207 protein-coding genes and 2 tRNA genes (2 of these 209 running past the window's edge) are annotated in these 230,686 nt (G+C 33.7%); 79 read left to right on the forward strand and 130 right to left on the reverse strand.

Annotation, left to right across the window (positions count from 1 at the left end; genetic code table 11):
* From CDH50_RS02780 to pbpC, 3 genes are all read left to right on the forward strand, one after another.
* Positions 1-3,294, forward strand: partial view of an alpha-2-macroglobulin family protein gene (locus CDH50_RS02780; RefSeq protein WP_100610345.1) — the 3' portion only. 2,277 nt of this gene lie to the left of the window's left edge; 3,294 of the gene's 5,571 nt are visible here — the last part of the coding sequence; the start codon falls outside the window, past its left edge; the stop codon is at positions 3,292-3,294.
* Between the two features lie 4 nt (positions 3,295-3,298).
* On the forward strand, positions 3,299-3,610 hold the full coding sequence (locus tag CDH50_RS02785) for an antibiotic biosynthesis monooxygenase family protein (RefSeq protein WP_100610595.1): 312 nt from the start codon (positions 3,299-3,301) through the stop codon (positions 3,608-3,610).
* Between the two features lie 90 nt (positions 3,611-3,700).
* Positions 3,701-6,052 (forward strand): penicillin-binding protein 1C, encoded by a 2,352-nt coding sequence (pbpC, locus tag CDH50_RS02790; RefSeq protein WP_100610346.1) that lies wholly within the window; start codon positions 3,701-3,703, stop codon positions 6,050-6,052.
* Positions 6,053-6,054: 2 nt separating this feature from the next.
* Here the strand turns inward: pbpC and CDH50_RS02795 are convergent, their stop codons facing one another.
* Genes CDH50_RS02795 through CDH50_RS02805 form a run of 3 tightly spaced genes read right to left on the reverse strand, consistent with a single transcriptional unit; the run spans position 6,055 to position 7,953 of the window.
* On the reverse strand, positions 6,055-6,930 hold the full coding sequence (locus CDH50_RS02795; RefSeq protein ID WP_100610347.1) for an endonuclease/exonuclease/phosphatase family protein: 876 nt from the start codon (positions 6,928-6,930) through the stop codon (positions 6,055-6,057).
* Entirely contained in the window at positions 6,930-7,469 is a 540-nt protein-coding gene (locus tag CDH50_RS02800) for a YciI family protein (protein ID WP_100610348.1), read from the reverse strand. Before CDH50_RS02800 ends, CDH50_RS02795 begins: the two co-directional genes overlap by 1 nt.
* Before the next feature lie 16 nt (positions 7,470-7,485).
* A complete protein-coding gene (locus CDH50_RS02805; RefSeq protein WP_100610349.1) occupies positions 7,486-7,953 on the reverse strand; it encodes a CYTH domain-containing protein in 468 nt (155 codons plus the stop codon).
* Between the two features lie 33 nt (positions 7,954-7,986).
* Here CDH50_RS02805 and dinB point away from each other — a divergent pair, with 33 nt between their 5' ends.
* Together dinB and CDH50_RS02815 are read left to right on the forward strand one after the other, a co-directional pair.
* On the forward strand, positions 7,987-9,084 hold the full coding sequence (gene dinB, locus CDH50_RS02810) for a DNA polymerase IV (RefSeq protein ID WP_100610350.1): 1,098 nt from the start codon (positions 7,987-7,989) through the stop codon (positions 9,082-9,084).
* Between the two features lie 319 nt (positions 9,085-9,403).
* Positions 9,404-9,595, forward strand: a complete 192-nt coding sequence (locus CDH50_RS02815) for a PID-CTERM protein-sorting domain-containing protein (RefSeq protein ID WP_100610351.1) — start codon at positions 9,404-9,406, stop codon at positions 9,593-9,595.
* Here CDH50_RS02815 and CDH50_RS02820 read toward each other — a convergent pair.
* The gene (locus CDH50_RS02820) at positions 9,592-10,188 is read right to left on the reverse strand and encodes a riboflavin synthase (protein ID WP_100610352.1); all 597 of its coding nucleotides are present in this window, start codon (positions 10,186-10,188) and stop codon (positions 9,592-9,594) included. The genes CDH50_RS02815 and CDH50_RS02820 overlap by 4 nt on opposite strands.
* Before the next feature lie 65 nt (positions 10,189-10,253).
* Here CDH50_RS02820 and pdxA point away from each other — a divergent pair, with 65 nt between their 5' ends.
* The 9 genes from pdxA (at position 10,254) to CDH50_RS02865 (ending at position 17,728) form a co-directional block, all read left to right on the forward strand.
* Positions 10,254-11,309, forward strand: coding sequence for a 4-hydroxythreonine-4-phosphate dehydrogenase PdxA (gene pdxA / locus CDH50_RS02825; protein WP_100610353.1), 1,056 nt, complete (start codon positions 10,254-10,256; stop codon positions 11,307-11,309).
* Positions 11,310-11,451: 142 nt separating this feature from the next.
* Complete coding sequence (locus tag CDH50_RS02830) at positions 11,452-11,997, forward strand: YceD family protein (protein WP_100610354.1); 546 nt, start codon at positions 11,452-11,454, stop codon at positions 11,995-11,997.
* Positions 11,998-12,006: 9 nt separating this feature from the next.
* A complete protein-coding gene (gene rpmF / locus CDH50_RS02835) occupies positions 12,007-12,210 on the forward strand; it encodes a 50S ribosomal protein L32 (RefSeq protein ID WP_100610355.1) in 204 nt (67 codons plus the stop codon).
* A gap of 179 nt (positions 12,211-12,389) precedes the next feature.
* Positions 12,390-13,391, forward strand: a complete 1,002-nt coding sequence (locus CDH50_RS02840) for a beta-ketoacyl-ACP synthase III (protein WP_100610356.1) — start codon at positions 12,390-12,392, stop codon at positions 13,389-13,391.
* A 30-nt stretch (positions 13,392-13,421) separates the two neighbouring features.
* Positions 13,422-13,907, forward strand: coding sequence for an acetyl-CoA carboxylase biotin carboxyl carrier protein (accB, locus tag CDH50_RS02845; RefSeq protein ID WP_100610357.1), 486 nt, complete (start codon positions 13,422-13,424; stop codon positions 13,905-13,907).
* An 84-nt stretch (positions 13,908-13,991) separates the two neighbouring features.
* Positions 13,992-15,347: an acetyl-CoA carboxylase biotin carboxylase subunit gene (accC, locus tag CDH50_RS02850; RefSeq protein ID WP_100610358.1), complete on the forward strand. Its 1,356-nt coding sequence runs from the start codon at positions 13,992-13,994 to the stop codon at positions 15,345-15,347.
* Positions 15,348-15,454: 107 nt separating this feature from the next.
* Positions 15,455-16,576, forward strand: coding sequence for an NAD(P)/FAD-dependent oxidoreductase (locus CDH50_RS02855; RefSeq protein WP_100610596.1), 1,122 nt, complete (start codon positions 15,455-15,457; stop codon positions 16,574-16,576).
* Between the two features lie 2 nt (positions 16,577-16,578).
* On the forward strand, positions 16,579-17,277 hold the full coding sequence (mtgA, locus tag CDH50_RS02860) for a monofunctional biosynthetic peptidoglycan transglycosylase (RefSeq protein WP_100610359.1): 699 nt from the start codon (positions 16,579-16,581) through the stop codon (positions 17,275-17,277).
* Complete coding sequence (locus CDH50_RS02865; protein WP_317044645.1) at positions 17,267-17,728, forward strand: 3-oxoacyl-ACP synthase; 462 nt, start codon at positions 17,267-17,269, stop codon at positions 17,726-17,728. Before mtgA ends, CDH50_RS02865 begins: the two co-directional genes overlap by 11 nt.
* Here the strand turns inward: CDH50_RS02865 and CDH50_RS02870 are convergent.
* Positions 17,723-18,634: an ABC transporter ATP-binding protein gene (locus CDH50_RS02870; protein ID WP_100610361.1), complete on the reverse strand. Its 912-nt coding sequence runs from the start codon at positions 18,632-18,634 to the stop codon at positions 17,723-17,725. The two genes, CDH50_RS02865 and CDH50_RS02870, sit on opposite strands and share 6 nt — an antisense overlap.
* Positions 18,635-18,722: 88 nt before the next feature.
* The gene (locus CDH50_RS02875) at positions 18,723-19,619 is read right to left on the reverse strand and encodes a T9SS type A sorting domain-containing protein (RefSeq protein ID WP_100610362.1); all 897 of its coding nucleotides are present in this window, start codon (positions 19,617-19,619) and stop codon (positions 18,723-18,725) included.
* 488 nt (positions 19,620-20,107) lie between these two features.
* Between CDH50_RS02875 and CDH50_RS02880 the strand changes: the two genes are divergently transcribed.
* A tRNA-Arg gene (locus tag CDH50_RS02880) sits at positions 20,108-20,179 on the forward strand.
* A 72-nt stretch (positions 20,180-20,251) separates the two neighbouring features.
* Here the strand turns inward: CDH50_RS02880 and CDH50_RS02885 are convergent.
* Entirely contained in the window at positions 20,252-21,073 is an 822-nt protein-coding gene (locus tag CDH50_RS02885; protein WP_100610363.1) for a ZIP family metal transporter, read from the reverse strand.
* A gap of 4 nt (positions 21,074-21,077) precedes the next feature.
* Positions 21,078-21,734, reverse strand: a complete 657-nt coding sequence (locus CDH50_RS02890; protein WP_100610364.1) for a metal-dependent transcriptional regulator — start codon at positions 21,732-21,734, stop codon at positions 21,078-21,080.
* A gap of 107 nt (positions 21,735-21,841) precedes the next feature.
* On the opposite strand from CDH50_RS02890, the gene CDH50_RS02895 reads away from it, so the two are divergent.
* The gene (locus CDH50_RS02895) at positions 21,842-24,094 is read left to right on the forward strand and encodes a TonB-dependent receptor (RefSeq protein ID WP_100610365.1); all 2,253 of its coding nucleotides are present in this window, start codon (positions 21,842-21,844) and stop codon (positions 24,092-24,094) included.
* Between the two features lie 37 nt (positions 24,095-24,131).
* Positions 24,132-24,491, forward strand: coding sequence for a YraN family protein (locus CDH50_RS02900; RefSeq protein ID WP_100610366.1), 360 nt, complete (start codon positions 24,132-24,134; stop codon positions 24,489-24,491).
* A 138-nt stretch (positions 24,492-24,629) separates the two neighbouring features.
* On the opposite strand, the gene CDH50_RS02905 is transcribed toward CDH50_RS02900, so the two are convergent.
* Positions 24,630-25,952: a TlpA disulfide reductase family protein gene (locus CDH50_RS02905; protein ID WP_100610367.1), complete on the reverse strand. Its 1,323-nt coding sequence runs from the start codon at positions 25,950-25,952 to the stop codon at positions 24,630-24,632.
* A 157-nt stretch (positions 25,953-26,109) separates the two neighbouring features.
* Positions 26,110-29,463: a transcription-repair coupling factor gene (mfd, locus tag CDH50_RS02910; RefSeq protein ID WP_100610368.1), complete on the reverse strand. Its 3,354-nt coding sequence runs from the start codon at positions 29,461-29,463 to the stop codon at positions 26,110-26,112.
* A gap of 288 nt (positions 29,464-29,751) precedes the next feature.
* On the opposite strand from mfd, the gene CDH50_RS02915 reads away from it, so the two are divergent.
* Both CDH50_RS02915 and CDH50_RS02920 read left to right on the forward strand, forming a co-directional pair.
* Positions 29,752-30,183, forward strand: a complete 432-nt coding sequence (locus tag CDH50_RS02915) for a fructose 1,6-bisphosphatase (protein WP_100610369.1) — start codon at positions 29,752-29,754, stop codon at positions 30,181-30,183.
* A gap of 594 nt (positions 30,184-30,777) precedes the next feature.
* Positions 30,778-31,278, forward strand: coding sequence for a hypothetical protein (locus CDH50_RS02920; RefSeq protein WP_100610370.1), 501 nt, complete (start codon positions 30,778-30,780; stop codon positions 31,276-31,278).
* 60 nt (positions 31,279-31,338) lie between these two features.
* On the opposite strand, the gene CDH50_RS02925 is transcribed toward CDH50_RS02920, so the two are convergent.
* The 5 genes from CDH50_RS02925 to metG all read right to left on the reverse strand — a co-directional run bounded on the left by CDH50_RS02925 (position 31,339) and on the right by metG (position 37,779).
* A complete protein-coding gene (locus CDH50_RS02925; protein ID WP_100610371.1) occupies positions 31,339-33,465 on the reverse strand; it encodes a Tex family protein in 2,127 nt (708 codons plus the stop codon).
* 79 nt (positions 33,466-33,544) lie between these two features.
* Positions 33,545-34,249, reverse strand: a complete 705-nt coding sequence (locus tag CDH50_RS02930) for an OmpA family protein (RefSeq protein WP_100610372.1) — start codon at positions 34,247-34,249, stop codon at positions 33,545-33,547.
* 9 nt (positions 34,250-34,258) lie between these two features.
* Positions 34,259-34,738, reverse strand: a complete 480-nt coding sequence (locus CDH50_RS02935; RefSeq protein ID WP_100610373.1) for a lipocalin family protein — start codon at positions 34,736-34,738, stop codon at positions 34,259-34,261.
* 423 nt (positions 34,739-35,161) lie between these two features.
* Positions 35,162-35,680, reverse strand: coding sequence for a ferritin (locus CDH50_RS02940; protein ID WP_100610374.1), 519 nt, complete (start codon positions 35,678-35,680; stop codon positions 35,162-35,164).
* A 32-nt stretch (positions 35,681-35,712) separates the two neighbouring features.
* Positions 35,713-37,779, reverse strand: coding sequence for a methionine--tRNA ligase (gene metG, locus CDH50_RS02945; protein ID WP_100610375.1), 2,067 nt, complete (start codon positions 37,777-37,779; stop codon positions 35,713-35,715).
* 169 nt (positions 37,780-37,948) lie between these two features.
* Between metG and CDH50_RS02950 the strand changes: the two genes are divergently transcribed.
* Positions 37,949-38,965, forward strand: coding sequence for a S66 peptidase family protein (locus tag CDH50_RS02950; RefSeq protein WP_100610597.1), 1,017 nt, complete (start codon positions 37,949-37,951; stop codon positions 38,963-38,965).
* Between the two features lie 2 nt (positions 38,966-38,967).
* Here the strand turns inward: CDH50_RS02950 and CDH50_RS02955 are convergent, their stop codons facing one another.
* From CDH50_RS02955 to CDH50_RS02965, 3 genes are all read right to left on the reverse strand, one after another.
* Complete coding sequence (locus tag CDH50_RS02955; RefSeq protein ID WP_100610376.1) at positions 38,968-40,380, reverse strand: DUF4403 family protein; 1,413 nt, start codon at positions 40,378-40,380, stop codon at positions 38,968-38,970.
* Between the two features lie 101 nt (positions 40,381-40,481).
* Positions 40,482-41,537, reverse strand: coding sequence for a TlpA disulfide reductase family protein (locus CDH50_RS02960; RefSeq protein ID WP_100610377.1), 1,056 nt, complete (start codon positions 41,535-41,537; stop codon positions 40,482-40,484).
* A 76-nt stretch (positions 41,538-41,613) separates the two neighbouring features.
* Positions 41,614-42,354 (reverse strand): TerB family tellurite resistance protein, encoded by a 741-nt coding sequence (locus CDH50_RS02965; protein WP_100610378.1) that lies wholly within the window; start codon positions 42,352-42,354, stop codon positions 41,614-41,616.
* A gap of 120 nt (positions 42,355-42,474) precedes the next feature.
* Between CDH50_RS02965 and CDH50_RS02970 the strand changes: the two genes are divergently transcribed.
* The 6 genes from CDH50_RS02970 (at position 42,475) to CDH50_RS02995 (ending at position 47,347) form a co-directional block, all read left to right on the forward strand.
* Positions 42,475-42,885, forward strand: a complete 411-nt coding sequence (locus CDH50_RS02970; RefSeq protein WP_100610379.1) for a BrxA/BrxB family bacilliredoxin — start codon at positions 42,475-42,477, stop codon at positions 42,883-42,885.
* A gap of 131 nt (positions 42,886-43,016) precedes the next feature.
* Positions 43,017-43,406 carry a hypothetical protein gene (locus CDH50_RS02975; RefSeq protein WP_157804927.1) on the forward strand — a complete coding sequence of 130 codons (390 nt, stop codon included), beginning with the start codon at positions 43,017-43,019 and terminating at the stop codon, positions 43,404-43,406.
* 27 nt (positions 43,407-43,433) lie between these two features.
* Positions 43,434-44,174 (forward strand): lysophospholipid acyltransferase family protein, encoded by a 741-nt coding sequence (locus tag CDH50_RS02980; RefSeq protein WP_100610381.1) that lies wholly within the window; start codon positions 43,434-43,436, stop codon positions 44,172-44,174.
* A gap of 9 nt (positions 44,175-44,183) precedes the next feature.
* Positions 44,184-45,188 carry an acyl-ACP desaturase gene (locus CDH50_RS02985; RefSeq protein WP_100610382.1) on the forward strand — a complete coding sequence of 335 codons (1,005 nt, stop codon included), beginning with the start codon at positions 44,184-44,186 and terminating at the stop codon, positions 45,186-45,188.
* A gap of 62 nt (positions 45,189-45,250) precedes the next feature.
* On the forward strand, positions 45,251-45,895 hold the full coding sequence (locus CDH50_RS02990) for an HD domain-containing protein (RefSeq protein ID WP_100610598.1): 645 nt from the start codon (positions 45,251-45,253) through the stop codon (positions 45,893-45,895).
* 186 nt (positions 45,896-46,081) lie between these two features.
* Positions 46,082-47,347 (forward strand): SGNH/GDSL hydrolase family protein, encoded by a 1,266-nt coding sequence (locus CDH50_RS02995; protein ID WP_157804928.1) that lies wholly within the window; start codon positions 46,082-46,084, stop codon positions 47,345-47,347.
* Positions 47,348-47,354: 7 nt separating this feature from the next.
* On the opposite strand, the gene CDH50_RS03000 is transcribed toward CDH50_RS02995, so the two are convergent.
* Complete coding sequence (locus CDH50_RS03000) at positions 47,355-48,227, reverse strand: AraC family transcriptional regulator (protein WP_100610384.1); 873 nt, start codon at positions 48,225-48,227, stop codon at positions 47,355-47,357.
* Positions 48,228-48,944: 717 nt separating this feature from the next.
* On the opposite strand from CDH50_RS03000, the gene CDH50_RS03005 reads away from it, so the two are divergent.
* Together CDH50_RS03005 and CDH50_RS03010 are read left to right on the forward strand one after the other, a co-directional pair.
* The gene (locus CDH50_RS03005; RefSeq protein ID WP_100610385.1) at positions 48,945-49,553 is read left to right on the forward strand and encodes a hypothetical protein; all 609 of its coding nucleotides are present in this window, start codon (positions 48,945-48,947) and stop codon (positions 49,551-49,553) included.
* Between the two features lie 484 nt (positions 49,554-50,037).
* Positions 50,038-50,649 (forward strand): hypothetical protein, encoded by a 612-nt coding sequence (locus CDH50_RS03010; RefSeq protein WP_100610386.1) that lies wholly within the window; start codon positions 50,038-50,040, stop codon positions 50,647-50,649.
* A gap of 58 nt (positions 50,650-50,707) precedes the next feature.
* On the opposite strand, the gene CDH50_RS03015 is transcribed toward CDH50_RS03010, so the two are convergent.
* A complete protein-coding gene (locus CDH50_RS03015) occupies positions 50,708-51,781 on the reverse strand; it encodes a PA0069 family radical SAM protein (protein WP_100610387.1) in 1,074 nt (357 codons plus the stop codon).
* A gap of 156 nt (positions 51,782-51,937) precedes the next feature.
* On the reverse strand, positions 51,938-52,291 hold the full coding sequence (locus tag CDH50_RS03020; RefSeq protein WP_100610388.1) for a winged helix-turn-helix transcriptional regulator: 354 nt from the start codon (positions 52,289-52,291) through the stop codon (positions 51,938-51,940).
* 177 nt (positions 52,292-52,468) lie between these two features.
* Here CDH50_RS03020 and CDH50_RS03025 point away from each other — a divergent pair, with 177 nt between their 5' ends.
* The 6 genes from CDH50_RS03025 to CDH50_RS03050 all read left to right on the forward strand — a co-directional run bounded on the left by CDH50_RS03025 (position 52,469) and on the right by CDH50_RS03050 (position 57,550).
* Positions 52,469-53,263 (forward strand): SDR family oxidoreductase, encoded by a 795-nt coding sequence (locus tag CDH50_RS03025; protein WP_100610389.1) that lies wholly within the window; start codon positions 52,469-52,471, stop codon positions 53,261-53,263.
* A gap of 21 nt (positions 53,264-53,284) precedes the next feature.
* Positions 53,285-53,599, forward strand: coding sequence for a nuclear transport factor 2 family protein (locus CDH50_RS03030; RefSeq protein WP_100610390.1), 315 nt, complete (start codon positions 53,285-53,287; stop codon positions 53,597-53,599).
* Between the two features lie 67 nt (positions 53,600-53,666).
* Complete coding sequence (locus CDH50_RS03035; RefSeq protein WP_100610391.1) at positions 53,667-54,491, forward strand: helix-turn-helix domain-containing protein; 825 nt, start codon at positions 53,667-53,669, stop codon at positions 54,489-54,491.
* 221 nt (positions 54,492-54,712) lie between these two features.
* Positions 54,713-55,534: an alpha/beta fold hydrolase gene (locus tag CDH50_RS03040; protein WP_100610392.1), complete on the forward strand. Its 822-nt coding sequence runs from the start codon at positions 54,713-54,715 to the stop codon at positions 55,532-55,534.
* A 33-nt stretch (positions 55,535-55,567) separates the two neighbouring features.
* Positions 55,568-56,473, forward strand: a complete 906-nt coding sequence (locus tag CDH50_RS03045) for an alpha/beta fold hydrolase (protein WP_100610393.1) — start codon at positions 55,568-55,570, stop codon at positions 56,471-56,473.
* A gap of 132 nt (positions 56,474-56,605) precedes the next feature.
* Positions 56,606-57,550: a DMT family transporter gene (locus CDH50_RS03050; protein WP_100610394.1), complete on the forward strand. Its 945-nt coding sequence runs from the start codon at positions 56,606-56,608 to the stop codon at positions 57,548-57,550.
* Between the two features lie 36 nt (positions 57,551-57,586).
* Here CDH50_RS03050 and CDH50_RS03055 read toward each other — a convergent pair whose 3' ends face one another.
* Positions 57,587-57,931: a winged helix-turn-helix transcriptional regulator gene (locus CDH50_RS03055; RefSeq protein ID WP_100610395.1), complete on the reverse strand. Its 345-nt coding sequence runs from the start codon at positions 57,929-57,931 to the stop codon at positions 57,587-57,589.
* A 111-nt stretch (positions 57,932-58,042) separates the two neighbouring features.
* Here CDH50_RS03055 and CDH50_RS03060 point away from each other — a divergent pair, with 111 nt between their 5' ends.
* Positions 58,043-58,423: a DoxX family membrane protein gene (locus tag CDH50_RS03060; RefSeq protein WP_100610396.1), complete on the forward strand. Its 381-nt coding sequence runs from the start codon at positions 58,043-58,045 to the stop codon at positions 58,421-58,423.
* A gap of 15 nt (positions 58,424-58,438) precedes the next feature.
* Here CDH50_RS03060 and CDH50_RS03065 read toward each other — a convergent pair whose 3' ends face one another.
* The 10 genes from CDH50_RS03065 to CDH50_RS03105 all read right to left on the reverse strand — a co-directional run bounded on the left by CDH50_RS03065 (position 58,439) and on the right by CDH50_RS03105 (position 67,271).
* The gene (locus CDH50_RS03065) at positions 58,439-59,221 is read right to left on the reverse strand and encodes an enoyl-CoA hydratase/isomerase family protein (RefSeq protein ID WP_100610397.1); all 783 of its coding nucleotides are present in this window, start codon (positions 59,219-59,221) and stop codon (positions 58,439-58,441) included.
* A 163-nt stretch (positions 59,222-59,384) separates the two neighbouring features.
* The gene (locus CDH50_RS03070; protein ID WP_100610398.1) at positions 59,385-59,570 is read right to left on the reverse strand and encodes a copper resistance protein NlpE N-terminal domain-containing protein; all 186 of its coding nucleotides are present in this window, start codon (positions 59,568-59,570) and stop codon (positions 59,385-59,387) included.
* 33 nt (positions 59,571-59,603) lie between these two features.
* Positions 59,604-60,749, reverse strand: a complete 1,146-nt coding sequence (locus CDH50_RS03075; protein ID WP_100610399.1) for a Gfo/Idh/MocA family protein — start codon at positions 60,747-60,749, stop codon at positions 59,604-59,606.
* 114 nt (positions 60,750-60,863) lie between these two features.
* Complete coding sequence (locus CDH50_RS03080) at positions 60,864-62,321, reverse strand: sensor histidine kinase (protein ID WP_100610400.1); 1,458 nt, start codon at positions 62,319-62,321, stop codon at positions 60,864-60,866.
* Positions 62,322-62,452: 131 nt separating this feature from the next.
* Positions 62,453-62,998 carry a CopD family protein gene (locus CDH50_RS03085; RefSeq protein ID WP_100610401.1) on the reverse strand — a complete coding sequence of 182 codons (546 nt, stop codon included), beginning with the start codon at positions 62,996-62,998 and terminating at the stop codon, positions 62,453-62,455.
* A gap of 2 nt (positions 62,999-63,000) precedes the next feature.
* On the reverse strand, positions 63,001-64,371 hold the full coding sequence (locus CDH50_RS03090) for an MATE family efflux transporter (RefSeq protein ID WP_100610402.1): 1,371 nt from the start codon (positions 64,369-64,371) through the stop codon (positions 63,001-63,003).
* 3 nt (positions 64,372-64,374) lie between these two features.
* On the reverse strand, positions 64,375-65,409 hold the full coding sequence (gene hemH / locus CDH50_RS03095) for a ferrochelatase (protein ID WP_100610403.1): 1,035 nt from the start codon (positions 65,407-65,409) through the stop codon (positions 64,375-64,377).
* Positions 65,410-65,442: 33 nt separating this feature from the next.
* On the reverse strand, positions 65,443-65,604 hold the full coding sequence (locus tag CDH50_RS15160; RefSeq protein WP_198513425.1) for a hypothetical protein: 162 nt from the start codon (positions 65,602-65,604) through the stop codon (positions 65,443-65,445).
* A gap of 24 nt (positions 65,605-65,628) precedes the next feature.
* Entirely contained in the window at positions 65,629-66,366 is a 738-nt protein-coding gene (locus CDH50_RS03100; protein WP_100610404.1) for a ThuA domain-containing protein, read from the reverse strand.
* 5 nt (positions 66,367-66,371) lie between these two features.
* Positions 66,372-67,271 (reverse strand): AraC family transcriptional regulator, encoded by a 900-nt coding sequence (locus CDH50_RS03105; protein WP_100610405.1) that lies wholly within the window; start codon positions 67,269-67,271, stop codon positions 66,372-66,374.
* A 191-nt stretch (positions 67,272-67,462) separates the two neighbouring features.
* Between CDH50_RS03105 and hemA the strand changes: the two genes are divergently transcribed.
* From hemA to CDH50_RS03185, 16 genes are all read left to right on the forward strand, one after another.
* Positions 67,463-68,725, forward strand: a complete 1,263-nt coding sequence (gene hemA, locus CDH50_RS03110; protein ID WP_100610406.1) for a glutamyl-tRNA reductase — start codon at positions 67,463-67,465, stop codon at positions 68,723-68,725.
* Between the two features lie 89 nt (positions 68,726-68,814).
* Positions 68,815-70,554, forward strand: a complete 1,740-nt coding sequence (locus CDH50_RS03115) for a TrkH family potassium uptake protein (RefSeq protein ID WP_100610407.1) — start codon at positions 68,815-68,817, stop codon at positions 70,552-70,554.
* 12 nt (positions 70,555-70,566) lie between these two features.
* Entirely contained in the window at positions 70,567-71,253 is a 687-nt protein-coding gene (locus CDH50_RS03120; RefSeq protein WP_100610408.1) for a potassium channel family protein, read from the forward strand.
* Positions 71,254-71,303: 50 nt separating this feature from the next.
* Positions 71,304-72,881: a hydroxymethylbilane synthase gene (hemC, locus tag CDH50_RS03125; protein ID WP_100610409.1), complete on the forward strand. Its 1,578-nt coding sequence runs from the start codon at positions 71,304-71,306 to the stop codon at positions 72,879-72,881.
* Positions 72,878-73,180, forward strand: coding sequence for a DUF1330 domain-containing protein (locus CDH50_RS03130; RefSeq protein ID WP_100610410.1), 303 nt, complete (start codon positions 72,878-72,880; stop codon positions 73,178-73,180). Before hemC ends, CDH50_RS03130 begins: the two co-directional genes overlap by 4 nt.
* A gap of 42 nt (positions 73,181-73,222) precedes the next feature.
* Positions 73,223-74,248, forward strand: a complete 1,026-nt coding sequence (gene hemE, locus CDH50_RS03135; RefSeq protein WP_100610411.1) for a uroporphyrinogen decarboxylase — start codon at positions 73,223-73,225, stop codon at positions 74,246-74,248.
* 3 nt (positions 74,249-74,251) lie between these two features.
* Entirely contained in the window at positions 74,252-74,791 is a 540-nt protein-coding gene (locus CDH50_RS03140) for a GNAT family N-acetyltransferase (RefSeq protein ID WP_100610412.1), read from the forward strand.
* Positions 74,792-74,796: 5 nt separating this feature from the next.
* Positions 74,797-76,098 carry a Na+/H+ antiporter NhaA gene (nhaA, locus tag CDH50_RS03145; protein ID WP_100610413.1) on the forward strand — a complete coding sequence of 434 codons (1,302 nt, stop codon included), beginning with the start codon at positions 74,797-74,799 and terminating at the stop codon, positions 76,096-76,098.
* A complete protein-coding gene (gene hemF, locus CDH50_RS03150) occupies positions 76,098-77,006 on the forward strand; it encodes an oxygen-dependent coproporphyrinogen oxidase (RefSeq protein ID WP_100610414.1) in 909 nt (302 codons plus the stop codon). Before nhaA ends, hemF begins: the two co-directional genes overlap by 1 nt.
* Entirely contained in the window at positions 76,991-77,764 is a 774-nt protein-coding gene (locus tag CDH50_RS03155; RefSeq protein ID WP_100610415.1) for a hypothetical protein, read from the forward strand. The genes hemF and CDH50_RS03155 overlap by 16 nt, the downstream gene beginning before the upstream one ends.
* Positions 77,765-77,769: 5 nt before the next feature.
* Complete coding sequence (hemB, locus tag CDH50_RS03160) at positions 77,770-78,759, forward strand: porphobilinogen synthase (RefSeq protein WP_100610599.1); 990 nt, start codon at positions 77,770-77,772, stop codon at positions 78,757-78,759.
* Positions 78,760-78,783: 24 nt separating this feature from the next.
* Positions 78,784-79,902 (forward strand): CNNM domain-containing protein, encoded by a 1,119-nt coding sequence (locus tag CDH50_RS03165; RefSeq protein ID WP_100610416.1) that lies wholly within the window; start codon positions 78,784-78,786, stop codon positions 79,900-79,902.
* Positions 79,902-80,375 carry a methylated-DNA--[protein]-cysteine S-methyltransferase gene (locus CDH50_RS03170; protein WP_100610417.1) on the forward strand — a complete coding sequence of 158 codons (474 nt, stop codon included), beginning with the start codon at positions 79,902-79,904 and terminating at the stop codon, positions 80,373-80,375. Before CDH50_RS03165 ends, CDH50_RS03170 begins: the two co-directional genes overlap by 1 nt.
* A 68-nt stretch (positions 80,376-80,443) precedes the next feature.
* On the forward strand, positions 80,444-81,592 hold the full coding sequence (locus tag CDH50_RS03175) for a serine hydrolase domain-containing protein (protein ID WP_100610418.1): 1,149 nt from the start codon (positions 80,444-80,446) through the stop codon (positions 81,590-81,592).
* Positions 81,585-82,298, forward strand: coding sequence for a 3'-5' exonuclease (locus tag CDH50_RS03180; protein WP_100610419.1), 714 nt, complete (start codon positions 81,585-81,587; stop codon positions 82,296-82,298). The genes CDH50_RS03175 and CDH50_RS03180 overlap by 8 nt, the downstream gene beginning before the upstream one ends.
* Complete coding sequence (locus tag CDH50_RS03185; protein ID WP_100610420.1) at positions 82,299-83,978, forward strand: ABC transporter ATP-binding protein; 1,680 nt, start codon at positions 82,299-82,301, stop codon at positions 83,976-83,978.
* Positions 83,979-84,271: 293 nt separating this feature from the next.
* Here CDH50_RS03185 and CDH50_RS03190 read toward each other — a convergent pair whose 3' ends face one another.
* The 8 genes from CDH50_RS03190 to trhO form a co-directional block, all read right to left on the reverse strand.
* Positions 84,272-84,925 carry a CoA transferase subunit B gene (locus CDH50_RS03190; protein ID WP_100610421.1) on the reverse strand — a complete coding sequence of 218 codons (654 nt, stop codon included), beginning with the start codon at positions 84,923-84,925 and terminating at the stop codon, positions 84,272-84,274.
* A 91-nt stretch (positions 84,926-85,016) separates the two neighbouring features.
* Complete coding sequence (locus CDH50_RS03195; RefSeq protein ID WP_100610422.1) at positions 85,017-85,718, reverse strand: CoA transferase subunit A; 702 nt, start codon at positions 85,716-85,718, stop codon at positions 85,017-85,019.
* 85 nt (positions 85,719-85,803) lie between these two features.
* Complete coding sequence (locus tag CDH50_RS03200) at positions 85,804-88,134, reverse strand: penicillin-binding protein 1A (protein WP_100610423.1); 2,331 nt, start codon at positions 88,132-88,134, stop codon at positions 85,804-85,806.
* A gap of 45 nt (positions 88,135-88,179) precedes the next feature.
* Positions 88,180-88,674, reverse strand: coding sequence for a gliding motility lipoprotein GldH (locus tag CDH50_RS03205; RefSeq protein WP_100610424.1), 495 nt, complete (start codon positions 88,672-88,674; stop codon positions 88,180-88,182).
* The gene (locus CDH50_RS03210) at positions 88,661-89,896 is read right to left on the reverse strand and encodes a PSP1 domain-containing protein (protein ID WP_100610425.1); all 1,236 of its coding nucleotides are present in this window, start codon (positions 89,894-89,896) and stop codon (positions 88,661-88,663) included. The genes CDH50_RS03205 and CDH50_RS03210 overlap by 14 nt, the downstream gene beginning before the upstream one ends.
* 158 nt (positions 89,897-90,054) lie before the next feature.
* On the reverse strand, positions 90,055-90,285 hold the full coding sequence (locus tag CDH50_RS03215; RefSeq protein ID WP_100610426.1) for a ferredoxin: 231 nt from the start codon (positions 90,283-90,285) through the stop codon (positions 90,055-90,057).
* Positions 90,285-91,529, reverse strand: coding sequence for a peptidase U32 family protein (locus CDH50_RS03220; protein ID WP_100610427.1), 1,245 nt, complete (start codon positions 91,527-91,529; stop codon positions 90,285-90,287). The genes CDH50_RS03215 and CDH50_RS03220 overlap by 1 nt, the downstream gene beginning before the upstream one ends.
* Positions 91,530-91,536: 7 nt before the next feature.
* Positions 91,537-92,610: an oxygen-dependent tRNA uridine(34) hydroxylase TrhO gene (gene trhO, locus CDH50_RS03225; RefSeq protein ID WP_100610428.1), complete on the reverse strand. Its 1,074-nt coding sequence runs from the start codon at positions 92,608-92,610 to the stop codon at positions 91,537-91,539.
* Positions 92,611-92,996: 386 nt separating this feature from the next.
* Here trhO and recA point away from each other — a divergent pair, with 386 nt between their 5' ends.
* The 4 genes from recA (at position 92,997) to CDH50_RS03245 (ending at position 96,812) form a co-directional block, all read left to right on the forward strand.
* Complete coding sequence (gene recA, locus CDH50_RS03230; RefSeq protein WP_100610429.1) at positions 92,997-94,013, forward strand: recombinase RecA; 1,017 nt, start codon at positions 92,997-92,999, stop codon at positions 94,011-94,013.
* Between the two features lie 314 nt (positions 94,014-94,327).
* Positions 94,328-94,699, forward strand: coding sequence for a hypothetical protein (locus CDH50_RS03235; protein ID WP_232731944.1), 372 nt, complete (start codon positions 94,328-94,330; stop codon positions 94,697-94,699).
* 34 nt (positions 94,700-94,733) lie between these two features.
* Entirely contained in the window at positions 94,734-95,276 is a 543-nt protein-coding gene (locus CDH50_RS03240; RefSeq protein WP_100610431.1) for an RNA polymerase sigma factor, read from the forward strand.
* Positions 95,277-96,812: a hypothetical protein gene (locus CDH50_RS03245; protein ID WP_100610432.1), complete on the forward strand. Its 1,536-nt coding sequence runs from the start codon at positions 95,277-95,279 to the stop codon at positions 96,810-96,812.
* Between the two features lie 83 nt (positions 96,813-96,895).
* Here CDH50_RS03245 and CDH50_RS03250 read toward each other — a convergent pair whose 3' ends face one another.
* Positions 96,896-97,633 (reverse strand): lysophospholipid acyltransferase family protein, encoded by a 738-nt coding sequence (locus CDH50_RS03250; protein WP_100610433.1) that lies wholly within the window; start codon positions 97,631-97,633, stop codon positions 96,896-96,898.
* A gap of 116 nt (positions 97,634-97,749) precedes the next feature.
* Here CDH50_RS03250 and trpS point away from each other — a divergent pair, with 116 nt between their 5' ends.
* On the forward strand, positions 97,750-98,718 hold the full coding sequence (gene trpS, locus CDH50_RS03255) for a tryptophan--tRNA ligase (protein ID WP_100610434.1): 969 nt from the start codon (positions 97,750-97,752) through the stop codon (positions 98,716-98,718).
* Here the strand turns inward: trpS and dprA are convergent.
* On the reverse strand, positions 98,715-99,818 hold the full coding sequence (dprA, locus tag CDH50_RS03260; RefSeq protein ID WP_100610435.1) for a DNA-processing protein DprA: 1,104 nt from the start codon (positions 99,816-99,818) through the stop codon (positions 98,715-98,717). The genes trpS and dprA overlap by 4 nt on opposite strands.
* A gap of 103 nt (positions 99,819-99,921) precedes the next feature.
* Between dprA and CDH50_RS03265 the strand changes: the two genes are divergently transcribed.
* Together CDH50_RS03265 and CDH50_RS03270 are read left to right on the forward strand one after the other, a co-directional pair.
* On the forward strand, positions 99,922-101,271 hold the full coding sequence (locus CDH50_RS03265) for an HU domain-containing protein (protein ID WP_100610436.1): 1,350 nt from the start codon (positions 99,922-99,924) through the stop codon (positions 101,269-101,271).
* 78 nt (positions 101,272-101,349) lie between these two features.
* Entirely contained in the window at positions 101,350-101,859 is a 510-nt protein-coding gene (locus CDH50_RS03270; RefSeq protein WP_100610437.1) for an acyl-CoA thioesterase, read from the forward strand.
* 86 nt (positions 101,860-101,945) lie between these two features.
* Here CDH50_RS03270 and CDH50_RS03275 read toward each other — a convergent pair whose 3' ends face one another.
* The 21 genes from CDH50_RS03275 to CDH50_RS03375 form a co-directional block, all read right to left on the reverse strand.
* Positions 101,946-103,184 (reverse strand): murein hydrolase activator EnvC family protein, encoded by a 1,239-nt coding sequence (locus CDH50_RS03275; protein ID WP_100610438.1) that lies wholly within the window; start codon positions 103,182-103,184, stop codon positions 101,946-101,948.
* Positions 103,181-103,957 carry a DUF4292 domain-containing protein gene (locus tag CDH50_RS03280; RefSeq protein ID WP_232731945.1) on the reverse strand — a complete coding sequence of 259 codons (777 nt, stop codon included), beginning with the start codon at positions 103,955-103,957 and terminating at the stop codon, positions 103,181-103,183. The genes CDH50_RS03275 and CDH50_RS03280 overlap by 4 nt, the downstream gene beginning before the upstream one ends.
* 12 nt (positions 103,958-103,969) lie before the next feature.
* Entirely contained in the window at positions 103,970-105,277 is a 1,308-nt protein-coding gene (locus tag CDH50_RS03285; protein ID WP_232731946.1) for a tetratricopeptide repeat protein, read from the reverse strand.
* A 96-nt stretch (positions 105,278-105,373) separates the two neighbouring features.
* Entirely contained in the window at positions 105,374-106,393 is a 1,020-nt protein-coding gene (locus tag CDH50_RS03290) for a sugar phosphate nucleotidyltransferase (protein ID WP_100610440.1), read from the reverse strand.
* Between the two features lie 72 nt (positions 106,394-106,465).
* Positions 106,466-106,900, reverse strand: coding sequence for a dUTP diphosphatase (dut, locus tag CDH50_RS03295; RefSeq protein ID WP_100610441.1), 435 nt, complete (start codon positions 106,898-106,900; stop codon positions 106,466-106,468).
* 1 nt (position 106,901) lies between these two features.
* Entirely contained in the window at positions 106,902-108,362 is a 1,461-nt protein-coding gene (locus CDH50_RS03300) for an oligosaccharide flippase family protein (RefSeq protein WP_100610442.1), read from the reverse strand.
* Positions 108,363-108,459: 97 nt separating this feature from the next.
* On the reverse strand, positions 108,460-108,909 hold the full coding sequence (locus CDH50_RS03305) for a hypothetical protein (protein WP_100610443.1): 450 nt from the start codon (positions 108,907-108,909) through the stop codon (positions 108,460-108,462).
* A 117-nt stretch (positions 108,910-109,026) separates the two neighbouring features.
* Positions 109,027-109,887: an ATP synthase F1 subunit gamma gene (gene atpG, locus CDH50_RS03310; protein ID WP_100610444.1), complete on the reverse strand. Its 861-nt coding sequence runs from the start codon at positions 109,885-109,887 to the stop codon at positions 109,027-109,029.
* A gap of 29 nt (positions 109,888-109,916) precedes the next feature.
* Positions 109,917-110,234, reverse strand: a complete 318-nt coding sequence (locus CDH50_RS03315; RefSeq protein ID WP_100610445.1) for a four helix bundle protein — start codon at positions 110,232-110,234, stop codon at positions 109,917-109,919.
* 44 nt (positions 110,235-110,278) lie between these two features.
* Positions 110,279-111,859, reverse strand: coding sequence for a F0F1 ATP synthase subunit alpha (gene atpA / locus CDH50_RS03320; RefSeq protein ID WP_100610446.1), 1,581 nt, complete (start codon positions 111,857-111,859; stop codon positions 110,279-110,281).
* Between the two features lie 42 nt (positions 111,860-111,901).
* Positions 111,902-112,438: an ATP synthase F1 subunit delta gene (atpH, locus tag CDH50_RS03325; RefSeq protein WP_100610447.1), complete on the reverse strand. Its 537-nt coding sequence runs from the start codon at positions 112,436-112,438 to the stop codon at positions 111,902-111,904.
* A gap of 5 nt (positions 112,439-112,443) precedes the next feature.
* Positions 112,444-112,944, reverse strand: a complete 501-nt coding sequence (locus tag CDH50_RS03330; RefSeq protein WP_100610448.1) for a F0F1 ATP synthase subunit B — start codon at positions 112,942-112,944, stop codon at positions 112,444-112,446.
* Between the two features lie 95 nt (positions 112,945-113,039).
* The gene (gene atpE / locus CDH50_RS03335; protein ID WP_013993139.1) at positions 113,040-113,228 is read right to left on the reverse strand and encodes an ATP synthase F0 subunit C; all 189 of its coding nucleotides are present in this window, start codon (positions 113,226-113,228) and stop codon (positions 113,040-113,042) included.
* Between the two features lie 76 nt (positions 113,229-113,304).
* On the reverse strand, positions 113,305-114,438 hold the full coding sequence (atpB, locus tag CDH50_RS03340) for a F0F1 ATP synthase subunit A (RefSeq protein ID WP_100610449.1): 1,134 nt from the start codon (positions 114,436-114,438) through the stop codon (positions 113,305-113,307).
* Between the two features lie 68 nt (positions 114,439-114,506).
* A complete protein-coding gene (locus CDH50_RS15400) occupies positions 114,507-114,917 on the reverse strand; it encodes a DUF6168 family protein (protein ID WP_394337005.1) in 411 nt (136 codons plus the stop codon).
* Positions 114,910-115,146 (reverse strand): AtpZ/AtpI family protein, encoded by a 237-nt coding sequence (locus tag CDH50_RS03350; protein WP_262496089.1) that lies wholly within the window; start codon positions 115,144-115,146, stop codon positions 114,910-114,912. Before CDH50_RS03350 ends, CDH50_RS15400 begins: the two co-directional genes overlap by 8 nt.
* Entirely contained in the window at positions 115,103-115,525 is a 423-nt protein-coding gene (locus CDH50_RS03355) for a bactofilin family protein (RefSeq protein WP_100610601.1), read from the reverse strand. Before CDH50_RS03355 ends, CDH50_RS03350 begins: the two co-directional genes overlap by 44 nt.
* A gap of 11 nt (positions 115,526-115,536) precedes the next feature.
* Positions 115,537-118,098 (reverse strand): type IX secretion system periplasmic lipoprotein PorW/SprE, encoded by a 2,562-nt coding sequence (gene porW, locus CDH50_RS03360; protein WP_100610452.1) that lies wholly within the window; start codon positions 118,096-118,098, stop codon positions 115,537-115,539.
* Between the two features lie 105 nt (positions 118,099-118,203).
* On the reverse strand, positions 118,204-118,911 hold the full coding sequence (locus CDH50_RS03365; protein WP_100610453.1) for an ABC transporter ATP-binding protein: 708 nt from the start codon (positions 118,909-118,911) through the stop codon (positions 118,204-118,206).
* A gap of 311 nt (positions 118,912-119,222) precedes the next feature.
* Positions 119,223-120,701 (reverse strand): DUF5687 family protein, encoded by a 1,479-nt coding sequence (locus CDH50_RS03370; RefSeq protein ID WP_100610454.1) that lies wholly within the window; start codon positions 120,699-120,701, stop codon positions 119,223-119,225.
* A gap of 8 nt (positions 120,702-120,709) precedes the next feature.
* A complete protein-coding gene (locus CDH50_RS03375; protein WP_157804929.1) occupies positions 120,710-121,111 on the reverse strand; it encodes a DUF2059 domain-containing protein in 402 nt (133 codons plus the stop codon).
* Positions 121,112-121,247: 136 nt separating this feature from the next.
* On the opposite strand from CDH50_RS03375, the gene CDH50_RS03380 reads away from it, so the two are divergent.
* Complete coding sequence (locus tag CDH50_RS03380; RefSeq protein ID WP_100610456.1) at positions 121,248-122,303, forward strand: ferredoxin--NADP reductase; 1,056 nt, start codon at positions 121,248-121,250, stop codon at positions 122,301-122,303.
* 133 nt (positions 122,304-122,436) lie between these two features.
* On the opposite strand, the gene CDH50_RS03385 is transcribed toward CDH50_RS03380, so the two are convergent.
* Entirely contained in the window at positions 122,437-123,453 is a 1,017-nt protein-coding gene (locus tag CDH50_RS03385) for a glycosyltransferase family 9 protein (protein ID WP_232731947.1), read from the reverse strand.
* A 47-nt stretch (positions 123,454-123,500) separates the two neighbouring features.
* On the reverse strand, positions 123,501-124,106 hold the full coding sequence (locus CDH50_RS03390) for a DUF4254 domain-containing protein (RefSeq protein WP_100610457.1): 606 nt from the start codon (positions 124,104-124,106) through the stop codon (positions 123,501-123,503).
* A gap of 164 nt (positions 124,107-124,270) precedes the next feature.
* On the opposite strand from CDH50_RS03390, the gene upp reads away from it, so the two are divergent.
* Positions 124,271-124,930 carry a uracil phosphoribosyltransferase gene (gene upp, locus CDH50_RS03395; RefSeq protein ID WP_100610458.1) on the forward strand — a complete coding sequence of 220 codons (660 nt, stop codon included), beginning with the start codon at positions 124,271-124,273 and terminating at the stop codon, positions 124,928-124,930.
* Here the strand turns inward: upp and CDH50_RS15230 are convergent.
* Complete coding sequence (locus tag CDH50_RS15230; protein ID WP_100610459.1) at positions 124,919-125,842, reverse strand: DUF6427 family protein; 924 nt, start codon at positions 125,840-125,842, stop codon at positions 124,919-124,921. The genes upp and CDH50_RS15230 overlap by 12 nt on opposite strands.
* Positions 125,843-125,971: 129 nt before the next feature.
* On the opposite strand from CDH50_RS15230, the gene CDH50_RS03405 reads away from it, so the two are divergent.
* The gene (locus tag CDH50_RS03405) at positions 125,972-126,199 is read left to right on the forward strand and encodes a DUF6341 family protein (RefSeq protein WP_100610460.1); all 228 of its coding nucleotides are present in this window, start codon (positions 125,972-125,974) and stop codon (positions 126,197-126,199) included.
* Here CDH50_RS03405 and purD read toward each other — a convergent pair.
* Positions 126,194-127,465, reverse strand: a complete 1,272-nt coding sequence (purD, locus tag CDH50_RS03410; RefSeq protein ID WP_100610461.1) for a phosphoribosylamine--glycine ligase — start codon at positions 127,463-127,465, stop codon at positions 126,194-126,196. The two genes, CDH50_RS03405 and purD, sit on opposite strands and share 6 nt — an antisense overlap.
* Positions 127,466-127,555: 90 nt before the next feature.
* On the opposite strand from purD, the gene CDH50_RS03415 reads away from it, so the two are divergent.
* A complete protein-coding gene (locus CDH50_RS03415; RefSeq protein WP_100610462.1) occupies positions 127,556-128,857 on the forward strand; it encodes a phenylacetate--CoA ligase family protein in 1,302 nt (433 codons plus the stop codon).
* Here CDH50_RS03415 and CDH50_RS03420 read toward each other — a convergent pair.
* The 21 genes from CDH50_RS03420 to CDH50_RS03525 form a co-directional block, all read right to left on the reverse strand.
* Positions 128,841-129,620 carry a glycosyltransferase family 2 protein gene (locus CDH50_RS03420; protein WP_100610463.1) on the reverse strand — a complete coding sequence of 260 codons (780 nt, stop codon included), beginning with the start codon at positions 129,618-129,620 and terminating at the stop codon, positions 128,841-128,843. The two genes, CDH50_RS03415 and CDH50_RS03420, sit on opposite strands and share 17 nt — an antisense overlap.
* Before the next feature lie 61 nt (positions 129,621-129,681).
* On the reverse strand, positions 129,682-130,668 hold the full coding sequence (locus CDH50_RS03425; protein ID WP_100610464.1) for a UDP-glucuronic acid decarboxylase family protein: 987 nt from the start codon (positions 130,666-130,668) through the stop codon (positions 129,682-129,684).
* 22 nt (positions 130,669-130,690) lie between these two features.
* Entirely contained in the window at positions 130,691-132,043 is a 1,353-nt protein-coding gene (locus CDH50_RS03430) for an exopolysaccharide biosynthesis polyprenyl glycosylphosphotransferase (protein WP_100610465.1), read from the reverse strand.
* Positions 132,044-132,158: 115 nt separating this feature from the next.
* Positions 132,159-133,376, reverse strand: a complete 1,218-nt coding sequence (locus CDH50_RS03435) for a glycosyltransferase (protein WP_100610466.1) — start codon at positions 133,374-133,376, stop codon at positions 132,159-132,161.
* On the reverse strand, positions 133,373-133,912 hold the full coding sequence (locus CDH50_RS03440) for a putative colanic acid biosynthesis acetyltransferase (protein WP_100610467.1): 540 nt from the start codon (positions 133,910-133,912) through the stop codon (positions 133,373-133,375). The genes CDH50_RS03435 and CDH50_RS03440 overlap by 4 nt, the downstream gene beginning before the upstream one ends.
* Positions 133,913-133,926: 14 nt before the next feature.
* On the reverse strand, positions 133,927-135,015 hold the full coding sequence (locus tag CDH50_RS03445) for a glycosyltransferase family 4 protein (RefSeq protein ID WP_100610468.1): 1,089 nt from the start codon (positions 135,013-135,015) through the stop codon (positions 133,927-133,929).
* On the reverse strand, positions 134,981-136,258 hold the full coding sequence (locus tag CDH50_RS03450; RefSeq protein WP_157804931.1) for an O-antigen ligase family protein: 1,278 nt from the start codon (positions 136,256-136,258) through the stop codon (positions 134,981-134,983). Before CDH50_RS03450 ends, CDH50_RS03445 begins: the two co-directional genes overlap by 35 nt.
* 8 nt (positions 136,259-136,266) lie before the next feature.
* Entirely contained in the window at positions 136,267-136,971 is a 705-nt protein-coding gene (locus tag CDH50_RS03455) for an SGNH/GDSL hydrolase family protein (RefSeq protein WP_100610470.1), read from the reverse strand.
* Positions 136,964-138,235 carry a hypothetical protein gene (locus CDH50_RS03460; protein WP_157804932.1) on the reverse strand — a complete coding sequence of 424 codons (1,272 nt, stop codon included), beginning with the start codon at positions 138,233-138,235 and terminating at the stop codon, positions 136,964-136,966. Before CDH50_RS03460 ends, CDH50_RS03455 begins: the two co-directional genes overlap by 8 nt.
* A gap of 132 nt (positions 138,236-138,367) precedes the next feature.
* Positions 138,368-139,684, reverse strand: a complete 1,317-nt coding sequence (locus CDH50_RS03470; protein WP_100610473.1) for a hypothetical protein — start codon at positions 139,682-139,684, stop codon at positions 138,368-138,370.
* The gene (locus CDH50_RS03475) at positions 139,677-140,516 is read right to left on the reverse strand and encodes a methyltransferase domain-containing protein (RefSeq protein ID WP_100610474.1); all 840 of its coding nucleotides are present in this window, start codon (positions 140,514-140,516) and stop codon (positions 139,677-139,679) included. The genes CDH50_RS03470 and CDH50_RS03475 overlap by 8 nt, the downstream gene beginning before the upstream one ends.
* Before the next feature lie 111 nt (positions 140,517-140,627).
* Positions 140,628-141,677, reverse strand: a complete 1,050-nt coding sequence (locus tag CDH50_RS03480; protein WP_100610475.1) for a GDP-L-fucose synthase family protein — start codon at positions 141,675-141,677, stop codon at positions 140,628-140,630.
* A gap of 138 nt (positions 141,678-141,815) precedes the next feature.
* Positions 141,816-142,934: a GDP-mannose 4,6-dehydratase gene (gene gmd, locus CDH50_RS03485; protein WP_100610476.1), complete on the reverse strand. Its 1,119-nt coding sequence runs from the start codon at positions 142,932-142,934 to the stop codon at positions 141,816-141,818.
* 13 nt (positions 142,935-142,947) lie between these two features.
* Complete coding sequence (gene rfbD / locus CDH50_RS03490) at positions 142,948-143,772, reverse strand: dTDP-4-dehydrorhamnose reductase (RefSeq protein ID WP_100610477.1); 825 nt, start codon at positions 143,770-143,772, stop codon at positions 142,948-142,950.
* Between the two features lie 8 nt (positions 143,773-143,780).
* Complete coding sequence (gene rfbC / locus CDH50_RS03495; RefSeq protein WP_100610478.1) at positions 143,781-144,326, reverse strand: dTDP-4-dehydrorhamnose 3,5-epimerase; 546 nt, start codon at positions 144,324-144,326, stop codon at positions 143,781-143,783.
* Positions 144,326-145,192 (reverse strand): glucose-1-phosphate thymidylyltransferase RfbA, encoded by an 867-nt coding sequence (gene rfbA / locus CDH50_RS03500; protein ID WP_100610479.1) that lies wholly within the window; start codon positions 145,190-145,192, stop codon positions 144,326-144,328. Before rfbA ends, rfbC begins: the two co-directional genes overlap by 1 nt.
* A gap of 84 nt (positions 145,193-145,276) precedes the next feature.
* Positions 145,277-146,320: a dTDP-glucose 4,6-dehydratase gene (gene rfbB, locus CDH50_RS03505; protein ID WP_198513426.1), complete on the reverse strand. Its 1,044-nt coding sequence runs from the start codon at positions 146,318-146,320 to the stop codon at positions 145,277-145,279.
* Between the two features lie 3 nt (positions 146,321-146,323).
* Positions 146,324-147,373 (reverse strand): hypothetical protein, encoded by a 1,050-nt coding sequence (locus tag CDH50_RS03510; RefSeq protein WP_100610481.1) that lies wholly within the window; start codon positions 147,371-147,373, stop codon positions 146,324-146,326.
* A 13-nt stretch (positions 147,374-147,386) separates the two neighbouring features.
* Positions 147,387-149,078, reverse strand: coding sequence for a DUF6909 family protein (locus CDH50_RS03515; protein WP_100610482.1), 1,692 nt, complete (start codon positions 149,076-149,078; stop codon positions 147,387-147,389).
* A 28-nt stretch (positions 149,079-149,106) separates the two neighbouring features.
* Positions 149,107-150,609 carry a GH3 auxin-responsive promoter family protein gene (locus tag CDH50_RS03520; protein ID WP_100610483.1) on the reverse strand — a complete coding sequence of 501 codons (1,503 nt, stop codon included), beginning with the start codon at positions 150,607-150,609 and terminating at the stop codon, positions 149,107-149,109.
* Positions 150,609-151,478, reverse strand: a complete 870-nt coding sequence (locus CDH50_RS03525; RefSeq protein ID WP_100610484.1) for a M23 family metallopeptidase — start codon at positions 151,476-151,478, stop codon at positions 150,609-150,611. Before CDH50_RS03525 ends, CDH50_RS03520 begins: the two co-directional genes overlap by 1 nt.
* 119 nt (positions 151,479-151,597) lie before the next feature.
* Between CDH50_RS03525 and tatA the strand changes: the two genes are divergently transcribed.
* Complete coding sequence (tatA, locus tag CDH50_RS03530; RefSeq protein ID WP_100610485.1) at positions 151,598-151,783, forward strand: twin-arginine translocase TatA/TatE family subunit; 186 nt, start codon at positions 151,598-151,600, stop codon at positions 151,781-151,783.
* Positions 151,784-151,844: 61 nt separating this feature from the next.
* Here the strand turns inward: tatA and CDH50_RS03535 are convergent, their stop codons facing one another.
* From CDH50_RS03535 to CDH50_RS03545, 3 genes are all read right to left on the reverse strand, one after another.
* Positions 151,845-152,822, reverse strand: coding sequence for a DUF4837 family protein (locus CDH50_RS03535; protein WP_100610486.1), 978 nt, complete (start codon positions 152,820-152,822; stop codon positions 151,845-151,847).
* A gap of 22 nt (positions 152,823-152,844) precedes the next feature.
* Positions 152,845-154,407 carry a lytic transglycosylase domain-containing protein gene (locus CDH50_RS03540; RefSeq protein ID WP_100610487.1) on the reverse strand — a complete coding sequence of 521 codons (1,563 nt, stop codon included), beginning with the start codon at positions 154,405-154,407 and terminating at the stop codon, positions 152,845-152,847.
* Between the two features lie 81 nt (positions 154,408-154,488).
* Positions 154,489-155,676, reverse strand: a complete 1,188-nt coding sequence (locus tag CDH50_RS03545; protein ID WP_100610488.1) for a phosphoglycerate kinase — start codon at positions 155,674-155,676, stop codon at positions 154,489-154,491.
* A gap of 294 nt (positions 155,677-155,970) precedes the next feature.
* Between CDH50_RS03545 and CDH50_RS03550 the strand changes: the two genes are divergently transcribed.
* On the forward strand, positions 155,971-157,116 hold the full coding sequence (locus CDH50_RS03550; protein WP_100610489.1) for a DNA polymerase III subunit: 1,146 nt from the start codon (positions 155,971-155,973) through the stop codon (positions 157,114-157,116).
* 73 nt (positions 157,117-157,189) lie between these two features.
* Here the strand turns inward: CDH50_RS03550 and CDH50_RS03555 are convergent, their stop codons facing one another.
* The 5 genes from CDH50_RS03555 to CDH50_RS03575 all read right to left on the reverse strand — a co-directional run bounded on the left by CDH50_RS03555 (position 157,190) and on the right by CDH50_RS03575 (position 164,615).
* Entirely contained in the window at positions 157,190-157,702 is a 513-nt protein-coding gene (locus CDH50_RS03555; RefSeq protein ID WP_100610490.1) for an OmpH family outer membrane protein, read from the reverse strand.
* Between the two features lie 230 nt (positions 157,703-157,932).
* Positions 157,933-158,730, reverse strand: a complete 798-nt coding sequence (locus CDH50_RS03560) for a class I SAM-dependent methyltransferase (protein WP_100610491.1) — start codon at positions 158,728-158,730, stop codon at positions 157,933-157,935.
* 137 nt (positions 158,731-158,867) lie between these two features.
* Entirely contained in the window at positions 158,868-160,739 is a 1,872-nt protein-coding gene (gene mnmG, locus CDH50_RS03565; protein WP_100610492.1) for a tRNA uridine-5-carboxymethylaminomethyl(34) synthesis enzyme MnmG, read from the reverse strand.
* Between the two features lie 83 nt (positions 160,740-160,822).
* The gene (gene ybeY / locus CDH50_RS03570; protein ID WP_100610493.1) at positions 160,823-161,233 is read right to left on the reverse strand and encodes an rRNA maturation RNase YbeY; all 411 of its coding nucleotides are present in this window, start codon (positions 161,231-161,233) and stop codon (positions 160,823-160,825) included.
* Entirely contained in the window at positions 161,220-164,615 is a 3,396-nt protein-coding gene (locus tag CDH50_RS03575) for a DUF4175 family protein (protein WP_100610494.1), read from the reverse strand. The genes ybeY and CDH50_RS03575 overlap by 14 nt, the downstream gene beginning before the upstream one ends.
* 102 nt (positions 164,616-164,717) lie before the next feature.
* Between CDH50_RS03575 and gltX the strand changes: the two genes are divergently transcribed.
* The 3 genes from gltX to CDH50_RS03590 all read left to right on the forward strand — a co-directional run bounded on the left by gltX (position 164,718) and on the right by CDH50_RS03590 (position 167,753).
* The gene (gltX, locus tag CDH50_RS03580) at positions 164,718-166,229 is read left to right on the forward strand and encodes a glutamate--tRNA ligase (protein WP_100610495.1); all 1,512 of its coding nucleotides are present in this window, start codon (positions 164,718-164,720) and stop codon (positions 166,227-166,229) included.
* Between the two features lie 173 nt (positions 166,230-166,402).
* Entirely contained in the window at positions 166,403-166,924 is a 522-nt protein-coding gene (locus CDH50_RS03585; RefSeq protein ID WP_100610496.1) for a DinB family protein, read from the forward strand.
* Positions 166,925-166,931: 7 nt separating this feature from the next.
* Positions 166,932-167,753, forward strand: a complete 822-nt coding sequence (locus tag CDH50_RS03590; RefSeq protein ID WP_100610603.1) for a carcinine hydrolase/isopenicillin-N N-acyltransferase family protein — start codon at positions 166,932-166,934, stop codon at positions 167,751-167,753.
* A 24-nt stretch (positions 167,754-167,777) separates the two neighbouring features.
* Here CDH50_RS03590 and CDH50_RS03595 read toward each other — a convergent pair whose 3' ends face one another.
* The gene (locus CDH50_RS03595; RefSeq protein ID WP_100610497.1) at positions 167,778-168,461 is read right to left on the reverse strand and encodes a hypothetical protein; all 684 of its coding nucleotides are present in this window, start codon (positions 168,459-168,461) and stop codon (positions 167,778-167,780) included.
* A 73-nt stretch (positions 168,462-168,534) separates the two neighbouring features.
* Here CDH50_RS03595 and CDH50_RS03600 point away from each other — a divergent pair, with 73 nt between their 5' ends.
* A complete protein-coding gene (locus tag CDH50_RS03600; protein ID WP_100610498.1) occupies positions 168,535-169,464 on the forward strand; it encodes an SPFH domain-containing protein in 930 nt (309 codons plus the stop codon).
* Positions 169,465-169,504: 40 nt separating this feature from the next.
* Here the strand turns inward: CDH50_RS03600 and CDH50_RS03605 are convergent, their stop codons facing one another.
* The 4 genes from CDH50_RS03605 to CDH50_RS03620 all read right to left on the reverse strand — a co-directional run bounded on the left by CDH50_RS03605 (position 169,505) and on the right by CDH50_RS03620 (position 173,585).
* Positions 169,505-169,726, reverse strand: coding sequence for a hypothetical protein (locus tag CDH50_RS03605; RefSeq protein WP_100610499.1), 222 nt, complete (start codon positions 169,724-169,726; stop codon positions 169,505-169,507).
* Between the two features lie 76 nt (positions 169,727-169,802).
* Positions 169,803-170,960, reverse strand: coding sequence for a GNAT family protein (locus CDH50_RS03610; protein ID WP_232731948.1), 1,158 nt, complete (start codon positions 170,958-170,960; stop codon positions 169,803-169,805).
* A 65-nt stretch (positions 170,961-171,025) separates the two neighbouring features.
* The gene (locus CDH50_RS03615; RefSeq protein WP_100610501.1) at positions 171,026-171,508 is read right to left on the reverse strand and encodes a DUF1761 domain-containing protein; all 483 of its coding nucleotides are present in this window, start codon (positions 171,506-171,508) and stop codon (positions 171,026-171,028) included.
* Positions 171,509-171,584: 76 nt separating this feature from the next.
* On the reverse strand, positions 171,585-173,585 hold the full coding sequence (locus CDH50_RS03620) for a glutamine--tRNA ligase/YqeY domain fusion protein (protein ID WP_100610502.1): 2,001 nt from the start codon (positions 173,583-173,585) through the stop codon (positions 171,585-171,587).
* Positions 173,586-173,684: 99 nt separating this feature from the next.
* Between CDH50_RS03620 and folB the strand changes: the two genes are divergently transcribed.
* Together folB and CDH50_RS03630 are read left to right on the forward strand one after the other, a co-directional pair.
* Positions 173,685-174,047: a dihydroneopterin aldolase gene (gene folB / locus CDH50_RS03625; protein ID WP_100610604.1), complete on the forward strand. Its 363-nt coding sequence runs from the start codon at positions 173,685-173,687 to the stop codon at positions 174,045-174,047.
* 51 nt (positions 174,048-174,098) lie between these two features.
* Positions 174,099-174,169: transfer RNA gene (locus CDH50_RS03630), tRNA-Cys, on the forward strand.
* A gap of 32 nt (positions 174,170-174,201) precedes the next feature.
* Here the strand turns inward: CDH50_RS03630 and CDH50_RS03635 are convergent.
* The 12 genes from CDH50_RS03635 to CDH50_RS03690 form a co-directional block, all read right to left on the reverse strand.
* Positions 174,202-174,882 carry a LysE family translocator gene (locus CDH50_RS03635; RefSeq protein WP_100610503.1) on the reverse strand — a complete coding sequence of 227 codons (681 nt, stop codon included), beginning with the start codon at positions 174,880-174,882 and terminating at the stop codon, positions 174,202-174,204.
* 121 nt (positions 174,883-175,003) lie between these two features.
* Complete coding sequence (gene bglX / locus CDH50_RS03640) at positions 175,004-177,307, reverse strand: beta-glucosidase BglX (RefSeq protein WP_100610504.1); 2,304 nt, start codon at positions 177,305-177,307, stop codon at positions 175,004-175,006.
* Between the two features lies 1 nt (position 177,308).
* On the reverse strand, positions 177,309-178,406 hold the full coding sequence (locus CDH50_RS03645; protein WP_157804933.1) for a glycoside hydrolase family 16 protein: 1,098 nt from the start codon (positions 178,404-178,406) through the stop codon (positions 177,309-177,311).
* Between the two features lie 74 nt (positions 178,407-178,480).
* Complete coding sequence (locus tag CDH50_RS03650; protein WP_100610506.1) at positions 178,481-179,371, reverse strand: glucan endo-1,3-beta-D-glucosidase; 891 nt, start codon at positions 179,369-179,371, stop codon at positions 178,481-178,483.
* A gap of 11 nt (positions 179,372-179,382) precedes the next feature.
* Positions 179,383-181,470, reverse strand: coding sequence for a PKD domain protein (locus CDH50_RS03655; RefSeq protein ID WP_100610507.1), 2,088 nt, complete (start codon positions 181,468-181,470; stop codon positions 179,383-179,385).
* 11 nt (positions 181,471-181,481) lie between these two features.
* Positions 181,482-182,963, reverse strand: a complete 1,482-nt coding sequence (locus CDH50_RS03660) for a RagB/SusD family nutrient uptake outer membrane protein (RefSeq protein ID WP_100610508.1) — start codon at positions 182,961-182,963, stop codon at positions 181,482-181,484.
* Positions 182,964-182,972: 9 nt separating this feature from the next.
* On the reverse strand, positions 182,973-185,990 hold the full coding sequence (locus CDH50_RS03665; protein ID WP_100610509.1) for a SusC/RagA family TonB-linked outer membrane protein: 3,018 nt from the start codon (positions 185,988-185,990) through the stop codon (positions 182,973-182,975).
* A 228-nt stretch (positions 185,991-186,218) separates the two neighbouring features.
* Positions 186,219-189,035 carry a helix-turn-helix and ligand-binding sensor domain-containing protein gene (locus CDH50_RS03670; protein ID WP_232731949.1) on the reverse strand — a complete coding sequence of 939 codons (2,817 nt, stop codon included), beginning with the start codon at positions 189,033-189,035 and terminating at the stop codon, positions 186,219-186,221.
* Between the two features lie 123 nt (positions 189,036-189,158).
* On the reverse strand, positions 189,159-189,833 hold the full coding sequence (locus tag CDH50_RS03675) for a head GIN domain-containing protein (RefSeq protein WP_100610510.1): 675 nt from the start codon (positions 189,831-189,833) through the stop codon (positions 189,159-189,161).
* 47 nt (positions 189,834-189,880) lie between these two features.
* Positions 189,881-190,189: a heavy metal-binding domain-containing protein gene (locus CDH50_RS03680; protein ID WP_100610511.1), complete on the reverse strand. Its 309-nt coding sequence runs from the start codon at positions 190,187-190,189 to the stop codon at positions 189,881-189,883.
* 42 nt (positions 190,190-190,231) lie between these two features.
* Positions 190,232-192,469 (reverse strand): ribonuclease R family protein, encoded by a 2,238-nt coding sequence (locus tag CDH50_RS03685; protein WP_100610512.1) that lies wholly within the window; start codon positions 192,467-192,469, stop codon positions 190,232-190,234.
* A 188-nt stretch (positions 192,470-192,657) separates the two neighbouring features.
* Entirely contained in the window at positions 192,658-194,127 is a 1,470-nt protein-coding gene (locus CDH50_RS03690; protein WP_100610513.1) for a T9SS type A sorting domain-containing protein, read from the reverse strand.
* Positions 194,128-194,754: 627 nt separating this feature from the next.
* Between CDH50_RS03690 and rpiB the strand changes: the two genes are divergently transcribed.
* The 3 genes from rpiB to CDH50_RS03705 are packed head-to-tail and all read left to right on the forward strand — an operon-like array spanning position 194,755 to position 196,544.
* The gene (gene rpiB / locus CDH50_RS03695; RefSeq protein WP_100610514.1) at positions 194,755-195,189 is read left to right on the forward strand and encodes a ribose 5-phosphate isomerase B; all 435 of its coding nucleotides are present in this window, start codon (positions 194,755-194,757) and stop codon (positions 195,187-195,189) included.
* Positions 195,190-196,101 carry a cation diffusion facilitator family transporter gene (locus CDH50_RS03700; RefSeq protein ID WP_100610515.1) on the forward strand — a complete coding sequence of 304 codons (912 nt, stop codon included), beginning with the start codon at positions 195,190-195,192 and terminating at the stop codon, positions 196,099-196,101.
* Positions 196,101-196,544 carry a GNAT family N-acetyltransferase gene (locus tag CDH50_RS03705; RefSeq protein WP_100610516.1) on the forward strand — a complete coding sequence of 148 codons (444 nt, stop codon included), beginning with the start codon at positions 196,101-196,103 and terminating at the stop codon, positions 196,542-196,544. Before CDH50_RS03700 ends, CDH50_RS03705 begins: the two co-directional genes overlap by 1 nt.
* A 106-nt stretch (positions 196,545-196,650) precedes the next feature.
* Here the strand turns inward: CDH50_RS03705 and CDH50_RS03710 are convergent, their stop codons facing one another.
* From CDH50_RS03710 to CDH50_RS03760, 11 genes are all read right to left on the reverse strand, one after another.
* Complete coding sequence (locus tag CDH50_RS03710; RefSeq protein ID WP_100610517.1) at positions 196,651-198,261, reverse strand: T9SS type B sorting domain-containing protein; 1,611 nt, start codon at positions 198,259-198,261, stop codon at positions 196,651-196,653.
* Positions 198,262-198,272: 11 nt separating this feature from the next.
* Positions 198,273-199,136, reverse strand: a complete 864-nt coding sequence (locus tag CDH50_RS03715) for an OmpA family protein (protein ID WP_100610518.1) — start codon at positions 199,134-199,136, stop codon at positions 198,273-198,275.
* Positions 199,137-199,183: 47 nt separating this feature from the next.
* Positions 199,184-200,818, reverse strand: a complete 1,635-nt coding sequence (locus CDH50_RS03720) for a S41 family peptidase (protein ID WP_100610519.1) — start codon at positions 200,816-200,818, stop codon at positions 199,184-199,186.
* Complete coding sequence (locus tag CDH50_RS03725) at positions 200,815-201,639, reverse strand: DUF4349 domain-containing protein (RefSeq protein ID WP_100610520.1); 825 nt, start codon at positions 201,637-201,639, stop codon at positions 200,815-200,817. The genes CDH50_RS03720 and CDH50_RS03725 overlap by 4 nt, the downstream gene beginning before the upstream one ends.
* A 4-nt stretch (positions 201,640-201,643) precedes the next feature.
* On the reverse strand, positions 201,644-202,027 hold the full coding sequence (gene rnpA / locus CDH50_RS03730) for a ribonuclease P protein component (protein WP_100610521.1): 384 nt from the start codon (positions 202,025-202,027) through the stop codon (positions 201,644-201,646).
* A gap of 94 nt (positions 202,028-202,121) precedes the next feature.
* Positions 202,122-204,266 carry a glycoside hydrolase family 20 zincin-like fold domain-containing protein gene (locus tag CDH50_RS03735; protein ID WP_100610522.1) on the reverse strand — a complete coding sequence of 715 codons (2,145 nt, stop codon included), beginning with the start codon at positions 204,264-204,266 and terminating at the stop codon, positions 202,122-202,124.
* A 208-nt stretch (positions 204,267-204,474) separates the two neighbouring features.
* On the reverse strand, positions 204,475-205,377 hold the full coding sequence (locus CDH50_RS03740; RefSeq protein WP_100610523.1) for an NAD-dependent epimerase/dehydratase family protein: 903 nt from the start codon (positions 205,375-205,377) through the stop codon (positions 204,475-204,477).
* A 27-nt stretch (positions 205,378-205,404) separates the two neighbouring features.
* Complete coding sequence (locus tag CDH50_RS03745; RefSeq protein WP_100610524.1) at positions 205,405-206,313, reverse strand: ThuA domain-containing protein; 909 nt, start codon at positions 206,311-206,313, stop codon at positions 205,405-205,407.
* Between the two features lie 93 nt (positions 206,314-206,406).
* Positions 206,407-208,236: a M1 family metallopeptidase gene (locus CDH50_RS03750; protein ID WP_100610525.1), complete on the reverse strand. Its 1,830-nt coding sequence runs from the start codon at positions 208,234-208,236 to the stop codon at positions 206,407-206,409.
* A 13-nt stretch (positions 208,237-208,249) separates the two neighbouring features.
* A complete protein-coding gene (locus CDH50_RS03755) occupies positions 208,250-209,854 on the reverse strand; it encodes a S8 family peptidase (protein WP_100610526.1) in 1,605 nt (534 codons plus the stop codon).
* A gap of 30 nt (positions 209,855-209,884) precedes the next feature.
* Positions 209,885-210,745 carry an MBL fold metallo-hydrolase gene (locus CDH50_RS03760; protein WP_100610527.1) on the reverse strand — a complete coding sequence of 287 codons (861 nt, stop codon included), beginning with the start codon at positions 210,743-210,745 and terminating at the stop codon, positions 209,885-209,887.
* Positions 210,746-210,929: 184 nt separating this feature from the next.
* On the opposite strand from CDH50_RS03760, the gene CDH50_RS03765 reads away from it, so the two are divergent.
* The 3 genes from CDH50_RS03765 to CDH50_RS03775 are packed head-to-tail and all read left to right on the forward strand — an operon-like array spanning position 210,930 to position 215,022.
* Positions 210,930-211,238 carry a DUF202 domain-containing protein gene (locus CDH50_RS03765; RefSeq protein ID WP_100610528.1) on the forward strand — a complete coding sequence of 103 codons (309 nt, stop codon included), beginning with the start codon at positions 210,930-210,932 and terminating at the stop codon, positions 211,236-211,238.
* Positions 211,231-213,252 carry a cation:proton antiporter gene (locus CDH50_RS03770; protein ID WP_100610529.1) on the forward strand — a complete coding sequence of 674 codons (2,022 nt, stop codon included), beginning with the start codon at positions 211,231-211,233 and terminating at the stop codon, positions 213,250-213,252. The genes CDH50_RS03765 and CDH50_RS03770 overlap by 8 nt, the downstream gene beginning before the upstream one ends.
* A 6-nt stretch (positions 213,253-213,258) precedes the next feature.
* Positions 213,259-215,022, forward strand: a complete 1,764-nt coding sequence (locus CDH50_RS03775) for an SLC13 family permease (protein ID WP_100610530.1) — start codon at positions 213,259-213,261, stop codon at positions 215,020-215,022.
* A gap of 165 nt (positions 215,023-215,187) precedes the next feature.
* Here the strand turns inward: CDH50_RS03775 and CDH50_RS03780 are convergent, their stop codons facing one another.
* Positions 215,188-216,978 carry a cation:proton antiporter gene (locus tag CDH50_RS03780; RefSeq protein WP_100610531.1) on the reverse strand — a complete coding sequence of 597 codons (1,791 nt, stop codon included), beginning with the start codon at positions 216,976-216,978 and terminating at the stop codon, positions 215,188-215,190.
* A gap of 132 nt (positions 216,979-217,110) precedes the next feature.
* Between CDH50_RS03780 and CDH50_RS03785 the strand changes: the two genes are divergently transcribed.
* Positions 217,111-218,967, forward strand: coding sequence for a cation:proton antiporter (locus CDH50_RS03785; protein ID WP_100610532.1), 1,857 nt, complete (start codon positions 217,111-217,113; stop codon positions 218,965-218,967).
* Between the two features lie 47 nt (positions 218,968-219,014).
* Here the strand turns inward: CDH50_RS03785 and CDH50_RS03790 are convergent, their stop codons facing one another.
* The 4 genes from CDH50_RS03790 to CDH50_RS03805 all read right to left on the reverse strand — a co-directional run bounded on the left by CDH50_RS03790 (position 219,015) and on the right by CDH50_RS03805 (position 226,155).
* Positions 219,015-221,420 carry a glycoside hydrolase family 31 protein gene (locus CDH50_RS03790; protein WP_100610533.1) on the reverse strand — a complete coding sequence of 802 codons (2,406 nt, stop codon included), beginning with the start codon at positions 221,418-221,420 and terminating at the stop codon, positions 219,015-219,017.
* A 142-nt stretch (positions 221,421-221,562) separates the two neighbouring features.
* Positions 221,563-223,473, reverse strand: a complete 1,911-nt coding sequence (glgB, locus tag CDH50_RS03795) for a 1,4-alpha-glucan branching protein GlgB (RefSeq protein ID WP_100610534.1) — start codon at positions 223,471-223,473, stop codon at positions 221,563-221,565.
* A 3-nt stretch (positions 223,474-223,476) separates the two neighbouring features.
* Positions 223,477-224,742 carry a glucose-1-phosphate adenylyltransferase gene (locus CDH50_RS03800; RefSeq protein WP_100610535.1) on the reverse strand — a complete coding sequence of 422 codons (1,266 nt, stop codon included), beginning with the start codon at positions 224,740-224,742 and terminating at the stop codon, positions 223,477-223,479.
* A gap of 6 nt (positions 224,743-224,748) precedes the next feature.
* Entirely contained in the window at positions 224,749-226,155 is a 1,407-nt protein-coding gene (locus tag CDH50_RS03805; RefSeq protein WP_100610536.1) for a glycogen synthase, read from the reverse strand.
* 309 nt (positions 226,156-226,464) lie between these two features.
* Between CDH50_RS03805 and CDH50_RS03810 the strand changes: the two genes are divergently transcribed.
* Positions 226,465-228,510: an ATP-binding protein gene (locus CDH50_RS03810; protein ID WP_100610537.1), complete on the forward strand. Its 2,046-nt coding sequence runs from the start codon at positions 226,465-226,467 to the stop codon at positions 228,508-228,510.
* An 11-nt stretch (positions 228,511-228,521) separates the two neighbouring features.
* Positions 228,522-229,196, forward strand: coding sequence for a response regulator (locus CDH50_RS03815; protein ID WP_100610538.1), 675 nt, complete (start codon positions 228,522-228,524; stop codon positions 229,194-229,196).
* Positions 229,197-229,403: 207 nt separating this feature from the next.
* On the opposite strand, the gene lepA is transcribed toward CDH50_RS03815, so the two are convergent.
* A protein-coding gene (gene lepA, locus CDH50_RS03820; protein ID WP_100610539.1) for a translation elongation factor 4 crosses the window boundary here: on the reverse strand, positions 229,404-230,686 show its 3' portion. It continues 514 nt past the right edge of the window; 1,283 of the gene's 1,797 nt are visible here — the last part of the coding sequence; its start codon lies off the right edge, out of view; the stop codon is at positions 229,404-229,406.

The raw sequence follows: 230,686 nt of genomic DNA on the forward strand, positions 1-230,686 counted from the left end.
AAAAATTTAAAAGCTGAAATTAAAGCCAAGTTTTCGTCTGCTAACACCAATTTTAAAAACTACAAAGATTATGTGTTTAATGACCCAACCAGACAATTTGAAACCGAAGAAATTAATGTTTTTGAAGGTACTATAAATGAAGACGGTATCGCAAAAATCAACAAAAAACTGGAAGTCGGCAAAAATGCGCCGGGCATGTTGAATGTTCAGTTTTTGGTAAGGGCTTTTGAAAATGGTGGCGATTTCTCAATGGATGCGTTTACCAAACAGTATGCGCCTTACAAATCGTTTGTTGGCTTACGCTCGCCCAAAGGAAATGCGTATGATTCATTTTTTACAGATGAAAATCAAACATTTGATGTGGTGATGGTTGATGCCAATGGAAAACCTATGAAGCGAGATAATCTGGAGGTTAAAGTTTATAAAGTAGAATGGCGTTGGTGGTGGAATTCGTCTTATGACGATTTAGCAAGCTATACATCAAGCAGTTACCACAAACCCTATTTAGACACTAAAATAAATACCGATGCCAGTGGCAAAGGGCGTTTCACATTGAATATTCCAGATGATTTGCGCGGACGTTACCTCATCAGAATTTCAGACCCTGTGAGTGGTCATGCCACAGGAAGAACGGCTTATTTTTATAAAAATTGGTGGCAAAAAGGCCCTTCAGCAGATAAAGAAGCCGCTAAAATGTTGATTTTTTCAGCAGATAAAGAACAATATAACGTTGGTGAAACCGCCAAAGTAACATTCCAATCTGGAAGTGAAGGTCGTGCGCTAATAAGTATTGAAAATGGTACCGAAGTTTTAGATTACCATTGGGTAAAAACCAAACAAGGAAGTACCACTTTTAATATTCCTATCACTTCAGAAATGGCTCCTAATGTGTTCATTAATATTTCGTTATTACAACCTCATGCCATATCTGCCAACGATTTACCTATTCGTTTATATGGCGTTATTCCCATTATGGTTGAAGACCCAAGTACCAAATTAGCACCACAAATAAATATGCCAAATTCCTTGCGTCCAGAACAAGAATTTGAAGTGAAAGTTTCGGAAAAAAACAAAAAAGCGATGACTTACACCATTGCTGTGGTAGAAGAAGGCTTATTGGATTTAACACGTTTTAAAATACCAAATGCTTGGAATGATTTTTATGCCCGTGAAGCTCTTGGCGTGAAAACCTGGGATATTTTTGACGATGTTATTGGGGCATATTCTGGAAGTGTTGATCAAGTATTTGCAATTGGTGGTGACGGAAATGCGGCAGCTGGTAAAAACAAAAAAGCCAATCGTTTTAAACCCGTTGTGGTTTATTTAGGGCCTTTTTCTTTAAAAGCTGGCGAACAAAAATCGCATAAAATTAAGTTGCCAAATTATATTGGTTCTGTCAGAACCATGGTTGTTGCAGGAAATAATGAAAAAGAAGCTTATGGCAGTGCCGAAAAATCGGTGGAAGTTAAAAAACCATTAATGGTATTGGCAACGCTTCCGCGGAAATTAAGCCCGGGCGAAAAAGTAACACTTCCGGTTACCATTTTTGCTATGGAGCCTAAAGTGAAAGATGTTTCCATTAGTTTGAAATTAAGCAAAGGGCTTTCTGTTGTTGGAAGTAGTTCAAAATCCGTTCATTTTGATAAACCAGATGAACAAATGCTGTATTTTGAATTAGATGCAAGCAAAGCAAAAGGTTTGAATACCATAGAAGTCATTGCTTCTGGAAATGGCGAAAAATCGACTTACAAAGTGGAGATTGATGTTGAAAATCCGAATCCGATTTCATCAAAATCCATTGACAAAACTCTAGAAGCCAAAGCTTCTGGAACTATAAATTTTGCGACTTTTGGCGTGTACGGAACAAATTCTGCATCCATCGAGTTTTCAACCATGCCTCCTATGGATTTCTCTCGTAGGCTGCAATATTTAATTCAATATCCTCACGGTTGTGTGGAGCAAACCACATCGAGTGCCTTTCCACAGCTATTTCTAAATGATATTTTCGATTTAACTTATGATAAAAAGCAACAAATAAAAAGCAATATTGAAAATGCCATCAAACGATTGGGATATTTTCAAAAAGCAAATGGCGGACTAAGTTATTGGATGGGTGAAAGCACTGCTGATGATTGGGGTACGACTTACGCTGGTCATTTTATGCTTGAAGCAGAAAAGAAAGGGTTTGTGTTGCCATTAGCTTTTAAAAGTAATTTGATAAACTATCAAAAAGAGGCGGCTAGAAATTGGCGTCCAACTTACAAAACCTATAATTCAGATTTAGCACAAGCATACAGGCTCTACACGTTAGCTCTAGCTGGAAGTCCAGATTTAGCAGCAATGAATAGGTTACGGGAATTTACAGAAATCTCCAATGAAGCTAAATGGCGATTGGCAGCGGCTTATGCATTAGCTGGTCAAAAAGAAGCGAGTAATGCTATTTCAAAATCGGCTAACATCAATTTTACAGCATCAAATTATGATTATTATACATTTGGTTCGGTAGATAGAAATCGAGCTATGGCACTAGAAAACATGGTACTCACTAAAAATACGAAAATGCGTGAATTGTCTCAATACATTGCCAAAGATTTATCAAGCAACACATGGATGAGTACACAAACAACGGCTTATAGTTTATTAGCTATGGCAAAAATGGTGCAAGCAAACGGCGGTAAAGAACTCAATGTTACTTACATTTTAAATGGAAAAACAGTTTCTGTGAATTCTAAAAGTGCGCTAGTACAAAGGGATTTACTTATTGTGGATGGCAATAATACCTTATCATTTACAAATAATAAAGACAATGTGGTGTATGTTCGGGTTTTAAATTCAGGAAAATTACCTCTTGGACAAGAATTGGTTGAACAACGCGGATTAAGTGTTTCCGTGGTTTATAAAGATTTAAAAGGGAACACGATAAATATATCAAACCTTCAACAAGGTCAGGATTTTGTAGCAACGGTTAAAGTCAGCAATTTGAAAGATGAAGCTGTGAATGATGTTGCATTAACCCAAATTTTTCCGTCTGGTTGGGAAATCGTTAATGCCCGTTTTACAGATTTTGGAGATACCACAACAAGTCAGGCACGATTTACGGATATTAGGGACGACCGGGTGAATTTCTATTTTGATTTACCTAAAAAAGGAACTTATGGCACAAAAACCTTTAATGTGATGTTGAATGCATCGTATTTAGGAACTTATTATTTACCCGGCATTCAAGCGGAAGCCATGTATGATAATGAGTATTTGGTGCGGACAAAAGGACAATGGATAACGATTGAGAAATAATATTATGAATGAAGATTTCAAACCTTATTACGCCGTTATTTTCACTTCAATACAAAAAGAAAACATTAATGGTTATTCTGAAATGGCCGAAAAAATGGATGTATTAGCCAAACAACAACCTGGTTTTTTAGGAATGGACAGCGCCAGAAATAACATTGGAATTACGGTAAGCTATTGGGAAAGTTTAGAATCCATAAAAAACTGGAAGCAACAAGCCGATCATTTACAAGCACAATTAAAAGGAAGAAAAGATTGGTATAGCTGGTACAATGTTAGAATTTGTAAAGTAGAAAGAGAATATGAGTTTAATATTTAATAGTCATTGCGAAGTAAGCATGACTGAAGTAATCTTTTTAAATTGAACAGATTGCTTCGTTACACTCGCAATGACGTTTTACATAAACGTTTGAAACCAATATTAGCCTACATAAAACAGCACAAAATCAAGTCGGCTATTATTGCCATCATTTTAATTACCTATTATTTTTGTTTACCAAGACAACTTTTTAAAGATTCTACGGCAACTGTTATCTCCAGTTCTAATAACGAATTATTAGGAGCGCAAATCGCCAAAGACGGACAGTGGCGTTTTCCTCAAAACGATAGTGTTCCAGAAAAATTCAAAACCTGTATCATTCAATTTGAAGACGAATATTTCTATAACCATCCTGGCTTTAATCCTATTTCCATATATAAGGCTTTAAAAAATAATATAAGTTCAAAAAGTATAAAACGTGGCGGAAGCACCATAACCCAACAGATTATTCGTCTCTCACGAAAAGGAAGACCAAGAACTTACTTTGAAAAGTTTAAGGAAATTATTTTAGCAACTCGGTTAGAATTTCGAGCGTCAAAAAATAAAATCCTGTCTTATTATGCCAGCAATGCGCCATTTGGTGGTAATGTTGTTGGCTTAGACGCTGCTTCATGGCGTTATTTCAATAGAAATGCCTCAGAACTTTCTTGGGCAGAAAGTGCCACTCTTGCGGTTTTACCTAATGCCCCCAGTCTTATTTATCCGGGAAAAAATCAAGATCAACTATTAATAAAAAGAAATATTCTTCTAAAAAAACTATTGCAAAATAAGATTATAGATTCACTAACCTACACATTATCTGTTGCAGAGAGTATTCCAGAAAAACCATTTGCCATTCCGCAAATAGCACCTCATTTATTGCAAAAAATTGCGATAATAAATCAAGGCGAAAAATTAAAAACCACTGTTGATATAAAATTACAAGAACAAGTAAATAGCATTGTTAAAAACCATTATAATGTATTAAGTCAGAATGGAATTTACAACATCGCTGTTTTAGTTTTAGATGTAAAAACAAGACAGGTTATGGTTTATGTTGGTAATTCCCCAACCGATAAAGCCCATGAAAAAGATGTAGATATTATTGATAAACCAAGAAGCACCGGCAGTATTTTAAAACCTTTTTTATACGCCGCCATGTTAGATGCAGGTGATATGTTGCCCAATACCTTGGTTGCCGATGTACCAACACAATTTGGAAGTTATAACCCTGAAAATTTCAACAAAACGTATGACGGAGCCATTCCTGCAAGTAAGGCTTTATCTCAATCATTAAATGTGCCTTCAGTAAGAATGTTACAAGAATTTGGACTCGATAGATTTCATCATTATTTAAAAGCCTTAAACCTAAAAGATTTAAAATATAACGCCAATCACTATGGTTTGTCGCTTATTCTTGGTGGTGCCGAAAGCAACTTATGGGATTTATGTAAAAATTATGCAGCATTTTCTTCAACCTTAAATCATTTTTCTGAAACATCAAGCGAATATTACAGCAATGAATTCTGTGAACCTACTTTTTTGGCTTCGGAAATTGTTGATTTTGGAAAGAAAACTTCAGATAAAACCTTATTTGATGCCGCTTCCATTTATTTAACTTATGAAAGTTTAAAAGAAGTCAATCGCCCCGAAGGTGATGAAAATTGGGAGTTTTTTGATTCTTCAAAACAAATAGCTTGGAAAACAGGAACTAGTTTTGGCTTTCGCGATGCTTGGGCTATTGGCTCAACAAGAGATTATGTGGTGGGTGTCTGGGTTGGAAATGCAGATGGTGAAGGCAGGCCTGGCATAGTTGGTGTGCAAACCGCAGCACCTATTTTATTTGATGTGTTTAACCTATTACCAAATAGTAATTGGTTTTCAAAACCTTACGACGAAATGCAAGAAATTGAAATTTGTTCAAAAAGTGGGTACAGAGCCTCTCCAAATTGCATGGATACAAAAACAAAGTTTGTTCAATTAAGCGGTTTAAAAACCAAACCTTGTCCGTTCCATGTTTTGGTTCATTTGGATAAAAGCGAAATGTATCAAGTAAATTCATCTTGTGAAGATATAAATAACATGGTTCACCAATCTTGGTTTGTTCTACCTCCTTTAATGGCATATTATTATAAAAGTAAAAACCCATTTTATAAACACTTACCAAAATTTAGGGATGATTGTTTGGGTGAAAATCTTATAACCATGGAATTTATATATCCGAAAGAAAACAACACCGTTTTTTTACCCAAAGATTTTGATGGGAAAACCAATGAACTTGTTTTAAAAATGGCGCATTCAAAACCAGAAGCTACCTTGTTTTGGTATATTGATGAAACATTTATTAATACAACAAAAGATATTCATGAGCTTGCTATACTTCCAAAAGAAGGAAAACATATTATAACCGTTGTTGATGAATTTGGTAATGAAGCCAAACAATTTATTGATATAGCAGACTAATTTTATTGTCTTATATATGTTTTTAACATACTATGGTCTGATTTAAAAGTTCCCGTTTTTTCAGTTTTAATAATTTTCAAATCTTTAGAAACCCATATATGGTCTATGGAAAGCAAGGGGATGTTCCAAAACCAGGTTTCTCTAAATCCGTTACCCTTTTCGGTTAAGGCATGATTAAAATTATTTTTTATTTCTTTGAAAAGGACTGATTCGTATGGCAAATTAAAATCGCCCAAAATAATGGTATTGTTTTTTTTATCAATCTGTGAATTAATAAATTGCATCTCCCCTTCTCTTGGTAAATCTGGGCTACCTTGTGCATCAACCGCATAAAAATCAATATCCCTGGATTTGAAGTTTACAACTGTTGAATTGCGTTTTGAGGTTACTTCTTTTTCAATTATAACAGGTGTTTTTGAGAATAAATATATGTCCCCTTTCGTTCTATAAATGTAATAATCGACATATTTTTGCTTCAAGCGTTTAAAATCAATTATTTTAGGTTCAACTAAAACTAAAATATCAGGAATGCCATTATTCTCAACAAAAGCCTCTTCAAAGCCATTATCACGAGACGCATTCCAAAAAACAATTTCTAAATCCGTTTCACTTATGTCATCAGAAAAATGAATATTAAAACTTCTTCCCAACCAACTAAGTAACAAAATACCAGCTAAAAATAAATTGTATTTCCTGAATTTTTTACCAATAATCATGGTGAAAAACAAAATGATAGCAATAATTATTGGCAAAGGAAATATGTAAAAAAGTAATGGTTCATAAAAACTATTATCCTTTATTATGAAATGAATGGTTAATAATGCTAAGATTACTAAAACATTTATGAGTAGAAAAAGGGCTCTTAAAATTTTTAGCATTATCTTAAAGGATATCCTTTAGCTGCCCACCAAGGATGTACTTCCACAATTAATCTTCCTTTTTTAACCATGGGGTCTGCCTTTGCCAAACTATCTGCCATTTTTAGTGTAGGTACATTATAAATGGTAATGCCACGAATATCTCCATTGTCCCCAAAAGGCCCAGAAATATCGGCATATCCTAATTCATACATCTTAGACAAATGGGCTAAATGCTCACTTTGTAATAGTTCAGTCTCCTCTTCATTTTGCGACCTAATAGGACCCGATTTTAAAAACACCATAAAATATTGTTGCATTATAATAGTGTCGTTTGTCTTTTCATCAATATAATCAAAAAATTGAAATCCTTTAGCTGTAAGTTCTGCTTTTAGCGCTTTGATAGATTTTTTATTGATTTTTTCTAAACCTAAAGTATCCATAGGTTTACTATTTACTTGTAAGCTATCTACTTTTTCATTTAAACGTTTACCATCAGATTCCATTTTGCACGAAAAAAGAAAGGTTATTATTAAAACTGATAAAATTAATTTCTTCATATAATTATTTTAAATACTACCAAGTTTTATATGGCTGTTTACTTAATTGAGCATTATAATAGCGTATATCTCCTGTAACTTCTTGGCCAAGCCAATTTGGTTTTTCATAAATTTCTGTTTCGCTTTCTAGTTCAATTTCAGCAATAACTAAGCCCTTATTGTCCCCGTAAAATTCATCTACCTCAAAAACATGGTTTCCTACCTTTACTTCATAACGTATTTTATCGATTATTCCTTTTTCACATATTTTTAATAGATTTTCAGCTTCTATTATGGATATTTCTCTTTCCCATTCAAATCTAGATAATCCGTTACTACTAGATTCCCCTTTAATCGTTAAAAATCCTTGATAACCTTGTATTCTAACCCTAACGGTTCGTTGTTTATCCGTGTTTAAAAACCCTTGAACTATTCTTGATTGTTTAAAAGCTTCTGTTTTATATGAATCAGAAGTGACTAAAAATTTACGTTCTATTTCAATCATCTAAATTTTGATAAGTTGTTATAAATTTACAGTATGTCAACCGATTTACCAATTAGAAAAATTATTCATATTGATATGGATGCCTTTTTTGCGTCTGTAGAACAAATGGATAATCCAGAACTAAAGGGAAAGCCTATTGCTGTGGGCGGCGGCGGAAAACGTGGTGTTGTAAGTGCGGCTAGTTATGAGGCCAGAAAATTTGGTGTTAAAAGTGCCATGGCTGGAAATTTAGCAGCCAAGTTATGTCCGGAACTAATTTTTGTAAGACCACATTTTGAGAGATATGCTGAAATCTCAAAAAGAATAAGAAAAATATTTTATGATTATACCGATTTGGTAGAACCATTATCTCTAGACGAAGCCTATTTAGACGTTACTGAAAACAAAAAAGGAAATCCGAGCGCCACATTAATAGCTAAAGAAATACGCGAACGTATTTATAAGGAGATTGGTTTAACAGCCTCTGCGGGTATTTCAATCAATAAATTTATTGCTAAAGTTGCCAGTGATTATAATAAGCCTAACGGACAAAAAACGGTGACCCCAGAAGACGTCATTCCCTTTTTAGAACAATTGGATATTCGAAAATTTTATGGTGTTGGGAAAGTAACTGCCGAAAAAATGTACCAATTGGGAATTTTTACTGGAAAGGATTTGAAATTGAAAACCATCGATTATTTGGATACCCATTTTGGAAAATCCGGAAGGTACTATTATTATGTGGTTAGAGGCATCCATAATAGTGAAGTGAAACCTAATAGAATTCGAAAATCTTTAGCTGCAGAACGTACTTTTGGTGAAAACCTATCCAGTGAAATTTTTATGTTAGAAAAACTGGATCATATTGCAAATGAGGTGTCAAATCGGTTATCAAAAAGCAAGGTTTCTGGTAAAACAATTACCCTCAAAATTAAATATAGCGATTTCACCCTTCAAACCAGAAGCAAAACATTACCTTATTTTATTAGTGATAAATCTATTATTCTTGAAACTGCCAAAGATTTATTATTTCAAGAAAAATTAAATAACTCTGTAAGATTATTGGGTATTTCTTTATCAAATTTAAATACGGAAACCATTAAAGCTCCCGAAAGTAAAAGCATTAGTGTCCAGTTAAAATTCGAATTTTAATATAAAAAGTAATGCTTTTATAAAAAATGGATGAAAAATTTCTGTTTTTTTCAAATATTCAAACTATTTGCAAAAATCTTTTAACTTGATGATTTATTAGAACTTAGATTTAATATATTTGAAAATAAAAAAGAAACTTGAGGGATTAGTTTTTATGTTTTCATACTTTTTTGTCAAAAAAATACGTTAATCACTTTAATAGTGAGCTCTCATTTTTTAATGTATTTTGTCGATGATTCATGTTTTTTATGGATATTTTTTGGCTTAATTGTAAGATAATATTTTGCAAGTTCTCTTTTTTTTATACATTTGGTACCCCATGATGATACAAAATAAAAGAAAAATTGCCTCAACCTTATTTGTATTAATAAGTGTTTTATGCTTTGCTCAGGAATTACCTCCTCCAGGACCGCCGCCGCCTGTAGGTTTTCCAATTGATGGTGGCGTTTTAATAGGTGCTTGTATTGCTTTATTTTATGGAACTAAAAAATTATTAAAAAACAATAATTAGTTTTTATTGTTTAAACTTAAAAGTTTGGTTACATACTTTCCTAAGACATCAAATTCTAAATTAACTATAGTACCAACTTTAAATGTATTGAAGTTTGTGTAATTATAAGTATATGGTATTATTGCTACACTAAAGCTTTCTGTTTTAGAATTAACAACTGTTAAACTTGTTCCATTAACAGTTATCGAGCCCTTTTCAATTGTTATATTATTTAAAGAGGTGTCATATTTAAAAGTAAAAACCCAACTGCCATTGGTTTCTTCAATATGTGTACAAACAGCCGTTTGATCTACATGTCCCTGTACCATATGTCCGTCCAACCTATCGCCAAGTTTCATGGCTCTTTCAAGATTTACTATATCATTGACTTTTAAGAATTTTAAATTTGTTTTATCTAAAGTTTCCTTGATGGCAGTAACAGTATATTGGCCGTTGTCTATATTAACTACAGTTAAGCAAACACCATTATGGGCAACACTTTGGTCTATTTTTAATTCATTGGTTAGTCCACTCTTAATGGTTATGTGAAGATTATCAAACTCTTGTTTTAAACTCGATACAACACCCAACTCTTCAATAATTCCAGTAAACATATTATTATCTGTTTATTTAGTTAAATTTGCATCATCAAAATTACAAACAAAAGTTATCATTTTTAATGAAGAAATCAGAAAATATAGTCGTAGGCATATCCATTGGCGATTTAAATGGCATTGGTGGAGAAGTGGTTTTAAAAACTTTTGAAGATGACAGAATCCTTGAGTTTTGTACGCCTGTTATTTTTGCGTCATCTAAAACCATCGCTTATTTGAAAAAACATTTTCAATCTGAAATAAATTTCAATGATATCAATAAAATAAGCGACTTAGTTTTAGGAAAAGTGAATGTACTTAATTGCTGGAGCGAAATAGTAACTATCGATTTTGGGAAAGAAGACTTAAAAATTGGGGAATACGCCATCAAATCGCTTGAAGCTGCTACAAAAGCATTAAAAAATGGTGATGTTGATGTTTTGGTAACGGCACCAATTAATAAGCATAATATCCAATCAGACAAATTTAATTTTCCCGGCCATACAGATTATCTAGCCAAAGAATTAGAGGGTGAAAGTCTTATGTTTATGGTTTCCGATTCGTTGAGAATTGGATTATTAACAGACCATGTGCCTGTAAAAGATATTGTTGAACACATTACGTCCCATTTGATTGAGAAAAAAATAAATACAGTATATCATTCCCTTCAAAATGATTTTAATATCAATAGACCTAAAATTGCTGTTTTAGGTATCAATCCGCATACAGGAGACAATGGTGTTATAGGCCATGAAGATGATACCGTTATGAGACCAACATTAAATAAACTAAAGGAAAGTGGCAAACTCGTTTATGGGCCTTATGCGGCCGATAGTTTCTTTGGTTCCAATAACTATAAAAATTTTGATGCCATCATAGCCTCATACCACGACCAAGGTTTGATTCCTTTTAAAACTTTGTCTTTTGGACAAGGCGTGAATTATACTGCAGGGCTAAACAAAGTAAGAACCTCTCCAGATCATGGTACTGCTTATGAAATTGCAGGTAAAGGCATCGCCGACGAAAACTCATTTAAAGAAGCCGTTTTTATGGCCATTCAAATATTTAAAAACCGTTTAGATTATAAACAACTTACTTCAAATCCGTTAAAAAAAGGAGAAAGAAAAGAATACGACAATTAATTTACCTCTATTTTTAAGTGGTCAATTAATACTATTAAAGCCTCTAATCTTATCCAGTAAATCTTATAAACAAAAAAAAGTTTATAAGTAATGCCACTTAAATAAAAATTTATATATTTGCAGGCTCAAATTAGATGTGATAATGAAGCCATTAAAAGAGTTCACAATCCCATTTGTCGGATTAAAAATAGCCTCACATCACTTTGATTATGACATTGATAAAACGTTCTTTGAATATTTTGAGTATGAAGATTTTAATGATGTAAATATTCAAGTTAAAGTTGATCTTAATAAAAAGACCACTTTAATGGAATTACATTTTAAAATCTCTGGAACAGTTAATTTACATTGTGATTTAACTAATGAGCCTTATGACCAAAAAATTAAAAATGAATTTGATTTAGTGGTTAAGTTTGGAGATGAATATAATGATGAAGACACCGATATTCTAATCCTACCTCATGGGGCTTATGAAATTAATATCCAACAATATATATACGAATTAATTGTGCTTGCAGTCCCCATAAAACGGGTACATCCTGGCGTAAAAGATGGTACTTTGCATTCAGACATCCTTAAAAAATTAGAAGAATTGAGTCCGAAAATGGGCCCAGAAAAAGAAATTAAAGAAGAGGATATAGATCCTCGTTGGAATACATTAAAGAAACTATTAACGGATAAAAAATAATTATATAAAATGGCACATCCTAAGAGAAAGATCTCTAAAACTAGAAGAGACAAAAGAAGAACTCATTACAAAGCAACTGCGCCAACAATTGCTACATGTCCGACAACAGGCGAAGCTCATTTATTCCACAGAGCACATTGGCATGAAGGAAAATTATATTATAGAGGTCAAGTTTTAATTGACAATTCTGAAGCTGTAGAAAATTTAGCATAATTATTATGCACGCATACAACAAAACGCTCACATGTGAGCGTTTTTTTTATGATATGTTTTTATAACAGTTCAAAAACCACTTAATTTGTATAATATTAGACCGAAATTCACTAATTTGAACAAATTTTGAGCATTTTCGTGAATTTTTTGTGATTTTTGGTCAAATTAACTATAAAGTTATGAGTAAAATCTCTGCGGCAATTACAGCTGTAGGTGCATATGTACCAGAATATGTGTTAACCAATCAAATACTTGAAACTATGGTTGACACAAACGACGAATGGATAACTTCCCGAACAGGAATTAAAGAACGTCGGATTCTTAAAGATGATGGAAAAGGAACTTCCTATTTAGCCATAAAAGCCGCCCAAGATCTTATCAACAAAAAGGGAATAGATCCTAAGACTATAGAAGTTGTTATTGTTGCAACCGCAACTCCCGATATGAAAGCGGCATCTACTGCGGCTTATACAGCTTCGGAAATTGGAGCAACAAATGCATTTACCTTTGATATGGATGCGGCATGCTCCAGTTTTTTATTTGGTATGTCTGTTGCTGCTAGTTATATAGAATCTGGAAGGTATAAAAGTATCTTATTAATAGGAGCCGATAAAATGTCTTCAATAATTAACTATAAAGATCGGGCAACTTGCATTATCTTTGGCGATGGTGCTGGTGCCGTTTTATTCGAACCTAACACCGATGGTCTTGGCTTACAAGATGAATACCTGAAAAGCGATGGTACTGGACGGGAGTTTTTGCAAGCCACATATGGTGGTTCATCATATCCTATATCTGTTGAAGCTATAGAAAAAAATGGGCAATATGCTTTTCAGGAAGGTAAAACTGTTTTTAAAAATGCTGTTTTTAATATGGCTGATGCTACGGTTAAAATAATGGAAAAAAATGGTTTGACTAAAAGCGATGTTTCTTGGTTGGTAGCCCATCAAGCAAATAAACGCATTGTTGACGCTACTGCACAACGTATAGAATTGGAAGATGAAAAAGTAATGAGCAATATTGAAAAATATGGCAATACAACCTCTGCTACATTACCACTATTATTAAACGATTACGAATCAAAACTTAAAAAAGGAGATAATTTAATATTTGCCGCATTTGGTGGTGGATTTAATTGGGGATCTATTTATTTAAAATGGGCATATAATTCAGTAAACTAACCAAACCAAAAATTAATTAATTAGCAAATTATGGATATAAAAGAGATTCAAAACTTAATCAAGTTTGTTGCCAAATCTGGTGCAAGTGAGGTTAAATTGGAGATGGATGATTTCAAAATCACCATTAAGACCGGACCAGATCCAGATACTGCTGCTGTGCATTATGCTCCAGTAGCAACTCAAATACCTCAAGCAACAGTTGCACCAATAAGTGACGTTAAAACAGTTACGGATGTTTCTGCTCCTGTAACTTCCGCTCCAGTAGAAAATTCGAAATATATAACAATAAAATCGCCAATAATTGGAACTTTCTATAGAAAACCATCGCCAGACAAACCTTTATTTGTTGAAGTTGGACAAACTATTGCTGAAGGCGATGTGCTTTGTATTATAGAAGCTATGAAACTTTTCAATGAAATAGAGTCTGAAGTTTCTGGAAAAGTAGTGAAAATATTAGTTGACGATTCTTCTCCTGTAGAATTTGATCAACCTTTATTTTTAATAGACCCGTCTTAATATAAAATCACAATTTTCAATTCCCAAATACCAAAAGATTACTTTGGAATTTGTTTTTTGAATATTTGAAAATTTGAAGAATTTATGTTTAAAAAAATATTAGTTGCGAATAGAGGCGAAATAGCGCTACGTGTTATTAGAACTTGTAAAGAAATGGGCATTAAAACTGTGGCTGTATATTCCACAGTTGATGCAGAAAGTTTACATGTTAAATTTGCAGATGAAGCCGTATGCATTGGCCCACCTGCAAGTAAAGACTCTTACCTTAAAATTTCGAATATTATTGCCGCTGCCGAAATTACCAATGCGGATGCCATTCATCCAGGTTATGGCTTTTTGTCTGAAAATGCCAGATTTTCAAAAATATGTGAAGAACACAACATCAAATTTATAGGTGCTACGGCAGAAATGATTGATAGAATGGGTGATAAATCCAACGCCAAAGCAACCATGAAAGAAGCTGGCGTACCTTGTGTTCCGGGCAGTGATGGTATCATTCAAACATATGAAGAGTGCGAAAAAATAGCCAAAAAAACAGGCTACCCAGTCATGCTTAAAGCTTCGGCAGGTGGTGGAGGAAAAGGTATGCGTGCTGTTTGGAAACCAGAAAAACTTAAAGATGCTTGGGATTCTGCCAGACAGGAAAGTAAGGCAGCATTTGGAAATGACGATATGTACATGGAAAAACTTATTGAAGAACCTAGGCATATTGAAATTCAAATCGTGGGAGATTCTACAGGAAAAGCGTGCCATTTATCTGAAAGGGATTGCTCGATCCAACGCCGTCATCAAAAATTAACAGAAGAAACCCCTTCGCCTTTCATGACCGATGAGCTTCGTGAAAAAATGGGAAATGCGGCTGTAAAAGCTGCGGAATATATTAAATACGAAGGTGCGGGAACTATTGAGTTTTTGGTAGATAAACACCGTAATTTCTACTTCATGGAAATGAATACTCGTATTCAAGTAGAACATCCCATTACAGAACAAGTTATTGATTTCGATTTAATACGTGAACAAATATTGGTAGCCGCTGGCGTGCCAATTTCTGGTAAAAATTATACCCCTAAACTGCATTCCATAGAATGCCGTATTAATGCTGAAGATCCTTATAATGGTTTCAGACCATCACCAGGAACGATTACAACATTGCATGCTCCAGGTGGCCATGGTGTCCGTTTAGATACACATGTGTATGCTGGCTATACCATTCCTCCAAATTACGATTCGATGATTGCTAAGTTAATAACCACTGCTCAAACCAGAGGAGAAGCTATTAGCAAAATGAAACGAGCTTTAGACGAATTTGTTATTGAAGGTATAAAAACAACAATTCCTTTCCATAGACAACTAATGGAAAATCCAGATTATCTAGCTGGTAACTATACCACGAAGTTTATGGAAGATTTTGTTATTGAAAAACCCACAACTGAAGAATAAAAAAAGAAAAGTCTCAATTTAATAATTGGGACTTTTTTATGGGATCAACTCTACCAACAACCAAACTGCAAATTCACTACTTTTGCAAACAACTAACAACCAAAACCTTGAGCCTATCTTATTGGGAAATAAAAAGCTGGTTCACTAACATAGATTACACTATTGTTGGTAGTGGCATTGTAGGTTTAAGTTGTGCTTGGTATTTAAAAGAACGCTTCCCAAAATCCAACATATTAATATTAGAAAAAGGCATGCTTCCGCAAGGTGCCAGTACAAAAAATGCTGGTTTTGCTTGTTTTGGAAGTCTAAGTGAAATTCTTGAAGATTTAAAATCACATTCTGAAAATGAAGTTTTAGAACTCGTTGAAAAACGATTTCAAGGATTGCATTTATTACGCAAAACGTTGGGCGATAAAGCTATAAATTATCAAAATTATGGTGGCTTTGAATTGTTTAGTAATTTAGATGATGAACTTTATGATACCAGTCTAAGTCAAAAAAATGAGATTAATAAATTCCTTAAACCCATTTTTAAAATAGATGCTTTTAGTTTAAAAAATAATATTTTTAATTTTAAGCATATTAAAGATAAATATATTTTCAATCCTTTTGAAGGTCAAATTGATACTGGAATGATGATGACAACCTTACTTAAAAAAGTGCAATCAAAAGGTATAAAAATTCTTAATAACACCACCGTTGAACAGTTTGAAGAAACATCTCATTCGGTAAAAATAAAAACGAATACATTTGAATTTTCGACTTCAAAACTATTAATTGCCACCAATGGATTTGCTTCACAATTAATCCATGAAGACGTAAAACCTGCACGTGCTCAAGTATTAATAACAAAACCAATAAAAAATTTACACATAAAAGGTGTCTTTCATTTAGATAAAGGCTATTATTATTTTAGAAATATTGATGACAGAATTTTGCTTGGTGGCGGCAGAAATTTGGATTTTAAAGGTGAAGAAACCACCGAATTTAATGAAACTGAACACATTCAAAAAGCCCTGGAAACCCTTTTAAAGACAACAATTTTACCAGAAACCCCGTTTGAAATAGAACATCGATGGAGTGGCATTATGGGCATGGGGTCATTTGGACAAAAAAAAGCCATAGTAAAACCAATGGGAAATCGTGTATATTGCGGTATACGTCTTGGCGGCATGGGCATTGCTATGGGGAGTTTAATAGGTAAAGAATTAGTACAATTATTAGATTGATTATGATTAAAAAAGTATTTAAGTTTTTATTGAAAATAGTTGGGTGGTTTTTTGCTATTTCCATCGCTTTGGTCATTGTATTTAAGTGGGTTCCCGTTCCAGCAACCCCTTTAATGGTGATACGTACCGTTCAACAAGTTGTAAGTGGCGAAGATATTGTTTGGAAACACGATTGGGAATCTATAGACAATATTTCAAAAAATTTACAATTAGCCGTTATTTGTAGTGAAGACCAAAACTTTTTAAATCACCATGGTTTTGATATGAAAGCTATAGAAAAAGCCATCGAATACAATAAAAGGGGCAAACGTACTAGAGGTGCCAGTACCATTAGCCAACAAACTGCAAAAAATGTTTTTTTATGGCCACAGCGTAGTTGGGTACGTAAAGGTTTGGAAGCCTATTTTACTTTTTTAATAGAACTTTTTTGGTCGAAAGAACGTATTATGGAGGTGTATCTTAACAGTATAGAAATGGGTAACGGTATTTATGGTGCTGAGGCTGCCGCACAACATTGGTTTAAAAAACCAGCGGCTAAATTAACCCGTTATCAAGCAGCTGCCATCGCTGCTGTATTGCCAAGTCCGATGCGATATAGAGCGAATCCTGCTTCTGCATACATTCAACGCCGGCAGGTTTGGATTGTGACACAAATGGGGTTTTTTGGGAAATTAGATTATAATAAAAAAGATGATGAGTGATTTAAAACTCAAAAAAACTTTATATGACCATTGCTCCAGTTTTATTGAAATCAGATTACAAACGATTCAAAACACCATAAGTGATATTCAAAAATCATTAACTTCTGAAACTAAAAGTAGTGCTGGCGACAAGCATGAAACAGGCAGGGCGATGTTGCAATTGGAACGTGAAAAAGCCGGCAGTCAATTAGCAGAGATCCAAAAAATGATTCTTTCATTTTCTAAGATTGATGTTTCTAAAACGTCTGAAATAATTGGTTTAGGAAGTCTTGTTATCACAACCCAAAACAATTATTTTATGGCTATAAGTGCTGGGGAATTGAGGTTTGAAAACGATACTTATTATGCTATTTCTCCCAACACACCTATTGGGCAATTGCTTTTAGGAAAAAAAATTGGTGAGGAAGTTGTTTTTAAAGAACAAAGATTTAAAATTGAAAAGGTGTTATAAAACCGAAAGGCAAATTTGCACTCCGTTTTCGATTTTATTTGGATGCTCAAAAAATATTCTTTCCCCATTCAAATCAGCTTGAATTAAATAGTAGCTTCCTTTATAGTAAGATATTTTAACAACCACTTTTAAATCTGATTTATCAACCACTTTTAGTTGATGCGCGTATAGAATGCCGTGGGATTTAAGGTCGTTGAATTCCCCAAAAAAAGAAGCAATTAATTTGTTTTCAGGGTTCTCGTATAAATGCTTCGGAGAATCATTGGCCATGATTTTAGCATCATGCAAGACGATCATTTGGTCTGAAAAAGACAAAACATCATCTTTGTCATGGGTAGCGACAATACAGGTGATATTCTTTTCTTTTACATATTTAAATAAACTCCGACGTAATGTTTGCTTTTTAAAATTATCTATATGGCTAAAAGGCTCGTCTAAAAGAAGGATTTCTGGTTGTTTAGCGATTGCTCTAGCCAAGGCGACACGTTGTTTTTGTCCGCCACTCAAATTCTTAACCTTTGTGTTGGCATCATCCATTAATTCTACAACCTCCAAAAGTTCTTTAATACGTGCTTGCTTTTCTTCTGGATAAAAATTAGACAAGAACGCTCCAACATTTTCTGAAACAGAAATGAAGGGCATCAAATCAAATTCTTGAGCCACGTATTTCATGAATTCGGGCCCGACAACAAGATTGTGTTTTGGCCCTAAAATTTCATGGTCTTTCCAAAATATTTGGCCCTGATTTAAATCGTATGTCCCGTAAAGTAATTTTAAAAGTGTACTTTTTCCCGAACCGCTTTCACCAATAATGGAAACGTGTTCGCCAGCACCGACCGAAAAACCAATATTCTCAATAACAGCTTTCTTATTATAACTGAAGGATATATTTTTTACTTGAAGCATGTTGCAAAAATAGCATAAAAAAATCGCTTGGATTTCAAGCGATTTTATTTGTGATTTATAAATTGAAAAAAAGTCAATACTATAAAGTCTATTTCAATATTAATTTTGAGTTTTGATTTCTACCATCAGCATCAATCTTTAGTATGTATAACCCTGAAGCTACATTAGATCTGTCCCATGTTTGAACAAAAGATCCTGCTGATTTTTCTTCGTTTAACAATGTTTTAACCAGTTTCCCAGTGATATCATAAACATCCATTTTAACTCTAGCTGCGGCATTGAGATTTAAATTTATTTTTACGAATTGTGATTCTGAAGAAGGATTAGGATAGACACTTACAGTACCATTAATTCCAAATCGTTTGTTGGATAAGGTCGTATCAGATTTGGTCATCTCAATAGCGCCTATATAATAAAATCCAGAAGAGTTATCATTAGCTGGCCCTTTTTCAACTTGAATAGTAATTTCACCATCTATATTAGGCTGTACGTTAAGTATTTCCGCTACGTTGGCTGTATTATTAGAAGCGTCTAAAGTTGCTGTTTGTGCTCCTCCATCACCTGTTATCGTATACAAAGCTTCTCTATTATCAGCAACACCATCTCTAGATGCAAAAATTTGAAATGAATAATACTTCCCTGCTTCTAAGCCAGAAAGGGTAAATCCTCCTGTATCTTCTGTAGCATCCTCTCCATAGTAACTATCTCTGGTCGCCGAACCAGGAAACGGCAATCCGCTATCTGGATTTTGAGTGCCAACACTATTAGCGGGAGATGCAAAAACATCTGTCAAGGTTAACACTTCGCCTGTTGTAGCTCCAGTATCATCAATTAAGTTTGTGAAGGAATTTAATGTTGCAGGGGCGTTTACATTATTCCAGTTACCAGCGGTATTGGTGGCCCCAAAATCTATTAGGGTAATTTGTTGCCCATAAGCAGCAAATAGAGATGAGGTAAAAAGTAAAAATAGAGTAATTTTTTTCATATTTTAATTGATTTTAAGGATTAGAAAATTTGCTGAAACTTGTATTATTAATTGATTTTGATTGAATGTACTAGATTTAACACGGATTAATACGAAAGTACAATAAAATATTTGGTTTTTTACCAAATACATGTCAAAAAACATTAATTAATTTAATTGCTTCTCGTTGAACACTCTAAATCATACCAAACAACAATTCTCGATTTACCATCTCGAAGGGGCATAGCATGAAACAGATTCTAAAATTTTCAAATAAATATAGTCAAAAGTTAAAGCTTTGGTTAAAATGATGTTTTTCTAAAAATAAAAAATGGAACCGTTTAACCCCAAGCTTACCAAAGTCATTCAAAGTGGCAGAGCTTTTCACCCAAAAAATAGAGGATATATTCTTTTACAGTAAAGAATAAAAAACTTATTTTTACAAAATTCACATTGACTAAATGTGGTTGAAAAAATTTACATTTTGATGTAAATTTTTTTCTTTTAATGGCTCCATAGTTCAAGGGATAGAACAAAAGTTTCCTAAACTTTAGATCCAAGTTCGAATCTTGGTGGAGTCACTATAGTATCTATAAAAACAGCCTTTATAACTGCGCCTGTTCCCTACTATCTTCGTTATATACTGAAATTAATCAACCCAAAGCTACGTCCAAGGTCATCATAATAATAAATCCGCCAATAAAACCAAGTGTGGCAATATCGGTATATTTATCACGTTGCGTTTCAGGAATCACTTCTTCAACAACCACAAAAATCATAGCCCCCGCAGCAAAAGCCAAGGCATAAGGTAAAATAGGAATGAAAAAAGTAACCGCAACTGCACCAATAACGGCTGCGATGGGTTCTACAATTGCAGACATTTGTCCATACCAAAAACTTTTAAATTTACTCACCCCTTGACGGCGTAAAGGCATAGAAACCGCCAATCCTTCCGGAAAATTTTGAATACCAATACCAATAGCCAAGGCAACAGCGCCCCCAATCGTTGCTTCTGGAATACCCGCAGCTACACCACCAAATAAAACACCAACCGCCAAACCTTCTGGAATATTATGAAGTGCTATGGCCAAAACAAGCAAGGTGGTTCTGTGCCACGGACTTTTAACACCTTCCTTTTCTGTTTCTTTAAAATTTATGTGCAAGTGAGGTAATATTTTATCCAATCCGAAAATAAAAAATGCCCCTGTAGCAAAACCAACGGCTGCGGGAATTACTTTTACAAAACCTTCACCCGGACTCATTTCAATACCCGGTGCCAATAAACTCCAAAAGCTAGCTGCCACCATTACGCCTCCTGTAAAACCCAACATGCCATCAAAAAAAGCTCTGTTTAATCCTTTAATTAAAAAAACCAGCGATGCTCCTAAAGCTGTTATAATCCATGTGAATAATGACGCGTACAAGGCGCCCAAAATAGGGTCTATAGTCTCAAAATAAGTAATAATATCATTCATATTTCTAGCCTTTTTTTACATAAATATTATTGGAAACTATTTTTGAAATATTAATCAGTGCATTATTAACATTAATGGTCATGGATTCATCAAATTTTTCTTTGGAAATAATTTTTATGGAGGTTCCCAAGGAGATGTGATGTTTATCTAAATATTTTAAAAAATCGGTAGAAGAGTCTTTAACCCCAACACAAATACACGATTGATTTTCATCTACTTGTGATAACAATATCTTTTCAACCTTTTTAATATTCCCCTCTTTATCAGGAATCGGGTCGCCATGCGGATCTTCTTCTGGGTAATTTAAAAAAGCGTCCAATTCGTTGATCAGCTTTTCAGATTTTATGTGCTCCAATTGTTCTGCCACTTCATGCACCTCATCCCAAGAAAAATTTAGTTTTTCTACTAATAAAACTTCCCAAAGACGGTGTTTTCTAACAACGGATGCGGCGGCTAAACGGCCTTCTTTTGTTAAACTAACCCCTTGGTATTTTATATAATTGGCAAGGTTTTTATCGGCCAATTTTTTAATCATATCGGTAACCGAAGACGCTTTGGTTTCCATTTGTTCGGCAATGGCATTGGTGCTTACCACAACACTGCCTTGCTTCCCTAAATGGTAAATCGCTTTTAAATAATTTTCTTCAGATAATGTTACCATGTGTCCGCTTTAAAAAACAAAGATATAAAATATATTTACTTTTATATAAATATATTTTTAGACAAGACTAAAAATATATTTATATTTGTAAAAATTATTATTTAGAAATGAGGTATATTCTTGGAATATTATTCTTTAACGTGTTTATTCTTTATTCGCAAAACACATTTACTGTTGAAGGCAACGTAACTTCAAACGGACAATCATTGCCTTACGTGAATATCTATTTAGCAAACACCTCTTTGGGAAGTGCAACAAACGAAGATGGCAAATACACAATCAACAACATAAGTCCCGGAAATTACACCATCTATGCATCATTCACAGGTTTCAAAACGGTTAAAAAAAACGTAGTGATTACTAATAAAAACCTTGTGATAAACTTCAATTTAGAAGAAACCGAAGCTCTAAATGAAGTGGTTATTACCGGTACCATGAAAGCCGTCAACCGATTGGAAACTCCCATTCCTGTTGAGGTTTATAGCGGTACTTTCTTTAAAAAGAATCCGACGCCCAACATTTTTGAAGCGCTGCAAAACGTGAATGGTGTGCGTCCACAAATCAATTGTAACGTTTGCAATACAGGCGATATTCACATAAACGGTTTGGAAGGGCCATATACACTGGTACTCATCGACGGCATGCCTATTGTAAGTGGTTTATCAACAGTTTACGGATTAAGTGGTATTCCCAATTCGCTTATTGAGCAAGTGGAGATTGTAAAAGGTCCTGCATCGTCGCTTTACGGCAGTGAAGCCGTTGGTGGTTTGATTAATATCATCACGAAACTCCCTGAAAACGCACCTTTATTTTTTGCCGATAGCTTTACAAGTTCTTGGGGCGAATTCAATTTAGATGTTGGATTAAAAGCTAAAATAGGTGACAATGGTTCTCTATTATTGGGTACAAACTACTTTAATTACAACAACCCTATTGATAACAACCATGATAATTTCACTGATGTTACGCTGCAAGAACGTATTTCTTTATTTCAAAAATGGGAGTTCAAACAAAAGAAAGGTAATAAACTCTCGCTAGCTGGCAGATTTTTTTATGAAGATAGGTGGGGCGGCGAACTTCAATGGAATAAAAGTTTTAGAGGTGGTGATAGCATTTATGGCGAAAGTATTTATACCACTCGCTATGAAATTATAGGTAATTATGAACTTCCTATAAAAGAAAAAGTACGCTTCCAATTTTCGTATTCAGACCACAATCAAAATTCCGTTTACGGCACGACTTTATATTTAGCAAAACAACGTATTGGTTTTGGACAGTTTATTTGGGATAAAACCTTAAATCACCATGATTTGTTATTCGGAATGGGCGCTCGATATAATTTTTACAATGATAATACTACGGCAACCTCAACAGCAGACATTATAACGATTCCTTCCTTATTTGTTCAAGATGAAATAAAATTCAGTGAACAACAAAAATTATTGCTCGGCTTGCGATATGATTATGACAATAGGCATGGTTCCATCGTCACACCTCGAATAGCCTATAGCTATAAATTAACAGATGATGATATTTTAAGGGTGAATGCAGGAACGGGATTTAGAGTCGTGAACCTTTTTACTGAAGAACACGCCGCATTAACTGGTGCGAGGGACGTTATTATTACTGAAACCCTTCGCCCTGAAACCTCATATAATATCAATATAAACTATCTTAAAAAAATGTACCTTGAAAATGGGATGATGTTCACTTTTGACGCTTCCGCTTGGTACACCTATTTCAACAATGCCATTATACCAGATTATGATACCAACCCGAACCAAATCATTTATAATAATTTAGATGGATTTTCAACCACCAAAGGGTTTAGTTTTAATTTTGATAGCACATTTAACACCAACTTTAAAGCTTTAGTGGGCGGCACATTTCAAGAGGTTTCAAAAACGGAAAATGATATAAAAACCAGACCTATTTTAACTGAAAAATTCTCAGGAACTTGGGCGCTAAGCTATAAAAATCACAAAACAAATATTGTTGTAGATTACTCCGGAAACATCTATGGGCCGATGCGATTGCCTTTACTCGGCGCATTAGATCCTCGACAAGCCTATTCACCTACATGGAGCATTCAAAACATCCAATTTACTTATAACGGATTGCGTAATTTTGAATTCTATGCCGGTATAAAAAACCTTTTGAATTGGACACCCAACAAAGGTAACCCCTTTATAATTGCTAGAGCCTACGATCCTTTTGATAAGAATGTGGCATTTGATTCTAGCGGACAAGTCATCCCAACAACCGAGAATCCTTATGCATTAACATTCGACCCGAGTTATGTTTTTGCACCAAATCAAGGTCGGAGATTGTTTTTTGGATTGCGATATAAAATTGATTGATAGTTTATAATTGCCAAATAAATTACTACATTTAATCATGGCGCAACATAATGAACTAGGTACAAAAGGAGAACAACTTGCTGTAGATTTTTTATTAAAATACGGTTATGATATTTTGGATCGTAACTACCGTTTTGATAAAGCTGAAGTTGATATCATTGCAAAAAAAGATACTATATTAGCTATTATAGAAGTAAAAACGCGCTCTACTATCGATTTTGGAAATCCACAGGATTTTGTAAAACCCAAACAAATTCAACGGTTAGTCAAAGCGGTGGATGAATATATTATTGTAAACGAACTGGATGTCGAAGTCCGTTTTGATATTATTGCCATCATAAAACAAGGCAAAGGCTTTAAAATAGAACATTTAGAAAATGCCTTTTATCATTTCTAAAATAATTTATTTTTTAATGTTTTTTGTCATTCCTGCTTTCACAGGAATCTATCTTAAAAATTCAGAAAATCTTTGGATTACTTCCCGATAGTTATCGGGATTTGCAGGAAATCGAAGATTCGACGAAGTCAATGACAGTTATTTTTCATAGAACGTTTTCAATACAGCAATATCATCTGGTCTTGATATAATTTCTTTGTCTTTGTTCAGGATAAAATACGTTGGAGTTGCTGTAACCCCATAATCGTCACCAATAACATTTTCCCATTTACCTTCTCCAAATACATGAATAAAATCAGGGAATTTAGTGATGGTATCGTTCCAGTTGTTCGCTTCTCCTTCCAACCCTATGGCTATTACTTTTAGTTTGTCTTTTTCTTGGGTTTTTATAAAATCGTGTAATTGAGGCACTTCATGTAAACAATGCGCACAGGTGCTGCTCCAAAACACAATAATATAGTTGTCAGCACCTTGTAATTCACTTAGTTTTTTAATGACATTTGTATTGTTTTCTTTGATTTCAAATGAAAAATCTGGTGCCTTGTGTCCAATGGAAATATTTCTAAAAGTGGTTAATTTATATACAAGTTCTTTATTGTTTTGAAGTTTTGCGATATCAATTAAATAACTATCTGCAATATAATTGGCAACTTCTTCAAACCCATCTTTACCCATGCGTTCCCACAATTCTAAAAGCAAATTACCTTTTATGTTTAAAGGCGCTTCGTTCATGGCTTTATAAAAAACATCAATATTCTTTTTAAAATTTGAAACCTCGTCAAGTCCGAAATGAGACAATCTAAAAATGTAATTAAACATCCGTTCACTTAAAAAATTGGAGCTTTGTAATACCTCATTTTTAAAATCAACATAATCAAAAAAATGGGTTTCCAAATTATTCATATAAGTTTTAACATCTTCTTGTTTTTCAGGAATATAGAATCTGTTTGCCTCTATAAAATGCAAAGCGATAGTCCCTAAAGCGGCACCTTCAAAATTAGCTTGTGTTTCTCTTTGGGTTTTAAAAATAGATTCCAACGCTTTATAATCTTCACTTTGTTGAGAGAAAAAATTGCTTAAACTTTGTTGTATCATGGCCATACTGTGCATGTAAGAAGCCATGAGTTTATTTTCTTTAGATGACTTATAAACCACATTATCATTAAGATTGAATGTAAATTCAATATCTTCTTTTCCATTATAAATGATGTCAATAAAATGCTCGTTTTCAGGTAATGCATAAATCAATTTATACATACCAGGTTTAAATGTGGTATCGAGTTTCATTTCAAAACTTCCGTCCTTAAGCGAAGCGTTATCAATATAATTAAGTTTTGAAGGCTCTATTTTATAAAGTAATATGGCTTTAAAATCTTCTGCAGGCGTAAAAGTTCCTTTTAAGGTATGCTGGCCCCAAAAGATATTAGGGATGATGGCAATTAAAAAAATGATACGTTTCATTTATAATGTTTTTTAAATTGATTCAATAAATTAAAAATAGAACTATTTCACTAGTTCATTTTGACCTTTGAGTAAATAAATATTTTGATTCCCGTTTTCACGAGAATGACAATTTCAACGGAAACCCCGACGCAGAGCGTCGAGGAATTTTTTTCGATTAAGCCATAATAGGTTCTAAAACCGTTAAAGCTTGTTTCACTGTTTTTATATTTTCAAAGGTTAACAACAATCTTAAACCATTGCGGGTTTGCTTTTCCTTCATCTGACACATTCTCGGATTTGCCTGAACATACTGCAACACTTTTGTGAAATTATGACTTTGGTAAAAACTACTTTGTTGGTCGTTTATAAAATAGCCAATGAATTTCCCTTGTTTCATAATAACTTTTTCAAAACCTGCTTTGGTTGCTATCCATTTGATGCGGACGCTATTTAATAAATCTTGAACCTGTTTTGGCAATTCTCCAAAACGGTCGATAAGTTGGGTTTCAAATTTTTGTAACTCTTCTTCGGTTTTTAAATCGTTTAATTGCGTGTATAAATTCAAGCGTTCAGCAATATTATTCACATAATTATCTGGAAATAATAACTCAAAATCAGAATCAATCGTTACTTCCTTTACATAAACTTTATTGTCAATATCCTCATCATATAAATCCTTAAACTCGTTTTCCTTAAGCTCCTCAATGGCTTCGTTCAGTATTTTTTGGTAGGTTTCAAAGCCTATTTCATTAATAAATCCGCTTTGTTCCCCGCCTAATAAATCACCAGCGCCTCGGATTTCCAAATCTTTCATGGCGATATTAAATCCGCTACCCAATTCCGTAAACTGTTCCAAAGCTGTGATACGTTTTCTGGCATCATCGGTCATTGCCGAATATTCAGGTGTAATGAAATAACAAAACGCTTTTTTATTGCTTCGCCCTACCCTACCTCGCATTTGGTGCAAATCACTCAAGCCAAAATTATTGGCATTGTTTATAAAAATGGTATTGGCATTTGGTACATCCAAGCCGCTTTCAACAATGGTGGTACTTACCAAAACATCAAACGCGCCGTCCATAAAAGCCAACATCAATTGTTCTAATTTTTTACCATCCATTTGTCCGTGACCAATCCCAATTTTGGCATCTGGCACCAAACGTTGAATCATCCCAGCCACTTCCTTGATATTTTCTAAGCGATTATGAATAAAAAATATCTGTCCACCACGCTGAATTTCATAACTCACAGCATCACGTATGGTTTCTTCATTAAACCGAATCACATGGCTTTCAATAGGATAACGGTTTGGTGGCGGCGTTGTAATAACCGATAAATCCCTGGCAGCCATTAAACTAAATTGGAGCGTTCTGGGTATTGGGGTAGCAGTTAAAGTTAATACATCAACATTCTCTTTCAACGTTTTTAATTTTTCTTTAACAGCCACGCCAAACTTTTGTTCCTCATCTACAATTAAAAGCCCTAAATCCTTAAATTTTACGTCTTTATTTACCAACTGGTGCGTGCCAATAATGATATCGACTTTACCGTTTTCTAATTTTTCCAATGTATCACGTCTTTCTTTTGTGGTTCTAAATCGGTTTAAATAATCTACCGTAACCGGGAAATCTTTTAAACGCTCAGAAAACGTTCTGGAATGTTGATATGCCAAAATGGTTGTCGGCACCAGAACGGCGACCTGCTTACCATTATCAACCGCTTTAAAGGCTGCACGAATAGCGACTTCTGTCTTTCCAAAACCAACATCGCCACACACCAATCTGTCCATGGGGCGTTCGCTTTCCATATCGGCTTTAATATCAGCCGTTGCTGTTATTTGATCGGGTGTGTCTTCATATAAAAAAGACGATTCCAACTCCAATTGCATATAACTATCTGGATTGTATTGATAGCCTTTTTCGGTTTTTCGTTTGGCGTATAATTGAATCAGGTTAAATGCAATGTGTTTAACCCTTGATTTTGTTTTTTCTTTAAGGACTTTCCAAGCATTACTGCCCAGCTTATAAATTTTTGGCGGTTTGCCGTCTTTCCCGTTAAACTTGGTAATTTTATGAAGCGAATGAATGCTTAAATACAAGACATCACGCTCGCCATAAATCAATTTTATGGCTTCTTGCTGCTTCCCTTCTACATCAATTTTTTGTAAGCCACCAAAACGACCGATACCGTGATCTATATGCGTGACGTAATCGCCAATGTCTAAATTCGTGAGTTCTTTTAGGGTAATGGATTGCTTTTTAGCATAGCCATTTTTAACATTGAATTTATGATAGCGTTCAAAAATTTGATGGTCGGTGTAACAAACTATTTTATTATCATTATCCACAAAACCTTGGTGTAACGATAACGTGATGGTTTTATAAGGCTTCACTTCTAAATGTGAATCATCAAAAATATCATGAAAACGCTTGGCTTGTTGCTCACTTACACAGGCAATATAATTGGTAAAACCTTTATCGTAATTGGTATTTAAATCTTCAATTAAGAGATTGAATTGTTTATTAAAAGAAGGTTGTGGAGAGGTATTAAACTCAATTGTTTGAGATGTTTCGACTGCGCTCAACATGACAGATGAAGTACCAAACTCAATAATCGAAAAATCCAAAAGTTGCCTTTTTAATAATGTCGAATTGCAAAACAACTCTTCTGGTTTGGCGTGTTTAATCTCTGTTGAAAGCGTTTTAAATGCTTCTTCTGCCTTTCCATAAAAATCATCGATTCTAGAAAAAAACAAATCCATATTCTTAAAACAAAGCACTGTTTTTGAAGCAATGTATTTTAAGAAGCTGGCACGATCTTCATTCAAAAATTTATTCTCAACGTTGGGAATGATGTTGATTTTTTTTATCTGCTCAATGGACAATTGCGTTTCAACATCAAACGTTCTGATACTATCCACTTCATCTCCAAAAAACTCAATTCGGTAGGGCTCATCATTAGAAAACGAAAACACATCTACAATACCACCTCTAACAGAAAATTCGCCCGGTTCGGTTACAAAATCAACGCGTTTAAATTGGTATTCAAACAAGACTTCGTTAACAAAATCGATTGATAAATTATCGCCGACACTAATTTTTAAGGTATTACGTTCCAATTCTTTTCGGGTAACAACTTTCTCAAAAAGCGCATCAGGGTATGTCACAATAATCGCTGGTTTTTTTTGCGAATTAATGCGGTTTAAAACCTCTGCTCTCAGCAACACATTGGCATTATCCGTTTCCTCAATTTGATAAGGCCTCCTGTAACTTCCCGGATAAAACAACACGTCTTTATTGTTTATAAGCTGCTCTAAGTCGTTTAAATAAAAAGCCGCTTCTTCCTTATCATTGAAAATCAATAAAAAAGGCTTATCGACTTCTTTAAAAACGTTTGAAATAACAAAAGAAAATGAAGACCCTACAAGCCCCTTAAGATGAGTTCTACTTTGGTTTTGGCCAATGGACTTTTGCAGATTTTGTACTTGTAAAATCTGTGAATAGGTTTGCGAGAGATTGGTTTTACTCACGTAATTATGGTTTTTTAAGATTGCAAATATAAGGTTTACATATATTCGCTTCTAATAATTAACATGGCTATATATGATTTTAATACATTTTCTCTACTAGAGATTAAAGCAATTGGGAAAACGAATTAATGAAGCTTGATTCATTAATCAAGAAAGAAAAAGAATTTTGAAATTTAATCGCTATTGATTAACTTAGATAGAAGGAACTTTTTGATTTTTTTCATTTTGTTTTGTGCTAAAAAAATGAAAAAAATATGTAGGTTTGCACCACTTTAAAAAACAAAATATATGTCGTTTTCTGATTTATTTGATAGTGGATTTAAAAAGCGTAACGAAGACCATTTTGCTGCCATCGTAAGAGTAGCCATGGACAATGGTTTTATTTCTGATGATGAAAAAGCGTTTTTGGACAGATTGGCCCGCAATTTAGATATTAGCGAAGAAGATTATAAGATTATTTTAAAAGATTATAAATCGCATCCTATTAATCCTCCAATTGAGTATGACCGACGTTTAGAGCGTTTATATGATTTGGTAAGAATGGTGCATGTAGATCAAATTAATGGCGACCCAGAACACAAACTTTTAAATAAAATCGGGGTCGGTTTAGGTTTTCATGCTGTAAACGTCAAATACATTATTGATAAGGCAATGACGTTAGTTAGTAATGGTGCGGATTTGGACACCTTTATGAACGAAATAAAAAACATGAATAAATAGCACATTTTATATTGAAAACAAAAAAGGCGAGCCAAATGGCTTGCCTTTTTTTATAGCATTTTCTTATAGAATGATGTGTTTTACAATAAAGCTAAAAAATTATTAATATATTAATATGCTTTATTTATACATTTGTGTATTGTAATGACTATCAAATGCTAAGATTTAACTGTTTTCTTGTAACGGTTACGATAAGTTTCTTCTCTTTATTTCTGTTTAAAACAGAAGGTACCGTTCCATTTAAAACAGTTACGCACCATACCCATGAGATTAAAATTGATGGTTTATATAATACAACTGCGATCACAGCTAATAATTCTTTACATGAATTATTAAATTTTGACAAGCAAAAATTAACAAGCACGAATTTTATTCACACGTTTACGTGTTTAAAAAATGTGTTTTTAGATGAATGCTTTAACTACCTAAAGAGATCTAATCTCTTAGATTTAAACTTAACTACAAGAACCATCATTTATCCCTTTCACTCCTTCTTGTAGCAAATTAATTTTATTGTATTTATAAAAATTTCATCATTAAACAATTTAATGATGGCTTTATCTATTTCAAAAAATTAATTTAAAAACATACCAGATGAAAACCTCATTAATAGTTATTTCTGCGCTTTTAGTATTAAGCGTATTTGTTCCTTTTGTATTATTTATTTATAAAGGCGCAAAAAACACAATCAGTATAAAAAAACAATCCAGTTTATTAATAAAAGATAATGGCATCGTTTATAGTGCCAAAGAAATATGGCGTAAAAACTTTATTGGTATCAGTAGCGATAACAAAGTACTCACCTATATCCACTTTAAAAAAGAGGTCCCTTTTGTTACTAACATATCTTTAATTGAATTAAAGGAATGCCATATTGTTGGAAATTATAAAAATAGTGCAAACAAGGCTATATCTATAAAAAATCTAGATTTGGAATTGGTTTTTAAATCGGCAGGCAAACCAAATCTTATCATTAACTTTTTTAATATTGATGATGATTTAAGCGAAGATTTTGAATTACAACGTATTGAAAATTGGCAGTCACTCATTAAAAAAGCCATCGTTGAACCACACATGGTTAAAATGGCTTCTTAATTGGGATTCTTTACTAAAGCCACAAGTACACTTTTTTATATTAGTGTAGTTGTGGCTATTTTATTTATGAAGTTTCAATTGAATACGCTTTCGCGGAATATCAACTTCTAAAACTTTAACAATGACTTGTTGATGCAAACTCACATGTGCGTCAACATCAGAAACAAAAGAATCGGATAAATTAGAAACGTGTATCAAACCGCTTTCTTTAATGCCAATATCAACAAAAGCTCCAAAGTTGGTTACGTTGTTTACAATACCCGGCAATAATTGTCCTTCTTGCACATCGTTAATGGTTTTGATATTTTGATTGAACGTAAACACTTTTGCTTGCTCCCGAATGTCCAACCCGGGCTTTTCCAATTCCTTTACAATGTCTTGAAGTGTTGGCAATCCCACCGATTTCGTGATGTATTTTTCTAACGGAATTTGTTTTAAAACCACTGTATTTCCAATAAGGTCTTGAACGGTTTTGTCCAAGTCCTTTGCCATTTTTTCAACAATTACATAACTTTCGGGATGCACCGCAGAATCATCCAACGGATTTTTAGCATTCTTAATTCGTAAAAAACCGGCACCTTGTTCAAAAACTTTATCGCCCAGCCTCGGTACTTTTTTAATATCATTTCTCGAAGCAAACGCGCCATTTTCCGCACGATAACTTACGATGGTTTCTGCCAATTTTGGACCAATCCCAGATACATAACTCAGCAAACTACTACTTGCGGTATTAATATTCACCCCAACCGCATTCACGCAACTTTCTACAACCACATCCAATTCTTTTTTGAGCTTGGCTTGATCAACATCGTGTTGATATTGCCCAACACCAATAGACTTAGCATCAATTTTAACCAATTCCGCCAATGGATCTTGGAGTCTTCTTCCAATAGAAACACTGCCTCTTACCGTGACATCATAATTAGGGAATTCATCTCTAGCAATTTTTGAAGCCGAATAAATACTCGCCCCAGCTTCACTCACCACAAACACCTGAATATCATTCTTAAAATGTACGCGTTTTACTAACTGCTCGGTTTCTCGTGATGCGGTACCGTTACCAATAGCAATAGCTTCTATTTTGTAAGCATCTGCTAAAGAACTCAGTTTTTTCATCGCACCAATGGAATCACTTTTTGGTGGATGCGGATAAATGGTTTCATTATATAACAAATTCCCTTGAGCGTCCAAACATACCACTTTGCAGCCTGTCCGAAATCCGGGATCGATGGCTAACACCCGCTTTTCACCAATGGGCGAACCCAATAACAATTGTTTTAAGTTTTTTGCAAACACCGTAATGGCGGACTCATCGGCTTTTTCTTTGGCAATTTGTAATGCTTCGTTGCTCAATGATGGCAATAGTAAACGTTTGTAAGCATCGGTTATGGCTAATTGAATCTGTTCCGCAGAATCGTTTTGCGAACGAATAATACGCTCTTCAATTTTGGCAAGGGCTTTATCGTCGTCAATGGTAATTTTGAATTTGATATAGCCTTCACTTTCTGCTCTTAAAATAGCGAGCAATCGGTGAGAAGGAATCCGACTTAATGATTCTTCCCAATCAAAATAATCCCGGAATTTTTGGGCATCTTCTTCATTCGATTTTGATTTAACCACTTTCGTGGAAATCATCGCAAAACGTTCTAACTGATGTCGAATATTGTTCCTAATATCCGTACGTTCATTAATCCATTCCGCTATAATATGTCTGGCACCTTCCAAAGCATCTTCCGTGGAAGCGACATTGCCTTTTATATATTTTAACGCTATAGATTCTAAATCATGTGCATTTTGAGACATGATGATTTTAGCCAAAGGTTCCAATCCGTTTTGGCGCGCGGTTTCTGCTTTGGTTTTTTTACTTTTTTTGAAAGGCATGTATAAATCTTCCAGCGTTGTTAAATCCTGACAAGCTTCTATTTTTTCTCGCAATTCAGGAGTTAAAGCATCTTGTTCTTCAATGGATTTCAGAATGGCTACTTTACGCTTTTCAAGAACTTCAAATTGTTCTTTGTATTTAACAATATCCCCAATTTGGACCTCATCTAAATTACCTGTACGTTCCTTTCGGTAACGTGCAATAAACGGAACGGTGCACGCTTCGTTTAATAATTCTACCGTATTTTTTATGGAGGTTTCAGGAAGTTGGGTATAAGTGATAATGTAGTTTAGTAGTTGGGTCATTTAATATCGTTTTGTTACAAAAAAATCTCGTTTTCAAAGAAACATTGAAAACGAGATTTATACAAATATAATATTGTTTTTAATTTCCTGCCTGTGCTTTAGCCTCTTCAATCATTTTCTGATTTGGCAAAATAGCAACGTTCACACGTCTGTTTTTAGCACGTCCAGAAGCAGTGCTGTTATCATGCATGGGCTGAGTTTCACCAAACCAATTTGTAGTAAGCCTTCCGTTAGATATCCCATTTTGAGATAAATAATTTGTTACGGCATAAGCCCTATTCTTAGAAAGTGTCATATTATAATCTTCTGCACCTTGGCTATCAGTGTGTCCAACAACCAATATATTAGTATCGGGGTATTCTTTAAAAACACCAATCAGTTTATTTAATGTTGTTTGTGAAGCCGTATTTAGATTGAATTTATTGGTATCAAAATACACCCCACTGCTTTCATCAAAAGTTACTACAATACCATCATCAACTCGCTCTACTTGCGCACCTGGAATTTCTTCTTCAATTTTTTGGGCCTGTTTATCCATTTTACTACCAATTAGAATACCTGCACCACCACCAACAACACCACCAATAACGGCGCCTAATTCGCCATTGCCACCTTTACCTACATTGTTGCCAATAATGGCTCCTAAAATAGCGCCTCCTGTAGCACCAATAACAGCACCTTTCTGTTTATTATTTGCGTTTTGAACTGCTTTACAATTAGTTAAGCTTATGACTAAAACTATTGTAAAAAGTGTTATTCCTATGTTTTTTATGGTTGTTTTCATAATTATATATTATTGTTTTGTAAAATTCATGTTTATGATAAGAGAACTGCCCGCTACACTAACCGATTGTTGCCATTGCATCGCCGTGTCAGATAATGCTGAAAGTTTTAACCTAAAACCTTGATTGGTTTCCGATTTATGTCTTTCATCCGTTGGTTTTAATAAAAAATCATACAAACCTGTTTCTGCATTTACTTCTTGAATGGTAAATACAAAATGTCTTTCTCCTGTTGAACAACTTGAATTATTAATGGTATATATCCCTGTATTATTATTTGGGATGAATTGCCATGTACTGCCTTCAAAACAAGCTTTAGAAGCATCGTTAAGTAAGGTTGTGTTGTAAGTGCCTGCTTGGCTATAAGTTATTGAACTCAATACCCAATCGCCTTTAATTACTTTTTTTGAGGTTCTTACGGTTTTTGAGGTTCCACAAGAAGCGACAATTAAAAGAAGACTTATGCTTAATGCTGTTACTAATTTTTTCATACGTTGATTGTTTTACTATTATACGCACAAAATTAAAGCAATGGATGTTATCCTTAATTACAAAATTTGCTTTTTGTATTATATAATTTGTTGATTGTGTATTACGTCGAAATAATGACAGAAAAACAAAAAAGCAGACTCTTTTAAATAAAAGTCTGCTTTTAATAAATTATGAATATTGGTAGATTTTTGTGATTAAGCTACTTTTTTAAGTAAATCGAAACAAGGACATTTTCCACAACGCTTATCCTCTGATTTTTTATATTTTTCACAGCAACTGCTCTTTACTTTATTCGGAAGTTTAATTCCAAACTTTTCAAGTTTTTTAATTGCTTTTTTTTGCTTCTTTTTACCCACAACTTTTCTATAGTATGGGCAAAAATAATTATTTTTATTAAATCTAAATAAGATTAAATGTTAAATTTATTGTGGATTTACTGTTGAAGCCGAACTTACCGTTAAGGTAACAATATCCCTGTCAAACAAATACAAGCCTCCTTTATCGTCGCCAATTAAATTTATCTTGTCTAAAATAGTACGCGCCACCGCTTCTTCTTCTATTTGTTCAGCAACATACCATTGTAAAAAGTTATGTGTTGAATAATCTTTTTCTTGAAGACTAATGTGTACCAATTCGTTGATGCTTTCTGAAACAAAAATTTCATGTTTGTAAAGTTCTTCAAACATTTCCTTAAAAGATTTAAACGTCACGTTTGGTGCGGCAAGTGCCGATACTTGGGCATGGCCACCACGTTCGTTTACGTATTTCACCAATTTAAGCATGTGGTCACGTTCTTCTTGTGACTGCTTAAACATAAACCCTGCAACACCTTCCAAACCTTTAACTTCTGCCCAACACGCCATGGCTAAATAAATTTGTGACGATTCAGCTTCTATTTTTATTTGGTTGTTAAGTGCTTGTTCTATATTTTTTGATAACATAATTTTGTGTTTTTTATAAAGTTAAGAAATAACTAACTTATATGCAATCCATTTGCAACATTAGCATCATCTGGATTTACAAAAACCAATTTACCTTTTGCATTCTCAGTCATTAAAATCATGCCTTGGCTGACTACGCCACGTAATTCCCTTGGTGCCAAGTTAACTAAAACAGTAACGCGTTTTCCAACAACTTCTTCGGGTGTAAAACTTTCGGCAATACCAGAAACGATTGTTCTTACATCAATGCCTGTATCAACTTTCAATACCAATAATTTTTTAGCTTTTGGCATTTTTTCCGCTTCTAAAATCGTCCCGACACGAATATCCAATTTGGCAAAATCTTCAAAGGTAATGGTCTCCTTTTGTGGTTCTACAACTTTTTTTGCAGCTTCATTGGCTTTTTTGCTAGCTTCCAATTTATCCAATTGGAATTGAATAGTTTCGTCTTCAATTTTGGAGAATAATAATTCGGCTTCGCCTATATTATGTCCTGATGGAAGTAGTATGTTTTTTGAAGCAATATCACTCCAAGTGGATTCCGCATCAAGTGCGGAATGACAAAGGATCCCTTTAAGTTTAGCTGAAGTAAACGGTAAAAATGGTTCGCTTAAAGTTGCCAATGCTGAAGCGATTTGTAACGCCACATACATGATGGTTTTCGTTCGTGCTTCATCTACTTTAATGACTTTCCAAGGTTCTTCATCGGCTAGATATTTATTTCCAAGTCGGGCTAAATTCATCAACTCTTGCTGTGCTTCCCTGAAACGATACCGCTCAATAGAACTGGCAATAACATCAGGATAGGCTTTTACAGCCGCCAATGTTTCTTCATCTATTTGAGATAACTCATTCGGAACAGGCACCTCACCTTCATAATATTTATTGGTCAAAACCACCACACGATTGATAAAATTTCCAAAAATCGCTACCAATTCGTTGTTATTTCTTGCCTGAAAATCTTTCCAAGTAAAATCATTATCCTTCGTTTCTGGAGCATTCGCCGTTAATGCATAACGCAATACATCTTGCTGATTTGGGAATTCCAACAAATAATCGGGCAACCAAACTGCCCAATTTTTTGAGGTGGATAATTTATTGCCTTCTAAATTTAAAAACTCGTTCGCCGGCACATTATCTGGTAAAATGTAACTGCCTTCCGCTTTTAACATGGCTGGGAAAATAATGCAGTGAAACACAATATTATCCTTCCCAATAAAATGCACCAATTTAGTATCGTCGCTTTTCCAATAGGGTTCCCAATCTTTACCGACTCTCGCTGCCCATTCTTTGGTTGATGATATATAACCAATAGGCGCATCAAACCAAACATATAGCACTTTGCCTTCACCTCCTTTAACAGGCACCGGGATTCCCCAATCTAAATCGCGGGTTACAGCACGTGGACGCAAACCATCATCAATCCACGATTTCACTTGTCCGTACACATTCGGTTTCCAATCTTTTTTATGGCCTTCTAAAATCCATTCCTTTAAAAAATCTTCATACCTATCTAAAGGCAAATACCAATGTTTGGTTTCCTTCAGAGTCGGCACATTACCTGTAAGGGCTGATTTCGGATTGATTAGATCCGTTGCATTTAAACTCGTTCCACATTTTTCGCACTGATCGCCATAAGCTTCTTCATTGCCACATTTCGGACACGTTCCTGTTACAAACCTGTCCGCTAAAAACTGATTGGCTTGTTCATCATATAATTGCTCGGATGTCTCTTCAATAAATGCTCCTTTGTCATATAAGGTTTTAAAGAATTCCGATGCCGTTTCATGATGGACTTTAGCAGAAGTCCGTGAATAATTATCAAAAGAAATCCCGAACTCTTCAAACGATTTTTTAATAATGGCATGGTATTTATCCACCACATCTTGCGGAGATACGCCTTCATTTTTTGCTTTAATGGTAATAGGCACGCCGTGTTCATCACTGCCACCAATAAAAACCACATCATTTCCTGTTAAGCGTAAAAAACGCGCATAAATATCGGCTGGCACATACACGCCTGCCAAATGCCCAATATGAATAGGGCCGTTGGTATAAGGTAATGCGGAGGTAATGGTATATCGTTTTGGTTTGTTCATTAATTTTAAATTTTACCGTCATTGCGAGAAACAAAGTGACGAAGCAATCTCATAAATTGAAACTCAAAACAAGCAGATTACTTCGTTTCACTCGTAATGACGAGTTATTTTGAAGGCATAAAAGTACACATTTTGAAACCGATTTAGAAAAAAAATGTACATTTACATTATGTCGAAAATCCTATTAATTATTGGATTATGTTGTGCTGTTTTTTTCTTCGGAGAAACCGATGCATCAGCACAAGATAATCCATCAAAACAAACAAAAACCTTGAAACAACCACCCTACTTAAAAGCGGGCGATACCGTTGCCATTGTGGCGCCATCGGGCATTTTAAAAAACAGAACTGCAGAGATTGAACAAGCCAAAACACTTTTAAAAAGTTGGGGAATTTATGTCATCGTTGGAAAACACGTATTTAACCAAAATAACCATTTTGCAGGAACCGATGCCGAACGTGCTGAAGATTTTCAAATGGCGTTGGACGACCCAAAAATTAAAGCCATTTGGTGCGCTCGTGGCGGTTATGGTGCCGTTAGAATTCTTGATAAATTAGATTATACCAAGTTTAAAAAGAAGCCTAAATGGATTATTGGCTATAGTGATATTACCGCCTTGCACAATCAGGTTCATAACTTAGGTTTTGAAAGTCTGCATGCCATGATGTGTACCAGTTTGCAAGATGATGCCGAAAGCATTAAAGAAACCATTTCGACATTTAAAACAGCGCTTTTCGGAAGTCCTTTATCATACACACTTCCAGGTTCTAAATACAATAAAATAGGAAGCATGAGTGCGCCTCTTGCTGGTGGCAATTTATCCATTTTATACAGTATGTTGGGGTCTAATACCAGTATTGATACCTCTGGAAAAATCTTGTTTATTGAGGAAATTGGTGAGTATGAATACAGTATCGACCGTATGTTGCAGAGTCTAAAACGTGCCGGTTATTTTACTAATTGTAAAGGTGTGATTGTTGGGGATGTTTCTAAAATTCGAAAAAACACAACCCTTTGGGGAAGTCCTGTGCAACAACTTATTTTAGATGCTTTAGCGGAATACAATTTCCCGATTGCCTTTAATATGCCTGCTGGTCATGAAAAGGATAATCGCGCCCTGATTTTAGGCAGAACGGTTGATATGAAAGTGGACAAAAATCAATCATCTATTGTTTTTAAAAATTGAAATTACTTCAATCCATCAACCGTGACACTGATATTTCCTTTAACTTTTAAAAATGCTAATATGGCTGTATTGGTTAATTGTATTTTTTCAAACTCGATATCTTTCATCGTGCCATTCACAAAAACACCAGGAACTGGCGAGTAATTATTAAGATAGCCTAACATTGTTTGCTTGCCTTCATCTAAATTGGTTTGAATGGAGTATTTACAGTATTCTTGAATTCTTTTAAGGATGAGCCCTTTTGCCAACCAATTGGCGGTACGCAATAACTTATTTTTAGTATCTAAAACATAATCTAATTTGTAGAAATATATTTCCTTATTAACAGCATCATATTGTGGCATGCCTGAAAGATATATCGTCCCATTTACAGAGCCTTGTAAATCGAGAGCTATGACTAAATTATTGTCTTTATGCCAAATATCAACTTTTTTAACCGTTACCTTTTTTGAACCCGAAATAAACTCTTGACCCGAAAAATTTTTGGTCATAATTTTTGAAGCGTCCTCATAAGTTGAAATGGCAATAATGTTTGAAGTGACATGGTTGGGCATGTCCGTTACCGGTTTTAAAAGAATGTTTTTTGCGTCAAATTTTGATTCCGGTTGATGCCCAATAACCGTTTCCATTTGGCATTTCATGCCCATTTGAAGCAATACGTTATCGTTTTTAAGTTGGGCATCGGTAGTGTAAATTTCAATCGGCACCAATCTAAGCCAACTTTCATAATCATCATTCATTTTAAAAGGTACCGTTAATTTTTCAATGGCATTTAAAACGTTTGGTTTGAAATCCATAGACGCTTGTATGGCCTCGTCAATGCTTTTTTCAATGTTGGCTCTAAATAATTTTATGGCAGGATTAACCAAATAGGTTACGGGCACATTTTTTCCGTAAACAACCATGGACGGACTTTCTTTCCACTGTAAATCGGTTATGGTTGTCTTTGATTTTAATTTCCAGTTAGATAAACCAATATCACTTGAAAGTGTCACCACACCATTTAAATTAAATTCGCTGGTTTTATACAGATTAACGCCCATAGTTTGCGTGCCAATTCTATATTTAATGACCGCTTTTAGAGGTAATATGGTTTTAATTCGTTGATTGTTTGACGCTTTATCTTGCCGAATCGTTATGGGAGCTTGTTTCCATACTTTTATTTCAATATTGTCATCTTCAATACCTTTGTTTTCATAAATCAACCCATTCAATATGGCGTTTGTTTGATTTTCAATATCTGATAATTTTATACTTACCGGTACATTTATAAACGACGGATCAAGCTCATAAACTAAAGGTGTAGCAGCTTTTTCTGCCTCAGGTTTGATGGTATCTAACTGCTTTTTTGAAGCACAAGAACTAATAATAAGAACAATTATTAATAGACTAAAAAACAATTTGGGCTTCATCATTTTGATGCTTTTGATAGCAAATTTAATTAAAGGGTTGGGATTAATTTGAAAAACTTGTCAGGACATCAAAAAGATAATATTGCTGTTTTTTTTGGATAATATTAATTTAATTGTAACTCCAAATGTTTTCTAACCTCATCAGCAGTTGGATCTTTTGCTATAATTTTTCCGTTTATATCGATTAAAAACATATCGCCTCCGCCACCATCAACACCATATTTTTGCCAAATACTATTTTCTCTATCTAATTCCACTAAATTTACCCAAGGCCATTTTTCCTTCTCTAAAAACTTAAAGAGTCTGTCTGTATCTTTAAATTCTCCAGCCACACCAACAATTGTAAATCCTTTGTCTTTGTATTCACTATATATTGGTAACAAGGTTCTACTTTTAGCAATACAAGGTCCGCACCATGTTGCCCATAAATCTAATAAAACAACTTTTCCTTTAATTTTATCTGATAACTTTATGATATTACCTTTTAAATCTGGGGCTGAAAAATCAACATACGCTTTCCCGACTTTTATATTTTCAATTGCCTTAATTAAGTTAGAAGCTAAATCGTTGTACGGATGCTCTAAATTTGTTTCAGAAAGTTTGTCATAATTTCTTTTTACTAAATTCAAGTCAATATCTTCTTTAAAATATATTAGATGTTCTAAAAATAAGTAATAAGAAATTAAACTTGGATTTCGATAAATATAATCTTGTTGCCATAAAAGTTGCTCTTCAAAAGGTTTGTCTTTAAACAATGAATCAGTTTCCATTTTAAAGATTTGATACTGTTTATTTAACTCACCTCCTTGCACTTGATTTTTATCAAAGTCTTGTTCTGAATGAATTATTAAATCTATTTTTTCATTCTCTAAAAATAAAGCCATGGTTCTTCCCCCGCCCTTTTCTCTAGCATCTCCTAACATTAAATTTACTGCTTCTGAATGTTCCAGTCTTGATTCATAATAGAATTTTCCATTTTCCACAGGAATCTCAATTAATGAATCAAACCTTAAATCTTGATTGGGCTTCATTAACAAAATTGATTTGGTATCAGTACCCATTACTGTTCCATTAATCTGTAAAAATTTTTCCTTTGTATTTGCGCAACCATAAAATAAAATAGTAATCAGAAAAAATAGATTTCTTATTAATACACTCATAAATTTTATATGTTTAATAGGTAAATATAAGAAATTTATCTAATCACACTAAATTTTGTATTAAAAAACTTTCTTTTTAAAACCCTCGCTCCTTCTGCAACTGCTCATAAGCTTCTTGTACTTTCCTGAATTTTTCTTCAGCACCTTGTTGATATTCTTTTCCTAAATGAATCACTTTATCAGGATGGTATTTTTTAGCCATGTTGCGGTAGGCTTTTTTAATGTCGTCGTTGGTAGCGGTTTTATCAATTTCCAGTATTTTATAAGCACTATCGGCACTCTTGTAGAACATCGCTTTGATGCTTTCATAATCATTGTGACTGATACCCAAATAACCAGCGATGGTATAAATTTGGTGTACCTCATCATCGGTTACCAAACCATCTGCTTTGGCAATTCCGAATAAAAAGTGAATGAGTTGCAAGCGCGACGCATGTTCCATCATTTGTCTGATTTGCAAACACACTTGCCTAGTGGAAATATCTTGTTGTTTGTTTATCTCTTTAAAAAGTTTAAAAGCATGATTGGCACGTTCCTTACCATACATACCCACAAATTGATTGCGTACAAAATCCAACTCACGTTGGTCTTGCTTGCCATCAGCTTTTATAACGATAGAAGCTAAAATAAGTAGACTCACTTCAAAATCGCCGGATTGTGTTTGTGGCCGTTGTTGTGGATTGTCGCTGTATACTGTAGCTGCTTCTCCGTTAGACATGCCATCAACAACACTGCCCAATGCCAAACCAATGATGGCGCCTATAGGACCTCCAAACGACCATCCAATGGCAGCACCAATCCATTTCGAAAAACTCATATAAGTGATAGATTTTAATTATGGGTAAATATAGTATTTGTTAGTAGAATGCATCTATAATTTGTTACACAATTGGTATCTTTGCACTCTATAAAATGTTAATTATTAAAATTTAAAAATATGTATCCAGCAGAATTAGTAAAACCAATGCGAGAAGATTTAACCAAAGTTGGTTTTGAAGAATTACATACGCCTGCGGAAGTTGATGCCGCTATAGCAAAAGAAGGTACAACACTTGTGGTTGTAAACTCTGTTTGTGGGTGTGCTGCAGCAAATGCAAGACCAGGTGCTAGAATGAGTTTACAAAATGCAAAACGTCCAGACCATATCGTGACTGTTTTTGCAGGTGTAGATTTTGATGCCGTAACCAGAGCAAGAGAGCACATGGTTCCGTTTCCTCCAAGTTCACCAAGTATGGCTTTATTTAAAGATGGCGAATTGGTACACATGTTAGAGCGTCACCACATTGAAGGCAGACCAGCAGAACTTATTGCAGAAAACCTAATGGATGCTTATAACGAGTATTGTTAAGATTTGACGGATGACCGAAGACAGAAGACTTCAAAAAATATGAATAAAAGAACCACGATAATTATCGTGGTTCTTTGTTTTATGACGCAACCTTTTTAATGAATTGGCATCTAAGTTATAAATGTTTATCCATGAAAAAGATTTTTTTGCCCTTACTAGCTATTTGTTTGCTCTTTATGGCATTTCAATGTGAAGATGATGCCAATTTAACCAAAGAACAAGAACAACAAGAATTAGTTGCCCTAAAACAGAGGATTGAAAACTTAGCTGAAACATCCGTCTGCAACGAAAATACCCAATGTAAATTTATCGCCTTTGGAAGCAAACCTTGTGGTGGTCCTTGGGGTTATTTAATATATTCAACGTCTATCGATGTTGAAGAACTAGAGTCTAAGGTTGGCGAATACAACCAAAAACAATCTGATTTCAACACAAAATATGGTATTATTTCAGACTGTAGTGCTGTGATGCCTCCTACTAGTTTGACATGTGAAAATAACACCTGTATTCCTGTTTATTAAAACTTAGTTTTTACTTATTTTTGGGGCATGCAAAAAATATTGTCATACCCAATATCCATTATTTATTATCTGTGCTTCTTTTTAACACTGGTGATATTCCATCCCATTCAGTGGTTTTGTTTTAATGTATTTGGTTATCAGGCACATAAAAAAAGCGTCGATATTTTACAATTTTGCCTAATGCGTTGTGCCAATATTATAGGGACACGTTTTACATTTACAAATCCGTATCATATTGACACCAATCAACCGTTAATAATAGTAGCTAACCATCAGAGTTTGCACGACATATATCCGCTAACCTGGTATATGCGTAAATACCACCCAAAATTTATAAGTAAAATAGAATTGGGCAAAGGCATTCCAAGTGTATCTTATAATTTACGGCATGGTGGTGCGGCGTTGATTGATAGAAAAAATCCCCGTCAGTCCTTGCCAGAGCTTATGAAATTTGGGGAGTATATTGAAACCAACAAACGTGCTGCGGTTATTTTCCCGGAAGGTACCAGAAGCAAAAACGGCGAGCCAAAACCATTTCAAACGAAAGGATTGGAAATTTTATTTAAGAAAGTGCCATCGGCTTTAATTGTTCCTATTTCGATAAATAATTCATGGAAAATGTTAAAATATGGTAAATTCCCTATGGGTTTAGGCACACATATTACATTTACCGTACATAAGCCTATAAAATTGTCTACCTTTGTATTAGATAAGGATACACTTATTAATAACATAGAAACTGTTATAAAAGAACACATTCACCCTTAAAATATAGTTATGTCGTTGAAAAATGTGAGATTTGAAGTCATGAAGTTTTTGGAAAAAGACGTCGATTCATTAATAGAAAAATACCTCATACCTATTGATAGTATTTGGCAACCAACTGACTTTTTGCCAAACTCTGAAGGCGATGATCAAACTTTTTTTGAAGAAGTTAGAGAGATTAGGGAGTTATCCAAAGAATTGCCATACGATTTTTGGGTCGTTCTTGTGGGCGATATGATTACGGAAGAAGCTTTGCCAACGTATGAGTCTTGGCTGATGGATGTTGAAGGTGTTGACCAAGTTGGTGATGGTGGAAACGGCTGGTCTAAATGGGTAAAACAGTGGACTGCTGAAGAAAACAGACATGGCGATGTTCTGAATAAATATCTTTATTTATCTGGTCGTGTTAATATGAAAGAAATTGAAAAAACCACACAGCATTTAATTGCGGATGGTTTTGATATTGGCACCGACAGAGACCCTTACAAAAACTTCATTTATACCAGTTTTCAAGAATTGGCAACTTATATTTCACATAATCGAGTAGCGAAAATTGCCAGTAAAAGTGGCAATAAACAATTAGGAAAGATGTGTAAAATCATTTCTGGTGATGAAATGAGGCACCATCATGCGTATTCTGAGTTTGTAGAGCGTATTTTTAAGGTAGATCCTAATCAGATGATGGTGGCGTTTCAATACATGATGAAACAAAAAATAACGATGCCTGCGCATTTTTTAAGAGAGTCTGGCGATAAAATAAGCACAGCATTTGAAGAATTTTCGAATACGGCTCAACGCATAGGTGTTTACACTTCAAAAGATTACGTAGATATTTTACAAAAACTAATCGAGCGTTGGGAAATTGATAAAATTACAGGCCTTAATGATGATGCTGAAAAGGCAAGGGATTATTTGATGAAATTACCAGAAAGAATGTCTAGATTGGCGGATAGAATCAAAATACCTGAGAATTCCTATCAATTTAAATGGGTAGAACCTGCTGCATTAAAATCGTAATTATATATAACTACATAAAATTAATTCCTTTCAAAAATGAAAGGAATTTTTATTTTTATGCCATGACTACAGAAGAACAAATTAACAAAACCATCATTTTTGTAAAAGATACCCTTGCAAATTCTGAAGGCGGACATGATTGGTTTCACACGGAGCGGGTTTATAAAAATGCTTTGCTTATTGCAAAAGGTGAAAAAACAAATGCATTTGTAGTGTCGCTTGGTGCCTTACTTCATGATATAGCCGATAGCAAATTTCATAATGGTGATGAAACCATAGGCCCTAAAATAGCACGGGAATTTTTATTTAAAATCAATGTAGATTCCGTAATCATTGAACACGTTATAAAAATCATTGAAAACATTTCCTTTAAAGGTGGTAATGAGGCGCAAAAATTCTATTCAACAGAATTGAATGTAGTTCAAGATGCCGATAGGTTGGATGCCATGGGTGCTATTGGTATTGCCCGTTGTTTTAATTATGGTGGATTTAAAAACAGGCCACTTTACAATCCAGATATTAAGCCTAATCTTAATATGACTAAAGAGGAATATAAAACATCTAATGCTCCAACAATCAACCATTTTCACGAAAAATTATTGCTTCTTAAAGATAAAATGAATACAAAAACTGGACGTGCCCTAGCTATGGAACGCCATAATTATATGTTAGGTTTTTTAGACCAATTTTATAAAGAATGGCAATAAATATCCTTCTTTAATAATTCCAAAATTTGAACCATTTTATCAAGATTGGTTGTGTATAAAATCCAAAAAAGTTATCTGATACAAATAAAAGTGCTTTTAATCGTCGAACAGATGACATAACGATTTCTTTATATTAAATTAGCATGCGAATTCCCAAATCCATTAATGTTACACATCTTAACCTCTATGAGAAAAATTCTCTATTTTGTTTTTTTAAACATAATTTCCTTTTCTGTATACGGACAGTGTTTAACAATTACCGCTCCTAATGGCGATGAGTATTGGCAGGTTGGAAAAACACCTTCTATTACTTGGGAAAGTAATGGTTTATCATCGGATGTTATTTTAGAGTACTCCATAAATAATGGCTATTCTTGGATTCCCATTGCAACTGTTCCCAATACTAGTGTAAGCTATGAATGGACAATCCCAAATACAGCTTCTTTACAATCTTTGGTTCGTGCCACTTCTAATACAACTGTAGATACAAGCAATAGCGTGTTTGAAATCTCTGAAGACACATCTTCTTGTAATATTGTTGTTTTAGGGTCTTCTACAGCCCTTGGCACTGGGGCAACTCCAATAGAAAATTCTTGGGTAAATTTATATTATACTACTATATTTCAAAAAAACACCAAACTTAATATTATTAATTTAAGTGCTCTTGGATTAACTACTTACCACATACTACCAACAGGAACAGTGCTCCCAGACGGAGTAGATGTTACCATTGATGAAGACAGGAACATAACCGAAGCATTATCATATAATCCTGTCGCCATTATAATTAATATGCCCTCTAATGATACCGCTGAAGGATATTCTATAAACGCTCAATTAGATAATTATGCAGCATTGAATACTGCTGCTTCCAATAATTCTACGCCTTTATGGATAACTACAACACAACCCAGAAATTTCTCCTCTGCTTCTAATATTCAAATTCAAAGAGATGTAAAGGATCAAATACTTTCAATCTATGCAGACAAGTCTATAAGTTTTTGGGACGGAATAGCTGATGTGGATGGAAAAATTCTAAGCAATTTAGATGCTGGTGATGGTATCCATCTGAATAATGATGGCCATGCGATTTTATTCAATAAAGTTCTAAATAAAAATATTGCCGAGACCACTTGCTTGGGCGGATCTTTAGGTATAGAAGAGATTACAACTAATTACGTTAATGATTTAAAAATTCATCCAAATCCAGTTAAAGATCATGTTAATATTGATTTTACATCTGAATTTTCAGGGGAATTGAGCATTGAACTTTACGATATTTTAGGTAGGAAATTATTAGAAAAGAAAGCTGATTTTGGTACGGGTAATAATTCGGTACCTGTTTTACTAAATCGAAATAATTCACTCAGCTCTAAATTTATATTTGGAACCTTAACATTTACAACTGACAATAAAATTGTTCAAAAAAGTGTAAAACTTGTGCTTAATTAAAATTAAACTATTGAATAATCAGTTTAATTTCTTTCCTGTAATGCGATGCACTTTTACCTGTTATATCGTTGAACGTTTTATTAAAATGGGAAAAATTATTAAATCCACATTCAAAACAGATATCTGTAATACTCATTTGGCTTTCAATAAGTAGTTTTGTAGCATGCACTACCCTATACTCGTTTACTAACTGTGTAAATGTTTTTCCAGTAGCTTTTTTAAAGTATCTACAAAATGCTGGTACAGTCATACTTACCTTATCGGCAATTTCATCTAAACTAATATGGTTTTGGAAATTTGTATTAACGTACTTAAAAATAATATCGATTTTGCCACTATCTTGAGCTTCCGTTTCAAAAGCAAACCCATCGGCGTTTAATAGTGTATAATCGTCTGTAAAGGCCAGATAGTTTAAAATCTCAAGAAACTTTATAACCCTTTCTAAGCCAGTATACTCCATTAAACTTTCAATTTTACTTCCTATAACGGCTTTGGTTTCCATTTTAAAACGGATGCCTTGCTTAGCCCTTTGAAATAATGCTGCAATACTAGCCGTTTCTGGAATATTGAGAAAATCTTCCCCTAAAAAATTAGATTTAAACTGAACGGTTGTTTCTGTTCCGTTTGCCGTTAACCTGTCGGTAAATCCATTATGAGGTAAATTAGATCCAATAAGTATTAATTGACTGTTGTTAAAATACGATAGATGGTTTCCAATATGTGTCTTTCCTTGCCCTTTGTTTATATAGACCAGTTCAAGCTCTGGGTGAAAATGCCAATAGGCCCCATTCTTATCTACAGTATCTATATGTTGCTTTACTAATATAGAACTTCCGAAACTTGGGGTGAGTTTCTTAAAAGTAGGTTTTTTGTTAATCATAATACAATTTATTCTAATACAAAATTACAATATATTAAACTATAAATATATATATATTTGCCCCTATTCTATGTTATTTTAACTTAACATTCATTTAACACTACATTAACAGTTAATATAACACATAAAGTGGTCAAATTAGATGTTTTGTTACCTTAACATTTGCTATAAATTTGTAACATCAAAATGTTGGTAATAACTTAATTCCAATCTTTAACACCTAAATAGGTCTTTAACTAGGAAAATTGTTTTACTCAATGTTTAGTAAGCTAATGAAATTTCTGCTCCAATAATAAAAATTGTTTTAGAAAAATCATTAACAATAAAATTAGAAAAAAATTTTTACGATATATATCTCTCTGACAAAAAGGAGTTTACAATATTCATTAATAATTAGTTTAATGTCTTATTTAGTTTAGTTGGTAAAAGTGAGCTGTGGTGGCTCACTTTTTTTTATGCTTATTTCTATCAAATTTTATTCAATCCAAAATCAAACAATCTAACCTTACTAAATCTTCTTTTCGAGGTTCCTTATTTCAATTTGTAATTCGTTTCATATAATACAGCAAATTAACAAGTATCTATGCTAAATTGATTTAACATAAATATAATGATAAAATAACAGATAAAATAGCACATAAATGTGTAAAAATCAATGTTTTACAAACTAACCAACCTATATACCTTTGTCATGTTGAACGTTAAAAAAACCAAATCATGAAAAAAGTAATTAAAAACACAAAAAAAGGAATCTTAATGGTAGCGATGCTTGCTGCCTCGTTAAGTTTCGCAAACGAAGGAACCCCATTTTTTTCAATTAAAAATGAATCCAAAAGAACCTCACTTACTTTAGCACTTGTAAAGGAAGGAAACCAATTGTCCATTAAAGATAACAATGGTATTGTACTATATAAAGAACTTATTCAAAAAACAGGAATCTATACTAAGGGGTTCGATTTAACAGCGCTGCCAAATGGAGACTATATTTTCGAACTTGATAGCGATATAGAAATAAAAACAATCCCGTTTACTGTTGAGTCCAATACTGTAGTTTTTGAAAAGGACATGGAGAAATCCATTTTCAAACCAGTAACCAGGGTAAAAGGTAATTTAGTGTTTGTTTCTCAATTGGCTTTAAACAAGGAACCTTTAAAGATTGATATCTATTTTGAAAAGTCTGGAAGTTCTGAGCTTTTGCTAACAGAAACCATTAAAGACACACAAAAAATTGAAAGGGTTTATAAATTAACCGGTTTAAACAATGGAAACTACACCATCGTGTACAATTCTGAAGGTAGAGAGTTTATAAAACACATTAACAATTAATTTAATGCCTATTTAGTTTAGTTGGTAAAAGTGAGCTGTAGTGGCTCACTTTTTTTTATTAATATTCTACCTATTATATATGATCTGATTTTTTGGAATCAATCTTAATATATTATTTACTAAAAGTTGCACTTCAAGATTATTCACCCCAATGCTTTAATCATAGGTTTCGAATGTGAAAAAAACAAAAATCATTTTACTTTAAAGAGTGATGCCTTTTCCTATTCTAATACCTTGTTTTGTCTCCTTTCTATATCCTAAAGCAAATCGTTTTGTTCCCCTCCTTTTATATTATGATTTTTAAATTGTCGTGGTTTCTTTCATATAGTATAGCCAATTAACACGATTCTATGCTAAATTAACTTAACACAAACTTAATGTAATAATAACAGATAAAATAGCATATAAATATGTAAAAATCAATGTTTTGTAGGCTTTAAATACCCCATACCTTTGTGGTGTTGAACGTTAAAAAAACCAAATCATGAAAAAAGTAATTGAAAACACTAAAAAAGGAATCTTAATGGTAGCGATGTTAGCTGCCTCGTTAAGTTTCGCAAACGAAGGAACTCCATTTTTTAGACTTGCAAGCAATGCTAAAAAAACAGCCCTGACATTAGATAATGTTAAAGAAGGTAATACACTATATATTAAAGACAGTTATGGTGTAAAATTATATGAAGAAGTTATTCATGTAAATGGCATTTTTGCAAAAGGATATGATTTAACTGCTTTACCAAATGGTGATTATCATTTTGAACTTGATACACAAGTACAAATAAAAACAATTCCTTTTACTGTGGAATCTAATACCATTGAAGTTAACTCTGGATTGGCAAAAACAATTTTTAAACCAATAGTAAGGGTTAAAGGTGACTTAGTGTTTGTTTCTAAATTGGCTCTTAATAATGAACCATTGAAAATTGATGTTTATTACGAAAAAGCTAATAGTTCTGAACTCGTGTTATCAGAAACTATTAAAGGCACTAAAAACATTGAAAGAGTTTATAAATTGACAGACAATTTAAAAAGTGGTAACTACAAAATAGTATTCAATACCAGTGGTAGAGAATTTACAGAATTCATTAATAATTAGTTTAATGTCTTATTTAGTTTAGTTGGTAAAGTGGGCTGTGGTGGCCCACTTTTTTTGCTTAAAATAATCTCAATTGCCCATCTTTAAATTGGTCGTGCAACTCTAAATTGAGTTTGGGCATCACTTTTCCCTTAAAATATTTGTGCCTTGCCATTTTCACCAGGTTGTTGATTTGCTCGGCAATTTTTCCTTCTCCTCGCATTCTGGTTCCGTAACGGCTATCATTTAAAGTGCCGCCATGGCAACTTTCTATTTGATGCAATACTTTATCGGCCCGATCGGGCATGGTTTTTTTAATCCAATCCGTAAAAATTTCACCAATCGCGCCATTAAGTCTCACAATCGTATGGGCGATGGATACCGCTCCGTGTTCCGATACTATTTTTGACAAGGGTAAAATTTCATGACTATTAATTGCCGGAATAATGGGCGCCAACATCACGTTTACAGGAATGCCATTTTTACTAAGTGTTTTAACGGTTTCCAATCTTTTTGCAATGGTGGTGGTTCTAGGTTCTAAAACACGCCTAATATCTTCAGATAATGAGGTTATGGATATATTCACGCCTATTAAATTATCCTTCCCTAGTTCTTTTAAAAGCTCCAAATCCCGTAAAATCAAAGCATTTTTAGTGATGATGGCTACGGGGTGTTTATATTTTAAAAACACTTCCAAACATTGGCGTGTGATTTCAAATTGTTTTTCGGCGGGTTGGTAACAATCCGTATTTCCAGACATCACAATGGGATATGTTTTCCAACTTTTCTTTTTTATAAGCTCCTCTAAAAGTTTGGGAGCGTCTTTCTTTACTAAGATACGGCGTTCAAAATCCAAGCCCGCACTATAGCCCCAATATTCGTGGCTATTTCGGGCGTAACAATAAATACAACCATGTTCGCAACCTTGGTACGGATTCATAGAGTACGCCATACCAATATCTGGGCTTTCCACTTTATTCACGATGGTCTTCGGGAACACCTCTAAATACAGCGTTTTGTTTTTATCGCTTTCTTCGCCTTCTTTATGGCAAAATTCAAGGAAATCGTCACGCATTTCGTGACTGAGTTCAAAGAAACGATTGGGCACATTTAGCTGCGCGCCACGGCCTTTTATGGTGGATTTGGGATTCATAATATTAAATATTTGGATGTGTTCAGGTAGTAACTTTATAAAGTTACTTATTATTTAAAACGGAAATTGTTAAAATGAAGATGGGTTATTAACAAAAAGTTTTACCTTGGATTGTATTTGTAAAAATTTCAACTAACTTTTCTCCAAACACTAAATTCAAGAATCCTTCAAAATCAACGACCGTAATCGTTCTTCATTCTCATCACCCCATTTGCCCAAAACTGAAATTACTGGAATCAATGTTTTTCCAAAATCGGTTAATGCATATTCTACTTTGGGCGGCACTACGGGATATATTTTTTTGGTAACCAAGTCGTGTCCTTCCAATTCTTTTAATTGGATATTCAAAACCCGCCGGGAAGCATCAGGAATTTTTCGTTGCAATTCGCTAGGGCGTTGGTATCCTTCATTGATAAACCACAACAAACGGATTTTCCACTTGCCGTATAACACTTCCCCAATGAGGTCCAGACCGCAATTGAGGTTTAAAGGAATTTTTCTTTCATACACATTCCAAAATTAGTTCAATGTTCCAAAATGTGCAATAGGGGAATAAATTATCCCATAGCAATTCGATTTTCCCTTATTGAATGTGCAATAGGGGAATAAATTATCCCATAGCAATTCGATTTTCCCTTATTGTCAGAAAGTTATATACTTCCCAACTTTGTACAAAAATAAAAAACAATGGAACATACATTCAATTTCAACAATGAGTTATCAGGCAAAATTGCTTTGGTAACAGGAGGCACAAAAGGAGCAGGAAAAGCAATTGCAGAAAGGCTTATACAAGCTAGTGCAACAGTTATTATTACCGCACGAAACGCACCGGAAAAAGAAAATAGCAACTTGCATTTCATTCCTTCCGATTTAAGTAAAGCAGAAGGAACACAAAAAGTAATCAGCGAAGTGCTGTCGGTTTACGGAAGACTTGACATTTTGGTGAACAATCTTGGTTCTTCAACAACACCTGCCGGTGGCTTTACTGCATTATCTGATGAAGATTGGGAATCAACCCTACAGGCTAATTTGCTTGCTCCGGTTCGACTTGACAGGGGGTTTTTACCTCAAATGATAGATCGAAAAAACGGAGTTATTGTTCATATAGCTTCTATCCAAGGAATACTACCACTTTATGACTCTACTTTGCCTTATGCGGCTGCAAAAGCAGGATTGAGAAACTATAGTAAAAGTTTATCGAATGAAGTTTCGCCTAAAGGTGTTCGGGTGCTAACTGTTTCTCCTGGATGGATCAATACAGGAGCATCGAAAGCTTGGTTGGCTGAAATCGCAAGAAACGCTAATAGCACCGTAGAAGAAGCACAGCAAGGCGTCATGGAAGCATTGGGTGGAATACCTTATGGCAGACCTGCTGAGCCGGAAGAAGTAGCTGAATTGGTTGGTTTTCTGGTTTCTCCAAGAGCTAGTTATTTATCAGGAACTGAATATGTAATCGATGGCGGTACAGTGCCAACAATTTAATAATCTTCAAAAAAAATAACAATGAACTTACCAAAGGTAGTTACCGAATTAATAAAAGCACAAAACAATTTTGACAGCACATCCTATGCAAATTGTTTTACCGAAACAGCCGTAGTTTTTGATGAAGGCAAAACGCACAACGGTAGAAAGGAAATAGAAAAGTGGATAGACGAGGCTAATAAAAAATATCAGGCAACAATGAAACCTCTTGAATATTCAGAAATCGAACATACATTGAAAACGGAAGTTTCAGGAACTTTTCCCGGAAGTCCGATTACAATGACTTATAATTATGAATTTGAGGATGGATTAATTCAATCGTTGAAAATTGTCTGATAAAATTAATACTTTAATGGTAAATTTGAATGAAGTCAAACCAATGCATCCTAACAAACCTTGAAACATGCTAAAAGAATTTTCATATAAACAATTTGGGAATATAGAATTCAGCAAATTGGCACTTGAAGAAATAGCACTTACTTCCATAGATGAGCATATCAAAATTTTATTCATCCCGAAGAAAGCAATCATCCAAGTTGATTTTCAAGAATTCAAAATGGAAACGGATGCACTGTTGTTTATCAATCCGAAAGTGATTATAAAACCTTGTGAAACAATTGATGGTCAGTTAATTTACTTCAACAGGGATTTTTATTGTATTGAAATTCATGATCAGGAAGTTGCCTGTGATGGTATTTTATACAATAATGTTTTTGAAATCCCTTTTATTGCTTTGGATGCATCTCAATCTCTTGATATTCAGAAAATCATTCAAGAAATCCAATCAGAAATGAAAAATGAGGATGCCAATACGGAAGAAATGCTTCGGATTTTATTAAAACTGATTATTCTAAAATCCACTCGCATTTGGAAACAACAACACCAATTAGCGGATAACAACCAACAATCTGATGTCCAGTTTTTGAGAAAATTTAGCAAGTTAGTAGAGCAAAATTATAAAACGCTCCACAAAGTTTCGGATTATGCCGAATTGTTATTTGTTACTCCCAAAAACCTAAGCAAAAAAATCGGGCTATTAAGCAAAAGCACGCCAAACGACATTATCAAAGACCGAATTATTCTTGAAAGCAAACGTCTTTTAGCGCATACTAAAATGACGGTAAAAGAGATAGCCTATAGTCTTAATTATGAAGACGATGCTTATTTTATTCGTTTTTTTACCAAACACGCCGGTTTATCTCCCGTGTCTTTTAGAAAACAATTCTAAAGTAAGTACACACCTAATAATTTATAGTAAAGCGCGACAATATAGTCGTGCTTTTTCTATTAAAACAGTCTCAAAAACGATTTTAATTCGTTAAAAATCAATCTGAAATTGCACAAAGGGAAAAAAGTGCAGTTCAAAGCGAAATCCGTCCATTGTTGCCCTCTGTTATTTGCTGCAATTTTGCTTCATCAAATAAATAATAACATTTAAATATAAAAATCATGAACAAGTTAACAGTAAAAGACGGAACAGAAATTTATTTCAAAGATTTAGGAACAGGACAACCCATTTTCTTTCATCATGGATGGCCATTATCATCAGACGATTGGGATGCCCAAATGATGTTTTTCCTAGAAAAAGGGTTTAGAGTGATTTCACACGACAGACGTGGTCACGGACGCTCCACACAAACCTTCAAAGGAAACGATATGAATACGTATGCAGCGGATGTAGCTGAATTAGTAGAATTCTTAGATTTGAAAAACGTCATTCACGTAGGACATTCCACAGGCGGTGGTGAAGCGATTCGTTACGCTGCACAATACGGTAAAGACCGCGTAGCAAAAGTGGTGTTGATTAGTGCCATCACGCCTTATATGATTGCCGATGAAAACAATCCTGACGGTGTACCTTTATCAGTGTTTGATGATATTCGTTACAACACACAACACAACAGAGCGCAATTTTACCAAGACATTACGATTCCTTTCTTTGGCTACAACCGTGAAGGTGCCGACATTAAAAAAGGCATACAAGATAACTGGTTTAGACAAGGTATGATGGGTGGTATTAAAGCACAATACGACTGTGTTAGAGTGTTTTCTGAAACGGATTTTACTGAAGATTTAAAACGTGTAACCATTCCTGTGCTTGTTTTACACGGAGATGACGACCAAATTGTTCCTTATAAAACGACGGCTGTAAAAGCTGCTGAATTGTTGCAAAACGGGAAATTAATTATCTACCCTGGTTTCTCACATGGTATGCCAACTACCGAAGCGGCTACCATCAACAACGACATTCTTGAATTCATAAATTCTTAAAAAAAAGTAATCATAATATAAATAATTAATAAAATGAAAAAATCAATTTTAGCAATCGCAATTTTAGTGTCTCTTTTCACCAACTGCCTCATGGCACAAAGTAAAAGAATTCCAGCATCAGCAGGAAGAGCAGAATATATTGAAGTAGAAAAAGGAGTAAAACTTCATGTAACCGACTTGGGAGAAGGACAACCTATTGTTTTAATTCATGGTTGGCCTTTAAGTGATGCCATGTATGAGTATCAGTACCAGTATTTAAGTCGTAAAGGATTCCGAGTGATTGGCATTACTTTGAGAGGTTTTGGAAAATCAGACAAACCTTATGGCCGTTATGACTTTGATGTTTTCTCAGATGACATTAAAGTAGTTTTAGAAACACTCAATATTCAAAATGCTGTACTGGGTGGATTTTCAATGGGTGGTGCTGTGGTAATTCATTATGTAACAAAATATGGTGCCGCTCATGTGAGTAAATTGGCTCTTTTTGGAGCTGCGGCGCCGTCATGGCAGCAAAGAGAAGGTGCTCCTTACGGCATTTCCGAAGTGGATGCTAACGGATTGATTACACAAACACTGACGGCAAGAGAGGATTTAATTGCTGGACTTGGCAGTGCATTTGTTGCCAAAGAGGGCAATATATCTAAAAATGTAGAAAAATGGTTGGAAAACATCAATTTAGAAGCGTCTCCATATGCTGTAACGGAATCCATCAGTGCTTTAAAAGCAATTGATTTGCGACCAGAGCTTTCTAAAATTAAAATCCCTACAGCCATATTCCAAGGCACTCAAGATAAATTATGCCCATTTGAATTTGCCGTAGCGTTGAATAAAGGCATTAAAGACTCTTACATAGTGAAGTTCGAAAACAGTGGTCACGCCCTATTTGTTGAAGAACCAGAAAAATTCAATACCGAACTTGAGAAATTTGCTCAAAAATAATCAGGGCAAATATTTAGGGAGTTGTCAAATACAGCTCCCTTTTTCTTGTTATTTAAATCTTTAAAACACATTGTTTTGTCGCCTTTATGCCATTTTAATTTTTGATGAAACTATCTCTAAATAATACTATTTATGACATCCAATAAATCAATTGCCATTTCTTTGGGCCTCTTATCTGCTCTATTTTTTGCCATAACTTTTGTTTTTAATCGTCTTATGTCTGTTGAAGGTGGTTTTTGGATATGGAGTGCATCACTTCGATTTTTTTGGATGCTTCCATTACTGTTGATTTTGGTTCTTTTCAGAAAAAACCTAAAACAATTATTAACAGAAATGAAAAAGAAACCTTGGCAGTGGATGCTTTGGAGCACCATAGGTTTCGGGGTTTTTTATGCCCTATTAACATTTGCAGCTGCCTATGCCCCTTCTTGGCTTGTGGCTAGTACTTGGCAAATTACCATCATAGCTGGTATGTTGATGTCGCCCATTATAAATAAAACAAATTTTAAGAAAACCATATCATTTCAAGCCCTTATATTTTCATTAATAATACTATTGGGTGTTATAATAATGCAAATAAGTCACGCCAAATCAATTGCAATAAATGAACTTTTACTTGGAATTGTTCCGGTTTTAATCGCCGCTTTTGCCTATCCACTCGGCAATCGGAAAATGATGCAAATAACGGGTGAAAAACTAAACGCCATGCAAAGAACATTGGGAATGACCATGGCTAGTATACCATTTTGGATGTTATTATCGGTTTACGGCATGACTATAAACGAACTACCTAATGAACCTCAAGTGTATCAAACACTCATTGTAGCCATTTGCTCGGGTATTGTTGCTACTGTTCTATTTTTTATGGCAACAAACAGAGTACAAAAAGATGAAAAAGCATTAGCTTCTGTAGAAGCTACCCAATCTGTAGAAGTTATTTTTGCACTCATTGGAGAAATACTAATTCTAAAAATAAGCTTGCCCGATACTTATTCGGTTTTAGGAATTATACTAGTGATGATTGGAATGGTGTTACATAGTTTGAAAAAAGAAAAGGAAACTGCAAAAATCGTATAAGTTATACATGAAGGCAATTAGTAACTTATTATAAAACTAATTACCAAAAATTTTCTTGCGATGGTTTATGCCCCAATGCTGCAGTTCTGATATGACGGGTTTTAGAGTCAAGGAATATGCCGTTGGCTGATATTCGGTTCTCACCGGAAAACCGTTTATGATGGTTCGTGTAATTAATTGATTTGTTTCCATATCTTTCAATTGACTCGACAACACTTTGGTACTTAATTTAGGAATGCTTCGCTCTATTTCCCTGAAGTGTTTGTTACCCTCCCAAATTGAAATTAAGATTAAAATGGTCCATTTACCACCCACAATATCTAAGGTATCCCTTACTGGCAGTAAAGCAGACATACATTCTTGATGTTCCATTTTTTTCATCTTTTCTTATTTTTGATTACCTAAAAGTAACTGATTACTAAAAGGTAACTGATATCATTTGGTAATCAAATGTAATTAAATTTGCACTATTAATTATAATAATAAAAGAAAATGAAAAACAAAATTCTTACTGGTCTATCTATACTATTCGGATTCTTGATGGTCAATTTCGGATTGAACAAATTCTTCAACTACATACCCATGGGTGAAATGTCTGAAGACATGATGCAAATTATGGGTGCATTTATGACCATTAAATGGATTCTTCCATTAGTTGGAATCATAGAAATTATTGGAGGCCTATTAATTGCCATACCCAAAACAAGAGCGTTGGGAGCCCTAATAATTCTACCTGTTATGGTAGGTATATTTTTGCATCACTTGGTACATGATATAGCGGGTATTGGACTTGCTTTGGTATTATTTGCCATTAACATTTGGGTAATTGTTGCCAATTGGAATAAGTATTCACCAATTTTTAAACAGTCGTAGGAAAGAATTCAAATTTTATTCTCCAGAAAAATTAGCCTTCCGCTTTTCTAAAAAAGCGGAAGTACCTTCCGCAAAATCATCGGTTCCAAAGCAGTTACCAAATTCTTCTATTTCCACTTCAAAACCATTAATACCGTCTTCATAATTGGCATTAATAGCTTTTATGGCGGCACTTATGGCAACGGGTGAGTTTCTGGTAATTTTACTGGCAATCTTTTCGCAGAAAGGCAACAATTCTTCTTGTGTAGTGACGTGATTTACCAATCCGTACGCCAATGCTTGATTGGCATCAATCATGCCTGCCGTTAAAATAAGTTCCATGGCGCGCCCTTTTCCTATTAATTGTGGTAATCGTTGCGTACCACCATACCCGGGAATAACGCCCAAAGATACTTCTGGTAAGCCCATTTTAGCATTATCGCTCGCCACTCGAAAATGGCATGCCATGGCTAATTCGAGTCCGCCACCAAGCGCAAAACCGTTGATGGCAGCAATGACAGGCGTTGGTAAGTTTTCAATAAAATCAAATAACAATTCTTGTCCGCTAGTCGCTAAATTTTTTCCTTCGTCTTCATCAAAATCGGCAAATTCGCTAATATCAGCACCCGCTACAAAGGCTTTTTCGCCGCTTCCTGTAATAATAATGACTTTTGTTTTTTTATCCTTATTGGCTTTTTTTAAGGCATGGTGAAGCTCTTCAATGGTTTCTATGTTTAAAGCGTTGAGCTTGCTTGGTCTATTAATAGAAATGAGCGTTATAGTATCTGATGATTTTGATAAAATATGGTTGTATCTCACTAAGGTTATATTTTAAAAAGTTCTAATCCTTTAACCCAAAATAGTTCGGAATCATAAAATTTGATGGAGGTTTTTACAAATCTCGTCGAAACATCTCTAGATGATTTTGTATTAAACCGTGCTTTTGAATTTTTAAAGTTAAGGGTATAATCTTCATTCAAATCTAAATCTTCATGGGCATCAAAAAAATCAAATTGTTTTCTGAAGTATACGTGCCTTTTGCATAATAATTTTCTTGTGGATTATTAGCGCCTTTGGGTTTTCTGAAGAAATGAAACTTAAATGTTTTGTCTTCATTTAAAGTCAGCGTATACTGAATCCCTTCATTTTCAGCATCCAAAAAATTCACAGAATACTATATTTCTTATTGATAACACGTTCCTTAAACCTTAACAATACCCATATCCCCTAAATCTAACGGAATGGTTTTTCCGCCTTCTTTAATGGATTTATAAATAGCTTCCACAATAATGATGTCACGTTTTCCCATCTCTCCCGGTGCAAAGTTGGTGCTTCCTGTGAGTACATGTTGAGCAAAAGAGTCCATTTGTGTGGTTTGTTGATAATACCTTTCAAACGGGAATTTAATTTCTTCGCCTCTAGACGTGCGCCCAGCCAAAGGGCCATAACTGTGGCATGGATTGAGTTCTGCCCAACCACGTCTGAAACTCACAAAAAGTCGATTCGCATTGGCATTGTATGATGTAAACATATTCCCGACCACATCATTGGAAAATTTCATTTGAGCCGTGATGGATTCGTCAACGTCTACAAAATAATCTGGTCTGGTTTTAAATTCTTGTGCAGAAATAGAGACCGGATTGGCACCCGCCCCATAAATACTACTTTGAATGGCATACACGCCCATATCCATCAAGGCACCACCTCCTGCAAGTTTTTTATTTAAACGCCATTGTGTGGGGTTGTTAGCAGAAACAAACCCTGCATCCGATGATATGTATTGCACCTCTCCCATTGGCTTTTCGGCTACCAATCTCTTAATTTCATTGGTATATGGATCGGTTTGCATACGGTAACCAACGCCTAATTTTACGCCAGCATCATTACAAGCTTTAATAATGGCATCACATTCCGCAACACTTGTAGCCATTGGTTTTTCAGTAATCACATGTTTACCAGCTTTGGCTGCACGAATACAAAATTCGGCATGCATACTGTTTGGCAATACCACATATACAATGTCAATCGCCTTATTTTTAGCTATCTCATCAAAGTTTTCATAATTATATACATTCTCTTTTGGGATGTTGTATTTATCCATCCATTCCTTTTCTTTTGATGGTGTGCCCGTAACGATACCAGCCAAATAACAATGCTGAGCTTTTAATAATGCAGGTGCTAATTGTCCGCCACTATAACCTCCTAATCCCACTAAGGCAATGCCCAATTTTTTATCTTGTTTACCAGAATTAAGTCCGTAACTTAAAGGTATATTTGATAATAATGCTGCACCCGCCAAGGCTTGCGAGAGTTTAATATTAAACGTTCTTCTATTGATTTTTTCCATTGGTTTATTTCTAGTTTAGTTTTGCCTTTTAAATTTACAATTATTTTTGAGTAAGTGAACAAAAAAATCAAAAAAGGATACGTTCAAACATTTAAACAATAAGGATTTATAGTTTTATAATCTAGGAAAGACTACCGTAAATGTGGTTCCTTTATCTTTTTCGGTTTCAAAAGTTATCGTGCCGTTATAAGTTTCCACAATGTTTTTAACCATGGCCAAACCTAGACCCATGCCACTTGTTTTGGTGGTAAATTTAGGTTCAAACACTTTTTCCTTGTTTTCTTCTGAAACGCCTACGCCATTATCTGAAACCGTTATAACAACATCGTTTAACTTAGAACTTACATTGACAATAATTCTTGGTTCTCTATCTTCGGAAATCGCTTGAATGGCATTTTTAACCAAATTGGTGACCACTCTTATGAGTTGGGTTCTATCAAACTTGGCAATGATCTCCACTTTATCTGAAGTAAAAAAAATGTAATCTTCATTAAATATATCCAATGCTAACTTTACAATGTTAACCACATTTAACGTTTCATTTTGTTGCGCCGGCATTTTTGCAAAGTTTGAAAACGCAGACGCAATGGAACTCATCGTGTCTATTTGCTGAATCAAGGTTTTTGAATACTCCTCTACTTTTTGATGGATATTTTCATCCTGTGGATTAAACTTCCTCTGAAAATTTTGAACCGTTAAGCGCATGGGTGTTAACGGATTTTTAATTTCATGAGCCACTTGTTTGGCCATTTCCCTCCAGGCTTGCTCCCGTTCGTTAGTAGCGAGCTTCACGGCGCTTTCCTCTAGTTGGTCAATCATTCTGTTATACGAATTTACCAAGATTGAAATTTCTTCACTGGTATCTTCTAAATCTATCCGTTCATTTCGCTTTTCAAGTCTGGTAGTATTGATTTTTTCGCTTATTGCTTTAATGGTTTTTGTAATGTATTTAGACAATACGAAAGCAATTGTAATCGCCATAATTAAAATAAGCAAATAAGCATATCCTAAACGGACCAAAAACTGATTTAGCTCATCCGTTAAGTTATCGTTATTCTCTAAATACGGTAAATTAATAATCGCTATAGGCTTAAATTTAGAATCGGTTATATAAGAATACGATGATAGAAATGTCTCGCCGTTTTCCACATGCTCATCAACATGACTATGTGATGCCGTATTTGAAATGGCATTTAATATTTCGGCATCTAAACATTTATCCTTTTGATCTGGTTTTAAATTTGCCTTGGATGTAATTAAAAGAGAGCCTTCTAAATCGTAAAGATTTATTTGAAGTTGATGGATATCTGCAATATTGCTTAATTCTTCTTTAAAAATTAAGGGAATATTCTCTGTAGTGACTTCCCAAGTATTTTGTCTTCCGTTTAAAACACGACTGATATGGGTTTTAATGTTTCCTTCCTTTTGCGATAATCTATCTCTGTGATATTCTTCCCTTTCGCCTAGGTACTGATAAATGGCTACAGATGCCACAAGCACCGATGCCAATACTACCAAGAGTATCATGGCTATGAAAATACGTGTCCGAAGCGATAGTTTTTTTAGTTTCATTAAAGATAATCCTGCCTAAATATAGCAATAATCAAACCAAACACCACAAGTGAAAATTCCAAAAAAAATAAATTCCAAATTCAAAAATGATGCTACTGGAATTTGGTACTTAAAAAATTGGATTCTTGTTTTCAAGCGTCTGGATTTTTTTCCCGAATGTTCTTGTAAAGTTTGAAACCTAGCATGATAAGAACGCCCAAAACAATCATTCCAATAACGCCATAAATCCAATTGAGTGCACTTTTCAGAATAACCAAAAATACCACAGCGAACAGAATAAACGTAGCGCCTTCATTCCAAATACGCATAAAACTGGATGTTTTTGTAACCACATCATTTTGAAGTTGCTTGTAATACTGGTGGGTTTTTAAATGATATATAATCAGTAAAACCACAAAAGCCAATTTTACGTGCATCCAACCCTGTTGTAACCAAAACGGTTGTAAAATAAGCAACCAAATAGCAAATATGGTGGATAAAATGGCTGATGGCCAGGTAATGATAAACCACAAACGTTTTGTCATCAGTTTTAACTGTTTCCCTAAAATTTCTTTATCGGGCGAGGATTTATGAAACGCCTCAATTTGATATACAAACAACCTAGGGATATAAAATAAGCCCGCAAACCAGGTGATAACAAAAATAAGATGAAGTGATTTTATATAATAGTATGTCATAATTATGATATTGATTCTGAAACTTGCACACCAGGCTTTAGCGTTTTAACTATTTCACGGTTTAAAAAATAAGCCGTGACTATGGTTGAAAGCACATCTGAAATGGGGAAAGACATCCATACGCCCAACTCACCAAAAAAATTAGGCAGTATTAAAATAAGCGGGATAAAGAAAAACCCTTGCCTCGTTAAGGTTAATAACAGTGCCGGGGTTGCTTTTCCTATCGCCTGAAAATACGCTGCTCCAATTAACTGAACGGCAATGATTGGCGTTGCTGCAAACACCCAACGCATGGCGCTTGGCGTTTGGTTAATAACGTCAACATCTGTAGTAAACATTCTGGTAATAGCCTCTGGAAAAAGCATTAAAATAAGAAACACAAAAGTTGCCAAAATGGTGGCATATTTTATAGCAGTATTAATGGTTTCCCTAACCCTTGCATAATTCTGGGCGCCATAATTAAAGCCTGCAATGGGTAAAAATCCTTGAGTGACTCCTAAAACGGGAAACATGGCAAACATGAGCATACGCCCAACAATAGCATAGGCCGTCACCGAAATTTCGCCCCCTAAATGAAATAGGATATTATTCATAAATAAATACGTAATGCTCACCACCGCTTGTCTAGCTAAAGTTACAAAACCTAGCGAACTTATTTCTTTTACGATATCTAAATTTAATCCGAAATGGGAAAATCCAATTTTTAATTCGGAATGCTTAGACTTAAAAAACCAGATGATATATATAAAACAAAACACATAAGAGATGGTGGTAGCCCAAGCGGCACCTTCCATACCATAACCCAATACATTTATAAAAATATAATCCATCAATAAGTTACCAACTGACGGAATCATCATGGCATACATGGCAAATTTAGGCTTGCCCTCTGCCCTAATAACCGTATTTCCCATCATACACAAACCTAGAAATGGAACACAATAAAGCACTATTTTATAATAAATCTTTGCTGGTTCAAAAATAGCGCCCTTCCCTCCAAAGGAGACAATAATGGAGTCTGTAAACCACAATCCCAAAATCGCCATGGTTACCGTAAGCAATAATGTTAATGTGACTTGGTTTCCAAAGGTTTTTAGGGCTTTGCTTTTATTTTCTGAACCTAATGCTCGTGATATAATTGAAGAACCTCCAATACCAATGGCCATACCCAAAGCGGCAATAAAAAAGGATACTGGCAACACCACATTAATGGCGGCAATGGCTATGGAACCTATCCAATGGCCCACAAAAATAGTATCGACCAAGATATTTAGGGACATCACTAAAATACCTATGGATGCAGGAAGTGCTTGTTTAATAAGCAATTTACTGATGGATTGTGTCCCTAAATCTTGGGAGGTTACTTTTCCCATTAATTATACCGTTTGAGTTTTGGAAACTGACCAATTATTAATCCATTTTGAAAGTAAGGTCACCCATTCGGAATCATCATTTAAACAAGGTATAGTTGTAAATTCGTTTCCTCCCATTTCATGAAAGATTTCTTCACCTTCCATAGCTATTTCTTCAAGAGTTTCAAGGCAATCGCTCACAAATGCAGGTGTTACAATCGCCATGCTTTTAACACCATTTTTGCCTAATCGCTCAATAGTTCTATCGGTGTAAGGCTGTAACCACGGGTCGAAACCTAATCTTGATTGAAACGATGTTGAAAAAGCACCTTCTTTTAACTGAAGTTTTTCAGCAACCAATCTGGTGACCTCCAAACATTGATGCCTATAACAAAACTCGTGGGCTTTACTTGGAGTGATACAACAAGTGCCATCAATCTTACAATGTGATTTTGTAACATCGCTCTTCCTAATATGGCGTTCTGGAACACCGTGATAAGAGAACAAAAGATGTTCGTACTTTTTACCTTCCAAATGCTTTTTTATGGAATTTGAAAGGACGTCTATATAATCAGGTTTATTATAAAACGCTGGAACGGATTCAATTTTTAAGCTTGGGAAATGTTCTTTTTGTATCTCTTCGGCTAATACTAAAATAGTTTCGGTAGTTGCCATAGCAAATTGTGGATACAACGGAAACAACAACACCTCATCAACCCCTTTATCAACCAATTCCTGTAGTCCTTTTTTAATAGTCATACTGCCATAGCGCATCGCTAAAGCCACGGGGATTTCTACGTCTTTTTGAATGGCATTTTGAAGTCGTTTTGATAGCACAATTAAAGGAGACCCTTCGTCCCACCATATTTTTTTATAGGCCGCGGCCGACTGCTTAGGGCGTGTTTTTAAAATGATACCTTTAACAAGTGCCGTTCTTGCTATAAAAGGGATATCAATCACACGCTCGTCCATTAAAAATTCCCCTAAATATTTTTTTACATCTTTTGGTTCTGGACTATCGGGAGAACCCAGATTTACTAGAAGTACACCTTTTTTCATTTGCAATTTTATAATTATCTAAATAATACTAAATCAATCTTCAGTATTCTCTAATTTTTGTTGGTAATATAATTTGGGCCGTTCTTCACTGTAATCACAATCTTGAAAAATACCACAAGAGATATTAGAACGAACCAAGGATTTAGTACCCATGTTTTTAGATAATGCTTCGATTTCTGGAGTTAAATATGTCATTTCTTAAACTATTTTATTATAAAATTAACGCTTTAAACCATACAAAATACCTCCCAACAAATGTTGTTTAAATTCTGGTTCTACATACGACTCATTGGTATGCCCCAAAGCAGTGTAAAACGATCTCCCACCATCATATTCATGGTACCAAGCTATTGGGTGATTTGTGCCATTTTCTCCCCCATCATAAGTCGATTCGTCCAAATTTAGCAATACATTTATATCTTCAAATATCGATTTAAAATTATACCACTCGTCATATCGAACCCATTGTTCTGGCAAATGTTTGGTAGATGGATGCGTACTGTTAACTCGAGTTATGCTAGCTGATGATGGATTTGGGTGGTTTAAAAAATAAGCGCCTACCAATTCTCCATACCAAGCCCATTCGTATTCAGTATCGGTAGCCGAATGAATCCCCATAAAACTTCCACCATTATTAATAAAGGTTTTAAAAGCTTGCTCTTGATTGGCATTTAAAACATCGCCCGTGGTGTTTAGAAAAACAACCAATTGGTATTGTTTTAAATTCTCTGTAGAAAACAAACTCGCATCTTCCGTCTGTATAACTTCAAAATTGTTTTGCTTGCCTAAACCTTCTATGGTTTTTATTCCTATTTCTATAGATTGATGGCGAAAGCCACTTGTTTTTGTAAAAACAAGCACCTTATCCAAGAGTATATTGTCTGGATTACTATCATTATCAGTCGTATTGCAAGCTAAGGTTAAAAAAACACCAAAGACTATTAAAATATTTTTCATAAAAATCAATTTAAAGACATGATATACTTTTTAGGCGTGGTACCATACTTCTTTTTAAAAGCAGCTATAAAATGGCTGGCGGTACTGTAACCAACTTTTAGTCCGACTTCATTCACATTGTTTTCACCAGATTCCAATAATTTCCTGGCGACTTCCATTTTGTAATCAAATAAAAAGCTAAATACCGAATCGCCATAAATTTGTCGAAATCCTTCTTTCAATTTTTTAAGATTCAAACCAATTTCATCTGCAAGTTCTTGTAAGCTTGGTGGTTCGGCCAAGCGGGAAATGATAATATCTTTTGCTTTTCTTATTTTAATAACGTTGGTTTCATCGACTAAAAACGGACATTGTTCAATATTGGCGTCTTCACTTCTGTTGAAATATAGACTTAAAAGTTCATAAGCTTTGCCTCTATAATACAGATTTTTAATGGTTTGATTTAAATTATAGTTTATCAACTGGTTTAATACAATGGCCAATGAAGGAGAAATAACACCGTCTTTATAATACTTTTTATCTTTATTATCTTCATTTAAAAACGAAATATAATCGGCTTCTTGGGAGAACAACCCATGAAATTTTTTTATGGATATAAGAACCGTAACAATCCAAGAATTTGGGTTTACTTCCAAATTAATTGGTAATTCGCGCTGCGGATTATACAATAGCAACGAGTTTTCTTCTAGAATATTCAAGGCATATCGGCCCTCATTGAAAACAAATTTACAAGACCCTTTGATACAAAAGTGGAATTGAATAAAATCACTATGTATCTCTTTAACAATACTTTGAGCGACACTTTTGTCATTTTTATAGGTCAAGACAAAAAATCCTTCATCCACTTTTGTTTCATCAAAAGGACTTTTAGCGACATTTTCTAGTTGACTTTTATCATCAATCACAAGCTTATTATTTAGATTCGTTATAAATAAATTTGTTAAAACTACCGTATAATATGCTAAAATATGACAAAAATCATATTTTTGACAAAAAACAAACTAAAAAACCACAAACGATATTAAAAGTTCTTTGAGCGTTATTTTTTTAATAGCCATCAGCATACATTTGCTTTCATAAAATTCGGGTTTAAAGCATGCAACAATACAATATATCCAAAAGTAATAATTTTTATGCCATTGGTTTGAGCTATAAAAAGGCCGATGCAGACATAAGAGGGCGCTTTAGTTTGGATGAAGACTCTAAGAAGGCATTGCTTACTCAAGCCAAAACTGAAAACATTGAGAGCTTAATTGTGACTTCTACATGTAACCGAACCGAAATTTATGGTTTTGCCCAACACCCTTACCAACTTATAAAATTGCTTTGTGATAATACAAACGGTACGGTTGAGGAATTTCAAGAAGTAGCTTACATCTATAAAAATAAAGACGCCATAACCCATATGTTTCGAGTGGGTTCTGGTTTAGACAGCCAGATTCTGGGTGATTTCGAAATTATTAGTCAACTTAAAAATAGCGCTAAACTCTCCAGAAAAAACGGCTTATTGAACCACTTTATCGAGCGCCTTATAAACTCTGTTATCCAGGCCAGTAAACGCATTAAAACGGAAACAGAATTATCATCTGGTGCCACATCGGTGTCTTTTGCTTCCGTTCAATATATCTTTAATACGGTTGAAGACATTAAAAATAAAAATATTTTACTTTTTGGGACTGGTAAAATAGGCAGAAACACTTGCGAAAACTTAGTAAAACATACCAAGAACGAACATATTACCTTAATAAACAGAACAAAAAATAAGGCAGAGCAAATTGCTGGAAAATTTAATTTAATTGTTAGGGATTATGCTAATTTACAAGAAGAAATAAGTTCCTCAGATATATTGATTGTGGCAACAGGTGCGCACCGCCCTACGATTGATAAACATATTATTCAAACAAAAAAGCCACTTTTAATTTTAGATTTGTCCATTCCTAAAAATGTGGATGAAAATGTGGAAGATTTGCCCAACGTTAAATTGGTTCATTTAGACCATCTTTCACAAATTACCGATGGCACTTTAGAAAAAAGAAAGGCACATATTCCTTTTGCTGAAGCAATCATAAATGAGGTAAACACGGAATTTAATGATTGGTTGGAAACTAGAAAATTTGCGCCAACCATAAAGGCACTAAAGCATAAATTACTTGATTTTGCAACGTCTGAATTGGATACGCAACGCAAAAAACTTTCAGATTTTAATGAAGTACAGGCAGAATTGATAAGCAATAACCTCATTCAAAAAATAACTAATCATTTCGCCTATCATTTAAAAAATGATAATATCTCTACTGATGAAAGCCTAGAGTTTATTAAAAAAGTATTTCAGCTAGAAGAAACTCCAACAAATGTTTAAAACTTTTACATTTGTTACTTATTCTTGATTTGGTTAGATTTTAACTAAAAGAAAAGAATAGGTAAAAAACTTAAAGTTTTAAGATTAAGATGAAAAACAACAAAATCTTTAGAAATATATATCGTTTTTTAGATATAGCCATTCTGTTCTTCTTAATCTTTGATTTTGGTTTCTCTGTTGATGATGATTATAAACCATACAAACTATTAGGTTTTTTTGTAATTGTACTTCTATTGATTGCTTTTAATGTGATGAAAAGCTATCAGTTCAAGGACAAAAGTTCAAAGAAAACGGTTAAGTTTAACATCATTTTTCTCTTATCAACTTTAATTGCTGCAACATCGTGTTTATTATATAATAGCGACGATTCAATTATTGATCTCACTGCAAAAACTAAAGTTATTTTTGAAATAGGACTTTTCTTTTATTTACTGATAAGGCTAACATTCTTAATTAAATACATTTATAAAATTTATTTTAATCCTGCCATTTTGTTTGTTGGCAGTTTTGGTATTTTCTCGCTCATTGGGGCCCTGTTTTTAATGTTGCCAAAAGTAACCACGCATGGCATTTCTTTTATTGATGCTCTTTTTACTTCAACAAGCGCTATTTGCGTTACTGGTTTGGCCGTTTTAGATACTGCTAACGATTTTACACAACTAGGGCAAACGGTTATCATGGTTTTAATCCAAATTGGCGGTTTAGGTATATTAACCTTTACATCTTTTTTTGCTTATTTCTTTAAAGAAAGCTCTTCGTTTAGTGAGGGTATGTATTTAAAAGATTTTACTGCCTCAGAAAATCTTCAAGATGTTTTTAAAATAGCGGTAAAAATCGTTTTGTTTACTTTAGGAATTGAATTTGTTGGTGCGTTTTTAATTTATGGTTCAGTGAATGACATTACATCTGTCGAAAACAAAGTATTTTTCTCTATTTTTCATGCTGTTTCAGCCTTTTGTAATGCTGGTTTTTCAACATCATCAACTAGTTTTTATGACCCTGGCCTTCGTTTTGAATACTCTTTACAATGGGTCATTATGGTACTTATTATTTTTGGCGGTTTGGGCTATAATATAGTGTTTAACATCCTAACCTACTTAAAAAACTTTATTGTTAATTTATTTTATAAAACCAAAAAGCTAAAATCGGTTAGAGTTATTACCCTAAACTCTAAGTTAATTTTGGTTACAACTAGTGTATTACTGGTATCTGGATTTATATATTTTTATTTTTTTGAAGCAAACTACACGCTTAAAGAACATACATCTACCTTTGGCAAGATTACAACCGCCATGTTTTCTTCCGTAACTCCAAGAACCGCAGGCTTTAACACTATTGACTATACTCAGGTTGCCACCCCTTCCTTGCTTTTTGTTATTTTATTGATGTGGATTGGTGCATCGCCTGCATCAACTGGAGGTGGTATAAAAACCAGTACCTTTGCTATAGCCACATTAAATATTTTTGCTACTGCTAAAGGGAAAAAAAGAATAGAAATCAACTCAAGGGAAATTTCCAGTAGCACTGTAAACAGAGCTTTTGCTATTATATCCATTTCATTGATTGTTATAGGAGTTGCCATTATCTTATTGCTCTTTTTTGAACCTGATAAAACACTTATGGAAATAGCTTTTGAGTGTTTTTCGGCTTACAGTACCGTTGGTTTGAGCTTGAATGTAACACCAACCCTATCATATAATAGTAAGATTGTTATAATAATCGTTATGTTTATAGGTAGAATCGGAATGTTAAACTTACTGTTTGGTATGTTAGGGCAAATCGGACAAAAATTTTATCAATATCCACAGGAAAATATTTTAATAAATTAAAAATCAAGTAAGATGAAAATCATCATTTTTGGTCTCGGTAATTTTGGAATGTCTTTAGCTTTAAGCCTAACGGAAACAGGCAATGAGGTCATTGGGGTTGACTACAAAATGGAAAAAGTTAACTTAATAAAAGACAAAATATCCCATAGTATCTGTTTGGATTCCACTAACGAACAGGCCTATCAAGCCTTACCAATAAAGCAAACAGACATAGCCGTCATCGCCATTGGAGAGAACGAAGGGGCTGCCATTATAACCACGGCCATTATTAAAAAGCTAACAACTGCAAAGGTAATAAGTCGGTCGCTATCACCTATACATGATACCGTTTTACAAGCCATGGGTATTGATTTTATTGTACACCCAGAGCAAGAAGCGGCCGATAAACTAACTGACAAGCTCAATCTTAAGAATATGGTTGATAATTTTAAAATTGACAGGCGCTATTCTATTTCTGAAGTTAAAACACCTACTGCTTTTATTGGTAAAACCATTTTAGATATAAATTTTAGAACTAATTACAATTTAAACATTGTAACCATTTTACGCAAAAAGGAAAAAACAAACTTAATTGGCGTTTCTACAACCCAATTAGAAGTTATTGGAATTCCAACAGGTGATACAATGATTGAAACTGATGATGTTTTAGTGGTTTTTGGTTTGAATGAGAATATTTCTAAAATTGGAAATATGAACTAAAATAATCTTTAGCAAAATAATCTACATCTATAAAATTTGAACTTTAATACATGTCTAAAACAATAAGAATTGGTACTCGCGATAGTGAATTAGCATTATGGCAAGCCAAAATAGTACAAAGTCAACTCGAAAATTTAGGGCATAAAACCCAATTGATTCCCGTAAAATCTACGGGTGATTTGGTATTGGATAAACCTTTATACGAACTCGGAATTACTGGCATTTTTACGCGCACTTTAGATATTGCCATGCTAAACCATGATATAGATATCGCGGTACATTCATTAAAAGATGTTCCTACTGTTTTACCAAAAGGGATTATTCAAGCGGCTGTTTTAAAGCGTGGTAATGTTCATGATACGCTGATTTTTAAAGATAACGAAGAGTTTTTAAGTTCAAAAAAAGCCGTCATCGCCACAGGTAGCTTACGTAGGCGCGCACAATGGCTAAATAGGTTTCCAACGCATACTGTTGTAGATTTAAGGGGCAATGTGAATTCCCGATTACAAAAATTGGAAGATAATGATTGGAATGGTGCCATTTTTGCAGCTGCGGGCATAGGTAGAATTGGTTTAAGACCCGAGGAAGCTATTAATTTAGAATGGATGGTTCCAGCACCTGCACAAGGCGCAATTATGATTACGGCATTGCAAGATGATGATGAAATAAGAGCCATTTGTAAAGAACTCAATCATGAAGAAACCGAAATTTGCACAACCATTGAACGTTCGTTTTTAAATAAACTTGAAGGTGGTTGCACAGCTCCAATTGGTGCTTTAGCTTATATTAAAAATGAAGAGGTGAATTTTAAAGGTGTGCTGTTAAGCACTGACGGCTCTAAGAGAATTGATGTTACTAGAGTTAAAAAATTAGGTGAGCATCATGATATGGCAGACTTTTGTGCCAATTTTGTTATTGAGCGTGGTGGCAAACGTCTAATGGATGCCATCAAGCATTCCAATAAAAAAACGAATGTCTTTTCAACCAAATCACTTACGGAAGATCAACGACTTTTATTTCATGAAAAAGTAGTGGTTGATAGTGACGACTTTATAAAAATAAGTTTGAATAGAATCCATCCGCGTTTCCTGAAAAATGAAATTAAAAATGTGGTAATAACCAGTAAAAATGCGGTGGAATCTTTAACGACAAACTATTCTGCTATAGAATTACAATTTAAAAACATATATTGTGTGGGCAGACGAACCAAACAATTGGTTGAAAAAAAGATAGGTAAAGTAACCCATTCCGAAAATAGTGCCAAAAAACTGGCTCATTATTTAGTTGATTATATGGAAGGCTCTGAAGTCACGTATTTTTGTAGTGATTTGAGATTGGACGATTTGCCAACTATTTTAGAAGCAAATAATATTAAAGTCAACGAAGTAGAAGCCTATCAAACAAAATTTGATGCTGTAAAAATCCCTGATTCTGTTGAAGGTGTTATGTTTTATAGTCCTTCAACCGTTCAAAGTTATATAGAAAAGAACCACGCTAACGGCATTGCATTTTGTATTGGTGAAACCACGGCAACCGAAGCCAAAAAACATTTTGATGATGTAAGGATCTCAAAAGTACCAACCGTTGAAAGTGTTATTGAATTGGTTAATGAATATTATGTGCAATGATTTATTTGACTGTTTTAATACATATAAAAGAAGGTAAAGAGGAAATATTTCATCAATATGAATCATTAGTGCTACCTATTCTTAACGATTATAATGGAAAACTTATTTACAGAATTAGACCAGCTAATAAAAATTTTATTAAATCGGAAGGAGAGCCTCCTTATGAATTGCATTTTATTTCATTTAATACTAATGAAGACTTTAAAAACTTTGTTGGAGATACCAAAAGAAAAAGTTTTGAATATCTTAAAGAAGATTCCATAAAATCTACTTTTTTAGTACAAGGCGAAAAAATATAGAACAATTAAAAAGATTCCGCCTTTGCGGAAATAACAAAACATATGATTAAGAACGATTTATTTTTAAGAGCATTAAAAGGAGAAACTGTAAACCGTCCACCTGTTTGGATGATGCGCCAAGCTGGTCGTTATTTACCTGAATTTATTGCATTGCGCGATAAGTATGATTTTTTTACACGTTGCCAAACGCCCGAAATTGCTAGTGAAATTACCGTGCAGCCTATTCGTCGTTACGGTATGGATGCCGCTATTTTATTTAGTGATATTTTGGTGATTCCGCAAGCCATGAATATTGAGGTGCAAATGAAACCTAATTTCGGACCTTATTTGCCGAATCCGGTTCGCACTGCAAAAGATGTTGATAATGTGATTGTTCCCGATGTAACCTCAGCCTTAGATTATGTTTATCAAGCCATAAAAGCAACTAAGGAATTGTTGAATGATGAGATTCCTCTTATTGGTTTTGCTGGGTCGCCATGGACCATTTTATGTTATTGTGTGCAAGGCCAAGGCAGTAAAACTTTTGATAAAGCAAAAGAATTCTGTTTTACAAATCCAGTAGCAGCGCATTTGCTACTTCAAAAAATTACGGATACCACCATTGCCTATTTAAAAGAAAAAGTAAAGGCTGGTGTTGACGCCGTTCAGATATTCGATTCTTGGGGAGGCATGTTATCGCCGGTAGATTATCAAGAATTTTCTTGGCAGTATATCAACCAAATTATTGAAGCTCTCAAAGATGATGCCCCTGTAATAGCTTTTGGTAAAGGTTGCTGGTTCGCGCTTGGCGACATGGCAAAAAGTAATGCGTCTGCTTTGGGTATTGATTGGACGTGTTCGGCGAGAAATGCACGCTATTTAACTGGTGGAAACATCACTCTTCAAGGTAATTTTGACCCTGCTCGTTTGTTATCACCGCCTTCTGAAATTAAAAAAATGGTGCATCAAATGATTAATGAGTTTGGTAAAGATAAATATATTGTAAATTTAGGTCATGGCATTTTACCTAACACCCCATTAGACCATGCCAAAGCATTTATTGATGCGGTAAAAGACTATAAAAGCTAAATTTTGATTGCAGAACTCGATAAATATTACATAGATTCCATTCAAGTAAAAGATGCTTGGAAATTATGTGATTTTATTGTTTCTAATGAAGACAAATTAAAACACTATTTCCCTAAGACAGTTGCGCAAAATCAAACACCCACTTTATCCCAAGATTTCTGTGTTGCAAAAGTTAAACAATTTCAAAGCAAAGAAGAATTTCTCTTTCTTATAAAAGAAAAAGAAACGCATTCTTTAATTGGATTGGTATATATTAAAAAACTAGATTGGGTTAAAAAACAAGGAGAATTTGCGTATTGTATCGATTATTCTTTTGCAGGACAAAAAATAATAAGCAATTCCGTTAGGTTACTTTCAGAATATGCTTTTAATCATTTAAATTTAAAGACGCTGCAAATTATAGTATTTGAAGAAAATATTGCAAGTATAAAAGTAGCCTCCAATAATAATTTTGTTTGGAAGAGAACGCTTAAAAATGAATTTACTCCTGAAAATAAACCGTCTTTAGATATGGAGTTATTTGAACTTTACAACGAAAGCTAAAAACTATGATATCCGAAAAAATCTTATCGCCTTTTCAAAAATTTGTCAAGATAGAAAGCTTTAGTGGTATCTTATTAATGGTGGCAACTATTGTTGCTTTAATCTGGGCAAATTCTCCATTTTCTGAAAGTTATCAATCACTTTGGCAATATAAAATAGGTTTTAAAACACAAGATTTTGAGTTATTCAAACCATTAATTTTATGGGTGAACGACGGACTCATGGCTATTTTCTTTTTTTTAATCGGATTGGAAATTAAAAGGGAGTTTTTAATAGGCGAATTAAATTCGATTAAAAAAGTAGCATTTCCATTATTTGGTGCACTAGGCGGCATGTTAATTCCTGTGGGCATTTTTGTGTTTCTAAATCAAAATCCCGAAACATTTAAAGGTTGGGGCATCCCAATGGCTACAGATATTGCTTTTTCATTGGCCGTATTAAAACTTCTTGGTAATAAAGTACCTTTAAGTTTAAAAGTGTTTTTGACGGCTTTTGCCATTGTAGATGATCTTGGAGCTGTTTTGGTTATTGCGTTATTTTATAGCGGCAGTATTAAATTTGGACTATTAATAACTGCAATTATATTATTGGCTATTTTATATATTTTATCTTTTAGGGGATATTACTCAAAATTTTTAATGGTTCTATTGGGAATTATTATTTGGACATTATTTTTAAAAGCTGGTATACATCCTACGCTTGCTGGTGTTTTATTGGCCTTTTCAGTACCCATTAGCCAGAAGATTAAAACACCTGAATTTGTAGATAATTTGGTAACCATTACCAATAATATTAAGATGGCTTCTATTTTGAAAAAACCCATTCTTTCAGTAGAACAAATTAATGAAATTGATAATTTGGAAGATTGGTCAACCAAATACCAATCGCCCCTTCAACATTTAGAACATAATCTTCACGATTGGGTGGCTTATTTCATCATACCTATTTTTGCATTGGCAAATGCTGGTGTTATTATTAATAGAGATATCCATTTAGATACTACTTTAGTTATAAACATTATGGCTTGTTTAATTATTGGTAAAAGCATAGGTATTTCAAGCATTATATACTTGGCAAAAAAAATAAAACTTATAGAAGTTCCTATAGACATTAGCTCAAGACAAATTATAGGTGTTTCCTTTTTGGCTGGTATTGGATTTACCATGTCTATTTTTATTGCTAGTTTGGCTTTTATAGATGACCCTATTTATTTGGATTCAGCTAAAATTGGCATTCTTATAGGTTCATTAATTTCGGCTATTATTGGTTATATTATTTTGAGTGCCAAAACAACTAAATCAATTTAATGAAAGATACTTTCTTCAAATACATTCATTCGCTTCAAGACACCATCACATCCGCATTAGAGAAAGTAGATGGCAAGGCAACCTTTAAAGAAGATATTTGGGAACGTCCTGAAGGCGGCGGCGGACGCACACGGGTAATTGAAAATGGGAACGTATTTGAAAAAGGTGGTGTTAATATTTCGGGCGTCCATGGAAAACTTCCAAAATCGATGCAAGCATATTTTAATGTTGGAAATGTCGATTTTTTTGCCTGCGGATTAAGCTTAGTGATTCATCCCAAAAACCCCATGGTACCAACAGTTCATGCTAATTGGCGCTATTTCGAAATGTATGATGAAAACGGAAATATCGTAGATTCTTGGTTTGGTGGTGGCCAAGATTTAACGCCTTATTATTTGTTTGAAGACGATGCAAGACATTTTCATCAAACATGTAAAACAGCCTGCGACCGACATAATCAATATTTTTACAACGATTATAAAAAACGTTGCGATGAATACTTTTACAACGCGCATCGTGAAGAAGCCAGAGGCATTGGCGGTTTGTTTTTTGATTATTGCAAAGCTACCGAAACCATGAGTTTGAAAAATTGGTATGATTTTGTTACAGATGTTGGTAATAGCTTTGTTGAGGCTTATATACCTATTGTTGAAAAACGAAAAGATTTGCCTTATACAGATGCTCAAAGAACTTGGCAAGAAATTCGTCGTGGGCGTTATGTGGAATTCAATTTGGTACATGATAAAGGCACTTTATTCGGACTAAAGACCAATGGACGTATAGAAAGTATTCTCATGAGTTTACCACCTCATGTACAATGGGTTTACGACCATCATCCTGAAAAAGGAAGTGAGGAAGAAAAGTTGTTGGATATTTTAAAAAATCCTGTAGAATGGATAAAAAAATAATTGGCTTTTCTGGAAAATATACTACTTATAAAGATGGTGACACTGCTTATGATTTAATAATAAATCGTGAAAAAATATATATAGAAGTTTTAAAAGAATTAGAATCAAGAATAGGTAAAAGAACTCCTTATGATTTAGTTAGAAAAGCTGCTATGTTAAGATTTCTTTTAATTGATGGATCGAAATATTATAATATTATCAACAAAGAATATAAAATTAAAATAAATTTTGATTTAAGTGAATCAAAATTTACTGGAGGAAAGTTTTCATTTACTTCTGATTCAACTTTGTCTTATTGTATTTTTAATTATTCCTTTGAAAATCATAAAGGAAAAACTTTAATTGAAAATTTTTTAAAATTGCCAGTTTTAGAAATAAATGATTCTGATTTGAAATATTTCTTAAAAAGCAAACATATTTCAGAAAAGTATTCTATAAAAAGTATAATTGAATTAATTGCTAATGCTCATGGCGGAGTTCATGTTGAAAATTGGAAGGATTTTGACCTGAAAAGGATTTTTTTTAGCGAGACTAGTCCTTTAAATATTAATCCAAATAGCATAATGAATGATATTATTGATAATATATCGATTATATTACTTAAAATTTTAGAACCTTTGACTAATACTGTAAAAAATAGATTAGAAACACTTTCAGGAACAAGTCAAGTTCTAATATTTAAATTAAATCCAACATTTGCTGAAGAAAAACAAAAAAGTAATAATTGGATAAAAAGAATATTCAATTACAAAAATTAATCAATATGTACCCTTTAAGAAGAAACCGACGACTTAGAACCAACGAAGCCATTCGCTCCTTAGTTCGTGAAACCATAATCTCTCCAAACGACTTTTTAGTACCACTTTTTATAGTTGAAGGCAAAGGCATTAAAGAGGAAATCGCCTCTATGCCCAATTACTTCCGATTTAGTTTGGATTTGCTGGAAAAGGAAGTAAAGGAACTTTGGAAACTAGGCTTAAAATCGGTATTATTATTTGTAAAAGTCCCTGATAACTTAAAAGACAATAAAGGCACAGAAGCTTTAAATCCCAACGGATTGATGCAACGCGCCATTAAAACCGTGAAAAATGTGTGTCCAGATATGTTGGTTATGACCGACGTGGCTTTAGACCCCTATTCGTCTTATGGACACGACGGGATTATTGAAAATGGGATTATTGTGAATGACCTAACTGTGGATGTATTGGCTGAAATGAGTATTTCCCATGCCATTGCTGGTGCTGATTTTGTAGCACCTAGCGATATGATGGACGGCAGAATAGCCATCATCCGAGAAGCCTTGGAAGATTCAGGTTTTACAGATACAGGTATTATGAGTTATTCGGCAAAATACGCTTCTGCTTTTTATGGCCCTTTTCGTGACGCTTTGGATTCGGCCCCCGTTGATATGGTTAACATCCCAAAAGATAAAAAAACCTATCAAATGGATTATGCCAATCGGTTTGAAGCCATTCGAGAAACCGAAATGGACATTGAGGAAGGTGCCGATATCGTCATGGTAAAACCAGGTTTGTGTTATTTAGATATTGTTCGTGATATTAAAAATGTTGTTGATGTGCCTGTGGCGGTTTATCAAGTTTCTGGTGAGTATGCCATGTTAAAAGCGGCAGCCGAAAAAGGTTGGATAGACCACGATGCCGTTATGCTAGAACAAATAACGGCCATAAAACGTGCGGGTGCCGATATTGTAGCTAGTTATTTTGCTAAGGATATTGTAAAATTAATTTCATAGCTTTAACTAAAATTTTAAACACTTATGGGACTACTTATAGTCTATGCATTAATCGCTATCGTTTTCTCTTTTTGGTGCTCCATTATTGAAGCTGTATTTCTAAGCTTAACACCTACTTATTTAAATATCAATAAAAAAGAAGGTAAGTCGTTTGCTACAGTTCTAGCAAATTATAAAAAAGATGTGGATAGACCACTCATTGCCATCTTAACTTTTAATACCATAGCGCATACCGTAGGCGCGATTTTAGTGGGGGTACAAGCCAAAACGACATATGCCGAAATTTATGGTAGCGAACAAACACAATTTCTTGGGTTCCCATTTACCGAAGATGTTATGGTTGGGGTAGTTTCCACTATAATGACCATCTTAATTTTAGTGGCTTCAGAAATAATACCTAAAACCATAGGCGCAACCTATTGGAGACAATTAGGAAACTTCACGGCTGTGAGTTTAAATTTATTGATTTTCCCATTAAAATGGACAGGAATACTATGGACACTACAATTAACTACCAAACTTATTGGTGGCAAAGGGCATCATAGTGTTATGAGTCGTGACGGATTTTATGCCATGACGCAAATTGCTGAAGAAGAAGGTCTTTTTGAAGCCTCTGAAAGTACCGTGATTAAAAACTTATTGACCTTTAAAAATATTCAGGCAAAAGATGTTATGACACCGCGTACCGTTATGAAAACAGTAAGTGAAGATATGACCGTTGAAGCATTTTTTAGAGAAAACCAACACATTCGTTTTTCCCGTATCCCCGTATTTCAGGATGAAATCGATAACATAACAGGATTGGTATTAAAAGATGATATTTTCAGGGAAATGGCGAATGATAACAACAATAAAAAATTGGTTGATATCAAAAGAAATATCATCATTGTCAATCGTTCTCTGGCAATTCCAAAATTGCTAGACCAATTAGTAAACAGTAAAAACCATATGGCATTGGTCGTTGATGAATATGGTTCTGTAAATGGTATTGTTACCATGGAAGATGTGATTGAAACGTTACTCGGTTTTGAAATTATGGACGAGAGTGACAACATAGCCGACTTACAACATGTAGCAAGAAAAAGTTGGGAAGCCCGTGCAAAACGACTCGGAATTATAGAAGACAAAGACATTATTAACTAATGGAAGAATGCATCATCAAATCGCCTTTAGGTTATACTAAAATTACAGGTGATATTAATGGTATTTCATCTGTGATAGTTTTAGATTCCGAAGAGACTATCACGGATATTATTCCTGTATTTCTTGAAGATTGTGCCTTTCAGTTACAAGAATACTTTCAAGGGATTCGCAAAAATTTCGACCTTAAATTAAATCCAGAGGGCACCAATTTTCAAAAACAAGTTTGGAAACTACTAGAACAAATTCCTTATGGAAAAACAGTTTCTTATCTAGTTTTATCAAAACAATTGGGAGATGTAAAAGCGATTCGGGCTGTTGCCAATGCCAATGCTAAAAACCCATTATGGATTATTGTTCCTTGCCACCGCGTGATTGGTTCAGATGGTAGTTTAACTGGGTATGCTGGCGGACTTCACCGCAAGGAATGGTTATTAAATCATGAAAATCCTTTTAAGCAACAATCTTTGTTTTAAGGTTCATTTTTTAAAATATCATGAAGTTCAGCATAAATTTGTATATTTATTTCTACTAAATAGACTACATGAATTTCTTAAAAAAAACCCTCAAATGGTTACTTATTAGTATTGTAATTATTGTCGCTTTACTCTATATTTCTGGTTATGGTTACATTATAAGAGGCGCTCGTATCGTATATTTTACTGGGCATACCACTGCTTTTATTGATGACTACCCCTATTTTGAAAACGATACAATAAAGAAAGGAAACAATCCAAATCCGTGGCCAATTCACAAAAATTACAATTCTGTAAAAGAGACAGAAAAATTGTCTAAAGTCAATAAAGATTGGGGAACGGTGGCTTATGTGATTATTAAAAACGATAGTGTTTGGTTCGAGAATTATTATGATGGTTTTAATGAAACGTCGAAAACCAATTCATTTTCCATGGCAAAAAGCATTACCACATCTCTCTTAGGGAAAGCCATTATGGAAGGACACATAAAAAGTTTAGAGCAACCCATTAGCGATTTTTATCCAGAATATAAAAACACAAAAACTACTGTGGGCGATTTGGCTTCTATGGCTTCGGGATTGGATTGGGTAGAAAACTATACAGGGCCATTTTCAGTAACCGCTAGAGCCAATTATGCCGCTGATTTAGAAAAAACCATCTTAAACCAAAAAATTGTAAAAACCCCAGGTAAATCATTTGAATATTTAAGTGGAAACACTCAATTATTGGGCATGATTATTCAAAAAGCCACAGGAAAAACGTTATCAAATTATCTTTCCGAAAGTTTTTGGAAACCTCTAGGCGCTACCGAAAATGCCCTTTGGGAATTGGATGATGATGAAAACCGTTTAGCAAAAGCCTTTTGCTGTATTTCCAGCAATGCCAAGGATTTTGCGCGTTTTGGCAAATTATATAAAGATTATGGCAAATGGAATGGCAAACAATTATTGGACTCAGCGTTTGTTGTAAAATCGGTTACTCCGCGCTTTAAGGAAAGTCCGCAATATGGTTACGGTTGGTGGATGAAAGATGTAGGTGACAAACACTTTTTTATGATGCGAGGACATCTTGGGCAATACGTTATTGTAGAACCAAATGATAATGTCATTATTGTGCGTTTAGGCCATAGAAAATCCCCTGATTCGGGTGTGGGTCAATTTTCCGATGATATTACGGTTTATATAGAAGAAGCCTATAAAATGATGAAGCATGATTAACAAACTCAACCTCGAAAATATCCTGTTTCTGGATATTGAAACCGTTCCGGAAGTGCAACATTTCTCTGAATTAGATGAAACTAAACAACATCTGTGGGACCATAAATCACAATACCAAAGAAAGGAAGATGAAAGCGCAGAAGACTTTTATGAACGTGCTGGTATTTGGGCAGAATTCGGTAAAATAGTTTGTATTTCGGTTGGGTATTTTAAACTTCAAGGTGATTTACGAAAATTTAGAGTCACTTCTTTTTTCGGAGATGAAATAAAGATTTTAAAAGATTTTAAAAACTTGTTAATAACACATTTTAGCGAAACAAAACATATACTTTGTGCGCATAATGGGAAGGAATTTGATTTCCCCTATATTGCCCGTCGCATGATAATCCACAATATAGAATTGCCGCTTAAACTCAATCTTTTTGGTAAAAAACCATGGGAAGTACCTCATTTGGATACTTTGGAATTATGGAAGTTTGGCGATTATAAAAATTACACGTCTTTAAAATTGTTAACACATATTTTAGGCATTCCTTCACCTAAAGATGATATTGACGGCAGCGAAGTTTACAGAGTATTTTACAAAGAAAATGATATTGATAGGATTGTTCTGTATTGTGAAAAAGATACTGTGGCCGTCGCTCAAATATTTTTGCGACTTCGTGGTGATGCTATATTAACCGAAGATGATATTATTCATATTTAAATGGAGACAAAAACCATATTAACTGTTGAAAATCTTTCCATTTCATTTGGTGAAAATGAAGTCATTCATGGTATTTCCTATCATTTAAACCAAAATGAAATTTTAGGTATTGTTGGTGAATCGGGTTCAGGAAAATCGGTTTCCTCCTTGGCTATCTTAGGCTTGCTTCCAAAGAAAATTTCAAAAATAAATTCGGGCAGTATTATTTACAATAATCAAGATTTAACAACTTTATCTTCCAAAGCTTTTCAAAATATTCGAGGTAAAAAAATCGCTATGATTTTTCAAGAACCTATGAGTTCTTTAAATCCGTCCATGACCTGCGGAAAACAGGTTCAGGAAATCTTATTACAACATGAAAGCCTCACAAAGTTACAAGCTAAACAAGAAACTATATCGCTTTTTGAACAGGTAAAATTACCAGAGCCAAATCGGATATATGATGCTTATCCTCATGAAATTTCGGGCGGACAAAAACAACGTGTTATGATAGCCATGGCGATTGCTTGCAAACCAGATATTTTAATTGCAGACGAGCCAACCACCGCGCTCGATGTTACCGTTCAAAAAAACATTATCGAATTACTGAAAGAGCTCCAAGCTAAAACCAAAATGAGTATCATTTTTATTACGCATGATTTAGCGCTTATTTCTGAAATTGCCAATCGGGTTTTAGTTATGTATAAAGGGGAAATTGTTGAACAAGGAGCCGTTTCAGACATTTTCAATAATCCGCAAAATAATTACACAAAGGCTCTAATTAATTCCAGACCATCTTTGGATACGCGATTAAAAGTATTGCCAATTATTCAAGATTACTTAAATAATTCGGTATCTAGAGCCATTATTTCTTCCGAAGAACGTCAACTGAATCATAAAACATTATATAGTAAACCACCCTTACTAGAAGTTATAAATGTTGAAAAAGAATATGTTTCAAAATCGGGATGGTTCACAAAACCAACAACGTTTAAAGCCGTTGATAATGTAAGTTTTAAATTATATGAAGGTGAAACATTAGGTCTTGTGGGTGAATCTGGCTGTGGAAAATCGACCTTAGGTAATGCTATTCTTCAATTGGATAAAGCCACTGCTGGAAAAATTTTGTATAAAGGTATTGATATAACAAAGCTTTCAAAAACTGATACTAGACATCTTAGGAAAGATATTCAAATCATTTTTCAAGACCCTTATTCGTCATTAAATCCAAGAATTCCTGTTGGAGAAGCGATTATGGAGCCTATGAAAGTGCATAAACTTTACAATTCTGATGCTGAAAGAAAGGAAAAAGTGATTGATATTTTAAATCGAGTGGGCTTATCTGAAGATTATTTTAACCGTTATCCCCATGAGTTTTCTGGTGGTCAACGACAACGTATTGGTATTGCCCGAACCATTGCGTTACAACCCAAATTAATTGTTTGCGACGAATCTGTTTCGGCATTGGACATCTCCGTTCAGGCCCAAGTTTTAAATTTGCTGAATGAACTAAAAGCTACTTTTGGATTCACCTATATTTTTATTTCACACGACTTAGCCGTTGTGAAATATATGTCCGATCAATTATTAGTTATGAGCCAAGGACATATTGAGGAATTAGATGATGCCGATATCATTTACAATCATCCCAAAAAAGAATACACCAAAAAACTTATCCATGCTATTCCCAAAGGATTATAGCATGAATATTTTTTTTGTTATGTAAAGTAGGCTTTTAACAAAACGCAAATTCTCTCTTAAAGTTTCTTTGAATTTGCTGTCATCATTTGTAGGTAGTTCAGGTAGATTTGCTGCGTAATTCATAAGTATTAAGTTTAAGGTAGATTTGGGGGAAATCTATGGTTATTACTTTGGCTAATTTGGGGATTGCTAAAATGTAACATTATTTTTAAATTTCAGTTTAAAAACATAAAAAATCGATGAAATGCTTTTTATGTTTGACATTTCATCGGTTTTAACTGTATTTTTGTCTGTTAAACGATGATTTCGGGGATATCGTCCTCAATAATTAATTTGCCTTCAGTAGCGTTTTTTATGTCATCAATAGAAACTCCAGGCGCTCTTTCGAGAAGTTTAAAGCCTTTTTCAGTTACTTCTAATACGGCAAGATTAGTGACTATTTTTTTTATACAACCCACGCCTGTTAATGGCAATGAACATCGCTTAAGTAATTTAGATTCACCTTCCTTATTGGTATGCATCATTGCCACTATGATATTTTCGGCACTTGCAACTAAATCCATAGCCCCTCCCATACCTTTCACCATTTTACCTGGTATTTTCCAGTTGGCTATATCACCATTTTCAGCCACTTCCATAGCGCCCAAAATAGTTAAATCTACATGTTTGCCGCGTATCATGGAAAAGCTTAAAGCTGAGTCAAAAAAACTAGCGCCTGGTAGCGTTGTAATGGTTTGCTTTCCTGCGTTAATAATATCGGCATCCTCTTCACCTTCAAAAGGAAATGGACCCATGCCCAATACACCATTTTCACTCTGAAATTCAACAGCAATGCCTTCTGGAACATAGTTGGCAACCAAGGTAGGAATGCCAATGCCTAAGTTTACATAATAGCCGTCTTTAAGTTCTTTTGCTAACCGCTTAGCGATTCCAATTTTATCTAACATTTCTTTGTTATTTCTGCGTAGGCAGTGATCTATTTTTTAAATTTTTACTGTTTTTATATTGGATTCCTGCCTGCGCAGGAATAACAATTTTTTAACTTTTCGTCCTTACAGTTCTCTGTTCAATACGCTTTTCATAATTTATTCCTTGGAAAATGCGCTGAACAAAAATACCTGGGATATGAATTTGATTTGGATCCAAAGTTCCAAGCGGCACTAATTCTTCAACCTCTGCAACTGTTATTTTTGCAGCACCACACATAATTGGATTAAAATTTCTAGCTGTTCCTTTAAAAACCAAATTGCCTGCGGCATCGCCTTTCCATGCTTTTATAAAAGCAAAATCTGCTTTAAAAGCATGTTCCAAAACATACATTTTCCCATTAAATTCTCTGGTTTCCTTACCTTCAGCAACTTCGGTACCATAACCTGCCGGTGTATAAAACGCGGGAAATCCAGCTTGTGCCGCTCTACATCGTTCGGCTAATGTGCCTTGCGGAATCAATTCAACATCCAATTCACCAGAAAGCATTTGACGTTCAAATTCTTCATTTTCACCTACGTATGATGAAATCATTTTCTTGATTTGTTTTTTTTGAAGTAATAAACCCAAGCCAAAATCGTCAACCCCAGCATTGTTAGAGATACAAGTTAAACCCTTAACACCTAGTTTTACAAGTTGTGCTATGGCATTTTCTGGAATACCACATAAACCAAAGCCTCCAAGCATGAAGACCATATTGTGAGTTACGCCTTTTAAGGCCTCCTGAACATTTGCTACTTCCTTATTTATCATAAGAATTAATTTATCCTCTTAAAATTACAAAATAAAAAAGCCATTCTAAAATGAATGGCTTATGTTTTTTAAATATTGAAATCGTTTAAAAGCTTAAATCGTCTGGAATACCATCCGAATCATCTTCCATAGCATTTCCAGAAGATGTAGTGGAACAATTTACATTTATGGATAAGTTAGCAGGTGCTTCAAAATCACCTGTGGACACATTTAGGTCTTTATCGGCATAACAACTTTTCATATACAACCCCCAAATAGGTAAAGCCATTGTAGCCCCTTGTCCATAAGTAATGGATCTAAAATGTACAGCTCTATCTTCGCCACCAACCCAAACACCTGTTACCAAATTAGGCACCATACCCATAAACCAGCCATCACTTTGGTTTTGTGTGGTTCCTGTTTTTCCTGCTATGGGGTTTGTAAAGCCATAAGGAAATCCGGTTATAACTTCTTTATAAACACCATAAGGTTCACCAGTTCTTCTTAACCTAGTACCAGAACCCCCTTGGGTAACACCCTCTAAAAGTTTTACGGTTACATAAGCGGCTTCATCGCTTAAAACATCGCGTGTTTCTGGTTTAAACTGATATAAAATGGTGCCATTTTTATCCTCTATACTAGTTACCATAACAGGTTTTGTGTAAACACCTTGGTTAGCAAATGCCGCATAAGCCCCAACCATTTCATAGATACTTAAATCTGCCGTTCCCAATGCAATAGATGGCACTGCGGGTATGTCAGATTCAACCCCCAGTTTTTTAACCAAATCGATCACTGTTTGCGGCCCTACTTTATCCATTAACCTAGCGGTAATGGTGTTAACCGAGTTTGCTAGAGCATTTTTTAATGTACTTGTTCCACCATACTTATTATCAGAATTTTTAGGACACCAATCTTCTATATTTCCATATTTTCCTTTTTCAATACAGAAAGGCGTATCTGGGTACACATCGCATGGTGATGCATGTATCTGGTCTATTGCTGCGGAATACACAAAAGGCTTAAACGTAGAACCTACTTGGCGTTTCGCTTGTTTTACCATATCGTATTGAAAATGCCTGTAATTCATGCCACCAACCCAAGCCTTTACATGTCCTGTTTGAGGATCCATGGACATCATACCAGTACGTAAAAAAGATTTATAATAACGAATGGAATCCAAAGGCCTCATGATGGTATCAATTTCAGAAGCTTTACCGTCTTTCCACGCGAAAACTGACATTGGTGTTGGTTTATTGAATGATTCCCGTATTTCTTTATCAGATTTATCTAAATCATATTTCATCTTTCTCCATCGCTCTGATTGTTTCATAGCACGTAAGAGCAAAGCTTCTACTTCTTCCTTTTTCAAATCTAAAAAAGGTGCCGTAGCATTTCTTTCTGGGGTATTCTGTTTAAAAAACTCTGCTTGCAATCTGGGCATATGTTGTTCTACAGCCGCTTCGGCATATTTTTGCATTCTAGAATCTATGGTTGTGTAGATTTTTAAGCCATCATTATATAAGCTCCATTTTGACCCATCTGGTTTTGGATTATTTTTAATCCAATCCCTCATAAATGTATCTAGATATGCCCTGAAATACGTTGCCATACCTTCCCGATGGGATTCTGGAGAATAGTTTAAGTCTAACTCTGTTTTTTGAAGTGAGTCTTTTACTTTTTCATCAATAAAATCATACTTCTCCATTTGACTCAACACTAAATTTCTTCTGTTTTTAACACCAACAGGATTTCGTCGTGGATTATAAAGTGATGAGTTTTGAAACATCCCAACCAGCATGGCTGATTCTTTAATGTTTAATTCTTTTGGTTCCTTCCCAAAATAAATTCTTGAGGCACTTCTGATACCATCACCATTATTGTTAAAATCATAAATATTGAAGTATTGCGCAATAATTTCTTCTTTGGTGTATTGGCGCTCTAAACGTATTGCAATAATCCATTCTTTTACCTTCTGAAGAATACGTTCAACCATATTTGAGGAGCCTTCCCCATGGAATAATTGCTTTGCCAATTGTTGTGAAATGGTACTGGCACCACCGCCACTTCCTAATTTAACAGCCGCTCTTAAAGTTCCAATAGCATCAATACCCGAATGGCTTTTATAACGGGCATCTTCCGTAGCAATTAAAGCATTTACCAAATTTTGGGATAAATCATCGTAACTCACAGGGGTTCTATTATCTTTGAAATAGATTTTACCTAGCGTTTTTCCATCAGAGGAAATAATTTCAGTTGCTAAATTGGTTTTTGGATTTTCTAATATTGTGTGGTCTGGCATTTCGCCAAAAAGACCCCATGATGCCAATAAAAAAATTAAAATGACAAACAGGATACCTCCTGTAAACGTCCACCAAAACCAACGAATATATTTTGAAAAATCTTGAGTTTCTGTTGTTTTACTATTTTTTGCCATACTTATTATTTGCTGAAAACACTTCGACTGCGCTCAGTGTGACATTTATTTTTTATCTGTTCTTTCAATTCTAAAACCAACATCTGTAATCCCTTCCAAATCAACAACACCATTCACTTTTCCATTTTCCCTCATGGCATGTTGGATATTAACCATGTATGGTCCCGATTCATTAAAAATAATGTGTTCCTTATACCAGAGTTTATTTTCTTTTATATCTGTTAATCCAGTACCCAATAATTTACCAGTAGGGTCGGCCATTTTGTATTCTAAAGTATCTGTTATTGTTTTCCCATGCGGAAAAACCATTTCTACAATTAAAAACAAATTGCTGTATTTATAATCATTTGTGTTCCTTAAATTAACAAATAGGTTGTAATGGTTTAACGAATCTGGAGGGTTTATTTTAAAACTAATTATAGAATCTTTGTTCCATTTGTTTGGGACGGATTTATACTCATCATACACACGATTGGAGTCACAAGAGACGCAAACAAAAGAAAAAACTAAAACAAATAAAATAATACTATTTCGAAACATTTTTATTGTCCTGAGGTTTAGATTTTTTGTGGTTTTTTTTCGGTTTGTTATTATGACCTTGTGGCTTACTCTCTTGAGTCACACTTTCTTTATTCTTTTTTCTTTTATTGTTTTTACGTTTATTAGTAGGTCTCGGACTATCAAAGCGTGTTAAACTATCTTGACCTACAACGTTTTCAAATTCAGATTTAGTATCGTCCAAAAGTTCAGAAGCATATTCTTCTAGACTTGCAACAGGTTGATTTTTTTTATTTAAAGCTATAATCTCATTGGCTTGAACGGTTGTTATTTTATGCCAATTCATCCATTCCCCTTCGTAGGCATACCACATATGGCCCTTGAAAATATCCGTTTTTTGACAAACAGCAATGCCTTTTTCTGTTTTTAGTTTTATTTCTGTTTTAGGAAATCCTTTTAAGGCATCGAGATAAGAATCCAACTCATAATTTAAACAACATTTTAATTTCCCGCATTGACCTGCTAATTTTTGTGGATTTAAGGACAGTTGCTGATAACGTGCTGCTGAGGTGCTAACCGAACGGAAATCTGTTAACCAAGTAGAACAACATAATTCACGGCCGCAAGATCCTATACCTCCAAGTCTGGAAGCTTCTTGACGAAAACCTACTTGCTTCATCTCTATACGCGTTCTAAATTCACGGGCGAATACTTTAATAAGCTCACGGAAATCGACACGTTCTTCGGCTGTGTAATAAAAAGTGGCTTTACTGGCATCGCCTTGAAATTCTATATCAGAAATTTTCATTTCTAATTTAAGGTCTATGGCAAACTGACGTGCCTTTACCTTCATAGGTTCTTCCTTATCACGTGCTTCAGTCCAGATATCGATATCTTTTTGACTTGCTTTTCGGTATATCTTAAAAATTTCTTCTGGAGTTTCAGAAATATTTTTACGTTTCATTTGAACGCGCACCAATTCCCCCGTAAGGGTCACCATGCCAATATCATGACCAGAGGCGGCTTGTGTAGCCACAACATCGCCGATGCTTAAGGTTAAATTCTCGGTGTTTTGATAGTATTCTTTTCGTCCGTTTTTAAACCGAACTTCCACCCAGTTAAATGGTTTCTCTCCGTTTGGTAGTGACATATTTGCTAACCAATCGAAAACGGTTAGCTTGTTACAACTGTCTGTACCACAAGTACCGTTATTTTTGCAGCCTTTTGGCTGTCCATCTTTAGTTGAGCAACTTGTGCAAGCCATAGTATTTATATATTGAATTCGTTAATAATTAAATTATTACGAATGAAGGTTCATAATTATTTGAAAAGGTAAAGATAAGATTATTATGCTTACTTTAAAATAACAAAAAAAGTATCCTCGCTTTTTGTAAATATACATAGAAATGTATTACATCTTTGTCAAACAGATTTTACGCTTATTATTTTTACGGGACATGCTTTTGATGCGTTATGGCAATCCTCTAAAATATGTTCGTCATTAGATTTTAAAGTGAAAAATCCTTTTTTATCAATGGCATGAAGTAAGACCGATTTCCCGTCTTTTTTTGACATTTGAAATTGTTTAGGTGCCAATTCCACACAGTAATTACATCCAATGCATTTATTTCGCTGCAATGTGATAACAACCATTAGGCTTCTACTTTATTTTCAACAATTTTATACAATTTGTCGGATGGCCTTATTCTGAATCCCAATGGAATTGTGACTAAATCGCCTTTAGTACCTTTACTTAGTTTTTTATCGTTCACCATCATCTCGTTCACTTGTAGTTCTTTAGCTCCGGTTGTTTCGCCAGTTATTAAAATAGTATCGCCTATGGAAATATCGAACGCTTCAATTTTAAATTCACCTATTTGAGGTTTTGGAAAAAAGTGGGTTCCTTTGCCAATATACACTTTCTTTTGAGTAGCATGCGACCCAGAACCATTGCTCCATTCGCCTAATTTCTGACCTAAATAATACCCATTCCAAAAACCACGATTATACACTTTCTCGAGTTCTTGCATCCAGGTAATCACCTGTTCTTTTTTGTAGGTTTTATTTTCTAAACTATCAATGGCTTCACGATAGCACTTAATCACTTTGGCAACATATTCTGGAGCTCTACCACGACCTTCAATTTTTAAAACCTTGATACCTGCATCAGCAACTTGGTCTAAAATATCAATGGTACATAAATCTTTTGGAGACATGATATACTCATTATCAATTTCCATTTCAAAACCGGTTTCCTGTTCAATAACGGTATATTTTTTTCGGCAATTTTGTTTGCAAGCACCTCTATTTGCTGAAGAATTATATGCGTGTAAACTCATATAACATTTGCCTGAAACCGCCATACACAATGCGCCATGTCCAAAAATTTCAATTTCTATAAGTTTACCCGATGGTCCTTTTATTTGTTCTTTTTCAATGCCTTCTGTTATTTTTTTTACTTGCCGTAAACTCAGCTCCCTACTTAAAACCATGGTATCTGCAAACAAAGCATAAAACTTAACCGTTTCTATATTGGTGATATTTATTTGTGTGGAAATATGTACTTCCATACCAATCTCGCGAGCCGCTATAATAACCGCTTGGTCCATAGCAATAACAGCTGTAATTCCAGTTTCTTTAGCTTTGTTGACCAAGGTTTTTACAATGGATAAATCGTGATCGTAAATGATGGTATTTAAGGTTAAATACGTTCTAACATTTTTTGCCTTGCAACGTGTTGAAATTTCTATCAAATCATCTAAAGTGAAATTAATAGATGCCCTAGCTCGCATATTGAGTTGCTCCACGCCAAAATAAACAGAATCGGCACCATTATCTAAAGCGGCTTGCAAGGATTCAAAATTTCCTGCAGGTGCCATCAATTCAATTTTTTGCATGATAGAATTAAGCTTTATTGGCTTTAAAATGATCGAAAATATTCCGTAAATCTTTTTTATAAGGCAGATGGTCTGTGCGTCCTTTTTTAAAGATGTCGTTGCTATTGCCTTGTCCTTTACGTAATTCTTTTTGAGCTTCGTAAGGCAACCTGTTTATTTCCATACATGTAGTAGAACAACAGTTTTCCATTTCTTCCTTACACTTCGGACATTGGATAAATAGTAAATGGCATGCTTCGTTGGCGCAGTTGGTATGCACATCAAACGGATCCCCGCATTGGTGGCAATGGGCAATCACATCATCACTGATACGCTCTGCCCTACGGTCATCAAACACAAAATTTTGTCCTAAATATTTATTTTCAAGATTTTGGTCTTTTACTTGTCGGGCATATTCTATAATACCACCTTCCAATTGATAGACGTTTTTAAATCCTTTATGTTTAAAATAAGCACTCGCTTTTTCGCAACGGATACCTCCCGTGCAATACATTACTAAGTTTTTGTCTTCTTTATGGTCTTTTAAATCGGCTTCAATAATATCCAACGATTCCCTAAACGTATCAACATCAGGTGTGATGGCATTTTTAAAATGGCCAATTTCACTTTCATAATGATTACGCATATCCACCAAAATGGTTTTTTCATCTTCAATAAGTTCATTGAATGTTTCAGCATTTACATGAATGCCTTTATTGGTAACATCGAAGGTGTCGTCGTTTAGTCCATCGGCAACAATCTTATCCCGAACCTTCACTTTAAGTTTTAAAAAGGATTTATTGTCTTGTTCAACAGCAATGTTCAAACGGATATCTTTAAGAAATTCAATGGTATCCAAATGTGCTTTAAACTCGTGGAATCTATCGGCAGGAAGTGACAACTGTCCATTAATACCTTCGTGGGCGACGTAAATTCTACCCAGAACATCGAGTGCGTTCCAAGTAATGAATAAATGATCCCTAAAAAGTTGTGGATTGCCTATTTTGGCGTATTGGTAAAAAGAAAGAGTCAATCGATTTTTCCCTGTTTTATCGATTAATTCAGCTCTTTCTTTAGCGCTTAATTTATTGTACAGTTGCATGCTATACGAATGTTTTAAGGTTAAAAAAATATTTCAAAGCACAAAAGTACAATTTTTAAAGGCAGACCAAAATTTATGACATAAAAAAAGCACTTTGCTTTAACAAAGTGCTTCACAAACTAACTAACCAATTTTCGATATGTTCCTTTTTCACAAAGCTATTTTTGACAAGATAATTGTCAACGGTTTACAAATTTCTACTAAAAACCAAAGTAAAAATGTAAACCTAAAATGTTAATTAGATTTAATTATGGCTCATTTCATAGCAAAAATTTCCCCACTTTAAATACTAGATGCAAAATGTTCATAAAGGTTGCGTTATAAAATTGTAAGATGAAAAAACTTATATTATTTTAGCATCAATTACTTAGAAAACAAAATTAAAAATGAGCAGCGAAAAAGAAGCAAAATTAAAAGCACTTAAACTTACATTAGATAAATTAGATAAAGCTTACGGAAAAGGCACCGTGATGAAAATGAGCGACCAAGCGGTTGTAGAAGTTGATGCGATATCTTCTGGCTCATTAGGTTTGGACATTGCCTTAGGTGTTGGTGGTTATCCTAGAGGTCGTGTTATTGAAATATATGGCCCAGAATCATCAGGTAAAACAACACTGACGTTGCACGCTATTGCAGAAGCCCAAAAAGCTGGTGGCATTGCAGCCTTTATTGATGCAGAACATGCTTTTGATAGGTCTTATGCGGAAAAACTAGGTGTTGATATAGATAACCTGATTATTTCCCAACCAGATAACGGGGAACAAGCATTAGAAATTACCGATAATTTAATACGTTCTGGAGCCATTGATATTGTGGTGATAGATTCGGTTGCTGCATTAACCCCAAAAAGTGAAATTGAAGGCGAAATGGGCGATTCTAAAATGGGATTACATGCCCGTTTAATGTCGCAAGCATTAAGAAAGTTAACAGGTTCCATCAGCAAAACAAATTGTACCGTTATTTTTATTAACCAATTGCGTGAAAAAATTGGTGTGATGTTCGGAAATCCAGAAACCACAACGGGTGGTAACGCTTTAAAATTTTATGCTTCGGTTAGGTTGGATATTCGTCGTTCCACGCAAATAAAAGAAACTGACGGAAATGTTACCGGTAATAAAACCAGGGTAAAAGTGGTGAAAAATAAAGTAGCCCCTCCTTTTAAAACGGCCGAATTTGATATTATGTATGGTGAAGGCATCAGTAAAGTGGGCGAAATCCTGGATATTGCCGTAGACAATGAAATCATTAAAAAAAGTGGTTCATGGTTTAGTTATGAAGACACTAAATTAGGGCAAGGAAGAGATGCGGTTAAAGCACTTATAAAAGACAATCCAGAACTTATGGACGAACTTGAAGCCAAGGTTAGAAAAATAGCTAAGGCAGCCTCTTCAACAGAAGATTAAATTATGAACTCACCTTGACTTTTTTCAATTGGCTGCAAAATGATCTTTTTACCCCATATTTTACCTTTTTTTTACTCCGTAGCGCTGCTATGAAGTGCTAAAAAGCTAAAATCTCGAAAAAAAATCTCTATTTTTCGCTTCAATCAAAAAAGTCAAGATGAGTTCTATTTTAAATCCCGATACTTCTCGGGATTTTTTATTTCATAACGCAACCTTTTAGTTATTTATGCATCTAGCAAGAAAAGCTATTATAAATTCCAAATCTTTTATTTGTTATGAAAAAAATTTTAATTCTTAGTTTTATACTAATTTTAATGGGATCTTGTAGTTTAGATGAGGACTCCCAAAATTTCAGAGATGAAATTTTATCAATAGAAAGTGTTGATATTCCAGACTCATTTTCTATGGGGCAAACATATCCTATTACAGTAACTTATTTAAGGCCCTCTACGTGCCATTTGTTTAGAGAGTTTTATTATGCAAAAGACAACAACATCCGCACGGTTGCGGTAATCAATTATAAATTTATAAAAGATGATTGCGAAGAACTTGAAAATGAATTGGTAGAGGCCACTTTTAATTTTACCCCGACAAGCAACGGCAGTTATGTTTTTAAATTTTGGCAGGGAGAAGATGATAACGGTGAGAATCAATATTTAATTATTGAAGTTCCTGTAACAAACTAAAATAAAAATAAGCGTTAATTAATTCGTGTTTAATTTGAGTTTAAATCAACTCATAGAAAATTGTAAAATTAATGATACCAAAGCACAAGGAGACCTATATAAACTCTATGCGAGTAAATTGTTTCCAATATGCTTGAAGTATTCGCGCAACTATGCCGAAGCGGAAGATAATCTGCAAGATGCGTTTTTGACCATTTTTAATAAAATTAAACAATATAAAAATGCAGGTTCTTTTGAAGGTTGGATAAAACGGATTGTTATAAATACTGCTTTGCAGCGATACAGAAGCGAAAAAGTTTTAAATATAGTAAACGATGACATAAGTGAAGATGTGGAGATTGACATGGATGATGACGATATTTCCTTGAAATACCTATTGCAAATTATTCAAGAATTGCCAGATAGGTATCGATTGGTCTTTAACTTATATGTGCTAGACGGATATTCGCATAAAGATATTTCGGAGATGCTAGATATTACCGTAGGAACTTCAAAATCCAACCTGGCTAGGGCTAGACAGATCTTGAAGCAAACCATTGAAAATTACAGAACACAACAACATTTACAGTCATTATAAATGAGTGATAAAAAACATATAGACAGATTGTTTCAGGAAAAATTCAAGGATTTTGAAGTAACGCCTGACGATGCTGTTTGGGAACGTATTGAAGCCCAATTAAAAGAAAAAAAGAAACGCAGAGTGGTTCCTATTTGGTGGCGTTATGCTGGCGTAGCCGCCTTATTGCTGTTATTGTTAACTCTTGGAAATGGTTATTTTAATAATAACTTATCTACTGATGAAAACCAACATCAAGTAACGGACACCGATGACAATACCCATTTGAATAAAACAGATGATAGTATAAATACAACTGGAGATTATAATAATCCGTCCGATACAAACACCATAAAAAACACAGAAACCATTACTAATAATACTGTCGAAACGGATTCAAATAAGTCTTCTAATAATAATGGAATAAATAGAAATCAAAATGTATTAAATTCTTCAAATGTATCATCCGTTGCAAAAAATGCGTCTAAAAATGAAGTGAAAGTTAAAGGTAATGATACAAATGAATCTGTTACAAACTCAGCTAATAATAACTTGCCTAAAACGAAAAATAATACCGAAAGTGAAATTCAAATAGCTAATACTTCAGAAGAAAAAGCAAATAAATCCTCTGAAACCAATAAAGCTGAATTAGATAAAACCAAAGTTGATAATCTGTTTAACACCAATAAAACTAATAAAGAATTGAATATTGCTGATGTTAAAACAAATCAAAAAGACGAAACAAAAACTCTTAGTGAAGAACAAAACAAGCTCACTATTGAAGAAGCCATAGAAATAGCAAAAAACAATAATGAAGAAGAAAAAGAGGATTTAAATAGGTGGAGTGTTGCCCCAAACGCTGCGCCTGTTTTTTTCAATAGTATGGGCAAAGGCTCTTCCATAGATCCGCAGTTTAACAACAATTCTAAAAGTTCTGAAACCAATATGAGTTATGGCGTTACCGCCAGTTATGCCATAAATAAAAAAATAAGTGTTCGCTCTGGGATTAATAAAGTAAATTTAGGCTACAACACCAATGATGTGATTGCGTTTCAATCGCTTGGTGGTCGTTCAAGCATAAGTGTTTTACAAAATGTTAAGCCTGAATTGAATAATACTGCCAATGACATTTCTGTTTTAAGCACTCAAAATTTTGCCGATAAAAGTTCGCAATCATTTGCAACATCAACAGGTGTTAACACCTCCATCAATCAGTCATTAAGTTTTATTGAAATTCCTTTAGAAATTAAATATTTACTTTCCGACAAAAAATTAGGAATCAATGTTATTGGCGGTTTTAGTTCTTTCTTTTTAAATGGTAATGAATTGTATTCAGATTTTGAGGGTAGTAAAACACTTATTGGAGAAGCGAGCAATATTAATAAAACGAGTTACAGTGCTAATTTTGGATTTGGATTGGACTATAAGGTTTCCAAAAAAATCAATTTGAATTTAGAGCCAATGTTTAAATACCAAATCAACACATTTAATAATACTTCTGGTGATTTTAAACCTTATTTTATTGGGGTTTATACCGGATTCGGATTTAAGTTTTAGGTTTTTGGTTAGATCTGGATATTGTTTTCTACTCCCAATTGAGAACAATATCGAAAAAAACTGCCTCTCCCCTGAGGCAGTTTTTATTTTTTAAAAGCCATTAATTGATTTAAAATAATGTTTCTAGCCTCATTATTTAGGGCTTTAGTATCAGAAACATTTAAGGATTCCGTTGGTAAAAATTTGTGAATTTTTACACGCATTCTGCCCGGGCTTCCGCTAAAAAAAGTATAAGAAAACCGCTTTTTATTATCGGCAAACGTTATTGGAACTATGGGTATATGATGGTTTATGGCTAATCTAAAAGCACCATCTTTAAATTCATCTAATTCTATATGTTCTTCTGGCACGCCGCCTTCAGGGAAAATACAAATACTCAGCCCCGATTGTAAACGCCGTTGGGCTCTTAAAAAAACGGCTTTTCTACTTTTTTCAGAGGTTCTATCAACCAAAATACAGGTACGTTTATAGAAAAACCCAAATAAAGGAATGTTGGCAAGTTCTTTTTTTCCTACAAAAACAAATGGGTTTTTTATCGCCACCAACATGAGCATGACGTCCGTCATAGACGTGTGGTTGGCAATAAACATATAGCTTTTATGTTTTTCAGGTGTTTGTTCTTTTTCAATGTTCCATCTAAAACCCATCCCAATTAAAATAATCTTTGCCCAAATGCGAGCCAATTTAAAAAAGAATGGATACCATGATTCTTTTAAAATTGAAATTAAAAGTATCGGAAACGCAATAAATATAGGAAGTGCTACAAGTATGTAAAACCAAATACGATATAAAATCCAGAAAATGTATTTAAATACCATCATAGAAATCAAAAATACATAATTGTATTGAGCTATTTTACTAAAACAATTACCTTTGCTTCACAAAGAAAAATTGAGATTAACTTTAATGAGATTCCCATTTTCATGGGAATAAAAGAATGGCAAGAATACTTACAGGCATACAAAGTACGGGCACACCACATTTAGGAAACATTTTAGGCGCTATTATTCCAGCAATAGACATGGCTAACAACCCAAAAAATGATTCTTTTTTGTTTATTGCCAATTTGCACACACTAACACAAATTAAGGATGCCAAAACGCTACGACAAAACACCTATTCGGTGGCGGCAACTTGGTTGGCATTTGGCTTGGATATTGAAAAAACCGTGTTTTACAGACAAAGTGATATTCCGCAAGTAACCGAATTATCTTGGCATTTAAGTTGCTTTTTTCCTTACCAACGCTTGACATTGGCCCATAGTTTTAAAGACAAAGCCGATAGATTGGAAGATGTCAATTCCGGGTTATTTTTCTACCCGATGCTTATGGCTGCCGATATTTTATTATATGATGCCAATATTATTCCCGTTGGAAAAGACCAATTGCAACATATTGAAATGACACGCGATGTGGCTTCTCGTTTTCATGCAAAAATGGGTGAGGTTTTTGTAATGCCCGAAGGAAAAGTGGAAGAAAATATCATGCTTATTCCTGGAACCGATGGTGAAAAGATGAGTAAAAGTAGAGATAATACCATCAATATTTTTTTAGATGATAAAAAACTACGGAAACAAATCATGTCCATTGAAACCGATAGCACGCCACTTGAAGAACCAAAAGACTGGAAAACCTGCAACTGTTTTGCTATTTATAGTTTGTTGGCCAACAAAGCTCAAATAGACACCATGAAAGCCAATTACGAAAACGGCAATTATGGCTACGGACACGCCAAACAAGCCTTATTTGAGCTCATTATTGAAAAATTTGCTATACCTCGTGAGCGTTATAACTATTACATGAATAACCTAAACGAGATTGATGCGGCGTTAGCAGTTGGTGCTGAAAAAGCGAAATTGGTGGCTAATGATGTTTTGAAACGAGTTAGGGAGAAGGTTGGGTATTAAATAACCTCAAACAATTTCCCAGGTAAAGGACGTATTACCCCTTTAAGTTCCATATTTAACAACACGCTCGCGGCTTTGAAAATTGGCATTTGGCATTCAATAGCGATAACATCTAATAGTTGTTTTTCTTTTTCCTTTAGGTAATTATAAATCACTTTTTCGGTGCCATCCAATTCTACAAACAACTGTTTTTGTATAGATGGTTTGGTGTCTTCTTCCAATTTCCAATTTAAAATATAAGGCACATCAAATGGGGTAGTAAGCATATGCGCTTTTTGGTGTTTGATTAAATTATTACACCCTATGCTTTGTGAATCGGTCGTTCTTCCGGGAACTGCAAACACATCGCGGTTATAGGAATTTGCAATATCGGCTGTCACCAAGCTTCCTCCCTTTTCGGCAGATTCTATAACAATAGTTGCTTCGCTCAAGCCTGCAATAACTCTATTTCGTTTTAAGAAATTGTTCTTATCGAAGGCATCACAGCTCCAAAAATCGGTAAAAAAGCCCCCATTTTTCTCCATATCTGCCATATACCTTTTATGTACTTTGGGGTAAATTTGATTCAATCCGTGTGCTAAACAACCTATGGTTTGCAATTGATGTTTTATCGCTGCTTTATGAGCCGTGATATCGGTTCCATAGGCAAACCCAGAAACAATAACAGGGTTGTAAATAGCTAATTTTTCAATTAAATCTTCACAAAAAGCGATGCCATAAGTCGTGATTTTTCTAGTGCCAACAATACTTATAATGTGTTGTTTTTTTAAATTGATGGTTCCTGCTTGAAATAATAAAATAGGTCCATCGATACAATGCTTTAGCTTTTCGGGATAGTCCGCATCCTTAAAATAAGAAACTGTAATGTTATTCTCCTTTACAAACTCCATCTCTTTTTCAGCTTCTTTTAAATGATGGCTTTCAAACAAATCACCTAAAATAATACTGCCAATACCATCGATTTTAAGTAGATGTTGCCTCTTTTCCTTTAAAACAGCTTCGGCAGAACCACAATGTTGTATCAATCGTTTGGCTATAATATCTCCAATATTTGGCACGTGTTGTAACGCCAAGGTGTAAAGCAATTCGGTTTCGGTCATTGTAACATTTTGAATAAGAGGCTAAAGTAAAGGAATTTTTACACTGTTAATAAATACTTCTATCTAAATTTTATCCACAACTATTATTTTTTAACTTTGTTTTATGCAATTAGAAACCTACATAAGCGATTTACTTTATAGATATGAGTGCGTTACTGTTCCAGGGTTTGGGGCTTTTTTAACACACAGAGTTACCGCATCTATTGACGACTCTAACAATACGTTTTATCCACCAAAAAAGGCGGTATCATTTAATGAGCAAATCCAAAAAAATGATGGTCTGTTAGCGCATTATATTGCCGATGTAGAAAAAATTCCTTTTGAAATTGCCATTCAAAAAATAGAAACCCGTGTAAAAGGTTTAAAGGATAATTTGTCGCAAGGAAAAACCATTTCTTTTCCTAATATTGGTGATTTAGAATTTAATAATGAAGGCAAAATTCAATTTGAACCTTGCTACCATCTAAACTATTTAACTGATGCTTTCGGGCTGTCACAATTTGTATCTCCTGCCATTACTAGGGAGGTTTACAAAACTGAAGTAGAACAACTAGAAAAAGTTATTCCAATTACCATTACCCAAGAAAAACGCAAATCTAGACCCTATCTAAAATATGCTGCTGTAGCCTTAATTGCCTTGACCGTTGGTGGTTTTGCTGCTTCAAATTATTATGTTAACCAAATTGAAGCTTATAACCAAATAGCGCAAGAAGAAGCTGCACAACAATTAGATGCTAAAATCCAAGAAGCTACTTTTAATTTAAATTCACTCCCTGCCATTACCATAAATGTTACCAAACAATCTGGCAATTACCACATCATTGCGGGGGCTTTTAGAGTTGAAGAAAATTGCGATAAAAAAGTTGAACAACTAAAAGCTTTGGGTTTTAACGCCCGAAAAATAGGCGTTAATAAACATGGTTTGTATGAAGTCGTTTATGCCAGTTATGAAGATAGAATAGAGGCGTTAAACGAATTAAGAGCCATTAAAAGAACGCATAACCAAGATGCTTGGTTGAAAGTAGATGAAACAACATCTACGAATGTTCTTAATAATAGAAACTCGACCGCCAAAACAACTATCCAAAATAGTTCGTCCGAACCAGTAGTAATTAACCCAACGCAGAACAGCATTTCAAAAAACACAAAAAACGATTCTAAATTTTTACAAAGCCCGAATATTATACAAATTCTAAAAGATGTAAAAAATACGGAAAGTGGTTTTTATTTGGTGTATAACACTTATAAAGATACTACGGAAAGAAACAAATTCATAAAAACCTTGGAATCTAGTGGGCAATCTAATATTAATTTCTTTTCCGATAGAGAGAATCTTTGCTATTATATCTATAGTGAGAAATTCAATGATTTGGCATCTGCTACAAAATCAATGAATTCAAAAACAAAATCCCCGCATAACGAAGAAATGTTTATAGTTAAAGTAGAAAATTAGACCTATAAAAGTTAGATTGTTTTTTACTTCCTTAATATTTAAAAGCACAGTACCTTTACATTCAATAAAGTTACAATCATGCAAGCAAAAACTCCCGAGCAGTCTAAAACCATCCTTACCGATGTCGTTTTACCTGGCGAAACCAACGCCCTAAATAGTTTATTTGGTGGCGAATTGCTGGCTCGTATGGATCGTGCCGCCAGTATTTCGGCAAGTCGCCATTGCAGAAGCATTGTGGTCACTGCTTCGGTTAACCATGTTGCCTTTTCTAAACCCATTCCTTTGGGTACCGTTGTAACTGTTGAGGCCAAAGTATCGCGTGCTTTTAAAACGTCTATGGAAGTTTATATTGATGTTTGGATAGAAGACCGGGAATCTGGAGAAAAATCGAAAGCTAATGAGGGGATTTATACATTCGTAGCTGTTGATGACACTGGAAAACCTGTTGAAGTTCCAGAAATTATACCTGAAACCACTTTGGAAAAACAACGTTTTGATGCTGCTTTACGTCGAAAACAATTAAGTCTTGTATTAGCGGGGAAAATGAATCCTAGTGATGCAACTGAGTTAAGGGCTTTGTTTATATAATTGCTAAAAAATTTAGATACCTTTCCGATTGCGATTTGGATTCGCAGGAATTTTATGAGATCCTGAACAAGTTCAGGATGACTTTGTCACATTTTATAAATCCAAGACGCTGGGTTTTCAGTCTTTGCTTCCTTAAAAACAGTAAAACTCAATACCGTTTCACCATCCATAGGATTTGTAAAAACCTCACCTATGGCCTGTTTGGTAGTAACTTTATCGCCTTCTTTAACATATACTTTCGATAGGTTTTTATATGCAGTTATATAATTTCCATGACGAATCATAATCACAGGATTGGCATTTTTTATTAAAACAATCCTACTTACTTCTCCATTAAAAACAGCTCTAACTTTTGATCCTTTCTCAGTTGCAATTCGTACACCGTTACTCTGAGTGGTTAACGATTTATCCAACGGATGTGGTTGTGTACCATAAGCAAGTGTTACGTAGCCTTTTTCTACAGGCCAAGGTAGCTTTCCTTTATTGGAAACAAAACTTGCCGCTAGTACTTTTTCTTCCGCAGTTAAGGCAAAACTAGAAGAACTGCCTGTTGTAGCCTTATTTCCTGCCTTTTTATTGGAACTTGCTATGGCAGCTTTAATAATATTTTCTATTTCCCTATCAATTCTATCGGCTTCACGTTGCTTTTCCTTAATTTGAGACGCATATACATTGATATTCTTCTTAATGGAATTCATTAAACTTTCATGCTGTGTGCGTTCCTTTTCTAAAGATTTTTGGAGTTCTCTATTTTCTGCAATAAGATTTTGCTTGTCGTTCTTCTGTTTTTGTAAATTCTTATTAACCTCTTGCAGTTCTATTGTTTTTGCTTTAATAGTTTCTCCTTGTTCTTTTTGATGATTAGAATATTGCTTGATATATTGTAACCGTTTGTAGGCTTGCTTAAAATCTTCTGAAGACAGTAAAAACATGATTCTACTTTGTTGATTTTTATTTTTATACGATTTTACAATCATCCCCGCATAATCTTTTTTCAAGTTTTCTAATTCTTTGCGAAGGCCCGTAATTCTTTTTTGATTGTCATTAATATCTCGGGTTAATAAATTAGCTTGCTGATTGGTTAATTTTATCAAATTATTAATCACGCTAATTTTATAGTTGAATTCCTGAATGAGTGATAATTGTGATTTTTGTTTGGTTTTGTTTTCAGCTTGTAGTTGGCTGATTTTCTGAATTTCCAAGCGTAATTCTTGTCGACGAGCCTCTAGATCTGCTTGCTTGTTGGTTTGAGAAAAAGCAATAATACCCGTTAATAAAAATATTAAAAGTGAGGGAAATTTTAATATGTTTTTATTGTGTCTCATTTAAGTTTAATTTCATCAAAACCAGATGGAATACTAAAAGGAAAATTTAAATCTTCGTTCAAAGATACTGATTTGAACTCCAGTCTTGCAATCATTTCTTTATTTGCTTCTACGGCAATAATCTTAATATTTTCGGGAAACGCTTGCTTATTGACTTCTTGGTAGGTTAAATAATCTATTTGTAAATGTCTGGAATTACTTGGTTGGGAAATTTGTTGTGACTTAACTTTAAAATGCTGCGGGCTCAATATATAGAATATTTCAAAAAGCTGTTGTTGGTTTTTTGGTTGAAGCACATACAAGTCATCATTAACCGATACACTATAATCTGCATCATCTAAATTAAATAAGGTTTCGCCAAGTAATAAATTCTGAACCTTTTCAAAATCCAGTTCCGTTCCCAATAAATCACTTAAATACTTATAATCACCGTCAAAAAACGTATTGTCCAATTTATTATAAAAGCTCACTTTTTCAGGCGTTATCATGGCTCTAACGACTGAAAATGCTGAATTAATCCAAATAACTTCATCCTTCTTTAACCTAAAAATTACCGAATGTGTTTGCTCATCACCATCGGAAGCATAAGAGATTTTAAGCTTGGCTTGAAGGGTTTTAAACTCTGGTGATTGTTTGGCGTTTTCTTTTATTAATTGCTTTGCCGACAACTCTAAATTAGCCTCTCCAGAAGCTATTCTTTTAGTTGATTTACAACTTGCAAAAAAAATAAGGGTGAACAATAAAACGCTTAAGATATGGGGATGTTTTTTCAAAGGGATACTGAGTTAATTTTGAATTTCTAATTGTTTGGCTTTATCACTAAACGATTTTGCCTTCTCTGCATTGTTCAATAGGGTGTATGCCTTACTTAACTGCATATAAAAATCGGCTTCCATTTTAATATCGTCGATAACCCAATCTAAGCCAGATTCTAACATCTCGGCAGCTTTTTTTGGTTCGTTTAATTCGTTTAATGCAACGCCGTTTACTAAATAGCAAATAGGTTGGGATGGAAATTTTTCAAGGGCTTTATTGCTTTCTTCACTTGCTTCTTTGTACTGTTTTAAATCTAAATGAAGTAATAACACATTCTTTATGGTATTGAAATTATCCACATCCAATTTTAATGCTTCTTCAAAATATTTTAAGGCGTTGCCTTTGTCGTTTTTTGCTAAATAATATTGCCCTAATTCCAAAAGTGATTTTTCATCATTTTTTCCTCCAACCAAAGCCATGGCTTCTACCAAATCTGTCTCATATTCAGGATTCATTTTTACAAAATTCACAAAATCTGAAAGCACTTTGAGTTTAGCTTCTGGCCTTATTTCGTTACTATTTACAACGATTTTCATGGACTGAATAGCTTTATCAGCATCATTGTCATCTAAATAAAACTTATACAATGCTAAATGAACTACTTGAGAATTTGGGTTTATTTTTAATAACTCTTTTGCAGTTTCATAGGCTTTTTCTTTGTCGTTATTCTCACTATACCTAAAAATAAGCGCGATATAATTGGATTCTTTATCTGGATTGTTATCAATACGAGCTTCTAAATTCTTTATTTGATCATCTTTTCTGCCAGTAACCTCATATATCCTATTACGCAAAATATCTCTGGAAACCGATATGCCAAATTCTAAATCAAGTTCATCTAAAATTTTTAAAGCATCATCAAGTTTTTTAGTTTTAAAATACAGTCCGGCCAAATCTTCCTTATAGTCTGCTGGGTGAAACTTTACTAATTGTTTTACTGTATTGATGGCTTTATCAAGATCATTTTGCTCAATGTAAAACTCATAAAGGGCATCTAAATACCACTCATTGTTTGGTTCTTTTTCAACAGCTTCTTTTAAAGCGTCTTCAGCGGAACCAAAATTTTTAAGCTGATTATAATTTTTCCCTAATTCGTAATAAATAACAGGTACGTTTTTATCTAATTCTTTACACTTTAAAAGGGCTTCAACGGAGCGGTCATAATTTTCAATACTTTTTTGTTTCATGGCTTCAAAAAAGTATTCTTGGAATTGATCTTCAACATCCCCCAAATCGTCCGTAGGTTTATTATTAAAATCTACTTGAGCATAATTCATCAGAGGAAAAATGAATATTCCAAATAATAAAAATAATATGTAATTTTTATACTTCATAAATTATGTGATGTCTCACTTTGTTCGACATGACAAATATTATTCCAAAACCGAATAATCACCAATGCTGATGCTTTTAAAATCACCGTTAAATTCTACATAATTCCCTATCATGGCGTTATCTAAATTAGCGTTTTTTATAACGGTATGGTTTTGAATTAAACTATTTTTAACAGTTGTGTTTTCTACCACGCAATGGTTTCCTATTGACACATTGGGTCCGATGGTGGTATTTTTCAAAATAACATGCTCACCAATAAAACAAGGTTCAATTATTTTTGAATTATCAAGTTTTACCGAAGCTGCTATTAATTGTTCTTCTCCATCCGCTTTTAAAAAGCCTAACATTTTGGTATTGGTTTCTAAAGTGATGGCTTTATTGCCACAATCCATCCACTCATCAACTGTTCCTGTTTTAAAAACCTTCCCATCAGCCATCATACGCTTAATACCATCATTAATTTGATATTCGCCACCGTTCATAACGTTTTCATCTAAAACTTCTTGTAATTTATCTTTTAAAACGGCAACGTCTTTAAAATAATATATCCCTATAACTGCTTGATCACTAATAAAGGTTTTAGATTTTTCAACCAGTTCAACAATTTCCTGTTTCTCATTTAATTTAACCACACCATAAGCTTCTGGGTTATCAACTTGCTTAGTCCAAATGACACTATCTGCGGCTGGATCTAAATCGAATTCCGCTCTAATAAGTGTGTCCGCATAAGCTATAACAGCTTGACCCGATAAAGATGGCTTGGCACACATAATGGCATGACCCGTCCCCAAAGGTTGATCTTGACGGTAAATGGAAGCTTTAGCACCTAAATCGGTTGCCAATTTTTTAAGACTTTCAACCACGTCGTCACCAAACCACGCAGGATCACCAAGGACAAAAGCCACTTCTTCTATCGGTTGTTTTAAAACTTTGGCAATATCCTTTACCAATCTGTGTACAATAGGCTGTCCAGCAACAGGAATTAATGGTTTTGGAACTGTAATGCTGTGGGGTCTTAAACGAGACCCTCTGCCTGCCATTGGTACTATTATTTTCATACTTTAAAGTTGATTCGTTTATTTGTTTTCCCGGAATTCGAATTATTTTCTTTATAAATCAAAAATCGTCAATCACTTAACTCCCGTACTCCCAAAACCTCCTTCTCCTCGTGAGGTTTCTGAAAGTTCTTTTACTTCAATCCATTCTGCACGTTCGTGTTTTGCAATGACTAATTGAGCGATCCGTTCACCATTTTCTATAATGAAATCCTCATTCGATATATTCACTAAAATAACACCAATCTCACCTCTATAATCGGCATCAACCGTCCCGGGCGCATTTAAAACGGTAACACCTTTTTTTACTGCCAATCCGCTACGTGGGCGTACTTGTGCTTCAAAACCAATCGGTAGTTCGATAAACAAACCAGTTTTTACAATGGTTCTTTCTAAAGGTTTTAACGTAATGGGTTCAGTGATATTGGCTCTTAAATCCATTCCAGCAGAGGCTATGGTTTCATAGTTAGGTAAATTGTGAGTGGATTTGTTGATTATTTTAATCTGCATTTTATCGTTTTAATAATTGTTTTATTTGATTTTTTTCAGAAATTCCAATGATCCCCAAAAATACAATTAACATAGAAATCCCTATCACATAATTAGCCCTAAATTCATAAAATGATAAGACTGATAATCCTATAGAAAGAAAGAAATATATGCTCATTTTTTTGATATTATAAGGGATGGGATAATATTTTCTTCCATAATAATATGATAAAATCATCATAACGGCATAAGCTAACAATGTTGCCACAGCCGATGCTTTATAACTATAGTCTTTAATAAACATAAAATTAATAACTAATGTCACTATCGCACCAATAATGGATATATAAGCGCCAAATTTTGTTTTGTCCGTAATTTTGTACCAGACCGATAGATTATGATATATACCTAAGCAGAAATTAGCTATTAGTATAATAGGCACCACCCACATGGCTTCCCAATAAGCCTCGCTTCTAACAATAATAGGTTTTAAAACATCTGCAAAAACAACTACAAAAAGCAATATGATAGACCCCAAAGCCACAAAAAACTCTAAAATAATAGCATAATTTTTCTGGGGATTAACACTTTTAGCATGGCTGAAAAAAAATGGCTCGATACCCAATCTGTAAGCTGTAGCAAAAAGAGTCATAAACAAGGAAATCTTGTAGCATGCTGAATACATACCTATATCTGTATCGGCAACATTTGGAGGCAATAATTCCTTTAATAAAATCCTATCAAACGTTTCATTTATGGAAAAGGCAACACCAGCAATTAATACAGGAAAAGCATAACGCATCATGTTTTTCCATAATTCGGCATTAAAAATATATTTAATTTTCGAGTAAAATGGAAACATGAAAAGTAATGTAATGGCACTCGCAATTAAATTGGCAATGAAGATATAACTTATTTCAAAATTGGGTTTATATAGTAGTTCAAAAAAAGAACCATTTACTGCCAGCTTTTTTAAACTCAACAAGAAAAATAGATTTAAAGAAATATTAATTACAACGTTTAATATTTTAAAAACAGCATAACGCATGGGGCGTTGCGTGGCCCGGAACCATGCAAACGGAATGATTGCTAGGGCATCTAAAAGTAAAATCCAAATAACAAGATTGATATATTTAACATCAATATTAATAGCATTGGCTATTTGATTTTGAAAAATAAGAGCCCCTATAAAAAATATAAAAGATGAAGCAATTAAAGAAATAGTGGATGTTCCTGTAACACTATCTTTATCTTCAGTTTTGTTTAAAAATCTAAAGAAAGCCGTTTCCATCCCATAGGCTAAAACCACATTAAACAACACAAAATAGGAAAAAATAACAGATATTTCACCATACTCTGCCACAGAAGACAATACACCTTTGGTTGTATAAAGAGGCACCAATAAAAAGCTAAGCATTCTGGGAAGAACCGTAGCCAACCCATAAATAAATGTTTGCTTAAATAAAGTTTTAAGTCCGCTCAAGTATTAGGTATTTGTTTTACTAAAAATACGTTTTTAGAAAATTCAAAAACAAAGATAAGTTATTGGATGCAATTGATATTCAAAGACAAGCTTGAGTTTATTTTTGAATCACATTTTTAATCTTGAAATACTTGAATTTATTTTCTTCTTTATAACTCACAACACATTCATTTTCCTTCAATTCAAATGGTGATTTTTCTGAAAGCTTTGGGATTTTATTACCATATTCCGCATAGGGTTTATTACTCATAATAATATCTTGCTTTTGAGTGGACTCTGTTTTAAAACGACCCACAGCTAATGATGCACTTTCTAATTCAAGTTTTGTTTTTTTACCCTGAAAATAAACACTGTCCAAAATGGTATTGTTTGGATTTGATTTTATAGGAATATATACATTTATATCTGTGTTTGATTCTTGATAATACGCTTCGCCTATTTCAAACGGCGACTCATTTTGAAGCATTTTTGCACTTGAGCAATTGTAAAAACTAACCATAATAAACGGCATTAAAAGAAAAGTAATTATCTTTCTAGGTGTTTTCATCTGAAATTGAATTAATTAAAGACACCTGTTTCAAAAGTAATGCCATAAAAAACCTCACTTTTTAAGTGAGGCTTGATATTTTGGTGAGATGCTGAATCAAGTTCAGCATGACAATTTTTAATTATTCAAAGCTTCCGCTCCACCAACAATTTCTAAAATTTCGTTTGTGATGGCTGCTTGACGTGCTTTGTTATATGTTAATTTCAATTGATTTCTTAATTCTGTGGCATTATCTGTTGCTTTGTGCATGGCGGTCATACGCGCACCATGTTCGCTTGCGAATGAGTCTCTAACGCCTTTATACAATTGTGTTTTTAAAGACTTCGGAATTAAATGCTCAACGATTTCTGCTTTTGAAGGTTCAAAAATATAATCTGCGTTATTATTTGTACTTCCTTCAACAGGAACAATTGGTAAAAATTGTTCTGTGGTGACTATTTGGGTAGCGGCATTTTTAAATTTATTGTAAACGATTTCAATTTTATCAAATTCGCCTGCAACAAATTTATCCATTAACATTTGAGCGATGTTAGCAACATTATCAAAAGTTAAATCATCAAGAACATCACTTTTATTAGCAATAACCTTATTGGTTTTTTTAAAAGCATCATTCGCTTTTTTTCCAATGGCTACATAAGAAACCTCTTGATTAGCATACGTTTGAGACGTTAACTTGTTAACCTCTTTAATAATATTTGAGTTAAATGCACCAGCTAAACCTCTATTGGAAGTAATAGAAACAATTAAAACCTTTTTTACCTCTCTTTGGGTTGAAAATTTACTTCCAGAATCTGCATCTAAAGTGGCACTTAAGCTTTGTAAAAGCTCGGTTAACTTATCTGCATAAGGACGCATTGCCGTAATAGCATCTTGTGCCTTTTTTAACTTTGCAGCCGATACCATTTTCATGGCACTGGTAATCTGCATCGTTGAAGACACTGATGTTATTCTGTTACGTATTTCTTTTAAATTTGCCATAGTTCAAATTATGAATTATGAATTATGAATTATGAATTTTTAATAATTGAAACTAAAAGTTTAATTAGCACTTCACAATCCTCTCTAAGCTTTGGTGGCACTTTGTAAATATTTGTTTCTTCGATAACGTCCAACCAAAATGATGTCTCATCTGCTTCTTTAAGAGCAATTCCTAATTTATTTTTAAAATCTTTTGTACTTACACCTCTTTGAGATTCTCTAACATTAGCACCAATGCTGGTGCCTGATTTTATCAGCTGATTTGCTATTTCAAAAAAACGCTTTTCTTTGAGTTCCTCAGCATAAACAACAATATCACAAGCAAAATAAAAACTTTTATCTACTATGGCATTGCCGCTTTTTTTTAAAACTCATAATTCTGAATTCAGAATTAGCTTCTATATTTACTAGATAAATCTTTTGCTACAACTGTTAATGTATCTGTAACTTCGTCTGTTAATTTACCTGCTTTTAAATCGGCTAAAACATTACTGTGTTTCGCTTTTAAGAATTCTAAATAATCGCGTTCAAATTCTTTTACTTTTTCAACAGGCACATCTCTTAACAAGTTTTTAGAACCTGCATAAATAATAGCAATTTGATCTTCTACTTTAAACGGATCATTTTGAGCTTGTTTCAAAATCTCCACGTTACGTTTACCTTTTTCAATAACATTTAAAGTCACAGCATCTAAATCTGACCCAAACTTAGCAAAAGCTTCTAACTCACGATATTGTGCTTGGTCTAATTTTAAAGTCCCCGCTACTTTTTTCATGGATTTAATCTGAGCGTTACCACCCACACGAGATACCGAAATACCTACGTTGATTGCTGGACGTACACCCGAGTTGAATAAATCACCATCCAAGAAAATCTGTCCATCTGTAATCGAAATTACGTTTGTTGGAATATATGCTGACACGTCTCCTGCTTGTGTTTCAATAATTGGTAATGCTGTTAACGAACCGCCACCTTTAACAATAGATTTTATTGATTCTGGAAGGTCGTTCATATTCTTAGCAATCTCATCATTGTTGATGATTTTTGCAGCACGCTCCAATAAACGGGAGTGTAAGTAGAAAACGTCTCCAGGATATGCCTCACGTCCCGGTGGACGACGTAATAATAAAGACACCTCACGGTAAGCAACAGCTTGTTTTGATAAATCATCATAAATGATTAAAGCTGGACGACCGGAATCTCTAAAATACTCTCCAATAGATGCTCCTGAAAACGGTGCATATACTTGCATCGCTGCAGGATCTGAAGCATTAGCAGCAACAATCGTCGTATAGGCTAAAGCTCCTTTTTCCTCTAATGTTTTTGCTATGTTTGCTACTGTTGACGCTTTTTGTCCAACAGCAACGTATATACAATATACAGGATTTCCGGCATCATAAAATTCTTTTTGATTTAAGATGGTATCAATACAAACCGCTGTTTTACCAGTTTGACGGTCGCCAATAACCAACTCACGTTGTCCACGACCAACAGGAATCATCGCATCAATAGATTTAATCCCCGTTTGTAATGGTTCTGTTACTGGTTCACGGAAAATAACTCCAGGCGCTTTACGCTCTAAAGGCATTTCGTAAGTTTGACCAGTAATAGGGCCTTTACCATCAATTGGGTTTCCTAAAGTATCTACAACACGTCCAACAATACCTTCCCCAACTTTAATAGAAGCAATACGAGAAGTACGTTTTACAATAGATCCTTCTTTAATACCTACTGAAGGTCCTAATAATACAATACCAACGTTATCTTCTTCAAGATTTAGTACAATACCTTCTAAGCCGCCTTCAAATTCAACTAACTCTCCATATTGAGCATTAGCCAATCCGTAAGCACGTACAATACCATCACCTACGGTTAATACAGTTCCTACTTCATCCAATGAAGCACTTGCTTCAAAACCTGATAGTTGCTTTTTTAAGATTGCTGATATTTCAGCTGGTTTTACTTCTGCCATCTTTATTAATTTTGAATACAGAATTCAGAATTCTGAATTATTTTAATTTAATATAAATTCTCTTTTTAATTTACTTAGTTGATTTGTAATACTGGCATTATACTGAATATCACCAATACGTAAAATGAAACCACCAATGATGCTTTCATCAATGACGTTTTCAACTTCAATATCTTTACCTGTAAGCTCTTTGGCTTTTGCCAATACTTTCTTTTTTAAATCGTCTGATAAAGCAACAGCCGTAGTAACTGTAGCTAGCTCAATACCTTTGGATTTATCAAACAACTGATTGTATTTTTCTGCAACATCACCTAGAATATCAATCCTGTTGTTACTGATTAAAGTATCTATGAGGTTTAATGTGATTTTATTGGAATCTTTAAAAACCTCCAACAAAATGGATTTTTTTATGGACGAACTTACCACAGGACTTTTAAGCGCCTCGCTTAAATCTTTGCTTTGCGAAATAGTATTAGCAATAAGTTTCATCTCCGTATTTACAACATCGGCTGTTTTTTCATCTGAAGCTAAACTTAAAACTGCTTTAGCATAACGTATTGCTGCTCTTGCTCCTGCCATGATTCTTAATTAAATTTTGTTTCACCTAACAAAGACTCAACCAATTTTAATTGCTTGTCGTTGCTAGATAATGCTTCACGCGTTACTTTCTCTGCGATTTCAATCGATAAGTTAGCCACTTGGGTTTTTAACTCAGCAATCGCAGCTTTCTTCTCGCTTTCTATAGCAGCTTGAGCTTGCTCAATTATTTTATTAGCTTGATCTTGCGCTTCACCTTTGGCATCTTCAATCATTTTCACTTTGATGTCTCTAGCTTCCTTAAGCATAGATTCTCTTTCCATTCTTGCCTCTTGCAATAGCTTTTGATTATCAGCTTGAAGATTTTGCATCTCTAATTTTGCTTTTTCTGCAGATTTTAATGCATCAGCAATCCCACTTTCTCTTTCGTTTAAAGAATTTAAAATAGGTTTCCATGCAAATTTCACCAATAATAATATTAATAGCAATAATAATATTGTTTGGACTACGAATAATCCTGGTGAAAAATCATTTAATAACTTATCCATACTTAAATGTATTTAAATTTTTCTTTTTTTTAATTTGAAAAACACAACCTGCAACCAACCGTTGCAGGCTCATGTTTTTAAAGTTTGATTACTGCTTATTTTCCTAAGAATAAAGCACCAAATGCTAAACCTTCTAAAAGTGCTGCGATAATAATCATTGCCGTTTGAATTTTACCTGTAGCTTCTGGTTGACGAGCAATACCTTCCATTGCTTTTCCACCAATTTGACCAAGACCAATTCCTGCTCCAATTACGATTAAACCTGCTCCAATTAAATTGTACATAATAAATAAATTTATAGTTAAATTAAAAAACTCAAATTAAACAAAAACCACCTCTTACATCTTCTGCATCAACATCTTAGTGACCACTTGTGTTATGATCATGCTCATGTTCTGCTACTGCCATACCTATAAACAAAGCGGAAAGCATTGTAAAAATATAAGCTTGCAAGAATGCCACCAAAACCTCAATTAATGTTATAAAAAATGATAACACTAAAGATAATCCTGTTGCTCCTGCAACACCAAGTGATTCCTTTAATGTAAACATAATAGCAATTAAACTCATTACAACAATATGTCCCGCTGAAATATTAGCGAATAAACGTACCAATAATGAAAATGGTTTGATAAGTAATGCACCAGCTAGTTCGATTATTGCTAATACCGGACGGATAAGCACTGGAACACCAGGCATCCATAAAATATGTGTCCAGTAATCTTTATTTCCACTAACTGTATATATAATAAGGGTAAAAATAGCTAAACATGCTGTTACTGCTAATTGACCTGTAACATTAAAGCCCATGGGGGTTAAGCCTAATAAATTCAGCACCCAAATAAAAAAGAATACTGTTAAAAGGTATCCTGTAAATTTTCTATAGTGTTTCTCACCAATATTTGGCCTTGCAATCTCATCTCTAACATAGAGCACTAAAGGCTCTAAAACACGACCAAAACCTGTGGGTATTGCTTTCTTTTTATACTGTTTTGCCAAAGATGTAAAAGCGAAAAACATTAAGATTCCCACTAACAAAACACCAACAACACTTTTAGTAATTGAAAAATCTAAAACTTTATGAGCATTTACAGCATGATGTTCTTCATCAAAATTAACAGAAGACGCATTAGCCTCAAGTTCATATATTTTACCATGGATTTTAGCGAATTTAAGTCCGTTTTTTTCAACAATAACATGACCGTCGTCGTTATGATGAAATTCTGAAGATATGAATGATACTAACCCTTGAGATGTCCATATAACTATAGGAAGCGGAAAACCAACATGTTTACGTTCTCCTTCATCATTTGTATAAGAAAATAATGAGAAATCATGAGAATCTTGTATATGGTGTAGTATATAGTCCTCTACTTCTTTTTTTGTATCTACTTGACCTTCATTTTCATTAGAGGTATTTGCGTAAATAGAACCAGAGAATAACACTAAAACTAAAAGTGCTAAAAATTTAAAACTTTGTTGAACTCCCTTCATTGTTAAAATAATCAAAAAAATGCATTTTTAAATTCGGTGCAAAAGTAATTAAATAAATTAAATAGTAATTATATTTTTTTGATTATTCCATCTGTTTTTTTATTTAAAAGATGGTATAAAAAAATCACCTCTAAACCCAAGAAAATAAACAATGGGGTCAATAGATTTAAGCTTTCCGATTTTGTCAAATTTGGTAAGCCCACAATGGAATTATTAAAAACAAAAAAAAACAATATTATCTTTAAAAAAATAGTTGGCATATAAAAAAATCCTAATTGTTCTTTTGCTTTTGGAATAAAAGTCAAGATTTTGAAAATAACACAGATTAAAAAAGATATTATAGCAAAAAATAAATAGACATAATTTAATTGATATCTTATATGAATATCATTAATATAAAGTATCCACTCGTGCAGGGCTATTGCAAAAAAGTATAATACAGTAAAAGACAGAAGGTAAATGAAGAAATATTTAATCATCTTTTTTAGAAACCTTTATAACTTGTGAAATTACTTGATAAATAGCTATAAAAATTGAAAGTAATGTGATTATGGATTCCCAAAAATCTGTAATATATTTTGAGTCTAACCATTTCCCTAATAAATTCCCTAAATAAATTGTCGCACCCATTTGAAACGCAACAGTTGTAAACCTTATATAAGGATTAAACTGCTTTTGGGGCTTCGGGTCTTTTTGATTGATCGTCACTTTTATTCATTTCTTTCACGGTACCTTTCATGATACAAGTTACATTAAAGGCCGCTCCCGGCTCTACAGCTAGTTTACCTGCAATAACTTCACCTTCTATATGTGCAGATGCTTTTAGTGTTAAAGTGCCAGAAAGTGCTAACTTACCTGAAAATTTACCTTCAAAATAAGCATCTGTTCCTTGCAGCGTTCCTTTAATAACGCCAGATTTACCAACAACAACTTTTCCCGTTGTTTTTATATTACCTTCAATGGTGCCGTCTATTCTAAAATCGCCTTCACTATTAAAATCGCCCACAATTTTTGTGCCCAGCGAAATAATGTTTTGACTTGATGTGTTTTCTACCATTTGTCTTTCTTTTTTATTTTCAGAGAACATCATATTATTATTTAATTATTGCCAATACTTAAATACGAATCTAAATTCTTATGAATTTGAATGATTTGATAATTTGCAGATGATATTGCAAAGTAAGGTTCTTTAATTTTTTGCTTATCTTCCTTCGTTAATAATTGGTCAAAGGTTTTTGCTACTTGTTCATTTTTTAATCCATGAACAATAACAAATGTGGTGTCTTTATTGTAAACATCTTTTGAGGAATTTAACTTGTAATACTTTAACTTATTTAATACCGTGTCTAGGGATACTTTAAAGCTCTCTATATGTTCCTTTTTAGAATCATCAAAGCTAAAAACCACTTTAAAATTATTTTCGGGAGTATCCAGCACAAAATCTTTCACCGCTATTTTAGGCAATACTTGTCCTTCTATGTCTTGAGCCTGTTTGCCTTCGGGCGTATTGGCGTAAGTTATTGCAATATAATTTATAGCTTGTGCGTAAGCATCGTAACCATAAAAACGTCCGGTCGCTGTTGCCTTTAGCAATTCGAATTTAGGCACAATAGGTTCGCCATCAAAAAGCCTTATGTATTCTTCAGATTTTAAAATAACCTCATCATATTCTTGATTTTCAAGTTTAGCATACAATGTTTCATATAAACTTTCCGGACTATTTTCATCTTTGGCAGAAGCCAGCTCTGGATTACTTAAAATAGTAGCATATCTTGATTCAGGATAATTTGAAACAATATCGTTTTTAGAAATATTGGCTTCATCATTTTGACCTAAAGCTTCATAAATTTTATATAAATTGTATTTTGAAGGCAGAATTAATCGCTCTTCTGGATTGCTTTGAAGTAAATTTTGTAATTTATCTTTCGCCAATTCGTATTCATTGAATTTTTCTTTATAAATCAGTCCTAATTGATAATAGGCATAGTTGCGTTCCCTAGAAATGCTATCAATCTCTTTTTCTTCTGAAGGAATTTTAGACATATAATATTGGGGGTCCAATAATTCGCTCTCGGTGGCCGAAGCTATAATATCATTGCCCAAAACATCTGAAGTGGTGTTTGATGCATTTTTAGTTCCCCAGCGCCAATCGTCTTCTAAAGTCCGGTCACCCCAAATTTTGATAAACTCGTTTTTACCGTATTCAACTGTTGTCGAATTATAAAAATAAAAAGAAGCGGCTTGGGTTGGTGTGCCTCCGGTTCTTGATGGTAGCATTGCATTCCCCAGATTATTATTGACTGTTATAAGCCCTTGATTTTTTGCTTGAGCTTCTTGTTTTTCTTTTTGCTCTTCAACCTGAATTTTAAGTTGTTCCACAAACGTTTCAAAATAAGCCAATCTATCAGATTCGGGTAAACTAATAATCTTTAAAATACTATCGTTAGCATTGGCTATGCCTTCATAATAAATAACATCCCCTAAATTATCCCTTTTTCGTTTGATGGTTCTATATTCCCTGGTGTTTTCTGTTAATCTGGTCATTGTGCTATCATAATAACTGCCAGCTTCTCTGTAAAGCGATTTGTCAAAATTCATGTCGCCAAGAATTTCATAATTGCGGGCCATTAATATATCATCTTGGGAATTTGTTCGCAACGACTTGTTATAATATGATTTAGCCAAAAGCTCTGAATTGGTGGTAAGATAAAATTCTCCAATTTGGTGATATATTTTGTCAAGAAACGGACGGTTTTCACGATTTTCCTCAAGCTCTGTTAACCGTTCCAATAGCTCAATTTTATTCCCGTTTTCATAATCGAAGTTCTTTATTTTTTCAATTTCGGCACTAATAAGATAAATTCGGGGAATTTTTCGGTTTAACTTAATCACCTTATCAAAAGCATAAACAGCACTATCTTTGTAACCTAAAGTGTTGTAAAGTTGCCCTTGAATGAAACGGTAACGCCCTTCTTCTTCATGCTTTTTAGTGGCATTTGCAGCAATTTCTAATTTTGTAATGGCACTGTCAACAGATTTTGTATTAATATAAGCCTGTGCTAAAATAGAAGTGGCATCAGCTAAATCTTGATCTTCTAAAACTTCTTGTTTTAATAAACGTTTTAGATTTTTAATAGCCAATTCGTCATTTTCTAAACGAATATTGGTTTTTTCCCTCCAGATTTTAGCCTGATTAATTTTATCACTAGCTGGATATTTGTATAATATGTAGTTAAAGGCCTCAAGTGCTGGAACAAAACGTTGGTCAAAATACCTAGCTTTCCCTAGTAACAAATAAGCTTCATCAATTTGTGGATTTTTCTCTTTGCCTTCAATGTCCATACCGTGCATTTGGATGGCTTTAACTGCTTTTTCCTCCGCACGGGAAAAAGATTCGTTTTGAGATTGTCCAGGCATTATAATGTCTTCAAACACTTCCATGCGTTCTATGGGTAGAATATCCCAATAGTTATCGAAATAGCTTTCGTTTAAATTAGTACGTCCTTCTTCTAAAGCATTGTAGCCATTATAAAGCGCATTGTATTCTGCCGTTATTGCATGAAAATTGCGGCTAATGAATTTGTCTTTTTTTCTTGAACAACTTGTCACGAGAAAAATGGAGCAGCCAATAACTGTTATTAATTTAAAAAATGTTTTCAATACCCTTGTTGCTAATCAAATAAATAACTACAAACTAGTGTTTATAGTATGTGCTTGGGTAAAAATAAACATCTTTTTTGATTAACATCTAAAATCAAACAACTTTTAGACGAGTTGTTGATTGGCAAAATGGTCTTCCAATTCTTTTAAAGTCGCTTCGTTTGTTGCTAAGTCTTTTATTATTCTACCTTTTTGCAATACCACAATTCGTTCGCACACATCTGTAATGTGCATTAAATCGTGACTGGAAATTAAAACGGTGACGCCTTTTTTCTCGGCTAAATCCTTAATAATTGATTTAAGCCTTATTTGTGTGGTTGGGTCTAAATTAGCAAAAGGTTCGTCTAAAATAATAACTTCAGGATTACCAATTAATGCTGCCACAATACCTGCCTTTTTTTGATTTCCTTTACTTAAATCTCGCAAGTATTTTTTTTGGTTTAAAATCTCACCATGAAAAAAATCCTCAAATTGGGATAACAAGGCATCAACATCTGCTTTGTTTTGATTTCGAAGTTCGCCAATAAAATAAAAATATTCTTCGGCAGTTAAATAGCCAATTAAAAAACTTTCATCAATAAAAGCTGCTGTAAAAGGTTTCCAATCTTCACTTTCATTCACTTGAATATTATTGGTTTTAATAAAGCCCGTTGTTGGTTGAATTAAATCTAAAAGCAAACTAAAATAAGTCGTTTTACCGGCTCCGTTGTTTCCAACCAAACCAAAACTTTGACCTTTTGGAATGTCCAACGATTCGATATTTAAAACTAAATTATCATTATATTTTTTTGAAAGATTTGATGTTGTTATCATGGTCTGTTTTTTTAATTATTTTTGATTTTTTTGAATCATTATTTTTATGTCTATTTTTTAAAAAAAATCATGTTTTTAAAAAATTACTTTTTTTATTTTTTTAATATTTAAATTATTTCCAAATACCTAATAAAATTAATGCTTTCAACGATTTTGTAATTTTGAAAAAAAAATAAAAATTAATTGTTTTTAAAAACTTGAAAATTTCATTTTTTTAAACACTTTTATATTATTTCATTTTTTGAAAAATTACGTTTTTTTAAAAATGTGTTTTTTGAATTATTTATTTAGAGATTTTATATTTTAATATATCATTCATTGTCATTAAAAGCATGAATCATTTTATATTTTGATTCTAGATATTTTTCAGTAATAATCCTCATTAATTTTTGGTGAAATATGACACCTATAACACCAAACACAGCAATTATTAAACATGCCAACTCAAACCCAACTAGAAAATAAAAAAGCGCAAATAAACCCATAGGAAGAATTAATAAAGGAATACCTATAAGCCATTGTACCGCTCCTGTACCTTGATAATTAAATGCCGCTTTTTGACTTAAATCAATTTTCTTTCTGTTAAAAGAGCCTCCATACAAAATGACATGTGTATTAACCCCAACGTTATATATTGCTGCGGCAAAATGTGCCAATAAAATTTTCCATCCAAAAAACACATAAGGAATACCCAACACAAAAAGTATAATGACACTTACAGCCATGAGGGTAAATTTTGATTTTAAATACTGCTCGTACTTTATATTTTGGCTCATGAGCATTTTATAATAGCCACTATCCCAAGCAGGAATAAATTGTCCAAAGTTTATTAAAAAAATCCCTGTTGAAAAAACACCAATAAATACAAAAAACCAAGGGATATTTTGATATGTTGTTTGCGGATAGAAAAACAAGCCATAAAACAAGCCCATAGCTAGCATCCAAACAGAAGATTTTGTTCGCTTATTGCGCCAAATGAGTTTTAAATCTAATTTCATGAAAGGGGCAATATCACCAAAGTTATTTGTCCATTCTAAATTAGATGCATTTACCTCTTTAATTTTTGTTTTCAAACCGCTGTCTAAAAATAATTTTTGTCTTAATAATTTAAAATTAGACCAATACAATAAGCCCAGTAAAGTTACTAGTACTAAATTGAGTAATGGTGCTTTGCAGATGGCAGTAAATCCGTTGGATATAAGATCGCTAAAAGAAATAATGCTAAAATGATTTAAAGCGTACAAACCTCCAGTTAATAATATAATGGGGAGGATTGATAATTCAGTTTCAGCAGAAAAACTTTCAATAATAAAATTTAAAAAATTGATTATTAGCGTTACTAAAACCAATCCTATCATCCATCCTATAACGGCATTCGTAGGATAATCTTCAATTATTAATGTAATACCAAAAGGCACAATTGCAAAAAGTGGTAAAAAATTAAAAAATGATAAAGTCGATTTTCCTAAAACGAAGTTCACAATATGTCTTCTTTTTATTGGTAATTGTAAAAGAGGTTTCACACTCATTACTGGGAGTTTTTGAAAGAAAAACCTAAAAATTAAATCGGCTAAAAACCAATAAAAAAGCATGTTATTAACTATGCGCAAAGGGTCTTTATCTGGAAAAGCCTCTTTAAGACCTGGATATAAGAGCAATCCCATTCCTAAAAAAATCGCTATAAAATAGAGCGCAATAAATACCATAAATATTTTGATACCTAAACTTTTCCCAAAGCTAGCAGATCGTAAAAACGACTTCCACTCTAAACTTAAAAATTGTTTTACCATATTTTTGTTTAGTTATATTTTTGAGCAATTCCTTGTAATTCCATGCCCCAAGATTGACCCAGCATCATGCCTTTCTGGGTTAGGCTTAACTGTTTTTCAGCAAGTTTTTTTCCTAAATCGGTATGGTAAAAAGCGACCAATTCTTTTATTTCACTTTGGGTAAACTCAGTCATGTATAAATCTGCTAATTTATCATACAACCCATCTAAAGTGGTGTTTGCTTCTTTTTGGTAAGCTTCTTTATTAGCATCAGACACCATGGCTCCAATTTGAGATATGGCATTATCAAAAGCGGCTCCAGAGCCTGTTAATTTAATAAACTCGATGGTTTCTTTTTTAAATTCGGAAGTGTCTTGGGCTTGAATGACGGCAGTAACAAATAGCAATAATACTAGTAATGCTTTTTTCATAATCATAGATTTTAAAGGTTAGTGATTTTATTTATAGATTGGATTTCTTTTTATTAGTAAAAATTTTACCGTAATTGTTACAATCAAAATTTAAATTTACAAATCTACTTCCCTACTTTTGCAAAAAACATAATAAATGTCGTCATTTCTCAAACTCTCTGTAAAAAACATCCATAAGGAAGCCAATAAAGCAATCAGCGTTACTTTTGATGTTCCTGAAAATTTAAAATCGTCTTTTCTGTTTAAAGCTGGGCAGTATATTACCATAAAAAAAGACATTAACGGCAATGAATTAAGACGCGATTATTCCATTTGTTCTTCACCTAAAAGCGGTGATTTAAAAGTGGCCATAAAAGAAGTGAAAGATGGTACATTTTCTTCTTATGCAAATAACGAGTTAAAAGTAGGCGATGTTTTAGATGTTGCGCCTCCCAAAGGTCGTTTTGTGTTTGAACCCAATGACAATAAAACTAAAAATATTGCGGCTTTTGCTGCTGGAAGTGGCATTACACCCATTTTAAGCATTATAAAATGTGCTTTGGAAGAAGAAATCCTTAGTGAGGTCATTCTTGTTTATGGTAATAAAACCATTGAAGACACCATGTTTTTAAATGAGCTTTTAGAGCTTCAACACCAATATAAAAATCGGTTTTCAATTCAATTTGTGTTTAGTCAAGCGCAAGAAGAGAATGCTATTTTTGGCAGAATTGAAAAAAGCACCGTAAATCTTGTTGTTAAAAATAAATACAAACACGTTGATATTGATGCTTTTTATTTGTGTGGTCCAGAAACCATGATTCACACTGTAAAAGATGTTTTAACCGAACATGGCGTTGCTTCAGATAGGATTCATTTTGAACTTTTTAAAGCTGCAAAAGTCACCGAAATTATAGAAGAAGTCGCTACATCTGGTAAAACCAAAGCCACTATTATTGTGGACGATGAAGAGAAAACCATCGAGATGTCTCAAAAACAAACCATTTTAGAAGCTGCTTTAGATGAAGATATGGATGTGCCTTACTCTTGCCAAGGCGGTATTTGCAGCAGTTGTTTAGCACGTTTGAAAGAAGGAGAGGTCGTTATGAGACAAAACAATATTCTAACGGAAAAAGAAGTGGCACAAGGACTTATTTTAACTTGCCAAGCGCAACCTACAACAGCCACTGTTGTTGTAGATTATGATGATGTTTAATTGTCATTTCTGCGAAATCGGAGATTCACGAATTCAATATTCTAAAATAAGAGTCAATGAGTAATACAGGAATCTTATAAACAAAACTAAATTCTTTTAACTGGATTCCTGCCTTCGCAGGAATGACAACATATTATATAATAGTTTTTATTTTATCAATAATAGTCTCAGGCGAAATACTACCTGCCGCATTTTCGTAAGCTTTAGGATATTTGTTACCGTAAACAGAGGTTGGTATGTTAGGGAATTGGATTTTATCTGCTAGCAAGGCATAATCTTCCGGTTGGTTAAATGGTGCAAAACCAGCAAACGGATGCGTAACGCCCCAAATAGTAATCACTTTTACGCCTAACATGGCGGCTATATGGGCATTTCCAGAATCCATAGAAAGCATGACGTCTAGATTCGAAATAATATCCATTTCTTCATCTAAGGTTAATTTTCCTGAAACATTTACAACATTTTCATAACTGTTTTCAAGGTCATTTAAAATGTCTATTTCCCTTTTTCCACCACCAAACAATATGATTTTATAACTCATTGAAAGTGCTTTAATAACTTCCTTCATTAAAGTTATAGGATACATTTTGCTTTCGTGTGCCGCAAAAGGAGCGATTCCAATAACTTTCATGTTGTTATTGCTCACTAAACTTTGAAGCTTCGTATTTAATATCGCTTTAGGAGGAAACGTTGGGTTTGATAAGTCAATTTCGAAACCTAATTCTTCAAAAACCTCAGCATAGCGCTGGTGCGTTGTTTTAAGTTGCTTAAATATGTTGCCTGTAATTAACGCTTTTTTATCTTCTCGTCCTTTATCAATTTGAATAAACTTATAGCCCGCCAAGTAATATTTTAATATTTTGGTTCGTAAAACATTGTGTAAATCTGCAATGGCATCTATTTGTAATACTTTTAATTCTTTAGACAATTTAAAAAGTCCGTACAAGCCTTTATACTTACCCTTAACTTCTGCACTAAACACAGTAACATTTGGCAAATCCCTAAAAAAAGGCAAAAAATTATGGCGGGTTAAAACAGTGATTTTAAGTTGCGGATGTTGCTCTATCAAGGCACGTAACACAGGTATGGTCATGGCGACATCTCCCATGGCTGAAAGACGAATGACTAAAATATGCTTTGCATTGTACATTATAACCGCTATCTCATGAGATTCTGAAACAAGTTCAGAATGACAAATTATTTTTGACCTCGTAATACGGGATTCAGCTCATCGTCATTGTACATTTTCATTTGTTTATAAACTTTCATGTACTTGTCACCACTTTCAATATCATAAAGCAAGGTGTCGATGGCTGTTGACAAATCTACACGTTGCTCTAGCAAAACATCCAGTTTTACTTTACAAGCGGCTCTATGGCCTTCAGAAGCATCTTTACGAGTGGCTTCTTCGTTCATATGGTAAATTTTTAAAGCCAATATAGATAATCTATCAATGCCCCAAGCCGGGCTTTCTGTATTGATGGTTGCGTTTGCCTTTGGGGTAACATCCTTATACTTTTCTAACAAATAACTGTCGATGTATTCTACCATATCGGTCCTGTCTTGATTGGATGCATCAATTTTACGCTTCAATGTTAAAGCTGCAACGGGGTCGATTTGTGGGTCGCGAATAATGTCCTCATAATGCCATTGTACCGTATCAATCCAACATTTTCTATATAGTAAATGCTCTATTAAGTCGGTTTTTGAATAGCCATTTTCAAATGGCTGCTCCACACTATCAATAACATGATATTTTTCAATAACTTCTTGAAATATTTTATTCGCTTTGCTTGTAAACATGATATATAATTTTAAAGTGCAAACCTACAAAATTTAAACATAAATAATACCGTTTCGGTTACTATAGGTTCACGGTTTCCGTTTTATTAAAATTGATATTATAACCGTAAATATAAGTCTAAATAACTAACTTTAACATTCAAATTTGAAAGATAGAACGCACCATGCACATACATAACCTTTCTCTTCACAACTCAGTATTAAATACCTTTTTATCGGAAATTAGAAATATTCATGTTCAAAAAGATAGTATGCGCTTTCGACGGAATATTGAGCGGATTGGTGAGATTTTGGGATATGAAATGAGTAAAAGTTTACATTACAAATCTTCAATTATTGAAACCCCATTAGGACATTGTGACATTCATTTAATTGATAACAATCTTGTTTTATGCTCTGTTTTAAGAGCGGGCATACCACTACATAATGGGTTGCTTAATTATTTTGATGCTTCTGAAAATGCCTTTATCTCTGCCTATAGACATCACAAAAATCACTCAGATAGTTTTGACATTGTTGTGGAATATTTGGCCTGCCCAAGTTTAGAAAATAAAACACTTATTTTGGCTGACCCCATGTTGGCGACAGGACAATCGATGGTGGCTACTTTTGAAGCTTTAAAGCCTTATGGAAACCCTAAAGAAGTGCATTTAATTAGTGTTATTGGCACTAAAGAAGGCATTGATTACGTAAATAAACACTTTAATGATTCTACCCATTTATGGATTGCGGCCATTGATGAAACACTAAATGATAAAAGCTATATTATTCCTGGCCTTGGCGATGCCGGTGATTTAGCTTTTGGTGAAAAACTACAGAAATAGAATTATAAATGGCACTGTAATAAGTGTGAGTAGAAATAATTCCCTAAACCATTTATCCTGAATGGTTTCTATATAATTGGCTATAATAATTGCTAATGGCGCAAACATAAATAAGAATTCACTTCCATCTTTATTAGGTGCCAAAAACACAGTAATAAAGCTAATAACAATGGCTAGAAAAACAATTTTAAATGCTGGTCTGAATGCTTTTTTCTTGCTTTTAATAGTTTTTATATAAAACAAAGAGGCCCAAACACCAAAAGAAAGTAACATGGTGATGGCAATTAAAAATTGAGGTGTATTGTATTTATTAAAATCGTAGCTGATTTCTGGAAGACTTTTAAAAATGCCAAAAAAATTATCGTTATAAATTATAGATACGCTTATGGCAATGACAAAAACAGCTGCAACACCAAAAAAAGGAATAATCCAATGTTTAATGTTATTAACTGAATATAAAAATAAGGCTGCAAATATCATAACAAAAAACAGAATGGCCCAGAAATAAAATAGCGATGCTACGGCTATCCATAAAGCAGCATCAAATAGCTTTTTCTCTGGAGTGATCATAGAACGCAAACTTATAATCCTTCTAAAACTTAGTAATATAAAAAAGTTAGCGAACAAAATATTTGTATTAGCGGTCGTTTGGGTTATCGCCAATAAAAACAAGCTAAAAAGAAGAATTTCATAACTATTTTTTTTTGTTAAGCTATGCTTACTAACAATAAAATTTACCAATAGCACAGACACAAAGCAAAAGAAGAACAAGCCAATTTGCTTAAAAATATAAATTGCATCTACTGGTTCTGTTACTAGCTTTGATTTAGCAGTTATAAAAGCCAAAAGCGTAATAAAAAAAACAATAATGAAATTTATTGGTTTAGATTTTTTAAAAATACTTGTTATCATTAACCGTTTTTGTATTTTTGCTTTGTAAATATACTAACTATGAAACTTATATATTTTAAATATTTTTATCTCTAAATATTTTTATATAAAAGTTGCATGTGACCAAAATAAAACAATAAAAACAAACACATGAAAGATTTCTTTTACGCTATACAAGATTTATTTGTTGATGTACTTTTTGCACCTTATGATGCCTTAAGAGCATTAGAACTTGAAAACTGGTTTTTAGCCAATGCTTTCTCTTGGATTTTCCTTATTATTGGCTTTGTTGCCATGGTTTATTGGATGATTCAGCTTAAAAAGTTCAATGACAACAACGAAGAAGATAAAAGTATTTCTTCGCACTCTTTTTTATAAGTCGAAACCAATATCCTTACGATAATACATCTTATCAAAATGTAGTTTTTCTATATTTTGATAAGATTTTTTTATGGCTTCTTGGTAAGTGTTACCATAAGATGTTATTGCCATAACACGCCCTCCAGAGGTTACTACTTTACCCTCTTTTAATTGAGCACCCGCATGAAAGGCTATAGAACCTTCAATGGCATCAATACCTGTAATTTTCTTACCTTTTTCATAATCTTCAGGATAACCGCCAGAAACTAACATGATGGTTGTTGCCGCACGTTCATCAATTTCAATATTGATTTTATCTAAGGTTCCGTTCGCCATCGCTTGAAGTATTTCGACAAAATCATTTTTTAATCTTGGTAACACAACCTCAGTTTCGGGATCGCCCATGCGCACGTTATATTCAATCACTTTGGGGTCGTTTCCAACTTTGATCAATCCGATGAACACAAAACCCACATAAGGCAAATTATCTTTTTTAAAACCGCTTATCGTTGGTTTTACAATACGTTCTTCAATTTTATTAAGAAATTCGTCCGTAGCAAAAGGTACTGGAGACACGGCTCCCATACCCCCTGTATTTAATCCCGTATCGCCTTCGCCAATACGCTTATAATCTTTAGCTGTTGGCAATATTTTGTAATTTTTACCATCCGTCAATACAAAACAACTTAACTCGATGCCATCTAAAAATTCTTCAATCACCACTTTGGTGCTTGCCTGTCCGAATTTAGAATCCACCAGCATACTCTTCAATTCCGCTTTAGCTTCATTTAAACCATTCAAAATAACAACACCTTTTCCCGCTGCCAAGCCATCTGCTTTTAGAACGTATGGCGGATTTAAGCTTTCTAAAAACGCATAACCTTTTTCAACGGTTTCTTTGGTGAAACTTTCATAAGCTGCCGTTGGAATGTTATGTCGGAATAAAAATTCTTTAGCAAATTCTTTACTGCCTTCTAATTGTGCAGCGGCTTTTTGCGGGCCTATAACAGAGATGTGCTTAATGGCATCGTCATTTAAAAAGAAATCGTGAACACCAAGAACCAAAGGGTCTTCTGGGCCAACCACAACCATATCAATATGTTTATCTAAAACCAGTTCTTTTATGGCATCAAAATCGTTTACACCAATATTCACATTGGTTGCTATAGTTGCAGTTCCAGAATTCCCTGGAGCGACAAATAATTGTTTACATAACGGACTTTGAGCGATTTTCCAAGCGAATGTATGTTCCCTTCCGCCAGAACCTAGAATTAGAATATTCATTGTGATTTCTATTTTATGTGGTGCAAAAATAAAATTAATGAGCCGAATTCAAGAATATTTTTTATTTACTTTACAAAAATTACTTTCAGCTTGAAATTATTTGATCTTTCATTAAAATTTAATGGCTTCCCCATAGAGAAAGCTAAATCTACTTTGAAAGCTATTCAAAATGAAAAGAACTTTTCAGATTATGTTGAAACAAAAAAGCAAGAGATTGTTTCTTATCATTTAAAGCATAATCCGTTTTATAAAACTTTCGCAAAAAACATCAACGTTATAGATTGGAATACTATTCCCGTAATGACCAAGCGCGATTTACAACAGCCATTGGCTAATCGTCTTTCGGAAGCTTTTTCAAAAAAAAGCGTTTACATCAATAAAACATCGGGCTCCTCTGGTGACCCGTTTATTTTTGCAAAAGATAAGTTTAGTCATGCCTTAACATGGGCTGGATTTATGGATAGATATAACTGGTATAATCTAGATTTTAACACCTCTAAGCAAGCCCGTTTTTATGGGATTCCATTAAATAAAACAGGTTATTACAAAGAACGCATTAAAGATTTTTTAAGCAACCGTTACCGATTTTCAGTGTTTGATTTAAGTGATGCCCAACTTGAAAAAAACCTGAGAAAATTTGAATCAACCAAATTTGATTACATCAATGGTTACACAAGTTCCATTGTTCAATTTGCGAAATTTTTACAACGAAAAAACATAATTCTAAAAAATGTATGCCCAACACTAAAAGCATGTATTGTGACTTCTGAAATGCTTTTTGAAGATGATAAAGAATTATTAGAAACGCATCTTGGAATACCTATAATTAATGAATATGGAGCTGCCGAATTAGGGTTGATAGCCTTTCAAAATAAAAATAATGAATGGATAGTGAATAATGAGGATTTATTTATTGAAATTCTAGATGAAAACAATCAAGTATTGCCTAACGGACAAGAAGGGCGTGTGGTTATTACGTCGCTTTATAACAAAGCACATCCATTTATCCGCTATGATTTGGGTGATATGGGAAAACTTTCAAAATCCAGCACACCCAAAAAACCCATTCTTGAAATATTAATAGGCAGAACCAATGATATTGTTGTATTGCCTAGCGGAAAAAAAGCAGCTGGACTAACCTTTTACTATGTAACTAAAACCGTTATTGAAGATGGTGGAAATGTGAAAGAATTTATTATTGAACAACTTAAAATTGATACTTTTAAAATAAGCTACACCAGCAGGGAAGCGCTTTCTGAACAAAAAATTAAGGCTATTAATAATGCCATTGAAACCTATTTAGAATCTGGATTGACTATTCAATTTGAAAAAAAAGAATCTTTGGAAAGAAGCAATAGGGGCAAGCTGAAACAGTTTAAATCGTATTTATAACAACAGTTTGCCTAGATTTTATGAAAAAGTGTTCAAATAAAAATATGAGCATGAAGTAAAGAGATTTTATGGTTGAAAATCCCAATCCCTTCTTATAAACCCAATAGTTATGTTTTAATAAATTTATTTTATTTGATGACATAGAGTCTTTTCTAACACGATAATATGCCAATGATTCTTCCATGCCTAAAGCTGGTTTCCCAGACTTCTTAATAACTGCTAACCATAATAACCAGTCTTGGCGTTTTTGTAAATTAGGAGATAAGATTTTACCCAAGACTTCAACATTGTAGATCCCTGTTAAATTGCCTACATAATTGCTTTTTAAAAGTTTTTTATATGGTAGTGTTTTTAAGGCTTGTACTTGAGTATTTAAAAAAGTGCCGTCTTCATTCATTAAATCGTAGCTGCTAAAACACACATCACAATCGTTGGAATTCATAAAAGCCAATTGGGTTTCTAACTTTTTTGGCTTCCATACATCGTCACCGTCTAAAAACGCTATATAAGCTCCTTTAGCGGCTTCAATACCTTTATTTCTGGTTATGGCGGCTCCAAGATTAGTTGAGTTCTTAATAAGCTTTATATTGGGGTGTTTGCTAATTAATTTCTGGACAATTATAAAGGTATTGTCGGTTGAACAATCATCTATTAAAAGCAACTCCCAGTTTGGGTAGGTTTGGTTGATAATACTGTTTATGGTTTCTGAAATATAAGCTTCAGAATTAAACATAGGCGTTATGATAGAAACTAAAGCGTTCAAAATGAAGGTAAAACAAGCGGTGGATATGATTAAATATAATCCACCGCTAAGTTTTTATATCCTATTTGGTTGTATAATTAGAAAAATCTTTGTGTTCGCTTTTGTAAAGCTCTTCTTCTGTTAAGCTTTTAAAGTAGTCATAGGTGATTTTCATGCCTTCAGCCCTACTTACCTTAGGCTCCCAGCCTAATAATTTTTTGGCTAACGATATATCCGGTTGCCTTTGCATGGGGTCATTGACCGGTAAATCTTGATAAATCACTTTTTGCTGCGTTCCAGTTAACTTAATAATTTCCTCGGCAAAATCCTTAATGGATATTTCATGGGGGTTTCCAATATTTACTGGATGATCGTAATCGCTTAATAACAAACGATAAATACCCTCCACCTGATCATCAACATAACAGAATGAGCGGGTTTGGGAGCCATCACCAAAAATAGTTAAATCTTCACCCCTTAAAGCTTGCCCCATAAAGGCCGGAATTACTCGTCCATCATTAAGTCGCATTTTCGGCCCATACGTATTAAAAATACGCACAATACGTGTTTCTAAACCGTGAAACCTATTATATGCCATTGTTATGGATTCTTGAAAACGCTTCGCTTCGTCGTAAACACCTCTTGGACCTATGGTATTTACATTGCCATAATAATCTTCGGTTTGTGGATGCACTAATGGGTCTCCATAAATTTCAGAAGTCGAAGCTATTAATATACGTGATCTTTTTGCTTTAGCTAAACCCAATAAATTGTGCGTGCCTAATGAACCCACTTTTAAAGTTTGGATAGGTATTTTTAAATAATCAATGGGACTAGCTGGAGAAGCAAAATGTAAAATATAATCTAGATCGCCATCTATGGAGATATGTTTTGTGACATCATGGTCTATGAATTCAAAATTCGGATTATGCTCCAAATGTTTAATATTCTTTTTATCACCCGTGATGAAATTGTCCATCCCAATCACGTAATAGCCTTCCTTTAAAAACCGGTCGGTTAAATGCGACCCTAAAAAGCCAGCAGCCCCAGTTATTAATACCTTTTTCATAGTGTGTTGTGTTATTTAAAATTTAATATGCTTTTTCTTCTCCTTGAAATATGTTCATGACCGTTTGAATAATAATATTTAAATCCATTAGTAACGACCAGTTTTCGATATAAAAAACATCATATTTAGTTCTATTTATAATATCTTCCTTACTTTCTATTTCGCCCCTATAGCCTTTTATTTGGGCTAACCCAGTAATGCCAGGTTTCACAAAATATCTTACCATGTATTTTGATACTGTTGATCCATACATTTCATTTTGTTTCCATAAATGCGGTCTCGGACCAACAACAGACATTTGTCCAAATAGCACGTTAAAAAACTGAGGCAATTCATCTATGCTGGTCTTACGAATAAATTTACCGATGCGTGTGACTCTTGGATCATTTCTTGAAGCTGAGTTTTCAGTAAATGTGTTAATTGTCATAGATCTAAATTTATAACATCCAAAACCTTTTTCTTTTATTCCAGGACGGTCTTGTCTAAAAAAAATAGGCCCTTTACTTTCCATAACAATCAAAATTCCTAAAATAGGTATGAGCCAAGATAAGATAAAAATTACTATGAATAGAGAAAAAAACACGTCAAAAATTCTTTTAACGGCTTTATTTATGGGTTCCTGAATGGGAATTCTTCGAAGCGATATTATAGGTATATAATCATAGTACTCATACTTAAGTTTTTTTGAATATATATCCTTATTGTCTGGAATAAATTTTAATTCCTTTAAATTATTGTCCGCAAAATCTATTAGCCTATTTATTTGTTTGTTAGAAAGCTCTGCAATAGAAACATAAATTTCATCAATATCATTTTCAATAATAAATTTAAAACATTTTTGCAAAGAAAAATCATCTTCATTTAAAATAAATTGTTTCTTAAATTTAAATCCGAAATGGAGTTTTTTATTAAAAATGTAAATCAACTGTCTGGATTTATCGGTATCACCAATGACAACAACATTTCTATAATTGCCTAATTGAGTTGCCCGATATTTATTCAAAAGAAAATATAGGGAAATTTTAAAAAACGACACAACGGCCAAAGCAAATAAAAAATAATTTCCTAAAGCAAACCTACTTATATAAGGCTGTTTAAAAAAACCTATAAATGCATAAAGAATTAATGCATAAAATACGAATTGTACCAATATTAAAGTAACAATTTGAAGAATTCGAGTGTACCTTTGGACTTCATAAAATTTATTTTTAAATGCTATGATTATCCAAAAAAAAGTTATGTAAACAGAAAACAAATAGGTGTCAGTAATTAATGTTTCAAATAAAAAAACAGATCCATTTATAACCACCAAATCTATTAAATACGAAAATGGCTTTATATAATCTGAATTTCGCTCTTTTTTAAATATATCCAATTTAATCTTAATTTTATCGTATTACACTTTAATCTTTAATTTTGAATTAAAAATTATCTTTTTTAATTCAAAATTAAAATATGTTTAACCCTAATAGACCGTATTAAATTTCATTTTAAATTAATTGAGAAAGCTTAATTTCAAAACTTGACAAAACCTTATCGCCTGAGAATTTCTCAATTATGTATTTTCGTGCATTTATTCCTTTTTCCAATACTGATTTTGGCTCCTTTATTAAATTATTAATTATTGATATACACATATCAATATTATTATTTTCAATATAATATCCTCCATTGGATTCTTCAATTATAATTTTAACTTCTGAATTTATATTTCCGGTAATTAAGGATGGTTTTCCACTTGCCATCATCCCTAATAACTTTGAAGGCATCACAGAATCAACAACTTCACTTTTCTGAAATAAAATATGTAAATCGGTACTACATAAAAGATCAGACAGATCATTATAATCAACAGGAGGGTAATATTTCACATTGTTTAATGTCTTTATTTCTTTACATAACCAGTTTTTCATTGCACCATCACCAACTATAATAATATCAACTTCATATCTATTTAATTCATGGGCGAACTTTAAAAAAAATTTCCAATCTTGTTTATCGCCAATATTGCCAGAATATAAAATTTTAAATCTTTTTGAGGTTAAATATTTGTGAGTAATGGTATTAGAAGGATCTATTTTACTGTGGTCAATCCAGTTTGGAAAGTAAAAAGACTTAGTCTTGGATTTACTTTCCAATTTATTAAACATCCTATTACTAATTGTACTATTTATATCTCCCTTATTCAATAAAAAAGATTCTATTTTAAATAAAATCTTAAATACCAGTTTTTTTATAAAACCTTCCTTTGATGAAATACCAGTTTCTTTAGCAGCGTCAAATTCAAAATCTTGAACATGATTCCATAACATTGCTCTACATTTAACTTTCAAAATCCACCCTAGTAAAATTGTACTGGTATATGGAACAACACATATTACTAAGTCACATTTTTTTATTTTAATAATGTTAAAAAAAGACCCCATCGTAAAATCCATAATTAATAAAATTCGTTTAAAAAAAGTTGGGTTAGCAGGAACATATTGTTTGTATCTAGACACATTCGTTTTATTTATTTTTTCATAAAAAAATGTGCTTTTGCTTTTATAATTATCTCTAATTTTCCATTGAGGATAATTTGGGAAACCAGTTATCACGTTAACTTCATAACCTTTACTTTCCATGTATTCAACCATTTGTAGGTTATACAAACCTATAGCTGTATCCTCAGGATAATAATAAGCAGTTATTAGGGTTATTTTATTCAATCTCTATCTCTTATAGGTTTAGCAGGGTTACCAATACATATTTTATTTTCAGGCAAACTATTAAAAACACTACTTCTTGCTCCAACAATAGTATTTTTCCCAATGATTACTCCTGGTGCAACAAAAACATCTGTAGCCAACCAACAACTATTTCCTATTGTTATTTTTTCTGAAAAAATAGCGAAATCCTTATTTCTATATTTATGAGAACCCGTGCAAAGGTATGATTTTTGTGACACAACCGTGTTTTTTCCAATCTCTATTTCTCCCAAACTGTATAGAATTACATTATCTCCTATCCAACTATAATCTCCTACAATTAACTTCCAAGGATATGTAATCTCAACTGTTGGTCTAATAACTACACGTTTACCAATTTCAGCTCCAAATACTCTAAGTAAAAAACGTCTCCATCCATAAAATATTTGTGGTGAAGTTTTAAAAAACAAAGCGTAAACTAGCCACCATAATTGTACGGTAAATTTTGATTTACCCCTAAAATTTTTTGGAGTTTTATATAAACTTAAATCTTGCATAATTTTATATATGATTAGCTATTAAAAATATTTTCAAGGTTTTTTATAAAATTATGAACTGTAAATTTATTCTTAGCAAGGTTTTTATTTTTTATACTTATAGTACCGTTATTATCAAAACTACTAGATATTAAAAGTACCTTTTCAACAATACTTAATGGAGATCCCTTATCTACATAATAACCATTTTCACCATCTATAAATACATCTGAAATGCCCGCGTGCTTTGTAGTTAGTATTACATTTCCCGTTGCCATAGCTTCTAATATAGCTATTGGTTGACCTTCCATTTTGTAATATGTTGGCAATATAAAAATATTGCCCCAATTATATAAATCTAGTTTCTCTTTACCTTTTACTACGCCACAGTAATCAACATTTTTTAATTTGCTTAAATATTCATTTAATAATTCTCTTGAGTTTTCATCAATATTACCCGCAATTTTAGCCTTAAAAGCTATTCCTCTTTTATTCATTAGTATAAATGCGTCTAATAAATCGAAAATACCTTTCTCTTTCATAAGATTGCTTACATAAATTATATTCAAGATTTTTGTGTCTTTTTTTTGAGATGGATTAATTGAATAATCAATAAGGTTATCCTCCACAAAGTTGTTAAGAATATAAATATGTTCTGCATGTAAAAATGGGGTTAAATTTCCTATTAATGATTTAGATAAAACAATGCCCTTATTTGTTAAATTCAATATCTTAAAAAATATTTTCTTTTTTATTCCTTTTAATAATTCATATTGTTTATCTAAATAGTTACCATGAATATGTAATATCAATTCTTTTTTAAAAAGTTTTGAAATCAATATGAAAATCAAATACTTCAAAACACCAAAAAAAGTTTGCCCTGGCGTAATATATATTATATCATTACGAAATACTTTATATGCTAAAAAGTTTACTTTAATAAAAAAATAAATCTTTTTAAAAGAAAAACTTCCATGTATCTCTTCAAATTTCGGATAGGCTGTATTAATATATTCTATTTTGAAATTTCCAGATATTTCAATGTTTTCAATAATTACTTTATTTGCTAAAGAAACACCTGTTGTTGGTTCAGGTATTGGTCCTATTAGTAATACTTTTTTCATTGTTTTTTGAAATATTTATAAAAGCTAGATAGTTGATAAAAAAAGAATATAGAATAACTCCGTTTTGTCGATCGAGAATGTTTTCGAAAAACATTGTTAACATAAATAATAAAATTATGGAAAGCGAAAAATAATCATTCTGCAAAAAAAACAACCTAAAATTAAACCCTAAAGAAAATAAAAAAATAATTAAACCAAATAAACCGCTGTACAATAAAACGCCAAGATATTGATTATGACTGTTATAATTTCCAATATAAAGAGTAGTTGATAACTGTTTATAACAATCTTTAAGTTCAGCTTTTACATCACCTATACCATATCCAAAAAGCAAACTTTTTTTGGACACAGATAAACTACAATCGTAAATATAATAACGAATACTTGTTGAAGAAAAATCTTCTACTCTCTCATAGCTTTTAGGGTCAACCACTTCTCTAAATCTTTTTAAAGTATCCGCAGAAATTTGTACAATTACAATACCAATAATTCCAATAAAACTAATGGTGTATAAAATGGATTTTATAGAAAACCTACTCTCTAATATAACTCTCGTACAAAAAACAAAAATAAAAGATATTAAAATTCCTTTTCTTGACATTATTATTACTGCAACTAATTGAAATAAGAAACAAACTAAAATTATTATTTTGTATGTTTTTTGTTTGTTTCTTATCAAATCTGGTAGCATAAGCATTGATAATGCTATTGCTAATGATAGATAAATGGGATGGTCCGACATCCAAAAAAAATTAGTGTCTAAAAAAGTTAAAAACGGATTTATTAAAATTTTAGAGTCGTTCGAATCAAAATATGATACAGCACAAACCAAAATCAATAGTGATAAAATAGTACATGAATAAAAAAAACTTTTAAGAAATGTCTTTTTACCGCTGATTATTTGTGTCGATATTACTTCATTAGTAGAAATAAATAAAAATCCAATTGGTAATACCAGTAAAGAAAGTGTCGTTTCTAATAAACCAAAACCTGCTTTAAAGTTTTCAGTGTATAACAAACTAAATAAATATGTTATATAAAGTGTCGCGTTTATTAAAATACTGTTTATTGGGTTTGCCCTATTATTATTATAAATATTATAAAAACTAAAAACTAAAAATAGAATTACTAAAAAACCTTTAATATTAAAAGGTAACAAAACAAAAGTACCAATTAACATAAGTAAGTACTTAGTTAGGCTGGCTTGTTGTTTAGCTTTTATATTGTAATATGATAACTTCAAAAAAAATATTATAAATCAGTATTGAAAATTTTATGTGAAATTAAATCTTCATAAATCAAATTAGCATAGATATAATGTCCCATTTCATTTGGATGGACACCATCCGGTATTATTGATTTATAAAAATTTATATCAGTGGTCTTCATTAACATTTTGTTAGCAATATCAATTATAAATAAATTTTGTGATTTTGCAACATCCAACCATACTTTTGATGTTTTATCAATTATATTGTTATATATTCTAAAATCAATTTGATTTACTTTATTCAATAAAATAAGAATAATTTTTGCTTCCTTATCTTTGCTTTTTATGGATACAATCATGCTTGTCAATGCTTCTTCAATTTCTTGCGTGGTAAGTTCTGTATCATTTAAAGCAAATTCCAGGAATATATAATCGTATTTTCTATTGAGCACCCTACTATATTTCTCTTCATTTGCCATTTTAGAATTCCATCCAGGAAAACCAAGATTCTCAAAAGAATAAACAACATCATGATTTGCCCACCTTTGCAATCGGTCGCATACTATCCACATGAATGCGTTATAAGGCCTGCTTTCATTTACTCCTGTTCCTCTAGTAGTAGATTCTCCATACCATAAAACATTCTGCGTTCTTATTTGTGCTATTAGAGAGTAATGTGAGAAAAACACAAAAACACCTATGAATATTTTAAAAAGTAATCTAATGACCTTTGTATATCTATACATAATTTCTTCTTTGTATTTCTATATTATTTAAGCAACCATATAATATCCAAAAAAGAGGCATAGTCCATAAAAAAGAGGCTGCTGGCATTGAATATATTACCCAAAAAACAAAAAACAAATTACAAAATATTTTTTGGAAGTCTTCTTTCTCATTTAACACCAAAACAAAAGACTTATACGTCATTATTAAAATATTAACTAATAATATTAAACCAAAAATACCATATCTGAATATTAAAGCAAATGGAAGTAGATGAATATTATGTACTTTTTCAGAACCTAATAGTGCTGAACCCAAAACGGAGGCATCTTTATAAAAAACCGCTCCATTAATTACACCCCCTGAACCAGCTCCAAAGAAAAAAGAAAAAATATCTTGGGTCCAAAAGGTTAATACTGCTTGAGCTTCCAAAAGTCTTTGGGTTATTGAGGTAAAAAATGGATTTGAATAATCAATTCCATACTTAAAAATAATTAGAACTTGATTTATTCTATAACCAATATTACTTGAAGGATTTATAAAAGTTAAAAGCCCTTCTAGTATTTGAACTTTTATTAAAAAAAGGAAAATTGATAAGGCAAAAGCAAATAAAACAACAGATTTTATACTAAAATACTTTCTTGAACTTCTTAGAATAAGTATCAATATCATAATGAACAAAACGATAACTTGAGTTCTATTTGATGATACCACAATTAAAAAATAAGGAATTGAAATTAAAATAGCATATAAATAGTTCTTTTTAAGAAGATTAATGTACAATAACACAACCATTACAACCATTAAAACGGAAGACAATTCCAAACCAAAAAATAGATATAAAACAGAAATGATTATTAAAACATTAGAAATTTTATTAAAAAATGAATTGTTTAAGTTAACAGTATCGATTGGGCGACTTCTAACAATATAAAATAATATTGAACCAAAAAAAACATAAACTGAATCTGTAATAATGTATAATAAAGGATTTTTATTAAATAGGCCTATAATTAATGCTGTACAGGAAATAACAAACCAAAAGAGCATCAAAAAATCCACTTTAAAAATTCTTGAAATTCTACTTATTTTTATTTTGAGGTTTAAAAAATCATTAATGAAAAAAACAAAACAAAAGAGTATTGTTCCTATCCTCTTAAATGGAACTAATGAAAAAGCATGCATATTAGAAAAGGATAATGCATATGTAAATATTAGTTCAAAAAATAAAAAAAATACAATAAACCTATATTCTTTTACATTTATTTTTGTTAGTGAAAGCATCTCGTTTTTATCAAGTACTTATTTAAAAAAATTGTAAGATAATTCTTCAAAAAAGATTCAAATTTAAAATAATTAGTAGAAATAATAAATACGTATGTTTATAGATTTTCGAGCTAATATATAGATTTTAGATCATAACAATTGTTTTTTATTCAACAATAAAAATATAACTATATAAATAATTTCAACAATAAATGTTATTAAAATGGAAATATTATTACTGAAATAAATTTTGAAAAATAGGTAATTACATAATAGAAAACCATGAATTGCTATAAAAACAAAATAGTTTTTTATTTTAAAATCTTTATAAATCTTAACAAAAAATGAAGCAAACAAAACAGCTTCACCTATAAGCAGCGATATAGCAATACCTATTTTTGAAAATTCTGTGAATGATAAAATTAACATACATAAGAATGCGGATATTAAACTTAAAATATAACTTTCAAAATATATTTTATCTTTTTTTAATACAAGAGATCTTGCCATTGAAGCAAGAATTATTGATGCTAATAAAATTGAAAAACCAAGAATTTTAAAATTGATTATTAAATAATTATCAACATTAGAAAACATTAATGATAAAAATTCTTTACCATAAAAAGTACTTGTTATAAAAAAAACAAATCCAATAACAAAAATAATCTTGTTTAAAACCCTTACTTTTATTTCATCTGTCAATTCATTGTAAAAAATTTGAAAAACTAACCTTTGTACGCCTTTAATCAATATATATATTTTTAATATTAAATAGCTATTGGCAATTGAATATTTATCATAAAAAAAAGCCGCAAAAAAGAGTATTCCAGATTCTAAAAAAACAATAGCAATATCCGTCAGACCAATTTTAAATCTACTGATATATTTTTTATAAAAATTTTGTTTAAAAACAAATTTGTAATTAATCTTTAAAAAAACATATGTTAAATATCCTGATATTAAAATTGAAAAGGCAAATATTACAGTATAATAAGTCTCAGAAAAATAATTAAAAAATCCAAAAATTAATAATGTAATTGATGGTATCAATATTCTTAAACAAGAAGCTATCGTTGCATAAATTGATAATCCCTTAGCATAAAGAGCATAATTTACATTATATGATATTAATGGGGCCATTAACAACAGTAAAAACACATTATTTCCTGTTAAAAAATAACATAACACACCAATAACCGAAAGAATCAACCCAAAGCTAATTCTTATATTTTGTGTTTTAGCTACTATACTCTGCCAATTAGAATTTATTGATATATCACGGGTAGCAATTTGAAGTATACCAAACGCCAATATTGAAGTTATAACGTAAAATCCAGATTCTAATAACGCAATCTTCTCTATAAAATCATTGCTGACATTTTTCTTTGTTATATAAGAAATAGCAAAAATTGAAATTAATTGAGTAAGTATTGAGAAATTGAAAACAAGGAAAATTTTTTTAACCAATTTGTTTTTTCTTTAATACAAAATATACGTTTTGCGGATATAATTTGTTGAATTTGTTTTTTGTAAAATAAGTCACATTATTTTCAAATAATTTCGACAAAAACTTATCAAATAATAAATAACTTCTATAATAAAAAATTGGGTGTTTTAAGAAACGTCCAACGGTTTTATTAAAAAAAGTTGTTAAGGTGAAACAATAACTTTCTGAAACTATTTCAAAGTTATTTTTTTCAATTATTTCTTTAAAAATATGTTTAGGAATTCCTCTTTCGTTTTTCGTCAATCCATCTCTTTTATTTCTCCAATCACCCATAGAAATTATTGGTTCCCTTACTAAAAAATAGCCTCCAAAATCTAAAACACGATAAATTTCGGATATAACAAACGACACATTAGGGATATGGTGCAGCACCCCAAATGAAGTAATTAAGTTAAAATAATTGTCTTGATAGTCCATCTTACCTGAAATAGTTGGTGTTTTGTAGTTAATATCTACCCCACTTATTTTATTTGTTCTAAGATTATCAGAAGGTTCTAGTATATGTAATTCCTTAATTTTATTCTTAATTGGTTCAAATTCATGACCTCCAGCTGCTCCAATGCCTAAAACTTTACTAAAAAGATTTTTATCTTTTAAGAAGGAAAATCCATATAATAAATTTAGATTATGATAATGATAAACGTTATTACTTAACTCTTTTAACTCTTCAGAATCTAAATTAGAATACCCCTCCTTTTCCTCACTAAACCATTTGTTAATTTGGTCTATGTTAAAATCATCACCATGTAATAATTTACCTTTTAAACATTCGTTAATGTAATCTTCGCTCATAATTTTTATTGTTTTTTAAACCAAAATAGTTTATTAATTAATATTCTTAGACTAACTTTTAATACTTTGCTTAGTGCATAAAATATTGATTAATTAAATTATGTGTCAATTTTAATTTATTTGTTTATACCACTTGTAAATCCTTTCAATACCTTGTTTTAATTCTACAGTATGTTTCCACCCTAAAGAGTTCAACTTAGAAACATCGGTTAGTTTTCTCAATGTTCCATCTGGCTTTGTATAATTAAAGACTAAATCACCTTTAAAACCAATAATTTCTTTAATGGTTTCTGCAAGTTCTTTAATAGAAATATCTTCTCCTGTACCTATGTTTATGTGCGTGTTTCGTATTTCTTTTTCAGTATTGCTAAAAGTATCTTTAAAATCCCGATTTTCCATTATAAACACACATGCTTCTGCCATATCTTCGCTCCAAAGAAATTCTCGCTTAGGTTTTCCTGAGCCCCAAATTTCAACACTTGTTGCAGAGACACCAAATTTGTTTAAATAGTCTTTAGCTTCTTCAATTGTGTTTAACCTTAAATCTGCAATAACCTCATTATTTTTACCTTGGTGCAATAATTTTGCTAAATGAATTTTTCTTATTAAAGCTGGTAATACATGTGATTTCTCTAAATCAAAATTATCATTGGGGCCATATAAATTGGTTGGCATTACCGAAATAAAATTAGTTCTATATTGCAAATTATAACTTTCGCACATTTTTATGCCTGCAATTTTAGCAATGGCATATGGCTCATTGGTGTATTCTAGAGTATCTGTCAATAAATACTCCTCTTTCATAGGTTGGGGCGCATTTTTAGGATAAATACAGGTGCTTCCTAAAAACAACAATTTTTTTACGTTATGAATATAGCTTTGATGAATAACGTTGTTTTGAATCATCATGTTTTCATAAATAAAATCGGCTCTGTATGTGTTATTTGCTACTATACCCCCTACTTTCGCTGCTGCCAAAAATACATACTCTGGTTTTTCTTCTTTAAAAAAATTTTCTACGGCAACCTGATTTGTTAAATCAAGCTCTTTATGGGTTCTTGTAACAATGTTATTATATGCTTTCTCCTGAAGATTTTTTAAAATGGCACTTCCTACCAATCCTCTATGTCCAGCAATGTATATTTTGGAATCCTTATTCATAAATTTCACTCCTATTCGTGCTAAATTTAAATTCTTTATCTCTACAAAGAGATTACTTCACAATGATGTAAAAATCATTGATAAGTTTGTTCAGTCTACAAATAGCTATCTGGACACTTTGCAATAATGCTTGGATAACTATTCAAAATAATTTTTGATTTTATACCCACCTTCCTTAAGGTATTGTTGCTTTTCCATGAGTTTAATGTCGCTTGTCATCATGTCTTCCACTAATGCTGCTAAATCATATTTAGGAATCCACCCTAGTTTTTCTCTAGCTTTGGTAGCGTCTCCAATAAGTAAATCAACTTCAGTTGGTCTAAAATACTTAGGGTCAACCGCAACAACTTCTTTTCCAATTTCCAACTGATACTTTTGATTATGGCAATGTTGGATATAGGCTTTCTCATCAACCCCTTTTCCTTTAAACTCAAGTTCAATTCCTACATGGTTAAAACACATCTTCACAAAATCTCTAACAGTTGTTGTTTTTCCTGTAGCAATAACCCAATCTTCTGGCTCATCCGCTTGTAAAATCATCCACATCATACGAATGTAATCTTTAGCATGTCCCCAATCTCTTTGTGCGTCTAAATTTCCAAGAAAAATTTTTTCTTGTAACCCTAAAGCAATTTTTGAGGTTGCCCTGGTTATTTTACGTGTTACAAATGTTTCTCCTCTTATTGGTGATTCATGATTAAATAATATCCCATTACAGGCATATATCCCATAAGCTTCCCTGTAGTTAACGGTTATCCAATAAGCATACATTTTTGCAACAGCATATGGGCTTCTTGGATAAAATGGCGTGGTTTCGGTTTGCGGAACTTCTTGCACTTTGCCGTATAATTCTGATGTAGAAGCTTGATAAATCCTGGTTTTCTTTTCCATTCCTAAAAAACGAATGGCTTCTAACAATCTCAAAGTTCCTATCCCATCTGCATTAGCAGTATATTCTGGCATTTCGAAAGATACATGTACATGGCTCATGGCTGCTAAATTGTATATTTCGTCTGGTTGTACTTCTTGGATAATTCTTGTTAAGTTTGTGCTATCAGTTAAATCGCCATAATGAAGATAAAAATTTCTATTTTCTACATGAGGGTCTTGATATAAATGATCTATTCTATCGGTATTAAACATAGAGGATCTTCTTTTTAATCCATGAACTTCATACCCCTTATTTAATAGAAACTCACTTAAATAAGCGCCATCTTGTCCTGTTACACCTGTAATTAATGCTACTTTCTTTTTCATGTAGTTGTTTTTATTAATTTAATAAAATAGAGTTTTTAGGTCGCTTCGCAAAAGTAGCATAATTACTAGTTTTTACAAGTTTAGTCTTGCTATTTAATTTATTTTCTGACAAGATGTCTTTTGCGAAATCGTACCACGTCATCACTTTATCATCAGAAACGTGTTTTAATCCATATTCTTTTGACTCATTAACAATTATATTTATAATGGCTTTTGCTAAACTTTCGGTATTAGTTGGACATCCTATTTGTTCTGTAGTAATAGACAACTCATTTTTTGTTTTGGACAATTCTAAAATAGTCCTGTAAAAATTTTTGCCGTATTTTTTACTATATAACCAAGAAGTTCTAATTATAAAATAGTTTTGTAATATTTCTTGAATATACTGTTCCCCCAATAATTTAGATTTACCATATTCATTTATCGGGTTTGGTAGGTCTTTTATTGTATATGGAGTTTCCTTTTTACCATCAAACACATAATCTGTTGAAATATGAATTAATGTTGTATCATATTCTTTACATACAAGGGCTAGACTTTTAACAGCCTTGGCATTAATTTTATAGGCTAAATCAGGCGTTCTTTCGGCTTGTTCCACATTGGTATAAGCTGCACAATTTATACAATAATCAAACTTATACTTCTCAAAAAAAATATCAATCTCTCGTTTGTTAGTAATATCTAATTCAGATTTAGAAGTAAAAGTGAAATCAAAAGCACTATTTCCAGCATATAATTCTTGTATGGTCAGTCCTAATTGCCCATTGGCTCCTGTTACTAAAATGGGTTTTGGATATTGGGCACTGGATATTTGGGTGTTTAAATCAGGGGCTTTCATACGAAAAGTTAAAAATTTATCTTTTTAAAAGGTGGTAGATTCAAATCTTTTTCTGACATAACAAGTTCTTCAAGATTTAATTTCCAATCTATATTTAACGAGCTATCATTATAAATAATCCCTCCCTCAGATGCTTTATTGTAGAAATTATCACATTTATAAAAAAAAACAGCCGTATCACTTAATACCACAAAACCATGTGCAAATCCTTTTGGGATAAACAATTGCTTTTTATTGGCTTCTGATAATTCTAAGGATACATATTCCCCATAAGTTGAAGAATCTTTTCTAATATCAACGGCAATGTCTAAAACACAACCTTTAATAACTCTCACTAATTTTGCTTGGGAATGTTCCCCTTTTTGATAATGAAGTCCTCTCAGAGTGCCTTTTATGGAAAAAGATTCATTATCTTGAATAAAATTAATATTCTGACCAATTAATTTATTGAAAGTCTTTTGATTAAAGCTTTCATAAAAATAGCCTCTACTATCTTCAAAAACTGTTGGTTCCAATATAAAACAGCCCTTTAATTTTGTTTCTTTTACTGTCATTATTTTTTATTAAGTAAGCCTAATAAATTTTTACCATAACCACTTTTTAATAAAGGTTCTGCTAAATTTTTAAACTGATCTTCATTAATATATCCCATTTCATAAGCAGCTGCTTCAATAGATCCTATTTTGAGCCCTTGGCGTTCTTCAATTACCTCAACAAATTGAGAGGCTTGCATTAATGATTGGAATGTACCTGTATCTAACCATGCCGTTCCTCTGTCTAAAATGCTTACATTAAGCTTTCCTTGTCTTAAATATTCTTTATTGATATCTGTAATTTCGAGTTCTTCTCTATGGCTTGGATGTATACCTTTTGCAATTTTTACAACAGAATTATCGTAAAAATATATACCTGGTACAGCATAGTTTGATTTGGGGTTTTCTGGCTTTTCTTCAATAGAAATAGCTTGTCCACTAGCGTCAAACTCAACCACACCGTAGCGTTCTGGATCATTTACTCTATAGGCATAAATAATGCCCCCGTTTGGATTATTGTTCGCTTGTAACAATTTTGCCAAGCCGGTGCCATAAAATATGTTGTCTCCTAATATAAGTGCTACTTTATCTGTTCCAATAAAAGCTTCTCCAATAATAAAAGCTTCTGCTAATCCATTAGGTGCTTCTTGAATGGCATATTCAAATTTACAACCATACTTTTTGCCGTCACCTAATAACTCTTGAAATAATGGCAAGTCTTTGGGTGTGGAAATGATTAAAACTTCATTGATTCCCGCATACATTAATGTAGAAAGCGGATAGTAAATCATGGGCTTATCATAAATTGGCATTAATTGCTTACTAATCGATAATGTTAATGGATGTAATCTTGAGCCAGAGCCTCCTGCTAATACGATTCCTTTCATTTTTTATGTTTATTGATTTGTGTTGGTCACCTAAACATCAAAATATTTTCTATTGCTAAAATATTTTTGCTCAAGGATGTTTCATTAACCATACTGCTTTTCATAATATGATTGATATTCCCCACTCGTTACATTAGCAAGCCAATCTTCGTTACTTAAATACCAATCGATGGTTTTGTTTAATCCTTCTTCAAAAGTTACCGATGGTTTCCAACCTAACTCTTTGTTGATTTTTGAAGCATCAATAGCATATCTTAAATCGTGTCCAGGCCGGTCTTTCACATAGGTTATCAATCTTTCTGAACTGCCTTTTTTTCTACTTAACTTTTCATCCATTTGCAGGCAAAGTAATTTTATCAGATCAATATTCTTCCACTCATTAAACCCACCAATATTATAGGTTTCTTTGTTTTTTCCTTTATGAAAAACTAGATCAATAGCAACAGCATGGTCTTTTACATACAGCCAGTCCCTTGTGTAATTCCCATCACCATAAACAGGTAATAATTTATTGTTTATGATATTATTGATGAACAACGGAATTAATTTTTCTGGAAACTGGTTCTGACCATAATTGTTAGAACAATTTGTAATGACATAAGGCATTCCATAAGTTTCTCCATAAGCTCTTACAAAATGGTCTGAACTGGCTTTTGAAGCAGAATAAGGCGAATTTGGATCGTAAGATGTAGTTTCGGTAAACAATCCTATTTGTCCTAAAGTACCATAAACCTCATCCGTGCTAATGTGGTAAAACAATTTGTTCTCAAAGTCATTTTCCCATAAATTTTTAAAGGCATTTAAAAGAATCATCGTTCCAATAACATTGGTCTTAACAAACGCCAAAGGGTCTTTTATAGATCTATCAACATGAGATTCTGCTGCTAAATGTATAACGCCTTCAAACTTAAATTTTTTGAACAAATTATTAATAAAAACTTCATTGGTAATATCTCCTTTTACAAACGTGTAATTGGGTTTGTCTTCAATATCCTTTAAATTTTCTAAATTACCGGCATATGTTAAAGCATCTAAATTAACAACATGATAATTTGGATATTTTTCAACAAGTAATCTGACTACATGTGAGCCAATAAAACCTGCTCCACCAGTAATTAAAATAGTCATGATTTAATTTTTTTTATAATTCTTTAGATAGGTATTCAATGACAAGATGACAAAAACAAATAATGACAAAATTAACATTCCACATGGTACAAGAAACTTATAACTTTTAAAAATACCTTTTTCTTTGACTCCCTTATTAGGGAAATCGGAAATAACATTTAATATACTAGATTTATTGGCGCGTTCTTCATTAAGTTCTACTAAGCTAGATTTTAATTCTTCTATTTTATTTATTAAAGCAAGTTCTTTATTCTCTTTGCCGCCATTTTCTCCTAGATTAATGGACGTGCCTTGCATAGGACGTGCAGCCTCCTTTTCCATAACTCTTTTATAAAGCGCTTGCAAAGAATCTATCTCGATAATTTGTTTGTGATAAAGTTCTTCTTGAAATTCTATATTAGTACTATCTGTCTCTTTCTGAAGCTTAAAATAGTTGTTATTTGAAATAGAATTTATAATTATAGGTTGAATCTTTTTTGCGATGCTATTATTTGTTGCTATAATTGAAATGGAATGAAACCGCGCATCAAAAGAGTTGAAATTTTCAAGATACGCTTTCATGTCTATAGCTTTTCGAGTCGTTGTATCAAGACTACGTACAAACCTATCAAATAATTGTATTTTTTGATTTTCATCTGAATACGACTCTACTTTAAACTGTTTTATCGCACTGGCTTGCTTTTTTGTGATTTTGAAAACATCTGCCAAAGCACTAGAATCTTCTGCACGAGCCAATTCATTATAAAAATCTATATTGTTGTACAACTGCTGTACACTATTAAAATTTGGCTCTACCACCATTGTGGAAACATATTTTGTTTTTTTGGTCATATCTAAATAAAGCCCTATGGCTATACCTAAGACTCCAACAATAATAAGTTTTATAAAGTTTTTTTGGAGAAAAAGCAAAAAGAGTATGATAACGCCAAATACGCCTTTAAAAATACTGCCTATGAACTTAAAAAAACGGTCAAAGGCATTGCCTATTAATTTAAACAATTGTCCTAAATCTACTTCTTCAGACTGTTGTGGCTGTGGCAATTCTTTACTCATAATTCTATAATTGTTAGTTGAATAGTTGTTCTAATATTTTTCTTGTTATAAGATAGGTAGGTCTTACGCCCGTAGTCCCTAAGCCCCCCGATGCCAACGTACTTCCAGTTTCTAATGGGTTATCACTGGCGTAATAGGCATATCTTACTTTCACATCTGGACTAATGCTTCTTCTAACTTTAGAAGCCGCTTGGATGGCTTTTTGGTAATGTGCACCTTCCATTTCCAAACCAATAACATTCCATGTTGAATTGTAAAAGAATTTTAAAATGTCCTTGTTTTGAAGCGATGTGCCTAAAACCGTAATCATAGAGCCTTCATAAACATGAATGCCTTGACCTTCTAAATCTTCTTTTTTTAATTCATTTGTAAACGGATAATTATCCGCTGTGCCTTCAAAAATATGGGCCGATGGAATCATGATATCTCCTTTGCCTCCTTCTAAAATACCTGCTTTTCCCATAATGGAAATGGATTCAACATTTAAAAGAACTTTAGTGCCTTTTACTTTATATGGTTTTAAAAGCTCGTCAATGGTTTCATAAGCCTGCTCTCCAAAAGCATAATCCATGACCAAAATAATAGGTTTTTTTGATTTTAAGGCTTCATTATTCGCTTTTATATCAATCTTATCAAAATCTATTTTACTGGTGTCAAAAATTTGGACATCTATATTAGTGCCTGAAGTATCTTGAATAAAAGTCATACCACTTTCTAACGCTGTTACAGTCACCTTATTTCGAATATCTTGATTTTCCTTTTTACTAAGCTGCTCATAGACTTCATAAACATCTTTATTTGGAAACTCTGTTTTTAAAGCTTCAGGAGCAAATAAAGTATTCATAACACTATGCATGTTGGCACTTATTATATGAATGGGTCTTTCTAACAATCCGTTCTTATGTAGTGTCTCCTTAATGGAATCTGCCCAAATTTCGCCATGGATATGATGACCAATGCGTTCTCTTAAAACAGGACTAAATGTAATTGTGCGCTTATTTTTATCAAGTTGTTCTTCTATGGCTAATTTACCTAACCAATATACAATATGCAACAAGCGTTCTGGTTGTGATGGTGTTGCAAAACCACCGTAAGCGGCTGTAAGTTCATTAAAGGTTCTCCCTAAAATATTAGCCGTATGAGTAATGGCGACTTCCCGTTCTGGTTGCGTAAGTTTCTTTTTTGTTAAAACCGCTTTTTCCAGTTTTTCCCAATCTCTGGTAATGACACCTTCCTCCTCATGTGCAAGAACACGGTTGCTAATTTTATGGGATTCCACAAAAAGAAAGGTAAGATGCGTTAAAATATCATAGATTTCAGAGCGCCCTCTGGTAATCTCAATATTCATTTGCTCATCATCAATTCTATAACAATTCCGTTTTCTTTTTTCAGGAATAATAGGTTTAAAATGCGAATTGGAGTAGCCTTCATCGCTTGTTAGATTAATGAACGTACATTCTTCAATACCTTGAGGCAACCTATCAATCACATAAAGTAAGCCTGCTAATTCTGCTTTTTCTTCACCTATGGAACCGTAAATTTCTGGTCTTAATAGCAACAAGGATTGTCTTAATGTGTCGCCCGAAATACCCATAGGTTTATAAAACCCTCGGTTAAATAAATGGCGCATAGTTATATACATCCTTTCGATAGCATTTGAGCTTTCTTGTGCCCTTGTTCTTTCGTGATGTTTTTTATTTTTCATAACTATTTTAAACGCTATAAAGGTAATACTATTTACACAAACTTGAGTGAGGAAAAGCCTCAACAATTTTCCTATCGTTAGATAAACGTGGGATTTTATTTTGTCCGCCCAATTTTCCTATGGACTTCATATAATCTTGAAATCCGTCTTTTTTTACCTTAGCTATTTTAAGTGGCTGTAATACATTGCCTTGTATTAAATCAAAATAATACGCATTTTGCTTTTGAAGCGATTCGTCAATTTTTTTGGCAAAATCTAAAAGGTTTTCTGGTTCATTTTCAAACTCAATAAACCATTCGTGATAAGGCAATCCAATTTCAGGATTTATTTGAGGCGCCACCGTAAATTCTGAAACCCTTATATCTGTATTCTCCGTTGCTTCTTGCATGGCCTGTTCAACTTCTTTGCCAATAACATGCTCTCCAAAGGCAGAAATAAAATGTTTTATTCTACCAGATACAATGACTCTATATGGTTTAACAGAGGTAAATTCAATGGTATCACCTATATTATAGGCCCATAGCCCTGCGTTTGATGAAATTATCATCACGTAGTTTACACCAATTTCAACATCTTTTATGGTGATTCGTACTGGGTTTTCATCGAAAAATTCGTTAGCTTTAATAAACTCATAAAATATGCCCGAATTAAGCTGTAGCAACATGCCCTTTTCATTCTGTTTATCTTGATAAGCAAAAAAGCCCTCACTAGCTGGATACAATTCTATACTATCAACTTTTCTACCAATAAGGTTTTCAAATTTGGCACGATACGGTTCGTAATTAACGCCTCCAAAAATAAATAAATTGAAATTTTTAAAAACGTCACCGACTTTTTTTCCTGTTTTTTTATGAATCTTCTCAAAATACATTTGAACCCAAGATGGAATTCCAGAAATAACCGTCATGTTTTCTGGCAAAGTTTCTTCAACGATGGCATCTACTTTGGTTTCCCAATCTTCAATACAATTGGTTTCCCAAGTGGGCATTCGATTTTTTTGCAAATATTTAGGAACATAATGTGCCACTATTCCTGAAAGTCGACCTACTTGAATACCATTTTGCTCTTTCATGATGGGACTTCCTTGTAAAAAAATCATTTTTCCATCCACAAATTTGCTGTTGCCTGTTTCGTTAATGTACATCAAAATGGCGTTCCTAGCAGATTCTACATGGTAAGGCATGCTTTCTTTAGTGATGGGAATGTACTTTGTTCCAGAGGTTGTACCCGATGTTTTAGCAAAATATAAGGGCTTTCCTTTCCAAAGAACGTGTTCTTCTCCTGCAACAACTCTATCAACATAAGGTTTTAACTGTTCATAATCCCTTATTGGTACCCGTTTTACAAAATCATCATAAGACTTTATGGTTTCAAAATGATGATCCTTTCCAAATTGGGTCTTTTTTGCTTGGTCTATTAAGTTTTTAAAAACAAGTTTTTGTGTTTCAATGGGATTATTTGCCCATTTTTGAACACTATTGTAGATGCGTTTTGCAAATGGCCTTGCTAGGACAGATTTTATTGATAGCATTATTTAAAATCTATAAAGTTAGTTGGGTTTATGGGGTAACCGTTATTCCAAAGTTCAAAATGCAAATGAGGACCCGTAGTATAATCGCCCGTGTTTCCAGATGTGGCAATAACTTCTCCTGCTTTAACCAAATCACCTTGTGTTTTAGTTAAAGACGCGTTGTGTTTATAAACCGACAATAGTCCTTGGCTATGTTCTAAAATAATAACATATCCCGTTTCGGCAGTCCATTCTGCGAAAATCACAGACCCATCAGCAGTAGCTTTTATAGGTGTGTTTTTAGCTACCACCAAATCTACCGCATAATGCCTTTCCTTTAAATTATAAGGCTCGCTTATGGTTCCATTTACTGGGGGAAATAAAACAAAATTTGTTCCTGATTTTGCAGATTCAAACAAATTGTATTTATCTTCTTTGTCCACTTTTTCCCTCAAAATGGAATCTTCTTGATTAGGCCTTAAATCTACTTGATCAATTTCTAGTTTAACTGCTTTAATAATCGAATCTTTATTAAAATCTACCTTACTTACATCGCCTTGCAATACTTTTTTTATAGATTCATAATACTTATCATTCATACTTATGATTTGTTGTAGTGAATCTGCTGTAAACGTAAGTTCGGTAGCTTGTTTTTTTAATGCTGTAGAAGAATAGCCTGGTATATATTCTCTTAACGGCGTAAAAGCTATTAACATAAGGGTGGCTAAAACCAATAAAATAGCCGATAAAGAAACCAAAACAAACACATTTAGTCTTGTAAGTTTTAAAGATATTCGTTCTTCAAATGTGTCCTCATTAAGAACAACCAAACGATACTTATCTAGTAGTTTTCTCTTTAATTTTTTTGGTTTTTTTTTTCTTTCATCCATCTTAATAACAAAATTAAATAAAATTACATCAAAGCATCCTCATTCTTTATGCTAAAGTTATGTTAGAAACGATTTAATTAAAGTTAAATTATTAACTTTGTTCTTTAAATATATTCACTATGAGCTTATATATGTTACCATTGGTTATTGGTGCTCCACAAATTATATTAATTGTGGTAGTTATTTTGTTATTGTTTGGGGGTAAAAAAATTCCTGAATTGATGAGAGGTCTTGGAAGTGGCATTAAAGAATTTAAAGATGCTAGTAAAGGTGACGATAAAAAAAATGAGGAAGAGAAAAAATAATATGTAGCTTTTACAAAAAAGCCCAACATTATATAAAATGTTGGGCTTTTTTTGCTATTAATTATTGGATTTTAATGGATCTTATGATAGCCTCCAATTCAAACATGAGATCTCGCTTTTCAACAGAAGGCGCATATGCAAACCCTTCGGCAATTACCCATCTATTGTTTATTTTGTCTTCAATAGCATAGTTTATAAATGGCCCTGCCATAACAGCGTTATGAACATCCCACATGCCTTTAGTCTCCAATGTTGGTTTATTATCTAATATGGTTTCTGTATTAAAGGGTGTATAGGCGTTTTCAGTAGTCATATAAGAACCTTCAACAGGACCTTCAATGTGTTTTTTGCCTACGGAGTCCCTTATTCTTATAATTTGATTGATTATACTATCATTTCTTTTAATATCGTTATAGGGCAGTTCGTAAAGCAAAAGACATAAGAAACCTATGTCCGTATCTCTTCGAATCCAAAAGAAGTCATTTTCATTTTTTGCAATTCTATAAGCTGTTGTAAAATTTATATTTAATTTTAACTTCTCTTGAATTGATTTGGTATTGAATAATACTTTTCTAATCTGTTGTTGTTTGTGAAATATTTCAATGTTTTTAAATGTACTAATAATTTTAGATGCGTTTTCATTGATTTGATCAAAGACATCTTGATTATTTTTTCCTGAAATAGTAATAACTCGTTGAGGCTTTGCATATACATCGTTATTAAAGGAAATCGATGATTCATTGCCAATTTTAATTATTAGAACTGTTCTGTTTTTTGTTACAAAACCAGAAAAAACTTGGGAAGGTATCTGATTGATGTTAAAAGTTGGTTCATCTTGCGGTAGCCCATAAACAGGTGATGCTAATGTATTTCTGACAGCTTCTCCAATAGTACCATTCCACAAATCGTTATCTACAACAACTGAAACTTCGTTTATTTTTCCCGTAGAATCTAAAAACATCTTATCATTGGAAGATTTACCATCTTTACATGACAAAGCAAGTAACAATATACATGTAACTAAAAGAACTTTTTGCATAATAAATATAAGGTTAGAGGGATTATCCTTTAGATATTTTAAGTTTCATCCCCGGTTTCAATTTACTACCGCTAATATCGTTCCATTCTTTTATATTTTGAACAGAAACTCCAGGAAATTTTTGAGAAATACTCCAAAGAGAGTCGCCACTCTTAACTGTATAGGTGATTATATCGCCAGAAATGTTACTTGTTATTGATGCTTTTACAGCGGTTGATGCCGTTGTAGCTGTGTTTGTAGTTGCTACATAATTACGAGGATATATGGTTAACCGCTGCCCAACGCGTATCTCATTGCTTCTTAATCCATTCCATTGCATAATTTGACTTACCCTAACACCAAATTTTCTAGACAGCCTACCTAAATAATCTCCAGATTTAACCACATAGGTTGTTTTGCTTTTTTCTTCAACTAATTGAGGTAATGGTTTTTCCCTTTTATCAAATTCAGCTTTAGCATACGCGTAAATAGCGTCTTCGTTGGTTACAAAAGTGCCGATTGCTGACATTGGTAAGCGCAAGGTATAATCTTTTCCTTTAACATAAGGAATAACATCTAGTTTATAAGACGGGTTTAAAAACTGAAGTTCTTCTATATCAACGTCAGTCACCTCAGAAACTTGATCGAGTGTAATCATGTGTTTCACTCTGATGGTATCTGTTTCAATATAGGCAAATTCTGGTTTCATTTTCTTAAAACCATGTTCTTCTGCATATTCAAAAATATACATATTGGCTAAAAAAGCTGGTAAATAACCCGCTGTTTCTCTAGGTAAATTATTTCTAATGTTCCAATAATTTTTATAGCCGCCGGAACGACGAATGGCCTTTGTTACGTTACCAGGACCAGAATTGTAGGCCGCTAGAGCTAAATCCCAATCCCCAAAAATTTCATATAACTTGGATAGATATTTTGCAGCTGCTTCCGTTGATTTTATAGGATCGCTACGTTCATCAACATAGCTCGTTACATCTAATCCATATAATATCCCTGTACTATACATAAACTGCCATAAACCCGTAGCGCCAACTCTTGACTTCGCTGCTGGTTTTAAAGCCGATTCTACAACTGCTAGATACTTAATTTCTAAAGGAATGTTATGATTATCTAATTCACGCTCAAACATGGGAAAATAATAAGCACTCAGTGTTATAAGCCTTTGTAATACCTCTCTTCTATTCTTTAAATACGATTTTATAACACTTTCTAGAGCTGGATTATATTCTACGTTAAATGGTGTTCTGGCATCAAGTTCTTTTAGCCTAGCTTTTAAAGTATCGGTTGGAAGTTCTGGATAGTCTACATTTTCAATGGTAAGTTCAGCAACAGATTCATAAATAGTATCAAAAAGTGTATTGCTATATAAATCCTCAAGCCATTTTTTATCTAAAGATGCGGCGTGCTCATTATCAAAAACAGCTTTAAATATAGTGGTATCTTGAACTTTATTAATATCATTTAAAATTTGAGTAGTACTGTCAACTAACGTATTAGAACTTTGTTCTATGCTAGTTATGGAATTTTTGATTTGTGAACTACAAACCAAAAACGTGAAGAAAAAAATTATTGATAAAATCTTAGCCATATTATGTCGTTTCTATAGTTAATTAACGCTAAATATGGCTAAAATCGTATTTTTTGGGCAATTTTAAAAACTTTATTCGAATTATTCGATGATCGCCGCTATCCCAGGCAGTACTATTCCTTCTAAACTTTCTAGCATGGCGCCTCCACCAGTACTTACATAGCTAACTTTGTCTTCAAAACCAAATTGTTTAACAGCAGCAACAGAATCGCCTCCGCCAACTAATGAAAAGGCGCCATTTTTAGTTGCTTCAGCAATAGAATTTCCTAAAGCAATAGTACCTTTTGCAAAGCTTTCCATTTCAAAAACACCTAATGGACCATTCCATAGGATTGTTTTAGATTTCATAACAACATCGTGAAAGTGTTTTATGGATTTCGGACCAGCATCTACACCTTCCCAGCCATCTGGAATTTTATCAATATCAACAACTTGCGTATTGGCATCATTACTAAAAGCATCTGCGGCAATAACATCAACTGGAATATGAACTTGTACATTTTTAGCTTTCGCCTTTTTCAATATATCTAAAGCCAAATCCATTTTATCATCTTCACAAATAGAATTACCTATTTTTCCGCCTTGAGCTTTAATAAACGTGAAAGACATCCCTCCTCCAATAATCAAGTGGTCCACTTTATCAAGAATGTTTTCTATAATAGTGATTTTAGAAGATACTTTAGCGCCTCCAAGCACTGCTAAAACAGGCTTTTCCCCTGTTTTCATAACTTTATCTATACTTTCAATTTCTTGTGCTAATAAATATCCGAAACATTTACTTTTTGGAAAAAAATCGGCAATGATAGTTGTTGATGCATGCGCTCTATGTGCCGTACCAAACGCATCATTTACATAAATATCGCCTAGTTTTGCTAATTTTTCTGAAAAAACTCTGTCCCCTGCTTCTTCTTCTTTGTGAAAACGTAAATTTTCTAATAATAACACTTCTCCTGGTTGAAGGTTTGCAGCAGCGATTTCAGCTTTCTCGCCTATACATTCACTAACAAACTTTACTTTTACACCTAAGATATCTTCAGTTTCTTTAACGATGTGACGTAAAGAAAATTCATCTTGAACGCCTTTTGGCCTTCCAAGGTGGGACATTAAAATACAGCTTCCGCCATCTTCTAAAATCTTTATAATTGTTGGTTTTGCAGATACTATTCTGGTAGCATCTGTCACTTCAAATTTTTCATTTAAAGGCACATTAAAATCTACTCGTATTAATGCTTTTTTATTTTTGAAATTAAAATCGTTTAGCGTTTTCATAAAAGCTGTTTATTTATTTTTTAAAGGTTATATGGAATCGTTTTATTATAATGTTTTTGCTTATTAATAATATGGTTAACTGCGATTTCATTTTTATATTTACAAATGTAATTAATTAAAAACAGCTAGAAAATGTGTTTTTTAACGAAAACGATTGAATCTGAAAAAGAATTTTAAAAACCCTATGTTTCCTTTGATATTTTTCATTGTGTTAAATTTGACAAAGGAATGTTATGAAAGACATGTGTTATTAATTGATGCCATTTAATAATAAATTTTTATGTAGGTTTGTGAATGCTTTTTGAAGATATTTTAGGTCAGGAACACATAAAAAACCATTTAAAACAAAGTGTTGAAAATGGTAGAATACCTCATGCTCAATTATTTGTGGGAAATGAAGGTTGCGGCACCTTACCTATGGCCATTGCTTATGCACAATCTATTTTGTGCGCTAATAAAAATGCCGAAAGCAAAGAAGATTGTATAGCAAAATTTAAAAACCTATCCCACCCTGATTTACATTTTGCATTTCCCGTAACTACAAGTGATAAAGCTAAAAGCCACCCTATTTCCAGTAATTATTTAGAAGAATGGCGTCAACTGATTAAAGAACAGCCCTATGGCAATTTATTTGATTGGTACAATTTGCTAGGCGTTGACAACAAACAAGGTCAAATAGGTGTAGATGAGGCGCAAGATATTGTAAAATCCTTATCACTAAAAGCCTATGAAGGTGGTTATAAAGTAATGATTATTTGGATGGCTGAAAAAATGAATTCGGCCTGTGCCAACAAACTCCTAAAACTCATTGAAGAACCACCAACTAAAACGGTTTTTATTCTTATTACTGAAGACGAAGGACAAATCATCAATACCATAAAATCACGCTGTCAAATATTACAATTTCCACCATTGGCAGAGAATGTTATCGTAGAAGCTTTAATTAAAAATTACGGAATAGATGTATCCGTTGCTACAAAAATAGCGCATCAATCTAACGGAAATTATAATAAGGCTTGTGATTTGGTGTATCAGGATTCTGAAGATTTACAATTTGAAGAATGGTTTATATTTTGGATACGCAGTGCCTTTAAAGCTAAGGGAAACAAAGCAGCGATACATGATTTAATTTCATGGAGCGATGATATTTCAAAGACCGGAAGGGAAACCCAAAAACAGTTTTTAAACTATTGCCTTGATTTTTTTAGACAAGCTTTGTTATTGAATTACAAAGCACAAGAATTGGTTTATTTAGAACCAAAAGCTGAATCGTTTAAGCTTGAAAAATTTGCGCCTTTTGTTCACGGAAATAACATTTTAGAAATTAGCGGTGAGTTGCAAGATGCCATTTACCATATTGAGCGCAATGGGAATTCAAAAATTATATTGACTGATTTATCTATAAAATTAACTCGGTTACTTCATAAAAATCCAGATTAAACCATTTTAAGCTTAAAATAAAAAAAGGCTTAGAATTACGTTTCTAAGCCTTTTTTAATGACATACTGTTATTTTAGCGACAGCATTCATTTAAAGCATCTAAAATAGGTTTTGTTAAATCGTTTTCCTTGGTTCCGTATAAAACTGTTGCAGCCGCATCACTAGTACCTAAAATATAGGTATAACCATTTTTCTTTCCATAATCATTCACGAACTTTTTAACTGCTACTATTAAAGTATCTATTTCCGTTTGAAATTCTTGTTGAAATTGTTGCGCTTCCACTTGTTTTTGCTGATCAATAACTTGTCTTTGCTGGCTAAGCTCTTGGTATTTTTGTTGAGCTGAGGCTGGCGCCATTCTATTTGCTTCGGCTTGAAATTTTTGAGCCTCAACTTGAAAAGCATTTTCAACGCTATCAAATTTTTTCCTGAAAGCTTGTTCTTTTACTTGGAATCTAGCTTCTAGATCTTTTTTCTTTTGGTAATCATTAATCAATGTACCGCTATCTACAAATCCGATTTTAGCTTGTTTTTGACAAGATGTAAATGCCAATAATAGCACAGCGATATAAAATATATTCTTCATTTTATTTTGGTTATTATAATACGGACAAATGTAATAAAGTTAGCTAGATTAAAAAGGGAATTTAGCCTGATTTTAATCTATCAGTAAAAATTATCGATTTAATTATATGTGATAAATATTAGTTATTAACAAGACGTGGTTTATAGGCGTTTTAAGAAGCGTATAAAAATAGCCTTGGTGTTATTGCTTTTTGCATTAAAATAAAGCGTTAAATGCTTTTAAAATTATTTTTAGCTGTTTTTAATGATATAAATTATAGAAGAGGCTTCATTTGTTTTTAGAGATTTCAAATTTGAGAGCAGTCCAATCCAAAATCCTTTAAAAAAATTCATTCTGCAAGATTTATATTTCTCAGATAGTAAGCTTACATAAAAAGCATCAAAATACATGGGCTTCGTTTTTACAACTTTCATTGAAACATCCACAAACAATTTTGAGATAGATTCTTTGTTAAAATGCCAAAGATGTCTTGGCACATCGTAAGCTGCCCAAAATTCTTTGTAATACTGTGCATCGTAACTTTTGTGATTTGGAACGGCCACTATTAAAACGCCATTTGGTCTTAATAACTTCTTTAAAATTAATAGTTGCTCTTCAAGATTTGGCAAATGTTCCAATACATGCCACAAAGTAATCACATCAAAACTAGAAGCATCAAATTTATAAAGTTGCTCAACATCAAAAACGGTATTTTCTGTTTTTTTGTTAGCTATGCTCCTTGCCTCAATATTTGGTTCAATTCCAAAAACTTTCCAATTATTTTTTTTAGTGACTTCTAAAAAATCACCGGTGCCACAACCAACATCCAATAAAGTCCTCTCTTCTGTTGAAAAAGGATTAATCAATTTAAGTTTTTGCCTTAAAGAAAACATTCTGACCACATGATAAATCTTCTCAAACAAATTTCTTCTTGAATTTGTATGGGAAATGTAATCTTCACTTTTATAATAGTCTGATAACTTATGTGATGCTGGTTGCGGAAACGTTTCTAAAAAACCATATTTTGAATTCTGGATTAAATCGAACATCTCCTTCGAAACAGAATGATCTTTTACTTTTAAATACGTTTTATTTGGATTAACGTTTGTCACGAATTCAAGAATATTACTTAATTAATTTATTCTATGCACAAATAAATTTACGTTCCACGTGGAACAAATGAAATTTATCTTCCCATATAAACCAACAAAACAGAAATATCATTTGGAGAAACACCGCTTATTCTTGAAGCTTGAGAAACAGTTACTGGTTGCACTTTTTTAAGCTTTTCCCTTGCTTCAAAACTCATCGATTTGATTTGGGAATAATCAAAATTATCAGGAATTTTTACATACTCGAGTCGGCTAAGTTTATCAGCATTATTCTTCTCTTTTGAAATATAACCAGAATATTTAACTTGAATCTCGGCTTGTTCTATAACTTCATCGTCAAGATCATTTTCTCTAATATAATCTTCAACGGCATCAAACTTTCGCATATCGTCAATAGTGATATTTGGTCTCGAAAAGATTTTAAACATCTTATCCGATTGTTTGATTAAAGATGATTCTTTCGATTCTAAAACAGGATTTGCCTCTTCTGGCTTCACACTTGTGGTGGCAAAAAACTCAACAAACTTTTCTGCTTCACTATGCTTTTGCTCCATTCTGCGCAAACGCTTTTCGCTAGCCAAGCCAATTTCAAAACCTTTGGGTGTTAATCTTAAATCGGCATTGTCCTGGCGCAATAACGTCCTATATTCTGCCCTAGAAGTAAACATTCTATAAGGTTCTTCAGTGCCTTTAGTAATCAAATCATCAATCAAAACACCTATGTAAGCTTCATCTCGCTTCAAAACAAAAGCTTCTTTTTCTTGAACCTTTAAACTCGCATTAATACCTGCCATTAAACCCTGGGATGCTGCTTCTTCATAACCTGTAGTTCCGTTAATCTGTCCAGCAAAATAAAGTCCTTCTACAAGCTTCGTTTCTAAAGTATGTTTTAATTGCGTAGGTGGAAAATAATCGTACTCAATAGCATAGCCAGGTCTAAAAAATTTCACATTTTCAAACCCAACAACTGAACGTAATGCTTTAAATTGAACATCTTCCGGAAGTGATGTTGAAAAGCCGTTCACGTAAACTTCAACGGTATTCCAACCTTCTGGTTCTACAAATAATTGGTGCCTATCCTTGTCCGCAAACCTGTTAATCTTGTCTTCAATAGAGGGACAATATCTAGGGCCTAAACTTTTTATCCGTCCATTAAACATAGGCGACCTATCAAAACCTTCTCTCAGTAAATCGTGAACCAATTCACTTGTATAAGTCATGTGGCAAGATTTCTGAACTTGTAGTGGTTTTGTAATATCTAAATAAGAAAACTTTTCGGGTTTATCATCACCGGGTTGCTCAATCATTTTGGAATAATCTAATGATCTACCATCCACTCTTGGAGGCGTCCCTGTTTTCATTCTCCCAGCATCAAATCCTAAAGAAACTAATTGTTCGGTAATACCTGTAGCAGCTTTTTCACCAGCTCTACCACCACCAAAATTTTTGTCACCAATATGTATTAAGCCATTTAAAAAAGTACCATTTGTAAGAACAACCGATTTGCTTTTAATATCAACCCCAAGAGAAGTTTTAACACCCGCAACACGGCCATTTTCTATAAGCAATCCAGAAACCATATCTTGGTAGAAATCTAGATTTGGCGTTTTTTCCAAAAGCAAACGCCAGTCCTCAGCAAATCGCATTCTATCACTTTGCACTCTAGGGCTCCACATAGCTGGCCCTTTTGATTTATTAAGCATTTTAAATTGAATGGCTGACGTATCTGAAACAATACCGCTGTAACCACCCAAAGCATCTATCTCGCGAACAATCTGGCCCTTTGCAATACCCCCCATTGCTGGGTTACATGACATTTGTGCAATGTTTTGAAGATTCATGGTAACAAGCAATGTTTTGCTTCCCATATTGGCAGCAGCAGCAGCAGCCTCACTACCTGCGTGGCCAGCTCCAACAACTATAACATCATATATCTCGTTAAACATAGATCTGAAATTAAAACGTTCCACGTGGAACAATAAATAAAATGCTTTTTAAAAAGTGCAAATATACACTGATTTACCGAATATTAAACAAGCTGTTTTAAGTAGTGGTTTTCTTTGGCTCTCATCATTGACTCATCTTCCAAGCTTTTGTCTTTGTAGCCACAATAATGTAAAACACCATGAACCATAACCCTGTGAAGTTCGTCAAGAAAAGAAACTTTGAAATCACTAGCATTATCTCGGACTCTTTCTACAGAAATGAAGATATCGCCCTGTATAATTTTTCCGATAGAGTAATCAAAACTAATAATGTCAGTTAAAGTGTCATGATTTAAAAACTCTACATTCAATTTAAAAAGATACTCATCGTCACAAAATATATAATTTATCTCTTCTAATTTATAACCTTCAGATATAATAACATTAGAAATCCAATCAGCTAATTCATTCTCATTAGTTAATGAAAAATTTGTTTCGTAATTAAATTGAATCATTTTCTTTCCTAAAATATTCTTGCACTTTGGTCTTATAACTTTGTTGCAAAGGTAAGCTTTGCTTATTCAATATTTCTGTAGTCTTAAAATATTGTTTAGCTGTTGGAATTTGATTAATAGAATTATTGTTAAACTGATTTTTATTCGTCTCAGATTCCCGTTTATCATCTTGCCCTTGCTGAAAGGTAGCATTTTCAAGTTTTAACAATTGATGTTGTAACTCCATCATTTTTTGAAGTGTTTGGTTTGTGAACCCCTTATTCAACAAATCCAATTCAACATCCTCCATTTGTTTTAATAATCTCTGACCAGAACCACTCATGCCTTCTTTTTTAAGCTGCTTTTCCAGAGCTTCTCTCAGTTGCTGCTGTTGCTGATATATCTCATACAGTTTGCCATCTAAATCATTATTCAATCCTTCGCCTTCTCCTCCTGAATTATCGCCATTATTACCTTTGTTCTGAACCTTTCCTTTTTCACCTTCTTTACCTTCTCCCTCTTTATCTCCTTCACCCTCCTTTGGTTTTCCAGACAATGCTTCTTTCATACCTTCTTGCATCATCTTATTAAGTTCCTCTTGGCTCATAATAATATCTGGTAATTGCATATCGCCTTGACCTTGTCCTTTACCCATATTCATATTCTCCTGCATGCTGTCTAAAACATCGCTTAAAAAATTGGCCAGGTTATTTGCTGCTGTTACCGTAAACTGTTGATTCGAAATGCCCTGATACAATCTGCTTTCAGCAAATTGATCCAAAGCTTTATCAATATTGAAATAGACCTCTGAGATTTCCTTATTAACGGTTTCAGAAAGTTTGGGTTGACGAAGGGATAACGCAAACAAACTATCATCAATATGTTCGAAATTTTCCCGTAGACTTTTCTGCTTCTTTAAATAGGTAGCATACTTATTATGGTTTACATCGATAGCATTGAATTGATCCATTAAATCTTCCTCATCTAATGAAAATAACACTAAGTTATCTAGTATTTGTCTTAACATATCAACGTCTTCCTGAAGTTGCTCACCGCCCCCAGCTTGCATGGATGATTGCATTTTTTCGCTCATTTGTTTCATTTTTTGAGCGGCTTTCTTCTGACTTTGTTGAGCATTCTTTAAACTGTTTTCTTTCTTGTTTTGTTGATTGTTATCATCAGATACTTGCTCATTATCTTTCTTCTGTAATTCTTCAGAAGCTTTTTGTTGCTCGCTTTTAATGGCGTCTTCTTGAGGCTTGTCTTGGGGGATATCTATGGACTTTCTTAAGCTATTAGATTCCTTCTTTAGATTCTCAAGTTCTTTTTTAAATGCACCGAACTGTTCATTAAGCTTATCCTGATTTTCTTTAGTATTTTTTTCCTCTGGTTCAATTGACAATTTCTCTTGGTCAATGGCCATTTTAAGCAAATCATCTTTAAGCTTATCCAACTTCTTTTCTACATAAAACCTTTTGGTTAATTCAAGCAGTTGTTCTAAACTACGCTTCTTGTTTTTATTTTGTTTTGATAATTCTTCCAGCTTTTTTGATAATTGTTCGTTGTTTATTTTGTCTTGAAGTTTTTCCAATTCCTCAAGAAGCTTCTCGTCCTTTTTAAGCTGCTCTTCATTCTCCCTTAAACGCTCTTTTAAATCTTCTTTGAATGCATCTTCTTCTTTGTTCTCTTTCTGAAACTCCTCTAAATTATTCTTCAATTTTTCATTGAAGTTCTTCATCATTTCATCTTGCTGTTTTTGGCGTTTTAAAAATGATTCTAGTTTCTTTTTATCATTGAAGTTTAATGTGGACTTTTCCTTCTGGTTTTGTTGTAACTCTTCCAATTCCTTATCGCGTTCATCAAACTTTTTCAAGGATTTATTTAAATCTTTAATAGTTTCACTTTGTTCATTGAGTTTCTTTTGGTCTTCTTCATCCTTGGTACGCTTTCTATAGGAGAATACAGAACTTTTTGCACTTTTAAATTTATTAATAACATCATTGTCAAATACTTGAAAAAATAACTCATAATGAATTCCTTCAGGAATATTTAAATTATTTGGAAACGCCGTGATGAATTCTGAAACATTGGAAGATGATATAGAAATGGTTTCATACTTCTTTTTGGTTTCATCATCTGACGGATAATAAACAAGCTGAAGTTTACTAAATCCATGGTCATCGCTCACTTGTCCGTAAAAATAAAGCGTTTGCAAATCCAACGAATCTCTCTCAACTTTAACGTTTAACTCTGGATATTCATCTTTCACAACATCAATTCTAAACGCTAAATTCTCGTAATTATTAAGGTTTTTATTGCTCGTGCTTAATGTGTATTCAAAATCGTTATATAATGCCTTAGAAGCTTTAAAAACATTGTCTTTTTCAGATGTAAACGTTAACGTATCTTTTGAAAATAATGAAACGTTCTCAGTCGATTTCGTTTGAAGTTGCCAAGTTACTTTGGTGCCTTCTGGAACAACCGTATTTCCCGTGCCTTTTAAAACTTCTGAAGCTTTATTGATATACTTTGGATACTCCAGAACCATTTCAAAAGCCAACAACGTTGGTGCTTCTACCACACTAACAGTATATGGCTTTGACGTTACACCATTTGCTGTAAGCTGGAATTCTGTAGATTCTTTAAGCTTAGGAAAAACATATTCAAATTCCCCAACGCCCTTTTGTTGTAAAAAATACGTTTCATCATCATAAACAATTTGTGCGCTTTCGGGAATAACATCACCTGCCGTTTTAACAATTAGAGTGAAATCATTATTTTCTATAGCATTCAAATCGCTATTAACCACAAAAAACTGAAAGGGCGCTGGTGGTTCGTAAGCTGTTTTGTAATTGACCACACGATTAAAACTATCGCTAAACCAATTTATTTTACCAAATAAAAACGTTATTAATAAAATTAAAACAGGAATGGCAGCATACTTTAAGTACGGAATGTTCTTTTTGAAATTAATGGCTGTTTTGAATGGAATCGGACTTAATTCCATGGATTTTTGTTCGATACTCGCCAACAATAATTCTGATTGAATCGATTCTTTTTGCAATTGAAGCACGTTCAATAACTTATCATTTATTTCTGGGAAATGCTTCCCAATTATTTTTGAAGCTTCTACATAATCAATCCCTTTTTGAAGTTTAAACAATTTAGCCAAGGGCAAAAAGATAAATTTAAACAACAAAGCAAGTTCAACAAACACAAATAGCCAAAACAAAATGGTTCTCGCTGTTGTGTTTAACCACAAAATATATTCAATAAAAAGCGTGAATAAAAAATACAACAAGCCAATGGCAAAAAACAAAATAGCGCCTTTAAGCAATTCATTAGTGTAATAACGCCTAATAAATGCCTCCAGCTTCTCTTGTATAATATGGAATTGATTCATTCTATATCCCCTACTTTATTATAACTTACTAAACTACAATTTTTTTTATAGACGATTTATAATAATGTGTTAATTGTATCTTTGCATACAAAATTACAAAATATGTCCAAAAACGTTCGTGTTCGTTTTGCACCAAGTCCAACAGGGCCACTTCATATAGGTGGTGTGCGTACTGCTTTATTCAATTATTTGTTTGCAAAAAAACATCAAGGCACTTTCATCCTTAGAATTGAAGATACAGACCAAAACCGTTATGTTGAAGGAGCAGAACAATACATCATTGATTCATTAAATTGGTGCGGCATTCCATTTGATGAAGGCCCAGGTAAAAACGAAAAATTTGGCCCTTACAGACAAAGCGAACGCAAACATTTATATAAAAAATATGCCGAACAATTGATTGCTTCTGGCAATGCGTATTATGCTTTTGATACGGCAGACATTCTTGATTTCCACAGAAAAGACCATGAGGAAAAAGGAAAAACCTTTATTTACAATTGGCATAACCGATTAAAATTAAGCAATTCTTTATCACTTAGTGCAGCTGAAACAAAAGCGAAATTGGATGCTGGCGACGAGTATGTGATTCGGTTTAAATCACCACAAGACGAGACTTTGCATCTAAAAGACATCATTCGCGGTGATATCCAAATCGATACCAATATTTTAGATGATAAGGTTCTTTTTAAAAGTGACGGCATGCCAACCTATCATCTAGCCAATATTGTAGATGACCATTTAATGGAAATTACCCATGTGATTCGTGGTGAAGAATGGTTGCCTTCCCTAGCCTTGCATTATCAATTATACAAAGCATTTGGTTGGAAAGCTCCAGAATTTGCACATTTGCCTTTGATTTTAAAACCGACTGGTACCGGTAAATTAAGTAAACGTGACGGTGATAAAATGGGATTCCCTGTATTTCCTTTACAATGGGAAGATCCTCAAACAAATGACATATCCAGAGGTTATAAAGAAGATGGATATTTCCCAGAGGCTATGATAAACTTCTTGGCTTTTTTAGGCTGGAACCCTGGAACGGAACAAGAAATTTTTAGTCTTGATGAATTAATTAACGCGTTTGAACTAGAACGTGTTAATAAATCGGGTGCACGTTTCGATCCAGAAAAAATCAAGTGGTTTAATCACCATTACATGCAGGAACAAGATGATATGGCACTTGCCGAAGCGTTTATGTCACAATACAATCAATTAACCGATATTGATGTTAATTATGTTGCCCTTGTTGTAAAGCTTGTAAAAGAACGTGCCACATTTATTAGTGATTTATGGGATTTGAGTTTTTACTTTTTTCAAGCCCCGAAAAGCTATGACGAAAACGCTGTAAAAAAAGCAATAAAGGATGATACTCAAGAATTAATGCTTGAATTGGTTAGCATTATACAACGTGTGAGTGATTTTACTGCCGAAAATCTTCAAACAGATATTAAAGCGTGGATAACAGAAAAGAATATCGGTTTTGGAAAAGTGATGATGCCCTTGCGCTTGGCTTTGGTAGGTGCTTTACAAGGCCCAGACGTTTTCGACATTATGTTTATGATTGGTAAAATTGAAACTGTTGAGCGTATTGAGAATTTGGTAAAGACTTTGTAATCTAAAATATAGTGTAATATAAATCCTCTTCAAATAAAAATGGAGAGGATTTTTTTATTGAACAGAACTTGAATTTGTGAGAAAAAAAAGCGAACTTCGTTTAACTGTCGATATACAAACATTAAACCGTTTTTTATCTAAATAGTTGGAGGTCATTATAAAAGACACGAAATATGAAAGACATTGAGTTTATATTAAAACAAACCCGTGATTCATATAATTGGACTAATGAATTCCTAAAACCAATACCGTTTGACAAATGGGATTTGTGTCCAGATGTAATTAAATCTACCCTGAACTGGCAGGTTGGTCATTTAATTATGAGCCACTATTTCCATTCCATAATGGTCATCAAAGGACATCAAATGGATATCATAAAAAGAATTCCAATGAAAGAGTATGATGAATATTTTACAAACAGTAACCCAGAATTAGCAATTGGAAAGGTGGCTTCAAATATCTTGTTTGGGCAATTGGACTTTATTCAAAAAAGCTCCTTAGCTCTTATTCAGAACTTAAAATCCGAAGATTTATATCAACCACTTGAACCAAGTCCAGTTCCTCATCCCATTGCAAACAACAAATTAGAAGCCTTGGACTGGAATGTTAAACATACAATGTATCACTGTGGACAAATTGGAATCTTAAAAAGAATTGTGGCTGAAAGACACGACTTTGGTCTAAGAAAAAAATAAAATGCTTATGAAATATTTAATTCCCTTATTAATAGCTATTTTTTTACTATCACCAACTTTTACAAATGCTTGTTCTGTACTTTTCTTTGTAGATTCCTCTACTGGAAAGACATATGTGGTGAACAATGAAGATTATTGGTACGATGTAAATGCCTTTATTAAAATTGAACCCAAATCAAAAAATCAACTGGCTCGACTTTGGTATGGGTGGGATAAGTTTGCCCAAGGGGGTGTAAATGAAGTAGGTTTATTTTTTGACGCAGCTGTAACACCAGAGCAACCAAAAATAAACGGTTATGGAAATCCAAAAAGTAATTTGGGAGACGATATTCTTGCAAATTGCAAAACGGTAGAAGATGCTTTAGCTTATTTGGAGAAAAGAAAAATAGCTCTAACAAAAAGCCATATGATATTTGGTGATAAGTCAGGCAATGCGGTAATAGTAGAATGGGTAAATGGTGAAAAAAAATTGCATTGGATAAATGATAACAAACTAATAATGACCAACTACTTACTTTCAGACACAAGTGCTGGAAATTATCCCTGTTATCGTTATGAATCCATTGAGCAGAATTTAGAAGAACTAAAATCCTCTGGAGAAGAAATCAACCTTTTAAGAGTTGGAAATGCAATCGGGCAAGCCGTTCAACCCCCAAAAACAGACGAAAATAATCGAGTTGGGGGTACAGTTTATACTTCATTCATTAATCTTACAGATATGGAGTTTGTACTTTCTTATAAACTCAGCAATAAAAATGTGGTAAAGCTAAATTTGAACGAAGAATTCTTAAAAGACAAAGGACAGAAAATCAAATTGACGGAAAAATAACGAACCGCCCTATCCAGAAAACACTCAAAACAAAACCATTGCCCCAAAAACCAGCATATTCTGGTTGCCTTTAAATCGGGCATCGCCGCCTGTAGTATCTAAATTTTGGTTTTCCAGTTTCTTTAAAATATTGGTAAAACCATAAATATATTGCGCTTTCAACTTAAAGTTTTTTATGCCGGCAGACGCCCCAATGGCACCATTAAAATTAAATAGGGATATATTTGTAATATCCGTCGCCGTTAGATTAGTATAATTATTTATATAATATTCTTTCTGTCCCTTGTCCTTAACTTCAAGTTTCCCGTTATACTGAACCATCGGCCCCACATCAATAGTAAAATACGTTTCAATAACCTTGATGTGCATAAGCATGGCTATTTGAGCGGCAAATAGTTTGTAATCTATAAAAACGTCTACCGTACTTAACATGGTTGGCCTTGCGGAAATCCCCAAATTATTCTCTGAAAGTTGCATCCCAAAACTCACATTGTACCATTTATGGGGAATATCAACCGTAGCGCTTAGACCTCCCAAAAAACCATCGCCTTGAGCTGTCGTGAAATTATCGGTAGCTATATCAAATTTTGTGATGCCTCCAAAAATTCCAATACCATTAGTGATTTGATAATTTCCGCGCTGAGAAAAACCTTTTGTAACAAAACACATCGTGATGGCTACTAATAGCAAAGGGCATTTATATTGCATATATTTGTATTAAGTGTTCAAATATAAGATAATTTTTGTATCTTAATTTTCTAACAATTTTAAAACCTTTGTCATGCCTGATTTTACTTCTCTTATCATTATTTTTTTAGGATTGGTTATTTTAATCTCTTCTTTTTTTACCGTGAAACAGCAGTCTGCTGCCATTATTGAACGTTTTGGTAAATTCCAAAGTATTCGCCATTCTGGTCCCCAATTCAAAATTCCTTTAGTTGATAGAATTGCAGGTCGATTGAGTTTAAAAATTCAACAACTCGACGTTATCGTGGAAACAAAAACGAAGGATGATGTGTTTGTGCGCTTAAAAGTATCTGTTCAATACAAAGTGATTAGAGATAAAGTGGAAGATGCTTTTTATAAATTAGATTATCCACACGATCAAATTACGAGTTATGTATTTGATGTGGTACGTGCCGAAGTTCCAAAAATGATTTTAGATGATGTATTCTTAAAAAAAGACGACATCGCTATTGCGGTAAAATCTGAATTGAACGAAGCCATGCTTGATTATGGCTACGACATTATTAAAACGCTTGTAACAGATATTGATCCTGACGCCCAAGTTAAGGAAGCCATGAACCGAATTAATGCCGCCGATAGAGAAAAAACAGCGGCTCAATATGAAGGTGATGCACAACGTATTTTGATTGTTGAAAAAGCAAAAGCTGAAGCCGAAAGCAAACGTTTGCAAGGACAAGGTATTGCCGATCAACGTCGTGAAATAGCCCGCGGTTTAGAGGAATCTGTACAAGTGCTAAACAAAGTTGGTATTAACTCGCAAGAAGCCTCTGCCTTAATTGTGGTAACACAACATTACGACACGTTACAATCTATCGGTCAGCACACCAATAGTAACCTTATTTTATTACCAAATTCGCCACAAGCAGCCAATAGCATGTTAAATGACATGCTTGCCAGTTTTACGGCCAGTAATCAAATAGGTGAGGCTATGAAAAATGCTAAAAACAAAAAGAAAGAAGAATAACCATTTCTGTTTGTAAAACACGTATAAAAAAGCCCCATGATTATGGGGTTTTTTTATGCCCTTTTTTGTACTCATCAACCATAGAGGTAAGACTATTTAAATAATCTTCTAAATCATTTTTATCTATTTCTAAATCCTTATCACCTTTAGGCAATATTGTTCTGGTTTCATCTAAATACTTTTGAAGTTCAGGATAGTGTTTTTCTACGACGCTTAATAACTCACTAATCTTGGCTAGTAATTTTTGTGTCGTCGCATCCATAATAAAAAGTGTTTACTTCTAAATGTAAGCTAAATTGAAGACTTATCAAAAGAATCGATGCTAAAAGCTTGTTAAACTAATCTTTGAAAGGATGTCTTTGCTCCCATTTTTGGGTTGGATCCATTAATTTAAAAAGCTGTTTTAGGATGCTGTTTAAAAAATTGTTCGTGTGTTTCAGATAAATCACCATCGGTTTAGGAATGGCGCCAACAGAGCTTTTAATTTCCATAGCGGTTCTAGCATAAACCACATTTTCAAACTTATTTTCAATAGCAAATTTTGCCATATCATAAAGCATGTTTAAATATAATTGGTTTGGATATTGGTGTTTTTCATCATATCCTAGGAAATAGGTTTCTAAATGCTTACCATTTAAAATGAGCGTATAAAAACCAACCAATTCATCCTCCAAAAAATAACCAAAAACTTTAAAGTCATCATTCAATTGAAGTTTTAGACTGTAAAAATGGTTTTCAGGAAGGAAAAAGGTATTGAATTTTGCATTGTTTGATACATTTAAATAGAGTTTATACAGCTTTTCGGATTGACTTTTTATGGTATCAATGCTTAATTCTGAACAAACAACATTTCCCAATTTCGTTTTAGCCCTTTTATACCTGTCTCGATATTTCTTATTAAAAGCTTTGATATAATTTTCATTTGAAGTCCAATTAGGTTTTATGGGCATCGCCATATTTGGCTGAACGATTACTTTATGCAATTGGTTTTTATTGAAAAATTCGGCTTCATTATGAATTACATCGGCTTCATAATAATCCTTAAACATAATAGCCCTGATGTTTTTTTGTTGATTTTCTTTGATGTACTTTTTAAGGTCTTCAATAGCTTTATACACCATGTTTAAATAATCCGTAGGTGTTATTTTATTCTTTATAAAAAAAATGCCATGTTGTCCAGTATGGGTTAGGTTGCCAACAACCAACATGTTGCCCTTTAAAACTTTGGAAATTATGTTCCTGAAAAACTCTTTAAAACAAGACACTTTAGTTTCTCTAAACATATCTTTTAAGTAGAGCTGAACACGTTGAATAATGACGACTCCTACTAATTCCGTGTCATTAAAAATGCCCACATAAAACCATTGAATGTTATTTGGAGAGGCGTTTTCTAAAGCTTTTAAATAGTTGGATTGTAAAAAAATATCATGGTTAGCAATAGCGTCCCAAACCTCAGGAAGTTCATTAGAAGAATAATAAATTTGATATGTTTTCAATATAAAAATAAAAGACCGAAGTTATAACACTTCAGTCTTTGTTAAAGTTAAAAAATTACAACATATTATTTCCAGCCACAAATAATGCCGCCCATAACTCCTAAGGTAACTATCCAGTAACCTGTGTTGATAAAAATATATTTTGCGCTTTTATGTTCAAATACAGCGTTTGTTCCCAAAATAGGCAAGGCAATAAAAATACCTGCAAAAATACCATGGAAAACGCCATGTTTAAAGGTTCTAAAAGCATCTCCATAAACATCTAAAAAAGCATTATATTCTGGTAATATGCCTAATTCTCCTTGAGCTAAGCTATACACACCCATTTGATGGACCACAATAGCTGGCATGGCCGATGCTAGGATAAAGGCAAATAATAAGGCTAGGCCAAATATTTTAAACATATTGCCGGTTTTTAATTGTTCTTCAGACATCCCCGCGGATTGCATCCAAGCCGTTCCAAAAACTTTAGGGTTGTACCAAACAAAACCAACAACCATTGCCGAAAGTGCGGCAAGAATGATTGCAATAGGGTTAATAAAATCCATAATAGTTAGTTTAAAGTTAGGATATAAATATAGATAAATTTATTATAACTCCTTGTTTTTAAGCGAACTAAAATCATTATACCAATTGTGCTTCAGCCCTCAACAAGTCATTCTCATCTTCTAAAGCATTTGCAATAAACTCATCAATGTCGGCATTAGTTTGCAACCCACCTTTAAGCAACACGCCTAAAGCAATGGTAACAGCTATTCGAGTCCCAATCTTTTTTGCTGCGGTGTTAAATAAAGGTTGCAACTCTTCATAAGTGACCTCTTTAGCCAATTGTTGGATTTCAGCCTTAGCCTTTAACTGTTTTTCCTCTGGCAAATTGGTGTATTTTTTTCCTAATTGCTGAATAACATCAATAGCTTTTCTTTGTGGTTGAGCTGGATTGTTTTGTTGTTTATTTTGATGATTATTGTTCTCTACTGGTTTTTGTTTTTCCCAAGAATCCCTTAACCCAACAGTTTTATTGAAAACTAATCTTTTATCTGAAGAATCATTATCCACATTAAAATAACCTATCCGCTGAAACTGAAACCGCTCTCCTACTTTGGCTTCTTTTAAACTTGGTTCTACAAAAGCCTCAACAATCTTTAAAGAATTCGGATTTAAAAACTCCATAAAATCCTTATCGGGATGACTGTCTGGCGCTTCGTCCATAAACAATCTATCATATTCCCTAACCTCTGCTTTAATCGCATGTTTTATGGAAACCCAATGCAATGTGCCTTTTACTTTTTTTGAAGTGTCTTCAGAATAGGTACAATGAACTTCTGCAATATTTCCGTTAGAATCTTTTACAACACTTTCTGCTTTAATGATATAAGCATTTTTCAGACGCACTTCACCACCTAATTTTAATCGGAAAAAATTGTTTTCGGCTTCTTCTTTAAAATCTTCTTTTTCAATGTATAATTCTCGTGAAAATGGGACTTTTCTAAAACCAGCTGCGTCATCTTCTTGATTATTTTCAGCTTCCAACCATTCTTCTTTTCCTACAGGGTAATTGGTAATGATTAATTTTACTGGATCTAAAACTGCCATAACCCTCGGTGCCGTTTTGTTTAAATCTTCACGAATACAAAACTCCAACAACGATACTTCAATCACATTGTCCCGCTTAGCAACGCCGACGGTTTCTACAAACTTTCTTAAGGAATTCGGTGTGTAACCTCTTCGGCGCAACCCAGAAATGGTTGGCATGCGTGGGTCATCCCAGCCAGTTACAATGTTATCTTCTACCAGTTTGAGCAATTTACGCTTGCTCATAATGGTGTAGCTTAAATTTAAACGCGCAAATTCCCGTTGTTTTGGTTTTAGTTTTCCTTTATCAGTAATTTGTTCTAAAAACCAATCATAAAGCTCTCTGTGGGGTTTAAATTCCAATGAGCACAAGGAATGTGATATTTGCTCGATATAGTCACTTTCACCATGCGTCCAATCGTACATGGGGTAAATACACCAATCGTTGCCTGTTCTATGGTGATGCTTTTTTAAAATACGATACATAATGGGGTCACGCATCAACATATTGGGGTGTTGCATATCAATTTTTGCTCGCAGAATATGTGAGCCTTCTTCAAACTCACCTTGTTTCATGCGTTCAAATAAATCCAGATTTTCGGCTACGCTCCTATTTCTATAAGGCCCATCAACACCTGGTTGGGTTGGCGTTCCTTTCTGTTCCGCCATAGCTTCACTGGATTGGGAATCAACATACGCCTTGCCTTCTTTTATGAACATCACTGCCCAATCGTAAAGCTGTTGGAAATAATCTGAAGAATACAATTCCTTATCCCATTTGTAGCCTAACCAAGCCACATCTTCTTTAATGGCATCAACATATTCCTGTTCTTCTTTTGCTGGATTGGTATCATCAAAGCGCAAATTCACAGGAGCGTTATATTTTTCACCCAAACCGAAACTGATGCCAATGGCTTTAGTATGCCCAATATGCAAATATCCGTTTGGCTCAGGAGGAAATCTAAAACGCAATTTGCTTTTAGGTAAACCATTCGCTAAATCTTCTTCTATAATTTGCTCTAAAAAGTTAAGTGGTTTTTTTTCTTCAGACATAAATGTGTGATTGCAGATTTCTTGTGGATAGAAACTAACGTTGTTAAACAAAAATATTGTGTAAAATTAGGTAATTTTGGTGACTTAAAAATAGTAATAATGGGAATTATAAAAGTTGAAAATATTCGTGTATTTGCTTATCATGGTTGCTTAAAAGAAGAAACAAAAATAGGAAGCAACTATCGCGTAGATTTAAAAGTTAAGTCTGATTTACAGAAGTCGGCAAAAACAGATCGTTTGAGTGATACTGTTGATTATGTGTTCTTAAATCGAATTATTAAAGAAGAAATGAACAAACCCTCTTATTTACTAGAAACCGTTTGCAGACGCATTTTAGATAGGATTTTTAATGAAGACAAACTTGTGAAGAAAGCAACTGTTTGGGTTGGTAAATTAAACCCGCCCATTGGAGGTGATGTAGAATGTGTAACGATTAAAATGACTGATAAGCGTAAAAAATAATTTTTAACAATATTAAAGTCTTATTTTTTTTTACATTTGCAAACAAATTACGGTGTCGTGGCCGAGTGGCTAGGCTCAGCTCTGCAAAAGCTGCTACAGCGGTTCGAATCCGCTCGACACCTCAAAAAAAGCTTTCAGTTTACTCTGGAAGCTTTTATTTTTTAGGTGTGATTTTCTCAAATCTTTCCTTTATCATTTCTTTTTCCTTAGGGAAAAATCCTTGAACCAGAAGCAGTACGCCAAAACCTAAAATGACTAAAGCAATTATTTTTTTGGTTTTGAATATTCTCTTTGGTGTTAATCGGTTTTTTAATTTTTTTGCTAAACTCATTTTTATCAAATCAACTAAAAAGTAAACGATTAAAATGGTGCTTAAAAATACTAACAGGCCGTCTTTAGATTCTGTTAAGGAGTTGCCTATCACAATAAAAGCAACCCAACCTAACAAAACACCAATGTTTATAAAATTGAGCAAAAAACCCTTCAAAAAGAGCTTTCCATACTTTTTTTGAATATCAATTTTATGGTATTCCTTAACAATATCCCGAAACGATTTTGATGTCTTAATAAACGAAATAACGCCATAAACAAATAACAAAACACCTCCAAAAATTAAAAAACTAGGGTCGTCCTTAACCTTTTCCAAAAGTTTATTGGTACTAAAAAAAGCGATTAAAATAAAAACAATATCTGCCAGCACAACCCCTAAATCAAAAATTAAGGCGCTTTTAAATCCTTTTGTGGCACTGGTTTCAAGAAGCACAAAAAACACTGGGCCAATGGTAAACGCCAATATAATGCCAAATGGAATAGCTGATAAAATATCATTAAACATAATTAAAAAGGATTTCGTACAAAGAAAAGAAAAAAAGGTATGCTAAACCAATAACATACCTTTTAAACACCAACTAAATTAACTATTAAACTAATTTTATTTTTAGACTAGAACATATTTACTATTTCATAGATGTTTCCTTTTCAACTAATAAATTAGACTCTAAACCTAATTTAGAACTACCTCCAACAAATACCTTAAATTCACCTGGTTCAAGAATAAACGCTCCTTCATTATTAAAAAATCCTAGTTGATCTTTTGATAAATTAAACGTAATTCTTTGTTGTTGATTTGGTTTTAATTCAACCATTTTAAATCCTTTTAACTCTTTAACCGGCCTTGTGATGCTAGAAAACACATCTTGAATATATAGCTGTACTACTTCCTTTCCAATGACTTTTCCTGTGTTTTTAATATCCACAGAAACATTAAAGGTGTCGTTTGAAACCTTATTAACAATTAAATTATTGTAGATAAATGTGGTATAACTGAGCCCGTGTCCAAATGGATAAAGAGGATCGTTACTTTCATCGGAATAGTGAGACCAAAAGACTTGGTTAGCACCAGGATTAACAGGTCTTCCTGTATTTTTATGATTATAGTAAATAGGCACTTGACCAATACTTCTTGGAAAAGACATGGGTAACTTGCCACTTGGATTATAGTCCCCATACAAAACCTGAGCTATGGCATTGCCACTTTGAGTGCCTAATTGCCAGGCTTCAACAATAGCTGGAATATGTTTATCTGCCCAAGTTATTGTTAAAGGTCTTCCGCTGTTAAGCACCAAAACAATGTTTTTATTCACCTTATAAATAGCTTCTAAAAGTTCTTGCTGCACGCCCGGTAAATCTAAATCCGCGCGACTTCTAGCTTCACCACTTTGAAACCCATGTTCACCCAAAACCATAACTACAACATCTGCTTTTCTAGCGGTTTCAATGGCTTCTGGAAATTCACTTTTGTCTTCGGTATTAATGGTCAACTCTATGGCAAATTCCGTTTTACCTATGGCTACATCTGCTCCTTTGGAATAGGTCAATTTATTGTCTGGGTACTTTTGCATGCCTTCCAAAACAGATACGGCGGTATTGTCTTCAGCGGCTATTCTCCAACTTCCTAGCGGACTGGTTTTATCGGCTGCCAAAGCACCAATTAAAGCAATGTTTAAACCTTGCTTTTTTAAGGGAAGTAAATCGTTCTCGTTTTTTAGTAAAACAATAGATTTTTTGGCCATGTCTAATACAGCTTCTTGGATCTCTTTACTTCCTGTTACTTGTTGCTCTCTAAGTTCATCACAATATTTATAGGGATCATCAAAAAGGCCTAATTCAAATTTTACCCTTAAAATGCGTTTTACGGCATCATCAATAAGGGATTCCTTTACTTTTCCTTCCCGTACTAATTTAGCCAATTCATCAACATAAGCATAAGATTCCATATCCATGTCCGAACCCGCCATAATGGATAATTCTGCTGCTTGCTTCTTATCTTTTGCATATCCGTGGGCAATCATCTCATTAATGGAGCCCCAATCTGAAACTACAAATCCATCAAATTGCCATGCCCCTTTTAAAATATCTCTTTGCAAATACGCATTTCCGGTGGCAGGTATACCATTAAGTTCATTAAATGAATTCATAAAAGTTCTAACACCAGCCTTAATTGAAGCTTTAAATGGTGGGAAAATAATATTATTAAGCGTTGATGTGCCTACATCTACGGTATTGTAATCTCTTCCTGCTTCAGAAAAACCATAACCTGCCCAGTGTTTGGCACAAGCGGCAATAGTTTCTGGAGATGATAAATCATCACCTTGAAATCCATGAACCCGAGCCATGGCTATTTCTGAACCTAAATAAGGGTCTTCACCAGCTCCTTCCATAACACGTCCCCAACGGGCATCTCTTGAAATATCAACCATAGGAGCAAAAGTCCAGTTAATACCTGCCGCAGCCGATTCTTTTGCAGCAACTTGGGCGGATCTTTTTATGGCTTCCAAATCCCAACTCGCGGCTTCTGCTAAAGGAATAGGACTTAATGTTTTATAGCCATGGATGACATCAAAACCGATTATTAAAGGAATACCAAGGCGTGTTTCTTCAACAGCTATTTTTTGAACAGCCCTAACTTCTTTTACGCCTCTTACATTAAGCATGGAACCTACATAGCCCTTTCTTAAATGTTCGTATTTTTTAGCAGCGTCGCCATCTATAGGTTGTGGGCCGGTAACATCCCAAAATCCATTATATTGATTCATCTGACCAATTTTTTCCTCTAGTGTCATTTTAGACAATAAATCGGCTACTTTCCTTTCTATCGAGTTGGATTTATTTTCAATTGAATTATCCTCCGCCCTTTCTTTACAAGAAACATTGAAAATCGTTAAGATAATGATTAAAATACCTAAGCTAGTTTTCTTCATATTACTTATATACTTTAATGTAATCTATCTCCATGACAGATTCTTCGAAATTTGGATCTATAGAAAACCAACTGCCTCCCATGGCAACATTTAAAATTAAATATTGAGGTGCAAAATATGGCCAATTACTACTGTTTTTAACGGTTGGTTTATAGCTATACTTTAGGTTTCCATCTATAATAAAGTTTAATTCATCCGCTGTCCATTCTAGACTATATATATGAAATTCCGTAGCGTAATCCGTTATGGTTGTTTCACCTACTTTTGTGTTTGGGCAGCCTCCAGAACATGATGGTGTGTGTGTTGCGCTTGAAACAAGAGTAGGATTATGCCCCCAATGTTCCATGATATCTATTTCTCCACAAATAGGCCACCCAACAGCATCAATATTGGCACCCAACATCCATATGGCAGGCCATGTTCCAGAACCACTTGGTAGTTTCGCCCTAACATCTACTCGTCCATAAGTGAAATCAAATTTCCCTTTAGTTAATAGTTTTGCAGATGTATATTCAGAACCTTCATAGGCCTCCTTTTTGGCTACTATTTTTAGTACGCCGTTCTCTACTTTTACATTATCTGTTCTATTTGTGTAATATTGCTTTTCACCATTTCCCCAGCCACATATATCTGGACAACCATTACCTAAATCGAAGCTCCATTTGGAGGTATCTGGTGCGCCATCTGTATTGAATTCATCAGACCAAATTAATTGTAGTCCGCTTTCAGCAACAAAAACGGCTACTTTTTTAAAACTACTAATGCTATTACCAGTACTTGAATAAGCAAAAACGGTTATAACGTACTCGTTTAATCCTTCGGTAGTACATGTATAATTGAATTCGCCATTAGAACTTTTAATTTCTGCATCACTTCCTACCTTAAAACCATAAGAAACAGCATCGATTGCCGAAGCTGTGCATGTGATATTACCGGAACCATCACCATTTGGATTTGCGGTATTTGTACCTGATATAGCTATTGTTAATGATAGATTTTTTGGGATTATTTCTTTTGGTTCCTCTATTATTTCGGAATCATTTCCTCCTCCTGAACAGGACAGTAGAAAAACTAAAATTATATTGGTTATATAAAACATTCTTTTAAACATTTGTTTTTTAAATTTAAAATTTAAAATAGGGAGGGTTAAATCTCCCTATTCTGTTGCTTTTTCTATTCAGGAATTAACCTAAACCACCAATCAAATTCGCCATTCCCATCTGTTGTGCGAAGAATCATTTCATCAGCTGAACGGCTAAATATTTGGTAACTATGATTTCCTCCAACATAATACCCAATGAAACCAATACCAGTTAAACTTAAAGTTTCAACGCCACTAGGTGCTGTTAAAACCCATTGCGCTGTATATGACCCAAATGTATATTGTTCTATATCTGCGCCGTTTACAGTGCCTCCTGATCCGCCTAACTCGTTAATTAATGGATCGCGTCCAAATACAAAACCATCTGCGCCTACATTGTGTGTAAATGTTCCGTCTACGTTAAACGTATATCGGTCATCATACATGCCTGAAACCGCCTTGTCTCCTGGAGCAGCACCATAGTATTCAAACTCCGTAGCACCACCTACAGGTCCTAAACCAAAGTGTTTGTTTACTTCAGAAGCAATCTTCCAAGTCCTTGAGTTATTGGAGGTAAGCATGGTCAATAAATCTGCTGGCGGTTCATACAATGCCAACACTTCCACTTCAATGGTTTTGCTAGATGATGCGCCTCCAGTTCCAAAAGCAACCACGGTAACCGCATAGGTGTTGGTGCCGAGCGTTGTAAAGGTGTGGGACGCACTACCTGATTTTTGAAGTTTTGTTTGTCCTTGTACTACAAAATGATATGCTGTTGCATTATTGGCTGTGGCAGATAATTTAATCTCCCCACTGCCCAAACCAGGCGCAGGAGATTCTGTGTCATCATCTATATAAGTAACCGTTACTTCAATGTTAGAAGGCGCTACAATCTCTCCGAAAGTAAGGTTGTCTTCTTGGCAGCTTGTAAATGACAAAACCGCTATTAATAAGACACTCAATATATTTGTTGTTTTTTTCATCGTTCTAAATTTTAATTATGGAAATAAAAATTATCGATATATACTTTTGCTCCAGAAGATTCAAAGATTAACTGCGTAATTGCTGAAACATCCGTGGTATAATTTACTAAAGGGATATCGACACTTACCCAAGTTCCTTGCGTGATGTTTGCTAAGTATTCTATATCTTCTTTTAGCGGGTCTCCATCACCTTTTGTTGTATTGACTAATTTTAAGCCAAGTGTTGTGGCATTTGGCGTGAAATAATCAAAATGAACATATTTAAAACCTGCTAAATTGGTTGGGTTGCCATAATCGGTTACAATACCCGTGTAATTCAATGACTCATAAAGCCATACATTATTTGCTCCAATTTGTATGGTTGTTAGTGTAGTAGATTGTCCCCAATTAGGATTCACTTCATTTAAAACAACATTGGTATAAGCATCACTAAAAATGGAAACCACACCACTTTGGTTTATGGTTGGAGACGGTGCCGCAACTGTTGGTGCTGAACCATCGCCATTCGTATAAAAATATAGGTTATCGATATATACTTTTGCTCCAGAGGACTCAAAAATTATTTGTGTTATTGCTGATATATCTGTGGTGTAAACAGACAATGGAATATCGACACTCACCCAAGTTCCAAGCGTCACACTAGATACATATTCTATATCTTCTTTAAGGGGATCGCCATCACTTTTTGTTGTGTTAACTAATTTTAAACCGAGTGTGGTGGCATCTGGTGTGAAGTAATCAAAATGAACAAAAGTCATCCCACTTAAATCAGTTGGGTTACCATAATCGGTTACGATGCCCGTATAATTCAATGACTCATAAAGCCATGTATTATTTCCTTGAACATTCACGCTTGTTAACGTGGTAGATTGTCCCCAATTTGGATTCAGTTCGCTTAACGCTACATTGGTGTAAGCATTACTAAAAATAGAAACCACATTCCCTTGTGGTGCTGTTGGTGAAGGAGCGGCCACAATAGGTTCGGTTGGAATAGATGATGGCTTATAAAAATAAATATTATCTAAAAATATGGTTCCTGATCCGCCACCAGGTAATGGTGCGCCAACAAACTTAAATTGGAAAATATCTGCCATAGATAATCCTTGATCTGTAAAATCACTTAAAGGAATATCCAGACTCACCCATTGGTCTGCCACAAGAGCTTTAGAAACAGATTTTTCTCCTGTTGCTGCACTTATTGGGAAAATCTCAAGAGCAGCTAAATCAGCTGTCCAAACATCAATGTGTAAATACTCCATAGAAGATGCATCAATGTTAGAACCAAAATCTATTCCTTGATAATTTAAATTACCATATTGAATGATGTTGTTTCCATCGACATCGATTTCAGTATAGGTGGTTGCTTGTCCCCAATTAGGATAAAAATTGACACCCGTTAAACTTGTGTAAGCATCGCTATAAATTGAAATCACCTCTGAAGTATCACGTCGTGGTGGTAGTGCCGGATTAGAAATAGGCTGTAAAATAGCAGTAACCTCAAACTCTTGGGTATATTCCGTGGTTTGAATAGCGCCACCTTTGGCAACGACCCTGATTGTATAAGTTCCCACGTCTAGGTATGTGTAACTTACAACGTCTCCAATATTACCAATTACGGGTTCATCATTACCAGTTTCTCCAAAATAGACTTCAAAAAACATCGCAAAATCTGCTGTTGCTACCACATTTACCTGCTTAGATAATGCCGCATCATTCTCAATGGTTACTACTAAATTTTCTGGAGCTTTAAACGACACAACGATGTCTTTTGTAACCTCGCTTTTTAAACCTGTAATGCCAACAGCTTCTATTTTAACATTATAACTGCCTTCTTCATAGACATGCTGTGCGCTAGAGCCTTGCTTTATTGCAATCATTTCTGAACCATCACCAAGTGTTATGTTGTAAGAAACAGCGCCTTCCGCACTTGGTGTTAAAGTTACTAGGCCAGAATTATCTTGTGTAATTTGAAACAATGCTGAAACGTTTGTTGGCGCTACAACATTTTCGATAAAACTTAAATCATTATCGTCTTGCGTACAATTAAAAAAGACGATTAAAATGACACTTAAGTTACATATATATTTTAATGTTTTCATATCTTATTTTTTTAGTTTTCGTATCCAGGATTTTGGTTCCAAGTGCCTCCTGACAATTCAATTTCCTGAATAGGAATAGGGAAAAGTTCATGCTTGCCCGCTTGAAAACCAGGAATTGTTCCAGCGGCTCTTCCTGTTCTAACCAAGTCGAAGAAGCGATGGCCCTCACCTACTAATTCTACCCGTCGTTCTTTATAAATATCATTGGTAAGATTAGATCCAGTCGTTGTGATATCTCCTAGCATAGCTCGGTTTCGCACTTCATTTAAATAATTTTGAGCCCGTGTATCGCTAATAGCACCTCTATTTAAAGCCTCTGCAGCCATTAATAATACATCAGCATAACGAATGACCCTTGTGTTATTTGGATTTGTTAATGCCGCATCTGGACGGTTGGCGTCACCTAAACGCGCGATGTATTTTCTATTAAAATAGCCTGTTTGTTCATATCCAGCACCTTCATCATAGCTAGCTGTTGGATTCTCTTGTATCCATTTTTCAATATCTAAAATGGAGTAGTCCAATCTAATATCGCCATCTTCAAAAGCATCAACGACATCTTGAGTGGGTACATTAAAACTGTAACCAAAATCGAATACCGGACCAACATAGCCTCTCACACCGTTGAAACCTACAGCATAATTACCTTCTAAACATTGAAAACAATCATAAGACCCGCCGTCAACATCAGAATATTGTATTTCGAAAACAGATTCTATATTGTTCTCATATTCGTTCTCCCACATTAATGGAGCGATATCTGAAGATAATAAATCGTGTGGACCATTGTTAATTAGGTTTTCCAATACAGTTGCCGCCTCAGGGAATTTTTCTTGAAACAAATAGGCTTTACCTAATAATGCTTCTGCAGCTCCTTTTGTTATTCTTCCCGTTTGACTTTGAGTGTAAGGCAAGTTATCTATGGCAAAAATTAAATCTTCTTCAATTTGTGCATAAATCTGTGCTTTTGGGGTTCTTTCTAGACCAAATTGATCACCATATTGAATACGTTTATCAACTACTAAGGGCACATCGCCAAACCATTTTACCAATTCAAAATAATAGAATGCCCTTAAAAATCTGGTTTGGGCAATAACACTGGTTTTATTAGCGAAATCCGTTTTATCTTTAAACTCCATGATGTAGTTTGTTCTATTAACACCAGTGTACATCCAAGTCCAAATATTTCTCAGTTGCGCATTTATTGGTGTATGGATCATATCGTCAATTTCTTGAATACCCGGAGTATCCGTGGCACTTTCTCCACCAGCAAGTGTATTATCCGAAGCTATTTCTGCTATTTGAAATTGTTGTGCCGTTGCTTGTAAATAATCGTATGCAGCAATTAGTGCATCTTGATAGTCTGCTTCTGTGTTGAAAAAATCTTCTGAATTTTCATCTTGCGAAGGCACATCGATAAAATCATCAGCACATGAAAACATTGCTAAAAAAGCAAGTGAAACAAGGATATTTATAGTTTTTAAATTTTTCATAATCCTTAATTAAAATTTTAAGTTAATTCCTAATAAAAAGGTTTTGGCACTAGGATAAAACCCTTGGTCTATACCACCTCCAAGAGGCGCTCCGCTTGAGGCGGTAGGATCGAAACCTTTATATTCAGTAAGTGTGAATAAATTGCTTGCCGAAACATAAAGACGTAAATTGGTAATTCTAGAATCTTTAAACACATCGTCTGAAAATGTATAACCTAATTGTACATTTTGTAAACGAACAAAGGATCCATCTTCTACATAAAAATCTGAAAACAAGGTGTTTGGCGTTGCGCCGTTTGAAACCCTTGGAAACGAATTACTTGTTCCCTCACCTGTCCAACGGGCTAAATAAGAATTTGTTCTGTTGGTAAGTTGTTGACCACGTTCATAATTTCTAACAATTTCATTTCCAACAGATGCGAAGGCATAAGCAGCAAAATCGAAATTCTTATAATCCAAAGAGATATTAAGACCCATGGTAGCATCAGGTATAGGGCTACCAATATTAACCATGTCATCTTCGGTAATAAAACCATCTCCGTTTTGATCTACGTATTTAATATCTCCCGGCTCTGGTTGAATATCTCCAACAGCGGAAGCGTTTATTTCTGCTTGATTTTGAAAAATACCATCGGTTTTATAGCCGTGAAAATAACCTATTGGGAATCCAGCTTCCATTCTAGAAGGTGCTGGTTGACTGATGCCAAATCCACCTCCAATCAAAACACCTGTATTGGTATTTACATATAAAACTTCATTTTTAATATAAGTGACATTGTACTTAATGCTGAATTTAAAATTGTCGTTGAAATTATCAGCATAACCTATCGCGAATTCTAATCCTGTATTTTCAACCGTACCACCATTAACTACTGGCGCACCGCCTGTGCCAAGTAAACCTGATACTTCTGGAATAACCAATAAATCTTCTGTTCTTTTTTTAAAATAATCTGCTGTAATATCGAGCTTGTTATTTAAAAAACGCATATCCAAGCCAATATCAAACGTTTTTTGTTTTTCCCATCTAATTTCTGGGTTAGCAATACCCCCGCTGGCAGTACCAATATATTCTATGTCATCAAAAATATACGTTCCTTCTCCATTTAATAATGATATGTATCGGTAATCTGGAATTCTATCATTTCCTAAAATACCATAAGAAGCTCTTACTTTTAGTAAATCAATAAAACTGTTGTCTTTAAGAAAATCCTCATCTGAAACTACCCAGCCAATGGAGCCCGAAGGAAAGATACCAAATCTATTTTCTGGTCCAAATTTTGTTGAACCATCACGTCTAATAACGGCAGACAGTAAATATTTTCCTTTATAATCATACTGAAGTCTGGCAAAATAGGATAACAATCTAGAATCGAACGTAGGGTTTCTTCCTGTGAACCTATTGATGTTTTCAATGTCCTGAGCTTGTTCTAAATTGGCATAGGCCGCATTATTATTTATAATATCAAATCCTGTTGCTCCCGTAAACTCACCAGTAGTTTTAAATACCGATGTTCCTAAGAGGACATTGACATTATGTACATCATTAAATTTATTTTCATATTTAATAAAGGCATCAAAGGTGTAATCCCTAAAATAATTTAAACCTTCAAAAACACTGCTTCTGGCAACATTACTGTTTTTTCCGCTACCAAAATTAGCAATCGGATTAAACACATGTGATTTGACCTCTGAATAGTTAAATTGAATATTTGATTGTGCGGTAAAATGATCCAAGAAGTTATAAGATAATCCAGCATTTCCACTTAACCTTGCGACTTTTAATCTATCAAAAGTATCGTCGATTTGCGCTAGAGGATTAATAACTTCTCCTCCTAAACCTTCAGCTAATGTATATTTGCCGTCTTCATCATAAACCGAAAAGGTTGGTGCCATATTAATAGCGTTGAAAAGCACAGACGAATTTGAATTTTCTGGAAGATTCCTTTTATTGGTTCGCATTAAAGTAAGACCAGAAGTGAATTTAAAATTCTCTAAAAAGTCTAAGTTGTAACTTATATTATTTGTAAAACGTGTGAAGTTGGATTTGTTTCCACCTACAATACCATCTTGTGTTAAAAAAGAACCACTATAAGAGTAATAAGATTTTTTACCCCCACCTTTAAACATAATGTTGTGGTTTTGAATTGGTGCTGATTCAAAAACCAAATCTTGCCAATCTGTACCAACACCTAAACCCGATAAATTAGCAAAAGGCGGTGTGTTACCACCAGCTGCATAGGCTTCGTTAACAATGGCCGCATATTCGGTTGCATTTAAAACAGGAATTTTTCGAGTAGTTTGTTGAAAACCTCCATAACCATTATATTCAACCGTTAATGGCATTTCTTTACGACCCGTTTTGGTTTTTATAAGAATGACACCATTTGCAGCTCTAACACCATAAATACCAGCCGTAGCATCCTTAAGAATGTTTATGCTTTCAATATCGCTAGGGTTTAAAACACTTAAGTCTTCAATAACGTTGCCATCTACTAAAATTAAAGGCCTGCTATCTCCATTAGTAGACACACCTCTAATACTAATTGTCGAACCACCGCCAGGCGTACCAGATTGTGATGTAATATTGACTCCCGCTACTTGACCTTGAAGCGCTTGTTCAATTCGTGTTGGTTTTAAGGCTTCAATACTTTCGCTAGAGATAACACTAACGGCGCCGGTGATTTCCTTTTTGGTTTGTGTTCCATACCCAATGACCACAATTTCATCAAGTCTTGCGATATCTTCTTGAAGAGTAATGGTTAATTTTGAGTTATTGGTAATAAGTACCTCATTCGTTATATAGCCTATATAACTGAATGTTAATGTTGAACCAATTTCTACATCAGATAATGTAAAGTTGCCATCAAAATCAGAAACCACTCCTTTTGTTGTATTTTTAACTACAACATTTGCCCCAGGAATTGGGATTCCGCTTGCATCCTGAATTACTCCACTTACATCTATATTTTGGGCACCAGAATATGCAATAAAAAATAGAGTTAGAATTTTAAAGAGATAATGTCTCATATATTTTAGTTTTAGTTTGTATTAAAAATAAGTTGAATTGATTGATTTGTTAAATTTTGAACCGCAACAAAAAACATACATATTAAAAAACCGCCTGTTTTTTTAGTAAAATACCAATAAAACAGATGGTTTTTAAGAATAATATATTTACAAAACTTGATGGTTTAACTAACTGAAATTTGTTAATGTTGTGGTTTTGTATAGGTAAAAATCACACTTGTTGTGCTATTAAATTTTTAAAATATAATCTGTTAAGCTTGCATCGTGCTCTAAATTCATCTTTTTTCGCAGCCTATATCGCTTAACCTCAACACTTCTCGAAGATATGTTCAGTAGGGGAGCGATTTCTTTAGAAGATAAATTTAGCCTCAAGTAGGCACATAGACGCAAGTCGTTGGATGTTAAAGAAGGGTGATGCGTTTTTATTTTTTTAAGGAAATCTTTGTCAGCGTTATTAAAAGCCTCTTCAAAGGCATGCCAATCGTCAGTATTATTCAAATTTTTATCAATGATTCTAATAACCTGTTTTAAATTTTTATCGTCTCTCGTCTTTTGTAACTCTTTTTTAATAGTGTTTAAAAATTCATTTTTTTTGATTAGGCTCATGGTAGAATTATCCAATTCACGATTTTTATTTTCAATGTCTTGTCTTAACTTATCGTTATTAAATCGCATTAATTGCTCTTTATTTTCAAGCTCTTTTAATTCTAATTCTCTTTGTGTTTTGTGAAGTAATTTTTCCCTTTGCCTTTTATAATATTGTTTATAAATATTATGCATCAACAAAGAGAAAAGCAATATGAATAGTATGTACCCCACTATTGCTAGGTTGGAAATATACCAAGGCCTTTCTATAGTGAATTCATAGCGTTCTGTGTTTTCAGAAATTTGATTTCCTAAGCGAGATTTAACATAAAAAGTATAATTCCCATAAGGTAAATTTTCAAATAAGGCATTTGAATTAGTTGACCATTGACTCCATTCTTCATAAATACCGTTTAATTTAAATTGGTATTCTGGTATGTTATATTTTTCAAACTCGGGTGTACTAAATTCAAATTCAATATTATTTTCATTGCTTTTAAAATCACCTTTTAAAGATTTATCTATTAAATTGAATTTATAGCCATGCTTATAAGTACTTATGGAAATAGAGGTGATATTAACCTCAAAAGGTTTACTAATCATTTTGTCTAAGTCTATTAATATATAACCTTGAGAGGTCCCGTAGAGATATAAATTATCCTTTACATTCGTTATGTTTTCATAACCAGAAACATCGTTTCTTAAACTACTTGGCAATGAGATTTCATTAATATTAGGAATATTGCTTAACTTCCTGGGAGATACATAACTAACATTATAATTCGAAAAACTCCATAATTTATCAGATTCAGCATCTACAACCAGTTTTCCTGAAGTGAAGTCCTCTTTATTAAACAATTTACTATAAATAGTGTCTTTAATGAATTTTTGTTTATTTGTATCGTATTTAAAAACGCCTTCATCGTAAGCATATAAGATGTTTCCTTGATATTTTATAAGGCTTGATTTAGCACCTTTTGAAACCGATGTGTCTTGAACAACCGTTTTTACTTTCATTAAATCATCTTCTAACTTTATTCTAAAAACGCCTTTGTATTCATGACTGACAATAACTTCGTTTGTATTAAGCATTTCAAAATACCTACTAGAAATATCAAATCCATTAATTCTATTTTTTAGCTGCCATTTTCCATTAACTTTTTCAATAATATTTAAACCATTATAATTGCCTTGCAATAATAAATCATCTTTGCCATCAATTTTTTTTATCCCCCATGTTCCTTGAGCATCTATTACCAAAGTTGCCCCTTGACCTTCTACAATAAAAGTTCCAGAATTATGACCACAAAAAAGCGTGTTTTCTATAGTTGTTAAACACCAAACCGCGCCTTGTGTGCCTTCAATAAGTTTAAATTCATCTGTATTAGAATCTATTGGTTTATAAAACAACCCTTGATTGGTGCCTAGATATAAATAGCCATTAAAGTTTATGGAAGCATTAACAGAGCCAACATTTCCTTGCTGATCTTCATAAATCCTAAATGGTGATTTTATGTTTATACAATTAATACCATTCTCTAAGCCCAGCCATATATTATTTTCTACATCCTCAAAAACAGAAAGTACCGTATTATTACTTAAACCATTTGTTTGGTCTATTTGATAGTTAATATCTCCTTGAGGTGTTAAATGAATGATACCGTTTGAAACGCTTCCCAATAAAAAGCTTTTATCTTTTAATTGTATGCTACTATAAATTCTGATTTTAGACAATACATTATTAGCAGAAACCTCCCATTTTTTAAAGGCGTTATTTTTTAATTGATAAAACCCGTTATCCTCCGTTTGAAATAAAATATATCCATTATGATAAAAAATATTAACAAGTAAGTTTTCGTTTAAAATGCGATTATTTGAAATTAGTTTAGATTTTCCATTCACAATTTCATACACACCATCTTTAACACTTTGAAAATAAATACTTTCATTGACCTTAAACATTCTGTAGATGGTAGAATTGGTCTCAATGATTGAATAATTTTTGTTCTTTTGATTGAAAACATAAATTCTGCTCAAAGATTGAAATAAAATAAAATCGTCAATAGAAATAATTTTCCAAATTTCCTCATCATCTAAAAAGGAAATATTCAATTTTTTTGAAAGCGAGGTATATTCTAGTTTACCGTAATTATTTCTATTCCAATAACCAAATTCTCTATAGCTACCAGTATAAATGCTATTATCTATTACCTCTACCGAGCGTATGGTGCTTTGATTTAAAGAAGTATAAAGCGTCCATTTTGCTCCATTAAATTCTAAAAGCCCTTTATTGTTGGCCGCATAAATATATTTTCCTTTTGATTGTGATATTGACCAATTTTGATTTTCAGCTTTATAATCGGATGGTGAATAGACTTTAATAGGCGGTTGTTCTTGAGATTCTAATGAAACACAAGCACAAAATATAAAAAGAAAAAAAATTAGTTTGGTTGGCTTCAAAACAAAAACGGTTATGTCACTAATTTAATAAAAATAAGGTATTGTATTAACTAAAAGCATTATAAAACAAAAAACCCATGAAAAATTCCATGGGTTCGTGTTACTGTTTTAAACTCTTAAAAATCAATCCATCCGTTTTACACGGCCTCCAAGAACTTTGCTTTCGTTAATGGTTTCGGGTTTTCCATAAATAAAGACATCGCCACCAGCTCTAATTTTAATATCTAATACTTTTGATACATTTACATAGGCTTCTCCAGCGGCATTAATAGATACATCGGAGTTTTCAGCCTTAAGTGCTTCACCGTGAAAAATACCTCCTGTTAACAATGATACATTTTGCTTTTTAGTGATGCCACTAACTTTTATAATACCGCCTGTAACTGCTTTTACATTTATATAATTAACATCTACGGGAACATCTATATTAGCGCCTTCTTGGGCTTTTAAATCCATTTCAAATTGCTTAATAACATCTTTAGAATGTATTTTAGATCCTTCATTGGCGTCAATAACATCAATCTTGGTGTAGTACAGTTTCACTTTGGTGAAGTTGCCATCAAAAATTCTTGATAATTCCATTTTTATTTTAAGTACGCCATTTTTATTGTTTACCAAAACACTTTCGGCATGACCTCCTGTGATAACAATTTTATTGGCGTCCGATTTAATTAATTCAACTTCTATTAAATCGTACACTTTAAGTTCTTTAAAATCCCCAATGTTTTTTTCTATAGGGTTTTGAGCTATAACTATTGAAGTTATTAATATGGTGAAAATTGTAAATAAGCGTTTCATTTTTATTTTTTTTATTAGTTTATGATATAAACGTTACATATCAATAATTATTCCTTTATTTTAACAATGCTGACTGCTGTGCCCGTTACAGCAACCGTTGCATAATTAGTTGTTGTTAACTCAATGTCCATTTTTATACCTACTATAGCATTAGCGTTCAAATTTTTAGCATTGTTTGTTAGCTGTTGAAGTGCTTGTTCTTTGACTTCAGCAATATTCTCACTGATGGCCGCATAATATTTTTGCATATTGAACGTCATTTTCATCTTTTGCATATTTGTAACATGTCCAGAAACGATGCCTTTATATTCTATAATTCTATAACCTTCTACGGAATTTGTTGTCGTTAAAATCATAATTAAAATTTTAATTAATTAGTATAGCCATTTAAAAAGATGTTACGCTTGCTCATTATGTTTTCCTATTAAAATAAAATCGAGATGTTTTTTAACTAAATCAGCATTTTTAACTTTTACAATAACTTCGTCACCAAGTTGGTACATTATTTTTGTATGCCTTCCTATCATGGCATATTGTTGTTGGTCAAAAGCATATTGGTCATCTTTCATATCGCGAACACTAACCATACCTTCACATTTATTGGCTATAATTTCTACATAAATGCCCCAATCGGTCACACCGGAAATAACACCAATAAAGTTTTCATCTTTATGGTCTTGCATGAATTTAATCTGCATATACTTAATAGAATCCCGTTCTGCTTTTGTAGCCAAATTTTCCATGCTACTTGAATGTTGACATTTTTCTTCATAAAGGGCTTCATTAACTGATTTTCCGCCATCTAAATAATGTTGCAACAAGCGATGTGACATCACATCAGGATACCGTCGAATTGGTGATGTAAAATGACTATAATAATCAAAAGCCAAACCATAATGTCCTATATTTTGTGTGGAGTATTCAGCTTTACTCATGCTTCTAATAGTAAGTGTATCTACTAAATTTTGTTCTTTTTTTCCAACCACATCCTGTAATAAATAATTAAGGGATGCTGTGGTAGTTTTTTTATCTTTAAAATTGAGTTTATAACCAAATTTAGAGACAATACTTTGAAGATTGGCTAATTTACTTTCATCCGGTTCATCATGTATACGATATACAAATGTTTTTTTAACCGACTGTTTTCCAACATATTCTGATACTTTTCTATTAGCTAACAACATAAACTCTTCAATAAGTTTATTAGCATCTTTACTTGATTTAAAGAACACACCAATTGGATTGGCGTTTTCATCCAAATCAAATTTAACTTCCACTTTATCAAAGGAAATAGCACCAGCACTCATGCGTTTTTGACGCATTATTTTAGCTAAAGCATCCATTTTTATAATAGCTTCAGCAATATCTGGTGATGTATTATATGTTTCACCTGTTAGTGAAACTTCTTTTGGAATTGTGGTATTGATTGATGCGATTCCTGCCTTCGCAGGAATGACAAAACCAACATTATTCTCAATAACTGCTTGAGCTTCTTCATACGCAAAACGAGCATCGCTATAAGTTACGGTCCTTCCAAACCATTCGTTTTTTATCTCCGCTTTATCATTCATTTGAAACACTGCCGAAAACGTAAATTTTTCCTCTTTTGGTCTTAATGAACACGCATTATTTGATAAAATTTCAGGTAACATAGGTACCACTCTATCTACTAAATATACCGAAGTGCCACGTTGATACGCTTCTTCATCTAAAATAGTGCCTTCTTTTACATAGTGAGAAACATCGGCAATATGAATGCCTATTTCATATAAACCATTGTCCAATACTTTAAAAGACAAGGCATCATCAAAATCCTTTGCATCCTTTGGATCTATCGTAAACGTTAAATCTTGGCGCATATCCCGTCGATTTGCTATCTCTACAGTAGTAATTGAAGTATCTATATTATTAGCAAAATCTTCTACTTCTTGTGGAAATTCATAAGGCAAACCATATTCCGCTAAAATGGAATGTATTTCTGTATTATGATCCCCAGGTTTCCCAAGTACTTGAATCACTTTTCCATAGGGTGAATCGGCATTCTCTGGCCAATCTTCCAATTTTACCAAAACCTTATCACCATCTTCGGCTTTAAAGGTTTTATTAATTGGAATAAAAATGTCTTTATACATTTTATTGCTATCTGCAATCACAAAAGCATAATTATTATGAAGTTGGATAACGCCTACATACTCACTTTTTTCACGATTTATAACTTTAGTGATTTCACCTTCCATACGGCCTTGTTTACGACGTTTGTAAACATAGAATTCTACTTCATCACCATGTAGTGCTTTATTAATATTGTTGGAGGCCACAAACACATCTTCATCAAAATCATCTGAAATAATATATCCTGTTCCTTTACCAGATAAATCTAATTTACCTGTATGGTATTCTGCAGTAAAAATAGCTTTGTATTTGCCACGTTCTACTTCTTCAATTTCTTTTTTAGCGTGTAATTCGTGAAGTTTTTTTATAATTTGATTTCTGCTACTGGCATCATCTACACCAAGTTTAGCCGCAATTTGTTTATAATTGTATGATTGATTTTTGTCTTTTTTTAAAATACTTAAAATCGTATTTGTGAGGTTGGCAATCCCTTTATTGGATTTTCCTTTTTTCTTTCTTGTCATTTAAATTTTGTAATCGTTTTCTTTTCCTAAGATACTGGAAATTCTTTTATCAAATAGCGTTTTAAAGGAGAAGTATTTGCTATTTATTGACACAAAGTTACAACATAAAATTTAAATCATGTTTTCTAAATGTTAATTCATAAAAAAATACATTACTTTATATACGCTTTTTAAAAAAATTTAAATAATTACTCTATAATAACTTTTTTTGCCGATTTTCCTTTATCTGTTACTATTTCAATAAAATACATACCGCTTTTTAAATTGTCAGTATTTATTTTTAATTCTTTAGTTGAATATAAATATTGGCTTAAGCTATTATAAATATTAATTTGTTTTAATTCTAAACCTTGGTTTAAGTTAATATTTAATTCTTCTTTAACTGGGTTTGGATACATTGAAAAATAATCTTTATTAAAACTTTCGGTTGATAAAACTGCACTTAAATCATAAACACGAACATGACCTGAATCTAAGCCATTACCATCATTAAATCTTGAACCAATTGCAAGTTTAGAACCATTTGAAGATAATGATACACTATAACCAAATTGATCAACAGCGGCTTCTCCATTTATATCTACTCCAATTTGATTCCATAATGTTCCATTCCATTTAAAAACACGAGCATGTCCTGCTAAAGATCCATTATCTGAATTTCTAGTTGCTCCTATAGCTACTATTGTTCCATCTCCTGATATTGATACTCCAAAACCAGATGAATTATCAGCAGCTTTTCCATCTATGTCTTGTCCTAGCTGTACCCATGAAGTTCCATTCCATTGATAAACCCTAACATGTCCTGCTCCTGCTCCATTCCCATCGTTTCCTGTTGCACCTATAGCTACTATATCACCATTACTAGATAGCGATAATCTAATTCCAGATAAATCATCTGCAGCCTCTCCATCTATATCTTGTCCTAACTGTACCCATGAAGTTCCATTCCATTCATAAATCCTAGTATGCCCTGAAGCAGATCCATTCCCATTATTTCCATAAGCACCTATTGCTACTATTGAGCCATCAGAAGATAAAGAAATACCCCAACCTGTTTGATCATTAGCAGCTTCTCCATCTATATCTTGTCCTAATTTAATCCATGTAGTTCCATTCCATTGATAAACCCTAGTATGTCCAGAGTTAGATCCATTCCCATCGTTATTAGGTGCAGCAATAGCTACTATTGTACCATCAGATGATAAAGATAAATTATATCCTGAATAATCATTAGCAGCTTCCCCATCTATATCTTGTCCTAACTGTACCCATGAAGTTCCATTCCATTGATAAACCCTAACATGTCCAGAATCTACTCCATTTCCATTATTAAATGCTCCTCCTATTGCTACTACATTACCATTACTAGATATTGAAATAGAAAAACCAAAAAAATCATCTACTGCTTCTCCATTTATATCTTGTCCTTTTTGAGACCATGAAGTTCCATTCCATTCATATATTCTTGCATGTCCTGAATTTGATCCATTTCCATCATTTCTAGGAGCACCAATAGCAACTATATTACTATCTGATGACATTGATATAGACCAACCTGATTGATCATCTACTGCTTCTCCATCTATATCTTGTCCTAATTTTGTTTGTGAATACATTAAAAAAGGAAGCATTAATAAAATAAGTAAAAGTTTTTTCATAAGTTTTGGTTGTTTAAAATTTTAATAAATATATTAATAAAATAAAAAAAAATTAAAAAATATAGATAAAAGTAAAATAAGTCAAAATATAACATTTTATATAGTTATCCACATTCTAAATAATATTAATAAATCTTTTAAATTTTAAAAAATTAAAATGGTGATTATTATAGTTTGTTAATATGTTCAATAACTTTTTAAATATTTGTTTTGATTTTAAGTTATTGATTTTTTTTTAGATAGTAATTAACATCTTTTATTTTCTTAATAGCTTTAAAATAAGCCTTTTTATTTTTTCTATTAACAATGGTTTAGAACGGTTGCTAACATCTTTTTTTAATAAGTATTTTTTTAATTTCTTCTTATAAAAGCCCTTTTATACGCTTATAACTTAACAAGAAATTTACATTAACTTATTTGCATGTTAACTAAAGGTTATGGATTAGAAAAATAAATGGATTATCATTGTTTTTCTTTTAAAAACTAATCAACACTTATTAACAACTAATGAGTATTTTAATACACACTCTATTTAATTATAATTTAAAAGTAAAATCATTTAAATACCAATTAAGTGATTATCATCGTTATTTCGTAACTTTGTTATATAAAATTAATAACAAAATCATGACAATATCTATAGGAAATGATCACGCAGGCACGGATTATAAATTTGCTATAAAAGAGTATTTAGAGGCTAAAGGATATACTGTTATTAACCATGGAACGGATGCTAATAATAGTGTGGATTATGCAGATTTTGTGCATCCCGTGGCAGAGGATGTTGAAAACAAAAAAGCCACTTACGGTATTTTAATTTGTGGTAGTGCTAATGGTGTGGCTATAACAGCTAATAAACACCAAAAAATCCGGGCCGGTTTGGCTTGGAACAAGGAAATTGTTCAATTGGTTCGTGGCCATAATAATGCTAATGTATTGTGCATTCCTGCTCGTTTTACAGCTATTCACCAAGCGGTAGAAATGGTTGAAACATTTTTAAATACTGAATTTGAAGGTGGTCGCCACCAAACACGGATAGATAAAATACCATTATCTTGCTAAATGGGTCTTTCACATACGCATACCCACTCCCATAATAGTAAAAAGGATAAAAACCTTTTCATCTCTATTTTATTAAATATTGTTATTACAGTTGCGCAAATAATAGGAGGTGTACTATCAGGAAGTTTGGCGTTGTTGAGTGATGCGCTTCATAATTTTAGTGATGTTTTATCATTAGTAGTTAGTTATGTTGCTTCTAAATTAGCTAAGAAAAAAGCGTCCCCAGATAAAACCTTTGGATACAAACGGGCCGAAATTTTAGCAGCTTTTGTCAACGCCTCTACATTGGTTATTGTGGCGGTGTTATTAATCATTGAAGCTATCAAACGTTTTAAAAATCCTGAAGAAATAGAAACCGGATTGGTAATTTGGTTATCGTTTATAGCCATTATTGCAAATGGTGCCAGTGTGTTGCTTTTAAAAGCAGATTCAAAAAATAATATCAATGTGAAGTCGGCTTATGTACACTTATTAACAGACATGTTGGCAAGTGTTGCTGTTTTAATTGGCGGATTGCTAATGAAATTTTATGAAGTGTATTGGGTAGATAGTGTATTGACCTTGTTGATTGCTATTTATTTAATTGTAGTAGGATTTAGCTTATTAAGAACATCTACGCGTATATTGATGTTATTTACCCCAGATCACATCAATATAAAAGAGGTTGTGAATGCTGTGAATAATATCCCTAAAGTTAATAAACTGCACCATGTTCATATTTGGGGGCTGAATGATGATGAATTTCATTTGGAAGCACATTTAGATTTTACGGAAGATATAACGATTTCTGAATTTGATGCTATTTTAGATGATATAGAAACGTTGTTACACGATGATTTTAACATTAACCACGTCACTATTCAACCGGAATTCAATAAACAAGACCCTAAAGAAATCATTATTCAAGATTAATGTTGAAAATTGTCATCAAACCTTTTTCTGAATTATCTACCCAAGAATTGTACGCTATTTTGCAATTAAGAAGCGAAGTTTTTGTAGTTGAACAAGATTGTGTTTACCAAGATATAGATGGAAAAGACCAAAAGGCCATTCATGTTTTAGGTGTTAAAAACGATAAGGTTGTGGCTTACACGCGCATTTTTAAACCAGGCGATTATTTTGAATATGCCAGCATTGGCAGGGTTGTGGTTGCTAAATCCGAAAGACAGCATAAATATGGTTATGATATCATGAACGCCTCCATGAATACCATTGAAAAAGAATTTAAAGAAGACACTATCAAAATTTCCGCTCAGGCGTATTTAAAAGGCTTTTACAAGAATCTAGGCTTTAAACAAATAGGGGAGGCGTACCTTGAAGATAATATTCCACATATTGCTATGATAAGACAGTAAAAACTGAAATTTTTTTCGCGACTCGCTTCGCGAGATTTAATATAAACCAGCGGTCTTTTTTTAGTTAAAATAAAAAAATGCTTTAAGTAAAAGTGATAGAATCTTTTTAGCGCTTTAAAGTAAAATGTCCTTTTATAGTTTCTCCTGTATTCAATGTAATAGCATACCAATAATCATTACTTTCCAATAATCGGCCTCTATAAGTACCGTTCCAACCTTCAGCATTTGGTTGTAGCGATTTTAAAAGTTTACCATATCTGTCATAAATCTTAATAGTATTTATGGCATTGGAATTATCTAAGACCTGCCAATAATCGTGGCTTCCATCATTATTAGGGGTAAAGAATTTTGGAATGTAATAATCGCTGGCCGTTATAATAACATTAAAGCTAGATTCATTACTATAGCAATTGACCTGATTATAAATATAAATTGTTTGCGAATTTGCAATAATATCTCCTGCATTCAAGCTAGTTCCATTACCATTAGGTTGTGTAAAATAATATCCGTTATTAATTACAGGAAGCGTATAAGACATGCCAATAAAATCATTTAAAGTATCTACGGGAGGTGTTGTGTTACCAAATGCATCACATTGTGCTTGGGAAGTCACAAAATTTGAAGCTGCATCAATATTGGTCCAGTTTGCGTTACTATAAGCGATATTATCTACAAAAATACAAGACAGGTTAGGGTTGTTGTTGGAATTATAGTTTACAATATTGCTATTGTTTCCGTTTCTAATGTTTAAGTAACAAAGGTTGTTATTGCCAGCTCCAAACTCTCTTAAATTACTGTTTCTAGTAAGGTCAAGAGATGTTATGTTGTTAAAGTCACAAAAAAAACTATCCAAGAGCAAATTATTACTCACATCTAAACTTGTAATTAAATTTCTTGAACACCACAACTGTTCTAATAGGGGGTTGTTACTGACATTTAATGAGGAAACTTGGGTCTGACTAAAAGTAAGCCTTTGCAATACAAGGTTATTAGTAACGTTTAAATCATTTATTGGAATTCTTGCACAAAACAAGGTCGATAATCTTGTGTTTTGGGTTAAATCTAATGAGGTTATTAAATTATCTCCACAGGCAAGATATTGTAAATCAATATTGGTTGATGTATTTAAGGTTGTCAATGAATTATAGCCAATACTAAGATAGAAAAGAGACAGATTATTAGATATGTCTATGTTGGTTAGTTGATTGTTTTCACAAGATAAAACAGTCAAAGCCGTATTGGCTGTAACATCTAAATTATTTATAGGATTGTCGTCTGTAATTAGAGAAATTAATTGTGTATTGTTGGAAACATCTAGGCTATTGAGCTGATTTTCTTCAACCCATAAAATATTTAAAAGCGTGTTTTGTGAGGTATCTAAGGTTGTTAATTGGTTATTTCTACAAAATAATTGGGTCAGGTTTGTATTTTGTGTTACATCTAAACTTGTTAAATTATTTTGGTCGCAATTAAGAGTTGATAGCGCGGCAAAATCTTCAATACCTGTTAAGTCAGAAATATTTAAATTGTTAACATCCAAATCTGTGATGGCACTTATATTTGCGGTAGGAACATAATCATCTAGAGCACCAAAATCTAAGCCTAAATCTATTAACGCTTGTTCAAAATTATCATCTGGAACAAAGGTGTTTTGAGCTGTGCCAACAAAGTAAGTTAGCGTTATTATGACAAGAGAGATAACCGTTTTTATATCCAAACAGACCTTGTTTATTTTACACTAACCGATTTATCCACATGGGTTATTAGTATTTCCACGCGTCTATCCTGTTCTGGGTCGCCTCCCAAAGGAAATTTCCGGCGCATGCCCACATAGCGCATTCTTTTTTTGTCAATACCTTTTTTTACAAAAAAATCATAGACGAACTTGGCTCTAGCTTCAGAGAGGTTTTGCTTTTTTGTTTTTCTGTCAATCGCATCCCGACTGTATTGCGTACAGCACACATGTCCTTGAATCGTAAAATATACGTCGTCTCGTTCCACTAAAGATTTGGCAATATTTTCTAAAACTTTTTTAGATTCGGGCATTAAAATCGTATAGCCCGTTTTAAATAAAAGGTTTTCAAAAACAATCTTATCGCCCACTTTTATATCGCCTTTTATAAGTTCTGCGGCATCTTTCTTTTTCTCTTCAACCACAATAGGAGGAACTTCTTTAGCTACAGGCGCTTTTTCTTTGACGATGATTTCAACTTTTCTATTGAGCCCTCTAATCTTTACAACATCCTTTTCTTCTACGATTCTTAATAAAATCTGACCTTTTCCATCCACGTTTGAAATCAAGGATTCGCTTATTTCATTATTGGCAAAAACAGCTCTAATGGCATCAGCACGTTGTTGTGAAAGTTTTAAATTATAAGCGGGCGCGCCAACATCATCGCAAAAACCATATATGGCAATGGATTCTATATCCATGTCCGCTATATTTGAAATAAAAAGCAATAGCCGACTTTCTTCGGTAGTGGGAATATCATATTTATCAGTCTCAAAATAAACTTCTTGTTTTAATTCCTTTTGAGAAAAAACAAACAAACAGTTAAAAAGTGTTACTATAAAAAAAATATGCCTATTCATTTATTTGGGAGTGGAATATCTTTATAAAGATAGCATTTTTTATAAATCTATCTTAAATAATTTAAGTAAGCCGTTGAATTTCCGAGAATTTCTGTCGCCTTTTTTATTTCTGGGTCGTGTATTTTGTAGTATTCATACAAACCTTCCCTGTATACATAGCGCTTAACAATATCTTCTGTTAACAGACCCAGCAAGTAGTCTTTATTTTCATCTATAGCATTACTTTTTGATATTTTTAAATTTGAAATCAAGGTGTTGTAATCCGCATTAATCTCATCATTTAAACCTTCTTTGGTTGCTTCATCAAAGGCTTTTAGAAGAGCTTTTTCGGTATTGCTTTCAAACGAAAAATTGTTGGTTTTTAAATAGTTTTTAAAGTTTGAAAAATCAGCCGAAGTCAGTTTAAACGTATTAATATCTGCTATTTTATGACTATAGTAATAATCGGTAGCAAAATCAAAAATCATATCATCGTTCACTAAGGCATTTGTAATGGTAGAATTTTTAACGATATTTAAATGTTCATCTGGCAAAACACCGCCGCCATCAAACACTTTTCTTCCGTTTTTTGTTTTAAACTCGTTGTAATTTTCTTGTTTCACACGAACGGCTTCGCCGTTTTCATCCCTATGCCAATAATCCAAAGCTTGAATACACCTTCCAGATGGCGTATAATATCTAGAAATGGTAATCTTAACTTGGGTACCATAAGTTAATTCTTTTGGACGTTGTACCAAGCCTTTTCCAAAGCTTCTAGAGCCCACAATAACAGCTCGGTCTAAATCTTGTAAAGAACCAGCGACGATTTCACTTGCTGATGCACTGCCACCATCAATAAGCACTACTAAGGGCATCTCTGTATCAACCGGGTCTTTTTGCGTATAATAGGTCTTGTTGTATTTTTCGACTTTCGACTTTGTAGTGACCACCAATTGGCCTTTTGGAATAAATAAATTAACAATATCTACGGCTTCATTAAGTAAACCACCAGGGTTTCCTCTTAAATCCAATATAATGCGTTCTGCTCCCTGTGCTTTTAAATCCCTTAATGCATAACTGGTCTCAGAGGTTGCCTTTTGGTTAAACTGACTTAAAACAATAAAGCCTGTTTTGCTATCAACCATAGAGAAATGGGGAACTGCTTTCAGTTCCACTTCGGCTCTTTTTATGGTGGTTGTTAGGGTTTTTCCTTGACGTACATACGTGACTTCTACCGAGGAGTCTGGAGCGCCTTTAAGCAAATCGCCAGCATCTTCTTTATAATCTGCCACCAGTGCATTGCCTACTTTAATAATTTCATCGCCCGCTTTTAAACCTGCTTTATCTGCTGGATAATCTTTATAGGGCTCTACAATAATCAACTTATCTTTTTGGGTTTTTACTTTGGCGCCAATTCCGGTATAATCACCCGTGTTATTAATCCTGGCCGCTTCTACATCTTGTTCGTTCATAAAGTTGGTGTACGGATCTAAATCGGCCAACATGCTTTTAATGGCTTTATCCATTAAATCGCCCGGATTGGTTTCATCAACATAATTCATGTTGAGTTCCTTAAACAAAGTGGTGAAAATTTCTAGTTGTTTCGCGATTTCAAAAAAGTCGTTTTTAAAGGATGTTGTTGAAAAAAAGACAACAATGGCCAAAACGGGGATTAAAATTCTTTTTTTTAGTAATGTTTTCATTTTTTACTTTTTTTATTTATCCATCTTTTCAATACAAAAAAGACAATGATTACGATGATAATAAAAGGCCAAATATATAATATGCCCAAGAAGAAAACCGATAAGCCATCAAAGCCAGAACCAAGGGCGTTCCACATCTTTTTACCATACGAAGTGGTAATGCCTGTTTCGGCAGTTTGCTTGTAAAACTCAATATTTATGGTGCTTAAGGATACTTGGTTTTCAAGATATTTTAAACGGCCTTGTTTGGCTTCAATTTCCTCACGTATGTTTGAAAGTTCGCGTTCTATTTCTAGCATATCTTTTACGTTATTGGCTTTTACCAACAATTCTAAATAGCGTTTTTCTAAGGTTTTTTTGGCATTAAGGCGCGCTTCCAAATCGATAAATTCTTCGGTAACATCTCTGGCCGAAATGCTTTTTGTGTCAAAATAAGCCACCTGCTTACTTATGGAATCAATGGTAGTTTGAAAGGTGTTGGTAGGAATCCTAATCGTTAAATGCCTAGTAATGGTGTTATAGGATTTGTTGGCATTATCGCTTTGTATGATGCCTTTATTTTGAAGGACGATTTTTTTTATGTCCGAATAAGTTTTATCCAAATCTTGGGTTTCAAAACGTAAATAAGACTCTTTGATTATTTTTTGTTTGGCATCCTCTGAAACCATATCAACAGTCCCAGCATCATTAAGTATAACAGCCTGCTTTAAACTTGAAGCACTTGGTTCAGCTTCCATGGCGGCATAACTGGTATCATCAGATTTGCCCTCAGAGCACATTAAAGGAAGCATTAATACAAAAAATGAGAAAATTAATTTCATAGTCCTAAGATTGCGGTTTAGAAATGGTGCCTATAAATTTTTCAAACAATTGGTTCATTTTGGTTTCCACTTGCCCGTACGTTGGTTTGTCTTTACCAATGTACAAAATCATTAACGCATAAGATGTTGTAATGTTGTTAAAATAATCAGGCTTATTTAATCGGTAAGATTCTCTTAATAAGCGTTTTATTCTATTTCGGTCAACCGCTTTTTTAAAATGTCGCTTGCTAACGGAAACCCCAGCCTTCACCAAAACAGCGTCATCAAACGACGCATTCATATAAACCAAACGCAACGGATATGCCGTAACCGATTGCCCTTCGGTAAACAGCACTTCAATTAATTTTTTGCTTTTAAGCTTATCTTTTTTGTTAAACGTGAATTTCAAGACCTTTATTTTAAGTAGCCAAAGGTACTAAAATATAAAACCTGATGAAAAGTTGTTCAATTTGTAATGACATGGCTCGCTTAAACGGCGTGGATTATTGTTTGGCAATCTCAATATCTTTTAGCACATCGTTACGCAATAATGCCCAATGGAATCTTAAACTATCGTTTTCTTGCCAAGTCTTCCCATTATTTTCACTGTAATGTACCAAAGGCATATCGTTGTATATGGGGCGGGTTATTTCAATAATTTTGTCCCAATAACCCAAAGCATTTTCTAAATGGGTCATGGCTAATTGTTTGTTTTTTGAATCATTACTTTGGCGGTACGTTTCCAAGGCTAAGCCGCCCTTTATTTTTTCCGCCATGTAAAGTCCCATATATGCCCAGGTTTTAATATCCGCCACTTCATACATTAAATCAGTGTTGTCTTCAGTAATATTTTCAACCAAGCGAAGCGCTTCTTTAGAATCTCGTTCAAGGTCGCTGGCAAGCATTACCGGTGTGGTATATCCTTCTGGAAGGGATTGCTGTTTCGACGCATAATTTTTAATATAATTGGCGATGGAAACAAAGGTGGTGTCTTGTGGCGGTTGATTGATAAAACGGTTAATGTTTATAAACTCGACATTTTCAGTCTCAGGATTTCTATAGGTAAACCCTTCCGCATAGATGGTAAAATCCCAAGTAGAATCAAAAAAGGACACCAAACGAAGCGGTGTTTTTCCAGCTAAATTAGAAGCTTTAAAAAGATTTTCAGCATGTGCTTCTCCATAGCGTTGTTTAAATGCGTTGACAAAAACGGTGTTTGGTGTATCAGCATTATAAAGCAATCGTCCCCAAAGTTTGTAGAACAACCATTGGCGTTCAAAAGCATATTTCGCACTTATTTTATAATCGGGGTTTGTAAAATAATCTTTAGCGGGAATATAGGTTTCAGAGCCTATAAAATAGCCGCCCACATAATCAGGGGTATTTGCTTTAATGTGTGCACGGGCAAATTTCTCTACGCCCCAACGTAAGCAGAAAAAATCCTCGTTTCTAACGGTCCAAACAATTTTAAAATCTTGTGGAACCGGGTCGAAATACTTGCCATATAACTTACCGCCATGAACCTTAATGAGCTTTGTGGTAGAGTGGGGGTGCGACCAATTAAACTTCATGCTCGCCCAAACAGGTTTTTCAATCTTTTCCATTGCGGCCTCTTTTTCAATGCCGTCGCGGGTTATTTGTTCCATTTCCATGGAGGTCGCCCCTAACGATTCGGTATTACCTGAAAACGGAATACGATGTATCAATTTTGAAGTACGATTCGCCTGTTGCATACCCGCAATAATGGTTTCTTGCATCCACTGTTCGCGTTCAAAAGGCGTCATACCTCCCATGCCTTCGCCTAGGGTTAAGCCCATTCCCGACAAATCGGGATATTCATTTAATAATTGCGTGACGCTTTCGCGTGTATAGGTTTTTATAATTTGCGATGTATCTGCATCCACATAATGATGGTGTTCTAGGTTATTCAAGGCCACACCATGTTTTTTAGCAAAAGAGGGCGGCACAAAAATATTAAACGGCATCACGTAGGTATCAATACCTCGTTCTTTTGCCATTTTAAAAATGGACGTAAACAGATGTTTCCATTCTTTCATTTCGGCATCGGTCCACTCCGATGCTTCGGGAAAATTTTTCGACTTAATCATAAAAGGGTATGGATGCAGGTTCCAAACGGTAAGTACATTAAAACGGTTGTCGCTCATCATATCTAAAAATGCTTCCCAATACTCCAAATCCCGACACATCTCATCATGTTGGCTCAATGCATAACTGTGGCGATAGCTATCCCAAGGAAGGTCGAACTTAATGGCGCGAAATAGTAATTTCGGACTTTCAGACCTGTTTTCAACCGCATGTAATGTAATGCCGTTTTTTAAATCTTCAACGATACTTTGTGCGGCATATATCAATCCAGTTTCGTTACCACCAGTAAGCACGATGTTTTTCCCTTGATTATTTATGGTATACGCTTCTTTTCCTAAAGTGGTGTCTAATTTAAATTCTACAGTAATGGTAGCGTTGTTGTCGGCAATGGTATACCCGTTTTTTAGCAGACTTTCTGAAAGTTTTTTGGTAGCATATTGTTGTTGCAGGGAAGCAGCATCAAAGTTTAATTGCACCGATTGGGTGTCTGCACAGCTTACGGTTAAAAGCAGCAATACTAGGTAAAAAACGATTTTTTTCATGTTGTTGGTAAGTTAGGAAGCACGTTTAAGGATGCTTATAAAGTAACTAAAGATACTAAAAAGAAACCATCAAGTGGGTATTGAAACTTTTATGATTATTTGATGTCAGTTCGAGTGATTCGCCAAAGCGAATTGTATCGAGAACCATTCTATTAATTAAAAATTTGATTCTCGATACAAATTTCACACATGAAAAATGGTTAGAATATCAGTATCCTTTCACGTAGTTTCGCCAGTTATGTTGTTCTTTAAACCCTAGTACTTCACGGATTTTACGATTTGAAAACAAAGCTTCATGTTCCTCCAATTCACGAGTGATTGGTACACCCGGAAAAAATTGTTCAGCCAATTGTTTGCTCGGGATGATGGCGCCGTTATGATCGTTTCCAGCATTGAAAATCTGAAAACCAAGCCTATCTTTTTGCAAACATAAATCCACTATCTGGCCCAAATCGCGGGCATCAATATAGCAGAACGCATTCCTACGGCGCACTTCGGGATGTTTAAAAAAATGCGGAAATAAGGTTTCATATTCGTGCGGCTCAATAACGTTACCAATACGAAGCGCATAAATATCAAAACCCGAGCGACGCTGAAAGCTGCGTGCCGTTTTTTCATTCATCACCTTTGATAAGCCATAACTATCCATTGGGTCTACATCATAATCTTCTTCCAAGGGTAGGACGTGCGGATTGGTAATGCCATCCGAAAAGCAAACCCCATACGTGGTCTCAGATGATGCAATGATAATCTTCTTTATGCCCAGTTTCACAGCTGCTTCAATCACATTGTAGGTGCCTATGGTGTTTACTCGAAACGTTTCATTATCGGGGTTAATCAATATTCTAGGTACGGCAGCAAAATGCACGACGGCATCAAATTTTGGGATGCCGTTGCCAAAGTCTAATTCATCTAAGCCAGCATAGGAGCTCATGGCATTAAACATTTGTCCAGAATCCGTTATATCTGCGATTAAGTTATCCACACCCGGGTAATCTAAAGGCGTTAGGTCTACATTCATTACTCGGTGTCCTTGCTCCAGAAGATAGGCGATGGCGTGCTTGCCTGCTTTTCCAGAACCGCCCGTAAAAAGTATGCGCTTTTTGGTCATGTATGTTTTATTTTTTACTAATTTTTATTAATCAACAGTCACTAATTTAATCTCACTTTCCGTTGGGAAATCTTCAGGCACTTTATAGGTTGTTTTGCCAGTAGCCAACCATTCCGTTGCCCTAATCAATGTGGTTTGAAACCCTATGCATCTGTAACTAACGGGATAGGTTTCGCCTCGCCATAAATGCCCCATGCTGGAATTATAAACCTGGCCTTTTCCATACGCTACTACCCATTCCACGGGCCAATTAATAGTCGTTTCTTTTTCAGTAGCATAAGATAAAACGGTCAGGTTTTTGGCAGGGCCTCGGGCATATTTATAAAGTTCCATATCGGGTGTTTTCCATGCTTTTGGAAAACCATCATTTATGGGGTGGTTGTTAAGAATATGAATGACTTCATCGTTTCTTGGGCCGTGGTACGTCCCTTTGCCTTCACCTATGGGGATTTCTTTTATTTCACCATCATCAGCTACTCGAAGCGCAACGCCTTCTGCCGGAGATCGCCAGCCCAAGCCAATCATCTCGTTATAGGCATCCCAATGCGGAAACGCATTATTGGCAGAATGAAGCACATACAAGCCGCCGCCCGATGCCACATAGCTTTCAAGACGTTCTTCAACCCTTTTTGGCCATTTTGTGTTTTTCATATCAATGTTGTTGGTGTTTTGAATAACCACGGCATAGTTTTCAAAGGCAGGATTCCATGTGTCCCAAGTAGCATAGTCAGGTCGTAAAGGTGCTGTTGAAACACTGACATTAAATAAGCCTGTTTTTTCTAGAATGGATGTAACCACCAACGTAGTTTGTTTCCAGTCGTGATTACTAAAACCATCAATGATGAGTACCTCTATTTTATCTGGTTTTGATTGACCAAAAGCAAACAGATTAATAAATACCAAACAAGTAATTACAGCAAATTTAATATTCTTCATGGATTATTTAATTTAATGACAAACGAAAGATAGTGCAAATTTAAAAACCCTCTTATTAGGAGGGCTTTAAATTCATAGAAACTATAATGACATTTACTTTTTATTATTCTCCTTATTAATATCCGCCATCAAGTTTTTAGGGTCAATCTCCACGCTTTTAACCGTTTTATTGGTTTCGAAACTATAGGTTGGGTAAGCCCAAGCCCAATTTGGTTGTACGGTGGCACGGGTTGGTTTTTCGCCATGCATCATGCGTAATGGAATATAAAAATCTTCGGTGGTGTCGTCCATATAGGTTATGGTAACATCTATAGGCATCGGCATTAAACCTATACGTTCCAGCGTTACTGTGTTACCCTCAACAGATTTTACGCCATAATCGATGGTGTTGGTGGTTTGGCCAAAATCGGTTAAATACCAATCCAACTCCAATCCAGATACTTTTTCTGCCACGCGAATAAAATTGTTGGGGTTTGGGTGTTTAAAAGCCCATTCTTTAAAATAGGTTTTAATGGTTTCTTGTAAAGCGTCATCGCCCATAATATAGCCCAACTGCGCTAAAAACACGGCACCTTTGTAATACGATGCTAAACTGTAAGCAGCATTAATGGCGTACCTATCAGCCTGTGTGGTTAAAGGGTGCTCTCTTCCAGATTTCGCTAGATAGATGTATTTGTCATAAACATCTTCTAGGGGGTTTTGTTTCCCTTCATTAAAAATGGTATTTACGGCATTATATTCTACATAGGTGGCAAAACCCTCGTCCATCCAAGGGTGTTTAGCTTCGTTGGTTGCCAGTAAAAACTGAAACCAGGTATGTGCCATTTCATGCGATATGACATCTTTAGCGATACCTTCATAAGTGCCTTCCCCCAAAAGAAGGGTACACATGGCATATTCCATACCGCCATCACCACCTTGGATGATGGAATATTGTTTATAAGGATAATTGCCAATATGCTCACTGTAATATTGCATAAACTCTGCCGCTTTGGGTTGTATTTTTTTCCAATTGTCCAAATTACTTTGGGGCATGGTATTTTTATAAAAAAAGTGAAGCATGGGTCCGTTTGGAACTTGAAAGGTGTCGTGTGCATAATCAGGGTCGGCTGCCCATGTAAAGTCGTGTACATTAGGTGCTAAAAAATGCCACGTGAGTTTATCGGTTTTTGGGACATTTAACTTACCGATTTCGTAACCGTGACCGATTTCGTTGGGGTTTTGTAAATAACCCGTACCACCTATAGTATAATGTTTATCGATGGTTATTTTTACATCAAAATCGCCCCAAACACCATAAAATTCGCGAGCGATATACGGGTCGGTATGCCAACCATCCACATCATACTCCGCTAATTTAGGATACCATTGCGCCATCGATAAGGCAACACCTTCCGAATTGTTTCTACCCGAACGCCGTATTTGTAAGGGGACTTGGGCATCAAAAAGCATATCGAACGAGACTTTTTCTCCGGGCTGTATAGGTTTAGCTAAAGTCACTTCTAAAATGGTTCCAACGGTTTTATGCGTAATATCTGTACCATTTTGTTTTAAGGAATTGACTTTAATATAGCCAATCTCGTTGGGTTGTAACTTGCTAATGCGATCCTTAACCCTACGGTCTGGGTCTGGAATCGTTCTGGAACGCACATCCATTTCGCTACCCGGTTGAAAGGCGTTAAAATATAAATGGTAAAACACCCGATGTAGCACATCGGGTGAATTATTGGTATAAACTAACTGTTGTTTTCCTTTGTATTGATAGGTGTTTACATCCATATCAATCTCCATTTTATAATCTACATGTTGCTGCCAATAGTAAGGGTTTGAAGAAACCAAAACTTTTGATGGGGATTGTGAAGTTCCTTTACATGAAATGAATAAAATGGTTAAGCATAAAGTATATAAAAATATTCTCTTCATTAATTAGCTGTTTTTATAGCTTCGAAGCCATAATCAACGCATTATAAGCGTTAACCATTTTTCCCGATGAGGTTAAGTTTGAAAATGGTTTTACATTTTCGGTATCACCACCCACAACAACATTTGCTTTAATTGGTAATCCAGAGTCCATAAGAATCTTTTTAACCTGAGCAGCCGATAATTTTGGATAAAGCGAACGAATTAACGCCGCAACGCCCGCAACCGCAGGAGCTGCCATAGAGGTACCACCTTTAGTGTCATACTCGTTTTGTGGCGTAGTTGAGTATATTTTTGCTCCAGGGGAAAACACATCAACATTAATTTTTCCATAGTTTGAGAAATCGGCAACCATATTGGCACCATATTTTGGCTCTAAAGCACCCACGGTGATAAACGTATCTGACACTTCTGGACCATTATTAATTTGATCGTTAGGGTATACGTTTTTTTTATCTAAATCTTCGCCTTCATTTCCAGCCGCTTTTACAATTAAAACATCATGTTTTCCTGCATAGGCAATGGCTTCCCTTACCCAATCACTGTGAGGTGAATAGTATTTACCAAAACTTCCGTTAATAACTTTAGCACCGTTATCAACGGCATAGCGAATGGCTAGGGCAATATCTTTGTCGTATTCGTCTCCATTAGGAACGGCACGAACGGACATGATTTTTACATTATTGGCAACACCGTTAGCACCTTTGCCATTGTTGCGTTCAGCAGCTATAATACCCGCAACGTGCGTACCATGGCTTTCGTCTTTTTTACTTGGTTTTACATTACCATTGCCATAGTATTTTGTGGACATATCGTCTGGATTGTCTCCATTTAAACGGCCTTTAAAGGTTAGATTTAAATTATAGTTTAGGCGATCATTAAATTGCTCGATACCTTCGTTTAGTTGTTTTTTAAATTCTGTAACGCTGCCACTATCTAAACTATATACATATTTTATAAGCCCAACTGCTTGTTGCAGTTTTTCGTTTTCGGCTTTTATAGCATTAACATCGTCTTGCGTGTATTCCTTTTTGTTCAAATGTGTTGAAACAATGTCGTCCGCAGCAATTAATTGTTGTAAAAACTGTTCGTAATTGGTTTTAAGCCCTGTATATTTTTCATATTCCTCATCATACTCGGCTTTTGCCCTAGCATAATCAGGATTGTTGGTGTCATTACTAGCTAGAATACGCACAAACTCCAATTGTTCATTATAGGCATCTCCTAAAAAATTCCAGCCATGTATGTCGTCTACATAGCCATTTTTGTCATCATCAATCCCATTATTTGGAATTTCTTTTGGATTGGTCCATATAACACCATCCAAATCTTCATGGTCCGTATCAATACCTGTATCAATCACAGCTACGATAACCGTTTGTCCCTTGTTGTTTTTAATAATCTCCTGATAGGCTTTATCAACGCTCATGCCTGGTATGGTATCTTTAACCAAATCTAAATGTCCCCAGGTTTGTTTTTCCTTTTCTGTTAAAGCCGACACCTTTAATGGTGAAGAATCGATATTTTCTATAGGTGTTGATATTATTGGCGCGGTACTTCCACAGCCATAAAATAATACGGCCGCCAAAGCCGCTACTGATAATGATTTAAATCTGTTCATTTTTATGTATTTGAATTAGTCTATTGTTTGTTAACCGAAAACCTCTTGGGATGTATATATCTCATTTAATCTTACGCCTTTTTCGGTATGTTTTACAGTTATTATGTGGTTGTTAGCGTCATGTTCTAAAAATAGATAATAATTATTATCTGCCGCTATATTAAGAAATTTTTCTTTCTCGTTTAAGGTTAATAGAGGCCTTGTGTCGTAACCCATAACAAATGGTAATGGCAAATGTCCCACAGTTGGCAATAAATCGGCCATAAAAGCAATGGTTTTGTCTTTGTAATGAATCATGGGAATCATTTGTTTTTCAGTATGTCCGTTAGCAAAAAAAATATCAAAACCCAACTCTCCATTTTTAAGCAAATCATCTTCAGGAAGCGTTAAAAACTTTAATTGTCCGCTAGCTTCTATAGGCAAAATATTTTCCTCTAAAAACGATGCCTTTTCGCGTTTATTGGGTTGGGTTGCCCATGCCCAATGGTTTTTATTGCTCCAAAAATGGGCATTTTTAAAGGCGGTCTCATAACCCGAATGGTTTTTGTTCCAATCTATGGCACCCCCACAGTGGTCGAAATGAAGATGCGTTAAAAACACATCAGTTATATCGTCATGATGAAAACCATGTTTTTTTAAGGAATTATCCAAAGAATCATCACCCCATAAATAATAATACCCAAAAAATTTATCAGATTGTTTATTGCCCATTCCAGTATCAATCAATATAAGTCTGTTGCCATCTTCAATAAGCAAGCATCTGGCGGTAAGATCTATCATATTATTGGCATCTGAAGGATTGGTTTGTTGCCAAATGGATTTTGGAACCACACCAAACATGGCACCACCATCTAACTTAAAATTTCCAGAATTTATGGAATATAACTGCATTAGGGATTAAAATATTTTGCAAATTAGTAAAACGGTTAAAATAAGCGCAAATTCTTAAACTTTATTAGTTGTTTTTTAACAGTTTTAAACAGCAGTAGTTTGTTGATTGCGAATTATTGCCCTATTTTTATAACAAATTCCACCGATGAAGTTTTTACCACTATCCCCAATGAAAATAACTAAGATGAAAATTTTACAATTTGGGCGTGATTTTAAACCAGATGATGAAATTATTCTTAGAGATTATCTAGCCATAGAACGAACGCGCTTGGCTAACGAACGCACTTTACTATCATATATTAGGTCATCGCTTTATCTCATTTTGGGGGGTATTGCCTTTTTACAGCTGGAAGGTTTTTCAAATATTAAATACTTAGGATTATTATCACTTTTATTAAGTGTTATTTTTTTAGTTGTTGGAGTTTACAGATTTATGCTTTTAAAGAAAAGCTTAAAGAATTTATATTATAAAAAGGAACACAAGGATGAATGATTTTATAAATCACCTATTAGCCGAATTTGAATTGCCGCTTGGTAATCCAGTTTTAATTTTTTCTCTTATTTTATTTATCATTCTTTTAGCACCTATTTTGCTAAAAAAAATTAAAATACCAGGAATTATTGGATTGATTATTTCCGGAATAGTTATTGGTCCTGAAGGATTTAATCTTTTGGAAAAGTCACTTTTTGTTGATGTGTTTTCTACCATAGGCTTGCTTTATATCATGTTTATTGCAGGTTTAGAACTCGATTTAAATGAGTTTAAAGCCAATAAAAACAAGAGCCTTTTATTTGGCTTATTTACTTTCATAATACCCTTTGGAATTGGCTATCCTGTTTGTTATTATATTTTAGGTTATGGTGGCAACCCAAGTTTTTTAACGGCTAGTATGTTTGCAACCCATACTTTGGTGACCTATCCTATAGTAAGCAAGTTAGGTATTTCAAAAAATCAAACAGTAGCTATTACTGTTGGCGGAACCATTTTAACAGATACGGCTGTATTGATGATTTTAGCAATAATCATGGGGTCACACAATGGCGGATTGACACAGGAGTTTTGGATTCGGTTAGGTGTATCGTTAACCATTTTTTCAGTCATTATGTTTTATGTGATTCCCAAAATTGCCAAATGGTTTTTCAGAAAATTGGAGAGCGAAAAACATTCACATTATATTTTTGTGTTATCGGTTGTTTTTTTTGCAGCCTTCTTGGCTGAAATTTCAGGGTTAGAACCTATTATAGGGGCATTTATAGCAGGTCTGGCTTTAAATAGGTTAATACCACATTCATCTGTATTGATGAACCGTATTGAGTTTATTGGTAATTCCCTCTTTATTCCGTTCTTTTTAATAAGTGTAGGCATGTTGGTAAATGTTAATGTTATTTTAAGCGGACCAACAGCATTAATTATAGCAGGAACTTTATCTGTGGTTGCATTAGCAGGAAAATGGTTTGCCGCTCTTTTTGCACAACTCGTTTTTAAGTATAATAGCATCCAGCGACAATTGATATTTGGTCTAAGCAGCTCACATGCAGCGGCAACTCTAGCCGTTATTCTTGTTGGATATAAAGCGGGTATTTTAGATGAGAATATTTTAAACGGCACCATAATTCTAATTCTAATTACTTGCATTGTAGCTTCTTTTGCTACGGAACAAGCGGCTAAAAAAATGGCAATATTAATAGCTGATGAGGTGGAGGAAGTTCAAAGCACTGTTTTTAAAAGTGAGCGTATTTTGATACCGATTGCAAATCCGGAAAATATGCCTACGATTTTGGATTTTGCCGTATATATTAAAGACAGAAAATCAAATAATCCAATCATAATTTTAACCGTTGTTCCTAATAATGTAGAAGCGAGAAAGAATATTGCTAAAGCCAAAAAAAATCTGGAAAATACGATAAAAGACCTTGCAGCATCAGAAACAAAGGCCGAAGTTATAGCTACTATAGATTACAACATTTCAAGTGGTATTTCTAGAACGGCGCGTGAGATTTCTGCAGACATCATCATTTTAGGTTGGCCACAAAAAACAGGTTTTTTTGACAAGCTGATGGGAGATAAAATGGAGAGTATTATAGATAATACCGAAAAAACGCTCTTTATTTCAGATTTTGAAAATCCACTGATAAATCACAAACGCATATTTGCTATTGTGCCACCAAGAGCAGAAAATGAGGAAAGTTTTACAAGTTGGGTGTTCAAATTATCAAAATTGGCAAATGAGTTAAGTGTCCCTTTTCACATGAATTGTAATAATGAAACAAAACAGGCCTTAGTAAAACTTGCGAAAATTAATAAAACAATCCCATTAATTATTTTTTCAGAATTTACTGATTGGGATGATTTTTTTGTGCTTTCTAAAGATATCAACAGTACCGATTTGATAGTGCTTGTTTCCGCAAGAAAAGGAAGCGTGTCCTATTTTAACCAACTTGATAAATTGCCTTCAAAACTTGAAAAACAGTTTCCTTTAGTTAGTAAAATTATTGTTTATCCGTAGATTATTATGAGTACAGACTTAATAATAACATTTTGTGTCATCGGTATTGGGATTTTTCTTTTTGTTAAGGATTATTTTTCAATTGATACCACGTCCATTTTAATTATGGTACTGTTTATTGTGGCAGGTGTTTTAAATCCTGAAGAAGGTTTTTCTGGATTTAACCATCCGGCCACTTTAACATTGGGCTGCATATTTGTGGTTAGTGGTGGCGTATTTCATTCGGGTATTTTAAATGGACTAAGTGGGCATATTATCAAATTGGCCAAAATTCATTATGTGGTGGCACTTGTTGTATTTTGTGTGATTACAGCCTTGTTTTCAGCTTTTATAAACGATACGGCAATCGTGGCATTAATGCTGCCCATAGCTTTAACGGTATGTAGGGAAACCAATATTAGCCCAGGAAGGTTATTGATGCCCATATCGTTTGCCGCGCTTTTTGGAGGTACTTGCACACTCATAGGTACATCAACCAATATTTTAGTTAGTAGTTATGCTAAAAAATATGGCCTGGAAGAATTTGGGATGTTCGAATTTAGCTTGGCGGCACTTTGTTTGCTTTTTATAGGGTTTCTTTATATCTTTTTTATTGCTCCTTTTTTACTTCCAAAACGTAAAGATGAGGCTAGTGAACTTATTAAACAAGTAGAGGAATATGTTATTGAAATAGTTATAGAAGAAGGGAGTATAGACATTAATAAAACTATAGTAAACTCAAAACTGGTTTTAGATTACAATGTAAATATCCTATCTATAATGAGAGAAGGGATTTTAAACTACGATTTAGGCCCTAAAACCATGATTATAAAAGGCGATGTTTTGAAAGTCGTTTTACCGCCACAAATGGTTCATAAATTATTGGATGTTAAAGGCTATAGAATTAAAGGGAGCAAACTAGTAAATAACCCCGACAATCATAATGTTTATGAGGTGATTATTCCCTTTGGATCCAGTTTATCGGAAGGGTCATTAAAATCCATGCAGTTTAATAGACGTTATAATATGTCGGTATTGGCGATTCGTCACCGAGGCGAAATTATATTCGACAAATTATCATCTGTAAAGCTCATGGAAGGCGATATGCTGTTAGTTTTAGGACAAAAAGAAGATATCAAAAATTTAGAAGACAAAAAATTGGTGGTAACACTTTCAGAATATCAAAAGAAAAAGGTTAATTTAAAAAAGGCCATACCAGCGGTGTTGATTGGATTAGGTGTTGTTTTGGCGGCATCCCTCAATTTTACCTCAATATTAATAAGTGCCATGATAGGAGCTTTGTTAATGGTTTTGACTAAAATATTAAAACCCATAGAAGCTTATAACGCGGTAGAATGGAAAGTTATTTTTATGATGGCAGGCGTACTATCCATGGGAACAGCCTTAGAAAAAACGAGAGGCGACGAGCTTATAGCCGGTTTTGTACAAAATACGTTGGGACAATACAATCCGCATATTACGTTAAGCTTGTTATATTTAATAACCTTTATTTCAACTAATCTTATTTCCAGTAAAGCGACGGCAGCTTTGCTAACGCCTGTTGTTATTAGTCTGGCAGCCATTATGGAAATCAGTGAGCGCCCTTTTTTGGTAGCAGTGATGTTTGCTTGTTCATTAACGTTTATGACGCCAGTAAGTTATCCCACCAATACCATGGTGTATGCCCCTGGAAACTATAAGTTTAATGATTTTTTACGCGTAGGAACCCCTTTAAATGTAATAATATGGATTGCAGCATCCTTTGTTATTCCTTATTTTTTTCCTTTTTGATTCTTTTGATTAATTAAAGTAGGTTCCATAAATAACGAAAATCTTTAATATCTACCATGCTTTTTTGTAGGCAAATAAGATCACTTCGTTGACCTAAATTAGCATTTTACTGTATTTAATAATTTAAATTTTATGTTTCTGGTGTTATCCAATAAACGGTGTAAATTATTCAACAGATATTACTTTTTCATTTACGTCTAAAGTATCATTGTATCCAAAAGGGCGCTTTTCCCCGTTCTTGGCTACAATAATTAATGGGAGTATGTTTTTGTTTTGTTTTAATTTATCCTTAAGCCATAAACGGGTTGAGGTTTCTTTTTTTATAACAATTTCAATCTCTTTATAGTTTAAAGACTGGATTTTGCTTATCCAAGGTTCGATGTTAATTTTGCCCGCAAACAAAGAAGAGGCAGAAGCCGTTTTCAACGAATTTATGCCCACACCTTCTCCACTTTCATTTGGTGATATAACAATATATTTTTCGGGGATAAAAAAAGCATCGTTTGCCAATTGCGAGGCCAATAAGTTAATTTCATTATTTACAGTCAACGCAATGAATGTTCTAAAGTTTCCAGCAGAGGCTTCCGTTAAGGTCGTTTCGTCCAAGATATTTCCATGGATACATTTAAATCCTTTATCTTTTGCTAGTTCTGATACCGCTTTGTTGGCATCTATAAAAAGAACGTTGGTAGTTTCCTTTAAGTGTTTCCCTAGGAGAAGCCCTAAGGGATTGGCTCCCAAAATTAAGTAACCTTTTTTTGAATACTGTTTTACAAGTTCGCCACGTTTTTTTAACCAATTGGTAGACCAAGTTAATAAAAAAGGCACCGAAAGGGTTGTTAGTATAGCCATAAAAACAAGTATAGAAAATATTTCTTGGGAGATGATGCCTTTTTGCAAACCAATGCCTGCAATTATAATTTCTACGGCACCACGCCCGTTCATTCCGGTTCCAACGGCTAGGCCTTCTCGCCAGCCATTACCACTGGGTAGATAAAACAAAATGGTTCCAAGTATCTTTCCAACAAAGGCGACACCAAGAATTAAAAGCAGAAGATTCAAATCTGTTTGAAACACATCTAAAGAGACTTGAAATCCAGCAGTAACAAAAAAAACTGGAGCCATAAAACCAACAGAAACATCATGAAAAACGCGAATGATCTCTTTCGTTATTTTTTGGGGAAAAACGCCATCTTTTATAAAAAGTCCAGCCATAAAGGCTCCTAAAATACCATGAAGACCTACAAGTTCAGCCAATTCTGAAAGGCCAAAAACAATAATAAGGAGAAATGTAAAGTAAAAGGTTCGATTTTCTACCTTTCTTTTGGTTAGCCATTTACCAAGCCGAGGAAGGGCATACAAACCTAATGCAGTCGCAAAGGTAAAAAACAATAAAATTTTACCACTAATTATTAAAATCTCTGATATGTTTACAGAACCTGCGTCTATAAAACTAGATAGGCCTGCAAAAATAATAAGGGCTAAAGTATCAGAAATCAAAGCACCTGCCATGAGTACATAGGCGATACGGGTATCCAATAAGTTTAAATCTACAAGAATGCGGCTTTTGGTAGCCAAAGAGGTTACTCCAACAGCAATACCCACAAATAATCCAGCCATATTTGTACCTCCAGATAGGGTTACCACATAATATCCCAACGCAAACGGTACTACAAATCCACCAATGGCGGCTAAAAGTCCTGCCCAAGAAGCTTTGCCTAGGTCTTTAAAATTAATTTCTGTTCCTATATAAGCCATAAGCAGGATAACTCCCGCTTCAGATAAAATGGTTAAGGTGCTAGAAGTTTCTACAACGCCCAATAAGGGAGGGCCTATAATAACACCTACCAATAACTCTCCTAAAATGCTCGGATATCCAATACGTTTAATTAAAGCACCAGCTCCCCAAGCCGAGAGTAGCACAATGAATAAGTTTAAAATGCTAAATCCTTCCATAATTATGTGCTTTAATTAAAAACTGAGACATTATAAATATCCGACATTTTTTTAAAATAACCCATAATCATGCGTGTTTAGTAGCTATTTTTTAATATTTTGCTGCTGATTAAAAAAAATCCGACTAATAATATGATTGAACTTTCGGGTATTGTAATTTTGGGTATTTTATCGCAATGGGTGGCATGGCGATTTAAGCTTCCCGCAATTTTACCATTAATACTTATTGGTCTTTTTGTTGGTCCTATATCTACGTTATTCTCAGAAGATGGTAGTAAGTGGATAGAACCCGTGTGGAATGGCAAGAAAGGGCTGTTTCCAGGCGATAGTCTTTATAGTTTTGTTTCTTTGGCAATAGGTATCATACTGTTTGAAGGAGGACTTACTTTGAGAAAAAATGAAATTTCAAAAGTCGGCCCAGTTATTTTGAAATTGATAAGCTTTGCGGCTGTTATAACCTTTATAGGTGCTGGTTTGGCGGCACATTTTATCTTTGGTATAAGCTGGGAGGTTTCTTTTTTGTTTTCGGCACTTATTATAGTTACTGGCCCTACTGTAATAGCTCCAATACTAAGGAATATACCTTTAAAAAAAGAAATATCGGCAGTTTTAAAGTGGGAAGGTATTTTAATAGACCCTATTGGAGCACTCGCTGCGGTTTTAATGTTCGAATTTATTAGTATTGGAGATAGCAATGGTTATACACTACAGGCCATTATGGAGTTTGGTAAAATTGTTGTTATTGGTTTGTCTTTTGGAACTACAGCAGCTTTGATACTTTATTTTGCGATCAAAAAGAAACTTATACCTCATTATTTGCTAAATGTCACAGCTCTTTCCGTGGTGCTTTTGGTGTTTGTGGAGTCTGATATTTTTGCACATGAATCAGGTCTTTTGGCCGTTGTTGTTATGGGGATGGTTTTGGGAAACAGTAAATTGCCAAATTTAAAGGAGTTGCTTTATTTTAAGGAGTCTTTAAGTGTATTACTAATATCCATTCTTTTTATTTTGCTTTCGGCCAATATCAACCTTGAGGATTTAATGATTGTATATCAATGGAAAACGGTTGTTCTTATGGCAATCATTATTTTTGTTTTACGACCATTAGGCGTTTTTCTAAGCAGTATAAATTCGGGGCTTAAATTTAACGAAAAGGTATTTATAAGCTGGGTTGGACCAAGAGGTATTGTGGCGGCAGGCATTGCATCGTTGTTTGGAACCAAGCTTGCCTTAAAAGGAGAGCCTTTCGCTGAATATATAACTCCTTTGGTGTTTACCACTGTAATGGTTACAGTTTTTTTGAATGCTGCTTCTGCAAGGCACATTGCAAAATGGATAGGTGTTTATTTAAAAGCAAGCAACGGCATTTTGATAATTGGAGCCTCTGAGGCATCAATAATCATAGCTAAATATTTAAAAAATAATGGCAGACATGTTGTTTTAATAGACAATAATTTGGTCAATATAGATAAAGCCAAAAGTAAAGATCTGGACGCTATGCAAGCCAATATTTATTCTGAAGACTTATCTAATGATGTTGAATTAAGCGATATAGGTTATTTGTTTGCATTTACAGGAAGTGATGAAATAAATAAATATAGTATAAACAAATTTAAAAATGAATTGGGTGAAAAAGGGGCTTATAGGTTAATTTCATCGGAAGAAATCAACAATCAACAAAATATTTCTATCAACAATCTTTTTTCTAAAAAAGATGACTTTATTAATTTTAGTGAAGTGGCTCGAGATTACCCAATTATCCATGAGGTTCCTATAAATTCTCAAGAAGAGTTTCTTAAAAAAATAGATATTCTTAATAATGAACAGAAGGCTATACCGCTGTTTGTAAAAGATGCTATTGGAGAATTACATATTATTTGTGAGCTAACTAAGGCGTTTACTATAGAAAAAAACTTCATGCTTGTTTATTTAGGAAAACCTTTTGATAAGGAAGCTTTTAATGAAGTGCCAAAAAAAGAATCTATATAAAAAATGGCATCCAATAAAGATGCCATTTTATAATTTAGTAGGATGTTCTATGAGCTTGTGATAACAAGCTCCCTAAAGTTTTTATCTACGATGATGGTTGTTTCCCCATCAACAACGATTTCCTCGCACAAAAACCCTTCTTTATCAATTTTAACTTTTGACACTTTAAACGGCAAACCATGAAACTCTAATTTAAATGTTTGATAAGGCGCATCAAATTTCCCTGATTTATGTTGTTGTATTATGAGTTCCTTTTCTTTACCAATTAAATTAAATTCTCTAAAACTATATCGGCCTTTAATATAATCATAGCCATCATGGGCATCTTCAAATAATTGCGACGATTCTTTGCCCGGCTTATAATACACGTCAAATTTTAATTCATCAATAACCTTTTCCCCAACATATTGTTGTACTGGGTATTTCGGAATCATAGAACCTTCTTTAATAAATATGGGCATGCTATCTAAATCGGCATCCACCCAAAGTTCTTGACCGCCTTCAACCAATTCATCCGTCCACAAGTTGTACCAATTTCCTCTCGGGAAATACATGCGTCTTCCTCTGGAGTTAGGGGCGTTTACAGGGCAAACCAGTATTTTTTCACCAAAAATAAATTCATCATTTCTATGGTGCGTATGTTTATCTTCTTGATCAAACAACACCAACGATTTTAAAATAGGAATGCCTTCACTGGCATATTTCCAAAAAGCGGTGTATAAATAAGGAAGTAACTGATATCTTAACTCAATGAATTTCCTAACAATATCGGTAATGTTTTTACCAAATGCCCAAGGTTCTTGATCGCCATGATCGCCAGAGGAGTGTGTTCTACAAAATGGATGGAAAACGCCTAATTGTATCCATCGTGCATACAATTCGCCATTAGGTTGCTCTGCAAACCCACCAATATCCGAGCCAACAAATGAAAACCCAGACATGGCCATACGTTGCGCTTGTACGTTGGCAATGGTTAAGTGTTCCCAACTAGCCACGTTATCGCCAGTCCATGTTGAAGTGTAACGTTGGGTTCCAGAATAAGCAGCCCTGGTTATTACAAATGGCCTTTTTGGATAGGAGAACTTTTTAAGACCTTGGTAGGTGGCACGAGCCATTTGCATACCATAAATGTTATGTGCTTTTCTGTGACTGCAATGGTTGCCCTCATAATCATGTCGCACATCATCTGGAAACGATTTTCCGGGTACATCCATAACGGCAGGTTCGTTCATATCGTTCCAAACGCCTTTTACGCCAATATCTTCAACAAGTTCTTTAAACAAATCAGACCACCATTCGCGCACTTCGGGGTTTGTAAAATCGGGGAAATAACATTCGCCCGGCCAAACTTTGCCTTTCATATAAGGCCCATCGGCACGTTTACAGAAGTAATCTTTTTCTAAGCCTTCTTTAAAAACCCAATAATCTTTGTCTATTTTAATGCCGGGGTCAATAATAACAATGGTTTTAAAGCCTTGATCGGCCAATTCCTTAACCATTCGTTTAGGGTCGGGAAAATAGTCTTTACTCCAAGTAAAACATCTAAATCCTTCCATATAATCGATGTCCAGATAAATGGCATCACAAGGAATTTGTAATTCCCTAAACTTATTGGTGATTTCCTTAACGTTAGATTCCGGATAATAACTCCATTTGCATTGGTGGTATCCTAAAGTCCAAAGTGCTGGCATTTCATGGGGTTTCCCAGTTAAATCGGTGTAATTTGCAACGACATCGGACATCGCAGGGCCATAAATAAAATAATAATTCATTTCACCACCATGCGCCCAAAAACTGGTAATATTTCGTCTTTCTTGGCAAAAATCAAATTGGGACTTAAATGTATTGTCAAAAAAGATTCCATATGATTTGCCGTGATGTAACGCAGTATAAAAAGGAATGGCTTTATAAATGGGGTCTGTGTGCTTACCAAAGGCATACGAATCCGTTACCCAATTTTCAAAACGCTTCCCTTTAAGATTATTGTCTGTAGGTTTATCACCCAAACCATAATAACTTTCGCTGTCTTGTGCGGTTTTTGACATTTTAACGATGTTACCGCCGTAGTGATAGCTTTCTTCCCAATGGAACCCTAATTCGTCTTCACATAAAAGCGTTTTGTCTTTAGCATCATAAATAAAACTTCTTAAATCGGTTTTTGAAATATTACAAATCAGTTTTGATGTGGTGATGATATAAAACGTTTCATCTTCTGTTACTTCAAGAAAATTATAGCCTCTGCTAGCATATTTTGTGATGGCATACGAGAAATCTTTTTCAAAAACAGATGTTGTGGTGAATCTGAATCTCAATACACTATCCCTTACCACGGTAACCTGCAATGCCACACCGTTTTCTGATGTAAATGTTAAAGTATCCCTATTTTTTACGTAAGATATTATTTTTGTGGGAAATAAGTTCCCTTTATATTCTAATTCGGTGTTTAATATCATATAAGAAATTAAAAAGTATAATTAATTCTCGAAAATAATAAATTTAATAGGCTTTTGTTGTCAATATTCATTAAAAATACCGCTGATAATTTGTGGCTTGCATAAATTATCAGCGGTATAATTGTATAAATCTCAAACGTTTCTATGCTTTTATACTGAAAGCAATCATGCTTAAAGGAGGCAGCGTTATTTGTGCGGAATTTTTCTTGCCATTCCACGATTCATTTTTTATGGTGATGGCTCTTTTATTTGAAACACCACTACCTCCAAACTCCAAAGCATCACTATTAAATATTTCTTCCAATTTGCCCATTACAGGAATACCTATTTTATATTTTTTATGGACAGTAGGCGTTAAATTACATAAAACCACAACATCATTTTCTGGATTGTTTCCTTTACGTATGTAGCTGATGACACAGTTTTGGTGGTCATCATAACTAATCCATTCAAAACCATCGTGGCTAAATTGTTTTTCAAATAAACCGGGATTGGATTTGTAGAAGGCGTTTAAAGCTTTAAAATAATTTTTTAAATCTTGGTGTGGTTTAAAATCCAGCAAATTCCAGTCTAAACTACCTTGAAAATCCCATTCGTTATATTGGCCAAATTCACTTCCCATAAACAACAATTTCGTTCCGGGATGGGTGAACATATAGCCATAAAGCAAACGTAAGTTTGCAAAACGCTGCCACTCATCACCCGGCATTCTTCCTAAAATGGAATTTTTACCATATACCACTTCGTCATGCGATAACGGAAGCATAAAATTTTCGGTAAATGCGTAGGCTAAACTGAACGTGATGTCGTTTTGATGGTATTGCCTGTAAATAGGGTCCTTTGAAAAATAATCAAGGGTATCGTGCATCCAACCCATCATCCATTTCATGCCAAAACCCAATCCGCCTAAAAATACGGGTTTAGAAACGCCCGTAAATGCCGTGGATTCTTCGGCAATAGTTTGCACATCCGGGAACGATTTATAAACCGCCTCATTTAATTCTTTTAAAAACGCAATAGCATCTAAATTCTCTCGACCTCCAAAAATATTCGGTTCCCATTCGCCTTCTTCACGTGAATAATCTAAAAATAGCATGGAAGCAACAGCATCTACACGCAAAGCATCTGTATGGTAGTGTTCTAACCAAAAAATAGCATTACTTATTAAAAACGATTTTACTTCGTTTCGCCCGTAATTAAAAATCAAACTTTTCCAGTCTTGGTGATAGCCTTTTCTCTTATCGGGATGCTCATAAAGGCAAGAGCCATCAAAAAAGCCCAATCCATGAGCATCTTCCGGGAAGTGGGAAGGCACCCAATCTAAAATAATACCAATATCGTTTTGGTGTAATTTATCAACTAAATATTTAAATTCCTCTGGGTAACCAAAACGTGAGGATGGGGCAAAATAACCCGTTACTTGGTAACCCCACGAAGGGTCATATGGGAATTCCATGATAGGCATGAGTTCTACATGCGTAAAATTCATGTCTTTTACATAGGTAACCAAATCATCAGCCAACTCAAAATAGGATAGAAAACGATCTTCTTCTACCTGTCTTTTCCAGGAACCTAAATGCACTTCGTAAACAGAATATGGAGCATCTAACGCATTGTGTTTCTTGCGTTTTTTCATCCAATCGCTATCTTTCCATTTATAGGAGTCTTCCCAAACAATAGAAGCTGTTTTGGGAGGGTGTTCACTACGCCTGGCATAGGGGTCCGCCTTTTCCGTTTTTATACCGTTATTATGACTTTCAATTTTGTATTTATATAAATTGCCTTTACCAACAAGAGGAATAAATCCTTCCCAAATACCACTGCTATCCCAACGCACATTTAATTGATGCTCTCCTTCTGTCCAAAAGTTAAAATCGCCAATGACAGAGACTTGTTTGGCACTAGGGGCCCATACAGCGAAATACGTACCATCAATACCATCAACGGTAACGATATGAGAACCAAATTTTTCAAAAAGCCTATAGTGTTTACCCGCTTTAAAAAGGTTGATATCGAAGTCTGTAAATAGACTATAAACTTTTACTTGTGCCATATATTAAATTACAAATCCGTGAGGAATAGTTGCTCCGTTTTTAATTACTACAATACCATCTCTAATAGCATAGGTATCGGTTTCTGTGTCTTGCAAGTGATTGCCTCCATTTATTCTTACGTCATCACCAATACGACAATTTTTATCCAGAATAGCATTTTTTATAAAGCAGCGCTCTCCAATGCCCATTAATATTTTAATTTGTTTTTCTTCAATTTCTTTGAGGGTTTCATAATAATCGCTACCCATCATATAGGTTTTTATAACGGTAGATTCTTTACCAATTCTAGATCGAATACCAATAACGGACTGCTCAATTTTAGCAGCACCAATGATGCACCCTTCGGCAATCACAGCTTTGTCTAAAGTTGTTCCGGCAACTTTGGTAGTTGGCAACATTCTAGCATGGGTGTAAATACGTTTGTTTCTATCGTATAAATCGAACTTGGGAATATCATCTGTCAAGCCTATATTTGCTTCAAAAAAGGAATCGATATTCCCGATGTCTGTCCAATACCCTTCATATTGATAACTTAAGGTTTTATGTTTTTCAATGGATTGTGGAATGATTTCCTTACCAAAATCTATGGTAGAGGGGTCGTTCATCAATTCCACTAAAAGGTCTCTATTAAAGATGTAAATACCCATGGAGGCCAAATAATGACGCCCTTCACGTTTCATCTCGTCACTAACATCTGAAGTCCATTCAGGTAACAAACTAGCATTTGGTTTTTCAATGAATGAGGTCACTAAACTTTCTTCATTAGATTTTAATATACCAAAAGAGGTAGCGTCTTTTGCATTAACAGGAATGGTTGCAATGGAAATTTTTGCGTTATTTTTTTCATGGGCTTCTATCATTTTATCATAATCCATTTGATATAATTGGTCACCAGATAGAATTAAGGCATATTCAAAATCATGTCTTAAAAAGTGATGCATACTTTGTCGAACAGCATCTGCAGTGCCTTGAAACCAACCTTTGTTTGCAGGTGTTTGCTCAGCTGCAAGAACGTCAACAAATGCACTACTAAAAAAGCTGAAATGATAGGTATCTTTAATATGACGATTAAGTGAGGCCGAATTGAACTGGGTTAACACAAATATACGTTTAATGTCGGCGTTAATACAATTAGATATTGGGATATCTACCAATCTGTATTTTCCTGCAATAGGTACGGCAGGCTTAGATCTATTTTCTGTTAATGGGTGCAATCTGGAGCCTTGACCGCCACCTAATATGATGGCTAAAACCTTATTGTTAATCATAATTAGTTAGTTTATAGAGTTATATAAATTTATGTATTCTTGTGCCGAAACGTTCCAGGAATGGTCTATTTCCATGATTGCGCTTCTTAGTTTTTTATATTTTGATGGCTCATTGTAAAGAGCAACGGCTCGATCAATAGCATGTATTATTTCTAAAACGGTAACGTTTTCATGGCATATACCAAAACCGTTTTTTTCTGAAATATCTACAACGGTATCTTTTAATCCACCAATACTTCTCACAATAGGAATGGTGCCGTACCTTAAAGCATACATTTGATTTAAACCACAAGGTTCCACTCGAGAAGGCATTAGTAAAAAATCGGCTCCCGCATAAATAATATGGGATAGCTTTTCATCATACCCAATAAAAGCGTTATATGTTCTAATATAATCATTTTTTAGGGCTTCCAATTGGTTTTCAACAAACTTATTTCCTGAACCCAATAATAATATGGTGGCATTATTTTTTTCGAGGGCCAATTTGAATACTTCAGGAAATAAATCGGATCCTTTTTCGTCAACCAGTCTCCCAATAAATGCAAAAAGGGGTTTTTCAAAATCTAAATTAAAGGTATCACACAAATATTTTTTATTAGCAAAAGCCCCAGAATCAACGGTCTTTGTATTGTAATTTTCAACAATGTAAGGGTCAGTTTCAGGATTCCAAACGTTCCAATCAATACCATTTAAAATACCAGAACATTTAGCACTTTCTGCACTTAGTAAACTCTCTAAACCATTGGCGGCAATTTTTAATTCTTCCATATAACTAGGAGAGACCGTTGTAACCCACCAGGCACATTTTATTGCTGCAGCTAACGGATTTATATTTCCACTCCAATCCAATAAGCCAACATGGTTAAAATCAAAAGCAGGGATTAAGCCCACTTTTTCATGGGAAAACCACCCTTGATATTGCGCATTATGAATGGTTAAAATATTAGGGATTTTTCTAAAAGTTTCATATTTAAAACTTTCTTGAAGCATGAATGGAATAAGTCCAGTATGATGATCATGGCAATGGACAATATCTGGAAAGGTTTCCCACGTTAGCATCCAATCCAAAGTAGCGATTTGAAACGCTAAAAAGCGCTCGGTATCATTGAATGAATACACAAACTCTTTAAAAAGAAGTTCAGGCACATCAACAAAGAAAACGTCAAAGTCAAGAGGTTTTTCCTTAAGGGTTAAAATTCTAAACTCATAAGGAACCTCACCTAGACTTAAATTTGCCTTATATATGGTTGAAAATAGATTTTCTTTAGTAAACGTGTTATCATAAAATGGCATGATAACTCGCGAAGATATTTTTGGACCATTTTGATATTTAGGTAATGCCCCAACAACATCTGCAAGCCCTCCAACTTTTGCAACAGGGTAACATTCTGCACTTACGTGAATAATCTTCATTTAGAATTTAGCTTATTTTATAAACATACAAAATTATTATACATTTTTCCAGCTAAATTTTATTTTTAAAGAAAATATTGAAGAATCAACTTTAATCAAAATTTTCAATAATAATATAGCATAAAAAACCAATAGCATTAAGAAATCTTAATGATTCCATTTTAAAAATACCATAAAGGGTCTTGTTGGTGAATTTAAATATTTCCTCATTTAATAAGTTATAGCCAGAAATACACTTTTGTGCCTTTTTTATTTAAATGATAACTTAAATGTTTTAGTTTCTATATTTGTTTTGTTCTTTATTAAAATATGCGCACAAAATACCTTTATATATTTATTTTATTTCTTGTTTCCAGTTTAGGGGCTCAAAATAATACTTTCAAAAAGCAATTGGATAGTATACAAGAATTGAGGACACTTTCCAAAAGCACGAAATTTGATTTAGAAACAAGGATAGCGTATGCAAGACAAGCTGTAGCATTATCAACAAGGATGGGTCAAGATTCAATAGTTTTAAATTCTAATAGTAATCTTGCTTGGGTTTATTTACATAATGGTAAATATTTTGATAAATCAAAAACTTTGCTACATAAAAACCTAAAAGATGCTTATACTTTGCATGACACATTAAATATATATCATACATTTATTAGATTAGGATATATATATGCGCGTTCCCAAAAAGCAAATGATAGTTCTTATTATTACTATTACAATGCTATAAAATATATTGAAAACAGTCCCTCATATGAAGAAAACAAATATAAAATATATCAAGCTAATATATATAATAATATAGCTAATTTGCAAAAAGTTGAACAGGATTATGTCGGAAGTCAAGAGACAATAATAAAAGCAATTAATCTAATTTTAACGGTTCCAGAAAGCCAAGAAAGCCTAGAATTTTTATCAGATGCATATAATTTATTGGGGTTGAATCTAAAGGACATTAAAGAGTATCAAAAATCATTAGATTACTATCAAAAATCATTGGAGATTAGTAATAAAATACCAAATAAATATCAAAACAAGTTATACGCATTAATCAATATGGCGGAAGTTTATAGATTAATGAAATATTACAAAAAGGCTCTTCTTATATATTACGATTTACTAGAGGACAGTGAATTATTCGAAAAAGACCCTAGTTCTTATGGTGCCATTCTAAACAATATGGCCTATACCATGTTTTTGTCTAAAGATAATAATGTAAAAAAAATAGATTCCCTTTTCACCAAGGCTCATCGCATTTTTGAGGATTTACAATTACCTTATGAGCTGTCCGCAAGTAGTAATGATATGTCTAAGTTCTACGAGGCTATTAACAAAAAAGAAAAAGCCCTTTTTTATGCTGATAAAGCTTATGATTTAAGCAAAACTATTCAAAACTATGAAGAAGAATTACGTGCCCTAAAACAACTTTCTAAACTAAAAGAAGGTAATGAGGGCAAAGCCTATTTATATAAATACATAGCACTTAATGACAGCTTAATAGCCAACGAGCGTGCCAATAGAAATAAATTTGCCCGAATACAATTTGAGACCGATGAATATATAAAAGAGACCGAACGCTTAAGTACACAAAACATATTAATATCCATTATAGCAGTCATTCTTATACTAAGTTTGGGATTATTATATTTTATAAGGCTGCAACAAGGAAAGCATCAAAAGCTTCTTTTTGACAAAGAGCAACAAGAGGCCAACCAAGAGATTTACAGTTTAATGCTTAGGCAGCAAGCCAAATTAGAGGAGGGCAGGATGCAAGAGCGCCATAGAATAGCAGAAGATTTACATGATGGTATATTAAGTCAGTTACTAGGCACTCGAATGAATCTGGGCTTTTTAGATTTAAAAGGTGATAAAGATACCTTAGAGGATTATCAACGGTTTTTAAACGAAATCCAAAAGATTGAAAAAGAAATTAGATTATTATCTCACGAGCTCAAAGGAGATGATGTTCTAATAAAAACAAATTTCGAATCGATAATGGATCACTATTTAAAGAACCAAAGTATTGTAGGTAATTTTAAATATGAAATTATAAATAAAGGCATTTTATTTGATAGCATTAATGATTTTACAAAAGTTAATATGTATAGAATCCTTCAAGAAGCGATACAAAACATTATTAAATACGCAAAAGCCACTCATGTTTGGATTCATTTTTATTTAGAAGCAGAAGAGTTAAATTTGGTCATAGAAGATAACGGAGTGGGCTTTGATGTCAACAGTGACAAAAAAGGTATTGGCCTAAAAAACATAGCTTCAAGAGTTCAAAAGCTAAAAGGTTTTTTTAAAATAGAATCCATACCAAATAAAAAAACCTTAATACACATAATTATCCCAGTTTAATTTTTTTAGTTATGAATGCATATCTTGTTTTAATTATTGAAGATCATCCACTAATAACAGAAGCTTATAAAAAGGCATTCTCTCAGATTAGCTTAAAAAACCCCCAATTAAGTTTCATAATTAGTACAGCAAATACTTGTGATGAAGCATACTTAAAGATTAATGACGCTTCAAAGCAACAAGGATTTGATATTATTATTTTAGACATTAAATTACCGCCATCTAAAGAAGGAATACTATTATCTGGTGAAGATTTGGGACTTAAAATAATTGAACTGTTGCCCGATTCCAAAATAGTGGTATCAACGACGTTTAATGATAATTACAGAATCAATTCTATTTTTAAAAGCTTAAACCCAGAAGGATTTTTAATAAAGAACGATTTAAATCCTAAAGAACTGGTTTTGGCTATTGAATCCATAATCGAAGGGAAGCCTTATTATAGTAAATCGGTCATTGAATTAATGCGTAAGTTAACGGCCAATGATTTTTTAATAGACGCTGTTGATAGAAAGTTATTATATGAATTATCTAAAGGTACAAAAATGAGTCAGTTGCCAGAGATCATACCGTTGTCCATCTCAGCATTAGAAAAAAGAAAACGTGTGCTTAAAGAGATTTTTAATTTAGCCGATAAAGAAGACAGAGATCTTTTTAGAATTGCAGAGGAAAAAGGTTTTATCTAACTATTTAAGTGTATTTAGCGGTGTAATTACGGAACAGCCTTACTTATTTTGAGGAAAAACCTTTGACGTTATAACCACTTACCATTTATATTTGAGCGCTATTAATAATCGAGAATATATAAAACTCTCGAATACATTGCTTATCAACTAATAATGAGGGAGATTTCAAAAAGCGGTATGATAAATTTATCATACCGCTTCATTTTTTTAATCATTCAGTTTTAAAACAGCCATAAATGCCTGTTGTGGAATTTCTACATTTCCTACTTGGCGCATGCGTTTTTTACCTTTTTTCTGTTTTTCAAGAAGTTTGCGTTTACGGGATATATCACCACCATAACATTTGGCCGTAACATCTTTACGTAAGGCTTTTATGGTTTCCCGCGAAATAATTTTGGCACCAACGGCTGCTTGAATAGGAATATCGAATTGCTGGCGTGGAATAAGTTCCTTCAACTTTTCACACATTTTTTTGCCAATATTCTGTGCGTTATCGGCATGGATTAATGCAGAAAGCGCATCAACAGGTTGGGAATTCAATAAAATATCCAATCTAACCAATTTAGAAACTTTCATTCCTATAGGATGATAATCAAAAGAAGCATAACCTTTTGAAACGGTTTTTAAACGGTCATAAAAATCGAATACAATTTCTGCCAAAGGCATTTCAAAAGTTAATTCTACACGCTCTGGCGTTAAATAGGTCTGTCCGGAAACAATGCCTCGTTTTTCAATACAAAGGGACATAACGTTTCCAACAAAATCAGATTTTGTAATGATGGTCGCTTTTATATAAGGTTCTTCAACCCGATTTACGGTTGTTGGTTCTGGTAAATCAGACGGGTTGTTAACTATGAAAGGGACATCCGGATTTTTATTGGTATAAGCATTGTAAGATACGTTGGGAACCGTGGTGATGACAGTCATATCAAACTCGCGTTCTAAACGTTCTTGAACAATTTCCATATGAAGCATGCCTAAAAATCCGCAGCGAAACCCGAAACCTAAAGCAGCCGAACTTTCTGGGATAAACACCAACGAAGCATCGTTTAATTGTAATTTTTCCATAGAACTTCTCAGCTCCTCATAATCTTCCGTATCAACAGGATAAATACCCGCAAAAACCATAGGTTTTACATCTTCAAAACCTTCTACGATATTGGTGGTTGGTTTGGCAAAATCGGTAATAGTATCACCTACTTTCACTTCTTTAGCGGTTTTAATGCCCGTAATTAAATAACCAACATCGCCCGTTTTCACGCTTTGTTTGGGTACTTGACTTAGTTTTAAGGTACCAACTTCATCGGCGTAATATTCATTATCTGTCGCAACAAATTTTATTTTTTGTCCTTTTTTAATTTCACCATTAAACACTCTAAAATAAGTTTCAATTCCTCTAAAAGAGTTATAAACCGAATCAAAAATCAATGCTTGAAGCGGTGCGTCTGGGTCGCCTTTAGGTGCCGGAATACGCTCAATAATAGCCGCCA

It is taken from the genome of Confluentibacter lentus (assembly GCF_002806995.1).
GTDB classification, from domain to species: Bacteria; Bacteroidota; Bacteroidia; order Flavobacteriales; family Flavobacteriaceae; genus Confluentibacter; species Confluentibacter lentus.

What these genes read in the sequence shown, in the direction of transcription:
- CDH50_RS02785 (WP_100610595.1), top strand. Translation starts at nt 3,299, where the DNA reads ATGAATGAAGATTTCAAACCTTATTACGCCGTTATTTTCACTTCAATA.
- CDH50_RS02795 (WP_100610347.1), bottom strand. Translation starts at nt 6,930, where the DNA reads ATGCTAAAAATTTTAAGAGCCCTTTTTCTACTCATAAATGTTTTAGTA.
- CDH50_RS02800 (WP_100610348.1), bottom strand. Translation starts at nt 7,469, where the DNA reads ATGAAGAAATTAATTTTATCAGTTTTAATAATAACCTTTCTTTTTTCG.
- CDH50_RS02805 (WP_100610349.1), bottom strand. Translation starts at nt 7,953, where the DNA reads ATGATTGAAATAGAACGTAAATTTTTAGTCACTTCTGATTCATATAAA.
- dinB (WP_100610350.1), top strand. Translation starts at nt 7,987, where the DNA reads ATGTCAACCGATTTACCAATTAGAAAAATTATTCATATTGATATGGAT.
- CDH50_RS02815 (WP_100610351.1), top strand. Translation starts at nt 9,404, where the DNA reads ATGATGATACAAAATAAAAGAAAAATTGCCTCAACCTTATTTGTATTA.
- CDH50_RS02820 (WP_100610352.1), bottom strand. Translation starts at nt 10,188, where the DNA reads ATGTTTACTGGAATTATTGAAGAGTTGGGTGTTGTATCGAGTTTAAAA.
- pdxA (WP_100610353.1), top strand. Translation starts at nt 10,254, where the DNA reads ATGAAGAAATCAGAAAATATAGTCGTAGGCATATCCATTGGCGATTTA.
- CDH50_RS02830 (WP_100610354.1), top strand. Translation starts at nt 11,452, where the DNA reads ATGAAGCCATTAAAAGAGTTCACAATCCCATTTGTCGGATTAAAAATA.
- rpmF (WP_100610355.1), top strand. Translation starts at nt 12,007, where the DNA reads ATGGCACATCCTAAGAGAAAGATCTCTAAAACTAGAAGAGACAAAAGA.
- CDH50_RS02840 (WP_100610356.1), top strand. Translation starts at nt 12,390, where the DNA reads ATGAGTAAAATCTCTGCGGCAATTACAGCTGTAGGTGCATATGTACCA.
- accB (WP_100610357.1), top strand. Translation starts at nt 13,422, where the DNA reads ATGGATATAAAAGAGATTCAAAACTTAATCAAGTTTGTTGCCAAATCT.
- accC (WP_100610358.1), top strand. Translation starts at nt 13,992, where the DNA reads ATGTTTAAAAAAATATTAGTTGCGAATAGAGGCGAAATAGCGCTACGT.
- mtgA (WP_100610359.1), top strand. Translation starts at nt 16,579, where the DNA reads ATGATTAAAAAAGTATTTAAGTTTTTATTGAAAATAGTTGGGTGGTTT.
- CDH50_RS02865 (WP_317044645.1), top strand. Translation starts at nt 17,267, where the DNA reads ATGATGAGTGATTTAAAACTCAAAAAAACTTTATATGACCATTGCTCC.
- CDH50_RS02870 (WP_100610361.1), bottom strand. Translation starts at nt 18,634, where the DNA reads ATGCTTCAAGTAAAAAATATATCCTTCAGTTATAATAAGAAAGCTGTT.
- CDH50_RS02875 (WP_100610362.1), bottom strand. Translation starts at nt 19,619, where the DNA reads ATGAAAAAAATTACTCTATTTTTACTTTTTACCTCATCTCTATTTGCT.
- CDH50_RS02885 (WP_100610363.1), bottom strand. Translation starts at nt 21,073, where the DNA reads ATGAATGATATTATTACTTATTTTGAGACTATAGACCCTATTTTGGGC.
- CDH50_RS02890 (WP_100610364.1), bottom strand. Translation starts at nt 21,734, where the DNA reads ATGGTAACATTATCTGAAGAAAATTATTTAAAAGCGATTTACCATTTA.
- CDH50_RS02895 (WP_100610365.1), top strand. Translation starts at nt 21,842, where the DNA reads ATGAGGTATATTCTTGGAATATTATTCTTTAACGTGTTTATTCTTTAT.
- CDH50_RS02900 (WP_100610366.1), top strand. Translation starts at nt 24,132, where the DNA reads ATGGCGCAACATAATGAACTAGGTACAAAAGGAGAACAACTTGCTGTA.
- CDH50_RS02905 (WP_100610367.1), bottom strand. Translation starts at nt 25,952, where the DNA reads ATGAAACGTATCATTTTTTTAATTGCCATCATCCCTAATATCTTTTGG.
- CDH50_RS02915 (WP_100610369.1), top strand. Translation starts at nt 29,752, where the DNA reads ATGTCGTTTTCTGATTTATTTGATAGTGGATTTAAAAAGCGTAACGAA.
- CDH50_RS02920 (WP_100610370.1), top strand. Translation starts at nt 30,778, where the DNA reads ATGAAAACCTCATTAATAGTTATTTCTGCGCTTTTAGTATTAAGCGTA.
- CDH50_RS02925 (WP_100610371.1), bottom strand. Translation starts at nt 33,465, where the DNA reads ATGACCCAACTACTAAACTACATTATCACTTATACCCAACTTCCTGAA.
- CDH50_RS02930 (WP_100610372.1), bottom strand. Translation starts at nt 34,249, where the DNA reads ATGAAAACAACCATAAAAAACATAGGAATAACACTTTTTACAATAGTT.
- CDH50_RS02935 (WP_100610373.1), bottom strand. Translation starts at nt 34,738, where the DNA reads ATGAAAAAATTAGTAACAGCATTAAGCATAAGTCTTCTTTTAATTGTC.
- CDH50_RS02940 (WP_100610374.1), bottom strand. Translation starts at nt 35,680, where the DNA reads ATGTTATCAAAAAATATAGAACAAGCACTTAACAACCAAATAAAAATA.
- metG (WP_100610375.1), bottom strand. Translation starts at nt 37,779, where the DNA reads ATGAACAAACCAAAACGATATACCATTACCTCCGCATTACCTTATACC.
- CDH50_RS02950 (WP_100610597.1), top strand. Translation starts at nt 37,949, where the DNA reads ATGTCGAAAATCCTATTAATTATTGGATTATGTTGTGCTGTTTTTTTC.
- CDH50_RS02955 (WP_100610376.1), bottom strand. Translation starts at nt 40,380, where the DNA reads ATGATGAAGCCCAAATTGTTTTTTAGTCTATTAATAATTGTTCTTATT.
- CDH50_RS02960 (WP_100610377.1), bottom strand. Translation starts at nt 41,537, where the DNA reads ATGAGTGTATTAATAAGAAATCTATTTTTTCTGATTACTATTTTATTT.
- CDH50_RS02965 (WP_100610378.1), bottom strand. Translation starts at nt 42,354, where the DNA reads ATGAGTTTTTCGAAATGGATTGGTGCTGCCATTGGATGGTCGTTTGGA.
- CDH50_RS02970 (WP_100610379.1), top strand. Translation starts at nt 42,475, where the DNA reads ATGTATCCAGCAGAATTAGTAAAACCAATGCGAGAAGATTTAACCAAA.
- CDH50_RS02975 (WP_157804927.1), top strand. Translation starts at nt 43,017, where the DNA reads ATGAAAAAGATTTTTTTGCCCTTACTAGCTATTTGTTTGCTCTTTATG.
- CDH50_RS02980 (WP_100610381.1), top strand. Translation starts at nt 43,434, where the DNA reads ATGCAAAAAATATTGTCATACCCAATATCCATTATTTATTATCTGTGC.
- CDH50_RS02985 (WP_100610382.1), top strand. Translation starts at nt 44,184, where the DNA reads ATGTCGTTGAAAAATGTGAGATTTGAAGTCATGAAGTTTTTGGAAAAA.
- CDH50_RS02990 (WP_100610598.1), top strand. Translation starts at nt 45,251, where the DNA reads ATGACTACAGAAGAACAAATTAACAAAACCATCATTTTTGTAAAAGAT.
- CDH50_RS02995 (WP_157804928.1), top strand. Translation starts at nt 46,082, where the DNA reads ATGAGAAAAATTCTCTATTTTGTTTTTTTAAACATAATTTCCTTTTCT.
- CDH50_RS03000 (WP_100610384.1), bottom strand. Translation starts at nt 48,227, where the DNA reads ATGATTAACAAAAAACCTACTTTTAAGAAACTCACCCCAAGTTTCGGA.
- CDH50_RS03005 (WP_100610385.1), top strand. Translation starts at nt 48,945, where the DNA reads ATGAAAAAAGTAATTAAAAACACAAAAAAAGGAATCTTAATGGTAGCG.
- CDH50_RS03010 (WP_100610386.1), top strand. Translation starts at nt 50,038, where the DNA reads ATGAAAAAAGTAATTGAAAACACTAAAAAAGGAATCTTAATGGTAGCG.
- CDH50_RS03015 (WP_100610387.1), bottom strand. Translation starts at nt 51,781, where the DNA reads ATGAATCCCAAATCCACCATAAAAGGCCGTGGCGCGCAGCTAAATGTG.
- CDH50_RS03025 (WP_100610389.1), top strand. Translation starts at nt 52,469, where the DNA reads ATGGAACATACATTCAATTTCAACAATGAGTTATCAGGCAAAATTGCT.
- CDH50_RS03030 (WP_100610390.1), top strand. Translation starts at nt 53,285, where the DNA reads ATGAACTTACCAAAGGTAGTTACCGAATTAATAAAAGCACAAAACAAT.
- CDH50_RS03035 (WP_100610391.1), top strand. Translation starts at nt 53,667, where the DNA reads ATGCTAAAAGAATTTTCATATAAACAATTTGGGAATATAGAATTCAGC.
- CDH50_RS03040 (WP_100610392.1), top strand. Translation starts at nt 54,713, where the DNA reads ATGAACAAGTTAACAGTAAAAGACGGAACAGAAATTTATTTCAAAGAT.
- CDH50_RS03045 (WP_100610393.1), top strand. Translation starts at nt 55,568, where the DNA reads ATGAAAAAATCAATTTTAGCAATCGCAATTTTAGTGTCTCTTTTCACC.
- CDH50_RS03050 (WP_100610394.1), top strand. Translation starts at nt 56,606, where the DNA reads ATGACATCCAATAAATCAATTGCCATTTCTTTGGGCCTCTTATCTGCT.
- CDH50_RS03055 (WP_100610395.1), bottom strand. Translation starts at nt 57,931, where the DNA reads ATGAAAAAAATGGAACATCAAGAATGTATGTCTGCTTTACTGCCAGTA.
- CDH50_RS03060 (WP_100610396.1), top strand. Translation starts at nt 58,043, where the DNA reads ATGAAAAACAAAATTCTTACTGGTCTATCTATACTATTCGGATTCTTG.
- CDH50_RS03075 (WP_100610399.1), bottom strand. Translation starts at nt 60,749, where the DNA reads ATGGAAAAAATCAATAGAAGAACGTTTAATATTAAACTCTCGCAAGCC.
- CDH50_RS03080 (WP_100610400.1), bottom strand. Translation starts at nt 62,321, where the DNA reads ATGAAACTAAAAAAACTATCGCTTCGGACACGTATTTTCATAGCCATG.
- CDH50_RS03085 (WP_100610401.1), bottom strand. Translation starts at nt 62,998, where the DNA reads ATGACATACTATTATATAAAATCACTTCATCTTATTTTTGTTATCACC.
- CDH50_RS03090 (WP_100610402.1), bottom strand. Translation starts at nt 64,371, where the DNA reads ATGGGAAAAGTAACCTCCCAAGATTTAGGGACACAATCCATCAGTAAA.
- hemH (WP_100610403.1), bottom strand. Translation starts at nt 65,409, where the DNA reads ATGAAAAAAGGTGTACTTCTAGTAAATCTGGGTTCTCCCGATAGTCCA.
- CDH50_RS15160 (WP_198513425.1), bottom strand. Translation starts at nt 65,604, where the DNA reads ATGACATATTTAACTCCAGAAATCGAAGCATTATCTAAAAACATGGGT.
- CDH50_RS03100 (WP_100610404.1), bottom strand. Translation starts at nt 66,366, where the DNA reads ATGAAAAATATTTTAATAGTCTTTGGTGTTTTTTTAACCTTAGCTTGC.
- hemA (WP_100610406.1), top strand. Translation starts at nt 67,463, where the DNA reads ATGCAACAATACAATATATCCAAAAGTAATAATTTTTATGCCATTGGT.
- CDH50_RS03115 (WP_100610407.1), top strand. Translation starts at nt 68,815, where the DNA reads ATGAAAAACAACAAAATCTTTAGAAATATATATCGTTTTTTAGATATA.
- CDH50_RS03120 (WP_100610408.1), top strand. Translation starts at nt 70,567, where the DNA reads ATGAAAATCATCATTTTTGGTCTCGGTAATTTTGGAATGTCTTTAGCT.
- hemC (WP_100610409.1), top strand. Translation starts at nt 71,304, where the DNA reads ATGTCTAAAACAATAAGAATTGGTACTCGCGATAGTGAATTAGCATTA.
- CDH50_RS03130 (WP_100610410.1), top strand. Translation starts at nt 72,878, where the DNA reads ATGATTTATTTGACTGTTTTAATACATATAAAAGAAGGTAAAGAGGAA.
- hemE (WP_100610411.1), top strand. Translation starts at nt 73,223, where the DNA reads ATGATTAAGAACGATTTATTTTTAAGAGCATTAAAAGGAGAAACTGTA.
- nhaA (WP_100610413.1), top strand. Translation starts at nt 74,797, where the DNA reads ATGATATCCGAAAAAATCTTATCGCCTTTTCAAAAATTTGTCAAGATA.
- hemF (WP_100610414.1), top strand. Translation starts at nt 76,098, where the DNA reads ATGAAAGATACTTTCTTCAAATACATTCATTCGCTTCAAGACACCATC.
- CDH50_RS03155 (WP_100610415.1), top strand. Translation starts at nt 76,991, where the DNA reads ATGGATAAAAAAATAATTGGCTTTTCTGGAAAATATACTACTTATAAA.
- hemB (WP_100610599.1), top strand. Translation starts at nt 77,770, where the DNA reads ATGTACCCTTTAAGAAGAAACCGACGACTTAGAACCAACGAAGCCATT.
- CDH50_RS03165 (WP_100610416.1), top strand. Translation starts at nt 78,784, where the DNA reads ATGGGACTACTTATAGTCTATGCATTAATCGCTATCGTTTTCTCTTTT.
- CDH50_RS03170 (WP_100610417.1), top strand. Translation starts at nt 79,902, where the DNA reads ATGGAAGAATGCATCATCAAATCGCCTTTAGGTTATACTAAAATTACA.
- CDH50_RS03175 (WP_100610418.1), top strand. Translation starts at nt 80,444, where the DNA reads ATGAATTTCTTAAAAAAAACCCTCAAATGGTTACTTATTAGTATTGTA.
- CDH50_RS03180 (WP_100610419.1), top strand. Translation starts at nt 81,585, where the DNA reads ATGATTAACAAACTCAACCTCGAAAATATCCTGTTTCTGGATATTGAA.
- CDH50_RS03185 (WP_100610420.1), top strand. Translation starts at nt 82,299, where the DNA reads ATGGAGACAAAAACCATATTAACTGTTGAAAATCTTTCCATTTCATTT.
- CDH50_RS03190 (WP_100610421.1), bottom strand. Translation starts at nt 84,925, where the DNA reads ATGTTAGATAAAATTGGAATCGCTAAGCGGTTAGCAAAAGAACTTAAA.
- CDH50_RS03195 (WP_100610422.1), bottom strand. Translation starts at nt 85,718, where the DNA reads ATGATAAATAAGGAAGTAGCAAATGTTCAGGAGGCCTTAAAAGGCGTA.
- CDH50_RS03200 (WP_100610423.1), bottom strand. Translation starts at nt 88,134, where the DNA reads ATGGCAAAAAATAGTAAAACAACAGAAACTCAAGATTTTTCAAAATAT.
- CDH50_RS03205 (WP_100610424.1), bottom strand. Translation starts at nt 88,674, where the DNA reads ATGTTTCGAAATAGTATTATTTTATTTGTTTTAGTTTTTTCTTTTGTT.
- CDH50_RS03210 (WP_100610425.1), bottom strand. Translation starts at nt 89,896, where the DNA reads ATGGCTTGCACAAGTTGCTCAACTAAAGATGGACAGCCAAAAGGCTGC.
- CDH50_RS03215 (WP_100610426.1), bottom strand. Translation starts at nt 90,285, where the DNA reads ATGGTTGTTATCACATTGCAGCGAAATAAATGCATTGGATGTAATTAC.
- CDH50_RS03220 (WP_100610427.1), bottom strand. Translation starts at nt 91,529, where the DNA reads ATGCAAAAAATTGAATTGATGGCACCTGCAGGAAATTTTGAATCCTTG.
- trhO (WP_100610428.1), bottom strand. Translation starts at nt 92,610, where the DNA reads ATGCAACTGTACAATAAATTAAGCGCTAAAGAAAGAGCTGAATTAATC.
- recA (WP_100610429.1), top strand. Translation starts at nt 92,997, where the DNA reads ATGAGCAGCGAAAAAGAAGCAAAATTAAAAGCACTTAAACTTACATTA.
- CDH50_RS03235 (WP_232731944.1), top strand. Translation starts at nt 94,328, where the DNA reads ATGGGATCTTGTAGTTTAGATGAGGACTCCCAAAATTTCAGAGATGAA.
- CDH50_RS03245 (WP_100610432.1), top strand. Translation starts at nt 95,277, where the DNA reads ATGAGTGATAAAAAACATATAGACAGATTGTTTCAGGAAAAATTCAAG.
- CDH50_RS03250 (WP_100610433.1), bottom strand. Translation starts at nt 97,633, where the DNA reads ATGATGGTATTTAAATACATTTTCTGGATTTTATATCGTATTTGGTTT.
- trpS (WP_100610434.1), top strand. Translation starts at nt 97,750, where the DNA reads ATGGCAAGAATACTTACAGGCATACAAAGTACGGGCACACCACATTTA.
- dprA (WP_100610435.1), bottom strand. Translation starts at nt 99,818, where the DNA reads ATGACCGAAACCGAATTGCTTTACACCTTGGCGTTACAACACGTGCCA.
- CDH50_RS03265 (WP_100610436.1), top strand. Translation starts at nt 99,922, where the DNA reads ATGCAATTAGAAACCTACATAAGCGATTTACTTTATAGATATGAGTGC.
- CDH50_RS03270 (WP_100610437.1), top strand. Translation starts at nt 101,350, where the DNA reads ATGCAAGCAAAAACTCCCGAGCAGTCTAAAACCATCCTTACCGATGTC.
- CDH50_RS03275 (WP_100610438.1), bottom strand. Translation starts at nt 103,184, where the DNA reads ATGAGACACAATAAAAACATATTAAAATTTCCCTCACTTTTAATATTT.
- CDH50_RS03285 (WP_232731946.1), bottom strand. Translation starts at nt 105,277, where the DNA reads ATGAATTATGCTCAAGTAGATTTTAATAATAAACCTACGGACGATTTG.
- CDH50_RS03290 (WP_100610440.1), bottom strand. Translation starts at nt 106,393, where the DNA reads ATGAAAATAATAGTACCAATGGCAGGCAGAGGGTCTCGTTTAAGACCC.
- dut (WP_100610441.1), bottom strand. Translation starts at nt 106,900, where the DNA reads ATGCAGATTAAAATAATCAACAAATCCACTCACAATTTACCTAACTAT.
- CDH50_RS03305 (WP_100610443.1), bottom strand. Translation starts at nt 108,909, where the DNA reads ATGAAAACACCTAGAAAGATAATTACTTTTCTTTTAATGCCGTTTATT.
- atpG (WP_100610444.1), bottom strand. Translation starts at nt 109,887, where the DNA reads ATGGCAAATTTAAAAGAAATACGTAACAGAATAACATCAGTGTCTTCA.
- atpA (WP_100610446.1), bottom strand. Translation starts at nt 111,859, where the DNA reads ATGGCAGAAGTAAAACCAGCTGAAATATCAGCAATCTTAAAAAAGCAA.
- atpH (WP_100610447.1), bottom strand. Translation starts at nt 112,438, where the DNA reads ATGGCAGGAGCAAGAGCAGCAATACGTTATGCTAAAGCAGTTTTAAGT.
- CDH50_RS03330 (WP_100610448.1), bottom strand. Translation starts at nt 112,944, where the DNA reads ATGGATAAGTTATTAAATGATTTTTCACCAGGATTATTCGTAGTCCAA.
- atpE (WP_013993139.1), bottom strand. Translation starts at nt 113,228, where the DNA reads ATGTACAATTTAATTGGAGCAGGTTTAATCGTAATTGGAGCAGGAATT.
- atpB (WP_100610449.1), bottom strand. Translation starts at nt 114,438, where the DNA reads ATGAAGGGAGTTCAACAAAGTTTTAAATTTTTAGCACTTTTAGTTTTA.
- CDH50_RS15400 (WP_394337005.1), bottom strand. Translation starts at nt 114,917, where the DNA reads ATGATTAAATATTTCTTCATTTACCTTCTGTCTTTTACTGTATTATAC.
- CDH50_RS03355 (WP_100610601.1), bottom strand. Translation starts at nt 115,525, where the DNA reads ATGTTCTCTGAAAATAAAAAAGAAAGACAAATGGTAGAAAACACATCA.
- CDH50_RS03365 (WP_100610453.1), bottom strand. Translation starts at nt 118,911, where the DNA reads ATGATAACAACATCAAATCTTTCAAAAAAATATAATGATAATTTAGTT.
- CDH50_RS03370 (WP_100610454.1), bottom strand. Translation starts at nt 120,701, where the DNA reads ATGGTAAAACAATTTTTAAGTTTAGAGTGGAAGTCGTTTTTACGATCT.
- CDH50_RS03375 (WP_157804929.1), bottom strand. Translation starts at nt 121,111, where the DNA reads ATGAAAAAAGCATTACTAGTATTATTGCTATTTGTTACTGCCGTCATT.
- CDH50_RS03380 (WP_100610456.1), top strand. Translation starts at nt 121,248, where the DNA reads ATGTCGTCATTTCTCAAACTCTCTGTAAAAAACATCCATAAGGAAGCC.
- CDH50_RS03385 (WP_232731947.1), bottom strand. Translation starts at nt 123,453, where the DNA reads ATGTACAATGCAAAGCATATTTTAGTCATTCGTCTTTCAGCCATGGGA.
- CDH50_RS03390 (WP_100610457.1), bottom strand. Translation starts at nt 124,106, where the DNA reads ATGTTTACAAGCAAAGCGAATAAAATATTTCAAGAAGTTATTGAAAAA.
- upp (WP_100610458.1), top strand. Translation starts at nt 124,271, where the DNA reads ATGCACATACATAACCTTTCTCTTCACAACTCAGTATTAAATACCTTT.
- CDH50_RS15230 (WP_100610459.1), bottom strand. Translation starts at nt 125,842, where the DNA reads ATGATAACAAGTATTTTTAAAAAATCTAAACCAATAAATTTCATTATT.
- CDH50_RS03405 (WP_100610460.1), top strand. Translation starts at nt 125,972, where the DNA reads ATGAAAGATTTCTTTTACGCTATACAAGATTTATTTGTTGATGTACTT.
- purD (WP_100610461.1), bottom strand. Translation starts at nt 127,465, where the DNA reads ATGAATATTCTAATTCTAGGTTCTGGCGGAAGGGAACATACATTCGCT.
- CDH50_RS03425 (WP_100610464.1), bottom strand. Translation starts at nt 130,668, where the DNA reads ATGAAAAAGGTATTAATAACTGGGGCTGCTGGCTTTTTAGGGTCGCAT.
- CDH50_RS03440 (WP_100610467.1), bottom strand. Translation starts at nt 133,912, where the DNA reads ATGCAAGATTTAAGTTTATATAAAACTCCAAAAAATTTTAGGGGTAAA.
- CDH50_RS03445 (WP_100610468.1), bottom strand. Translation starts at nt 135,015, where the DNA reads ATGAAAAAAGTATTACTAATAGGACCAATACCTGAACCAACAACAGGT.
- CDH50_RS03455 (WP_100610470.1), bottom strand. Translation starts at nt 136,971, where the DNA reads ATGTATAGATATACAAAGGTCATTAGATTACTTTTTAAAATATTCATA.
- CDH50_RS03460 (WP_157804932.1), bottom strand. Translation starts at nt 138,235, where the DNA reads ATGCTTTCACTAACAAAAATAAATGTAAAAGAATATAGGTTTATTGTA.
- CDH50_RS03475 (WP_100610474.1), bottom strand. Translation starts at nt 140,516, where the DNA reads ATGAGCGAAGATTACATTAACGAATGTTTAAAAGGTAAATTATTACAT.
- CDH50_RS03480 (WP_100610475.1), bottom strand. Translation starts at nt 141,677, where the DNA reads ATGAATAAGGATTCCAAAATATACATTGCTGGACATAGAGGATTGGTA.
- gmd (WP_100610476.1), bottom strand. Translation starts at nt 142,934, where the DNA reads ATGAAAAAGAAAGTAGCATTAATTACAGGTGTAACAGGACAAGATGGC.
- rfbD (WP_100610477.1), bottom strand. Translation starts at nt 143,772, where the DNA reads ATGAAAGCCCCTGATTTAAACACCCAAATATCCAGTGCCCAATATCCA.
- rfbC (WP_100610478.1), bottom strand. Translation starts at nt 144,326, where the DNA reads ATGACAGTAAAAGAAACAAAATTAAAGGGCTGTTTTATATTGGAACCA.
- rfbA (WP_100610479.1), bottom strand. Translation starts at nt 145,192, where the DNA reads ATGAAAGGAATCGTATTAGCAGGAGGCTCTGGCTCAAGATTACATCCA.
- rfbB (WP_198513426.1), bottom strand. Translation starts at nt 146,320, where the DNA reads ATGACTATTTTAATTACTGGTGGAGCAGGTTTTATTGGCTCACATGTA.
- CDH50_RS03510 (WP_100610481.1), bottom strand. Translation starts at nt 147,373, where the DNA reads ATGAGTAAAGAATTGCCACAGCCACAACAGTCTGAAGAAGTAGATTTA.
- CDH50_RS03515 (WP_100610482.1), bottom strand. Translation starts at nt 149,078, where the DNA reads ATGAAAAATAAAAAACATCACGAAAGAACAAGGGCACAAGAAAGCTCA.
- CDH50_RS03520 (WP_100610483.1), bottom strand. Translation starts at nt 150,609, where the DNA reads ATGCTATCAATAAAATCTGTCCTAGCAAGGCCATTTGCAAAACGCATC.
- CDH50_RS03525 (WP_100610484.1), bottom strand. Translation starts at nt 151,478, where the DNA reads ATGGATGAAAGAAAAAAAAAACCAAAAAAATTAAAGAGAAAACTACTA.
- tatA (WP_100610485.1), top strand. Translation starts at nt 151,598, where the DNA reads ATGAGCTTATATATGTTACCATTGGTTATTGGTGCTCCACAAATTATA.
- CDH50_RS03535 (WP_100610486.1), bottom strand. Translation starts at nt 152,822, where the DNA reads ATGCAAAAAGTTCTTTTAGTTACATGTATATTGTTACTTGCTTTGTCA.
- CDH50_RS03540 (WP_100610487.1), bottom strand. Translation starts at nt 154,407, where the DNA reads ATGGCTAAGATTTTATCAATAATTTTTTTCTTCACGTTTTTGGTTTGT.
- CDH50_RS03545 (WP_100610488.1), bottom strand. Translation starts at nt 155,676, where the DNA reads ATGAAAACGCTAAACGATTTTAATTTCAAAAATAAAAAAGCATTAATA.
- CDH50_RS03550 (WP_100610489.1), top strand. Translation starts at nt 155,971, where the DNA reads ATGCTTTTTGAAGATATTTTAGGTCAGGAACACATAAAAAACCATTTA.
- CDH50_RS03555 (WP_100610490.1), bottom strand. Translation starts at nt 157,702, where the DNA reads ATGAAGAATATATTTTATATCGCTGTGCTATTATTGGCATTTACATCT.
- CDH50_RS03560 (WP_100610491.1), bottom strand. Translation starts at nt 158,730, where the DNA reads ATGTTCGATTTAATCCAGAATTCAAAATATGGTTTTTTAGAAACGTTT.
- mnmG (WP_100610492.1), bottom strand. Translation starts at nt 160,739, where the DNA reads ATGTTTAACGAGATATATGATGTTATAGTTGTTGGAGCTGGCCACGCA.
- ybeY (WP_100610493.1), bottom strand. Translation starts at nt 161,233, where the DNA reads ATGATTCAATTTAATTACGAAACAAATTTTTCATTAACTAATGAGAAT.
- CDH50_RS03575 (WP_100610494.1), bottom strand. Translation starts at nt 164,615, where the DNA reads ATGAATCAATTCCATATTATACAAGAGAAGCTGGAGGCATTTATTAGG.
- gltX (WP_100610495.1), top strand. Translation starts at nt 164,718, where the DNA reads ATGTCCAAAAACGTTCGTGTTCGTTTTGCACCAAGTCCAACAGGGCCA.
- CDH50_RS03585 (WP_100610496.1), top strand. Translation starts at nt 166,403, where the DNA reads ATGAAAGACATTGAGTTTATATTAAAACAAACCCGTGATTCATATAAT.
- CDH50_RS03590 (WP_100610603.1), top strand. Translation starts at nt 166,932, where the DNA reads ATGAAATATTTAATTCCCTTATTAATAGCTATTTTTTTACTATCACCA.
- CDH50_RS03595 (WP_100610497.1), bottom strand. Translation starts at nt 168,461, where the DNA reads ATGCAATATAAATGCCCTTTGCTATTAGTAGCCATCACGATGTGTTTT.
- CDH50_RS03600 (WP_100610498.1), top strand. Translation starts at nt 168,535, where the DNA reads ATGCCTGATTTTACTTCTCTTATCATTATTTTTTTAGGATTGGTTATT.
- CDH50_RS03605 (WP_100610499.1), bottom strand. Translation starts at nt 169,726, where the DNA reads ATGGATGCGACGACACAAAAATTACTAGCCAAGATTAGTGAGTTATTA.
- CDH50_RS03615 (WP_100610501.1), bottom strand. Translation starts at nt 171,508, where the DNA reads ATGGATTTTATTAACCCTATTGCAATCATTCTTGCCGCACTTTCGGCA.
- CDH50_RS03620 (WP_100610502.1), bottom strand. Translation starts at nt 173,585, where the DNA reads ATGTCTGAAGAAAAAAAACCACTTAACTTTTTAGAGCAAATTATAGAA.
- folB (WP_100610604.1), top strand. Translation starts at nt 173,685, where the DNA reads ATGGGAATTATAAAAGTTGAAAATATTCGTGTATTTGCTTATCATGGT.
- CDH50_RS03635 (WP_100610503.1), bottom strand. Translation starts at nt 174,882, where the DNA reads ATGTTTAATGATATTTTATCAGCTATTCCATTTGGCATTATATTGGCG.
- bglX (WP_100610504.1), bottom strand. Translation starts at nt 177,307, where the DNA reads ATGAAGAAAACTAGCTTAGGTATTTTAATCATTATCTTAACGATTTTC.
- CDH50_RS03645 (WP_157804933.1), bottom strand. Translation starts at nt 178,406, where the DNA reads ATGTTTTATATAACCAATATAATTTTAGTTTTTCTACTGTCCTGTTCA.
- CDH50_RS03650 (WP_100610506.1), bottom strand. Translation starts at nt 179,371, where the DNA reads ATGAAAAAAACAACAAATATATTGAGTGTCTTATTAATAGCGGTTTTG.
- CDH50_RS03655 (WP_100610507.1), bottom strand. Translation starts at nt 181,470, where the DNA reads ATGAAAACATTAAAATATATATGTAACTTAAGTGTCATTTTAATCGTC.
- CDH50_RS03660 (WP_100610508.1), bottom strand. Translation starts at nt 182,963, where the DNA reads ATGAAAAATTTAAAAACTATAAATATCCTTGTTTCACTTGCTTTTTTA.
- CDH50_RS03665 (WP_100610509.1), bottom strand. Translation starts at nt 185,990, where the DNA reads ATGAGACATTATCTCTTTAAAATTCTAACTCTATTTTTTATTGCATAT.
- CDH50_RS03675 (WP_100610510.1), bottom strand. Translation starts at nt 189,833, where the DNA reads ATGAAACGCTTATTTACAATTTTCACCATATTAATAACTTCAATAGTT.
- CDH50_RS03680 (WP_100610511.1), bottom strand. Translation starts at nt 190,189, where the DNA reads ATGATTTTAACGACAACAAATTCCGTAGAAGGTTATAGAATTATAGAA.
- CDH50_RS03685 (WP_100610512.1), bottom strand. Translation starts at nt 192,469, where the DNA reads ATGACAAGAAAGAAAAAAGGAAAATCCAATAAAGGGATTGCCAACCTC.
- CDH50_RS03690 (WP_100610513.1), bottom strand. Translation starts at nt 194,127, where the DNA reads ATGAAAAAACTTTTACTTATTTTATTAATGCTTCCTTTTTTAATGTAT.
- rpiB (WP_100610514.1), top strand. Translation starts at nt 194,755, where the DNA reads ATGACAATATCTATAGGAAATGATCACGCAGGCACGGATTATAAATTT.
- CDH50_RS03700 (WP_100610515.1), top strand. Translation starts at nt 195,190, where the DNA reads ATGGGTCTTTCACATACGCATACCCACTCCCATAATAGTAAAAAGGAT.
- CDH50_RS03705 (WP_100610516.1), top strand. Translation starts at nt 196,101, where the DNA reads ATGTTGAAAATTGTCATCAAACCTTTTTCTGAATTATCTACCCAAGAA.
- CDH50_RS03715 (WP_100610518.1), bottom strand. Translation starts at nt 199,136, where the DNA reads ATGAATAGGCATATTTTTTTTATAGTAACACTTTTTAACTGTTTGTTT.
- CDH50_RS03720 (WP_100610519.1), bottom strand. Translation starts at nt 200,818, where the DNA reads ATGAAAACATTACTAAAAAAAAGAATTTTAATCCCCGTTTTGGCCATT.
- CDH50_RS03725 (WP_100610520.1), bottom strand. Translation starts at nt 201,639, where the DNA reads ATGAAATTAATTTTCTCATTTTTTGTATTAATGCTTCCTTTAATGTGC.
- CDH50_RS03735 (WP_100610522.1), bottom strand. Translation starts at nt 204,266, where the DNA reads ATGAAAAAAATCGTTTTTTACCTAGTATTGCTGCTTTTAACCGTAAGC.
- CDH50_RS03740 (WP_100610523.1), bottom strand. Translation starts at nt 205,377, where the DNA reads ATGACCAAAAAGCGCATACTTTTTACGGGCGGTTCTGGAAAAGCAGGC.
- CDH50_RS03745 (WP_100610524.1), bottom strand. Translation starts at nt 206,313, where the DNA reads ATGAAGAATATTAAATTTGCTGTAATTACTTGTTTGGTATTTATTAAT.
- CDH50_RS03750 (WP_100610525.1), bottom strand. Translation starts at nt 208,236, where the DNA reads ATGAAGAGAATATTTTTATATACTTTATGCTTAACCATTTTATTCATT.
- CDH50_RS03755 (WP_100610526.1), bottom strand. Translation starts at nt 209,854, where the DNA reads ATGAACAGATTTAAATCATTATCAGTAGCGGCTTTGGCGGCCGTATTA.
- CDH50_RS03760 (WP_100610527.1), bottom strand. Translation starts at nt 210,745, where the DNA reads ATGCAGTTATATTCCATAAATTCTGGAAATTTTAAGTTAGATGGTGGT.
- CDH50_RS03765 (WP_100610528.1), top strand. Translation starts at nt 210,930, where the DNA reads ATGAAAATTTTACAATTTGGGCGTGATTTTAAACCAGATGATGAAATT.
- CDH50_RS03770 (WP_100610529.1), top strand. Translation starts at nt 211,231, where the DNA reads ATGAATGATTTTATAAATCACCTATTAGCCGAATTTGAATTGCCGCTT.
- CDH50_RS03775 (WP_100610530.1), top strand. Translation starts at nt 213,259, where the DNA reads ATGAGTACAGACTTAATAATAACATTTTGTGTCATCGGTATTGGGATT.
- CDH50_RS03780 (WP_100610531.1), bottom strand. Translation starts at nt 216,978, where the DNA reads ATGGAAGGATTTAGCATTTTAAACTTATTCATTGTGCTACTCTCGGCT.
- CDH50_RS03785 (WP_100610532.1), top strand. Translation starts at nt 217,111, where the DNA reads ATGATTGAACTTTCGGGTATTGTAATTTTGGGTATTTTATCGCAATGG.
- CDH50_RS03790 (WP_100610533.1), bottom strand. Translation starts at nt 221,420, where the DNA reads ATGATATTAAACACCGAATTAGAATATAAAGGGAACTTATTTCCCACA.
- glgB (WP_100610534.1), bottom strand. Translation starts at nt 223,473, where the DNA reads ATGGCACAAGTAAAAGTTTATAGTCTATTTACAGACTTCGATATCAAC.
- CDH50_RS03800 (WP_100610535.1), bottom strand. Translation starts at nt 224,742, where the DNA reads ATGATTAACAATAAGGTTTTAGCCATCATATTAGGTGGCGGTCAAGGC.
- CDH50_RS03805 (WP_100610536.1), bottom strand. Translation starts at nt 226,155, where the DNA reads ATGAAGATTATTCACGTAAGTGCAGAATGTTACCCTGTTGCAAAAGTT.
- CDH50_RS03810 (WP_100610537.1), top strand. Translation starts at nt 226,465, where the DNA reads ATGCGCACAAAATACCTTTATATATTTATTTTATTTCTTGTTTCCAGT.
- CDH50_RS03815 (WP_100610538.1), top strand. Translation starts at nt 228,522, where the DNA reads ATGAATGCATATCTTGTTTTAATTATTGAAGATCATCCACTAATAACA.